The sequence below is a fragment of the Micromonospora sp. NPDC005161 genome, from assembly GCF_053599855.1.
In genome coordinates this window covers 1-227,977 of the sequence record NZ_JBSFYQ010000002.1, presented here as the reverse complement: position 1 = coordinate 227,977, position 227,977 = coordinate 1, and the positions used below count along the sequence as shown (strand labels likewise).

Annotated in this window: 212 protein-coding genes, 4 tRNA genes and 1 riboswitch (1 of these 217 cut by a window edge); of the genes, 117 read left to right on the top strand and 99 right to left on the bottom strand. The window is 71.8% G+C overall.

What is annotated here, in order from left to right:
- Positions 1–2,478, bottom strand: partial view of a replicative DNA helicase gene (locus ACWD5O_RS03195; RefSeq protein ID WP_449936177.1) — the 5' portion only. The gene continues 216 nt to the left of window position 1, outside the view; only the first 2,478 of its 2,694 coding nucleotides appear in the window; it begins with the start codon at positions 2,476–2,478; the stop codon falls past the left edge of the window.
- 382 nt (positions 2,479–2,860) lie between these two features.
- Between ACWD5O_RS03195 and ACWD5O_RS03190 the strand changes: the two genes are divergently transcribed.
- On the top strand, positions 2,861–4,417 hold the full coding sequence (locus tag ACWD5O_RS03190; RefSeq protein WP_450084458.1) for a hypothetical protein: 1,557 nt from the start codon (positions 2,861–2,863) through the stop codon (positions 4,415–4,417).
- Between the two features lie 81 nt (positions 4,418–4,498).
- Here ACWD5O_RS03190 and rplI read toward each other — a convergent pair whose 3' ends face one another.
- The 4 genes from rplI to rpsF all read right to left on the bottom strand — a co-directional run bounded on the left by rplI (position 4,499) and on the right by rpsF (position 6,149).
- Positions 4,499–4,945 carry a 50S ribosomal protein L9 gene (gene rplI, locus ACWD5O_RS03185; RefSeq protein ID WP_354967121.1) on the bottom strand — a complete coding sequence of 149 codons (447 nt, stop codon included), beginning with the start codon at positions 4,943–4,945 and terminating at the stop codon, positions 4,499–4,501.
- A 14-nt stretch (positions 4,946–4,959) separates the two neighbouring features.
- Entirely contained in the window at positions 4,960–5,199 is a 240-nt protein-coding gene (gene rpsR, locus ACWD5O_RS03180; protein WP_013289355.1) for a 30S ribosomal protein S18, read from the bottom strand.
- Between the two features lie 41 nt (positions 5,200–5,240).
- Positions 5,241–5,780 carry a single-stranded DNA-binding protein gene (locus tag ACWD5O_RS03175; protein WP_172899022.1) on the bottom strand — a complete coding sequence of 180 codons (540 nt, stop codon included), beginning with the start codon at positions 5,778–5,780 and terminating at the stop codon, positions 5,241–5,243.
- A gap of 78 nt (positions 5,781–5,858) precedes the next feature.
- Positions 5,859–6,149: a 30S ribosomal protein S6 gene (rpsF, locus tag ACWD5O_RS03170; RefSeq protein ID WP_074315517.1), complete on the bottom strand. Its 291-nt coding sequence runs from the start codon at positions 6,147–6,149 to the stop codon at positions 5,859–5,861.
- Between the two features lie 639 nt (positions 6,150–6,788).
- On the opposite strand from rpsF, the gene ACWD5O_RS03165 reads away from it, so the two are divergent.
- Positions 6,789–7,580: a deoxyribonuclease IV gene (locus tag ACWD5O_RS03165; RefSeq protein WP_354967120.1), complete on the top strand. Its 792-nt coding sequence runs from the start codon at positions 6,789–6,791 to the stop codon at positions 7,578–7,580.
- Positions 7,577–9,898 (top strand): hypothetical protein, encoded by a 2,322-nt coding sequence (locus ACWD5O_RS03160; protein WP_450084457.1) that lies wholly within the window; start codon positions 7,577–7,579, stop codon positions 9,896–9,898. The genes ACWD5O_RS03165 and ACWD5O_RS03160 overlap by 4 nt, the downstream gene beginning before the upstream one ends.
- Before the next feature lie 65 nt (positions 9,899–9,963).
- Here the strand turns inward: ACWD5O_RS03160 and ACWD5O_RS03155 are convergent, their stop codons facing one another.
- From ACWD5O_RS03155 to ACWD5O_RS03145, 3 genes are all read right to left on the bottom strand, one after another.
- Positions 9,964–11,469 (bottom strand): glycosyltransferase family 87 protein, encoded by a 1,506-nt coding sequence (locus ACWD5O_RS03155; protein WP_450084456.1) that lies wholly within the window; start codon positions 11,467–11,469, stop codon positions 9,964–9,966.
- 124 nt (positions 11,470–11,593) lie between these two features.
- A complete protein-coding gene (locus ACWD5O_RS03150) occupies positions 11,594–14,473 on the bottom strand; it encodes a transglycosylase domain-containing protein (protein WP_450084455.1) in 2,880 nt (959 codons plus the stop codon).
- Between the two features lie 197 nt (positions 14,474–14,670).
- A complete protein-coding gene (locus ACWD5O_RS03145; protein ID WP_387324926.1) occupies positions 14,671–15,120 on the bottom strand; it encodes a DUF5318 domain-containing protein in 450 nt (149 codons plus the stop codon).
- A 175-nt stretch (positions 15,121–15,295) separates the two neighbouring features.
- Between ACWD5O_RS03145 and ACWD5O_RS03140 the strand changes: the two genes are divergently transcribed.
- Together ACWD5O_RS03140 and ACWD5O_RS03135 are read left to right on the top strand one after the other, a co-directional pair.
- The gene (locus ACWD5O_RS03140) at positions 15,296–15,934 is read left to right on the top strand and encodes a PadR family transcriptional regulator (RefSeq protein ID WP_354967115.1); all 639 of its coding nucleotides are present in this window, start codon (positions 15,296–15,298) and stop codon (positions 15,932–15,934) included.
- 23 nt (positions 15,935–15,957) lie between these two features.
- Positions 15,958–17,037 carry an inositol-3-phosphate synthase gene (locus ACWD5O_RS03135; protein ID WP_449936168.1) on the top strand — a complete coding sequence of 360 codons (1,080 nt, stop codon included), beginning with the start codon at positions 15,958–15,960 and terminating at the stop codon, positions 17,035–17,037.
- Between the two features lie 79 nt (positions 17,038–17,116).
- Here ACWD5O_RS03135 and ACWD5O_RS03130 read toward each other — a convergent pair whose 3' ends face one another.
- Together ACWD5O_RS03130 and ACWD5O_RS03125 are read right to left on the bottom strand one after the other, a co-directional pair.
- The gene (locus tag ACWD5O_RS03130; RefSeq protein ID WP_450084454.1) at positions 17,117–17,596 is read right to left on the bottom strand and encodes a methylated-DNA--[protein]-cysteine S-methyltransferase; all 480 of its coding nucleotides are present in this window, start codon (positions 17,594–17,596) and stop codon (positions 17,117–17,119) included.
- 40 nt (positions 17,597–17,636) lie between these two features.
- The gene (locus tag ACWD5O_RS03125) at positions 17,637–17,969 is read right to left on the bottom strand and encodes a hypothetical protein (protein ID WP_354967112.1); all 333 of its coding nucleotides are present in this window, start codon (positions 17,967–17,969) and stop codon (positions 17,637–17,639) included.
- A 146-nt stretch (positions 17,970–18,115) separates the two neighbouring features.
- On the opposite strand from ACWD5O_RS03125, the gene ACWD5O_RS03120 reads away from it, so the two are divergent.
- Both ACWD5O_RS03120 and ACWD5O_RS03115 read left to right on the top strand, forming a co-directional pair.
- Positions 18,116–18,658: a hypothetical protein gene (locus ACWD5O_RS03120; protein ID WP_450084453.1), complete on the top strand. Its 543-nt coding sequence runs from the start codon at positions 18,116–18,118 to the stop codon at positions 18,656–18,658.
- Between the two features lie 26 nt (positions 18,659–18,684).
- A complete protein-coding gene (locus ACWD5O_RS03115; protein WP_354967110.1) occupies positions 18,685–20,220 on the top strand; it encodes a flotillin family protein in 1,536 nt (511 codons plus the stop codon).
- A gap of 67 nt (positions 20,221–20,287) precedes the next feature.
- Here ACWD5O_RS03115 and ACWD5O_RS03110 read toward each other — a convergent pair whose 3' ends face one another.
- Entirely contained in the window at positions 20,288–21,748 is a 1,461-nt protein-coding gene (locus ACWD5O_RS03110; RefSeq protein ID WP_450084452.1) for a CCA tRNA nucleotidyltransferase, read from the bottom strand.
- Positions 21,749–21,875: 127 nt separating this feature from the next.
- Between ACWD5O_RS03110 and murJ the strand changes: the two genes are divergently transcribed.
- The 7 genes from murJ to ACWD5O_RS03075 all read left to right on the top strand — a co-directional run bounded on the left by murJ (position 21,876) and on the right by ACWD5O_RS03075 (position 30,250).
- A complete protein-coding gene (gene murJ, locus ACWD5O_RS03105) occupies positions 21,876–23,627 on the top strand; it encodes a murein biosynthesis integral membrane protein MurJ (RefSeq protein WP_450084487.1) in 1,752 nt (583 codons plus the stop codon).
- A gap of 443 nt (positions 23,628–24,070) precedes the next feature.
- The gene (locus ACWD5O_RS03100; RefSeq protein ID WP_450084451.1) at positions 24,071–25,678 is read left to right on the top strand and encodes a protein kinase family protein; all 1,608 of its coding nucleotides are present in this window, start codon (positions 24,071–24,073) and stop codon (positions 25,676–25,678) included.
- A gap of 43 nt (positions 25,679–25,721) precedes the next feature.
- Positions 25,722–26,441 carry an RNA polymerase sigma factor SigM gene (gene sigM, locus ACWD5O_RS03095; RefSeq protein ID WP_450084450.1) on the top strand — a complete coding sequence of 240 codons (720 nt, stop codon included), beginning with the start codon at positions 25,722–25,724 and terminating at the stop codon, positions 26,439–26,441.
- Entirely contained in the window at positions 26,438–27,427 is a 990-nt protein-coding gene (locus tag ACWD5O_RS03090) for a hypothetical protein (RefSeq protein WP_450084449.1), read from the top strand. The genes sigM and ACWD5O_RS03090 overlap by 4 nt, the downstream gene beginning before the upstream one ends.
- Positions 27,428–27,608: 181 nt before the next feature.
- Positions 27,609–28,559 (top strand): thioredoxin-disulfide reductase, encoded by a 951-nt coding sequence (gene trxB / locus ACWD5O_RS03085; protein ID WP_449936150.1) that lies wholly within the window; start codon positions 27,609–27,611, stop codon positions 28,557–28,559.
- A 30-nt stretch (positions 28,560–28,589) separates the two neighbouring features.
- A complete protein-coding gene (trxA, locus tag ACWD5O_RS03080) occupies positions 28,590–28,913 on the top strand; it encodes a thioredoxin (protein ID WP_030331849.1) in 324 nt (107 codons plus the stop codon).
- A gap of 170 nt (positions 28,914–29,083) precedes the next feature.
- Positions 29,084–30,250, top strand: coding sequence for an N-acetylmuramoyl-L-alanine amidase (locus tag ACWD5O_RS03075; protein ID WP_387324899.1), 1,167 nt, complete (start codon positions 29,084–29,086; stop codon positions 30,248–30,250).
- 39 nt (positions 30,251–30,289) lie between these two features.
- On the opposite strand, the gene ACWD5O_RS03070 is transcribed toward ACWD5O_RS03075, so the two are convergent.
- Entirely contained in the window at positions 30,290–30,946 is a 657-nt protein-coding gene (locus ACWD5O_RS03070) for a GNAT family N-acetyltransferase (RefSeq protein ID WP_354967103.1), read from the bottom strand.
- Positions 30,947–31,240: 294 nt separating this feature from the next.
- Here ACWD5O_RS03070 and ACWD5O_RS03065 point away from each other — a divergent pair, with 294 nt between their 5' ends.
- Both ACWD5O_RS03065 and ACWD5O_RS03060 read left to right on the top strand, forming a co-directional pair.
- Positions 31,241–32,554 (top strand): aminotransferase-like domain-containing protein, encoded by a 1,314-nt coding sequence (locus ACWD5O_RS03065; RefSeq protein ID WP_387324895.1) that lies wholly within the window; start codon positions 31,241–31,243, stop codon positions 32,552–32,554.
- A 7-nt stretch (positions 32,555–32,561) separates the two neighbouring features.
- Entirely contained in the window at positions 32,562–33,566 is a 1,005-nt protein-coding gene (locus ACWD5O_RS03060; protein WP_387324892.1) for a D-alanine--D-alanine ligase family protein, read from the top strand.
- Between the two features lie 125 nt (positions 33,567–33,691).
- On the opposite strand, the gene ACWD5O_RS03055 is transcribed toward ACWD5O_RS03060, so the two are convergent.
- The 9 genes from ACWD5O_RS03055 to rpmH form a co-directional block, all read right to left on the bottom strand.
- Positions 33,692–34,642, bottom strand: a complete 951-nt coding sequence (locus tag ACWD5O_RS03055) for a RodZ family helix-turn-helix domain-containing protein (protein ID WP_354967100.1) — start codon at positions 34,640–34,642, stop codon at positions 33,692–33,694.
- A 1,676-nt stretch (positions 34,643–36,318) separates the two neighbouring features.
- Complete coding sequence (locus tag ACWD5O_RS03050; RefSeq protein ID WP_449936145.1) at positions 36,319–37,323, bottom strand: ParB/RepB/Spo0J family partition protein; 1,005 nt, start codon at positions 37,321–37,323, stop codon at positions 36,319–36,321.
- A gap of 27 nt (positions 37,324–37,350) precedes the next feature.
- A complete protein-coding gene (locus ACWD5O_RS03045) occupies positions 37,351–38,421 on the bottom strand; it encodes a ParA family protein (protein WP_449936206.1) in 1,071 nt (356 codons plus the stop codon).
- Positions 38,422–38,898: 477 nt separating this feature from the next.
- Entirely contained in the window at positions 38,899–39,609 is a 711-nt protein-coding gene (gene rsmG / locus ACWD5O_RS03040; protein WP_449936203.1) for a 16S rRNA (guanine(527)-N(7))-methyltransferase RsmG, read from the bottom strand.
- 145 nt (positions 39,610–39,754) lie between these two features.
- Positions 39,755–40,384, bottom strand: a complete 630-nt coding sequence (locus tag ACWD5O_RS03035; RefSeq protein WP_387324885.1) for a Jag family protein — start codon at positions 40,382–40,384, stop codon at positions 39,755–39,757.
- Between the two features lie 209 nt (positions 40,385–40,593).
- Positions 40,594–41,583, bottom strand: a complete 990-nt coding sequence (gene yidC, locus ACWD5O_RS03030; RefSeq protein ID WP_354967096.1) for a membrane protein insertase YidC — start codon at positions 41,581–41,583, stop codon at positions 40,594–40,596.
- Complete coding sequence (gene yidD / locus ACWD5O_RS03025; RefSeq protein ID WP_354967095.1) at positions 41,580–41,870, bottom strand: membrane protein insertion efficiency factor YidD; 291 nt, start codon at positions 41,868–41,870, stop codon at positions 41,580–41,582. Before yidD ends, yidC begins: the two co-directional genes overlap by 4 nt.
- Positions 41,867–42,283 (bottom strand): ribonuclease P protein component, encoded by a 417-nt coding sequence (rnpA, locus tag ACWD5O_RS03020; RefSeq protein ID WP_449936141.1) that lies wholly within the window; start codon positions 42,281–42,283, stop codon positions 41,867–41,869. Before rnpA ends, yidD begins: the two co-directional genes overlap by 4 nt.
- A gap of 33 nt (positions 42,284–42,316) precedes the next feature.
- Positions 42,317–42,454, bottom strand: a complete 138-nt coding sequence (rpmH, locus tag ACWD5O_RS03015) for a 50S ribosomal protein L34 (RefSeq protein ID WP_007453904.1) — start codon at positions 42,452–42,454, stop codon at positions 42,317–42,319.
- Between the two features lie 631 nt (positions 42,455–43,085).
- On the opposite strand from rpmH, the gene dnaA reads away from it, so the two are divergent.
- From dnaA to ACWD5O_RS02990, 5 genes are all read left to right on the top strand, one after another.
- Positions 43,086–44,918, top strand: coding sequence for a chromosomal replication initiator protein DnaA (gene dnaA / locus ACWD5O_RS03010; RefSeq protein WP_450084448.1), 1,833 nt, complete (start codon positions 43,086–43,088; stop codon positions 44,916–44,918).
- A 783-nt stretch (positions 44,919–45,701) separates the two neighbouring features.
- On the top strand, positions 45,702–46,835 hold the full coding sequence (dnaN, locus tag ACWD5O_RS03005; RefSeq protein ID WP_450084447.1) for a DNA polymerase III subunit beta: 1,134 nt from the start codon (positions 45,702–45,704) through the stop codon (positions 46,833–46,835).
- 40 nt (positions 46,836–46,875) lie between these two features.
- Positions 46,876–47,748, top strand: coding sequence for a phosphogluconate dehydrogenase (NAD(+)-dependent, decarboxylating) (gnd, locus tag ACWD5O_RS03000; RefSeq protein WP_450005864.1), 873 nt, complete (start codon positions 46,876–46,878; stop codon positions 47,746–47,748).
- A 16-nt stretch (positions 47,749–47,764) separates the two neighbouring features.
- Complete coding sequence (gene recF, locus ACWD5O_RS02995; protein WP_450084446.1) at positions 47,765–48,898, top strand: DNA replication/repair protein RecF; 1,134 nt, start codon at positions 47,765–47,767, stop codon at positions 48,896–48,898.
- Positions 48,888–49,529 (top strand): DUF721 domain-containing protein, encoded by a 642-nt coding sequence (locus tag ACWD5O_RS02990; protein ID WP_354967089.1) that lies wholly within the window; start codon positions 48,888–48,890, stop codon positions 49,527–49,529. The genes recF and ACWD5O_RS02990 overlap by 11 nt, the downstream gene beginning before the upstream one ends.
- Positions 49,530–49,538: 9 nt before the next feature.
- Here the strand turns inward: ACWD5O_RS02990 and ACWD5O_RS02985 are convergent, their stop codons facing one another.
- Positions 49,539–49,766 (bottom strand): hypothetical protein, encoded by a 228-nt coding sequence (locus tag ACWD5O_RS02985; protein ID WP_354967088.1) that lies wholly within the window; start codon positions 49,764–49,766, stop codon positions 49,539–49,541.
- Between the two features lie 122 nt (positions 49,767–49,888).
- On the opposite strand from ACWD5O_RS02985, the gene ACWD5O_RS02980 reads away from it, so the two are divergent.
- Positions 49,889–50,392, top strand: coding sequence for a MarR family winged helix-turn-helix transcriptional regulator (locus ACWD5O_RS02980; protein ID WP_450084445.1), 504 nt, complete (start codon positions 49,889–49,891; stop codon positions 50,390–50,392).
- Here the strand turns inward: ACWD5O_RS02980 and ACWD5O_RS02975 are convergent.
- Complete coding sequence (locus ACWD5O_RS02975) at positions 50,377–50,931, bottom strand: hypothetical protein (RefSeq protein WP_354967086.1); 555 nt, start codon at positions 50,929–50,931, stop codon at positions 50,377–50,379. The genes ACWD5O_RS02980 and ACWD5O_RS02975 overlap by 16 nt on opposite strands.
- Before the next feature lie 522 nt (positions 50,932–51,453).
- Between ACWD5O_RS02975 and gyrB the strand changes: the two genes are divergently transcribed.
- From gyrB to ACWD5O_RS02945, 6 genes are all read left to right on the top strand, one after another.
- Positions 51,454–53,400: a DNA topoisomerase (ATP-hydrolyzing) subunit B gene (gyrB, locus tag ACWD5O_RS02970; RefSeq protein WP_450005869.1), complete on the top strand. Its 1,947-nt coding sequence runs from the start codon at positions 51,454–51,456 to the stop codon at positions 53,398–53,400.
- Positions 53,401–53,530: 130 nt separating this feature from the next.
- A complete protein-coding gene (gene gyrA / locus ACWD5O_RS02965) occupies positions 53,531–56,053 on the top strand; it encodes a DNA gyrase subunit A (RefSeq protein ID WP_354967084.1) in 2,523 nt (840 codons plus the stop codon).
- 4 nt (positions 56,054–56,057) lie between these two features.
- On the top strand, positions 56,058–56,969 hold the full coding sequence (locus ACWD5O_RS02960) for a DUF3566 domain-containing protein (RefSeq protein ID WP_387324876.1): 912 nt from the start codon (positions 56,058–56,060) through the stop codon (positions 56,967–56,969).
- Positions 56,970–57,120: 151 nt separating this feature from the next.
- A tRNA-Ile gene (locus tag ACWD5O_RS02955) sits at positions 57,121–57,194 on the top strand.
- 43 nt (positions 57,195–57,237) lie between these two features.
- Entirely contained in the window at positions 57,238–57,366 is a 129-nt protein-coding gene (locus ACWD5O_RS02950; RefSeq protein ID WP_208869723.1) for a DLW-39 family protein, read from the top strand.
- 45 nt (positions 57,367–57,411) lie between these two features.
- Positions 57,412–57,487, top strand: a tRNA-Ala gene (locus ACWD5O_RS02945).
- Positions 57,488–57,542: 55 nt separating this feature from the next.
- Here the strand turns inward: ACWD5O_RS02945 and ACWD5O_RS02940 are convergent.
- The 3 genes from ACWD5O_RS02940 to ACWD5O_RS02930 form a co-directional block, all read right to left on the bottom strand.
- Positions 57,543–57,851 (bottom strand): tyrosine-type recombinase/integrase, encoded by a 309-nt coding sequence (locus tag ACWD5O_RS02940; RefSeq protein WP_450006620.1) that lies wholly within the window; start codon positions 57,849–57,851, stop codon positions 57,543–57,545.
- 271 nt (positions 57,852–58,122) lie between these two features.
- The gene (locus ACWD5O_RS02935) at positions 58,123–58,782 is read right to left on the bottom strand and encodes an acVLRF1 family peptidyl-tRNA hydrolase (protein ID WP_450006618.1); all 660 of its coding nucleotides are present in this window, start codon (positions 58,780–58,782) and stop codon (positions 58,123–58,125) included.
- A gap of 134 nt (positions 58,783–58,916) precedes the next feature.
- Positions 58,917–59,885, bottom strand: coding sequence for an NAD(P)-dependent oxidoreductase (locus ACWD5O_RS02930; protein WP_450084444.1), 969 nt, complete (start codon positions 59,883–59,885; stop codon positions 58,917–58,919).
- Between the two features lie 58 nt (positions 59,886–59,943).
- Here ACWD5O_RS02930 and ACWD5O_RS02925 point away from each other — a divergent pair, with 58 nt between their 5' ends.
- Complete coding sequence (locus ACWD5O_RS02925) at positions 59,944–60,303, top strand: MerR family transcriptional regulator (RefSeq protein ID WP_354965316.1); 360 nt, start codon at positions 59,944–59,946, stop codon at positions 60,301–60,303.
- Between the two features lie 231 nt (positions 60,304–60,534).
- Here ACWD5O_RS02925 and ACWD5O_RS02920 read toward each other — a convergent pair whose 3' ends face one another.
- From ACWD5O_RS02920 to ACWD5O_RS02895, 6 genes are all read right to left on the bottom strand, one after another.
- On the bottom strand, positions 60,535–61,932 hold the full coding sequence (locus ACWD5O_RS02920) for an integrase core domain-containing protein (RefSeq protein ID WP_450084443.1): 1,398 nt from the start codon (positions 61,930–61,932) through the stop codon (positions 60,535–60,537).
- Positions 61,815–62,285, bottom strand: coding sequence for a helix-turn-helix domain-containing protein (locus ACWD5O_RS02915; RefSeq protein WP_450084486.1), 471 nt, complete (start codon positions 62,283–62,285; stop codon positions 61,815–61,817). The genes ACWD5O_RS02920 and ACWD5O_RS02915 overlap by 118 nt, the downstream gene beginning before the upstream one ends.
- An 865-nt stretch (positions 62,286–63,150) precedes the next feature.
- Positions 63,151–63,882 (bottom strand): LPXTG cell wall anchor domain-containing protein, encoded by a 732-nt coding sequence (locus tag ACWD5O_RS02910; protein ID WP_450084442.1) that lies wholly within the window; start codon positions 63,880–63,882, stop codon positions 63,151–63,153.
- Positions 63,883–65,079: 1,197 nt separating this feature from the next.
- Positions 65,080–65,868: an SDR family NAD(P)-dependent oxidoreductase gene (locus tag ACWD5O_RS02905; protein WP_450084441.1), complete on the bottom strand. Its 789-nt coding sequence runs from the start codon at positions 65,866–65,868 to the stop codon at positions 65,080–65,082.
- A gap of 50 nt (positions 65,869–65,918) precedes the next feature.
- A complete protein-coding gene (locus tag ACWD5O_RS02900) occupies positions 65,919–66,494 on the bottom strand; it encodes a TetR/AcrR family transcriptional regulator (protein ID WP_354966367.1) in 576 nt (191 codons plus the stop codon).
- 200 nt (positions 66,495–66,694) lie between these two features.
- The gene (locus ACWD5O_RS02895) at positions 66,695–71,134 is read right to left on the bottom strand and encodes an HAD-IC family P-type ATPase (protein ID WP_450084485.1); all 4,440 of its coding nucleotides are present in this window, start codon (positions 71,132–71,134) and stop codon (positions 66,695–66,697) included.
- 217 nt (positions 71,135–71,351) lie between these two features.
- Here ACWD5O_RS02895 and ACWD5O_RS02890 point away from each other — a divergent pair, with 217 nt between their 5' ends.
- From ACWD5O_RS02890 to ACWD5O_RS02865, 6 genes are all read left to right on the top strand, one after another.
- Complete coding sequence (locus tag ACWD5O_RS02890; protein ID WP_354966368.1) at positions 71,352–71,612, top strand: hypothetical protein; 261 nt, start codon at positions 71,352–71,354, stop codon at positions 71,610–71,612.
- A 113-nt stretch (positions 71,613–71,725) separates the two neighbouring features.
- Positions 71,726–73,159: an MFS transporter gene (locus ACWD5O_RS02885; protein WP_450004760.1), complete on the top strand. Its 1,434-nt coding sequence runs from the start codon at positions 71,726–71,728 to the stop codon at positions 73,157–73,159.
- On the top strand, positions 73,156–73,809 hold the full coding sequence (locus ACWD5O_RS02880; RefSeq protein ID WP_450004761.1) for a GAP family protein: 654 nt from the start codon (positions 73,156–73,158) through the stop codon (positions 73,807–73,809). The genes ACWD5O_RS02885 and ACWD5O_RS02880 overlap by 4 nt, the downstream gene beginning before the upstream one ends.
- 132 nt (positions 73,810–73,941) lie before the next feature.
- The gene (locus ACWD5O_RS02875) at positions 73,942–74,724 is read left to right on the top strand and encodes an SDR family oxidoreductase (RefSeq protein ID WP_450084440.1); all 783 of its coding nucleotides are present in this window, start codon (positions 73,942–73,944) and stop codon (positions 74,722–74,724) included.
- A 37-nt stretch (positions 74,725–74,761) separates the two neighbouring features.
- On the top strand, positions 74,762–74,956 hold the full coding sequence (locus ACWD5O_RS02870; protein ID WP_354966372.1) for a hypothetical protein: 195 nt from the start codon (positions 74,762–74,764) through the stop codon (positions 74,954–74,956).
- Positions 74,957–75,070: 114 nt separating this feature from the next.
- The gene (locus ACWD5O_RS02865) at positions 75,071–75,619 is read left to right on the top strand and encodes a YbaK/EbsC family protein (protein WP_354966373.1); all 549 of its coding nucleotides are present in this window, start codon (positions 75,071–75,073) and stop codon (positions 75,617–75,619) included.
- A 79-nt stretch (positions 75,620–75,698) separates the two neighbouring features.
- Here ACWD5O_RS02865 and ACWD5O_RS02860 read toward each other — a convergent pair whose 3' ends face one another.
- From ACWD5O_RS02860 to ACWD5O_RS02840, 5 genes are all read right to left on the bottom strand, one after another.
- A complete protein-coding gene (locus ACWD5O_RS02860) occupies positions 75,699–76,340 on the bottom strand; it encodes a DsbA family oxidoreductase (RefSeq protein WP_354966374.1) in 642 nt (213 codons plus the stop codon).
- A 20-nt stretch (positions 76,341–76,360) separates the two neighbouring features.
- On the bottom strand, positions 76,361–76,789 hold the full coding sequence (locus ACWD5O_RS02855; RefSeq protein WP_089018370.1) for a SufE family protein: 429 nt from the start codon (positions 76,787–76,789) through the stop codon (positions 76,361–76,363).
- Positions 76,790–76,856: 67 nt separating this feature from the next.
- On the bottom strand, positions 76,857–77,282 hold the full coding sequence (locus ACWD5O_RS02850; RefSeq protein WP_354966375.1) for a CBS domain-containing protein: 426 nt from the start codon (positions 77,280–77,282) through the stop codon (positions 76,857–76,859).
- Between the two features lie 57 nt (positions 77,283–77,339).
- Positions 77,340–79,109 carry a proline--tRNA ligase gene (locus ACWD5O_RS02845; protein ID WP_354966376.1) on the bottom strand — a complete coding sequence of 590 codons (1,770 nt, stop codon included), beginning with the start codon at positions 79,107–79,109 and terminating at the stop codon, positions 77,340–77,342.
- Between the two features lie 155 nt (positions 79,110–79,264).
- The gene (locus ACWD5O_RS02840; protein WP_354966377.1) at positions 79,265–79,405 is read right to left on the bottom strand and encodes a DUF397 domain-containing protein; all 141 of its coding nucleotides are present in this window, start codon (positions 79,403–79,405) and stop codon (positions 79,265–79,267) included.
- Between the two features lie 84 nt (positions 79,406–79,489).
- Between ACWD5O_RS02840 and ACWD5O_RS02835 the strand changes: the two genes are divergently transcribed.
- From ACWD5O_RS02835 to ACWD5O_RS02825, 3 genes are all read left to right on the top strand, one after another.
- Positions 79,490–80,257: an SGNH/GDSL hydrolase family protein gene (locus ACWD5O_RS02835; RefSeq protein WP_354966378.1), complete on the top strand. Its 768-nt coding sequence runs from the start codon at positions 79,490–79,492 to the stop codon at positions 80,255–80,257.
- A 2-nt stretch (positions 80,258–80,259) separates the two neighbouring features.
- Complete coding sequence (locus ACWD5O_RS02830) at positions 80,260–80,706, top strand: imidazolonepropionase-like domain-containing protein (RefSeq protein WP_354966379.1); 447 nt, start codon at positions 80,260–80,262, stop codon at positions 80,704–80,706.
- A gap of 73 nt (positions 80,707–80,779) precedes the next feature.
- A complete protein-coding gene (locus ACWD5O_RS02825) occupies positions 80,780–81,682 on the top strand; it encodes a sulfurtransferase (RefSeq protein WP_354966380.1) in 903 nt (300 codons plus the stop codon).
- Positions 81,683–81,731: 49 nt separating this feature from the next.
- On the opposite strand, the gene ACWD5O_RS02820 is transcribed toward ACWD5O_RS02825, so the two are convergent.
- The 3 genes from ACWD5O_RS02820 to ACWD5O_RS02810 form a co-directional block, all read right to left on the bottom strand.
- Entirely contained in the window at positions 81,732–82,913 is a 1,182-nt protein-coding gene (locus tag ACWD5O_RS02820) for a hypothetical protein (RefSeq protein ID WP_450004764.1), read from the bottom strand.
- The gene (locus ACWD5O_RS02815; protein WP_450084439.1) at positions 82,910–83,467 is read right to left on the bottom strand and encodes a SigE family RNA polymerase sigma factor; all 558 of its coding nucleotides are present in this window, start codon (positions 83,465–83,467) and stop codon (positions 82,910–82,912) included. Before ACWD5O_RS02815 ends, ACWD5O_RS02820 begins: the two co-directional genes overlap by 4 nt.
- Positions 83,468–83,536: 69 nt before the next feature.
- Positions 83,537–84,118, bottom strand: a complete 582-nt coding sequence (locus tag ACWD5O_RS02810; protein ID WP_450084438.1) for a TetR/AcrR family transcriptional regulator — start codon at positions 84,116–84,118, stop codon at positions 83,537–83,539.
- Between the two features lie 107 nt (positions 84,119–84,225).
- On the opposite strand from ACWD5O_RS02810, the gene ACWD5O_RS02805 reads away from it, so the two are divergent.
- Positions 84,226–85,383, top strand: a complete 1,158-nt coding sequence (locus tag ACWD5O_RS02805; RefSeq protein ID WP_450084437.1) for an FAD-dependent oxidoreductase — start codon at positions 84,226–84,228, stop codon at positions 85,381–85,383.
- On the opposite strand, the gene ACWD5O_RS02800 is transcribed toward ACWD5O_RS02805, so the two are convergent.
- Positions 85,380–86,573 (bottom strand): MFS transporter, encoded by a 1,194-nt coding sequence (locus ACWD5O_RS02800; protein WP_450084436.1) that lies wholly within the window; start codon positions 86,571–86,573, stop codon positions 85,380–85,382. The two genes, ACWD5O_RS02805 and ACWD5O_RS02800, sit on opposite strands and share 4 nt — an antisense overlap.
- A 119-nt stretch (positions 86,574–86,692) precedes the next feature.
- On the opposite strand from ACWD5O_RS02800, the gene ACWD5O_RS02795 reads away from it, so the two are divergent.
- The 5 genes from ACWD5O_RS02795 (at position 86,693) to ACWD5O_RS02775 (ending at position 94,585) form a co-directional block, all read left to right on the top strand.
- Entirely contained in the window at positions 86,693–88,480 is a 1,788-nt protein-coding gene (locus tag ACWD5O_RS02795) for an HSP90 family protein (protein ID WP_354966386.1), read from the top strand.
- 2 nt (positions 88,481–88,482) lie between these two features.
- Positions 88,483–91,374 (top strand): hypothetical protein, encoded by a 2,892-nt coding sequence (locus tag ACWD5O_RS02790; protein ID WP_450084435.1) that lies wholly within the window; start codon positions 88,483–88,485, stop codon positions 91,372–91,374.
- Positions 91,375–91,445: 71 nt separating this feature from the next.
- A complete protein-coding gene (locus ACWD5O_RS02785; protein ID WP_387324819.1) occupies positions 91,446–92,045 on the top strand; it encodes a TetR/AcrR family transcriptional regulator in 600 nt (199 codons plus the stop codon).
- A gap of 72 nt (positions 92,046–92,117) precedes the next feature.
- Entirely contained in the window at positions 92,118–93,455 is a 1,338-nt protein-coding gene (locus tag ACWD5O_RS02780) for an acetyl-CoA carboxylase biotin carboxylase subunit (RefSeq protein ID WP_354966388.1), read from the top strand.
- Between the two features lie 218 nt (positions 93,456–93,673).
- Positions 93,674–94,585, top strand: a complete 912-nt coding sequence (locus tag ACWD5O_RS02775) for a hydroxymethylglutaryl-CoA lyase (protein ID WP_354966568.1) — start codon at positions 93,674–93,676, stop codon at positions 94,583–94,585.
- 60 nt (positions 94,586–94,645) lie between these two features.
- Here ACWD5O_RS02775 and ACWD5O_RS02770 read toward each other — a convergent pair whose 3' ends face one another.
- Entirely contained in the window at positions 94,646–95,221 is a 576-nt protein-coding gene (locus ACWD5O_RS02770; RefSeq protein ID WP_354966389.1) for a snapalysin family zinc-dependent metalloprotease, read from the bottom strand.
- A 188-nt stretch (positions 95,222–95,409) separates the two neighbouring features.
- Here ACWD5O_RS02770 and ACWD5O_RS02765 point away from each other — a divergent pair, with 188 nt between their 5' ends.
- The 3 genes from ACWD5O_RS02765 to ACWD5O_RS02755 all read left to right on the top strand — a co-directional run bounded on the left by ACWD5O_RS02765 (position 95,410) and on the right by ACWD5O_RS02755 (position 101,001).
- Entirely contained in the window at positions 95,410–96,942 is a 1,533-nt protein-coding gene (locus tag ACWD5O_RS02765; RefSeq protein WP_354966390.1) for an acyl-CoA carboxylase subunit beta, read from the top strand.
- A 76-nt stretch (positions 96,943–97,018) separates the two neighbouring features.
- Complete coding sequence (locus ACWD5O_RS02760; protein ID WP_354966391.1) at positions 97,019–98,167, top strand: acyl-CoA dehydrogenase family protein; 1,149 nt, start codon at positions 97,019–97,021, stop codon at positions 98,165–98,167.
- Between the two features lie 140 nt (positions 98,168–98,307).
- Entirely contained in the window at positions 98,308–101,001 is a 2,694-nt protein-coding gene (locus ACWD5O_RS02755) for an ATP-binding protein (protein ID WP_450084434.1), read from the top strand.
- A gap of 304 nt (positions 101,002–101,305) precedes the next feature.
- On the opposite strand, the gene ACWD5O_RS02750 is transcribed toward ACWD5O_RS02755, so the two are convergent.
- Positions 101,306–101,824 carry a MarR family winged helix-turn-helix transcriptional regulator gene (locus ACWD5O_RS02750; protein WP_354966393.1) on the bottom strand — a complete coding sequence of 173 codons (519 nt, stop codon included), beginning with the start codon at positions 101,822–101,824 and terminating at the stop codon, positions 101,306–101,308.
- 99 nt (positions 101,825–101,923) lie between these two features.
- Here ACWD5O_RS02750 and ACWD5O_RS02745 point away from each other — a divergent pair, with 99 nt between their 5' ends.
- Entirely contained in the window at positions 101,924–102,505 is a 582-nt protein-coding gene (locus ACWD5O_RS02745; RefSeq protein WP_354966394.1) for a YceI family protein, read from the top strand.
- Positions 102,506–102,800: 295 nt separating this feature from the next.
- Positions 102,801–104,279: a glutamate--cysteine ligase gene (locus ACWD5O_RS02740; protein WP_354966395.1), complete on the top strand. Its 1,479-nt coding sequence runs from the start codon at positions 102,801–102,803 to the stop codon at positions 104,277–104,279.
- 52 nt (positions 104,280–104,331) lie between these two features.
- Here the strand turns inward: ACWD5O_RS02740 and ACWD5O_RS02735 are convergent, their stop codons facing one another.
- Complete coding sequence (locus ACWD5O_RS02735) at positions 104,332–105,750, bottom strand: RAD23 family protein (RefSeq protein WP_387324809.1); 1,419 nt, start codon at positions 105,748–105,750, stop codon at positions 104,332–104,334.
- 122 nt (positions 105,751–105,872) lie between these two features.
- On the opposite strand from ACWD5O_RS02735, the gene ACWD5O_RS02730 reads away from it, so the two are divergent.
- Together ACWD5O_RS02730 and ACWD5O_RS02725 are read left to right on the top strand one after the other, a co-directional pair.
- A complete protein-coding gene (locus ACWD5O_RS02730) occupies positions 105,873–106,571 on the top strand; it encodes a PASTA domain-containing protein (RefSeq protein WP_450084433.1) in 699 nt (232 codons plus the stop codon).
- 106 nt (positions 106,572–106,677) lie between these two features.
- Positions 106,678–107,481, top strand: a complete 804-nt coding sequence (locus ACWD5O_RS02725; protein WP_450084432.1) for a PASTA domain-containing protein — start codon at positions 106,678–106,680, stop codon at positions 107,479–107,481.
- Between the two features lie 7 nt (positions 107,482–107,488).
- Here ACWD5O_RS02725 and ACWD5O_RS02720 read toward each other — a convergent pair whose 3' ends face one another.
- Positions 107,489–107,932, bottom strand: coding sequence for a hypothetical protein (locus tag ACWD5O_RS02720; RefSeq protein ID WP_450084431.1), 444 nt, complete (start codon positions 107,930–107,932; stop codon positions 107,489–107,491).
- 98 nt (positions 107,933–108,030) lie between these two features.
- Positions 108,031–108,315 (bottom strand): hypothetical protein, encoded by a 285-nt coding sequence (locus tag ACWD5O_RS02715; RefSeq protein ID WP_354966400.1) that lies wholly within the window; start codon positions 108,313–108,315, stop codon positions 108,031–108,033.
- 626 nt (positions 108,316–108,941) lie between these two features.
- Here ACWD5O_RS02715 and ACWD5O_RS02710 point away from each other — a divergent pair.
- The 3 genes from ACWD5O_RS02710 to ACWD5O_RS02700 all read left to right on the top strand — a co-directional run bounded on the left by ACWD5O_RS02710 (position 108,942) and on the right by ACWD5O_RS02700 (position 110,632).
- Entirely contained in the window at positions 108,942–109,823 is an 882-nt protein-coding gene (locus tag ACWD5O_RS02710; RefSeq protein ID WP_354966401.1) for a helix-turn-helix domain-containing protein, read from the top strand.
- The gene (locus ACWD5O_RS02705; protein ID WP_450084430.1) at positions 109,793–110,014 is read left to right on the top strand and encodes a DUF397 domain-containing protein; all 222 of its coding nucleotides are present in this window, start codon (positions 109,793–109,795) and stop codon (positions 110,012–110,014) included. The genes ACWD5O_RS02710 and ACWD5O_RS02705 overlap by 31 nt, the downstream gene beginning before the upstream one ends.
- A 216-nt stretch (positions 110,015–110,230) precedes the next feature.
- Positions 110,231–110,632 (top strand): hypothetical protein, encoded by a 402-nt coding sequence (locus ACWD5O_RS02700; RefSeq protein WP_450084429.1) that lies wholly within the window; start codon positions 110,231–110,233, stop codon positions 110,630–110,632.
- On the opposite strand, the gene ACWD5O_RS02695 is transcribed toward ACWD5O_RS02700, so the two are convergent.
- Complete coding sequence (locus ACWD5O_RS02695; protein ID WP_354966404.1) at positions 110,600–111,199, bottom strand: hypothetical protein; 600 nt, start codon at positions 111,197–111,199, stop codon at positions 110,600–110,602. The genes ACWD5O_RS02700 and ACWD5O_RS02695 overlap by 33 nt on opposite strands.
- 213 nt (positions 111,200–111,412) lie before the next feature.
- Here ACWD5O_RS02695 and ACWD5O_RS02690 point away from each other — a divergent pair, with 213 nt between their 5' ends.
- The gene (locus tag ACWD5O_RS02690) at positions 111,413–113,284 is read left to right on the top strand and encodes a S8 family peptidase (protein ID WP_450084428.1); all 1,872 of its coding nucleotides are present in this window, start codon (positions 111,413–111,415) and stop codon (positions 113,282–113,284) included.
- A 66-nt stretch (positions 113,285–113,350) separates the two neighbouring features.
- On the opposite strand, the gene ACWD5O_RS02685 is transcribed toward ACWD5O_RS02690, so the two are convergent.
- The 3 genes from ACWD5O_RS02685 to ACWD5O_RS02675 form a co-directional block, all read right to left on the bottom strand.
- Positions 113,351–114,157, bottom strand: a complete 807-nt coding sequence (locus ACWD5O_RS02685) for a WecB/TagA/CpsF family glycosyltransferase (RefSeq protein ID WP_450084427.1) — start codon at positions 114,155–114,157, stop codon at positions 113,351–113,353.
- Positions 114,154–115,269 carry an NAD-dependent epimerase/dehydratase family protein gene (locus tag ACWD5O_RS02680; protein ID WP_354966407.1) on the bottom strand — a complete coding sequence of 372 codons (1,116 nt, stop codon included), beginning with the start codon at positions 115,267–115,269 and terminating at the stop codon, positions 114,154–114,156. The genes ACWD5O_RS02685 and ACWD5O_RS02680 overlap by 4 nt, the downstream gene beginning before the upstream one ends.
- Positions 115,270–115,334: 65 nt before the next feature.
- Positions 115,335–115,420 (bottom strand) — tRNA-Leu (locus ACWD5O_RS02675).
- A gap of 207 nt (positions 115,421–115,627) precedes the next feature.
- Between ACWD5O_RS02675 and ACWD5O_RS02670 the strand changes: the two genes are divergently transcribed.
- The 8 genes from ACWD5O_RS02670 to ACWD5O_RS02635 are packed head-to-tail and all read left to right on the top strand — an operon-like array spanning position 115,628 to position 125,391.
- Complete coding sequence (locus ACWD5O_RS02670; protein ID WP_074315673.1) at positions 115,628–116,416, top strand: FhaA domain-containing protein; 789 nt, start codon at positions 115,628–115,630, stop codon at positions 116,414–116,416.
- Positions 116,417–116,422: 6 nt separating this feature from the next.
- Positions 116,423–116,908, top strand: coding sequence for an FHA domain-containing protein FhaB/FipA (locus ACWD5O_RS02665; RefSeq protein ID WP_088959602.1), 486 nt, complete (start codon positions 116,423–116,425; stop codon positions 116,906–116,908).
- Positions 116,905–118,389, top strand: coding sequence for a PP2C family protein-serine/threonine phosphatase (locus ACWD5O_RS02660; RefSeq protein ID WP_450084426.1), 1,485 nt, complete (start codon positions 116,905–116,907; stop codon positions 118,387–118,389). The genes ACWD5O_RS02665 and ACWD5O_RS02660 overlap by 4 nt, the downstream gene beginning before the upstream one ends.
- 30 nt (positions 118,390–118,419) lie before the next feature.
- Positions 118,420–119,910 (top strand): FtsW/RodA/SpoVE family cell cycle protein, encoded by a 1,491-nt coding sequence (locus ACWD5O_RS02655; protein ID WP_450084425.1) that lies wholly within the window; start codon positions 118,420–118,422, stop codon positions 119,908–119,910.
- A complete protein-coding gene (locus ACWD5O_RS02650) occupies positions 119,907–121,412 on the top strand; it encodes a peptidoglycan D,D-transpeptidase FtsI family protein (protein WP_450084424.1) in 1,506 nt (501 codons plus the stop codon). The genes ACWD5O_RS02655 and ACWD5O_RS02650 overlap by 4 nt, the downstream gene beginning before the upstream one ends.
- A 1-nt stretch (position 121,413) precedes the next feature.
- The gene (locus tag ACWD5O_RS02645) at positions 121,414–122,829 is read left to right on the top strand and encodes a protein kinase domain-containing protein (RefSeq protein ID WP_450084423.1); all 1,416 of its coding nucleotides are present in this window, start codon (positions 121,414–121,416) and stop codon (positions 122,827–122,829) included.
- Positions 122,826–124,655, top strand: coding sequence for a Stk1 family PASTA domain-containing Ser/Thr kinase (gene pknB / locus ACWD5O_RS02640; protein ID WP_354966412.1), 1,830 nt, complete (start codon positions 122,826–122,828; stop codon positions 124,653–124,655). The genes ACWD5O_RS02645 and pknB overlap by 4 nt, the downstream gene beginning before the upstream one ends.
- A 31-nt stretch (positions 124,656–124,686) precedes the next feature.
- Complete coding sequence (locus ACWD5O_RS02635) at positions 124,687–125,391, top strand: SanA/YdcF family protein (RefSeq protein WP_450084422.1); 705 nt, start codon at positions 124,687–124,689, stop codon at positions 125,389–125,391.
- 30 nt (positions 125,392–125,421) lie between these two features.
- Here ACWD5O_RS02635 and ACWD5O_RS02630 read toward each other — a convergent pair whose 3' ends face one another.
- From ACWD5O_RS02630 to ACWD5O_RS02615, 4 genes are read right to left on the bottom strand one after another with little or no spacing between them, the layout of a single operon-like run.
- The gene (locus ACWD5O_RS02630) at positions 125,422–126,072 is read right to left on the bottom strand and encodes an aminodeoxychorismate/anthranilate synthase component II (RefSeq protein WP_450084421.1); all 651 of its coding nucleotides are present in this window, start codon (positions 126,070–126,072) and stop codon (positions 125,422–125,424) included.
- A 2-nt stretch (positions 126,073–126,074) separates the two neighbouring features.
- Positions 126,075–126,359, bottom strand: a complete 285-nt coding sequence (locus ACWD5O_RS02625; protein ID WP_354966415.1) for a hypothetical protein — start codon at positions 126,357–126,359, stop codon at positions 126,075–126,077.
- Positions 126,360–126,363: 4 nt separating this feature from the next.
- Positions 126,364–127,893 carry a class E sortase gene (locus ACWD5O_RS02620; protein ID WP_450084420.1) on the bottom strand — a complete coding sequence of 510 codons (1,530 nt, stop codon included), beginning with the start codon at positions 127,891–127,893 and terminating at the stop codon, positions 126,364–126,366.
- On the bottom strand, positions 127,890–128,693 hold the full coding sequence (locus tag ACWD5O_RS02615; protein ID WP_450084419.1) for a DUF881 domain-containing protein: 804 nt from the start codon (positions 128,691–128,693) through the stop codon (positions 127,890–127,892). The genes ACWD5O_RS02620 and ACWD5O_RS02615 overlap by 4 nt, the downstream gene beginning before the upstream one ends.
- A 221-nt stretch (positions 128,694–128,914) precedes the next feature.
- Between ACWD5O_RS02615 and ACWD5O_RS02610 the strand changes: the two genes are divergently transcribed.
- The 5 genes from ACWD5O_RS02610 to ACWD5O_RS02590 all read left to right on the top strand — a co-directional run bounded on the left by ACWD5O_RS02610 (position 128,915) and on the right by ACWD5O_RS02590 (position 135,252).
- Positions 128,915–129,178, top strand: coding sequence for a cell division protein CrgA (locus ACWD5O_RS02610; RefSeq protein ID WP_089018328.1), 264 nt, complete (start codon positions 128,915–128,917; stop codon positions 129,176–129,178).
- Positions 129,179–129,470: 292 nt separating this feature from the next.
- A complete protein-coding gene (locus ACWD5O_RS02605; RefSeq protein ID WP_450084418.1) occupies positions 129,471–131,669 on the top strand; it encodes a (Fe-S)-binding protein in 2,199 nt (732 codons plus the stop codon).
- 94 nt (positions 131,670–131,763) lie between these two features.
- Entirely contained in the window at positions 131,764–133,077 is a 1,314-nt protein-coding gene (locus ACWD5O_RS02600) for a hemolysin family protein (protein ID WP_354966569.1), read from the top strand.
- A complete protein-coding gene (locus tag ACWD5O_RS02595; RefSeq protein WP_387324780.1) occupies positions 133,070–134,071 on the top strand; it encodes a hemolysin family protein in 1,002 nt (333 codons plus the stop codon). The genes ACWD5O_RS02600 and ACWD5O_RS02595 overlap by 8 nt, the downstream gene beginning before the upstream one ends.
- A 182-nt stretch (positions 134,072–134,253) precedes the next feature.
- Positions 134,254–135,252 (top strand): C40 family peptidase, encoded by a 999-nt coding sequence (locus ACWD5O_RS02590; RefSeq protein ID WP_387324777.1) that lies wholly within the window; start codon positions 134,254–134,256, stop codon positions 135,250–135,252.
- Between the two features lie 62 nt (positions 135,253–135,314).
- Here ACWD5O_RS02590 and ACWD5O_RS02585 read toward each other — a convergent pair whose 3' ends face one another.
- Positions 135,315–136,769, bottom strand: coding sequence for an N-acetylmuramoyl-L-alanine amidase (locus ACWD5O_RS02585; RefSeq protein ID WP_450084417.1), 1,455 nt, complete (start codon positions 136,767–136,769; stop codon positions 135,315–135,317).
- A 48-nt stretch (positions 136,770–136,817) separates the two neighbouring features.
- Complete coding sequence (locus tag ACWD5O_RS02580) at positions 136,818–137,297, bottom strand: lysozyme family protein (protein WP_354966423.1); 480 nt, start codon at positions 137,295–137,297, stop codon at positions 136,818–136,820.
- A 230-nt stretch (positions 137,298–137,527) separates the two neighbouring features.
- A riboswitch (cyclic di-AMP (ydaO/yuaA leader) is annotated at positions 137,528–137,663 on the top strand.
- A 12-nt stretch (positions 137,664–137,675) separates the two neighbouring features.
- Here ACWD5O_RS02580 and ACWD5O_RS02575 point away from each other — a divergent pair.
- On the top strand, positions 137,676–138,716 hold the full coding sequence (locus ACWD5O_RS02575) for a C40 family peptidase (RefSeq protein ID WP_354966424.1): 1,041 nt from the start codon (positions 137,676–137,678) through the stop codon (positions 138,714–138,716).
- Positions 138,717–138,802: 86 nt separating this feature from the next.
- On the opposite strand, the gene dcd is transcribed toward ACWD5O_RS02575, so the two are convergent.
- Positions 138,803–139,381: a dCTP deaminase gene (gene dcd / locus ACWD5O_RS02570; protein ID WP_089018323.1), complete on the bottom strand. Its 579-nt coding sequence runs from the start codon at positions 139,379–139,381 to the stop codon at positions 138,803–138,805.
- Between the two features lie 99 nt (positions 139,382–139,480).
- On the opposite strand from dcd, the gene ACWD5O_RS02565 reads away from it, so the two are divergent.
- Positions 139,481–140,038 carry a pyridoxamine 5'-phosphate oxidase family protein gene (locus ACWD5O_RS02565; protein ID WP_354966425.1) on the top strand — a complete coding sequence of 186 codons (558 nt, stop codon included), beginning with the start codon at positions 139,481–139,483 and terminating at the stop codon, positions 140,036–140,038.
- 78 nt (positions 140,039–140,116) lie between these two features.
- Here ACWD5O_RS02565 and ACWD5O_RS02560 read toward each other — a convergent pair whose 3' ends face one another.
- Positions 140,117–141,100, bottom strand: a complete 984-nt coding sequence (locus ACWD5O_RS02560; protein WP_450004776.1) for a zinc metalloprotease — start codon at positions 141,098–141,100, stop codon at positions 140,117–140,119.
- 247 nt (positions 141,101–141,347) lie between these two features.
- On the opposite strand from ACWD5O_RS02560, the gene ACWD5O_RS02555 reads away from it, so the two are divergent.
- Positions 141,348–141,421 (top strand) — tRNA-Gly (locus ACWD5O_RS02555).
- 119 nt (positions 141,422–141,540) lie between these two features.
- On the opposite strand, the gene ACWD5O_RS02550 is transcribed toward ACWD5O_RS02555, so the two are convergent.
- The gene (locus ACWD5O_RS02550) at positions 141,541–142,275 is read right to left on the bottom strand and encodes an alpha/beta fold hydrolase (protein ID WP_354966427.1); all 735 of its coding nucleotides are present in this window, start codon (positions 142,273–142,275) and stop codon (positions 141,541–141,543) included.
- Between the two features lie 199 nt (positions 142,276–142,474).
- The gene (locus ACWD5O_RS02545) at positions 142,475–143,179 is read right to left on the bottom strand and encodes a VOC family protein (protein ID WP_354966428.1); all 705 of its coding nucleotides are present in this window, start codon (positions 143,177–143,179) and stop codon (positions 142,475–142,477) included.
- Positions 143,180–143,361: 182 nt separating this feature from the next.
- Between ACWD5O_RS02545 and ACWD5O_RS02540 the strand changes: the two genes are divergently transcribed.
- Both ACWD5O_RS02540 and ACWD5O_RS02535 read left to right on the top strand, forming a co-directional pair.
- Positions 143,362–143,751, top strand: a complete 390-nt coding sequence (locus ACWD5O_RS02540; RefSeq protein WP_354966429.1) for a hypothetical protein — start codon at positions 143,362–143,364, stop codon at positions 143,749–143,751.
- A gap of 51 nt (positions 143,752–143,802) precedes the next feature.
- The gene (locus tag ACWD5O_RS02535; RefSeq protein ID WP_354966430.1) at positions 143,803–144,360 is read left to right on the top strand and encodes a DUF3592 domain-containing protein; all 558 of its coding nucleotides are present in this window, start codon (positions 143,803–143,805) and stop codon (positions 144,358–144,360) included.
- A gap of 140 nt (positions 144,361–144,500) precedes the next feature.
- Here the strand turns inward: ACWD5O_RS02535 and ACWD5O_RS02530 are convergent, their stop codons facing one another.
- From ACWD5O_RS02530 to ACWD5O_RS02515, 4 genes are all read right to left on the bottom strand, one after another.
- Positions 144,501–145,145: a dihydrofolate reductase family protein gene (locus tag ACWD5O_RS02530; protein ID WP_450084416.1), complete on the bottom strand. Its 645-nt coding sequence runs from the start codon at positions 145,143–145,145 to the stop codon at positions 144,501–144,503.
- A 45-nt stretch (positions 145,146–145,190) separates the two neighbouring features.
- Complete coding sequence (locus tag ACWD5O_RS02525) at positions 145,191–145,895, bottom strand: dihydrofolate reductase family protein (protein ID WP_450084415.1); 705 nt, start codon at positions 145,893–145,895, stop codon at positions 145,191–145,193.
- Positions 145,896–146,011: 116 nt separating this feature from the next.
- Positions 146,012–146,443 carry a hypothetical protein gene (locus ACWD5O_RS02520; protein WP_450084414.1) on the bottom strand — a complete coding sequence of 144 codons (432 nt, stop codon included), beginning with the start codon at positions 146,441–146,443 and terminating at the stop codon, positions 146,012–146,014.
- Between the two features lie 34 nt (positions 146,444–146,477).
- The gene (locus tag ACWD5O_RS02515) at positions 146,478–146,672 is read right to left on the bottom strand and encodes a hypothetical protein (protein ID WP_354966434.1); all 195 of its coding nucleotides are present in this window, start codon (positions 146,670–146,672) and stop codon (positions 146,478–146,480) included.
- A gap of 56 nt (positions 146,673–146,728) precedes the next feature.
- Between ACWD5O_RS02515 and ACWD5O_RS02510 the strand changes: the two genes are divergently transcribed.
- Positions 146,729–147,607, top strand: coding sequence for an LLM class flavin-dependent oxidoreductase (locus ACWD5O_RS02510; RefSeq protein WP_354966435.1), 879 nt, complete (start codon positions 146,729–146,731; stop codon positions 147,605–147,607).
- A gap of 65 nt (positions 147,608–147,672) precedes the next feature.
- On the opposite strand, the gene ACWD5O_RS02505 is transcribed toward ACWD5O_RS02510, so the two are convergent.
- The 3 genes from ACWD5O_RS02505 to ACWD5O_RS02495 are packed head-to-tail and all read right to left on the bottom strand — an operon-like array spanning position 147,673 to position 149,819.
- On the bottom strand, positions 147,673–148,104 hold the full coding sequence (locus ACWD5O_RS02505; RefSeq protein ID WP_450084413.1) for an ASCH domain-containing protein: 432 nt from the start codon (positions 148,102–148,104) through the stop codon (positions 147,673–147,675).
- A 56-nt stretch (positions 148,105–148,160) separates the two neighbouring features.
- Positions 148,161–149,234 (bottom strand): questin oxidase family protein, encoded by a 1,074-nt coding sequence (locus tag ACWD5O_RS02500; RefSeq protein WP_450084412.1) that lies wholly within the window; start codon positions 149,232–149,234, stop codon positions 148,161–148,163.
- A gap of 33 nt (positions 149,235–149,267) precedes the next feature.
- Positions 149,268–149,819 carry a phosphoribosyltransferase family protein gene (locus tag ACWD5O_RS02495; protein ID WP_450084411.1) on the bottom strand — a complete coding sequence of 184 codons (552 nt, stop codon included), beginning with the start codon at positions 149,817–149,819 and terminating at the stop codon, positions 149,268–149,270.
- Positions 149,820–150,006: 187 nt separating this feature from the next.
- On the opposite strand from ACWD5O_RS02495, the gene ACWD5O_RS02490 reads away from it, so the two are divergent.
- From ACWD5O_RS02490 to ACWD5O_RS02475, 4 genes are all read left to right on the top strand, one after another.
- Entirely contained in the window at positions 150,007–150,630 is a 624-nt protein-coding gene (locus ACWD5O_RS02490) for a septal ring lytic transglycosylase RlpA family protein (RefSeq protein WP_354966439.1), read from the top strand.
- 101 nt (positions 150,631–150,731) lie between these two features.
- Positions 150,732–151,859 (top strand): PP2C family protein-serine/threonine phosphatase, encoded by a 1,128-nt coding sequence (locus tag ACWD5O_RS02485; protein ID WP_450084410.1) that lies wholly within the window; start codon positions 150,732–150,734, stop codon positions 151,857–151,859.
- A 137-nt stretch (positions 151,860–151,996) separates the two neighbouring features.
- Positions 151,997–153,853, top strand: coding sequence for an acyl-CoA dehydrogenase (locus tag ACWD5O_RS02480; protein WP_450084484.1), 1,857 nt, complete (start codon positions 151,997–151,999; stop codon positions 153,851–153,853).
- Between the two features lie 193 nt (positions 153,854–154,046).
- On the top strand, positions 154,047–154,316 hold the full coding sequence (locus ACWD5O_RS02475) for a DUF6458 family protein (RefSeq protein ID WP_074315731.1): 270 nt from the start codon (positions 154,047–154,049) through the stop codon (positions 154,314–154,316).
- A gap of 42 nt (positions 154,317–154,358) precedes the next feature.
- Here the strand turns inward: ACWD5O_RS02475 and ACWD5O_RS02470 are convergent, their stop codons facing one another.
- The gene (locus ACWD5O_RS02470) at positions 154,359–154,898 is read right to left on the bottom strand and encodes a SixA phosphatase family protein (protein WP_450084409.1); all 540 of its coding nucleotides are present in this window, start codon (positions 154,896–154,898) and stop codon (positions 154,359–154,361) included.
- A 112-nt stretch (positions 154,899–155,010) separates the two neighbouring features.
- Between ACWD5O_RS02470 and ACWD5O_RS02465 the strand changes: the two genes are divergently transcribed.
- On the top strand, positions 155,011–155,298 hold the full coding sequence (locus tag ACWD5O_RS02465; protein ID WP_354966442.1) for a DUF6458 family protein: 288 nt from the start codon (positions 155,011–155,013) through the stop codon (positions 155,296–155,298).
- A 70-nt stretch (positions 155,299–155,368) separates the two neighbouring features.
- Here ACWD5O_RS02465 and trhA read toward each other — a convergent pair whose 3' ends face one another.
- The gene (trhA, locus tag ACWD5O_RS02460) at positions 155,369–156,046 is read right to left on the bottom strand and encodes a PAQR family membrane homeostasis protein TrhA (protein ID WP_354966443.1); all 678 of its coding nucleotides are present in this window, start codon (positions 156,044–156,046) and stop codon (positions 155,369–155,371) included.
- 107 nt (positions 156,047–156,153) lie between these two features.
- Between trhA and ACWD5O_RS02455 the strand changes: the two genes are divergently transcribed.
- Genes ACWD5O_RS02455 through ACWD5O_RS02445 form a run of 3 tightly spaced genes read left to right on the top strand, consistent with a single transcriptional unit; the run spans position 156,154 to position 158,412 of the window.
- The gene (locus ACWD5O_RS02455; protein ID WP_450084408.1) at positions 156,154–156,819 is read left to right on the top strand and encodes a 5-oxoprolinase subunit B family protein; all 666 of its coding nucleotides are present in this window, start codon (positions 156,154–156,156) and stop codon (positions 156,817–156,819) included.
- A complete protein-coding gene (locus ACWD5O_RS02450) occupies positions 156,717–157,679 on the top strand; it encodes a 5-oxoprolinase subunit C family protein (protein ID WP_450084483.1) in 963 nt (320 codons plus the stop codon). The genes ACWD5O_RS02455 and ACWD5O_RS02450 overlap by 103 nt, the downstream gene beginning before the upstream one ends.
- Positions 157,663–158,412, top strand: coding sequence for a LamB/YcsF family protein (locus ACWD5O_RS02445; protein ID WP_450084407.1), 750 nt, complete (start codon positions 157,663–157,665; stop codon positions 158,410–158,412). The genes ACWD5O_RS02450 and ACWD5O_RS02445 overlap by 17 nt, the downstream gene beginning before the upstream one ends.
- 54 nt (positions 158,413–158,466) lie before the next feature.
- Here ACWD5O_RS02445 and ACWD5O_RS02440 read toward each other — a convergent pair whose 3' ends face one another.
- The 7 genes from ACWD5O_RS02440 to ACWD5O_RS02410 form a co-directional block, all read right to left on the bottom strand.
- A complete protein-coding gene (locus ACWD5O_RS02440; protein ID WP_450084406.1) occupies positions 158,467–160,299 on the bottom strand; it encodes an NHL domain-containing thioredoxin family protein in 1,833 nt (610 codons plus the stop codon).
- 140 nt (positions 160,300–160,439) lie between these two features.
- Complete coding sequence (locus ACWD5O_RS02435; RefSeq protein WP_450084405.1) at positions 160,440–163,172, bottom strand: LppU/SCO3897 family protein; 2,733 nt, start codon at positions 163,170–163,172, stop codon at positions 160,440–160,442.
- Between the two features lie 337 nt (positions 163,173–163,509).
- The gene (locus tag ACWD5O_RS02430; RefSeq protein WP_199723474.1) at positions 163,510–163,647 is read right to left on the bottom strand and encodes a hypothetical protein; all 138 of its coding nucleotides are present in this window, start codon (positions 163,645–163,647) and stop codon (positions 163,510–163,512) included.
- Between the two features lie 218 nt (positions 163,648–163,865).
- Positions 163,866–165,320 (bottom strand): dihydrolipoamide acetyltransferase family protein, encoded by a 1,455-nt coding sequence (locus tag ACWD5O_RS02425; RefSeq protein ID WP_450084482.1) that lies wholly within the window; start codon positions 165,318–165,320, stop codon positions 163,866–163,868.
- Between the two features lie 5 nt (positions 165,321–165,325).
- Positions 165,326–166,315: an alpha-ketoacid dehydrogenase subunit beta gene (locus tag ACWD5O_RS02420; RefSeq protein ID WP_354966448.1), complete on the bottom strand. Its 990-nt coding sequence runs from the start codon at positions 166,313–166,315 to the stop codon at positions 165,326–165,328.
- On the bottom strand, positions 166,315–167,490 hold the full coding sequence (pdhA, locus tag ACWD5O_RS02415) for a pyruvate dehydrogenase (acetyl-transferring) E1 component subunit alpha (RefSeq protein ID WP_450084404.1): 1,176 nt from the start codon (positions 167,488–167,490) through the stop codon (positions 166,315–166,317). Before pdhA ends, ACWD5O_RS02420 begins: the two co-directional genes overlap by 1 nt.
- A gap of 644 nt (positions 167,491–168,134) precedes the next feature.
- Positions 168,135–168,788 (bottom strand): hypothetical protein, encoded by a 654-nt coding sequence (locus ACWD5O_RS02410; RefSeq protein WP_450084403.1) that lies wholly within the window; start codon positions 168,786–168,788, stop codon positions 168,135–168,137.
- Positions 168,789–168,884: 96 nt separating this feature from the next.
- Here ACWD5O_RS02410 and ACWD5O_RS02405 point away from each other — a divergent pair, with 96 nt between their 5' ends.
- Entirely contained in the window at positions 168,885–169,508 is a 624-nt protein-coding gene (locus ACWD5O_RS02405) for a phosphoesterase PA-phosphatase (protein WP_450084402.1), read from the top strand.
- 80 nt (positions 169,509–169,588) lie between these two features.
- On the opposite strand, the gene ACWD5O_RS02400 is transcribed toward ACWD5O_RS02405, so the two are convergent.
- Genes ACWD5O_RS02400 through ACWD5O_RS02390 form a run of 3 tightly spaced genes read right to left on the bottom strand, consistent with a single transcriptional unit; the run spans position 169,589 to position 174,393 of the window.
- Complete coding sequence (locus ACWD5O_RS02400) at positions 169,589–170,812, bottom strand: hypothetical protein (protein WP_450084401.1); 1,224 nt, start codon at positions 170,810–170,812, stop codon at positions 169,589–169,591.
- A gap of 57 nt (positions 170,813–170,869) precedes the next feature.
- On the bottom strand, positions 170,870–172,555 hold the full coding sequence (locus ACWD5O_RS02395; RefSeq protein WP_450084400.1) for a GTPase: 1,686 nt from the start codon (positions 172,553–172,555) through the stop codon (positions 170,870–170,872).
- Positions 172,552–174,393 (bottom strand): ABC transporter, encoded by a 1,842-nt coding sequence (locus ACWD5O_RS02390; RefSeq protein ID WP_450084399.1) that lies wholly within the window; start codon positions 174,391–174,393, stop codon positions 172,552–172,554. The genes ACWD5O_RS02395 and ACWD5O_RS02390 overlap by 4 nt, the downstream gene beginning before the upstream one ends.
- A gap of 220 nt (positions 174,394–174,613) precedes the next feature.
- Here ACWD5O_RS02390 and dnaK point away from each other — a divergent pair, with 220 nt between their 5' ends.
- The 5 genes from dnaK (at position 174,614) to ACWD5O_RS02365 (ending at position 179,386) form a co-directional block, all read left to right on the top strand.
- Complete coding sequence (dnaK, locus tag ACWD5O_RS02385; RefSeq protein WP_450084398.1) at positions 174,614–176,491, top strand: molecular chaperone DnaK; 1,878 nt, start codon at positions 174,614–174,616, stop codon at positions 176,489–176,491.
- Positions 176,492–176,539: 48 nt separating this feature from the next.
- Positions 176,540–177,304: a nucleotide exchange factor GrpE gene (gene grpE, locus ACWD5O_RS02380; protein WP_450084397.1), complete on the top strand. Its 765-nt coding sequence runs from the start codon at positions 176,540–176,542 to the stop codon at positions 177,302–177,304.
- 85 nt (positions 177,305–177,389) lie between these two features.
- On the top strand, positions 177,390–178,571 hold the full coding sequence (dnaJ, locus tag ACWD5O_RS02375; RefSeq protein ID WP_450084396.1) for a molecular chaperone DnaJ: 1,182 nt from the start codon (positions 177,390–177,392) through the stop codon (positions 178,569–178,571).
- A 30-nt stretch (positions 178,572–178,601) separates the two neighbouring features.
- Positions 178,602–179,042, top strand: coding sequence for a heat shock protein transcriptional repressor HspR (locus tag ACWD5O_RS02370; RefSeq protein ID WP_203173989.1), 441 nt, complete (start codon positions 178,602–178,604; stop codon positions 179,040–179,042).
- A gap of 131 nt (positions 179,043–179,173) precedes the next feature.
- The gene (locus ACWD5O_RS02365; RefSeq protein WP_354966458.1) at positions 179,174–179,386 is read left to right on the top strand and encodes a hypothetical protein; all 213 of its coding nucleotides are present in this window, start codon (positions 179,174–179,176) and stop codon (positions 179,384–179,386) included.
- A 91-nt stretch (positions 179,387–179,477) separates the two neighbouring features.
- On the opposite strand, the gene ACWD5O_RS02360 is transcribed toward ACWD5O_RS02365, so the two are convergent.
- From ACWD5O_RS02360 to ACWD5O_RS02345, 4 genes are all read right to left on the bottom strand, one after another.
- Positions 179,478–179,909 (bottom strand): hypothetical protein, encoded by a 432-nt coding sequence (locus ACWD5O_RS02360; protein ID WP_354966459.1) that lies wholly within the window; start codon positions 179,907–179,909, stop codon positions 179,478–179,480.
- Positions 179,910–180,120: 211 nt separating this feature from the next.
- Positions 180,121–181,326 carry a cation:proton antiporter gene (locus ACWD5O_RS02355; RefSeq protein WP_450084395.1) on the bottom strand — a complete coding sequence of 402 codons (1,206 nt, stop codon included), beginning with the start codon at positions 181,324–181,326 and terminating at the stop codon, positions 180,121–180,123.
- Positions 181,327–181,331: 5 nt separating this feature from the next.
- A complete protein-coding gene (locus tag ACWD5O_RS02350; RefSeq protein WP_354966461.1) occupies positions 181,332–181,832 on the bottom strand; it encodes a cation:proton antiporter regulatory subunit in 501 nt (166 codons plus the stop codon).
- Positions 181,833–182,083: 251 nt separating this feature from the next.
- Complete coding sequence (locus tag ACWD5O_RS02345) at positions 182,084–183,220, bottom strand: epoxide hydrolase family protein (RefSeq protein ID WP_450084394.1); 1,137 nt, start codon at positions 183,218–183,220, stop codon at positions 182,084–182,086.
- A gap of 85 nt (positions 183,221–183,305) precedes the next feature.
- Between ACWD5O_RS02345 and ACWD5O_RS02340 the strand changes: the two genes are divergently transcribed.
- The 9 genes from ACWD5O_RS02340 to ACWD5O_RS02300 all read left to right on the top strand — a co-directional run bounded on the left by ACWD5O_RS02340 (position 183,306) and on the right by ACWD5O_RS02300 (position 191,539).
- Positions 183,306–183,959 carry a TetR/AcrR family transcriptional regulator gene (locus ACWD5O_RS02340; protein WP_450084393.1) on the top strand — a complete coding sequence of 218 codons (654 nt, stop codon included), beginning with the start codon at positions 183,306–183,308 and terminating at the stop codon, positions 183,957–183,959.
- A gap of 86 nt (positions 183,960–184,045) precedes the next feature.
- On the top strand, positions 184,046–186,637 hold the full coding sequence (clpB, locus tag ACWD5O_RS02335; protein ID WP_450084392.1) for an ATP-dependent chaperone ClpB: 2,592 nt from the start codon (positions 184,046–184,048) through the stop codon (positions 186,635–186,637).
- Positions 186,638–186,762: 125 nt separating this feature from the next.
- On the top strand, positions 186,763–187,143 hold the full coding sequence (locus tag ACWD5O_RS02330; RefSeq protein ID WP_354966465.1) for a hypothetical protein: 381 nt from the start codon (positions 186,763–186,765) through the stop codon (positions 187,141–187,143).
- A 143-nt stretch (positions 187,144–187,286) separates the two neighbouring features.
- Entirely contained in the window at positions 187,287–187,907 is a 621-nt protein-coding gene (locus ACWD5O_RS02325; protein WP_450084391.1) for a DUF4178 domain-containing protein, read from the top strand.
- A gap of 92 nt (positions 187,908–187,999) precedes the next feature.
- Complete coding sequence (locus tag ACWD5O_RS02320; RefSeq protein WP_450084390.1) at positions 188,000–188,839, top strand: hypothetical protein; 840 nt, start codon at positions 188,000–188,002, stop codon at positions 188,837–188,839.
- 72 nt (positions 188,840–188,911) lie between these two features.
- The gene (locus ACWD5O_RS02315; RefSeq protein WP_450084389.1) at positions 188,912–189,577 is read left to right on the top strand and encodes a hypothetical protein; all 666 of its coding nucleotides are present in this window, start codon (positions 188,912–188,914) and stop codon (positions 189,575–189,577) included.
- Positions 189,578–189,586: 9 nt separating this feature from the next.
- Positions 189,587–190,396, top strand: a complete 810-nt coding sequence (locus tag ACWD5O_RS02310) for an SDR family NAD(P)-dependent oxidoreductase (RefSeq protein WP_450084388.1) — start codon at positions 189,587–189,589, stop codon at positions 190,394–190,396.
- Positions 190,397–190,564: 168 nt separating this feature from the next.
- Entirely contained in the window at positions 190,565–191,104 is a 540-nt protein-coding gene (gene pyrE, locus ACWD5O_RS02305; RefSeq protein WP_354966470.1) for an orotate phosphoribosyltransferase, read from the top strand.
- Positions 191,105–191,161: 57 nt separating this feature from the next.
- On the top strand, positions 191,162–191,539 hold the full coding sequence (locus ACWD5O_RS02300) for an ArsR/SmtB family transcription factor (RefSeq protein ID WP_007454255.1): 378 nt from the start codon (positions 191,162–191,164) through the stop codon (positions 191,537–191,539).
- A 170-nt stretch (positions 191,540–191,709) separates the two neighbouring features.
- On the opposite strand, the gene ACWD5O_RS02295 is transcribed toward ACWD5O_RS02300, so the two are convergent.
- A complete protein-coding gene (locus ACWD5O_RS02295; RefSeq protein ID WP_354966471.1) occupies positions 191,710–192,531 on the bottom strand; it encodes a DedA family protein in 822 nt (273 codons plus the stop codon).
- Between the two features lie 144 nt (positions 192,532–192,675).
- A complete protein-coding gene (locus tag ACWD5O_RS02290) occupies positions 192,676–194,268 on the bottom strand; it encodes an LPXTG cell wall anchor domain-containing protein (RefSeq protein ID WP_450084387.1) in 1,593 nt (530 codons plus the stop codon).
- Between the two features lie 168 nt (positions 194,269–194,436).
- Here ACWD5O_RS02290 and ACWD5O_RS02285 point away from each other — a divergent pair, with 168 nt between their 5' ends.
- On the top strand, positions 194,437–194,916 hold the full coding sequence (locus ACWD5O_RS02285) for a SigE family RNA polymerase sigma factor (RefSeq protein ID WP_387324733.1): 480 nt from the start codon (positions 194,437–194,439) through the stop codon (positions 194,914–194,916).
- Between the two features lie 2 nt (positions 194,917–194,918).
- Positions 194,919–195,983, top strand: a complete 1,065-nt coding sequence (locus tag ACWD5O_RS02280; RefSeq protein ID WP_450084386.1) for an LCP family protein — start codon at positions 194,919–194,921, stop codon at positions 195,981–195,983.
- A 1-nt stretch (position 195,984) separates the two neighbouring features.
- On the opposite strand, the gene ACWD5O_RS02275 is transcribed toward ACWD5O_RS02280, so the two are convergent.
- Entirely contained in the window at positions 195,985–196,197 is a 213-nt protein-coding gene (locus ACWD5O_RS02275; protein WP_354966475.1) for a hypothetical protein, read from the bottom strand.
- A gap of 121 nt (positions 196,198–196,318) precedes the next feature.
- Here ACWD5O_RS02275 and ACWD5O_RS02270 point away from each other — a divergent pair, with 121 nt between their 5' ends.
- On the top strand, positions 196,319–196,702 hold the full coding sequence (locus tag ACWD5O_RS02270; RefSeq protein ID WP_450084385.1) for a phage holin family protein: 384 nt from the start codon (positions 196,319–196,321) through the stop codon (positions 196,700–196,702).
- Between the two features lie 162 nt (positions 196,703–196,864).
- Positions 196,865–197,890, top strand: coding sequence for a class II fructose-bisphosphate aldolase (gene fbaA, locus ACWD5O_RS02265; protein WP_089018268.1), 1,026 nt, complete (start codon positions 196,865–196,867; stop codon positions 197,888–197,890).
- A gap of 52 nt (positions 197,891–197,942) precedes the next feature.
- Here the strand turns inward: fbaA and ACWD5O_RS02260 are convergent, their stop codons facing one another.
- Complete coding sequence (locus ACWD5O_RS02260) at positions 197,943–199,142, bottom strand: LOG family protein (RefSeq protein WP_450084384.1); 1,200 nt, start codon at positions 199,140–199,142, stop codon at positions 197,943–197,945.
- A 248-nt stretch (positions 199,143–199,390) separates the two neighbouring features.
- Here ACWD5O_RS02260 and ACWD5O_RS02255 point away from each other — a divergent pair, with 248 nt between their 5' ends.
- Positions 199,391–199,819 (top strand): DUF3151 domain-containing protein, encoded by a 429-nt coding sequence (locus ACWD5O_RS02255; RefSeq protein ID WP_354966478.1) that lies wholly within the window; start codon positions 199,391–199,393, stop codon positions 199,817–199,819.
- 51 nt (positions 199,820–199,870) lie between these two features.
- Here the strand turns inward: ACWD5O_RS02255 and ACWD5O_RS02250 are convergent, their stop codons facing one another.
- Positions 199,871–201,496: a chromosome partitioning protein gene (locus ACWD5O_RS02250; RefSeq protein WP_450084481.1), complete on the bottom strand. Its 1,626-nt coding sequence runs from the start codon at positions 201,494–201,496 to the stop codon at positions 199,871–199,873.
- A gap of 205 nt (positions 201,497–201,701) precedes the next feature.
- Between ACWD5O_RS02250 and ACWD5O_RS02245 the strand changes: the two genes are divergently transcribed.
- The gene (locus tag ACWD5O_RS02245) at positions 201,702–202,178 is read left to right on the top strand and encodes a hypothetical protein (RefSeq protein WP_450084488.1); all 477 of its coding nucleotides are present in this window, start codon (positions 201,702–201,704) and stop codon (positions 202,176–202,178) included.
- Positions 202,179–202,518: 340 nt separating this feature from the next.
- Here ACWD5O_RS02245 and ACWD5O_RS02240 read toward each other — a convergent pair whose 3' ends face one another.
- Positions 202,519–203,580: a hypothetical protein gene (locus ACWD5O_RS02240; RefSeq protein ID WP_450084383.1), complete on the bottom strand. Its 1,062-nt coding sequence runs from the start codon at positions 203,578–203,580 to the stop codon at positions 202,519–202,521.
- A gap of 124 nt (positions 203,581–203,704) precedes the next feature.
- Here ACWD5O_RS02240 and ACWD5O_RS02235 point away from each other — a divergent pair, with 124 nt between their 5' ends.
- A complete protein-coding gene (locus tag ACWD5O_RS02235) occupies positions 203,705–204,994 on the top strand; it encodes an adenylosuccinate synthase (protein WP_354966482.1) in 1,290 nt (429 codons plus the stop codon).
- 243 nt (positions 204,995–205,237) lie between these two features.
- Here ACWD5O_RS02235 and ACWD5O_RS02230 read toward each other — a convergent pair whose 3' ends face one another.
- Positions 205,238–205,531 (bottom strand): hypothetical protein, encoded by a 294-nt coding sequence (locus tag ACWD5O_RS02230; protein ID WP_450084382.1) that lies wholly within the window; start codon positions 205,529–205,531, stop codon positions 205,238–205,240.
- A 289-nt stretch (positions 205,532–205,820) separates the two neighbouring features.
- On the opposite strand from ACWD5O_RS02230, the gene ACWD5O_RS02225 reads away from it, so the two are divergent.
- The 4 genes from ACWD5O_RS02225 to ACWD5O_RS02210 all read left to right on the top strand — a co-directional run bounded on the left by ACWD5O_RS02225 (position 205,821) and on the right by ACWD5O_RS02210 (position 208,858).
- The gene (locus ACWD5O_RS02225) at positions 205,821–206,102 is read left to right on the top strand and encodes a DUF559 domain-containing protein (protein ID WP_450084381.1); all 282 of its coding nucleotides are present in this window, start codon (positions 205,821–205,823) and stop codon (positions 206,100–206,102) included.
- 85 nt (positions 206,103–206,187) lie between these two features.
- Complete coding sequence (purD, locus tag ACWD5O_RS02220) at positions 206,188–207,438, top strand: phosphoribosylamine--glycine ligase (protein ID WP_450084380.1); 1,251 nt, start codon at positions 206,188–206,190, stop codon at positions 207,436–207,438.
- Between the two features lie 51 nt (positions 207,439–207,489).
- On the top strand, positions 207,490–208,020 hold the full coding sequence (locus ACWD5O_RS02215) for a SigE family RNA polymerase sigma factor (protein ID WP_450084379.1): 531 nt from the start codon (positions 207,490–207,492) through the stop codon (positions 208,018–208,020).
- A 13-nt stretch (positions 208,021–208,033) separates the two neighbouring features.
- A complete protein-coding gene (locus tag ACWD5O_RS02210; protein ID WP_450084378.1) occupies positions 208,034–208,858 on the top strand; it encodes a hypothetical protein in 825 nt (274 codons plus the stop codon).
- A gap of 6 nt (positions 208,859–208,864) precedes the next feature.
- On the opposite strand, the gene ACWD5O_RS02205 is transcribed toward ACWD5O_RS02210, so the two are convergent.
- The 3 genes from ACWD5O_RS02205 to ACWD5O_RS02195 form a co-directional block, all read right to left on the bottom strand.
- Positions 208,865–210,427, bottom strand: coding sequence for an AMP-binding protein (locus ACWD5O_RS02205; protein WP_450084377.1), 1,563 nt, complete (start codon positions 210,425–210,427; stop codon positions 208,865–208,867).
- A gap of 108 nt (positions 210,428–210,535) precedes the next feature.
- Complete coding sequence (locus ACWD5O_RS02200) at positions 210,536–211,750, bottom strand: acyl-CoA dehydrogenase family protein (protein ID WP_450084376.1); 1,215 nt, start codon at positions 211,748–211,750, stop codon at positions 210,536–210,538.
- 1 nt (position 211,751) lies between these two features.
- The gene (locus ACWD5O_RS02195; protein ID WP_354966488.1) at positions 211,752–212,204 is read right to left on the bottom strand and encodes an SCP2 sterol-binding domain-containing protein; all 453 of its coding nucleotides are present in this window, start codon (positions 212,202–212,204) and stop codon (positions 211,752–211,754) included.
- Between the two features lie 69 nt (positions 212,205–212,273).
- Here ACWD5O_RS02195 and ACWD5O_RS02190 point away from each other — a divergent pair, with 69 nt between their 5' ends.
- Positions 212,274–212,912 carry a TetR/AcrR family transcriptional regulator gene (locus ACWD5O_RS02190; RefSeq protein ID WP_354966489.1) on the top strand — a complete coding sequence of 213 codons (639 nt, stop codon included), beginning with the start codon at positions 212,274–212,276 and terminating at the stop codon, positions 212,910–212,912.
- An 11-nt stretch (positions 212,913–212,923) separates the two neighbouring features.
- Here ACWD5O_RS02190 and ACWD5O_RS02185 read toward each other — a convergent pair whose 3' ends face one another.
- Positions 212,924–213,604 (bottom strand): DedA family protein, encoded by a 681-nt coding sequence (locus tag ACWD5O_RS02185; RefSeq protein WP_450084375.1) that lies wholly within the window; start codon positions 213,602–213,604, stop codon positions 212,924–212,926.
- 134 nt (positions 213,605–213,738) lie between these two features.
- On the opposite strand from ACWD5O_RS02185, the gene ACWD5O_RS02180 reads away from it, so the two are divergent.
- Positions 213,739–214,884, top strand: a complete 1,146-nt coding sequence (locus ACWD5O_RS02180) for a sensor histidine kinase (RefSeq protein ID WP_450084374.1) — start codon at positions 213,739–213,741, stop codon at positions 214,882–214,884.
- Positions 214,881–215,522, top strand: a complete 642-nt coding sequence (locus ACWD5O_RS02175; RefSeq protein WP_354966491.1) for a response regulator transcription factor — start codon at positions 214,881–214,883, stop codon at positions 215,520–215,522. The genes ACWD5O_RS02180 and ACWD5O_RS02175 overlap by 4 nt, the downstream gene beginning before the upstream one ends.
- Before the next feature lie 25 nt (positions 215,523–215,547).
- On the opposite strand, the gene ACWD5O_RS02170 is transcribed toward ACWD5O_RS02175, so the two are convergent.
- The 3 genes from ACWD5O_RS02170 to ACWD5O_RS02160 form a co-directional block, all read right to left on the bottom strand.
- Positions 215,548–216,168, bottom strand: coding sequence for a DedA family protein (locus tag ACWD5O_RS02170; protein WP_450084373.1), 621 nt, complete (start codon positions 216,166–216,168; stop codon positions 215,548–215,550).
- A 229-nt stretch (positions 216,169–216,397) separates the two neighbouring features.
- Positions 216,398–217,222, bottom strand: coding sequence for a MaoC family dehydratase (locus ACWD5O_RS02165; RefSeq protein WP_450084480.1), 825 nt, complete (start codon positions 217,220–217,222; stop codon positions 216,398–216,400).
- A gap of 140 nt (positions 217,223–217,362) precedes the next feature.
- Positions 217,363–218,727, bottom strand: a complete 1,365-nt coding sequence (locus ACWD5O_RS02160) for a 3-oxoacyl-ACP reductase (RefSeq protein WP_450084372.1) — start codon at positions 218,725–218,727, stop codon at positions 217,363–217,365.
- Between the two features lie 55 nt (positions 218,728–218,782).
- On the opposite strand from ACWD5O_RS02160, the gene ACWD5O_RS02155 reads away from it, so the two are divergent.
- Positions 218,783–220,072, top strand: coding sequence for an acetyl-CoA C-acetyltransferase (locus ACWD5O_RS02155; protein ID WP_450084371.1), 1,290 nt, complete (start codon positions 218,783–218,785; stop codon positions 220,070–220,072).
- 57 nt (positions 220,073–220,129) lie between these two features.
- A complete protein-coding gene (purB, locus tag ACWD5O_RS02150; protein WP_450084370.1) occupies positions 220,130–221,554 on the top strand; it encodes an adenylosuccinate lyase in 1,425 nt (474 codons plus the stop codon).
- 122 nt (positions 221,555–221,676) lie between these two features.
- Here the strand turns inward: purB and ACWD5O_RS02145 are convergent, their stop codons facing one another.
- Entirely contained in the window at positions 221,677–222,240 is a 564-nt protein-coding gene (locus tag ACWD5O_RS02145; RefSeq protein WP_450084369.1) for a YbjQ family protein, read from the bottom strand.
- Between the two features lie 24 nt (positions 222,241–222,264).
- Positions 222,265–222,948 (bottom strand): S1 family peptidase, encoded by a 684-nt coding sequence (locus ACWD5O_RS02140; protein WP_450084368.1) that lies wholly within the window; start codon positions 222,946–222,948, stop codon positions 222,265–222,267.
- Between the two features lie 353 nt (positions 222,949–223,301).
- Here ACWD5O_RS02140 and purS point away from each other — a divergent pair, with 353 nt between their 5' ends.
- From purS to ACWD5O_RS02120, 4 genes are all read left to right on the top strand, one after another.
- Entirely contained in the window at positions 223,302–223,565 is a 264-nt protein-coding gene (gene purS, locus ACWD5O_RS02135) for a phosphoribosylformylglycinamidine synthase subunit PurS (RefSeq protein WP_030332194.1), read from the top strand.
- Positions 223,562–224,245 carry a phosphoribosylformylglycinamidine synthase subunit PurQ gene (purQ, locus tag ACWD5O_RS02130; protein ID WP_450084367.1) on the top strand — a complete coding sequence of 228 codons (684 nt, stop codon included), beginning with the start codon at positions 223,562–223,564 and terminating at the stop codon, positions 224,243–224,245. The genes purS and purQ overlap by 4 nt, the downstream gene beginning before the upstream one ends.
- A 106-nt stretch (positions 224,246–224,351) precedes the next feature.
- Positions 224,352–227,069, top strand: a complete 2,718-nt coding sequence (gene purL / locus ACWD5O_RS02125) for a phosphoribosylformylglycinamidine synthase subunit PurL (protein ID WP_450084366.1) — start codon at positions 224,352–224,354, stop codon at positions 227,067–227,069.
- A gap of 4 nt (positions 227,070–227,073) precedes the next feature.
- Positions 227,074–227,829, top strand: a complete 756-nt coding sequence (locus ACWD5O_RS02120) for a 2-phosphosulfolactate phosphatase (protein ID WP_450084479.1) — start codon at positions 227,074–227,076, stop codon at positions 227,827–227,829.
- The last annotated feature ends 148 nt before the right edge of the window (positions 227,830–227,977 follow it).

Here is a 227,977-nt window from a genome sequence, read left to right as displayed (position 1 = left end):
GTGCTTCCCCAGAACGGTAGCGTCGAACACCTCTCGCTCGCCGATGGACTCGATCGACACGATCGCGTCCCAGAAGATGTCGTTGGTGGCGTGCAGGTCCAGGTCTGCCGCATCGAGGACAGTAGCGATCTTGGCCAGGCGAGAGCGGCTGGGCGCGCGCTGCCAGAGGGCGCTGCCGCAGAATTGGGTGCCGATGGCCTCTGCGAACTCACGGTGGGTCATCCCCTGCTCTACCAGGATCTCTCGCACCCTGGTCCACACCTCTCGCGGCACGGTGTCGACGTTGGTATTGCTCTCCGTCGACTCCAGCGCGGCGAGTAGTTCAGCGCAGCCCTCTGACCGCTGCCCATGAACGCCGATCTCGCGCAGGAACCGTAGTTGGTCGTCCCGACCGGAGATGTCGAGCGTGTACTGCGGTCGGTGCCCCACCACAGGCACGACCTTCAGTCGAGCGGTGATGCCGTACCTGAGGAGTAGTCGGGAGATGTCCTCGAGCATGCGGCGGCTCGTGGACGCGAAGTAGACACGGCCGCCGCGACCCGAACGGTTCACGGTGACCGAGCCATCCGTGGCCCACAGGTGTCGCAGGAAAGTGGTGACCTGCTCCTTGGGCAGGTTGAACATGGCGGCGGGAAGGAACTTCTCGTGCGACCTGAGGCCGAAGAGGCCGAGCTCGTCCAGCCAGGCCGCGATGGGATTGCGCCGACCGCGGGCCAGCCGATAGGGCGCGGGCAGGCGGAGGGTGGTAACCCTCGCCGCCGCGTAGTCATCCCGGACAGCGGAGATCCCAAAGTGTTTCGCCGCTTCCATGACGGCCTGCAGGTTCAGTTCGTCGCGACTGGCGTATCGAATCGGTTGACGCCGCACGAAGGAACCGTCGCCCAGCAGGTGTGCCAACATCACGAGCTCCGCGTCGACCCACGGGCGAATGGTCATCGGGGGCGGTAGGTGGCGCGGTGTGGCGATGCGGTCCCCCTCCGACAGTTCACCCAGAGGCACCCACCCGGTGAACGCCAGGAAGGGGTGGTTGGCCGTCGCGTCGATCTGCTTACCTGATGCGAGGGTCAGCCGGAACACCTCACGTGTGCCGCTGGGAAAGACGTGCGTCATGGTGCGGGGGGTGTAGCGCAGGCTCTCATCGAGCGCCCAGACCGGGATGTCCTTTGCGCCGTCAGCCAACAACTCACCGAGAGTGATCTCGGCGTTGTTATCCGCGCGCACCACCCGGGTCTCCGCGGTCAGGCAACCCGATTCGCGCAGGTCGGACAACTGGGGGCGCTTGTCGGTGCGCTGCTCGGGGCCGCGGTTGAGCTGGCTGACCGCGATGACCGGGCACTCGACCTCCTTGGCCAGCAGTTTGAGGCCACGGGAGAGGTCGGCGACCTCCTGCTGCCGACTCTCGGTGCGCTTCGGCGAGGTCATCAGCTGGAGGTAGTCGACCACAATCATCTTGAGGTCGTGCCGCTGCTTGAGCCGGCGGGCCTTGGCCCGGATCTCCATCAGGTTCATGCTCGGCGTGTCGTCGACGAAGAGCGGCGCCTCGCTGATCTCGCCCATGCACCGGGCCAGCTTGGTCCAGTCGTCGTCGGAGAGCTGCCCGCTGCGCAGCACGTGCAGCGGCACCCGCGCCTCGGCGGAGAGCAGTCGCATGACGATCTCGACCTTGCTCATTTCCAGCGAGAAGATGGCGGCCGCCTGGTTGGCGCGGATAGCGGCATTCCGGGCAAAGTCCATGCTTGCGGTCGATTTGCCCAAACCAGGCCTTCCGGCCACGATAATGAGCTGCCCGGCGTGCAGGCCGTTGAGCAGCCGGTCCAGGTCGGTGAAGCCGGTCGGGACGCCGGTCATCATCCCGCCCTGCGCGCCCACCGCCTCAATCTCGTCCAGCGTCGGCTGCAACATGTCCGCCAGGACCGCGAAGTCCTCGCTGACCCGACGTTCCGTGACGTCGTAGACGGCCTGCTGGGCGAGGTCCACGATGTCGTCGACGTCGCGGCTGCCGCCGTTGGCGGTGCCGTAACCCAACTGCACGATCTTGGTGCCGGCCTCGACCAGCCGGCGCAGCACCGCCCGCTCGCTGACGATCCGCGCGTAGTAGGCGGCGTTCGCGGCGGTGGGCACGCTGGCGATGAGGGTGTGCAGGTAGGGCGCACCGCCGATGCGTACCAGATCGCCGGAGTCGGCGAGGGCCGCCGCCACGGTGATCGAGTCGGCCGGCTCACCCCGGCCGTAGATGTCCAGGATGATGTCGAAGATGGTGGCGTGCACCGGCCGGTAGAAGTCGTTGGTCTTCAGGATCTCGACGACGTCGGCGATGGCGTCCTTGGAGAGCAGCATGCCGCCGAGGACGCACTGCTCGGCTGCGACATCCTGGGGCGGGGTCTTGTCGAACTGGCCGTCGCGCTGCGCAGGCGGCTGGCCGCCGGAGCGTGGCTCCGCCCGCATGTCGTCGGTGACCGACACGGGTCCCCCCTCCACTGCGCCGGATCCGGTTCCAGCTCTATCGCCTCGGTACGACAATTCCGCCCGACCGGGCCGGTCGATCGGGGGCCATCGCGCCGGCGGTCGAGGGCCAACCATACGGACCGCGAGGTCAGCGACTCAACAGCGGCGGTGGACGAGCCTCGGGACAACCTGTGGATGTCGTGGACGAGCATGTGCGCAGCGTGTGCACAGCCTGTGGACAACGCTTGGGGAATTCCGGGCCATACCTCGTTGACCTGCGGATATGCGGTCCCCAGCCTGTGGAGGAGAATATTTCGGTCGGGCCTGTGACACGATCGTCCCGTACTATCTCCAGCGAACGGCTACACCTGGACAGCGGATTACGCTTTCGGTTCAGAAGGGTCACACTCCGGCCGTGAGTTACCGGGACTGGGGACGCGGGGAGGGCAGCCCGCGCGAGCGCCAGCCGACCGCCTCGTGGGGTGAGCGCGTGCCACCCCTTCCGGTCGACCCGTACGACGAGGACGGGCGCTATCGCACCTCCAGCCGTCGGCGTGCACTGGATCGGGGGCAGGACGAGCCGGTCGACGCCTACCTGCCCCGGTGGGCACTGGAGTCGGGGGTCCGGCACGCGGACGGCGGTGGCCGTCACGCCGCCCCGGATGACGACGAGGCCGAGCCCGAGCTGCCGGGTTCCGGAGCCGGCTGGCGGGCCAGCGAGACGACGAGCACCCGGCGGCTGGTCAGTGAGACGGGTTGGCGGGAGCGACCGGCGATCGGCGCGGCGCCCGACTCGGACCACACCCGGGAGTGGACGCTCGACCGTCCACAGGAGCAGGGGTACGCCGGCCGCCGGCGTGCCGACTCGACGGAGGAGGAGCCGGTCTCCGGCGCGGTCCCGGACCGCCGTCCCCGGCGTGCGCCCGCTGGCCGCCCGCAGGTGATCTGGTCCGGCGGTGACCTGGAGCCCGCCCCGGCCGAGCCGGTGCCCCGCTGGGAAACGGAGCGGCCCACCCGGCGCAGCCGTCGTGCGGAGGAGTCTTGGACCCGTCCGGCGGCCGACCCGTGGGAGCGCGGATCCGACCCTGCGCCCGAGCCCGACCCGTCGTACGCGCCGGCGGTGGACCCGTGGGACGCCTCGGGCGTGCACGCGTGGCCGCCGGTGGCCGAGGCGGACGGCACGGACCTGAGTGGGCAGTGGGCGCAGGCGGAGAGCATCGGTGGTTGGGAACGGTCCGACCGCACCGGCCAGTGGGAGCGGTCCGCGGTCGAGGACGACCAGTGGGACCGGACGCTGGCGCCGCGCTCCGACCGGTCGGTGGCGGCCGAGGGTTGGCCGCCGAGCGGGGACGACCGGTTCTGGTCCGGCACTCGGCTGGCCGGTGACGACCCACGCTGGATGGATCTGTCGACGTCGGCACCCCGGTCACCGGTGGTGGGTTACACCGCCCCTCGCCCGCGGAGCGCTCCCGTACCGCGTGGTGCTCCCGTACCCCGTGGTGGTGGGCCACGACGTCGGGTGGACCAACCGCCGGTGGGGGTGGCCTCGGTGCGCCGGCGGGTCGAGTCCGTGGCGACGGGCGGCTGGGCGCGGCGCCTGGAGGACGACCTGCTGGACCCGGATCCTGGTGGGTCCATCCGGCCGCTGCTGTACACCGCCGCCTGTTACCTGTTGCCGGCGGTGCTGGTCTTCGTCTGGTTGCTGACCCTGGACAGCCAGGCACCGGCCGGGTGCGTCACCGACATCAGCGGAGGCGGGTGCGACTCGCCCCGGTCGCGTGCGTTGGAGTCGCTGCTCGCTGGCTCGCCCCGCTTCGGGCTGGCGCTGGTGAGCAGTCTGGTGGTGGCGGCGCTGCTGCGTCGGGTCGGTACGACGTGGCGCTCGGCCACCATCGCGCTCGCCGCCGCGGTGGTGGGCGGGGGCCTTTCCACGGTGTTGATCAGCGCGGTGACCGGTCAGGCGATCGGCTGACCGGGCGCGGGCCCGACGACGGTACGCACGAGGGCCCGCACCGATCGCTCGGCACGGGCCCTCGTGGTGGTGTCGCTGGTGTCAGCCCTGAACGACGTTCAGGTTGAACGACGCGGTCACCTCGGGGTGCAGCTTGATCTTCACCGGGTAGGTGCCGGTCGACTTGATGTGACCCGGCACCTCCAGCCGGCGTCGGTCGAGGACCGGGCCACCGGAGGCCTTGACGGCGTCGACGATCTCGGCCGAAGTGACCGAGCCGAAGAGCCGACCGCCGTCGCCGGCGCGGGCCTTCATGTTGACCTTGAGACCCTCGAGCTGACCCTTGACCTCGTTCGCGTGGTCGAGGTCGCGGATCTCGCGGGCCGAGCGGGCCCGCTTGATGACCGTGACCTGCTTTTCCGCGCCCTTGGTCCAGGCGATCGCGAAGCCCTGCGGCAGCAGGTAGTTACGGCCGAAGCCGTCCTTGACCTCGACGATGTCGCCCGGGGCACCGAGGCCGGACACTTCCTGAGTCAGGATGATCTTCATATCGGTGCCTCCTCTCAGCGGGTGGTAGCCGTGTACGGCAGGAGCGCCATCTCACGGGCGTTCTTGACCGCACGGGCGATCTGCCGCTGCTGCTGCGAGGTCACGCCGGTCACCCGTCGAGCGCGGATCTTGCCGCGGTCGGAGATGAACTTGCGCAGCAGCGCGGTGTCCTTGTAATCGATGTAGGTGATCCCGTCCTTGTCGAGCGGGTTCACCTTCTTCTTCGGCTTGCGAAGTGCCGCAGCCTTGGCCATTGCTCGTGCTCCTGGTTTGCGATCGCGGGCGCTCGGCGCCATTAGAACGGGGGCTCCTCGTCGAAGTTGCCGCCCGAACCGGCACGCGCGGGAGAGGGTGCGGCCGAAGCCCAGGGGTCGTCGAAGTTGCCTCCGCCGCCACCCTGACCACCACCGCCGCCGCTACCGCCACCGAAGCCGCCGCCGCCACCGCCGGAGCGGGACATCTTCTGCACCTTCGCCGTGGCGTAGCGCAGCGACGGGCCGATCTCGTCGACCTCAAGCTCGATGACGGTGCGCTTCTCACCCTCGCGGGTCTCGTAGGACCGCTGCCGGAGCCGGCCCGACACGATCACCCGAGCGCCACGCTGCAGCGACTCGGCGACGTGCTCGGCGGCCTGCCGCCACACGGTGCAAGCGAGGAACAGCGGCTCGCCGTCCTTCCACTCGCCCGACGCCTTGTCCATGAAACGGGGCGTCGAGGCGACTCGGAACTTGGCGACCGCCGCCCCGGAGGGGGTGAACCGCAACTCGGGGTCATCGGTCAGATTGCCGATGACCGTGATGGTGGTGTCTCCTGCCATGACCATCTCCTCGCGCACTCAGCGTCTCGTCGCACAGGCTCCCAGAGCCGTATGACAGAGCCGCGGAGGCTGATCCGGGCGAACCGGGTTGAATGCTTAGCGCATCTCCGGCCGGATGACCTTGGTGCGCAGCACGGACTCGTTGAGCCGGAGCTGACGGTCCAGCTCGGCCACCGCGGCAGGCGTGGCCTGCAGGTCGACGACGGCGTAAATGCCCTCGGCCTTTTTGTTGATCTCGTACGCGAGGCGCCGGCGGCCCCACACGTCGGTCTTCTCAACCGAGCCACCCGCGGTCCGGATCACGTTCAGGTACGTGTCGAGCGACGGGGCGACGGTGCGTTCCTCGAGGCTGGGGTCGAGGATCACCATTACTTCGTAATGACGCAAGACGTGCTCACCTCCTGTGGGCTAAGCGGCCACGGTCCTTCCGTGGCAGGAGGTCGTGCGTCGCTGCCCGCACGTACCGGGGGAACCCGGCCGGACGCGGACAACCTGACCAGGATACCCGGTCCGAACGATCATGCCTGTGGTGGTGGGGCCAGCGCCCGGACGTGCCGACGGGGGCCCACCGTCCGACCGTCACCGGCCGGTGGTGGACCCCCGTCAACGAGGCCGCGGGGCGTCCCGTCCGCATTCCTTGGGTGGGACCTGGGGAGGAACGACCACACCGATGAGGTTGGACCGAAGACGCCCCGCGGAGCTTTATCGTGTTGTTATCTGACGATACAACGGCTCTCGTACCTTGTCGGGGGGAAAAGCACAAATTTCCGAGATTCTTCATCGGTCGGATCTGATGTGCCCGGGGGGCCGCCCCCGCCACGCCGGGCCGCGCGGCGGGGGGTGACCTCGTTGTCGGTCCGTCGACCACCGGTTGCCGTACGCGGCGGTCACGCCATCGACGGCACCGGCGCTGGCCGCCGACTCAATCCCATCAACGATCGTCGGTCCGTTCGGTGACGCCGTCGACGGCGACACCGCACCGGCCGGTCGCCCCACCCGTCGGGGTCGCGACGTAGGCTCGCTCGCATGCGTATCGGAGCCCACGTCGATTCGACCGACCCGCTGACGGAGGCGACCGCCCGGTCCGCCGACACCGTGCAGTTCTTCCTCTCCGACCCGCAGGGGTGGAAGGCGCCCAAGCCCCGGGAGGACGCCGAACGGCTGCGCGCCGCCGAGGTCGACCTGTACGTGCACGCGCCGTACGTCATCAACGTGGCCACCCTCAACAACCGCATCCGGATCCCCAGCCGCAAGCTGCTGCTCGGGCACGCGAACGCGGCCGCCGCGATCGGCGCGAAGGGCCTGATCGTCCACGGCGGGCACGTCAACGCCGGGGACGACCTGGCCGTGGGCTTCGACAACTGGCGCAAGACATTCGCGTACGCGGCCGACTCCGGCGGCTTCGGCGTCCCCGTCCTGATCGAGAACACCGCCGGCGGCGACAACGCGTGCGCCCGTCGACTGGACGCGCTGGCCCGCCTCTGGGACGCCATCGGCGACCACGAGGTCGGCTTCTGCCTGGACACCTGCCACGCGTACGCCGGCGGCGAGGAACTGCTCGGCCTGGTCGACCGGGTCAAGGCGATCACCGGGCGGATCGACCTGGTGCACGCCAACAACTCCAAGGGCGCCTTCAACTCCGGCCAGGACCGGCACGACAACCTGGACGGCGGGACGATCGACCCGGAGCTGGTGGTGGCGGTGATCCGCGCTGCCGGCGCGCCGGTGGTCGTCGAGACACCGGGCGGTGTCGCCGGCCAGGCCGCCGACATCGACTTCCTCCGCCAGCAGCTCGGGACGGAGAGCACGGCAGCATGACGACCGGCCAGCCCGGGACCGGAAGCGCCCGGCCCACCCCCACCGGGGACGCCCGGATCCGGCCCGCGATCCCGGCCGCCGCCGGCACCCCCACCCCGGCGGCGCGCGCCGCCACGGCCTCCGACACCACGACCGCCGCCGCCGGCACGGACCATGCGGTCAGCGGCGACGGTACGAGAGCCAGCATCGTCACCAACGACGGTACGAGAGCCGCCACCGCCAGGGACGACGACCCGAAGCCCGGCTCCACGAAGCACGACGGCCCCGAGCCCGGCTCGGCCGGGAACAGCGCGGTCGAGGACAGCGCGGCCGAGGACAGCGCGGCCGAGGACAGCGCGGCCGAGGACAGTAAGGCCAAGCCCGGCGCGGCTACGGGCGGTGCGGAGAAGGATGGTGCCGTCAAGGACCGCGCGGGCAAGGACGGTGCGGAGAAGGACAGTGCCGCCGAAGGCGATCCGGCCGAGAGCGGCGACGCAGCCAAGGGCGGGAAGGCCGGCGAACCAGACGGTCCGGTGAAGGTCGACGGTGAGGCGAAGTCGGCGGGATCCGAGCGCTGGGAGGCGTTCGCCTCCGCGCCGGAGCCGGTGCCCTCCCGGCTCAGCCGGTCGGCCCGCGCCGTCGGCCGGTACCTGATCCACGAGTGGACCCTGGCAAGCCTCGGCGCGCTGGCGCTGGCCGTGCTGATGACCTGGCCGACGCTGCGCTACCCGCGCTACACCCTCCCGCAGGACTACTGGGACCCGAGCCTGCAGGCGTGGCAGATGGCCTGGTCCGGGCACATCCTGCTGACCGAGCCGGCGCGCCTGTGGCAGTCCAACACGTTCTTCCCCGAGCTGTGGAGCTTCGCGTTCTCCGACACGCTGCTCGGCTACGCCCCGGCCGGCATGCTCGGCAGCGGCCCCGAGGACGCGGTGCTGCGCTACAACATCATGTTCGTGCTGGCGCACGCGCTCGCCACGCTGGGGGCGTACGCGCTGGCCCGGCAGCTCGGCGCGGGCCGGATCGGCGCCGCGGTCGCCGGCGTCGCCTACACCTACGCGCCGTGGTTGCTGGCCCAGGCCGGGCACCTGCACGTGCTCTCCAACGGCGGGATCCCGCTGGCGTTGGCCATGCTGGCGCGTGGGCACGGCTGGTCGCTGCGGCACGGCTACCGGCCCGAGCGCCGGCACGACGGCTGGGTCTACGCCGGCTGGCTGGTGGCGGCCTGGCAACTCAGCCTCGGCTTCGGCATCGGTCTGCCGTTCGCGTACTTCCTGGCCTGCGCGGTGCTGGTCGCGGCCGTCCTGTTCTACGCGCGGCGACTCCGCACCGGCCAGGCCCTGCCGTTCGGCCGCCGGCTGCTGGTCGCCGACGTGGTCGGCGGGCTGCTCTTCGCCGGGGTGGGTCTGCTGATGGCGATCCCGTACTTCAGGGTGACCGAGCTGCATCCGTACGCCGAGCGCACCATCGGTGACATCAGCATCTTCTCGCCGCCGGCGTCCGGCTTCGTGACCGCGCCCGCGGAGTCGCGGATCTGGGGCGGGCTGCACGAGGGCGCCCGAGCGGCGCTGCCGTGGCATCCGGAGATGACCCTGCTGCCGGGCTTCGTGCTGTACGCGTTGGCCGCCGGCGGGCTGTTCTTCTCGGTCTGGCGGCTGCGGCACCGGCTGCTGCTACTCGCCGGGGTTCTGCTGACGATGGCCTTCGCGATGGGCACCCGCTTCTTCGACGGCGCCTTCACCTACGTTCCGCTGTTCGAGCACGCACCCGGCTGGAACGCGCTGCGTACCCCGGGGCGTTTGATGCTCTGGACCACCCTGCTGCTCGCCCTGCTCGCCGCGGGCGCGGTCACCGCCCTCACCGAACGGGTCCGCGAGCTGGCCGCGCAGCGGATCCCGTCCTGGCCGGGGCCGTGGCTGCGCCTGGCCACCCTGCTGCCGCTGCTGCTGGTCACCGTGGAGGGCCTGAACACCACCCCGCATCCGGTGGTGCCGACCCAGCCGGCCGCGCTGCGCACGGTGGAGGGGCCGCTGCTGGTGCTACCCAGCAACCAGAGCCTGGACCAGCACGTGATGCTCTGGTCCACCAGCGGATTCCCGGACGTGGTGAACGGCGGCAGCGGCTTCACTCCGCGCCAGCTCGACGACGTTCGCCGGGTGACCCAGTCGTTCCCCGACCAGACCAGCGTCGACTACCTGCGCACGTTCGGCGTCCGCACTGTGGTGCTGCTGCGCGGGCAGGTCGCCGGGACGCCGTGGGAGATCACGATCGACGCCCCGGTCGATCTGCTCGGCATCACCCGACAGGAGATCGACGGCGCGGTGGTCTACCGGCTCTGACGCAGCTGGCTTCTGGGGCGGGTTTGCGGGGAGCCAGCCCGGCTCCGGGCCGTCGGGCTTGTGGATCAGGTGATGGTCGCGGGTTCGGGTGCGGGCTTGTTGATCGTGGTTCGGCGCCAGCGGTCCAGCCAGGGGGCATCCGGTGCGCCGTCGAGCACGCCGCCGTCCGGATCGTCGGCATAGGTGGCCCGCACCGCGTCCCGCTCGGGATGCAGAATCTCCCGGATGACCAGTACGCAGAGCACCACCACGGTGGCCAGCCGCAGCGTCGAGGCCAGCACGAACACCCCTTCCGGGAAGACCGGGCGGCTGGTCGCCGCGCCGAGCAGCTCGCCGTAGAAGGCGACGAAGTAGCAGACCTCGGCGAACTGCCAGGCCAGGATGGCCCCCCACTTCGGTCGGGCCAGCACCACCAGTGGCAGCAGCCAGAGCACGAACTGCTGGGACCAGACCTTGCTGAAGATGAGGAACGCGGCGACGACCAGGAAGGCGAGCTGGGCGAGCCGCGGTCGGCGGGGCGCCCGCAGCGCCAGGACCGCCACGCCGAGGCAGGCCAGCCCGAACAGGGCGTACGAGACAGTGTTGAGGGTCGGGATGTTGGCGTTCAGCCACTCGAACGGGCCGAGCCGGGCGGGGTCGCCACCGACCTTGCCGTCGAGGTAGCGCCCGATGTACCAGAGCGTGCCCCAGTCGATGGGCCGGGTGCTGTTCAGCTCGAAGAACCGGTCCCAGTTCTCCCGATACGCCAGCGCGGGGGGCAGGTTCACCAGTACCAGGGCGGCGAGGGCGCTCCCGACCGCGATGAGCGCGGCGCGCAGCTGGGCGGCCCGCAGCGCCAGGATGAGGATCGGCCCCAACAGGAACAGCGGCCAGAGCTTCGCCGCGCCGGCGAGGCCGAGCAGCACTCCGGCCACCGCCGGTCGTTTCCGGGCCCAGGCCAGCAGGCCGAACGCGGCCAGCCCGATGGCGAGCAGGTCCCAGTTGACGGTTGCGGTGAGCAGCAGCGCCGGGGCGAGCGCGAACAACGCGGCGTCCCAGGGTCGTCGACGGCGCAGCGCAAGGATCACCGCCACCGTGGCCACCGCGAGCGCGCCCAGCACCAGGGCGTTGAGGTTGTAGAACCACTGGCCCTGGTTGATGCTCGGGTCGCCGTCGCCGAGGGCGTGCACCGGCAGGCCCAGCGCCCCCATGAAGTAGCCGGTCAGCACCGGGTATTCGACCGGGTGGTCACGGTAGGGCACCTTGCCCTCGTTGAGCCCCTCGGCGTAGTAGAGGGCGAGCACGTCGGTGTAGCAGAACCGGGTGTACTGCTCGTTGTCCTGCCAGGCGCCGTCCTGGCACGGCGACTTCTGCACCCAGTGCAGAGCGAGCGTGAGGCAGACCAGTGCCAGCACGATCCGGACTGCGGTCCAGAACCGCCGCTCCCCACCGGCCGGCCGGTCCAGTGCCGTCGCGTGGTCGCCCAGGGGCCCACCGATCATGCCGGAGATGCCGCGGACGAACCCGTCGGAGCGGGACGGGTGGTCGGTGGTTCCGGCGTCGTCGATGCCGGGCGTCGACTGGGTGCTCATGAAGAGGCATCCTGCCGTACGACCGGGGTGCGCGTCCCGTCCCGGCGCGCGGATCCGGGTACGGAAACGCCGTCGCCGGCCGGACAGGTCGTCCGGCCGGCGGCGGCGTCGTGCAGCGCTGCGGTCAGTCCCGGTTTGTCGGTGGCAGGCTGGGCAGCAGCCCGCCGCCGTTGCCGCCTGTTCCAGGCCGGCCTGGATCGTTCGGGTTGTTGCCACCGTTGTTGCCGTCGGTGCGCGGGCAGAACGGGTTGGTCAGCGGGTCACAGGCGGGCTGGCCGGGCAGGCCCGGCAAGCCACCCGGGGGCGGCGGGGGCGGAGGCGGCGCCTCACCGTTGCCGGATTCCGGGTCGCCGATGTTCGCCGCTGGCGGGAAGTCGACCTTCTCCTTGTCCTTCAGCGCCTCGTCCATGAACCGCTCCCAGATGTCACCGGGAAGGTTTCCGCCGCTGACCTTGCGACCGTCCTTGAGCTTGAGTGCCTTCCGGTCCTTTACGTTGCCCACCCATACGGCGGTGGCCAACTGCGGCGTGTAGCCGATCATCCAGGCGTCGCCGTTGTCCTCGCTGTCGCCCCTGAGTTCCCAGGTGCCAGTCTTGGAGGCGGCCTTGCGGCCGTCGTCGAGGCGGTGGTTGACGGCGGCCGGGTAGTCCTTCAGCACCGACGTCACGTCGGCCACCACGTCCTTGTCGATGCGCGGCTGGGAGTCGAGCTTCTCGCTGCCCTTGGCGACCTTTTCCCACTTGCCGGTGTTCGGGTTCTGCTTCTCCACCGAGTAGAGGAAGTGTGCCTTGTTGTAGACGCCCCCGTTGGCGAAGGTAGCCACACCGTTTGCGTGGTCCAGCACCGTGATCGGGTACTGGCCGTAGCCGACCACGTTGAAGAACGGCTCCGGGGTGATCTTCTTCGGGTCGGCCTTGGTCAGGTCGTACGCCTTAGCCGGGTTGGTGTCGGTGCGCCACATGGTGGTGACGCCGGCCTGCTTGGCCATGTCGACGACCTTGTCCGCGCCGATCTCCTCGGTGACGTGGTAGAACGGCACGTTCAGCGACTTGAGCGTGGACGTTCGCAGCGTGCAGGAGTTGTGGCAACTCGGGTCGTCGGTGCCGGCGTTGCTGACCTTGAACTCGGTGCCCTCCGGGGTGAAGGCCTTGCCTTTCCAGCGGGACTCGAGGGCCTTGTCGGCCTTGAGCGCGGCCGCCAGAGTGTAGATCTTGAAGCTCGATCCGGGCGAGTGGCCGCCGCTGATCGCCCCGGTGGAGTCGGTGTTCTTGCCGGCGTAGTCGGTGCCGGTGCCGTTGTCACCGCCGTAGTACGCGAGCACCCGACCGTTCTTCGGGTCGACAGCGACCACCGCGGCCATCAGGTTGCTCGGCTGACCCGCCAGCTCGGAGCCCTTGGTCTTGCGCTGGGCCGTCTCGACCGCGGCCTTCTGGATCTTGGTGTCGATGGTGGTGCGGATCCGGTAACCGCCGGCCATCAGCGCCTGGGAGCAGAGCGGCTTGGCTTCGGTCACCAGCGTCTCCTTGTCGACGCAGATACCCCTGTCCCGCATCTCTTCCCGGACGTAGTTGATCACGTTGCCGTACGGGGTGTCGACGCCGAAGTCGATCCCGATGCCGCCCTTCTTCTGGGCCTTGATGTTCTTCGGGTACGCGACGGGCCGCTCCGGCTTGCCGGCAACGCCCAGCCAGCCCTCCTTGACCATGCCGTCGATCACGTAGTTCCAGCGATCCTGGGCGGCGGTCGGGTTGATCGCCGGGTCGTACCCCTGGTGGGTGGCGCTCGGTTCCGGTTGCTTGATCAGAGCGGCGAGCACCGCGCCCTCGTCGGGCTTGAGGTCCTTCACCGACTTGCCGAAGTAGGTCTGCGCCGCCGCCTCGATGCCGTACGCGCCTCGGCCGAAGTAGATCACGTTGAGGTAGTGCTGCATGATCTGCGGCTTGGTGTACTCGTCGTTGAGCTTGGAGGCGAGAATCGCCTCCTTCACCTTCCGGGCGTAGGTGTCGTCCTTCAGGTTGTCGTAGGCGTTGCGCGCGTACTGCTGGGTGATGGTGGAGGCACCCTGCTTGTCGCCGCCGGAGAGGTTGTTCCAGCCGGCCCGGGCGATGCCCTTGTAGTCCACACCGGAGTGCCGGTAGAAGTTCCGGTCCTCGGCGGCGGCCACCGCGTTCTGCACCCACTCGGGAATCTGGTCGATGGTGACCAGGGTGCGGTTCTGATCGCCCACCTTGGCGATGGGGGTCTTGTTGTCGAACGCGTACAGGGTGGTCGCCTGCGGCGGGGTGATCTCGTCGGGCAGCACCACGTTGGTCGAGTAGTAGGTGAACCCGACCACGCCGACGCCGGCGAGCATGATGAAGACCGCGAACCCGGCGATCAGCAGGTTGATCCGCTTGCGCTTCTTCGCCCGGGCCGCCGCACCGGGGTCACCCGGACCACGGCCGCCCCGGCCACCGCGACCCGGACCGTTCGGCCCGCCAGGCCCACCGGGGCCACCCGGGCCGCCGGAGACCGGTGAGACGCTCGCCCGGGCGACCGCGGCCCGGCCACCCACGGATGCCGACCCGACACTGGCCCGGCCCGCCGAGGCGGCGCCGACGGACGCGGCGCCGACCGTGGCCCGACCGGCCGGCGCGCCCGGCGCCGGGGACACGGGCACCGAGGCCCGGCCCGCGCCGGCACGACCGGCGGCCACGCCGGGTGCCGGCGACACCGGCACCGACGCCCGCCCGGCCCGGCGCGGCGCGGCCGAACCCACCGAGGCGGATCCGGCGCGCGGTGGCACCGCCGCCGAGGCACCCACCGAGGCACGCCCACCGGCGGCCCGCGGTGTCACCGAGGCGCGACCGGGAGACGCTGCCGGCTCCGGGGCGGACCATCCGCTCCCGCGGGAGTCGCCACCGGATCGGCGGTACGCGTCGTCCGCGCCCGGTCCGGGGTCGCCGTCCGGGCCCGGGTACTGGGCACGCCCGCGCGCAGAACTGGGATCGCCGTACGAGTTCATTCCTCACACCCTGCCGGTCGCGGTGGGGCGCCACTGCGCCGCCACCGGGTTGCCGTGAGTTGCTTCACTCGGGACGCCGGCACGGGGGTGCCGGTTCACCGGGGTCATTGCAGTATCAATCGGGCCAATCAGACCAACGAGCGGTCGACCGTCCCGGGTAACGTCTACGGCCCCGGGGCCGGTCGAACCAGCTGAGATCACCGTTGCGCCTCTCGCCTCCGCCGGCCGGCGCCACCGGCGCCCGCCGCGTCCTGCTCACTGGTGCCGTCGACCTCGCCGGTGAGACCGTCCCGACCGAGCAGGTACTGCTCGACGAGATGGTTCCAGTCACAGCCGAGGCACACCTCCACCACGAAGACCTGGAACTCACGCAGCGTCATCGCCAGCACGGGCAGCTCGGCCAGTGTCCGCGCCTGACCGGCGGACTGCTTGAGTTCGTCACCGTAAATGTAGTGGACGAGTGTCAGGTTCTCACTGCGGCAGATCGGGCAGCGCCGGTCGGTCGGTTCGCCGTGGAACCGAGCGGCGTTCTTCAGGTACGGCGACGCGTCGCAGACGTCGTACGTGCCGACCCGGCCGGCCAGGAGCTCACGCAGCACCGCTCGCTTCTGGAGCGAGTAGTCGACGACCTGGCGCTGCGTACGCATGCGGAGAAGGGTACGCGGTCCGGCCCGACCAGGCGACCACGGTAACGATCCGTGACGACAGCATCCCGGAATGAGGGTTTGCCCTGGCATCCGCGACCCGCTAACGTGCGATGTATCGGTCCGATACATCGCGGCGGTTACCACTCCGTGCCGGGGGTAAAGAGAGGGTGGCGCAGTGCTCGAGTTCGCCATCCTCGGCCTCCTGCAGGAGTCTCCGATGCACGGCTATGAGCTGCGCAAAGAGCTGACCGCCAAACTCGGTGCGATCCGGGCGGCGATCAGCTACGGCTCGCTCTACCCGACCCTACGCAGGTTGCAGGCGGCGGGATGGATCACCGAAGCCGCCGAGACACCCGCCACCGCCGAGGAGGTTCCCGCGCTGACCAGCCGACGAGGTCGGGTGGTCTACAAAATCACCGCGGAAGGCAAGGAACGCTTCGCCCAGCTGATCGCGCAGGCCGGGCCCGAGACGTACGACGACACGGGCTTCGGAGTGCACTTCGCGTTCTTCGCCCGGACCGACCAGGCGACCCGACTGCGCATCCTGGAGGGTCGCCGCCGCAAGATCGAGGAACGTCGCGAAGGACTTCGTGACGTGCTGGGCCGGGCGGCCGAGCGCCTCGACGCTTACACCCTGGAACTGCAGCGCCACGGCCTTGACGCCTGTGAGCGTGAGGTCCGCTGGCTGGAGGAGCTCATCGCCAACGAGCGCTCCGGCCGAGCCCCGACGGTCCCGCACATCGGGACGGCCGGTGGCCGACGAGAAGACAACAGCCCGCCTCCGCCTGGAGAGACCAGGAAAGAGCGGCCGTGACAGAAAAGAAGGAGGCAGACGCTATGGGCTCCGTCCGCGTCGCCATCGTCGGTGTGGGTAACTGCGCCTCGTCCCTTGTTCAGGGCGTCGAGTACTACCGGAATGCCGACCCGAACGACCGCGTCCCGGGTCTCATGCACGTTGCCTTCGGCGACTACCACGTCTCCGCCGTGGAGTTCGTCGCGGCGTTCGACGTGGACGCCAAGAAGGTGGGCATGGACCTCGCGGAGGCGATCGTCGCCAGCGAGAACAACACCATCAAGCTCTGCGACGTGCCGCCGACCGGCATCAGCGTGCAGCGTGGTCCGACCTTCGACGGTCTGGGCCAGTACTACCGCGAGATCGTCGAGGAGTCCGACGCCACCCCCGTCGACGTGGCGCAGGCGCTGCGCGACGCGCAGGTCGACGTCGTCGTCTGCTATCTCCCGGTCGGCTCCGAGCAGGCCGCCAAGTTCTACGCCCAGGCAGCGATCGACGCCGGCTGCGCGTTCGTCAACGCCCTGCCGGTCTTCATCGCCTCCGACCCGGAGTGGGCGAAGAAGTTCGAGGACGCTGGCCTGCCGATCGTCGGTGACGACATCAAGAGCCAGGTCGGCGCCACCATCGTGCACCGCGCCCTGGCGAAGCTCTTCGAGGACCGCGGTGTCGAGCTGCTGCGCACGTACCAGCTCAACTTCGGCGGCAACATGGACTTCATGAACATGCTGGAGCGCAAGCGGCTGGTCTCGAAGAAGATCTCGAAGACTCAGTCGGTCACCTCGCAGATCCCGCACGAGATGAGCAAGAGCGACGTGCACATCGGCCCGTCGGACCACGTGCCGTGGCTCGACGACCGCAAGTGGGCGTACATCCGCCTGGAGGGCCGCTCGTTCGGCGACACCCCGCTCAACGCCGAGCTCAAGCTCGAGGTGTGGGACTCTCCGAACTCGGCCGGCGTCATCATCGACGCGGTCCGCGCCGCGAAGATCGCACTGGACCGGAAGATCGGCGGCCCGATCCTGTCGGCCTCGTCGTACTTCATGAAGTCCCCGCCGGTGCAGTACGCCGACCACGACGCCCACCAGGCCGTCGAGGAGTTCATCGCCGGTGAGGTCGAGCGCTGACCCGCTGACCACCAGCACCGCCGAGGGCCGGGTCCGTACGGACCCGGCCCTCGGCGCATTCACCAACGGTCCGGGTCGGTCAGGACCAGGCGCGTTGCAGGGCCACCCGGGCCTCCAGCTCCAGCAGGTGCACCTTGCGCGGCAGGCCACCCCCAAACCCGACCAGCTTGCCGCCGGCACCGACGATCCGGTGACACGGCACGATCACCGGGACCGGGTTGCGGTTGCAGGCCACACCAACCGCCCGTGCCGCCCCGGGGTCGCCGACCACGCGCGCCACCTCGCCGTACGTCGACGTCTCGCCGTACGGAATGCGGGTCATCTCCCGCCACACCGCCCGCTCGAACTCCGAGCCGCGCCGAACCGACACCGGGACGGTGAACGCAGTCAGCTCACCGGCGAAGTACGCCCGCAGCTCGGTGACGGCCTGCCAGGACAACGGGTCGGTGGGCTCGTCGACCGCGGCGTCCACCCGGCCGAAGTGCGTGCCGCACACGCTCGTGCCGTCGGTGGCCACGGAGAACTCGCCGATCGGTGAGTCGAGCACGGTCCAGTGCATCCACCCATTGTCCCTGTCGCGGACTTCCTTGCCGGCCCGGCTACCAGCGTCGGGCCGAACGCCACTCCTCGGCTGCCCGGTTCGCCGCAGCAGCAGCGGCCCGCTCGGCGCGGGCGCGGTCGCGATCGTGGAAGCCCAGGTACAGCTTGCGGCCGGCGAAGAAGGGCAGCAGCAACGCCGCGTAGAAGATCGTGACGTGCCCCTCGCCGGTGCCCAGCAGGTAATAGGCGTAGTAGCCGGCGAGCACAGCGCCGATACCGGCCAGCACCCGGTCGACCCGCGAGGTGGTGGCGAAGGAGGTGACCGCGACGCCCAGCAGCACGACCGCGGTCAGCGCCAGGCCGATGATGTAGATGGTGATCACGACAGCCACGGCAGGCCCTCTCGTTGCGGACAGACCGGAGCGATCAACCGGCGGCGCAGAAGATAACGTGCCAAGGTCCGTCGGCGCTGCCCCTTTTCGATCAACACCAGCGGCCCGGATCGGGAGATCATCTTCGCGCCCCGCTGACCGCCGAAATGTTGCGTGATTTCGATACCGTGCAGGTCGTGGCCACGGGGACGCTCATCTTTCTGATCATCGGCGGGGCGGGTGTCGGAGTGCTGGCGCTCGCCCTGCTCGGCAGCGAGCTGCTGCACTTCGGGCACGCCGACGTGGACGGGCCGATCTCAACCGAGACGGTCGCCGGCTTCGCCGGGGCGTTCGGCTTCGGCGGGGCCATTGTGAACGAACTGCTCGGCGCGGGTACCCCCGGCATGATCGCGGGCGCCGCTGCCGGCGGCCTGGTCGCCGCCGTGCCCACCGCGTGGTTGGCGTCCCGGCTGAGCCGCGCGGCACGGAACATGCGCACCGACCCCACCCCCACCCGGGACGACCTGGTCGGCGCGCTCGGCCTGGTGGTCACCCCGGTACCCGCCGACGGCTACGGCGAGGTCCGGGTACGCGTCGCCGGCCAGCCGGTCAAGCTCAACGCCCGCGCCGACCAGCCGATCCCGGTCGGCGCCCAGGTCTTCGTCGTGCAGGCACTCAGCGAGACCAGCGTGCACGTCGAGACCTACTGACTCCTTCTCGAAGACGGGACTCCTTCATGCCCCTGTTAATCGCCATCGGCGGCGCGGTCCTCCTCGTGCTCGTCCTGGTGTTCTTCGTGCTCTCCCGGATCAAGGTGGCCGGGCCGAACGAGGCGTTCATCGTCACCGGCCGCAAGGGCCGCACCACGCAGACCGCCGACGGCGGCCGGTCGACCGACATGTCCGGCCAGAAGGTGGTGCTGGGCGCCTCGGTCTTCGTGCTGCCGGTGGTGCAGAAGCTCCAGTCGCTCGACCTGTCCAGCCGGCGGATCGACGTCGGCATCCGGGGTGCGGTGAGCAAGCAGGGCATCCGCGCCGACCTGCACGGCGTCGCGATCGTGAAGGTCGGCGGCACCGAGGACGCGATCCGGGCCGCCGCCCAGCGGTTCCTGCACCAGCAGGACGAGATCGACAACTTCACGCGGGAGGTGCTGGCCGGTGCGCTGCGCTCGATCGTCGGCCGGCTCACCGTCGAGGAGGTCATCCGGGACCGGGCGGCGTTCGCCAGCGCGGTGGCGGAGGAGGCCGAGCACTCGATGACCAACCAGGGCCTGGTGCTGGACACGTTCCAACTCCAGGACATCCTGGCCGAGGGCTCGTACCTGCAGGACCTGGGTCGGCCCGAGGCCGCCCGGGTGCTCAAGGACGCGGCGATCGCCGAGGCGCGGGCCCGGCAGCAGGCCGAGCAGGAGCGGCTGCTCGCCGAGGAGGCCATCGCCGAGGCGAACCGGAACCTGTCCCTCAAGCAGGCCGGCATCCAGGCGGAGATCGACGCGGCGAAGGCGAAGTCGGCGGCGGCCGGCCCGCTCGCCCAGGCCGAGCGAGACCAGGCGATCCTCTCCGAGCAGCAGAAGGTGGCCGAGCGCAACGCCGAGCTCAAGCAGCGCCAGCTGGACACCGAGGTACGCAAGCCGGCCGACGCCGCCCGGTACAAGGTGGAGCAGGAGGCCGAGGCGGCCCGCAACGCGGCGGTGCTGCACGCGGACGCGCAGCGGCAGGCGGTCATCGCCGCCGCCCAGGCGTCCGCGGAGCAGGCCCGGCTCACCGGTGAGGGCGAGCGGGCCCGGCGGGCCGCGCTCGCCGAGGCGAACGCGATCGAGGGCGCCAAGGAGGGTGAGGCCGAGCAGCGCCGGCGCTCCGCGATCGCCGAGGCGGTGGAGCGGGAGGGTCAGGCCGAGGCGGCGGCCATCCTGGCGAAGGGACAGGCCGAGGCGGACGCGATGGCGCGCAAGGCGGAGGCGTTCGCCGCGTACGGGGAGGCGGCGGTGCTGGACCTGCTGGTCAAGGTGCTGCCGCAGGTTGTCGAGGCGGCCAGCGCACCGATCGGGGCGATCGACAAGATGACCGTCATCTCCACCGACGGCGCGTCGTCGCTGACGAAGTCGGTGGCCGGCAACGTGGCACAGGGGCTCCAGCTGGGCAGTGACCTGACCGGGATCGACCTGGCCGGTCTGCTCGCCCGGCTCGGCTCGGCTTCCAGCGCGGTCGGCAACGGCACCTCGGCCGGCAAGGGCACCACTTCGGTGGACGGGACGGCCGTCGAGACCCGCTGACGCCGTACGCCGACAGGCGCCGCTCCCGGGTTCGGGAGCGGCGCCTGTCGTGGCGGGTCAGCTCCGGTCAGTCGATCAGGCCCTCGGCGCGGGCCCAGCGCAGCAGCTCCGCCTCGGCGGCGTCGCGGTCCAGCGGGCCGTGCTCGAGGCGCTGCTCCTTGAGGTGCTTCCACGCCCGTCCCACGACCGGCCCCGGCGGTACGCCCAGCAGCTCCATGATCGCGTTGCCGTCCAGGTCGGGGCGGACCCGGGCCAGGTCCTCCTCGGCCGCGATCCGGGCGATCCGGTCCTCCAACGCGTCGTAGTCCGCGCCGAGCTGGGCGGCCTTACGCCGGTTGCGGGTGGTGCAGTCCGAGCGGGTCAGCTTGTGCAGCCGGGACAGCAGGTCACCGGCGTCGGCGACGTAGCGGCGTACCGCCGAGTCGGTCCACTCGCCCTGGCCGTACCCGTAGAAGCGCAGGTGCAGCGCAACCAGCGCGGTCACCTTCGCGGTGATGTCCTTCGGGTAGCGCATCACCTTCATCCGGGCCTTGGTCAGCCGGGCGCCGACCACCTCGTGGTGGTGGAAGCTGACCCGACCGTCGGGGCCGACCGCCTTGGTCGCCGGCTTGCCCACGTCGTGCATGAGGGCCGCCATCCGCAGGATGAAGTCGCAGCCCTCCTCCTCGAAGGAGACCGCGTTCTCGACGACCGTCAGCGTGTGCTCGTAGACGTCCTTGTGCTGGGCGTGCTCGTCGATCTCCAGCTTCAGCCCGGTCAGCTCCGGCAGGAACCGCTCGGCCAGACCGGTGTCGACCAGCAGCCGCAGCCCGGTGATCGGGTCGGCGCCGCAGAGCAGCTTGGTGAACTCGTCGCGGATCCGCTCGGCGGTGATCCGGTCCAGGTCGGCGGCCATCCGGCCCATCGCCGCGTGCACGTCCGGGTGCACGGCGAAGCGCAGCTGAGCGGCGAACCTGGCGGCCCGCAGCATCCGCAGCGGGTCGTCGCCGAACGACTCGCGGGGGTCGGCGGGGGTACGGATCACCTTGGCCGAGAGATCGTCCAGCCCGCCGTGCGGGTCGGTGAACTGGTGCTCCGGCAGGCTGACCGCCATCGCGTTGATGGTGAAGTCGCGCCGCCTCAGATCCTCGGTGAGGTTGGTGCCGTAGACCACCACGGGGTTACGGGTGACCTGGTCGTACGACTCGGCGCGGAAGGTGGTGATCTCCAGCCGGAGGCCGTCGCGCTGGGCGCCGATGGTGCCGAACTCCCGACCGGTCTCCCAGATCGACTCGGCCCAGCCCTTGATGATCCGCAGCGTCTCGTCGGGGTGCGCGTCGGTGCAGAAGTCCAGGTCGTCCCCGAGCCGGCCGAGCAGCGCGTCCCGCACCGAACCGCCCACCAGGTGCAGTTCGTGACCGGCACGGACGAACCGTCGGCCCAACTCGTCGGCGACCGGGGAGACCCGGAGCAGTTCGGCGACGGCGTTGCGCTGGGCGCCGGTGAGTTCGCGGCGGTCGGCGGCGTGTGGAGCGGAGGCTTCGGACATGGGATCGCCAGACTATCGGGCCCGGTCGGCATCCCCTCCGCCGGGCGCGGGTAACAGGCACCGGTTGACTAAGGTCTGTGACGTGCGGGTCGGTGCCCGCCTCGACGTACCCACTGGGAGGCTGGAGATGAGCGGCGGGCTCTACCGCAGCGCGAACGCCGCGCACGACGGCGGGCCCGGCGCACGCCCGGGGGACGGCGCCACCTTCATCTCCGCCGAGCCGCTGAACCAGCCGGCCATGGAGTCGACCGCGCCACCGCAGGAGCAGGTGGCCGAGGCGAGCGCGGCGACCAACAGCGCGGTCATGGCGATCGGCAGCCTGGTCAGCCGGGGCACGGGCTTCCTGCGGACCCTGGTGCTGACCGCCGCGCTCGGTGGCGCGCTGGTGGGTGACGCGTACACCACCGCGCAGATCCTGCCCGGAATGGTCTACGAGTTCCTGCTCGGCGGAATCCTCACCAGCGTGCTAATCCCGGTGCTGGTCCGGCGTCGCCGGTCCGACACCGACGGTGGCCAGGCGTACGCCCAGCGGTTGCTGACCCTCGCGGTGCTGACCCTGGCCGCGGCGGCGCTGTTGGCCGTCGTCTGCGCCCCGGTGCTGACCTCGCTGGCGGCCAGTGACAAGGCGGGCGAGGACTACCAGGACCTGGTGACCGCACTGTCCCGCCTGATGCTGCCGATGATCTTCTTCAGCGGCCTCAGCGCCCTGATCAGCGCGGTGCTCAACACCCGAGGGCACTTCGCCGCCCCGATGTGGGCACCGATCCTGAACAACGTCGTGGTGATCGCCACCGCCGGGCTCTACATCGCGATCTTCGGCGCCGAGATCATCCGGCCGGAGGCGATGACCCCCGGGCGGGTCCTGCTGATCGGTGGCGGCACCCTGCTCGGCGTGGCGATCCAGGCCATCGGCCTGCTGCCGGCGCTGCGCAAGGTCGGCTTCCGCTGGCGGTTCCGGTTCGACTTCCGTTCCCTCGGGCTGCGCGAGCTGGGCCGGCTCGGCGGCTGGATGTTCTGCTACGTCGCGGTCAGCCAGGTCGGCCTGATCGTGCTGTTCAACCTGCTCAGCCGGGCCGGCAAGGAGAACGCCGCCGGCCCGCTGATCTACAACAACGTGTTCCTGCTGCTGATGATGGCGCACGGCATCATCGCCGTCTCGATCATCACCGCGCTGATGCCCCGGATGAGCGCGGCCGCCGCCGACGGGCGGTACGCCGACGTCGCCGCGGACCTGTCCCGCGGCACCCGCACCGTCTCGGCGGTGCTCGCACCCATCGCGGTCTGCTACGCGGTGTTGGCCACCCCGCTGGCCGTGGCCCTGTTCCGCTACGGGGCGTTCAGCGACGAGAACGCGGCGGACACGTCCCTGGTGCTGCTGCTGGCCGCGCTGGCGCTCGTGCCGTTCGCGATCAGTCAGCTCTTCACCTTCGCCTTCTACGCTCTGCCCGACACCCGGACCCCGGCGCTGATCAACATTCCGGTGGTGGCGTTGCGGATCGGTGTGCAGGTGGTGCTCTTCGTCGCCTTCGCCGCTCACTTCGCCGCGGCCGGCATGATGATCGGCAACGCGGTCTCCTATGTGGCTGCGGCGTTCGCCTCGGCGTGGCTGCTGCGCCCCAGGATCGGCCGGATCGGGATGGGCGCGATCCTGCGTACCCTCGGCCGGGTGGCGCTCGCCGCGTTGGGTTCCGCTCTGGTCGGCCTGCTGGTGGTGAATCTGCTGCCTGGCGGCGACACGCCGAGCTGGGCCCAGGCCGTTATCCAGCTCGTGATCGGCGGCGTGGTGATCGGCGGTACCTACCTGGGGCTGGCCACGCTGCTGCGGATCGGGGAGATCACCGAGGTGGTCGGCATGGTCCGCCGCCGGATCGGTCGCTGAGCGCGAACGTCCACCTACGAAAAGTCGTACCTGCACGGATCGTGACCGCGGATCACCAGGCTGGGGATGCACCTGTGGATAACTCCGCGATTCGCCGGTCAGCCACCGAATCACCTGTGGATAACTGGCCGTACGGCTGAGCGTGTCGATCCGATCGGCGGGAACACGCCCGCTGACGGGAGCACCAACCTGGGTCGGCCCCGGCGTCGGTCACTTGCGGTGAAGCCGTAGATTGGCTAGTACATGTGCCAGCAACGTGGCTGACAACGGTCGTAACCGGACGACTTCTCCGACTCCCGGCACCCCGCCGGGTACGGCGGGAAGTTGACATGTCGGAGAGACGGGCAACCCGGGTAAGGTCGCTCTCGACGGGTACGGCAGGCGCCGACGCTGCGCGTCGACACCGGTCGGCCGGTTCCTTCGACGGCAGAGCGGGAAGCCACATGCCCAGCAGTGCGGGTCCATCGATCGACACGATCACCGAGGGAGGACGGGTGACCCAGGTCGGCGAGGGTCAGGAGGCGGACGAGAGCGCTCCGCCGCTCATGACCTTCGGTGCTCCCACGGCCGGTGAAGTCCTCGCCGAGCGGTACGAGCTGGTCGAGCACATCAACAACGACAGCGCGGGTCGGCTGGTCTGGCGTGGGATCGACGTCATCCTGCGCCGTCCCGTCGCGGTGGTGCTGCGCTACCCGGGTGGCGACTCCGCCACCGAGATGCTTCAGGCCGCCGTCGCGGCCAGCCGGGTCATCCACCCCAACCTGGTCGGCGTCTACGACGCGATCGACGAGGCCGAGCGGGCGTACGTGGTGCGCGAGTGGGTGGACGGGCAGTCGCTGCGCGACCTGGCGACCGGGGGCCCGCTGGACCCGGCCCGGGCCACCGCGATCGGCAACGCTGTCGCCAGCGCGCTCGCCGCGGTGCACGCCACCGGGATGGTGCACGGCAACGTGCACCCCGGCACCGTGATGATCAGCGACGAGGGCCGGGTGGTCCTTGCCGACGCGCGCACCGACGGCGCCGACAGCCAGGAGAACGACATCCGGGCGGTCGGCGGGATCCTCTACTTCGCCCTGACCGGCTACTGGCCGCACGCCGAGGCTCCGCTGCACGGCGCCACCGCCGGGCACGGCCGTGCCGCGATCCCGGACGCGGTCCGGGACGCCAGCGGCGGCATCGCGGCCCCCCGCCAGGTTCGGGCCGGAGTGCCCGCGTACCTGGACGACCTGACCATGGATCTGCTCGACGCGGAGATCGCCCCGCCCTCGTCGGACGTGCTCGCCGCCGAGTTGGCCCGGCTGGACGTGCCGGCCGAGGAGGAGCACTACCTCGACAACAGCGGGCCGTTGCGGTTCGCCGCCGACACCGAGGAGGAGCCGTCGCCGCTGGCCGCGGCCGGCGGTCGCAAGGTCGCCGTGGGCATCGCCGGTCTGCTGGCGGTCGCCCTGGTCGGTCTGCTGATCGGGATCAGCGCGCTGGGCGGCGATGACGAGGACCCGAAGGGAAGCGCGGGGGCCGCTCCCACCGCCAGCGCCCCGGCCGGCGAGGTCACCCCGGCCGCCGCCACGGTGCGGAAGCTGACCGTGACGGGCGTCCGGATCATCGACCCGGACAGCACGAAGCGCAATGAGCTCGGCGGTGCCGACAAGATCATTGACGGGGACGAGGACAAGGGCTGGGAGACGGACACCTACGACCGCCGCCCCAACTTCGGCAACCTCAAGAAGGGCATGGGTGTCTGGCTCGATCTGGGCGAGCCGCACAGCGTCAAGTCGGTGCAGGCGGTGCTCTCCGCGACCGGCGCGTCCGCCCAGCTCCTCGCCGGCACCGGCAACCCGCCGTCGACCTCCAACGGTGACAAGCAGGTGGTGGCGAACTACAAGACCGCCATCGGGCAGCCGTTCGAGGACCACGACGGCACCACCATGACGTTCAACGGCTTCGACGCGGACACGAAATACCAGTACCTGCTGTTCTGGATCACCGAACTGCCTCAGGCCGAGGGTGGCTTCAAGCTGGGGGTGCAGGAGATCACGGTCCAGGGGTCGTGAGCTTGGCACCTCCACCAGGGCACCGCATCCGCTGGACGTGGTGATGGACGGGCGCGACGCCGCAACGGACCTGGAGCTGCTGCGCGCCCACGTCAGCGGAGACCGGGACGCCTTCGCCGAACTGTTCCACCGGCACCGGGACCGGCTCTGGGCGGTGGCCCTGCGGACGCTCGGCGACCGGGAAGAGGCCGCCGACGCCCTCCAGGACGCGCTGTTGTCCGCGCACCGGGCGGCCGGCCGGTTCCGCGGTGACTCCGCCGTCACCACCTGGCTGCACCGCATCGTGGTGAACGCCTGCCTGGACCGGATCCGACGCCGTCAGGCGCATCCCACCGTTCCGCTGCCCGACGGCAACCGCGCCGGGGACGGGTCGGGCACGCCAGGAGTTGAGCCGGCCGCACCGGCGCAGGACCACGACACCGCGCTGGTGGTCCGCGAGGCGCTCGCGGCGCTACCCGTCGAGCAACGCGCCGCCCTGGTGCTGGTGGACCTGCAGGGCTACCCGGTGGCCGAGGTGGCACGCATCCTCGGCGTCGCCGAGGGGACGGTGAAGAGCCGGTGCGCCCGGGGTCGGGCCCGGCTGGCGGTGCTGCTCGGGCACCTCCGCCCGGCAGCCGCCCCAGCGACGTCCGCGGCCCGCCCGGAGCCATCCGGGCCGGTCGCGGGCGTGCCCGGCGTCACGCCGGGGAACCCACGCCCGGCGGAGGGCGTCGGATCAGGGTCGGGTCGGTACCGGCGGGACGCCAATCAGGAGGACACGTGACGACCGAGGGGTACAGGGAGGTCGACGACGACCTGCTCGCTGACTACCTCGGCGGGGCGTTGGACGGCACGCCGCAGCAGGCGGAGGTCGCTCGCCTGGTCGACACGGACCCGGCCTGGGCCGAGGCGTACGTGCTGCTGGCCCCCGCGGTGGCCGAGGTCCGCGCCGACCTGGCCCGGTGGGCCGAGCCCTCCCCGGAGCTGCCGCCGGCGGTCGCCGACCGTCTCGCCGCCGCGTTGGCTGCGGCGGATCCGGTATCGAACGGCACCCCGGCCGACGCGGGCACCGGCGATGGGGAGCCGGAGGCCGGCGTCGCCACACCGGTGGTCGTGCCGGCACAGGGCGGAAGCGGTCCCGGTCGCCGGGCCGTCAGCCCGTCCCCGGCCGAGCCGGGGCGCGGGACACGAACCGGTCCGGGTCGCCGCCGGCGCAGGTGGGCCCGACGTGCCGCTCCGGTGGCCGTCGCGGTGGTCGCCGTCGTCGCGGGCGGGCTGGGCCTCAACCAGTTCTCCATGGACGCCTCGGACACCGCCGGCACCAGCGCCCTGAACCAGCCCGCCAGCGCGCCCGACAGCGCGGTCCGCACCACCGGACCGTCCCTACGCAGCGGCACGGATTACAACCCGCAGAGCCTCGGCGACAGGACGGGCGGTCCTTCCCCCCTGCGGCAGGCCAGCACCTCCGCCGACGGGCAGCCCGAGGTGTCCGCCGAGGAGGGCCGGCGACCGGCGTCGGGCGGGCGGGACCAGTTGGCCCGGCTGACCGACGAGGCCGCGCTGAAAACCTGCCTGGCCGACGTGGCGGCCGAGCACGGATCCGCCCCGCTGGTCGTGGAAGTGATCGACTACGCCGAGTTCCGGGGCGAGCAGGCCCTCATCATCCGGTTCACCGACGCTGCCGGCGCCCGCTGGGCCTGGGTGAGCGGCCCGGAGTGCGGCGTCCCCGGGTCCGGCTCGGACAGCCGGTATTCGGCGCGGGTAGGGTGAATCTGCGGTCACCGGCGAGCTGAGCGTCCGCGTGACCTGACCCACCGGAGGTCCGGCTCGGGAATCCCCGGTTCGTACGATGACGTTCTGGAAGTCACCTGCCGGCACCCTCCAGGCGTCGGCACTCGGATCAGCATCGGTGCGTGCGCCGACGCCGACACACACAACTCGGGAGACGGCAGTGGACGAGGTCCGCAACCTGATCATCATCGGCTCCGGGCCGGCCGGTTACACGGCGGCGGTCTACGCCGCACGCGCCAACCTGAAGCCGCTGATCATTGAGGGCGTGCAGTCGGGCGGCGCACTGATGACCACTACCGAGGTGGAAAACTTCCCCGGCTTCGCCGACGGCATCCTCGGCCCCGAGCTGATGGACAACATGCGCAAGCAGGCCGAGCGGTTCGGCGCCGAGTTCCTCACCGACGACGTGACCCGGGTCGAGCTGGTCGACACCGGCGATGCGGGCGCCGACGCGGTGAGCACCGCCTGGGTCGGCGAGACCGCCTACCGGGCCCGCTCCATCATCCTCTCCACCGGTTCGGCCTGGCGCCCGCTGGGCGTGCCCGGCGAGCAGGAGTACCTCGGCCACGGCGTCTCCTCGTGCGCCACCTGTGACGGGTTCTTCTTCCGCAACCAGCACATCGTGGTCGTCGGCGGCGGCGACTCGGCGATGGAGGAGGCCAGCTTCCTCACCCGCTTCGCCGACTCGGTCACCATCATCCACCGGCGCGACTCGTTCCGGGCCAGCAAGATCATGGCTGACCGGGCGATGAACAACGAGAAGATCAAGGTCGAGTGGAACAGCACCGTCGAGGAGATCCTGGGCGCCGACGGCAAGGTCACCGGCGTACGGGTCCGCAACGTGCACAGCGGCGAGACCAAGGTGCTCGACGTGACCGGCGTTTTCGTGGCCATCGGTCACGACCCCCGCAGTGAACTCTTCCGCGACCAGGTCGAGTTGGACGACGAGGGCTACGTGAAGGTCCAGGCCCCCAGCACCCGGACCAACGTGCCCGGCGTCTTCGCCGCCGGCGACGTGGTCGACCACACCTACCGTCAGGCGATCACCGCGGCCGGCACCGGCTGTGCCGCCGCGCTCGACGCCGAACGGTTCATCGCGACGCTCAGCTGAAAATCGAACACATCCCGGAGGAGGGGCATAGTGGGAACAACCAAGGCGGTCACCGACAAGAGCTTCGTCGCTGACGTGCTGCAGGCCGACAAGCCGGTGCTGGTGGACTTCTGGGCCGAGTGGTGCGGCCCCTGCCGCAAGGTGTCGCCGCTGCTCGAGGAGATCGCCCGCGAGATGGGTGACCAGGTCACCATCGTCAAGCTCAACATCGACGAGAACCCGGAGACCGCCCGCGCCTACCGGGTGATGTCGGTGCCCACGCTCACCGTCTTCAAGAACGGCCAGCCGGTGCAGTCGATCGCCGGCGCCAAGCCGAAGGGCGAGCTGGTCCGGCTCATCGAATCGGCGCTCTGACCAGCAGGAACGTCACTGAACCCCGTACCCGGTCACCGGGTGCGGGGTTCGGTGTCTTCCGGGCCCGCGCCACTGCCGTTTTTTCCGCCCGAGCCACCTCGCAGCGCCGGAACGCATAGCCTCAAGCCGGGGCCGCCCGGCCAGCCAGCGTCGTGCAGAGGGGGTCGTGCGTGCGTCCGATTCGACCCGGTGACCGGGGACCCGCGGTCACGGAGATCCGTACCATCCTCACCGGCCTCGAGCTGCTCGCCTCCGCCGCGGGCCCGCACCCGGACGAGTTCGACCTCGACACCGAGCGAGCGGTCCGCGCGTTCCAGCAGTCCCGCGGGCTCAGCGTGGACGGCCGGGTCGGGAGGGAGACCTGGGGGGCCCTGGACGCCGCCCGGTGGCGGCTCGGCGCCCGCACCCTCTACCACGCGGTGCCCGATCCGCTCACCGGCGAGGACGTCCGGTCGCTCCAGGAGCGACTCCTGGAGATGGGGTACGACGTGGGCCGCGCGGACGCCATCTACGGCATCCGGACCTCCCGGGCGGTGGCCCAGTTCCAGCGCGAGGTCGGGCTCACCCCCGACGGCTCCTGCGGACCGCAGACCATGAACGCACTGCGCCGGATCGGCCGGAAGGTGGTCGGTGGCCGCCCCCAGTGGCTACGCGAGTCCGACGCGATCCGGCAGTCCGGGCCGGCGCTGGTCGGCAAGACGGTGGTCATCGACCCCGGCCACGGTGGCACCGACCCGGGGGTGGTGGTGCCGGACGGGTCGCTGCGCTGGACGGAGGCGGACCTGATGCACGACCTCGCCAGCCGGCTGGAGGGGCGGCTCGCCGCGTCCGGGGTACGGGTGCAGCTCACCCGGGGCCCGGCGCCCGACAGCTGCCTGCCGGACACCGACCGCGCCCTGCTGGCCAACTCACTCGGCGCCGACGTGTTCATCTCGCTGCACCTGGACGGGCACGCCAACCCGGACGCGGAGGGCGTGGCGACCTACCACTACGGCACCAACAACGGGGTGACGTCGGCGACGGGTGAGCGGCTGGCCGGTCTGGTGCAGCGGGAGATCGTCGCGCGCACCGGGCTGCGGGACTGCCGCACCCACGCCAAGGCGTGGGACCTGCTGCGGCTGACCCGGATGCCGGCGGTCCGGGTGGAGGTCGGCTACCTCACCTCGCCAGCGGACCGCGCCCGGATCGTCGACCCCGCGTTCCGGGACCGGGTGGTGGAGGCGATCGTGGCCGCGGTGCAGCGGATGTACTTCCCGATCGAGCGGGACGTGCCGACCGGATCGATCGACGTCAGCGAGCTCCGGGCGGTGGTGACCGCCGGAACGGTGATCGACTGAGCCGGCTCGTCGACCGCCCGGGCGCTCGGCGACGTCCGCTCAGCCGCGGGTGGCCGGGGCGGGGCGGACCGGGCGGAGCAGGGTCTCCGGGCTCATCGAGCCGAGCAGCTTCTCCAGCGCGTACTCGACGTCGGACTTCCAGCTCAGCGCGGTGCGCAGCTCCAGCCGCAGGCGGGGAAACCGCGGATGCGGACGGACCGTCTTGAACCCGACGGAGAGGAAGAAATCGGCCGGTGCGACGCAGCCACCCGCCGGGTCGTCGGCGTCGCCGAACTTGGCATCGCCGAACGCCTCGATCGCCTTGATCCCCCGCTTGGTCAGGTCCCGGGCGACACCCTGCACCAGCATCCGGCCCAACCCGCCACCGGCGAACGCGGCCACCACGTTGGCGGTCATCAACAGCGCCGCGTCGGCGGAGACCGGCGACGTGGGAAAAGCCATCGAGCGGGGGACGTAGGCGGGCGGGGCGTACATCACGAAGCCCGCCGGCATGCCGTCGACGTACGCGAGCTTGCCGCACGAGCCCCACTCCAGCAGCGTCTGGGAGACCCACGCCTCCTTCTCCAGGCCCGGATCGCCGGCGGCGCAGGCCCGGTCGGCGGAGACCGGATCCAACTCCCAGTAGACGCACTGTCGGCACGGGCGAGGAAGGTCTTCCAACGTGTCGAGGGTCAGGCTGACCAGACGTCGCGACATATGGCGCATCCCCACAATAGGCTCGGTGGTGAGACCGGCACGGAACGACAGCGCCGCCTTCCTGCCCCCGACGAGCGATCGTACGCCGCCGATCGACGGTACGGGAGGGGACGCGCAGATGCTCACCGCGCCGGGGGACACCGGGGACCGGTCCGGGATGTGGACGGTACGCCGCAGCAGGCCGGCGCCCCGGCCCTGGCGGACTAGGATCGACAATCGGTGTCCCCGCCGCCATGGTCGCCAGCGTCCGGGGTACCCGGGGGGAGCCACCCGAGCAGCGATCGAGGTGAGGTCATGACCGGCACGACGCTCGACGACTACACCGACCGGTACGCCCGGCGGGTACGCGGGATGACCGCCTCCGAGATCCGAGCACTCTTCGCGGTGGCCAGCCGGCCGGAGGTCGTCTCGCTCGCCGGTGGGGCGCCGTACATCGCCGCCCTGCCGCTCGACGCGGTCGGCGAGATGCTCGGCCGGCTCGGCTCCGAGCACGGTGTGACCACCCTCCAGTACGGCATCGGCCAGGGCACCCTCGAGCTGCGCGAACGGATCTGCGAGGTGATGGCGCTCTCCGGGATCGACGCCGGCTGCGGCGCCTCCCCGGAGGACGTGGTGGTCACCGTGGGCGGGCAGCAGGCGCTGGACCTGGTGGCCCGGCTCTTCCTCGACCCGGGTGACGTGGTGCTCGCCGAGGGCCCGACGTACGTCGGCGCGCTCGGGGTGTTCCAGGCCGCGCAGGCGCAGGTGGCGCACGTGCCGATGGACGCCGACGGGCTGATCCCGGAGGCGTTGGAGACCGCCATCGACGACCTGGCCAGGGCGGGCCGGCGGGTGAAGTTCCTCTACACCATCCCCACCTACCAGAACCCGACCGGCGTGACGCTCAGCGAGGAGCGCCGGGAGCGCGTCCTCGACATCTGTGAGCGCGCTGGCCTGCTCGTGGTCGAGGACGACCCGTACGGCCAACTGGGGTTCGAGGGCGAGGCGCCGGCACCGTTGCGGGCCCGTCGTCGGGACGGGGTGTTCTACCTCAGCACCTTCTCCAAGACCTTCGCGCCCGGGCTGCGGGTCGGCTGGATCCTGGCGCCGCACGCGGTCCGCGACAAGCTGGTCATCGCCAGCGAGGCGCAAATCCTCTGCCCCAGCGGCTACGCCCAGGCCGCGGTCGCCACCTACCTGGGCACCATGCCCTGGCGGCAGCAACTCAAGGTCTACCGCGAGGTCTACCGGGAGCGCCGGGACGCCATGCTCGACGCGCTGGCCGACCTGATGCCCGAGGGCACCAGCTGGACCACCCCGGCCGGCGGCCTCTTCGTCTGGGCCACCCTGCCCGACGGGCTCGACTCGAAGGCCATGATGCCGCGCGCGGTCGCCGCCCGGGTCGCCTACGTGCCCGGCACCGGCTTCTACGCCGACGGCACGGGCACCGGCACCATGCGGCTGAACTTCAGCTTCCCGCCGCCCGAGCGGATCCGCGAGGGCGTCCGCCGGCTGGCCGGAGTGATGGAGCAGGAGATCTCGATGCGCCGGGTCTTCGGCGCCGTGGGTGGCGCAACCGGACGACGCGGCCAGGCCGGCTCCGACGTGCCGGGACCCGACTTGGCATGATGCCGGCATGGGTACGACCGCTGCCGAGCGCCTCCACGTGACCAAATCCGCCGTCGCGGCCGACCTGCGCGTGCTGGTACTCGCCGGTGGGCTCTCCTACGAGCGGGACGTCTCGCTGCGCTCCGGCCGCCGGGTGCTCGACGCGCTGCGCGCTGTCGGCGTGGAGGCCGAGCTGCGGGACGCCGACGTGGCCCTGCTGCCGGCGCTCGCCGTCGACCCGCCGGACGCCGTGGTGATCGCACTGCACGGCGCCACCGGCGAGGACGGCTCGCTGCGCGGAGTGCTGGACCTGTGCGGCGTCCCGTACGTCGGCTGCGACGCCCGCGCCTCCCGGCTCGCCTGGGACAAGCCCTCGGCCAAAGCGGTGCTCCGCGAGGCCGGCATCCCGACTCCGGACTGGGTGGCCCTGCCGCACGACCGCTTCTCCGAGCTGGGTGCGGTTGCCGTGCTCGACCGGATCGCCGACCGGCTGGGCCTGCCCCTGATGGTCAAGCCGGCGCAGGGCGGGTCGGGGCTGGGCGCCGCCGTGGTCCGCGACGCCGCGTCGCTGCCGGCCGCGATGGTCGGCTGCTTCGCGTACGACTCCACGGCGCTGGTGGAGCGGTACGTGCCGGGCATGGACGTGGCGGTCTCCGTGGTCGACCTCGGCGACGGACCGCAGGCGCTCCCGCCGGTGGAGATCGTGCCGCGTAACGGGGTCTACGACTACGCCGCCCGTTACACCGCCGGGCGTACCACCTGGCACGCCCCCGCCCGGCTGGAGCCGGAGGCAGCCGCCCGGGTCGCCGACGTGGCCCTCGCCGCGCACACCGCGCTCGGCCTGCGTGACCTCTCCCGGGTCGACGTGATCGTCGACGCCGACGGTCAGCCGCACGTGCTGGAGGTCAACGTCTCGCCCGGCATGACGGAGACGTCGCTACTCCCGCTCGCCGTGCAGGCTGCCGGCCTGGACTTCGGTCGGCTCCTCGGCTCCCTGGTCAGCCGCGCCGCCGCGCGCCCCACCACGTCCTGAGCTCTCCGCTGCCGCGCCCAACTCCGCGCCCGGCTCCCGCGCGGTCCCTCCCGACCGATCGATCATGAGGTTGGCGGGTGCGCACGCCGCTGCGGTCGCCGTCAACCTCATGATCCAGTCGGGTGTCAGCGTGCGGTGGGGGCGTCCTCGGAGGTGCTGGGGTTGCTGGTGGGTTGGGTGCCGGCCGTGGCGGTGCGGCCGGCGGGGCCAGCCACGTCCGCCGGACCGGGTGCTGATGCGCCAGCTGGTTCGGTTGCCGGGTCGGTGGTCGCGGCGTTGGTTCCGGTTGCCGGATCGGCGGTAGTGGCCCTGGGCGCGGTTCCGGTGTCCGGGTCGGTGTCGCCGTCCGTCTTGGTGTCGCCGTCCGCGTCGGTGCTGTCGTCCGCGTCGGGCGCTGGCTCGGGGATCTCCTCCGCCGCTTCGATGACCGAGACCGCCGCCGCCGCGGCCGCAGCGGCATCCGCAGCGGCGGACTGCGCCAGCAGGCTGGACGGTGCCTGCCACTGGATGCGGGGCGGCTCGGCCAGCGGCCGGCCACCGAACTCGGCGAGCCAGGCGGCGACGAGCGCCAGGTTCTCCCGCCACTGCGCCTCGGAGATCGGCGGCAGGATCGAGTCCCACAGCGACAGGAAGGTGCCCCGCAGCTGAAGCCGCCCGTACGGCCGGGCGAGGAACCACATGTGCAGATGGGCGGAGCCATCACCCCACCTGTTGACGTGCACCCGTGCCACGCCGTCCAAGGATCGGATGGCCCGCTCCAGACGGACGGTCATCACGCCCAGTTCGGCGGCAAGCAGGTTCGGCAGGTCACCCAGGTCGAGATGGGTCCGCGATTCCAGGATGAGCACCATGGGCAGGCCGGTGGGCCGGTCCATGGCGCGTACCCGCCACCGCTCTCCCACCCAGATGTAGGCGTCGTCAGGAGCGTTGCAGGCGGTGCATTCCCGGAGGCCCTCGCCCTTGCGTGGCGGTTCGACCGGGACCGGATCGTCGAGCTGCTTCACACGGAGCTCGCCCTCGAAGGGGAACGAGGGCCACTGGGTGAAGTCCGGGACTGAGGGAGGGGTGTCGTGCACGACGCTGACCCTAACCGAGTCTGGCACCGCTGTCCCTACCAGTTTGATCCCTTCGGGGTCCACCCGATCAGCGCTCAGCGTCGATCGATGTGTGGACCACCGAAGCACCGGTGAAGGGATATCCACAGGCTGCCGAGATCCTGAACGCGGGCCGTCATCCACAGGCTGGCACCCGGTTCCACGCGGTGTTTCACGTGAAACAGGGGGTGCCTGTGGACAACCGGTGTGGATAACTTTTTGGTCAGTCGTTCGTTGCCCGCGAGCCCGCTCGCACCCGTCGGCGATGACGGTGCCGACGTCGAGCGTCAGGACGGTGCCCGGACTCGACGGGACCACCCTTTGCTCGGCCGGCCACGAGGCCGCGGCGGCGGATTGGGCGGGCCCTCGGCGGCCGGGTTCCGGCGCGAGTCGCATAAGCCTGGGCCCCTCAGACGCCGATGTGTGATCGTCGGTCAACGCCGGACGTTTGGCGTTTGGCGCCAGGGCACATCGTGCCGAGGTGGCTCCACGCGATGCCCGCGGCCCGCCGCCCGTAGCTCTCTGCCCGCCGGCCGTGCCTCGGCGCTCATCGGCCCCGCCCCGCTCCCGCCCACGGTCAAGGCAGCAGTTTCAGGGATGTTGTCGCCTCGCGAGCGCTGGAGGCAGCTACATCCCTGAAGTTGCTCGGATCCTGGCCTGACGCATTCGGCGATGGGGGCGAGCGGGGGCGGGGGACGGCGCGCGGCAAGGGCAAGGGGGTCTCGCAGGCGCCTGGGCGTGGGGATGAACCGAACCGGCTCGGATCGAGAGTCCAAGCCCCGGACACCGAGGCGGGGATCGCGGGCGCACGACGCTAGACGGAGCGAGGCGCGGGGCATGGGGCACGGGGACCCGACACAAGGCATGCGGCACGAGACATACGGCGGCGGCCTGCTCACCCCACGGGAACGGGTGCACCCGCATGCCCCGGCCGACGACGCAAACGGCGCGACGCCCAGTGCAAGGCGCGTGGGCGTGAGGCGCGGTCGGCGCAGGGCCTGGGCGCTCGGACCCGGGCGCAACGCGAGCGCGGGGCACAGCTCGGGCGCCGAGCCGGCTCGGACCCCAGCATGCACGGCAAGAGGATCGGGACCACGCGTCTGCCGTGCGGGGCGGGCTTGCGGACCCACCGGTCCGACGTGCGGGGTGCGGAGAGCGGCACGGGGGCGAGCTCGGCCCCGAGGCAGATCGCCACACGCCGCCGCCCCAACCGCCGGTTCCGCGCAGCGGACCCACCGGCGCAGGCGAGCACAGACCACCTGCTGGGCCGTGCGGCACGACGGGTCCTCCCACCGGAGGCGACGAAATCAGGTTCGCAGCCGGCCCGAGGAGATCTCGATCAGCACGGACCACGACCAGGGCCAGAGAGCGGGCCACCCGACCAAGACCACCACGGGCTGCATGCGTGGCCGCAGCGGCCTGCTGAGCGGGCGCACGAGGCCTTTCCGTCGCCACCCCGGCGGTCGAGCCGTCGATCACCCTCGTGGCCGCTCTGTTTCACGTGAAACGACGGCACGGCGAGAGACCCCATGGACCCGACGGGTGGCGGCGCACCGGGACGCGCCAGACCGCACCCGTTTCAGGTGAAACCAACGCGGCCGGATGCAGAACGGCCGCGCATCCCGAGGGGAAGCGCGGCCGCAGGCGGGCGGGGGCGATCAGTCCCCGGAATCCGCCTGTTGCACTCCGATGATGCCTACGATCCGCTCCAGGTCGTCCACCGTCGCGAACTCGATAGTGATCTTGCCCTTGCTCCTGCCGATGTCGACCTTCACCCGGGTGTCGAACCGATCCGACAGCCGATCGGCGAGGTCGGTCAGGCCGGGCGCGTGCGGCTTCGGTCGCCGCTTCGCGGCCTGGCCCTTCGCCGGGCCGTCGTTCAGCGTCAGGGCCACGATCTCCTCGGTCGCTCGGACCGACAGCCCCTCGGCCACGATCCGCAGCGCCAACTGCTCCTGCGCCTCCGATTCGTCGAGGCTCAGCAGGGCACGGGCGTGACCGGCCGACAGGATCCCCGCAGCCACTCGGCGCTGCACCTGGGCCGGCAGGTTCAGCAGTCGGATGGTGTTGGAGATCTGCGGCCGGCTTCGACCGATCCGGCGGGCCAACTCCTCGTGGGTGGCCCCGAACTCCTCCAGCAGCTGCTGGTACGCGGCGGCCTCCTCCAGCGGGTTCAGGTTGGCCCGGTGGATGTTCTCCAGTAGCGCGTCCCGGAGCATGGCGTCGTCGCGGGTGTCCCGGACGATCGCCGGGATGCTCTCCCGGCCAACCGCCTGGGCGGCCCGCCACCGCCGCTCGCCCATCACCAGCTCGTACTTCTCGTCGTCGAGCTGCCGGACGACGATGGGCTGGAGGAAGCCGACCTCCTGGATGGAGGTCTTCAGCTCCTCCAGCGCCTCCTCGTCGAAGACCTGGCGGGGCTGCTTCGGGTTCGGCACGATCGCGTCGACCGGGATTTCGGCGAATCGGGCTCCCGGCACCGGGCTGAGCGTGGGCTCCGACTCGCGAGCAGGCGGCCCGGCTGACGCCGCCGCGACCGACTCATCCTCCACGTGCCCGTTCTCCGGCTCGGCCGTCAGGGTGCCCGCTGCACCCGGCACCGGCCCGGTCGGGATGAGCGCCCCCAGGCCCCGACCCAGACCGCCCCGAGGACGGTTCTTCATGCCACGCCTCCCAGCGAATCGTCCGCACTACGCATTCCGGCCCACCGGCTCCTTGACGCCCCGCTCGGCGATCTCCTGGGCGGCCTCGAAGTAGCTCGTGGCGCCCCGCGAACCGGGATCGTAGGTCATCACCGACTGGCCGTAGCTGGGTGCCTCGGAGACCCGGACGTTGCGGGGGATGACCGCCTGGAGCACCTTGTCGCCGAAGTGGTTCCGGACGTCCTGCTCGACCGCGTCGGCCAGGCGGGTACGGCGGTCGTACATGGTCAGCAGGATCGTCGAGACGTCGAGCTTGGGGTTCAGGTGTTGCCGCACCAGGTTGATGTTGTTGATCAGCTGGTTGAGCCCCTCCAGCGCGTAGTACTCGCACTGGATCGGGATCAGCACCTCCTGCGCGGCGACCAGGGCGTTGACCGTGAGCAGGCCGAGCGAGGGCGGGCAGTCGATGAAGACGTAGTCGAACTGCCCCGGGTAGGCGGCGATGGCCCGGTCGAGGCGAGACTCCCGCGCCACCACCGACACCAGCTCGATCTCGGCTCCGGCCAGGTCGATCGTCGCGGGTACGCACCACAGGTTGGGGATGCCCTCGACCGCCTGTGCCACCTCGGCCAACGGCACGCTGTTGATCAGGCAGTCGTACACGTCGGGAATGCCGGTGTGGTGCGGCACGTTGAGGCCGGTCGAGGCGTTGCCCTGGGGGTCGAGGTCCACCACGAGCACCCGGTTGCCGTGCAGGGCGAGCGCCACCGCAAGGTTGACCGTGGTCGTGGTCTTACCCACGCCGCCCTTCTGGTTCGCGACGCACATGACCCGGCTCCGGTCCGGCCGAGGCATGGTCACCTCGCCACTGGGATTCAGGATCTGCACGGCGCGCATCGCCTCCATAGCCAACGGTGGGTCATCCTCTTCGCGCGTCGGGGTTTCACGTGAAACGTACGTGGGGTCGGCCGACACGGCGGCCGACGATTCGGCTGAAGCGACCGCCGGCGCCGCGGCGGTGGGTTGGTGCGGAACCGCCGGCTCGAAGCGGACCGCCGCGACGGTGTTACGCCGACCCGAGGTGGGCCGTACGTCGGCGGCGTTGGCCGGTCGGGTCACCGCATCCGGTGCCCGACGGGCAGCCGCCGGTTCCGTGGTGTCGGGTCCGGTCGGCTGGCTCGCGGGCTCGTCGCGCGACACCAGCGGATCGTCGTCCGCCGGCCGGGGCGAAGGCCCGGAAGCGCCGGGCGACCAGCTCGGGTAGTCGGTTTCACGTGAAACGGGGTCGCTGGTTGACCCGGTCACGCGTGGATCGTCGTACCTGCCGTCGTCATGCACCTGTCATCCCTACCCGCTTCGGATGGTCGGTCCGCGCCCCGGTCAATTTGGCCGCACCCGCGCTCGCACCCCCGGAGCGTACGGCCCCTTGGGAGCGGTCGGAGGTCGCGACGTTCGTCGCCCGCTCCACACTATCGACGCGCGGTCAGCCTACGGCGGACAGGCGTGGCCGGTCCACGTCGGGCTCTCATCCCCTCGTTCCATCCGTACCGGTACAACGAGACAACCCACCGGCCGGACGCCCGATGGCGCGAAGCGTCAACGGCGGCGTGGCCGTCCGCCCCGGGCGCGCTTGCTGGCAGCCGGTCGGGCCGGACCGATCACCCGCTCGCGGACGATCTCCACGACGGTGGTGGGTGGATCGATCACATCGACGCCGCACAGATGCAGGGTCGGCTCTGCGCCGCCGAGACGCTTCACCACCTCGGCGTGCTCGTTGATCTCCTCGGCGGCGGACGCGCCCTTGAGCGCCAGCAGCCGCCCGCCGCGCACCGCCAGCGGCAGGCTCCACGTCGCCAGTCGGTCCAGTGGCGCGACGGCCCGGGCGGTCACCACGTCACCGCTGATGGGTTCGCGGCCGCTCGATCCGCTGGCCGCCTCGTCGGCCCGCCCCCGGAACACCCGCACCGATCTGGTCAGGCCGAGACGCTCGACGACCTCGATCAGGAACGACGTCCGTCGGGCGAGCGGCTCGATCAGGGTCACCGTCAGGTCGGGGCGCGCGATGGCCAGGACCAGACCGGGCAGACCGGCGCCGGACCCGACGTCGAGCACGGTCGCGTCAGCGGGGATCCGCTCAGCGACCGCAGCGCAGTTGAGGAGGTGCCGGTCCCAGATGCGGGGTGCCTCCCGGGGACCGATCAGACCGCGGACCACCCCGTCGGTGGCCAGCAGCTCGGCGTACGCGGCGGCCACGTCGAGCCGATCGCCGAAGAGGGTCAGGGCGGCCGGGGCCAACTCGGGCGGCAGTTCCGCGTCGGACGGCGAGGGCGGAGCGTCCTGAGCAGGATCGGTGTCGACGCCGGGGGTGTCGGGCCGGACAGCCGACGGCCCGGGCGGCGTGCCGCCCGGGCCGGACACGGCGTCAGCCGTGATGTCGTCGTGGGTCACCCGGTCAGTCCGCCGGCCGTACGACGATGCGCCGGCTCGGCTCGACGCCCTCGGACTCGCTCACCACGCCGGACATGGCGTTGACGACGTCGTGGACGCACTTGCGCTCGAACGCGGACATCGGCTCCAGTCGGACCGACTCGCCATACTCCTTGACCTTCTCCACCGCGTTCTTGGCGACCGCGGCGAGCTCCTTGCGGCGGTTCGCCCGGTAGCCGCCGACGTCCAGCAGCAGGCGGCTCGGCGTGCCGGTGGCCCGGAAGACGGCGAGGCGGGTCAGCTCCTGGAGCGCCTCCAGGGTGGCGCCGCGCTGACCGACCAGGTTCTGCAGCCGGGCACCGACCACCTCGACCACCGGCCGGCCGCCGGCGACCAGCTCGTCGATGTCGCCGTCGTAGTCGAGGATGTCGAGCAATCCTTCGACGTAGTCCGCCGCGATCTCGCTCTGCCGGAACAGTTCGCCCTCGCCCGCGGTCTTCTTCTCCCGGCCGCCGGCCGCGGCCTCGGTGTCGTCGCCGGCCTCGGTGTCGTCGGCCTCCGTCTCGTCGGCCTCGATGTCGTCGTCCACCGCGAGCGGCGCGGTCCCCTCCTCGTCCAGGGACTGCTCGGCGCGGGGGATGCTGGTCTCGGTCACGGTCTCATCTCCGTACTCGCTCGGCTGGACCGTCGGGTCCGCTGGTTTCCCGGGGCCGGCGGGAGGTCGCCGGTGCCCACGGGCACGTCTGTACGGGCAGTGTCGCCCGTGGCCGCGTCACGCGCGGTCGGTTCCGTCCGGCGCCGGCCGTACGGCGGCTGCGCGGTGCGGAACGGGCCGTCGCCGGTCGCCCGACGACGGCCCGGAAGTCAGCCCTGCCGCTTGGCGGGGCGGCTCTTCTTGGGGTTCACCGGCTTGGCGCCCGGCTTCGGCCCGGCCACCTTGGGCGCGGTCGCCTTGACCGGCGCCAGCGGGGCCGACTTGCCGCGCCCGAACAGGCCGCCCGCCTTGGCCGGCTGCACCGGGTTACGGGCGGCAGGGGTGGCGGCCTTCTTGGCGGTCACCGGCGGCGGGAACTTGCGCAACACCCACTGCTGCTGGCCGAGGGTGAAGAGGTTGTTGGTGACCCAGTAGATGATCACGCCGATGGGGAAGATCGCACCGGAGATCAGCAGCGAGGCGGGGATGCCGTAGAGCATCAGTCGCTGGATCATCCGCTGCTGCGGGTCCTCCGCCCAGCCGGTCTTCAGGATCATCTGACGGCTGGTCAGGTACGTGGTGCCGATCATGATCAGGACCAGGAGGCCGGCGATCACCTTGACCGTGGTGCCGTTGGCGCCGAGGCGGGCCAACTCGTCGGCGGTGGACCCGAACTTGCCGGACAGCGGCGCGGTGAAGAGCTTCGCGTGCGAGGCGCTGTTGAACTGGTCGACGGTCCAGCCGTAGATCGTCTTCTTGTCTTCCGTCTTGAACGGGTCGAGGCGGCGCAGCACGTGGAAGAGGCCGAGGAAGACGGGGATCTGGAGGAACATCGGAAGGCAGCCCATGAGCGGGTTGGCCTTTTCCTTCCGGTAGAGCTCCATCATCTCCTTCTGGAGCGTCTCCCGGTCACCCTTGTGCTTCTCCTGCAGCTCCTTGACCTTGGGCTGGAGCGCCTGCATCGCCCGCTGCGACTTGATCTGCTTGACAAAGACCGGGAACAGGATCACCCGGACCGTGACAACCAGGAAGACGATGGCCAGGATCCAGGCGAAGTTGGTGCCGATCACCGCGCCGACGGGCACCCCGATGGCGTCCCAGGCGGAGTGCCAGGTCAGCAGGATCCACGAAATCGCGAAGTAGATCCAGTCGAGACTCAATTCGGTGCTCCAGTCACATCGGCACGGCGGCGACCGCCCGGCTCCGGCACCGGGTCATGTCCACCAGGGTGGAAGGGGTGGCAGCGCAACAGCCGCCGGACCGCCAGTGCGGCTCCCCGGAGCGCGCCGTGCCGGGACACCGCCTCCTGGGCGTACGCACTGCACGACGGGTAGAACCGACAGCGAGCCGGCAGTGCCGGACTTATCCACCGACGGTACGCGATGATGGGCGCGATCAGCACCCTGGCACCGGTTGTGGGGCGCGGGGCGGCCGGCTCCGTACTCATCGGGACCTCCGCTCCCTGGGCGACCGGGCGGCTGCGATGGCGGCGTCCAGGTCGGCGGCGAGTCGAGGGTACGACGCCTCGGCCGTGGCCGGGAGCGCTCGGACGACCAGGGTGCTGCCGATCGGCAGCGCGGCAAGCCGCTCCCGGACCAGTGCTCGGAGCCGACGCCGGACCCGGTTGCGCACCACCGCGTTGCCGACGGCCTTGGACACGACGAAGCCGGCGCGGGTCGGAGCGGAGAGTTGCTCCGCACCGGTGTTCCGCGCCGGCTCCGGCGAGGTCGGTGTGCTGAGGTCGGCGGTCGCCGGCACGGTCAGGTGGACCACGACGGCGCCTCGTCCGGCGCGTCGGCCACCGCGAACCGCTGCGGCGAAGTCAGTGCTACGCCGCAGTCGCTGTGCGGCGGCCAGCACGACTGCCCACGCCCCCCCGAACGACCCGTCGGCTCAGGCCGACAGGGTGGTGCGACCCTTGGCGCGGCGGCTCGAGAGGATGGCACGGCCGGCACGGGTGCGCATGCGCAGCCGGAAGCCGTGGGTCTTCGCGCGCCGGCGGTTGTTCGGCTGGTAGGTGCGCTTGCTCACGTCAGGCTCTCCGTTTTCGTACGCGCCCCGGGCGACGGGATCGCCGGGGTCGTGGGGTGGTCCAGGCCACCTCGACGGTGGCCACCGATCGGTGCTGCCCGGCGGAGCGGGACCTCGGCGATGCGGGGATGCGACCGCGGACAGCAAGCACCCATCACCCTAGCAGAGGGCGAGAGAGCAGCCGCTCCAGCCTACGCAGGGGTGCAATGACCGTCAAACACCTCGCGGCGGCGGAGATCGGGACGCGCGCGAGGCCGAAGGGGCGGTTTTCGCTGATGCCGACAAGGAGCCCGTCGCGTCGCCGGTTGATGGCGCAGGGACAACGCTGTTACCGTGCCCGATTGCGGTGAGCGTCGGAAGCTCCGGTCGTCGCGCGCAGGCAAGACCGGACACGGTAGTGAATCGTTCGGCACGGTGAACCCGCTTCAGCGCCCGTTCAGGCAGGGGGCAGGTCCCACCCGCGTCCGGCGGGCGGCCACAATCGGTCGGTACACAGGCTGTGGATAACCTGTGGACGACCACTGGTCAACCGTCCGGGTGGGTGATGTTCCACCCGCGAACGCGGCGGGCCCGGGACGGCCGGCTGGCAGACAGCGGCGGCCGGGAGCAGAGGCGAGGGGGTGGCACGACGGTGGCCGGTACGACCGACCTTGCCGCGGTGTGGTTAGCGGCGACCGACGAGCTCGCCGACGAGATCATCTCCGCCCAGCAGCGCGCCTACCTCCGACTGACCCGGCTACGGGCGATCGTCGAGGACACCGCGCTGCTCTCCGTCCCGGACGCGTTCACCCGCGACGTGATCGAGTCACGGCTGCGCCCGGCGATCACCGAGGCGCTCACCCGGCGACTCGGCCGGCCGATCCAGGTCGCGGTCACCGTGCGGGTGGCCGAGGACACCGCCGGCCGCCCGGCTGGCACCGTCTACCGCAGTGCACCGGAGCCGGGGGCGATCGACGCCGAGGGTCCGCCGCCCGCCGTACCGTCCGACTACGAGTATTCCGACCGGCCGGTGGCCGACGCGGTCATCCCGGAACAGCAGCACCCGGCGTCGGCGCCCGAGCCGGCCGCGCCACCGGTCCCGTCCGGTCCGCCGCTCGCGCCGACCTCCGACGGGCACCGGTCCGGGCTGATCCCGGCGAGCCGCGACGGGCAGGAGGCGTTGTTCAGCGCCGCGTTCGTGGAGCCGCTGCGGACGCCCCGGCCGGCGCCGGACCGGCGCGGCTACGACGACCAGGCCGCCCGCCTGGACGCGCCCGGCCCGGACACCCGGCCCTACGAGCCCCGCTACCGGGAGGACGCGGCGTCGCCGCGGGACCAGCACGTGATCCGCGCGCTGCCTCGGGACAGCGGGACGGACAGCGGTCCCGGTCGCAGCGGTGTGGATCACCGCACCGGCGGGCGCGACGACCGTCGGCTGCCCGGCACCGACACCGGCGGCAACCGGCTCAACCCGAAGTACATGTTCGAGACGTTCGTCATCGGCTCGTCCAACCGGTTCGCCCACGCGGCGAGCGTGGCGGTGGCCGAGTCACCGGCGAAGGCGTACAACCCGCTGTTCATCTACGGCAGCTCGGGGCTGGGCAAGACGCACCTGCTGCATGCCATCGGGCACTACGCCACGACGCTCGGCAACGCTCGCTCGGTGCGGTACGTCTCGACCGAGGAGTTCACCAACGACTTTATCAACTCGCTCCGGGACGACAAGACCAGCGCGTTCCAGCGGCGCTACCGCGACGTCGACATCCTGCTGATCGACGACATCCAGTTCCTGGAGAACCGCGAGCGCACCCAGGAGGAGTTCTTCCACACCTTCAACACGCTGCACAACGCCAACAAACAGATCGTGATCACGTCGGACCGGTCGCCGAAGCAGCTCGCCACGCTGGAGGACCGGCTGCGGACCCGGTTCGAGTGGGGTCTGCTCGCCGACATCCAGCCGCCGGACCTGGAAACCCGGATCGCGATCCTGCAGAAGAAGGCGGCGCAGGAGCGGCTCTACGCCCCGCCGGACGTGCTGGAGTTCATCGCCTCCCGGGTGTCGAACTCGATCCGGGAACTGGAGGGCGCGCTGATCCGGGTGACCGCGTTCGCCAGCCTGACCCGGTCGACCGTCGAGCTGTCGCTGGCCGAGGAGGTCCTGCGGGACTTCATCCCGGACGGCGCCGGCCCGGAGATCACCGCCGACCAGATCATGGTCTCCACGGCGGACTACTTCGGTGTGAGCCTGGAGGACCTGCGGGGTCAGTCCCGATCCCGGGTGCTGGTCAACGCCCGCCAGGTGGCCATGTACCTGTGCCGGGAGTTGACCGAGTTGTCACTTCCCCGGATCGGGCAGGCCTTCGGGGGCCGGGACCACACCACGGTCATGCACGCCGACCGTAAGATCCGCCAGCAGATGGCCGAACGGCGCTCGCTCTACAACCAGATCGCCGAGCTGACCAACCGGATCAAACAGAACACCTGAGGCGTACGCCCGCCGCCGCGACGGCACGCAGCCCGCGACACGCCCGGCCGGAGAGAACCGGCCGGGCGTTTTTTGTCTCTGACGCCTCTCCGACTTGACCCTCGACCTGGTGCAGGCCACAGCATCTACGCCGTGACCGCTTCGATGCTGACTCGTTGTCCACAGCTCGTTGTCCACCGCCAGTGGATAACTACGGTCCGTCCTCCGCCGGTTACCCACAGGCTGTGGAGAAACCCTGTGTACGACGCTGTGGATGGCTGGGGACAACGTCGCGGTTGTCCACCGACGAGAGTCGCCCTGTGTACGACCTGTTGAAGGTTCTGGGGATGACGCCATTGGTGATCTTCATGGCGATCCACAGGCTTGGGGAGAAAGTCGGTGGATTACCGGTGGACAACCGGTGGACAACGGTGGACAACCGTCCGGCGCGGCCGGGCTGTGGACACGCAAGGCGGTTGTACCCCCGGTTCTCCACAGCCAAATCACCGGTGGATAACCTGTCTGAGCTGCGTGGACCCGAGTTCTCCACAGTTTGCACAGGTGCGATGAAGACGATGAGTTATCTCTTCTAAGAGAACAAAAACCAATCATCACCGTTGGACTTTCTGTGGATCGGGCCGAAGCTGCCGGACCAGCCGGTCAGCATCGACACGATCCACGGGGCCGGGCGCACAGCCGATGCCCCCGCGCCCTAAAGTGCGATGGGTACCCGCACGGTTGGGCGGGACGGTAGGCAGCGGTCGGCATGAGAGAGTTGTCGCTGACGTCGACGCGGAGGCATTGATGAAGTTCCGAGTAGAGCGCGACGCGCTCGCCGAGGCCGTGGCCTGGACCGCGAAGAGCCTGCCGAGCCGTCCGTCGGTGCCGGTGCTGGCCGGGGTGATGCTCCGAGTCACCGACGGCAACCTGCGGGTCTCCGGGTTCGACTACGAGGTCTCCAGCCAGGTCACCGTCGAGGTGCAGGGCGACGCCGACGGCGCCGCCCTGGTCTCCGGTCGCCTGCTCGCCGAGATCACCAAGGCGCTGCCAGCCAAGCCGGTGGACATCGCCGCCGTCGGCGCCCACCTCGAGCTGGTCTGCGGCAGCGCCCGGTTCACCCTGCCGACCATGCCGGTGGAGGACTACCCCGCGCTGCCCGAGATGCCGCAGAGCGCCGGCACGGTCGACGCCGCCACGTTCGCCACCGCAGTTTCCCAGGTGGCCATCGCCGCTGGCCGCGACGAGACGCTGCCGATGATGACCGGTGTCCGCGTCGAGCTCTCCGGCAGCACCCTGTCGATGCTCGCCACCGACCGCTACCGGCTGGCGCTGCGCGAGATCCAGTGGCGGCCGGACGACCCCGAGGTGAGCATCAACGCCCTCGTGCCGGCCCGCACCCTGAACGACACGGCCAAGGCGCTCGGCCCGCTGGGCGGCGAGGTCACCCTCGCCCTCGCCCAGGGCGCGGCGGGCGAGGGCATGGTCGGCCTCGCCGGTGGCACCCGGCGGACGACCAGCCGGCTGCTCGACGGGGCCAACTACCCGCCGGTGCGCTCGCTCTTCCCGGCCACCCACAACGCCGAGGCCCGGGTGTCGGTCAGCACCCTGATCGAGGTGGTCAAGCGGGTCGCGCTGGTCGCCGAGCGCACCACGCCGGTGTTGCTCAGCTTCAGCGCCGACGGGCTGGTGGTCGAGGCCGGCGGCTCGGAGGAGGCGCGGGCCAGCGAGGCGATGGAGGCCACCTTCACCGGCGACGCGTTGACCATCGGGTTCAACCCGCAGTACCTCATCGACGGCCTGGCCAACCTGGGCTCCCAGACCGCCGTGCTCTCGTTCGTCGACGCCTTCAAGCCCGCGGTGATCTCACCCGCCGGCGAGGATGGCGAGGCCATTCCGGGGTACCGGTACCTCATCATGCCGATCCGCGTGTCCCGCTGATCGCGCGCACCGATACCCAGATCCACGGAGGTAGGAACACATGCAGCTCGGCCTGGTAGGACTCGGCCGGATGGGCGGCAACATGCGGGAGCGGTTGCGGGCCGCCGGCCACGAGGTGGTCGGCTTCGACCACAACGCCCAGTTGAGTGACGTCCCGACCCTCGCCGGGCTGGCTGAGAAGCTCGAGTCGCCCCGCGCGGTCTGGGTCATGGTGCCCGCCGGCGTCACCGACGCGACCATTGACGAGCTCGCCGCGGTGCTCGGCGAGGGCGACATCATCATCGACGGCGGCAACTCCCGGTTCAGCGACGACGCCCCCCGGGCCGAGCGGCTCAACGAGCGCGGCATCGGCTACCTGGACGTCGGTGTCTCCGGCGGCGTGTGGGGCCGGCAGAACGGCTACGCGCTGATGGTCGGCGGTGCCCAGGAGCACGTCGACCGGCTGATGCCGATCTTCGAGGCGCTCAAGCCCGAGGGCGAGTTCGGCTTCGTGCACGCCGGGCCGGTCGGCGCCGGGCACTACTCCAAGATGGTGCACAACGGCATCGAGTACGGCCTGATGCACGCCTACGCCGAGGGCTACGAGCTGCTCGCCGCCTCCGAGCTGGTGACCAACGTGCCGGGGGTGTTCAAGTCCTGGCGGGAGGGCACCGTGGTCCGCTCCTGGCTGCTCGACCTGTTGGACCGGGCGCTCGACGAGGACCCGGAGCTGGCCGAGCTGAGCGGTTACACCGAGGACACCGGCGAGGGTCGGTGGACGGTCGACGAGGCGGTCCGGCTGGCCGTGCCGCTGAACGTCATCACCGCCTCGCTGTTCGCCCGGTTCGCCTCCCGGCAGGACGACTCGCCCGCCATGAAGGCCGTCGCCGCGCTGCGCCAGCAGTTCGGTGGCCACGCCGTCCGCAAGCGCTGAGCGGTATCCACACCCTGTGTATGTCCACCGGCTGGAACTGGTCGACTTCCGCTCGTACGAGCGGGTCGCCGTCGACCTCCAGCCGGGGGCGAACGTCCTGATCGGCGCCAACGGCGTCGGCAAGACGAACCTCGTCGAGGCGCTGGGCTACGTGGCGACCCTGGATTCGCACCGGGTCGCCACGGACGCGCCACTGGTCCGGATGGGCGCCTCATCGGCGGTGATCCGCTGCGCGGTGGTGCACGACGGCCGTGAGCTCCTGGTCGAGCTGGAGATCGTGCCCGGCAAGGCCAACCGGGCCCGACTGGGCCGCTCCCCGGCGCGACGGGCCCGGGACGTGCTGGGCGCGCTGCGGCTGGTGCTCTTCGCGCCGGAGGATCTGGAGCTGGTCCGGGGCGACCCGGCCGAGCGCCGCCGCTACCTGGACGACCTGCTGGTCAACCGGCAGCCCCGGTACGCCGGCGTGCGGGCCGACTACGAGCGGGTGGTCAAGCAGCGCAACGCCCTGCTGCGGACCGCGTACCTGGCCCGCAAGACCGGCGGGTCCCGGGGCGGCGACCTCGGCACCCTCGCCGTCTGGGACACCCACCTCGCGCAGCACGGCGCGGAGCTGTTGGCCGGCCGGCTGAAGCTGGTCGCCGCGCTCACGCCGCACGTTTCCAAGGCTTACGACGCGGTGGCCGCCGGGCGCGGTGCCGCGGGCATCGCCTACCGGCCCTCGATCGAGCTGGCCGAGCCGACCACCGATCGTGGCGTGTTGGCGGCCGCGCTGACCGCCGCGCTCGCCGCGTCCCGCTCCGCCGAGATCGAACGGGGCACCACCCTGGTCGGCCCGCACCGCGACGAGCTGGCGCTGAGCCTCGGTCCGCTGCCCGCCAAGGGGTACGCCAGCCATGGCGAGTCCTGGTCGTTCGCGCTCGCGCTGCGACTGGCCGGGTACGACCTGCTGCGCGCCGACGGCATCGAGCCGGTGCTGGTGCTCGACGACGTCTTCGCCGAGTTGGACACCGGTCGCCGGGAGCGGCTGGCGGAACTGGTCGGCGGCGCGAGCCAGCTGCTGGTCACCTGCGCGGTGGACGACGACGTGCCGGCCGCTCTGCGCGGCGTCCGCTACCAGGTCGGCGAGGGGACGGTACGCCGTGTCGGATGAGCCAGGGCCCGCCCGTCCCGACGCTGGCGGCGATGACCGGCGGGCCGGCGATGCCGCGTCGGCGCGTACCCCGGGGTCGAAGGCGACCGGGGGTGGCGACGGCGGTGGGCAGCCGGACGCCGCCACCGGGCCGGAACTGGCCCGGGCGGTGCTCGACGCGGCGTTGTCCCGGCGGCAGGCGGCGGCCCGCGCCCGGCGTACCCCAGGGGGTGGCGGGGGTGGCGACGGCGGCTCCGGGCGGCGTCTGCGCGGCTACTCCGGCCCGGGCCCCGACCCGCGCGACCCGCAGCCGCTCAGCGTGGTGCTGAACCGGTTGGTGAAGGCGCGTGGCTGGCAGCAGCCGGCGGCCGAGGCCACAGTGTTCGGCGCCTGGGAGCGGGTGGTGGGCGCGGAGGTCGCCCAGCACAGCCGGCCGGTCAAGCTGGAGAACGGCGAGCTGACCGTGGAGGCCCGCTCGACCGCCTGGGCGACGCAGCTGCGGCTGCTCGCCGGTTCGCTGCTCAAGCAGATCGCCCGGGAGGTCGGCCACAACGTGGTGCGCAAGCTGCACATCCACGGCCCGGCCGCGCCGTCCTGGTCGAAGGGGCCGCGTCGGGTACGCGGCCGGGGGCCGCGGGACACCTACGGCTGAGCGAGCGCTTCAGTCGCGCCGGTGGGCCTCCTTGGCGGCCCGCTTCCGTTCGCGCTGTTCCCGGGTGTAGCGCTTGCGCTCCTCCAGGTCTCGCTTCCACATCTCGCGGGCCTCGGCGGAGCCGCCCTGCACCGCGCCCTGCACGCCCTCGGCGGGGCCGGTGAGGTTTCGGAAGGTCCAACGCATGAACCGGCCGCCCTCGCCCGCGGACCTGGTGGCCGCCTCGTCCTCGCTCATCTGCCGCCCTCTCCTGCGTGTGTGCCGTCGCTCCGCCCATCGCCCGGACGGATGATTGGCGCACCAATGGTTGGTGTACCAGTCGCCTGTACGATAACCACCGTGCTTGGGGAGGGCAACCGATGAGTGAACGACCGGACGGCGTCGACCCTCTGGCGCTGGAGCAACAGGTCTGCTTCGCCCTCTCGGTGGCGGCGCGCAGTGTCGTGGCCGTCTATCGGCCGCTACTGGAACCGATGGGCCTCACCCATCCGCAGTACCTGGTGATGCTGGCGCTCTGGCAGCACGCGCCGCTGTCCGGCCGTGACCTCAGCCGGCTGTTGCAGCTCGACCCGGGCACCCTGTCGCCGCTGCTCAAGCGGCTCGAAGCCGCTGGCTACCTACGCCGTGAACGGGACACCGCCGACGAACGCAGCCTCGCCGTCACCCTGACCGACAGCGGCGCGGCGCTGCGCAGCCGGGCCGAGCTGATCCCGGCCGCGATCGTGCAGCGGCTCGGGCTGCCACTGGAGGACCTGCGACACCTGCACGTGGTGCTGACCCAGGTGATCGCCGCGGCCAACCGTCCCGGGGGCGACGACCAGATCGCCGCCGACCCCGGACCGGCCAGTCAGGCGTCGGCGTAGACGGCGAAGCCGCGCTCGGCGCAGCGCCGGTAGAACGCTGCCAGCACACCCAGCTCGGCGCAGGTGAAGTTCCACTGCGGCGGGTCGCCGCTTTCGTCGCGCAGCGCGTCCAGCCGGCTCTCCAGCCAGCGCAGTTGTTGATCGGCCAGCCGTCCGTCGCCGAGCAGCGAGCGCAGCACCGTGCTCACCGACTCGAACGTGACGGCCTCGCCGTGCGCACGGTGGCCGGTGACGAATCGTTCGATGCCGCCGGCGATCCAGGCGCACCCATCCGGGTCGATCACCGGGTCCTCGTCCTCGGCCGCGGCGTCTGTGGCGTACAACACACCTTCGAGGCCGAGCAGTAGATCCACCAGCTCGGTGTACGCGGTCGCCCGGACGGTGCCGGTCTTCGCGATCAGCTCGGCCAGCGCCGCCGTCGGAGCGGAGATTCGCGGCAGGTCGACGATCTCGCCGAAGTCGACGAACTCGGCCGGCGCGACCGGATCGTAGAAGCGGCCGGTCCGCGGCCAGTGCACCGCGACGTTGTCCAGCCCCATCTGTCACCTCTTAAAGAGCACGTGTCGGGTCGATCGGGTCGATCGTCCCGGTTCCGGCCGCTAAAGATCAAGCCCGCTTCCGGGGCGCCGCAAACGTACGGCACGGGCGGTCCGGCCGCGACCCCCGACCCGCCCGGCCGCGGGTCAACCCGTTCCGGGGCGGCGCGTCCGATCGGAGCATGGCGTGTGGGGGGAGTCGCGGGCAATGGGGTTCTGCCGGCTACGGACTTCTCAGCCGCCTCGGTGAGGGTGCCGAGTGGTGGTTCTGTCCTCCGCGCGCAGTAGGATTGACGGTGAGACGAAGACCCGGTGCGGAGCGAGGGACGGGGCCGGTGGCCCCAGGATCATTCTCCACGTCGGGTCGAGCCGATCGCGATCCGCGGGCAACCGCGGCGACCGGCGCGTTCGACCCACTGTCCGGAAATATCCGGCACCGGTCCGCGCGCCGACGTCGCGTCCTGTCCGCCGAACCCGCGCCCGACGCGCCCTTCCGGCGCCGACGACGCGAGAAAGTGGCCGAGGGTGGCAGCGCAGGACAAGCAGGAGTACGGCGCAGAGTCGATCACCGTTCTCGAGGGGCTGGAGGCGGTTCGCAAGCGGCCCGGTATGTACATCGGGTCCACCGGCGAACGTGGTCTGCACCACCTCGTCTGGGAGGTCGTCGACAACGCGGTCGACGAGGCGCTGGCCGGATACTGCGACACCATCGACGTCGTGCTGCTCGCCGACGGCGGGGTCCAGGTCACTGACAACGGCCGTGGCTTCCCGGTCGACCTGCACCCGAAGCTCAAGAAGCCGGGCGTCGAGGTCGCACTGACCGTGCTGCACGCGGGCGGCAAGTTCGACGGCAAGGCGTACGCGGTCTCCGGTGGTCTGCACGGCGTCGGCGTCTCCGTCGTGAACGCGCTCTCCACCCGGATGGCCGTGGAGATCCACAAGTCCGGTTTCGTGTGGCGGCAGCAGTACAACAACTCCAAAGCCGGCCCACTGGACAAGGGTGAGACCACCGACCGCAGCGGCTCGACGGTCTCCTTCTGGCCCGACCCCGACGTCTTCGAGACCGTCGACTTCGACTTCCAGACCATCTACCGACGGCTCCAGGAGATGGCCTTCCTCAACCGTGCCCTCCGCATCCACCTGCTCGACGAGCGGGTGGCCGAGGAGGAGGACGGCCGCCAGCGTGAGGTGACCTTCCTCTACGAGGGCGGCATCGCCGACTTCGTCCGGCACCTCAACGCCTCGAAGAACCCGATCCACAAGACCGTGGTCGAGTTCGGCGCCGAGGAGGAGGGCATGTCGCTCGAGATCGCCATGCAGTGGAACGAGTCGTACGGCGAGTCGGTCTACACCTTCGCCAACACGATCAACACGCACGAGGGCGGCACCCACGAGGAGGGCTTCCGGTCCGCGCTGACCAGCGTGGTCAACCGGTACGGCACCGACAAGAAGTTGCTCAAGGGTGACGAGAAGCTCTCCGGCGAGGACATTCGGGAAGGGCTCGCCGCGATCATCTCGGTCAAGCTGGCCAACCCGCAGTTCGAGGGCCAGACCAAGACCAAGCTCGGCAACACCCCGGTGAAGAGCTTCGTGCAGCGGGTCTGCAACGACCGGCTGGTCGACTGGTTCGACCGCAACCCGGCCGAGGCCAAGATGATCATTCAGAAGGCCTCCCAGGCTGCTCGTGCCCGGATCGCCGCGCAGCAGGCGCGCAAGCTGGCCCGCCGCAAGTCGCTGCTGGAGTCCGGCTCGATGCCGGGCAAGCTGGCCGACTGCCAGTCCACCGACCCGCGCGAGTCCGAGGTGTTCATCGTCGAGGGCGACTCGGCCGGTGGCTCGGCCAAGCAGGGCCGGGACCCGCGGACCCAGGCGATCCTGCCGATCCGCGGCAAGATCCTCAACGTGGAGAAGGCCCGCATCGACCGGGTGCTGAAGAACAACGAGGTCCAGGCGCTGATCACCGCGCTGGGCACCGGCATCCACGACGATTTCGACATGGAGAAGCTGCGCTACCACAAGGTGGTGCTGATGGCCGACGCGGACGTCGACGGCCAGCACATCCAGACGCTGCTGCTCACCCTGCTGTTCCGGTTCATGCGCCCGCTCGTCGAGATGGGCCACGTCTACCTGGCCGCCCCGCCGCTCTACAAGATCAAGTGGAACAAGAAGGGCGACGACGCGCAGTACGCCTACTCCGATCGTGAGCGGGACGGGCTGATCGCGCTGCGCCAGCAGAAGAAGCCGAACGCCAAGCCGGACGACATTCAGCGGTTCAAGGGCCTCGGCGAGATGAACTATCCCGAGCTGTGGGAAACCACGATGAACCCGGCAACGCGTACTCTGCGTCAGGTCACGCTCGACGACGCGGCGACCGCCGACGAGTTGTTCAGCGTGCTGATGGGTGAGGACGTCGAGGCGCGCCGGTCGTTCATCCAGCGCAACGCCAAGGACGTGCGGTTCCTGGACATCTGACGGAGCTCGGCGGGTCCGCCGGGGTGAACCCGAGCGACCCGCCGATCCACAGAGTTATCCACAGCTTGGCCAGTATCCACAGCCGTTATCCACAGCACGAAAACGACTCTGAGTCTGATAAGGGTATACAGTGACCGATTCTCCCGAGTCCACACCGAACGAGCCTGAGGTCCCCGCCGAGGCCATCGCCGCCGTGGTCGCGCACGACCGGATCGAACCGGTCGGGCTCGAGGTGGAGATGCAGCGCTCCTACCTCGACTACGCGATGAGCGTCATCGTCGGTCGTGCGCTCCCGGACGTCCGGGACGGGCTCAAGCCGGTGCACCGCAAGATCCTCTACGCCATGTTCGACTCGGGCTACCGGCCGGACCGCGGCTACGTGAAGTGTTCCCGGGTCGTCGGCGACGTGATGGGCCAGTTCCACCCGCACGGCGACTCGGCGATCTACGACGCGCTGGTCCGGATGGCACAGCCCTGGTCGCTGCGGTATCCGCTGGTCGACGGCAACGGCAACTTCGGCTCTCCGGGTAACGACCCCGCCGCCGCCATGCGATACACCGAGTGCAAGCTCGACCCGCTGGCCATGGAGATGCTGCGGGACATCGACGAGGACACCGTCGACCTGCAGGACAACTACGACGGCCGGGCCAAGGAGCCCACCATCCTGCCGTCGCGGATCCCCAATCTGCTGGTGAACGGCTCAGAGGGCATCGCGGTCGGCATGGCCACCAAGATCCCGCCGCACAACCTGCGGGAGATCGGTGCGGCGGTGCAGTGGTGCCTGGAGCACCCGGAGGAGGACGAGGAGACCACCCTCGAAGCCCTGCTCGGCATCGTCAAGGGTCCGGACTTCCCGACCCACGGCCTGATCGTCGGCACCACCGCGATCCAGGACGCGTACCGCACCGGTCGCGGCTCGATCCGGATGCGCGCGGTGGTGGAGGTCGAGGAAGACAAGCGGGGCCGGCCCTGCCTGGTCGTCAGCGAGCTGCCCTACCAGGTCAACCCGGACAATCTCGCCGAGCGGATCGCGGAGCTGATCAAGGAGGGCAAGCTCGCCGGGATCGCCGACATCCGCGACGAGTCCTCCGGTCGTACCGGCATGCGGATCGTGCTCGTGCTCAAGCGCGACGCGGTCGCCAAGGTCGTGCTGAACAACCTCTACAAGCACACCCAGCTCCAGGAGACCTTCGGCGCCAACATGCTGGCTCTGGTCGACGGGGTGCCGCGCACGCTCAACCTGGCCCAGTTCATCCGCTACTACGTCGAGCACCAGGTCGACGTGATCCGCCGGCGGACCGCGTTCCGGCTGCGCAAGGCCGAGGAGCGGGCGCACATCCTGCGTGGTCTGGGCAAGGCACTGGACGCGCTGGACGAGGTGATCGCCCTGATCCGGCGGTCGCCGACTGTGGACGACGCCCGGCAGGGCCTGATCCGGCTGCTGGAGATCGACGAGATCCAGGCGACCGCGATCCTGGACATGCAGCTGCGCCGGCTGGCCGCGCTGGAGCGGCAGCGGATCGTGGACGACCTGGCCAAGTTGGAAATCGAGATCGCCGAGTTCAAGGACATCCTCGCCAAGCCGGAGCGGCAGCGAAAGATCGTCTCGGAGGAGCTCGGCGAGATCGTCGCCAAGTGGGGCGACGACCGGCGTACGCAGATCATCCCGTTCGACGGCGAGGTCTCGATGGAGGACCTCATCGCCCGGGAGGACGTGGTCGTCACGATCACCCGGACCGGGTACGCCAAGCGGACCAAGGTCGATCTCTACCGCTCGCAGCGGCGGGGCGGCAAGGGCGTCAGCGGCGCCACGTTGCGGCAGGACGACATCGTCAGCCACTTTTTCGTATGCTCCACCCACGACTGGATCCTGTTCTTTACGAACAAGGGACGCGTCTACCGGGCGAAGGCGTACGAGTTGCCGGAGGCCAGTAGGGTAGCCAAGGGCCAGCACGTGGCCAACCTGCTCGCCTTCCTGCCGGACGAGCAGATCGCGCAGATCATCGAAATCCCGAACTACCAGGTAGCCCCCTATCTGGTACTGGCCACGAAGAACGGCCTGGTGAAGAAGACGCGGCTCGAGGAGTTCGACTCCAACCGTTCCGGCGGAATCATCGCGATCAACCTGCGCGATGAGGACGAGCTGGTCGGTGCTGCGCTGGTTGCGCCGGAGAACGACCTGCTGCTGGTCTCCAAGAAGGCGCAGGCGATCCGGTTCAACGCCTCCGACGAGGCGCTGCGGCCGATGGGTCGCGCCACCTCCGGCGTGATCGGCATGCGCTTCACGGACGACGACGTCCTGCTCGCCATGGAGGTCGTTCGGGAGGGCCTGGACGTTCTGGTGGCCACGAACGGGGGATACGCGAAACGTACCCCGATCGAGGAATACCCGGTGCAGGGCCGGGGAGGTAAGGGCGTGTTGACTGCGAAGATCACCGAGCGGCGCGGTGGTCTGGTCGGCGCTGTGGTGATCGACCCGGACGACGAGCTGTTCGCGATCACCAGCAACGGTGGTGTCATCCGGACTCCGGTGAAGCCTGTACGCCGTACGCGTGACCGGAACACAATGGGGGTCAAGCTGATGGACCTCCCGGACGGCGTGACTATCGTGGCCATTGCTCGCAATGCCGACGAACCCGACGAACAGGACTAGTTGAATGACGGAGACACAGGCGAAGTCGGGGAACACGGGGACCTCGGCCAACCCGGTCGACGAGGAGGCCGCCAAGGGCGGCACACCAGCGACCGGCCGCGCGGCCGTGGGCCGGGCAACGGTCCCCGCCGACGCGCCTGCCCCGAAATTCACCCGGGCTCCCGGCATGACACCCCCGCCGGACCAGCCCGGTGAGGACGGTGGGTCGGGCGACAAGACCGAGGCGTCCGGCGTCGAGGCGCCGGCGTCCACCGACTCGCCTCCGGTGGCGGCGACCCCGGCCCGTCCCACGACCACCCAGCCGATCAGTGTCCGGCCCGGCGAGGCGGCATCCGCCGGGGCTGCCGGGACCGCCGGCACCCAGCCCCGGATCACGCCCGGCATGACCCAGCCGCAGCCGGACGGGGGGCGTGCCACCGGCACCAGCCGCCCGGCCAGCGGCGGCGGTCTGCCGCCGGGAATCGGCAACGCCTCGGCGGTCGGGGCGGCCCGGGTCGGTGACGCGGTACGCGCAGCGCGTACCTCGGTCAGCTCGGCGGCGTCCCGCGGACCGCGCCGGGCCCGGCTGAACCTGAAGCGGATCGACCCCTGGTCCGTGATGAAGTTCGCGTTCGCCGTCTCGGTGGTGCTCTTCATCGTCGTGGTGGTCGCCACGTCGGTGCTCTACCTGGCGCTGGACGCGATGGGGGTGTTCCAGAGCGTCAACGACAGCCTGAGCGACCTGGTGAACGCCGGCGGGGGGCAGAGCACCAGCGGCTTCCAGATCACCGCCAAGGGCGTGATCCTCAGCTCGGCGCTGATCGGTCTGGTCAACGTGGTGCTCTTCACCGCGCTGGCCACGCTGGGAGCGTTCGTCTACAACGTCTGCGCCGACCTGGTTGGCGGGATCGAGTTGACCCTCGCCGAGCGGGACTGAGGCAATCGGGACGCCGGGGCACCGCGAAATGCGGTCGCTCCGGCGTCCCGTACCCAGGTAGGTTCTGCAGGTGTCAACGGCCCGGCTCGCGGGCCCGGACCCCGATTTGGGGCCGGCTGAGCGGATGGGTTAACCTTGCTCGTCGCAACACGGGGCTATAGCTCAGTCGGTTAGAGCGCAGAGCTGATAACTCTGAGGTCGCTGGTTCGATTCCAGCTAGCCCCACCGCACGTCGTCCGACGGTAGTCGAGCGCGAGGGGTGGCCCCAATGTTCAAGAAGCTGCTGATTCTGGCCGGCGTCGTCGGCGTGGCCGCCGTCGTGTTCAACAAGGTCAAGGCCTCGAACGACGAGCGCGCCCTGTGGCACGAGGCGACCACCGCGCCCGACCTGCGCTGACGTCCGGCGCAGCGGCGAACGATCGGCGACGCCGCAGCCGCCCACGGGGCCCTAGCTCAACTGGCAGAGCACTGCCTTTGCAAGGCAGGGGTTAGGGGTTCGAGTCCCCTGGGCTCCACCAGCACTTCCCTTGGTTGATCGCGGTGTCAAGTACAGCGATTCGTACAGCCAAGCGGTCACGCCGTCCCCTCCTCGCCCAGCACCCGATCAATGGCTGAGGCAGCCTGACGAGCCCGCGCCGGCAGGACATGGCCGTAGGTGTCGGCCGTCATTCGGATCGTGGGGTGCCCGAGCAGTTCCATGACGGTCCGCAGCTCCTCCCCCTGGTCCAGCAGGAACGTGGCGAACGAGTGCCGCAGGTCGTGCAGGTGTAGCCAGTCCAGCCCGGCCGCCGCGCGGAGCTGCTCGAAGCGCCGGTTGACGTTCCGCGGTTCCATCGCGATGCCGATCGTGCTGGCGAAGACCAGGCCCAGGTCCGACCACACCTCTCCAGCGGCGAGCCGTTCCTTGGCCTGGCGTACGCGCTGTGCCTCCTCTGACTCTGCCCAATCCCCTTGAGGGGACGCTGGCCCGGCGCGACCACCGGGCTGGTGAACGCGCGCGAGCAACTGTGGCGGTATCGATCGTGAGGCGCGGCCATCCTCATCTGCCGCAGAGCGGGCGGGTTACGGGGACATCGCGTACAGGTCCGGCACTGTTGGGCCGTCGCACATCATCCTGGTCGCGTCGTCGTCGACCTGCTGGACCTGATCGTGGTCACGGCATCAGATGGACGCGGATCCGTCTGGCCGTAACCGCCGCATCCTCCAGGACGGCCAGACGGGGCTCGGCGGATTCGAGCAGGTGTGGATGACGCAGCAGTGCCAGTGGCGACAGACGCCGGTCTGTCAGCACCGCGTCGATCATCGACCGGTCGCCGCCACAGACCAGGGCACTGACTGCATCGTGAGGGTCGGCGATAACACCGGGCGCATGGGGCAGCATGATCCGCGCGGCGATGTCCGCAGCCCGCTGAGTAGCAGCCTGGGCTTGGTTGGCGCGGCGACGTGCGTAGCGCTGCTGCGAGGAACCGCCGGCCGCGGTGCGACCCTGCACGTAGAAGCGCTCGACCTTGGAGACGGTGATGGTCGTACCGTCCGCGACACCGGCGGCAACCGCGCCCTTACGGGCCAGCAGCACGGCGATCCGGGGCGGTCGGATGATGCGGGCCAGCAGCGTGTCGACATCCTTCGCGTCGGCAAGCCCCGGCGGCGGATACAGCGTGGCGGTATCACCGTTGCTCACGCCGGTCAACACGAGGCCCTGCTCGGTGGCGCCGTTGTGGCGGCTGTAGAAGCCGTCGAGCCAACCACGAATCCGCTCCGGTGAGATCTCCACCCACCGCCCGCCACCCGCGGCGGGTCGTGCCTTCACCACGTGAACACCACCTATCGGGAACGGCCGGCCTGCACCCACCATGCTCACATGAAGCGGGTCGCGCCATCGAACACAGCCCAGCTGATGCCCGGTTCTGCCGATGAGCGGACGGACGCCTGCCGCCGCTGGCCGGTTCAGTTGTCCGCGGATCGGTGCGACGGGTGGGGCTGCGACGGCTCCGGCGTGGCCAGCTCGGCCCAGGCGTCCGCGTGGTCGGCTTCGGCGAGAAGCTGGGCGAGCCGGGCGTAGCTGTCGCCGCCATAGCCCGCCGCGGCGGCCCGGCCGATGATCCGTTGTACGGCTTGCAGCGGTGTGGTGTCGATGCCGCGAGCGGCGGCGGCGTCGATGACGTGGGCCACAGCGGAGCCTGCCGACGCGATACTGGAGACGTCGGCGGGAAAACGGCCGGCAGCAAGCTGATCGGCAAACCGGTCGGCCATGTCGGGCAGCAGGCCGCCGATCCCCTTGGCGAAGCGGGCGAACGCGGCAGGCTCGATGCCCTCGGCGATGGCCAGGGCGAAGGCGTGCGCGAGTCCGCCGACGGACATGGTGAACAGGTCGAGCAAGGCCATCTCGTACGCCGACGCGATACCAATGTCGTCGCCGAGGTAGACGCTGGTGCCGCCGAAGCTCTCCAGAAGGGCGCGGCTGCGATCGAACGGGGAGTGCGGGCCGCTGTAGAGGATCGTTGCCGCGGGTGTACCGATCGTGGGGGCCGGCGTCAGGATGGCGCCATCCAGGTAGTTGATGCCGCGCTGTGCGGCCCAGCCCGCCATGGCGCGTGCTTCTCCGGCGTGGCCACTGCTGAGGTTGACGAGCGTGCCCGTGGGCCACTCGGCGAGGTCGGCCACGCTCGCGCGGACGGCGCCATAGTTGATCATGCACGCGATGGTGATCGATGCCCCACGCGCTGCATCGGCTACCGTGGGCGCGAGCACGGCACCATGGGCCACGAGTGCTTCCGCCTTGTCCGGCGTGCGGTTCCAGACCACCGTGGGGTGGCCGGCGGCGAGCGCCGAGGCGGCGAGCGCCCGGCCCATCGGGCCAAGCCCCAGGATGGCAATAGCGGGGCGCTGTTCGTGCTCAACGTTGTTGTCTGTCACAGCGGTGACGGTAAACCTTCACGTTGACGTGAAGGTCAAGTCCTGATGTGCTCTGGACATGCGGATCAGCGAACTGGCCCGACAGACCGGCGCCACCCCCCGCGCCCTGCGCTACTACGAGGAGCAGGGCCTGTTGAAGCCCGCCCGTCGCGCGAGCGGCTACCGGGACTACGACGGGCAAGCCGTGCGCACGGTGCGGCACATCCAACTGCTGCTCTCCGCCGGCTTGGGCACCACCGCGATCGCCGAGATCCTGCCCTGCGTCCCCGACGACACGACGGTGCTCGCACCCACCTGCCCCGAACTCCTCGACGCCCTGGCCGAGGAGCGCACCCGAATCACCAGGTCCATCGAGACGCTCGCTGCGGCCCGTGACATCCTGGACCGCCTCATCCGAGGCACGCCCGACCCTTGCTGACCGAACCCGGGCAACCTTGAACCTTCCGTGCTCATGCCATGAACCGGAGGGAGAGTCAGCCCAACCTGGCCAAGATCAGGTGCGCGCATCTGCCGCGATCCGCGCGGACGTCGCTGATCAGTTGGCGGACGACTGTCGCACGTCAGCCGACGGAAGACACTTGGCGAGCCGAGTTGTGATCCGTCAGCTGATGTGCGACGTAGCTCTGCCAGGTGATGTGCGACGGGTGGTCTAGGAAACTGAGGTAGCGATCCGCGGTCGCTGGCCTTTGATGCTACGGACTGGCTGGGTGGTGGTGCGTCGGACGACTTTGGTGTCGCCGTCGGTGAGTTCGATGGCAAGGGTCGTTTCGGAGACGGTCACGGTGACTGTCTGGTGCCGGTGTAGCCGACCGAGGGCGACCTTCTGGCCGGCGACCATGATGATGCCGCTGTTGGAGGCTCGTCGTTGCACTCGGACGGGTTCGACCGAGGGTCGTGGTGGTGGCCCGGCTGGTCGGGTGCCGCGTAGGCGTTTCATTTGTTCTGGGCGTAGCGGGTTCTTGCGGGTGCGCAGGAGTTCGCGGGTGTCCAGGTCGTAGAACATGAGAAGGGTCGGCTCGATGCGGATGCCGACTCGTCGGCCGGCGAGGATCTCGGCGGCCAGGACGATGTGTTGGCCCAGCGAGACTCCGCCGCCTCGGTTGACGCAGCGTTCGACCTCGATGGCGTCGCCGTCCTCGATCGGCGGCAGGGGTGGTGGGCCTGCCGGGGTGGCGCCTTGGCGGGTGAGGGTGGCCAGGTCGTTGACGCTCAGGTGGGAGCGGACGGTCTTGATCCGGATGCCGGCGATGAGGACGTGGATCAGGTCGCAGTCGGCCCAGATCCGGGCCACCATGCCGGCCCGGTGGGTGCCCATCCAGAACTGGCGTTGGCACACCATCAGGTTGCCCGACGGTGGCACTACCCGGTCGAACTCCACCGGCCCGTCCGACTTCACCGCTGGCGGCTGGGCCTGGACCGGCTCAGCGTCGGTCAGAGGCTGCTGGAGCGGGGCGGAGGGGACGGGGTCCAGGGTGGGTGGGAGCCACAGGTCGACCAGTGCCCGTTGCTGCGCCTCGACCGGCTGGAACCGGTCAGCCGGGGTGACCGGCGTTTTCGCATCGAGCCCCTGGTGGGGTCGGTCGGTGTTGTAGTGCAGGACGTAAGCGTCCACCGCGGCTTGGGCCTCGTGCAGGCTCGTGAACGCGTCGGCGGTGTCGAGGAAGTCGGGCCGGACGGTGCCGTGGAACCGTTCGACCTTGCCGTTCTGGTTCGGTGACGCGGGTGCGGTCAGCCGGTGCGTGATGCCGTTGTGGCGGCAGATCTTGTCGAACAGCACCTCACCGGTGCGGGGCCGGTACTTGCCGAACCGGTCGGTGAACTGCTTGCCGTTGTCGGTGATGATCTCCTCGGGAACCCCGAACCGGGCCAGGGCCTCCGCGAGGGCCAGACACACCGCCCGGCCGGTGGCCCGCTCCACCACTTTCGCGATCACGCAGTACCGGGAGTGGTCGTCGACCGCGGTGACCAGCTTCGCCTCCCGCAGCACACCCGTGGCCGGGTTGACCAGCTGCACCCCACCGACGATGTCCATCTGCCACAACTGCATCGGGGCGGTCCGTTCCCACCGCTTATACGAGTCCTTCGGTCGTTTCGGGGCCGGACCCGCAGCAGACCCTGCCGCTGCAGAATCCGGTCGATCGTCCGTTCCGACGGCACCACCAGATCCTCGACAGCCCACGGGCCGGGCCTGCGCAGCATCTCCAACCGGATCCGCCGCGATCCCCACCGAGGATGCTCCCGGCGCATCTCCGCCACCGCGACCTCAACCGCCTCCGCCACCTGGCCGGGCGATGAGTGCGGACGATGCGACCGGTCCGCCAACCCGGCCAACTGCTCAGTCAGATACCGACCCACCCACCGATGCACCGTCGACCGATGCACCCCACAGTTGGCCGCCACCTCTGTCACATCCGACCCGGCCAACACCGCCCGGACCGCGTCCAACCGTTGCTCGACAACCGACAAGACAACCAGCGCCAATCCCGGCCTCCCCGAGTCCCGACGCCCCGCGGAGACGTCCGGCCCAGAGTGCCGAAACCGACCACCGTCGCAGATCACCTGGCGGACGCGTGTCGCACATCAGCCGACGGAGGACACTTGGCGAGCCGAGTTCACTGCCGAATTGACCTCTTTAAGAATCAAGGCGGCCCGCAAAGCGGGCCGCGCCGGCCCGGCCCCGGCCTGCTGGCGACCTCCGGCCGGCATCGGCCGGGCCGGCCGGCCGCGCTTCGGGATTGCCAGACTTCGAAGACCTCGGGGCTCTGCCCCGAACCCCGGCCCTCCTCAGAGATCAGCCAGGGCGGATCACCTCGCCGGGCACCACGAGGGCTACCAGCCTTCCCGGACGGGGACAAGGTGGAGCGCCCTAGCGGACGAACGACCTTGGCCCCGTCCGGGAAGGCTGGACGGTCTACGACTGCCCGACGAGGAGATCCGCTAGCGCAACTAAACCTTCCGCAGCACACCCGTTGCGAGCCACTGATCCGGAATACCGCCAGGTTGACCGCGGCCTCCGCCTCGTCCTGGTCCTGGCGTCGCGAGTTCGGTCCTCCACCGTGACGCGAGTGTTGGGCGCTTCCAAAGCGCTTCCGTCATTGTCACGATGCCTCAGTGGTACGGGGATTGCCGCCGGCTCGTCGGCCCACATACGTTGCGGGTTGCTTTCGCAGCTGGCAGCACGCCTTCGGGCCGCGACGAACCGAGCCAAGCTCAGCGCCGATCGCGCCCAGCCCGACGGAGCATCGAGCCGGGCGCGTCGAGCAGGCTATGCCACGAAGCGGGAACGGTGTCGGCGTCCGATCAGGTAGCCAGCGCCGCCGAGGAGCAGAAGCGCACCGCCGATGCCGGCCACGGTCGCGGTATCGTCACCGGTGACGGGCAGCCCACCGCCCTCGCCGCCGCCGGGGGCGCCCAGGCTGGCGGAGGAAGCAGGCGCCGGTGCAACGGTCGTCGTGGCGCTGGGCGTGGCGCTCGGCGTCGGTGTGGGCTGAGACGTTGCTGTCGGCGCGGGCTGAGACGCGCAGTCAAGCGCACGTGCGGCATACAGGCCGTCGTTCAGGTAAGCCAGGTAGGCATCGATGGTCCCGTCGTCGAGCGCCTTCTGCGCGGCCGCCTTCACGTTGGTACCAGCGCCCGTCAACGTCCGGACCACCGTGACCCGCAGAGCCGTTGACCAGGCGTTCTGCACGTCCGCCTTGAAGAATGCACGCAGATCATCCGCGGTGCCGTCCAAGCGCTCCTGAATGGCGTCAGGCAGAACGGGCAACGAGTCGGCGTTCGCCGCGGCCAGGATCTGGTTGGCCAACACGCGCACCTCTACATTGGTGGCGGTATCCAGGTCGATGGTGACAAGCTCGCGGATATCCTTGTACACCTTGCGCTCGACCGTTTGGCAGGCCTCGTTTAGCACGGGTGGTTCGGTTTGAGCCATCGCCGGCGCCGCCGGAACCAGGAAGGCCAGCGCCATTAGCACGCCGGCCCGTAGCTTCCATCGCATGTGGGTCTTCCTCCCCGCTGCAGGCCAAAACGTGGCGATGCTACCCGTCGCTCACGCCAGTCGTTGCCCCATCCGTGGCCGGCCTCGCGTCGAGGCTACGGATCCGCGGGCTTAGCGGTCCGCGTCCAGTCCGCAAGAGGCCGGGCGGACACCCTAGGAGCGTGCAGAGACCGCAGGGCCGGAACAGCGACGTACAGCCATTCGTACAGCCAAGCCCGTTGACTAGCGCCGTCATAGGCAGACCCAAGACGACGGGCCGAGCAGGTCAGCCGCAGTCACTGACACCCTCCGAGACAAGTCTCGATCTTTGCAAGGCAGGGGTTAGGGGTTCGAGTCCCCTGGGCTCCACCAGCACTTTCCTTGGTTGATCTCGGGTCCCGATCACAGCCAAGCGGTCACGCCGTCCCTTCCTCGCCCAGCACCCGATCGATGCCGAGGCAGCGTGACGAGCCCGCGCGGGCAGGACGTGCCCGTAGGTGTCGGCCGTCATCCGGATCGTGGAGCGCCCGAGCAGTTCCATGACGCGCCGCACAAGGCGACGGCTGTCCATATGCCCGAGGCTGGCAGCTGTGTGCCGCCGCTACCGTGATGCCCGTGACGACCTACGAGGCGGGCGCAACGGCCGTGGACATCCTGCTCGCCAGCGCCGCTGTCGCCGTGGTCGGGTGTGCTGCCTGGGTGGTCATCAGCAGCCGACGTGCGTCAACGGTTCGGCTGTTCGGGCGGACAGTGCATCACCCCCTGCTGCGGGCCGCAGGGGCAGCGTGCATGGGGTTCTACGCTCTGCTGGGGCTGGGAAACCTCACGGAGGTCACGCCCAGCACATGGCGCACTCCGAGCCGGTGGATCAGTGCTGTGCTGTTACTGGCCGCGTTGGCTCTAATGGTCACCTACGGGGTCCTTGAATCTCGCGCCAGGCGTCGGATTGGTCGTGAGTAGCAATTTGGGCCGTGACGAGCGCCAGCGTGGCCGGCCGTCGGCGATGTCAGGGCGCTCGGCTGCCGCGCCGCTCCGCGGCTTGCCGCCGGGTACACAAACGTCCAGGCGCGCGGAGAGCCCGCGGCACGGGGTTCGAGTCCCCTGGGCTCCACCAGCACTTTCCTCGGTTGATCTCAATCCCGGTCACGGCAGCTTCCGCGGCGCCAGGCAGCGCGCGCTGCCTGGCCGCGATGTCCACGTCCTGAGGGACAGCCGTGGTTACAGGGTCTTGACCTGGCCGCCATCGAGGATGAATTCGGAACCGGTGGTGTTGGCGGAGCGGGCGGAGGCAAGGAACAGCACCAGGTCGGCCACCTCGCCGGCCTCGGTGACCCTGCCGGTGCTGATCGCCATGCTCTGCGGCACGACCTCGTCGAGCGCCTGCTGGGCGGTGACACCCGCGCTGGCGGCGACGGCGTGGGCGAAACCGTCGGGCCCGGTCCAGAACGGGGTCCGCACCGGGCCGGGCGAGACGGCATTGACCCGGACACCGCGCGGTGCGAACTCCTCCGACAGGGTCTTGGTCAGGTTGGCGACCGCCGCCTTCGCCGCCGAATAATCGACCACCATCGGGAACGGCAGCCGGGCGTTGATGCTGCTGATGTTGACGATCGTTCCGCCGTTGTCCAGCAGGGCGGGCAGGGCCGCCCTGCTCGTGCGTACGGCGCTGAAGAACGTCACGTCGAACACGCGTGCCCACTCGGCGTCGTCGACGTCGAGGAATCCTGACCGGACGCTGCCGGCACCAACGTTGTTGACCAGCACATCCAGTCGCCCGTACGTCGACAGCGCGGCGTCGACGAGCCGCTGCGGGGTATCCGCGTCGGTGATGTCGGCCAGCACCACGGTGGCCCCGCGCGCAGCCTGGGCGTCGAACTCCGGCGTGCTCGTGCGGCTGCTCGCCACCACGTGCGCACCCTCGTCGAGCAATGCCGCCACGGTGGTGAGACCGATGCCCCTGCTTGCGCCGGTGACGATGGCGACCTTGCCCTGCAGTTCGAGATTCATTACCACTCCTGATTGTTGACTGATCTGTTCCTAATTCGGGCAGCAAAAAGTCAGTCGAGGGCGCCCAAAGCGACCTCCACGGCGTTGTCGAGGAACGCTCGATCCGCGCGGGCCTTACCCATCACCCGGAGACCCTGCAGGAACGTGGTCAGGAACTGGGCCAGCTCCTGCGGTTTCTTGTCCGCCGCGATCTCACCGCGGACCCGCGCCCGCTCCAACGCCCCGGCCAGGGCCGACTCGATCTGACCCATCGTGCGCGAAACCTGCTGCACCGTTTCCGGATGCGCCGAGCGCTCCGTGGTCGCGTTGACCAGCAGGCAGCCCAGCTCCGGATCGGCCAGGTCGGTCTCCACCAGCTCCAGGAGCACCGCCCGGAGCGCAGGACGCACCTGCTCCGCCCGGTCCAACACCTCGATCAGCCCCGCCGCGTGGCGCTGGCAGTAACGGCGAAGCGCCAGCGCGTAGAGCTGCTCCTTGGATCCGAACGCCTTGTACAGGCTGCCGCGGGCGATTCCGAGGCCCTCCACGAGATCCTCCGTCGAGGTCGCCTCAAACCCCTGACGCCAGAACAACTCCATCGCACGGTTCACCGCCGTGTCGATGTCGAACGTCCTTGGCCTGCCCATGCGACAACCATAGAGGTAGGGAACTGATCAGTCCACAACTGTGGGGGCAGTCACCCGTGGCGGCGTTCGGCGACATCGGTCAGACCATTGAGTGGATGCTGAATGCCGGTGCCTGCTGCGGTCGGTTGTCGCCGCCCGTCCACAAGGTGCGCCAGGTGTGAGCGGAAGACCCCCGTGGTCGGGCACGGTCAGCCCTCGGATCAGCTCGCCCCACCGTGGTCGGGTCGGGCCTGCGGCAGGTGCTCCACCAGCTTGGTGAGCGCGCCATTGGCGAAGGTGGCACCGAGCGCGGACCCGGCCCCGATGGTCCAGCCGACCGGTCCGAGCGGGGTGCAGCCGAAGAACTGGCTCACCCCCGGCGTCTGCACCACCACGACGAGCACCCCCAGCGACGCCGCCGTGGACGCCAGCACCGCCGGGCTGGTGCCGCCGGCCAGGATCGTCTGGCCGAGCTGGGTGCCGACCAGGGAGACCAGCGCGACGGTGCCGGCCCGCTGACGGCGGCCGGTGTACCGGGCCAACGTCCAGCCGGCGGTCGCGCCCAGCGTGGTGGCCGCCGCGCGCAGCCCGATCTCCCTGGTGAGCGTCTCTCCGAGTGAGGCGTCCGGGCCCTCCCGGAGCAGGCCGTCAGTGCGGTCCGCCGCGGGCGGGCGGATCGCGATGGCGAGCGCCGGCGCCAGGTCGGTGAGGAGGTTGACCAGCAGCAGCTGCCGTCCGGTGAGCGCGGAGCGGCCGGTCGCCGCGGCGGTGAGCACGCTGAACGCGATCTCGCCGAGGTTGCCGCCGACCAGGATGCTGAGCGCGTGCCGCACCGACGACCACATCGCCCGTCCCTCGACCAGGGTGGCGATGATGGTCTCCAGCCGGTCGTCGGTGACCACCAGGTCGGCGGCGGCCCGGGCCGCCGGGGTGCCCCGCTGGCCGAGGGCGATCCCGACGTCGGCCAGCCGGATCGCCGGAGCGTCGTTGGCGCCGTCACCGGTCATCGCCACGGTCCGCCCGCACTTCTGCAACGCCTGGATGATCCGCACCTTGTGCGCCGGGGTGCAGCGGGCCACCACGTCGGTGTTGGCCAACCGCTCGGCGAGCGTCTCGTCGTCCAACTGGTCGAGTTCGCCCGCGGTGACCACCCGCTGCTCGTCGTGCTCACTGATGGTGGCGGCGATGGCCTCGGCGGTGGCCGGATGGTCCCCCGTGATCATGATGGTGTGTACGCCGGCCTGCCGGATCCGGCGTACCGCCGGGGCGGCGCTCTCCCGGACCCCGTCCGCGAGGGCGAGGAAACCCACGAAGGTCAGGGCCCGGACGTCCTCGTCGGTGACCTTCGGGTCGTCCACCTCGCACTCGGCGACGGCCAGGATCCGATGCCCGGCGCCGGCCTGGTCGGCCAGCATCCGTTGCAGCTCCGCCCGTCCGGCGTCGTCCAGCGGCTCCTGTTGGCCATCGGTGCGCCGGGCCGAGCAGCGCGGCAGCACCGTCTCCGGTGCGCCCTTGACGCTCAACAGCAGGTGACCGTCGGTCTCCCCGATGCTTGCGTGGTAGCCGCGCGACGGTTCGAACGGCAGGCTGCCCGCCGCCCGCCACCCTGCGGCGCCGGTCTGCTCCACGACCCCGGCCACCGTGGCGCCCCGCCGGACCGCACGGTCGGTCTGGAGCGCCAACTCCTCCGGATCGGCTGCGGCGGGAGTGGCCCGCAGCGCCGCAGCCAGCGTCAACCGGAGGCGATCGTCCAGCCGGTCCACCGCCGCGTACCGGTCACCGACGCCGTCGCCGACCCCGGCGAGCAGCAACTGACCCTCGGTGAGGGTGCCGGTCTTGTCGAAGCAGAGCACATCCACCCGGCCCAACGCCTCGATGGTGCGCGGGTTGCGAACCAGCGCCCCGTGCTCGGCCAGCCGCCGGGCGGCGGCCAGCTGCGCCGCGCTGACCAGAAACGGCAGTCCCTCCGGCACCGACGCCACGGCGAGGTTCGCGGCGGTCGCCGCCGTTTCGGCCAGTGGTACGCCCCGGAGCAGGCCAGCGCCGGCCACCGCCACCGCCGAGCCGGCGGCCAACGGGATGGCGGCGCTGGTCAACGAGCTCAGGCGGGCCTCCACCCCGCTGGTGGGTGGCGCCTGCCGGACCAGCGCCAGGCTGCGCCCGGCCTCGGTGTCGGTGCCGGTGGCCACCACCACGGCGGTGCCGTGTCCGGCGGCGACGGTGGTGCCTTCGTACAGCATCGAGTGCCGGTCGGCGACGGCGGCGGCGACCACCGGCTGGTCGGTCTTGGCGACCGGCAGCGACTCGCCGGTCAGCGACGACTCGTCCGCCTCCAGCCCCACCGATTCGAGCACCCGACAGTCGGCGGGCACCGAGTCACCCGGCTCGACGGTGATGATGTCCCCGAGGACCAGGTCCTCTGCGGCGACCACCCGCTCGGCGCCGTCGCGGAGGACCCGGGCGGTCACCGCCGAACGGGACAGCAGCTCGGCCAGCGACCGTTCGGTGTTTCGCTCATGCACCGCCCCGATCAGGGCGGACCCGCCGACCACGCCGCCCACCAGCGCGGCATCGACCAGCGAGCCGAACGACGCGGAGAGCACCGCGCCGGCCGCCAGCACCGGGGTGAGCGGGTTCGCGAGCTCGTCCACGAAGGCACGCAGCAGACCACCGCTTTCGGATGCGTGGCCGCCGCTCGGGCCCTGCCCGTCCTGTCGGCGCTGCGCCTCAGCGCTGTCCAGCCCGTCCGGTCCGGTGCCGAGCCGGTCGAACACGGCGCCGACCGGCATCAGGTGCCAGGCGGTCGCCACCGGCGCCGGAGTGTCCGACCGGTCCGGCAGCCGCCGGGCCCGCCAGACGCCGTGCGCGAAGGCCAGCCCGGCCGCGCCGTTCACGGCGCCTATCGACCGGCCGGGCAACTGGGTCGGAGCGGCGGTGAACGCGCCGAGCGCCCCGAGACCGGTGCCGGCCATGGCCAGTCGAACGTTCTGTTCGGTCATGCGCCGGGCCACCCCGGTCGCCTCCACCATCAGCGCCACCGTCCGGAGGTCCGCGCCGACCAGCAGGTGTGCGCCCCACGGCGGCAGCTCCTCCGGAGCCGACACCCCGAGGCCGCAGTCGGACGCGCCCAGCGCCGACCGGTCCCCGGACACCAGCATCACCACCGCCCCGTCGCGCTGCAACGCACGTACCGAGTCGGTCAGCTGGTCCCCGCCGGGCAGCATCGCGTCGGCGAAGCCGTACCGCTGCTCGTCACCGCCGGCCACGACCAGCCGCAGGCCGGCCTGCCGGGCCGCGGCCGGCAGGCTGTCGACACCCGGCGCGGGCTCCGGTTCGACCCGGAGCAGTGCGGCGAGCCGGTCGCCATGGGCCAGGCCGAGCAGCTGACCACCGGCGGCCCGCAGCCGGTCGCCGTCGGGCGTGTCGTCAGGATCGCTGGGGGGCAGTTGGTCCAGTGGCCCGAGCCGCCAGCCGTCCGCCGCCCGTGAGCCGGCCGGATCAGCCGGGTCGAACAACGCGAACGCCCGTTCGGCCACCTGCTCGACGTCCACGTCCCGCGCCGGGGCCAGGTCGGCCAGCACACCCCGGTCCGAGCCGAGCACCGCGGCGTCCAACACCAGCGTGTCGATCCGGTCGAGCTCGCGCAGCACGCTGCGGTCCATCGCGATCACGCCGCGCCGGGCCAGGATCCGGCCGAGCTGAGCGGCGTACCCCTCGCGTCCACTGCCGGGGGCCTTGGGCAACGCGGACAGGCCCAGCGCGGCGGCCCGCTTGGGGCCGGCGAAGGGCGTCGCGGCAGCGGCAGCCGCCGCGCCGGCGGCCAGCATCCGGCTGATGTACCGCTCGACCGGGCCGTCCGGCTTGGGCCGGGGGCGTTCGACCACCGGCCACCGGGCGGTGGCGCGTTCCGGGTCGCCGGTCAGCCGTGGCTCGGCCCGTTCCCACGCGGCGAGCTGCGCCCGCGCCTCGCCCCACTGCACGATGCGTTGAGCGCCGTCCAGGACTATCCCGGCCCAGCCTCCGGCCAGGCCCAGCACCACCGCTTCGGCGAGCGGAAAGAGGATGTCGGCGCGCGGATCGGCGCGTAGACCTCGGGCGGCGAATGCATGCAGCTTGGGTTGCAGGTCCACCGCGGTGAGCAACCCGGCCACCTCGGCGGGCACCGGCGTGAACGGCAGGATCCGGGTGGCCGCCGAGATGGTCAGGCCCAACGCGTCCGAGGCGAGCGCACCGAGGGTGCGGGGAGTTCGGGGCCCCTCCTCCGGTGGGTGCGGCGGCGGGATCTCCGGGTCGGGCTCGTGGTCACAGGTCTTCTCGACCCGGGCGATCGTGGCGATCAGGTCCGGCAGCTTCGGCTCTGGTGCCCGCACGGCCACCACCACCCGGCCGGACGGCGCGTTGACCCGGGCCCAGGCGACCCCCGGCATTCGCTCCAGCGCGCCCTCCACCTGCCGGGCCAGCCGGTCACCGCCGTCCTGGCAGACACCGTGCACCTCGATGTGGTGCCGGCCGGGCCGGGACCAGACCCGACGCCGGGTCAGACCGGCCGTCCGGGCCAGCCGGGTCGCGGCCGAGCCCACGGTCCGGGACGCCTCGCCGACCAGATTCGGCAGGCCGAAGGACGGCAGGAGGCGGCCGACGGCCCGGCCCGCCGCCGTCATCGAGGCGTACGACTGGACGGACGCCGGCCCGACTCCCCGTAGCTGCTGCTCCCACCCACGCCCATCGTCGCCCTCCCGCCGCCTCGCGTCCGGCGGCCTGGCTTCCCGGCCTGCCATCCGTTATGCCCCGCGAGCAGCGGAACTTTCCGCAGGCGGCGGCGCATGGACGGGGTGGGCGGTGGAATCCGGCGAACGTCAACGGATACGGGGAGGCCGAATGAGCACGCTGACGCGACACCTCAACGGCGCGCAGGAGAACGTCCGGACGTACGGCCGGCGGGTGGAGGTGCCGATGCTGGGTCAGGTGGCGGTGCCGCCGCCGGACCGGATCGCGTACTACGCCGGGCTCGGGGTGCTCGCCGCACTCCAGGTCATCGAATGGCCGCTGGCCCTGGTGATCACCGCCGGCCACCTCCTGTCGGACCAGCACTTCTCGGGACTGGTACGAGGCGTCGGGGAGGCGCTGGAGAACGCCTGACGAGAGCCGGGTCACACCGGTTGACCTGAATCCGGGTTGAGGTCGCAGGCTGGGCGCATGCCGCGCACACCTCTGGGGACCCGCCCGCCCGACGCCCGCTCGGCGGGTGCTCGGTGACCGCCACCGTCGTACCGGCCCCGCCGGGGCTGTTCGCGCCCCGGCTGCGCGCGATGACGGTGGGCAGTGTCGCGCTGATCTCGCTGCTCGCGTTCGAGGCGCTGGCGGTCGGTACGGCGATGCCGACCGTCGCCCGCAGCCTGGACGGGCTGGCGCTGTACGGCATCGCCTTCGGCGGCCCGTTCGCCGCGGGTGTGCTGGCCATGGTGGTCTCCGGTATCTGGTGCGACTCGCGTGGGCCTCGGGGGCCGATGTGGCACGGCGTCGCCTGGTTCGTGGTCGGACTGCTGATCGCCGGGACCGCCCCCGTGATGGGTGCGCTGGTCGTCGGCCGGGTGGTGCAGGGGTTCGGCTCCGGGCTGCTCTCGGTGGCGCTCTACGTGATCGTCGGGCACGCGTACCCGGAGGAGCTGCACCGGCGGATCTTCGCCGCGTTCGCGGCGGCGTGGGTCGTACCGTCGCTGGTCGGGCCGGCGCTGGCGGGCCTGATCGTCGAGTACCTGGGCTGGCGGTGGGTCTTCCTGGCGGTGCCGGCGGTGGCGGTGCCGGCCGTGCTGTTGATCCATCCCGGCCTGCGGTCGCTGGACCGGACTGTGCCGACCCGGCCGGCGGCGGGCGCGGCGGCCCGCATCGGCTGGGCGTGCGGGGCGGCGGTGAGCGCCGCACTGCTGCACATCGGGGGACAGCAGCGCGGTGCCGCCGCCGTGGTCCTGATCGCGCTCGCGGTGACCGGCCTGCTGGTCTGCGCTCCGCGCCTGCTGCCGCCCGGCTTCCTACGGGCGGCCCGGGGCCTGCCCACCGTGGTCGGGCTGCGCGGTCTGGCCTCGGCGGCGTTCGTCGGCGCCGAGGTGGTCATCCCGTTGATGCTGTCCCGGGAGCGGGGTCTGTCGCCGACCGCCGCCGGGCTGGTTCTCACGGTCGGGGCGCTGGCCTGGTCGGTGGGCTCCTGGGTGCAGGGCCGGATCCCGCTGCCGGCCTCCCGCGCGAGCCTGCCGCGGGCCGGGTTGAGCTGCATCACGATCGGCACCGCCACGGTGGCGCTGGCCGTCCGGCCCGAGCTGCCGGTGGCCGTCGCGGTGCTGGGCTGGGCGGTGGCCGGCCTCGGCATGGGGTTGCTCTATCCGTCGCTGTCGGTGCTCACCCTGGAGCTGTCCGCCCCCGGGGAGCAGGGCCGGAACAGTTCCTCGCTGCAGCTGGGCGACTCGCTCTTCGCGGCGACCGTGCTGGCGCTCACCGGCGCCGTGCTGGCCGCCGGGAGCGCGCCGGGCCCGGCCAGCTACACGGCGACCCTGGTGGTGGCCGCCGGGTTGGCGTTGCTCGGTGCGCTGCTGGCCGGCCGGGTGGTGGTTGCGGGAGGGCGCGGCCGGGCGGGTGATCCGTGGATTCAGCGGCGTCCGGCGCCGGTGGGCCGGGAGGATGGCGGGCGATGAACTTCCTGACCGTCCTTCCGTTGGCCGTGGTGATGGTCGCCGGGACCCAGTTGGTCGTGGCGGTCTTCCTCGCGTCGTCGGACCGTCCCCGGGCAGCGTCGCTGGGCTTCCTCGCCGGCGCCGGGCTGGTGGTCGCCGCCGGGGTGACGGTGGCGTGGCTGCTCGTCCGGCTGGTGGGCCGCCCGGCCGCCGATGCGACGGCCGTCGCGGGCCGGCTCGATCGCGGGCCCGTCATCGACCTGGTGGTGCTCGTCCTGCTCGTCAGCCTGGCGGTGGTGGTCTGGCTGCGTCGGAACCGGGCCGGTCAGCCGAAGTGGCTGGGGAGCATCGGGCACGCCGACCCCGCCTGGGCGTTGCGACTGGGCGCGCTGCTCTTCGTGGTGACGCCCACCGATGACCTGACCATGGCCGCCGTCGGGGCGAGCGTGGCCCGGCACAACCTGCCGTGGTGGCACCTGCTGCCGTTCGTGCTGTTCACGGTGACGTTGCTCGCCCTGCCGCTGCTGGCGCTGCTCCTGCTCGGGCGGCGCGCGGCACGGGTGCTGGCCCGGATGCGGGAGTGGGCCCAGGGGCACGCCTGGGTGGTCAGCGAAGTGTTGATCGCGTTCTTCACGCTGCTGACCGTGCTGGACCTGATCCGTTCGGGGTGAGCCGCCGCACACCCGGTCACGGGCCGTGCCGGGTCGCCGTCAACAGCGGGTGGCCCACGGGCGGCGCGGCCGCGCCGGACGGGTCGATGGGCTGGCGGATGCCGTGGTTTCGCGGCGGGATGGGAGGACGGGATGAGGGTTCTGGTCACCGGAGCGAGCGGTCGCCTGGGCCACGCGGTGCTGGCCCGGCTGCGCGACGACGGAGTCACCATCCGGGCGACCAGCCGACGGCCGCGTGCCGGCGGCGAGGTCGAGTGGGTGGCGACCGACCTGGCCACCGGGGAGGGGCTGACCGAGGCGGTGGCCGGGATGGACGCGGTGCTGCACCTGGCGTCCGCACCCCAGGGTCGGCGGACCTACCAGGTGGACGTGCTGGGCACGCGTCGGCTGGTGGTCGCCGCCGGCGCCGCCGGTGTCCGGCACCTGGTGTACGTCTCGATCGTCGGCGTGGACCGGGTCCCCATCCCGTACTACCGGCACAAGCTCGCCGCCGAGCAGGTGGTCGCGGCCGGCCCGGTGCCGTGGTCGGTGCTGCGGGCGACCCAGTTCCCGCAGTTCCTGGACGACATGCTGACCGCCAGCGTGCGGCTGGGGCTGGTGATCGGCGACCGCGCGGTGCTCGCCCAGCCGATCGACCCGGGCGAGGTTGCGGCGCGGCTGGCGGCTCGCCTGGTCGCCGGCCCGCTGGGCGGCATCGAGGAGTACGGCGGGCCGCAGGTGCTCCGCTTCGACGAGGCGGTCCGCGCCTGGCGGGAGGCCCGGGGATCACGCCGGCCCCTGCTGCCGGTGCGGATCCCCGGCCGGCTGGGTCGTGAACTGCGCGCCGGCGGCCTGGTCACCGAGGTGCTGCCCCGAGGCGTTCGCACCTGGGCCGATCACCTCGCTGACACGTACGGGGGAACCGGGCGGAGATGAGACGTACACCGGTTCACGTTCGTCTTACGGTGACGCCATGTTCGCAGTCGTCACCACCGTGATCCTTTATGTCTTCGGCTTCGTCTTCCTCTACGGCGTGATCCGGCTGGGTGTCCGGCACGCGCTGGAGGACGTGGAGCTGTTCCGAGCCAAGGCCCAGCGCGCCGAGGAGTTGGCCGCCTCCCGCGACCGCACCTTCCTGCGCGAGAACGCCTTCCTCGCCGGCAGCTGAGCCGCCGGTCGGCTCGGCCCCGGACGGGCGGGGCCGCGTGGCGGCTCGGGATCGTGGGACGGTTCGGGAGTCGCCGGGCGGTTCGGCGTGGCGGGTGCGAGGATCGCATCCGTGATGGGAACGCTGAAGACCGAACCGGCCCGTGCCCGACTGGACCTGCTCGCACCGCCGGTGGCGGAGGCGATCGCGCAGTGGCCCGCCGACGCGCCGATGGACGTCGACGAGGTGCTGGTCGCCCCGATCGACGCCGATCTCGCCGACACGGCCGCGTTCTGCGCGGCGTACGAGGTGGGGCTGGACGTGTCGGCCAACTGCGTGGTGGTGGCCGGCAAGCGCGAGGGTGTGGTCCGCTACGCGGCCTGCATCATCCTGGCCACCACCCGTGCCGACGTGAACGGAGTGGCCCGCCGGGCGCTCGACGTGCGGAAGGCGAGCTTCGCTCCGATGGACGACGCGGTCGCGCTCACCGGCATGGAGTACGGCGGCATCACCCCGATCGGGTTGCCGGCGCAGTGGCCGATCCTGGTGGACTCGCGGGTGATCGCGACGCCGCACGTGATCATCGGGTCCGGCGTACGGCACAGCAAGATCGCGCTTCCCGGGCCGGCGCTCGGCGTGCTGCCCGGCGCGCAGGTGGTGGAGGGCCTGGCCCGACCGGCCTGACCAGGCACCCGCATCGATACCGTTGCACGTGAAACATCACGCCGGTCGATGCCGGGTGCCTGGCCGGCTGCGGCCTGACTCAGTGCGAGTGTGCTCCGGACTCGCGCTGCTCGACCTCCGCCAGCGCGGCGAGCAGCGTCTGGGTCTCCTGTGCGCCGGTGACCGCGTACTTTCCGGCCAGCACGAAGGTCGGCACGCTGGTGACGCCCAGCTCCCGCGCGGCGGCCAACTCGGCGGCGATGTCGGTGGCCCGCTCGTCGGAGTCGAGGAACCTGCGCACGTCGGCGGCGTCCAGGCCGATGCCGCCGGCCACCGTGGCCAGGGCCTCGTGGGAGCCGACGTCGACGCCCTGGGTGAAGTACGCCTGATAGAGCGCCTCCACCATGTCGGCGGCCCGGCCGTGGTCGGTCGCGTATGAGACCAGCCGGTGCGCGTCGAAGGTGTTGGCGGCCACCGCCCGGTCGAAGTCGAGCCGGAGCCCGTCACCGGCCGCGATCCCGGTCACGTGGGCGAACATCTGCCGGGCCCGCTCCGGGCCGCCGAACTTGGCGGCCATCGCCTCCATCAGCGGACGGGGCTCGGCCACCGGCGACGGATCGAGTTGGAACGGCCGGTAGCGGACGGTCACCTCGCCGTCGTAGCTGGCGAGCGCCTTCTCCAGCCGGCGCTTGCCGATGTAACACCACGGGCACACGACGTCCGCGTAGATCTCGATCTCCATGATCGGTGCCAACTCCCTGGTCAGCCGATCTGTTCCCGTACCTGGCGCTTGAGCCGGCCCAGGATCGCGGTGCCGCCGCGCACCCGCAGCGGGCTGATCGCCTGCGCCAGGCCCATCCGCTGGTAGAGGTCGTCCGGCACGGCCAGCACCTCCTCGGCGCTCGCGCCGGCCAACCCTTCGGCGAGGATCCCGGCGAAGGCCCGGGTGGTCGGCGCCTCCGGTGGACAGTCGAAGAGCGTCTCGACGACCCCGTCCGGCGTCACCCGGGCGCGTAGGAAGAACGCCGTCTGGCACTCCGGCACCTGCTCCATGCCCTCGCGCTCGGCGGCCTCCACCGGGAGCGGCGGGATGACGTCGGCGTACTCGAGCAGCATCTCCAGCACCAGGTCGCGCGGCGCGGAGGCGAACTCGTCGACGATCTCGGCCAGTCGGGCCGGCATGTCAGCCATGCGTCGAGGCTACCGCTGCTAATAGGGGCCCCTTCCTCTACCTGAGGCGATAGGAAGGGGCCCTTCCTCACACGGTGGGGGACTGCTCGCTGATCTCGCTGAGGGCGCTCGTCGGGTCGAGCTGCATGGCCAGGTCGCCGAGCGAGACGATGCCGACCAGCTTGCGGTCGGTGTCGCAGACCAGCACCCGGCGGATGCCCCGGTCCCGCATCAACGCCGCCGCCTCGCCCGCCGTGCAGTGCTGCTCGATCATGACGACCTCGCGGGTGACGATCGAGCCGATGGTCGTGGCGGCCGGCGAGATGTTCTCGGCCACCGCCCGGACCACGATGTCGCGGTCGGTGAGCATGCCGGCGAGGCTGGCGCCGTCGGTGACCACCACGTCACCGATGTCCGCCTCCTTCATCACCCTGGCCGCCTCGTCCAGGGTGGTCTCCGCCGGCAGGTACACCACCTGCTTGGTCATCACGTCGCTGACCCGGTAACCGGTCATCAGAGCCTCCGAAGACATATCCACCCGATCGAACTGCGGTACCCCGTGCCGCGGTGGCTACACCACGGTCCCACGTTCCCGGCGTACCTCGTCGACCAACCGTTCCACCAGACCGTCCAACGGCAGCTCGGTGCGCCCGTCGCCGGCCCGCTCGCGCAGCTCGACGTACCCGTCGGCCAGCCGTCGGCCGACCACGACGGCGCGCGGCACACCGATCAGCTCGGCGTCGGTGAACTTCACCCCGGCCGAGACATGCGTCCGGTCGTCGACCAGCACCCGCAGGCCGGCGGCCGCGAGCCGCCCGCCGAGCTCCAGCGCCGCGTCGAGCTGCGGCCCCTTGCCCGCCACGACCAGGTGTACGTCACACGGCGCGACCGCCGCCGGCCACACCAGCCCCCGGTCGTCGTGGTGCTGCTCGGCGATCGCCGCCACCGCCCGCGACACCCCGATGCCGTAGCAGCCCATGGTCGGCCGGACCGGCTTGCCCGCCGGACCGAGCACGTCGACCGCGAACGCGTCGGTGAACCGGCGGCCGAGTTGGAAGATGTGCCCGATCTCGATGCCCCGCCGGATGGTCAGCTGGCCACCCTCGCAGGTCGGGCAGGGGTCGCCGGCCCGTACGTCGGCCGCCTCGATCGTGCCGTCGGGCGTGAAGTCCCGCCCGCAGACCACGTCCGTCGCGTGCCGGCCCGGCTCGTTCGCCCCGGTCAACCAGGCCGAGCCGGGCACCACCCGCGGGTCGACGAGGTAGCGGATGCCCAGCTTGTCGAGCAGTTGCGGCCCGATGTACCCGCGAACCAGCTCGGGATGGTCGGCCCACTCCTCGAAGACGGCCACCTGGGCCGGGTGCAGCGCGGCGTCCACCCGCTTCAGGTCGACCTCCCGGTCACCAGGAACGCCGACCACCAGCGGCTCGGCCCGGTCCGCGCCCGGCAGACGGACGGCCAGCACGACGTTCTTCAGGGTGTCGGCGGCCGTCCAGCCGTCCCGGCCACCCAGCCGGCGCGCGTTGGCCAGCTCGACCAGGCTGGCGATCGTCGGGGTCTCGGGAGTGTCGTGCACCTCGACGGCCGGCTGCGCGGTCGGGTCGCCGGCGGCCGGCACCCGGGTGGTGACCGCCTCGGTGTTCGCCGCGTAGTCGCAGGCGGTGCAGCCGACGAAGGTGTCCTCGCCGACCGGCGTCGCGGCCAGGAACTCCTCCGACGCCGAGCCGCCCATCGCCCCGGACATCGCGTGCACCACCGTGTAGTCCAGGCCCAGCCGGTCGAAGATCCGCTGGTACGCCGCCCGGTGCCGCCCGTACGCGTCCCGCAGCCCCGCCTCGTCCAGGTCGAAGGAGTACGCGTCCTTCATGAGGAACTCCCGGCCGCGCAGCAGACCGGCCCGCGGCCGTGCCTCGTCCCGGAACTTGGTCTGCACCTGGAACAGCGTCACCGGGAAGTCCCGGTACGAGGTGAACAGGTCCTTGACCAGCAGTGCTGCCAGCTCCTCGTGGGTGGGTGCCAACAGGTACTCGGCGCCGCGTCGGTCGGCGAGGGTGAAGATGTCGTCGCCGTACTCCGTCCACCGGCCGCTGGTCCGGTACGGCTCCGCCGGCAGCAGCGCCGGGAAGTGCACCTCCTGGTCGCCGATCGCGATCAGCTCGCCGCGTACCACCTCGGTGATCCGGTCCAGCACCAGCTTGCCCAGCGGCAGCCAGGTGTAGCCGCCCGGCGCGGCGCGGCGGATGTAGCCGGCGCGCAGCAGGAGCCGGTGGCTCGGCACCTCCGCGTCGGCCGGGTCCTCGCGCAGCGTTCGCAGCAGCAGGGTCGACATGCGTAGCAGCATCAGCGCAGCCTACGACCGGTGCGGCGGGATGAGCGATCCATTTCGACGCTGATGTTCCGCGTGATCGACTCGGTTTTCATGATGTCGGGGTATCCCGTTCGTGGGGATGCCCCGGTTTCCGGGATCCCGAGTGGATCAGCCCCGGTGCGGCGAGGTCAGCGCCGTTTGGCAGCGGTGACGAAGGCTCGCCAGGACTGCGGGTCGAAGGTGAGCACCGCACCGGCCGGGTCCTCGCTGTCCCGCACACCGACGACGCGGGCCGGGCCACCCCGAGCGCGACTGATGACCTCCGCCACGTCATCCCTGCGGGGGCACCAGCGGCCGGGTCTCCGGTGACAGACTGGTCGCCGCAGGCAACGAATGGCGTGAGGGGAGCGCGGGTGCGCTGGCGCAGTTTTGTCGCGGTCGGGGACAGCTTCACCGAGGGTATGGACGACGCGTACCCGGACGGCACCTACCGAGGCTGGGCCGACATGGTGGCGACCCGGCTCGCCGCCGAGGCGGGTCCCGACTTCCGGTACGCCAATCTGGCCATCCGCGGTCGGCTCTTCCCCAGCGTGGTCGCCGAGCAGGTGCCCGCCGCGGTGGCCATGAAGCCCGACCTGATCAGCTTCGCGGCTGGCGGCAACGACGTGCTGCGCCGCACCTTCGATCCGGACACGCTGGTCGCCCGCTTCGACGAGGTGGTGCGGCAGTTGCGTTCGGGCGGCGCGGACGTGCTGCTCTTCCGGTTCGCCGACGTGATGGCCCGGCTGCCCGGCCAGCGTCTCGTCGCTCCCCGGGTGGAGCTGCTCAACCAGGCGGTCGGCGAGACCGCGGAGCGGCACGGCGCCATCATGGTCGACCTGTACGCCGACGACACCTTCCTCAACCCGATGCTCTGGAGCACCGACCGGCTGCATCTGAGCGAGGCCGGGCACCGACGGGTCGCCGGACAGGTGCTCACCGCGCTCGGCGTCGGCTGCGACGAGGAGTGGCTGATGGTGCCCCCGCACCCCGCGCCCTCTCCGTGGCTCGCCGCCCGCGCGGCCGACCTGCGCTGGGCCGGGCAGCATCTGGCCCCGTGGATCAAGCGCCGGCTGACCGGCCGGTCGTCCGGCGACACGGTCACCGCGAAGCGTCCGCTGCTCGGGCCGATCGTCGACTGAGCGTGCGCACCCTGCACACCGCGCCGCTGCTGCGGCTCACTCCGGATGGCGAGCCGGCGGCGGATCACGCCGTGGTGGTGAGCGGCGACCGGATCGAGGCCGTCGGTCCGCTGGCCGAGCTGAGCGGGGCGTACGCCGGGGTGCGGGTCCGCCGCTGGCCCGGCACGTTGGGGCCGGGTCTGCTGCACGACGGCCCGCTGCCGGTGGCGCCCACCCCGCGCGAGCGGGTGCACGCGCTGCTGCGGAGCGGGGTGACGGCGGTGCTGGCGGAGCACCTTGCGGACCCGGCGCTGCGGGCCGCAGTCGACCGGGGTGACCTGCTGGTGCTGCTGGCGGCCGTACCACCGAGATTGCACAAGGGCGGGCGCGCCGACCTGGCGGTCCTCGACGCCGACGGTGCCTGCCTGGTGACCGTGGTCGCCGGTCGGATCGCCCACCGCCGCGCCTGACCCTTCAGTCACGTGCGCGGCGTCGCACCCGATGGCCGGTCGAGGGGCAGGGTTGCGGCGTACCTTGGGGATCATGTCTGTGCCGAACGATCCTGATCCCCGCCTCCAGTCGTACGCGGACCCGCAGCGGCTGGTCACCACCGACTGGCTGGCCGAGCACCTGGGCGACGAGGGCCTCGTCGTGGTCGAGTCCGACGAGGACGTGCTGCTCTACGAGTCCGGTCACATCCCCGGTGCCGTCAAGGTCGACTGGCACACGGAGCTGAACGACCAGGTGACCCGGGACTATCTCGACGCGAAGGGCTTCGCCGAGATGTGCGCCGCCAAGGGCATCGGCCGAGGCGACACGGTGGTCTTCTACGGCGACAACTTCAACTGGTGGGCCGCGTACGCCCTCTGGGTCTTCTCGCTCTTTGGGCACGCCGACGTGCGGCTGCTCGACGGCGGCCGGCAGAAGTGGATCGCCGAGGGGCGCGAGGTGACCCGCGACAAGCCGTCCCGTCCGCGCGCCGACTACCCGGTGCCGCTGCGGGACGACACGCCGCTCCGGGCGTTCCGCGAGCAGGTGATGGCGCACATCGCCGCGGGTCGGCCGCTGGTCGACGTCCGGTCCCCGGGCGAGTACACCGGCGAGATGCTGCACATGCCGGACTACCCGCAGGAGGGTGCGCTGCGTGGCGGGCACATCCCGGGTGCGGTGAACAAGCCGTGGAAGTCCGCCGCCAACGAGGACGGCACGTTCAAGTCGTCGGACGAACTGCGCGCGATCTACGCCGACCAGCTCGGCCTCAGCCCGGACGACGACGTGATCGCGTACTGCCGGATCGGTGAGCGGTCGAGCCACACCTGGTTCGTGCTGCGGCACCTGCTGGGATACCCGCAGGTGCGTAACTACGACGGCTCCTGGACCGAGTGGGGCAACCTGGTCCGGGCTCCCGTCGTGAAGGGCGACCAGCCGGGCGGCCTCGCCGCCTGAGCGGCCCAACCGTCCCCGCGCGGCCGTTGTCGTCTCGCGGGGACGGTGCTCAGCCAGCCAGTGCCACCACACCGGGCAGGTCGCGGACGATACCGCTGACCTCGCCGGTCTCCGGGTGCCACCGTGCCAGGCCGGCCGGTTCCAGACGGAGGAGCACCGCACCCTCCTTGTCCCAGCCCAGCACCTCGCAACAGCCCTTGGCGCGGTCCCGGCCCAGGTCGAGGACGTGGGAAACAGCGCCGGTGCGGGCGTCCAGCACGGCCACTCCCTCGGCGCCGTCGATCTCGCCGCTGGTGATCCACGCTGCCCGGGCCAGCCGCTCGCCGTGCAGCCAACCCCGGCCATAGAACTCGTTGACCTGGTACGGCGCGGGCAGCGCGTCGCCGGTGATCCGCTCTTCGGAGCGGATGGTGCCCTCGCGGGCGGTCCGGCTGCGCAGCATCAGGCCGCCCCGCTCGCCACCCACCTCGACTAGCGCCGCCTCGCGGCCTGCCGCCGGGTCGGGTGCCACGACGTCCCAGGCCGACACATCGATGGTGCTCGCCGCGTCGGTCTCCCGGTCCACCGCGTACGTCCGGTTGTCGCCGCCGACCAGCACCCGGTCGTTCGCCCAGACCACCAGCTCCAGGTAACCGTCGAGCGGGACCCGGCGCACGCCCGCTCTGGTGAGGTCGACCATGACCAGCTCGCTGGTCTGTGCGAAAGCGGCCCATCGGCCGTCCGGCGACAGCACTCCCGGCTTCACGGCGGGCGCCTCGTTGCCGCCCTCGTCCCGGGTGGGCGCCAGCGAAACAACGTCGAGACTGCGCACGACGCCGTCGTCGCCGAGGATCCGGACGGGACCGTCCGCGTGATTCTCCTCGTCCAGAGGCTGGAACAGTGCCAGCGCCCGCTGGACCGGTCGCTCCGACAGCCGCACGGTCGCCGGGCCGCTGAGCCGGGCCAACGGGTCGGGCGGGAAGGTCAGCTCGGCGGGGGCCCGCACCACCGGCGGGGCATGGCTGGGCTCCACGGTCGGGGCCACCGAATGGTCCGGCGGCGGATCCGCGGGCGGTCGCAGGGCGGCCACCGTGCCGCCGCCGATCAGTGCCACGGCCAGGGCGACCGCGCCGACCGCCCATCGGGTACGCCGGGTACGTCGGGCCCGCTCCCAGCCGGCCGCCGCTGGGTGGCTGGGTCGGACGTCCTCGACGCTGACGGTCAGCAGCCGACGCAGGTCCTGCTCGTTCACGGGTTCACCTCCAGGCCGCTGGCCAGGTCGCCGCGAGTCGCCGGCTCCTGGGCCGGTCGGGAGTCCCGGGCGAGTTCCGGGGCCACCTCGCGGAGCCGCCGCAGCGCCGCGTGGCACTGGCTCTTCACGGTGCCGACGGTCACGCCGAGCGCCTCGGCCGTGGCGACCTCGGTCAGGTCCTCGTAGTAGCGCAGCACCAGAACGGCCCGCTGCCGGGGCGGCAGCAGGCCGAGCGCGTCGTGCAGGGTGAGCCGCAGCGCGCCGTCGCGGTCGGGGGCCACCTGCTCCGGCGGGTCGGCGCTGAGCCGTTCCCGCCGCCGGCGACGCCACCACAACACCGTGTCCCGGTAGAGGATGGCCCGCACGTACGCGGCGGGATCGCCGTCGCGGACCGAGGTCCAGCGCAGCGCCAGCTTGAGCAGCGCCTCCTGGAGGAGGTCCTCGGCCTGGTGCCGGTTGCCGCAGATCAGGTAGGCCGCGCGCAGCAGGCGGTGCTGGTGGCTCTCCACGAAGGCGAGGTAGCCGTCACGTCCGTCACTTGCCGCCGGTCCCATTCGCCCACCTCCCGGCCGTCGCGTTCGGCCGTCACCTGGCAGACGCACGGGGAGGGGGAAAAGGTTGGGTCAGCTCTCCGGCTGCCCGGTCAGATAGCGCTGGAGGGTTGGTGCGACCCAGGAAACCAGCTCCTCCGGATCCAGCTCCACCATCGGCGGCAGGCGGACGATGTAGCGGGTGAAGGCGAGGCCGAGGATCTGACTGGCCACCAGGCTGGCACGCCGCGCGGTGGTTGCCGGGTCGGTGCCGAAGGTCGCCACGGCCGCGGTGAGCTGATCGGCGAAGATGCCGCGGATTCGCTCCGCCGCGCCCGGATTGGTGCTGGCGGCCCGGAGCAGTGCCGCCAGCGTCTCGTCGCCCTCCCACCGGGCGAGGAAGTGCCGCACCAGCACCGCACCGAACCGCTCGGGCGGCACGTCGGTCAGGTCGGGCAGCCGTAGGTCGAACTCGGCCGCCGCCGCGAAGAGGGCCTCCTTGCTGCCGTAGTAGCGCATCACCATCGACGGGTCGATCCGGGCGTCGGCGGCGATGGCCCGGATCGTGGCGCGCTCGTACCCGTCCGCGGCGAATCGCTCGCGAGCGGCGCGCAGGATCGCGGCCCGGGTGACGTCCGAGCGGCGGGGCTGGGCGGAGTGGGCGGGCGCTGTCATGTCAACGACCGTATGCCAACGGCTGTTGACACACAATGAGCGGCGCTCTAGCGTTGCCAACAAGTGTTTGCCAACACATGTTGGCAACGGTCGTCCGGGAGGTGGCCATGCTGCCCACGCATACCGACGTTCTGGTGGTGGGAGCCGGGCCAACCGGCCTCGCCACCGCACTGACACTGGCCCGCCGCGGATTCGAGGTGACCGTGGTGGACCAACTCGCCAGCCCGCCGATGACCTCCCGCGCGGCCGTCGTGCACGCGTACACCCTGGAGGAGCTGGACCGGATCGGCGCCGCGGCGCCGCTGGTCGCCCAGGGGGTGCGGGCGCCGCGCTTCACCGTCCGCGACCGGGACCGGGTGCTGCTGTCGGTCCCGTTCCACCAGTTGCCGTCCCGCTTCCCCTACGCGCTGATGGTCTCCCAGGCGGTCACCGAGGCCGTGCTCACCGAGCGCCTGGCCGACCTCGGCGTCCAGGTCCGGCGGCCGTGCCAGCTGTCCGGTCTGAGCCGGACCGCCGACGGGGCGCTCGCGCAGGTCGACGGGGTCGAGGTGCGCGCCCGGTTCGTGGTCGGCGCGGACGGCCTGCACAGCACGGTCCGGCGCCTGGCCGGCATCGGCTTCACCGGCCCCAGCGGCGAGGAGTCCTTCGTGCTGGCCGACGTGCGGGTGGACAGCGCCCTGCCCCGCGACGAGGCGGCGCTCTTCCTCGCCCGGTCCGGGCCGCTGATCTGGGCGCCGCTCCCGGACGGGGTGGTGCGGCTGGTCGCCGCCGCGCCGACCGCGCCGGCCGAGCCCGACCCGGCGTACCTCCAGGCGCTGCTCGACGAGCGCGGCCCGACGCGGCAACCCGAACGGGTCACCGAAGTGCTCTGGGGATCCCGGTTCCGGGTGCACCACCGGATCGCCGACACGTTCCGGTCCGGACCGGTGCTGCTGGCCGGCGACGCGGGGCACGTGCACAGTCCCGCCGGCGGGCAGGGCATGAACCTCGGCATCTGCGATGCGGTGGCGCTCGGCACCGCGCTGGCCGATGTGCTCGGCGGCGGTCCGGAGACGCTGCTGGACGACTACACCGCCCGGCAGCGCCCGATGGCCGAGGACGTGCTCAGCTTCGCCGCCGGGCTGACCAGGCTGGCCACCCTCTCCCCGGCCCGCCGGCCGGTACGCGACGTGCTGCTCCGGCTGCTCGGTGCCCTACCGCCGGCCCGGCGCCAGATCGCGCTGCGCCTGTCCGGGCTGTCCCACCGGGAACGAACGCCGGGCTAGTCCCGCAGTGTCCGCCACGCCGCCAGAGTGACCAGTGCGAACGTCCCGGCCGCCGCACCCGCCACCGGCACGGTTCCGTACGCCGCGGCGACCAGCCCGGCCACCGCCGCGCCCACGGGTGCGGTGAGCAGCCCGACCATCCGCTGGGCGGCACCCACCCGACCGAGCAGTCCGCTCGGCACGTGCCGCTGCCCGTACGACGCGCACAGGCTGTTCCACACCACGGTGCCGGCGGCGAAGACGGCCAGCGCGATCCCGCCCGGCACCGGATGCCGGGCCAGCGCGAACCCGGCCAACGCGACGGTCTGCACGGCGAGCACCACGCGCAGCGCGGTCACCGTGCCGAGCCGGGCGGCGAGCCGACCCGACCCGAGCGCCCCGGCCACGCCGCCGACGATCGCCCCCGCGGCGAACAGGCCGTACCCGGCCGGCGGCACCCGCAACACGTCCAGCGCGTAGAGCACCAGCACCGCGAGCAGCCCGCTGATCGCCAGGTTGCTCGCGGCGGCCAGCAGGGTGACCCGCCACAGTGTCCGGTGCCCACGCAGCCACCGCATCCCCTCGACGATCTCGCCCCAGACCGACCCCCGCCGAACTCCGGCCACGGCGTGCGGAGCGGGTATCGGGGTGAGGGCCAGGACGAGCAGGGCGGCCACCGCGAAGGTGACGGCGTCGACGGTGAACGGGAGAGCGGGGGCGGCGGCGAAGAGAACGCCGGCGGCGGGTGCGCCGAGGAAGCCGCCGGCCACCGCCGTGCCCGCCTGGAGTCGGCCGTTCGCCCGGGGCAGCGCGGCCGGCGGCACCAGCGCGGGAAGCAGCGCGAACGAGGCGGCGTCGAACAGGGTGCCCAACGCGGCGAGGAGGAACGCGGCCACCAGCAGCGCCAGGACGCCGGCCCGGTCGAAGGCAACCGCCACGGCCAGCGCCGCCACCACGACGGCGCGGGCCCCGTCCACCAGGGCCATCGTCCGCCGGCGGTCCCAACGGTCCGCGTACACACCGCCGAGCAGGCCGAAGAGCAACGGCGGTAGCTGAGCGACCACGGTGACCGCCGCGATGACCCGGGGATCGCGGGTCATCGTCGCGGCCAGCAGCGCCAAGGCCGGCGTACGCAGCGCGTCCCCCAACCGCGAGGAGACGGCGGCGGACCAGAGCAGCCGGAAATCCCGGCCCAGAACGGAGGAGGTCATGGCGGTGACCGTGCGGGTTCGACCGGGTCGAGGGTCAAACCGCCGGGCGAAAGGGGGACGCACGTGTCGGTGATCATCGGTACGGTGGGCGCCGGCATCGGACCGGGGAGAACTCAGGCGTGGACCACACCTTCCAGGTCGACCTGCGTGGCGTGGTCGACCTGCTCAGTCATCACCTCTACGGCAGCCCGCGGGTCTACGTCCGTGAGCTGCTGCAGAACGCGGTGGACGCGATCACCGCCCGGCGTGCCAGCGAGCCGGACGCTTCCGCGCTGGTCCGCATCGAGCCGCCGGACAGCACCGGCGACGGCACGCTTCGGGTGCACGACACCGGCATCGGCCTCACCGAGGCGCAGGTGCACGAGCTGCTGGCCACCATCGGCCGCAGCTCCAAGCGCGACGAGCTCGGCTTCTCCCGGCACGAGTTCCTCGGCCAGTTCGGCATCGGCCTGCTCTCCTGCTTCCTGGTGGCCGACGAGATCCGGGTGCTCACCCGGCACGGGGACCACCCCACGGTCCGCTGGACCGGGTACGCCGACGGCCGCTACTCGGTGACCGTGGCGCCGCCGGAGGCCGCCCGCCCCGAGCCGGGCACGACGGTCACGCTGGTGCCCCGCCGCGACGCCGACCAGTGGTTCAGCACCCCGACCGTCACCGACCTGGCCCGGCTCTTCGGTTCCCTGCTGCCGGTCACCGTCCGCGTCGGCGACGTGGTCACCACCACCGGTGAGCCACCCTGGCCGACCACGGCGGGAGCGCCGGTCGACCGGGCGGCGCTCATTTCGTACGCCCGGGAGATGCTCGGCGTCGACCCGTTCGACGTGGTGCCACTGAGCGTGCCGGAGGCCGGGCTGACCGGTGTCGCCTTCATCCTGCCCACCCCGGTGAACCCGGCGGCCCGGGCCGGGCACCGGGTCTACCTCAAGCGGATGCTGCTCACCGAGCACGCCGACGGGCTCCTGCCCGACTGGGCGTTCTTCGCGCACTGCGTGGTGGACGCGACCGAGTTGCGCCCGACCGCCAGCCGGGAGGCCCTCTACGAGGACACCCTGCTGACCGCCACCCGGGAGGCGCTCGGCGACCAGGTACGCGGCTGGCTGGTCCGGCTGGCGCGGCACGACCCGCACCGGCTCGCCGAGTTCCTTCAGGTGCACCACCTCGGCGTGAAGGCGTTGGCGCTGCACGACGACGAGATGCTCCGACTGGTCGACCGGTGGTGGCCGATGGACACCAACGTCGGCACGCTCACCCTCGCCGAGTTCCGGGAGCGCTACGGGGTGCTCCGCTACGCGGCGAGCCTCGACGAGTTCCGCCAGCTCGCCGCGGTGGCCGCCGCACAGGACCTGGCGGTGGTCAACGCCGGCTACACCTACGACACCGAGCTGATCGAGCGGCTGCCGACGGTGGACCGCTCGGTGCTGATCGAGCGGCTGGAGCCGAGCGACCTCACCACCCGCTTCGACGGTCTCGACCCGCAGGTGGAGCTGGCCCTGCGGCCGTTCCTCACCGCGGCGCAGCGGGCCGTCGAGCGCTCCGGCTGCGAGGTGGTCATCCGGGCGTACGACCCGGTCTCGCTGCCCGCGCTCTACCTGGTCAGCCGGTCGGCGGCGTTCAACGACCAGCTCGCGGCCAGCCGGGACCGGGCCGACGAGCTGTGGGGCGGAGTGCTCGACGCGCTCGCCGCCACCGCTCCGCCGGACCGCCCGCAGCTGGTGCTCAACCACCGCAACCCGCTGGTCCGCCGGGTCACCATGCTGGCCGACCCGGAGCTGGTCGGGCTCGCCGTCGAGGCGCTGTACGGGCAGGCGCTGCTGCTCGGCCACCATCCGATCCGCGCGGCCGACGCCGCGCTGCTGAACGATTCCTTCCTCGGCCTGCTCGGCCGGGCCGTGCCAGGACGGGAGTGACCATGGCCGACGAGGACCTGTGGCGGGTGCTGCGCGGCATCGCCGACATGCCGTACGGGGCGGGGCAGATCGCCGCGCTGGAGCAGTTGCTGCGCCGGGTGGACGCCGCGGACGACCGGCATCTCGCCTTCGTGACCCGGATGCAGGCCACCACCGGGTACGTCTACGGCGGCGAGTCGGCGAAGTCCTTCGTGACGTTCTCCTGGTGCCTGTCCGAGTTCGACCGGGATCCGCAGCCCTACCACCAGCGCCACCTGCACCAACTGCTGTGGCACTTCAAGTACATGGTGTCCGGCCTGCTGAAGTTCCCGGACGTGCCGCTGGACCGCACGTACGGGGTGCTGGACGACATGGAACGGCGCTACCGGGCCGGCGGGCACAGCCTGCAGACCGTCCACAAGCACCGGTTCCGGGTCGCCGACCACGTCGGTGACGGGGAGGCGGCCGCGCACTGGTACCGGCTCTGGCAGACCACCCCGCGCGACGAACTCTCCGACTGCGCCGGCTGTGACCCGACGAGCCAGGTGGGCTACCTCGCCGACACCGGGCGGGACGCCGAGGCGGTGGCGCTGGCCGAGCCGGTGCTCGCCGGTCGGCTCACCTGCAACGAGCAGCCGCAGGCGATCCTCACCGCGCTGCTCCTGCCGTATCTGCGCACCGGGCGGGGTGAGTCGGCGCGGGACGCGCACCGGGAGGCGTACCGCCGGCTGCGCGGCAACCTCGCCGACCTGTGGGACATCGGCGACCACATCGAGTTCTGCACGCTGACCGGCAACGAGGCGCGGGCGGTGGAGCTGGTCGAACGGCACCTGGACTGGCTGGACCGGCCGCCGTCGCCGGCCGCCGCGATGCACTTCGCGGCGACCGCCGCCGCCGCGCTGCGTCAGGCCGGCCGGATCGGCGCGCCGACCGTGTACCGCCGTGCCGCCGAGGGTCGGCCGGCCGGCGAGGTGCCCGCGCTGACGCTCGCCGACGAGCTGGCGGAGACCGCGACCGCGCTGGCCGCCCGCTTCGACGCCCGCAACGGCACCGCACACCAGTCGGAGTGGATAGCCAGTCGGCTCGCCGTGCGAGCGAGCGGTGAGCACCTGCCGCTCTCCGCCAGCGTCCGCCGCCGTCCGGCCCGCCCGTCCGGGGACGAGCCGGGCATCCACCGGGACCGGGGTGCGTCACCGGCCACCTCCGACCGGGCGTGGGCCGGCGACGAGACCACCGTGGCCCTGCCCGCCGACGCCGGCCCGGACGAGCTCCTGACCCTCGCCGAGGAGAGCTGGGGCCGGCACGACCGGGCCACGTTCCGGGCGGCGCTGGCCGCCTGCGACGACCGGTTCGGCACCGACGACCTCGCACCGCGTACGGCCGCGTACCGGCTGGCGCTGCGGGCGGCCGAGCGCGGCGACGAGGACGACATCGCGGGCGCGATCGAGATGAACCGGGCGGCGCTGAGCCGGTACCGGGAGGCGGCCGAGGAGGTGCCCGCCCAGGTGGTGGCCGGGCGGCTCGGCGTGCTGCTGACCCGCTCCGACGACGACGCCGAGGAGGGGCTGGCGCTGGTCCGAGCCGCGGCCGAGGTGTTGGACCGGCTCGGCGACGCGCGACAGCGCGCCGCCGGGCACGATCGGGTGGCGCTGGCGCTGCTGCACCGGGAACGCTGGGCGGAGGCGCTCGCCGCGCTCGACCGGGTGCCCGCCGACGCGGGCGGCGACCGGCATCTGGCGGCCCGGATCGCGCTGCACCGGGCACACCTGCTGGAGCAGTCGGACCGCGTCGACGAGGCCCGCGCGGCCGCCGACGAGGCCCGCCGGATCGGCCGTGAGCTGGGCGTCGGCGAGCTGATCACGGCGGCCTGCCTGACGTACGTCAGGACGGTGGACGATCCGGCCGACGCCGTGGCCGCCTGCGACGAGGCGCTGGCCGTGGCGCCGGCGGCTGCGGAGCTGCCGGTCCGGGTCGCCCGGGCCCGGGCGCTGCTCTCCGCCGGGCGGGCCCCCGACGCGGTGGACGACTTCGTCGAGGCGGTGACGCTCTGCGTGGAGCGGGGCGCCGAGGGGGACGCCTTCCTGCGCTGGGAGCTGGCGAACGCGTACCGGATCGTGGGTCGGCTCGGTGAGGCGGCCGAGGTCGCCGAGGAGGCCGTCCTCGGTCTGGACCGGCTCGGCGCCCAGGCGGAGGCGGACCGCTGTCGGCACCTGCTGGCCGGTGTCTACGCCGGGCTCGGCGAGATCGACCCGGCGCTGGCACTGCTGGAGCGGTTGGCCGACAACCTGGACGGCCCGGACAACCTCCCGCACCGCGCGCAGGTGCTGGAGGAGGCCGGCGGGATCCTCTACGACGCCGACCGGGACGCGGTGGCCGCCGAGCGGTTCGCGGCTGCCGCCACGGCGTACCGGCTCGCCGACCTGCCGCTCGACGAGCTGCGGGCCCGCCGGCGGGAGGCGTACGCCTGGTTCTGGTCCGATGACCGGCCGTCGGCGGTACGCGCCATCGAGCTGGTGGACGGCTTGGCGGCGACGCTGGCCGGGCAGCCGGAGCAGTCGCCGCCGGTGACGTACGAGCTGGCGATGGCCGCCGAGGCCGGTGCGCGGGTGCTGACCGGGGAGGATCGGCCGGACGAGGCGCTGGGCCGGCTGGTCGGGGTGCCTGACCGGTTGCGGTCGATCGAGGCGTTCGGCGAGGCCGCGCAGGTGGAGATCCTCATCGGTGAGCTGCTGCTGCGCCTGGACCGTCCGGCCGAGGCGGAGCCGCTGCTGCGCCGGGTGCTCGGTGGCCTTCCGGCGGACTCGCGGCCGGTGCGCCAGACCGCCTGGCTGCTGGCCCGCGCGCTGGACCTGCTGGACCGGCCGGAGGAGGCCGCGGCGCTGCGGGAGGAGCACGACCTCGACCCGGACGACTGACCCGACCGACGGTGCGGCCTGCGCAACTGACCGGTAACCATCGCGCGCGGCTCGCGGTCTACGCTTGCCCCGTGACGGTGGAGCAGCGGGCACGGGGCGCGGCGGGTGCGGGCCGGCGCCGGTCCCGCAAGGACGAGATCCTGGAGATCGCGGTCGGTCTGTTCGCCGCCCGGGGCTACCACGGGGTGTCGATGGACGACATCGGCGCGGCCGCCGGGGTCACGGGTCCGGCGCTCTACCACCACTTCGCCGGCAAGGAGGCGATGCTCGCCGCCGCGCTGATCCCGGTCAGTGAGGGGCTGCTGGCCGGCGGGCGGGAACGCTCCGCCGGGCACCCGGACGACCCGCGCGGCGTACTGGAGTCGCTGATCGACTTCCACGTCGAGTTCGCGCTGGCCAACCCGGCGGTGATCGCGCTGCACCTGCACGAGCTGGACCGCCTGCCGGACGAGCCGCGGCGGCGGATCCGCCGGCTGCAACGGCTCTACGTCGAGGAGTGGGTGACGGTGCTCACCGCGCTGCACCCGGGCATGCCCGACGGCGAGGCGCGGGTGCTGGCGCACGCCGCGTTCGGCCTGATGAACTCGACTCCGTTCCTCGGTGGCGAGGTGGACCGCCGACGCCGCGCCGAGCTGCTGCGCGACGCCGCCCTGGCCGCGCTGCTCGCCTGAGCCGACTCGTCACCGGCGTACCGGGCATGGTTTCCTGACAACCGTCCCAACATCCGGACGCCGGGAGGAAACATGATCGAGTCACTGCTGGTCGCCAATCGGGGCGAGATCGCCCGCCGGATCATCCGTACCGCCAAGCGGCTCGGCATCCGCGCGATCGCGGTGTACTCGGAGGCCGACGCCCATCTGCCGTTCGTCGCCGAGGCGGACGAGGCGGTCCTCATCGGCCCGCCGAACCCGGCGCAGAGCTACCGCAACACCGAGGCGATCCTCGCCGCCGCGAAGTCGACCGGAGCGCAGGCCATCCACCCCGGGTACGGCTTCCTGTCGGAGAACGCCGAGTTCGCCCGTACCGTCGAGTCGAGCGGCCTGATCTGGGTCGGCCCCGGCGCGGACGCGATCACCGCGATGGGCGACAAGATCAACGCCCGGAACCTGATGGCGGCGGCCGGCGTTCCGGTCGCGCCCGGCACCACCGACCCGGCCGCCGACCTGGACAGGGCGGTGACGGCCGCCGCCGGGATCGGTTACCCGGTGATGGTCAAGGCCGCCGCCGGTGGCGGCGGCATGGGTATGGGCGTGGCCGTCGACGAGGCCGCGCTGCGCACCGAGTACGACAAGGTGCGCGCGTTCGCCGAGCGGATGTTCGGCGACGGCTCGGTGCTGATCGAGAGGTACTTCCCCCGGGTGCGCCATGTCGAGGTGCAGATCCTCGGCCTGGCCGACGGCCGGGTGGTGGCGCTGGGCGAGCGGGAGTGCTCGGTGCAGCGGCGTAACCAGAAGCTGGTCGAGGAGTCGCCGTCCCCGGCGGTCTCGCCGGAGCTGCGCGAGCGTTTCCTGGCCGCCGCGGTACGCGCCGGTGAGGCGGTGAACTATCGCAACGCGGGCACGGTGGAGTGCCTGCTCGATCCATCTACGAACGAGTTCTTCTTTCTGGAGATGAACACGCGGCTCCAGGTGGAGCACCCGGTGACCGAGTACGTCTACGGCGTCGACCTGGTCGAGGAGCAGCTGCGGGTGGCGTCTGGGCTGGCGCCGACCTTCGATCCGGACGCGCTGGCACCGAGCGGGCACGCCATCGAGATGCGGATCAACGCCGAGGACCCGAAGCGCTTCCTGCCCGGCCCGGGCGTGGTCAGGACCTGGGTGGAACCGACCGGCGACGGGGTCCGGGTGGATTCCGGCTACACCGAGGGCAACACCGTCACCCCGTTCTACGACAGCTTGATGGCCAAGCTGATCATCAGTGGCGCCACCCGCGGCGAGGTGATCGAGCGGGCCCGGACGGCGGTCGCCGCCTTCCAGATCGAGGGCCCGAAGAACAACCTGCCCTTCTTCGCCGAGCTCCTGGAGAACGAGGAGTTCCTCTCCGGCGCCTACGACACCGGCATCGTCTCCCGCATGCGCTGATCCGCCGGGCTGCCAGTGTGGCCGGGCCTGCCAGTGCCGCCGTCCCGGCGACCCGGCGGCACTGGCAGCCGAGCCCTTTGCTCTGCTTACCTGGAGGCGACAGCGGTCGTCCGGATACCGGACAGTCGCCGTTGCGTCCGTTGAAGCAGTGCAAAGGGCGCGGTGCAGCCGACAACCCGCCCCGATCCGACGTCACAGCGAGGTGACCGATGAGCCAGTTGCCAGATTCCGTGTCGATCCGCGAGGTCGGGCCGCGAGACGGGCTGCAGAACGAGGACCCGATCCCGACCGACGCCAAGGTGCGGCTGCTCGACGCGCTCTCCGGCAGCGGCGTACGCCGGATCGAGGCGGTGTCGTTCGTGCACCCGAAGGCGATCCCACAGATGGCCGACGCCGACGAGGTGTGGCGGCGGGCGGTCCGGGCCGACGGGGTGCGCTACTCGGCCCTGGTGCCGAACACGCGGGGCGCCCAGCGGGCCCTCGCCGCCGGGTTCACCGAGATCGAGGTGGTGGTCTCGGCCAGCGACACGCACAACCGGCGCAACGTCAACCGTTCAACGGACGAGTCGCTGGACGACATCGCCGAGCTGATCGACCTGCTGCACGGCGCCTCCGCGCGGGTCGAGGTGATCGTGGCGACCAGCTTCGGCTGCCCGTACGAGGGGGACATCGACCCGCAGCGGGTGGCCGGCATCGTGGATCGGGTGGTCCGGGACGGCGCGGACCGGGTCGCGTTCGGCGACACCACCGGCATGGGCACTCCGCGCCGGGTCCGCGAGCTGCTGACCGCGGTACGCGACCGCAACGCGCACGTGCCGGTGCTGCTGCACTTCCACAACACCCGGGGTACGGCGCTGGCCAACCTGTTGACCGCGCTGGAGTTGGGGGTGACCGAGTTCGACGCCAGCGTCGGCGGCCTGGGCGGCTGCCCGTACGCGCCGGGGGCCAGCGGCAACCTGGCCACCGAGGAGGCCGTGCACATGCTGCACGACATGGGCATCGACACCGGCATCGACCTGGCCGCCCTGATCGAGGCGGCCGAGCTGGCCGAGCACCTGCTCGGCAAGAAGCTGCCCTCCGGGGTGCTGCGCGCCGGCCCCCGCACCCGACTGACGCCGATGCCGAGCTGACCGCTCACAAACGCGGGGAGGGGCCGGCACGATGCCGGCCCCTCCGACGTACCCGGTCGATCAGCCCACCGAGGTGAGCATGCTCGGCCAGCTGTCGCGGAAGATGTCCGCTCCGGCGCGGTCCGCGCTGCGCTCGGTGGCGGCGAAGGTGCCGGCGAAGAGGTTGCTCACCCGGTTCGCCTCGGTCGTGCTCGGGTACGGGTTGGTGCAGCTGGTGCCGGCGCTGCCGCCGGACATCAGCAGCGAGCAGTTCCCGTTGTAGTTGTCCGGCAGGCCGAGGATGTGCCCGATCTCGTGGGTCATGATCCGCAGCACGCTGTACTGGGCGGCCTGCTGGGTGTCGATGTAGACCCGGCCATTGCCGAGGCTGGTCCGGACGGCGTACGAGCCGCCGCCGGTGATCCGGTAGATCCGCAGGTTGGAGCCGCAGTTCGCGGAGAGCGTCAGGTTCGACGTGGCGTTGTTCCAGATCGAGGCGGCCTGGTTGGCGGTGCCGGCGTAGCTTCCCGCCTGGCTGGTGTTGTAGCAGATGGTCATGGCGGCGGACGCGGGCGACGGGTTGGCGACCGTGACGCCGAGGGTGGCGAGCGCCGTCGCGACGAACGCGACCGCGAGCCGATTGAGTCGTGAGGTCATCGCTGACTCCAATCCGGGAGGAGGGGGTGTCAGGAGCCTAGCGACATAGATTAATAGATTTCAATGTTTGGTTTGAATCCGCAGCCTCCGGGCACCACCCGGCTGCCCGGTCCGCCCATGGGTCGCCGGGCGTCGCGCGAATGCGATAGCCTAACGATCGTTCAGGTCAGTACGGCGAGGGAGTCAGCGTGACGCTCGACGGTGAGGCGCTGGAGCAGCTGCGCAAGCGGGCCCGGTCCGGCGGCGCGGACAAGTACCACGCGGCGAACGCGGCCAAGGGCAAACTCTTCGCCCGGGAGCGGGTCGCGCTCCTGGTCGACGAGGGCTCGTTCGTCGAGGACGGCCTCTACGCCAATGCGCTGGCCGAAGGGCTGCCCGCCGACGGCGTGGTCACCGGCACCGCCACCATCGACGGCCGGCAGGTCTGCCTGATGGCCAACGACTCCACCGTCAAGGCCGGCAGTTGGGGCGCCCGCACCGTCGAGAAGATCATCCGGATCATCGAGCGGGCGTACGGCGCCGGCGTGCCGATGGTCTACCTGGTCGACTCGGCCGGCGCCCGGATCACCGACCAGGTCGACCTCTTCCCCGGCCGGCGCGGCGCCGGCAAGATCTTCTGGAACCAGGTGCGCGCCTCGGGCTCGATCCCGCAGGTGTGCGCGCTGTTCGGCCCCAGCGCCGCAGGTGGGGCGTACATTCCGGCGTTCTGCGACGTGGTCGCCATGGTCGACGGCAACGCCAGCATGTACCTCGGCTCCGACCGGATGGTCGAGATGGTCACCGGCGAGAAGACCACGCTGGAGGCCATGGGCGGTGCCAAGGTGCACACCGCCGAGTCCGGCGTCGGGCACTTCCTCTGCAAGACCGAGGCCGACGCGCTCGACGTGGTGAAGACCTACCTGTCGTACCTGCCGGCCAACTGGACCCAGGCGCCGCCGGCCGCCGAGGCCGTCGCCGCGCCCGCCAAGGCCGACCTGGCCGCGCTGGTGCCGGCCAGCGAGCGGCAGGCGTTCGACATGCGGCGGTACGTCAAGGGCCTGCTCGACGAGGGGTCCTTCTTCGAGATCCAGGCGCTCTGGGCCAAGGAGCTGACCATCGGCTTCGGTCGCCTCAACGGCGAGGTCGTCGGCGTGCTCGGCAACAACTCGATGTTCAAGGGCGGCGTGCTCTTCGTCGACTCGGCCGACAAGGCGACCCGGTTCGTACAGCTCTGCGACGCGTTCAACGTGCCGCTGCTCTTCCTCAGCGACGTGCCCGGCTTCATGGTTGGCAGCGCGGTGGAGAAGCAGGGCATCATCCGGCATGGCGCGAAGATGATCACCGCCATCTCCGAGGCGACCGTGCCGAAGATCTGCGTGGTGGTCCGCAAGGCGTACGGCGCCGGCCTCTACGCGATGGCCGGCCCCGGGTTCGAGCCGGACGCCACCATCGCGCTGCCCAGCGCGAAGATCGCGGTGATGGGGGCCGAGGCGGCGGTGAACGCGGTCTACGCCAACAAGATCGCCGCCATCCCGGACGAGGACGAGCGGGCCGCCTTCGTCGCCGCCAAGCGGGCCGAGTACGAGCAGGACATCGACGTCGTCCGGCTCGCCAGCGAGCTGGTGGTGGACGCCATCGTCGAGCCGCACGAGTTGCGTACCGAGCTGGTCCGCCGGTTCGCCGCGGCGCGTACCAAGGATCGGCACTTCTCCCGGCGCCGGCACGGCGTCACCCCGGTCTGACCCTCGACCGGACCAGCACCGCGAACCGTCCCGGCGTCACGAGCGTCCGGCGGCCCCGTCCACACAGGAGGATGAGATGGATTTCCGGCTCACCGACGAACAAACGGCGCTGCGGGAGAGCGTGCGGGACTTCGCGCGCGAGGTGGTCGCTCCGGTCATCGCCGAGCACTACGAGCAGCACACCTTCCCGTACGAGGTGATCCGGCAGATGGGCAAGATGGGCCTGTTCGGCCTGCCCTTCGGTGAGGAGCACGGCGGCATGGGTGGCGATTACTTCGCGCTCTGCCTGGCCCTGGAGGAGCTGGCCCGGGTCGACTCCAGCGTGGCGATCACGCTCGAGGCGGCGGTCTCGCTCGGCGCCATGCCGATCTACCGGTTCGGCACCGACGAGCAGCGCGCGACCTGGCTGCCGAAGCTGCTCAGCGGCGAGGCGCTGGCCGGTTTCGGGCTCACCGAGCCGGGCACCGGCTCGGACGCCGCCGGCACCCAGACGCGGGCGGTGCTGGACGGTGACGAGTGGGTGATCAACGGCTCGAAGGCGTTCATCACCAACTCGGGCACCGACATCACCGCCCTCGTCACCGTCACCGCGGTGACCGGTACGAACCCGGACGGCTCGAAGGAGTTGTCGACCATCATCGTGCCCAACGGCACGCCGGGGTTCACCGTGGCGCCGGGCTACTCCAAGGTGGGCTGGACCGCGTCGGACACGCACGAGCTGACCTTCGACGACTGCCGGGTGCCGGCGGCGAACCTGCTCGGCGAACGGGGGCGCGGCTTCGCCCAGTTCCTTCAGATCCTCGACGAGGGCCGGATCGCCATCGCCGCACTGGCCGTCGGTCTCGCACAGGGCTGCGTCGACGAGTCGATCAAGTATGCGAAGGAGCGCCACGCCTTCGGCCGGCCGATCGGTGCCAACCAGGCGATCCAGTTCAAGATCGCCGACATGGAACTGAAGGCGCACACCGCCCGGCTGGCCTACTACGACGCCGCCGCGCGGATGCTGGCCGGTGAGCCGTTCAAGCGCCAGGCCGCCATCGCCAAGTTGCACGCCAGCACCATCGCGGTGGACAACGCCCGGGAGGCCACCCAGATCCACGGTGGCTACGGCTTCATGAACGAGTCCCCGGTGGCCCGGTTCTGGCGGGACTCCAAAATCCTGGAGATCGGCGAGGGCACCAGCGAGGTGCAGCGCATGATCATCGCGCGCGATCTGGGCCTCTGAGCGGAGCTGGATTCGCCGGCGGCCGGTCGACCGCCGCCTCCGGCAGGGCCGTGCGGTCGCTGTCGGATATCGGCGAGTGGGCGTCGGCAGCCCGACGCTCGACTGCCGATGGTCGGAGTCGATCCGTACTCTTCGTGCCCATGACTCCGGATCATGACCGGTCGCGGAGCCCGGCCGGTCGTAGCGGGCTGGCGGAGCTGCTCCGCGGGCACCGGCGTGCCGCCGGCCTGACCCAGGCGGAGCTGGCCAACCGGGCCGGCGTGGGCGTGCGGACGGTGCGTGACCTGGAGCGCGGGCGATCGGTTCGGCCGCAGCGCACCACCGTCGAGCTGCTCGCCGGAGCTATGGAGCTGACCGGGGCCGCCCGGGCGGCGTTCCTGGCCGCGGCCCGCGGTCAGGCCGGCGGTGAGCCGCCCCGACCGGACGTCACCCTGGCGGCACTCGCGGTCACCGGCCCCGCCACGTCGGCAGCCGACCCGATCGGGTCCGCCCCGCCGGTCGCCCTCCCACCGCCGGTCGCGCTGATCGGCCGGGACCGCGACGTCACCGAGCTGGCGTCGATGCTGACCGCGGAGCACGGTCCCCGGCTGGTGAGCCTGGTCGGGCTGGCCGGAGTCGGCAAGACCGCACTGGCGTTGTCCGTCGCGCACGACGCTGCCGACGCCCACCCGGGCGGCGTCGCCGGGGTGCTGATCGGCGAGGGCTCGGACGGGCCGGACGTGCTCGCCGCCTCGATGGCCGTACTCGGTGCGGCCCGGCTGCCGGAGCTCACCGCCCGGCTCGCCGACCGTCCGGCGTTGCTGGTGATGGACGCGGTGGAGCGCGCACCCGGTCCGGTGGCCGAGACACTGCACCGGCTGACCGGCGTGCTGCCCTCGCTGCGGGTGCTGGTCACCGGGCGGCATCCGGTCGGGCTGCCCGGCGAGCGGGTCTGGCCGGTCGCGCCGCTCGACGTGCCGCCGCCGGACGCCGAGCGGTCCGGACCGGCCACGCTCGGGTCGTGGCCGGCGGTCGCACTGTTCACCGCCCGGCTCGCCCAGATCCGTCGGGAGCCGCCCACCGCCGACGAGCTGCCCGCGCTGGCCGCGCTGGTCCGCCGGCTGGGTGGGCTGCCGCTGGCCATCGAGCTGATGGCCGCCCGGGGCCGGCTCCTCGACCTCACCGAGCTGCTCGACCGGTACGGCGACCGGGTGCTCGACCTGGCGACGCCTGCCGACCCGGCGGTCCATCCCGGTTGGGACGGACCGGATGCGGCCGCCCGCCCGGCGAACAGCGCCGATGCCGCCCCGGCCGTGGCGGCGGTCACCCTGCGGGACGCGGTAGCGACCAGCTATCGGTTGCTCGCGCCGGATGAGCGGGACGCGCTGCGGCGGCTCGCCATGTTCGGCAACCGGTGGTCGGTGGAGCTGGCCGAGGAGATGCTCGCCGACGAGGCCGACCAGGACGGCACGGTGGCGATCGACCCGGTCCCGGTGCTGGACCGGCTCGTCGAACTGGGCCTGCTGAGCGTGCGCGGCACCGGGCCGTTCCGGTTCCGGCTGCTCGACGCGGTCCGCGACTTCGCTCTCGAACAGGCGGCCGGCGGTGGCGAGCTGACCTGCGTCCGGCGTCGGCACGCGGAGGTGATCGCCCGCCTGGTGGCGGGGACCGCCACCGACCTCGCTGGCCCCCGGTTGCCCGATGCGGTGCACCGGCTGGACCAGGTGAGCAGCGACATCAGCTCCGCGCTGGCCCACGCGGCCACCGACGATCCGATGACCGCGCTTCGCCTGGCGGCCTGCCTGACGCGCTGGTGGCGGTTTCGGGGGCGCGACGTCGCCGGCCGGCAGTGGCTGCGCCGGTTGCTGGCCGACCCGCGAACCGCACAAGCTGATCCCGTCCTGCGTGGCTGGGCCAGCCTCGGGGTGGCCCGGCTCGCCGTCGAGCACGGTGCGGGTCCCGACGAACTGCCGACGGCGCGGGCCGCGCTGGACATGTTCCGGCAGGCCCGCGACGTTACCGGGGAACTGGAGGCGCGGACCGTGCTCGGCGCGCTGCTGATCACCGTCGGTGGGCACGACGAGGCCCGCGAGCAGGCCGAGGCGGTGCTCCGGCTGGCGGCCCGCGACGGTCGGACCCGGCACCTCGCGGTGGCCCAGAACAGCCTCGCCTGGCACGACATCCGGGTCGGTGACCTGGCTGCGGCGCGCCGGCGACTGGCCGCCGTCGACCGGCTCGCCGCCGAGGGCGGTGAGCAGCGGCTGCGGGTGCTGGCCTGGGCCAACCGCGCCGAGGTCGCCCGTCTGGAGGGCCGGTACGCCGACGCCGTCGACCAGGGCCGACGCGCCGTGGCGGCGTTGTCCGAGCTGGGTGATCCGGGGCATCGGCGCCGGGTGCTCGGCACGGTCGGGTTGGCGCTCGCCCAGGACGGTCGCGGTGCGGAGGCGAACGAGGTGCTCACCGAGCTGCGGGCGGGGATCGGCGAGGTCGCGGTGGCCGTACCGGTGCGATCGTGGGTGGAGCGGGCCGGGCTGCCACGACCGCGCGCGGACGACGCGGTGCTGTCCCGGAGTGGGCCGGAGGCGGGGACCTGCGCGTTGATCGAGGGGAACCTGGCGCTGCACGGGGGTGACCGGGAGCTGGCCGCCGAGTGGTTCGCCGCTGCCGCCGAGGCCGCTCAGGATCGGCGGGACGTGGTGGAGGCGCTGGTGGGGTTGGCTGCGAGCACCGCGGACCCGGCGGTCCTGGACCGGCTCGACCAGGTCTGTCAGGAGAGTGGCATCCGGCTGTTGCCGCAGGAGTCGGGACTGCTCTACGCGCTGATGGCCGCCCGGGGCGGGCGGGCCGTGGGGTAGTCGCGGCGGGCCGGCCACCGGGTCGTCGTGGGGCGGCATGATCGCGGACGGTCGGGCGGGAGTGGCGCGGACGAAAAGCCCCCTTGGTGCTACCCCTCGCTGTTCGCCCGCGCCGTCACCCCCCGGTGAATCCCCGGTGCACGAAGCCTGCCACCGAGATCGGGGCGGAAAGTCTGTTCCGAGCGGTAGGTCCGGTTGCCAAGGTCAGTTCTGCCGGTCTTTCTGCCGGTGGCGCGACACGTGCTCAGGCCGGTCCGTACGCCGACCGCTTGCCGTGCCCGCAGGGACGGGCGGTCGCCGGCGGTCAGGGTCGGGCAGCTCCGTCGGCGGCGGCGATCTCCTGCTCGGGGGCGGTGTCGGTGCTGCCGGCGGTGGCGCACGGGTGAACGGCGTCGCGCACCCGGCGCAGGCCGTCGAGCAGTGCGGCCAGGGCCTCGGGGTCCAGTTGGCCGGTGAACCACTGCTCGATGATGCGGAGATGCCCGGGCAGGGTCTCGTCCAGCCGCTGCATGCCGGCGGCGGTAACGACGGCGAACGAACTGCGGCGGTCGGACGGGCAGGCGCGGCGGGTGAGCAGCCCGTCGCGTTCCATCCGGTCCACCACACGGGTCACCCCGCTGGTGGACAGGGAGGTCTGGGCGGCGAGATCCGTCATCCGCAGCTGGTTGCCCGGCGAGCGGGCCAGTCGGGTGAGCACCTCGAACTCGACCACTGAGAGGCCCTGCTCGTCGAGTTGGGCGGCGAACCGGGCCGAGAGCCCGGCGTGCACCTCGTAGAGCAGGCCGACGGCGGTGATCCGGGGATCCTCGAACACGTTGGTCACTCGTTCATCGTACCAGTACTTGACACAGGGAATATTGCTGTGGCTATAGTTGCTCAAGCAGTCGTTGGGCTACTAAACATTCTTCTGGAGGACATCAGCATGACCAGCAGCATCGATGCGGTTACCCGCGACTGGGACGGCCTCACCATTCCGACGGCCGGCACCTACGCGCTGGACGCCGCACACAAGCGGGTCGGCTTCGTCGCCCGACACATGATGGTGAGCAAGGTCCGCGGCGAGTTCAACGAGGCGGCCGCCACCATCACCATCGCCGAGGACCCGCTGCAGTCGTCGGTCGTCGCGACCATTCAGGCCGCCAGCATCGACACCACCCAGGACGACCGGGACGCGCACCTGCGCAGCCCCGAGTTCCTGGAGGTTGAGAAGTACCCCACGCTGGAGTTCCGCAGCACCGGCGTCAAGTCCCACCGCCGCAACGAGTTCGTGCTCACCGGTGAGCTCACCATCAAGGACGTCACCCGTCCGGTCGAGCTGCAGGTGGAGTTCGAGGGCGTCGGCCGCAGCCCGTTCGGCCAGGACATCTTCGGCTTCTCCGCGAGCACCGAGATCGACCGCGAGGAGTTCGGCCTGACCTGGAACGTCGCGCTGGAGACCGGCGGCGTGCTGGTCGGCAAGAAGATCAAGATCGAGATCGAGGGCGAGGCCGTCCGCCAGGCCTGATCCTTCGGATCGCCGGTACGCCGGGCCCGCGCCGCAAGTCGGCGCGGGCCCGTCGTCGTCTCCGGCAGCCGTCGCCACCTGCGTGTGAAGTGTCACGGGTTGTTCGCATCTCCAGCGGGTCCGGCACGCCTCCGACGGGGTACAGATGGCGCCACGAGCGCTTCCGCGCGGGCCGGTTTCGCATCATCGGTACCGGCCCCTGGCTCCGGCCAGGTGGGCGCTCCTAACGTGGATGGTTCACAATGCGCTTTCCGGGACGGCAGGATCCCGACCGCGCCGGCCGCCGGGAGGACATATGGGCAGGGACGTCTCGCAGGGCGCCTTCACCCGGGAGGATCGCGTCCGCTACCGGCAGAAGGTCCGGCGATGCCTGGACGTCTTCGCCCTGATGCTGGACGACTTCGGCTTCGACGCCGACCGGCCGATGACGGGTCTGGAGATCGAACTCAACCTGGTCGACTCGGCGGCCGAGCCGGCGATGCGCAACGAGGAGATCCTCGCCGACATCGCCGACCCGCTCTTCCAGACCGAGCTGGGGCAGTTCAACCTGGAACTCAACGCCGAGCCCCGGCTGATCGAGGGCACCGGCTTCGCCGACTACGAACACGACCTGCGCAGCAGCCTCTCCCGTGCCGACGAGCGTGCGGCCAAGTCCGACGCGAAGATCGTCCTGGTCGGCATCCTGCCCACCCTCACCGAGGGGCACCTGGTCGAGGACAATCTCTCCACCAATGAGCGCTACCGGGTGCTCAACGACCAGATCGTCGGCGCCCGGGGCGAGGACATCGAGCTCGACATCCGCGGCGTCGAGCAGTTGCGGACGCACACCGACTCGATCGCCCCCGAGGCCGCCTGTACCAGTCTCCAGTTCCACCTCCAGGTAGCCCCGGACAGTTTCGCCGACTACTGGAACGCGTCCCAGGCCATCGCCGGGGTGCAGGTGGCGATCGGGGCGAACTCTCCCTTCCTGTACGGCCGTCAGCTCTGGGCCGAAACCCGGATCGCCCTGTTCGAGCAGGCGACCGACACCCGCCCGGACGAACTCAAGGCCCAGGGCGTACGACCCCGCGTGTGGTTCGGCGAGCGGTGGATCACCTCGATCTTCGACCTGTTCGAGGAGAACGTCCGCTACTTCCCGCCGCTGCTGCCGATCTGCGAGGACGAGGATCCGGTGGAGGTGCTGCACTCCGGCGGTGTGCCGCAGCTCGGCGAGCTGCGGCTGCACAACGGCACGGTCTACCGGTGGAACCGCCCGGTCTACGACATCATGAACGGCCGTCCGCACCTGCGGGTGGAGAACCGGGTGCTGCCGGCCGGTCCGACCGTGGTGGACATGCTGGCGAACGCGGCCTTCTACTTTGGGCTGGCCCGCGGCCTGGCCGAGGCGGACCGGCCGATCTGGAGCCAGCTCACCTTCAGCTCCGCCGAGGAGAACTTCCACGCCGCCGCCCGACGCGGCCTGGACGCCGTGCTGCACTGGCCGCGGCTCGGCGATGTGCCGGTCACCAAGCTGGTGCTGGAGCAGCTGCTGCCAACCGCGGCGGCCGGCCTGGACGGGTTCGGTGTCGCCCCGGCGCAGCGCGACCGGTTGCTCGGCATCATCGAGCAGCGCTGCCGGACCGGCCGCAACGGCGCCGTCTGGCAGACCGAGGCGGTCTGGGCGGCGGAGCGGCACCGGGGCATGGACCGGGCCGCCGCGCTGCACCACATGGTCCAGCGCTACGCGGAACTCCAGCGCGGCAACGAGCCGGTCCACACCTGGCCGGTCGACTGACCCCGCACCACCGGTCCGGCCGGCCGTCAGCGCATCGGCGGCTGTCCGGGACTCAGTCGGTGCCGGGTCGCCCGGGCCGCCGCGGTGACCGGCCCCGCCGGCTGCCCGACGCGGCGCCCTCCACCGGCTCGTCGTCCATGGACCCGGTCGACTCGGAGTCGTCCGGGGCCGAGCGGGGTGCCGGCACTCGGGGTGCGCGGGTCGCGTCCCGCTTTCGCGGAACGGTCCCGCTCGCCGACGCCGCGGCACGGGCCGCGTCCGTCCCACGTCCGGTGCTGGCCTCGGTCGTGGGGCTCAGCGGATCGGCGTCGGGCTCGCCGGCCCGGGTCGAGTCGCGCTCGGCGGCCCGCTTCGCGTCCACTCCGACCGGAACGGGCGCGTCCGGGTCGGTCGACCGAACCCGGTTGGCCCGCTCGGCGAGGACGGCGACCAGCACCGAGCCGCCGACGCCGGCGATCACCGCGTACGGGGCGATCAGCTGGGTGGACAGCTGCGCGGGGCCCAGCGCCGACCAGCGCGGCAGGGTGGTCAGGTAGGCGAGCGCGACGAGCAGCGGACCGGCCGCGCCGGAGGCTGCCGCGCCGACCCGGTGCCCGGTCGACCGGGCGGCTCGCCGGGCGGCCAGCGCGCCGACCAGCAGCGCGGGAACGAGCGCCAGCAGCGCACCGGGCCAGTAGAGCTGGTCCCCGATCCAGTACCGCGGGTGGTCCGGGTCGAGCTGCCAGGTGCCGAGCTGGGCGCCGGTCAGCCCGCGTCCGACGCGTACCCCGTCGATCACCGAGACCACCGCGAGCAGCCAGAGCCAGGCGGCCGTGGCGGTCACGTTCACCGCGGCGGCGCGCGAGCGCAGCGCCCAGAGCGCGACGAGCACCCCGATCAGGATGCCCAGTCCCGCGTGTACGGCCGCCACCCGTTGCGGCGCACCGGTGTCGGCGCCCACCGCGACCCGCGCGGGTACGGCGACCAGAAGTACGGTGACCAGCCCGCCGACCGCGGCGCCGAGCGCCAGGGACACCCGCCGCAGCAGGCTCCCACGCTGGCTGGGCAGCACCTCGGCCATCGGTGACGACGCGCCCTCCGTGGCGCCCGTCGGGCCGGTTCCCTCGACCGCAGCCGCACGCGCGGCTCCGGGCGTCACCGGCTCCGACCGCTCTGCCGGCGCGGACCCGTTCTCCGGCGCCGGTGCGGCGGGAGGCATCGACCCCGGGCCGCTCACCGTCGCCTCGGCCGCCGGCGGCACGGCCCTGGAGTGCAGGCGCTGCGCGCACACCGCTCCGAGCACAGTGGAGCTGGCGGCGAGCCACGTGGCCCAGGCGAGGCCGTCCGCCCAGGCCGTGTCGGTGGCCCCCGCATCGGTGGGCGTCCAGGTGATGACACCGAGCCCGTAGCCGAAGCCAAGCTGCGCGGCGCCAGCGCCGGCAGCGACCCCGATCGCCGTCACGATCGATACTCCCCAGCCCCGTCTGGCCATGCCGGGCAGCGTAACGTCCCGTCGTCGGCGCGGCGAGTGGCAACTACCCGCCGGGGTGGACCGCGGACGCAGCGGGTTGGGCGACGACCGGTACGGTCGCCGGTGATGAGGCGGTGGGCGCAATGACGGACGCGAACCCGGGTCGGCAGGATTCCGTCGCCGGCCGGGACGGCGGCGGTGCGGGCCGGGCCAGTGTGCTGCTGGGTGGCGGGTTGGTCGCCGTGCTCCTCGCCGCGGTCGGCGCCACCGGTGGCTGGCTGTTGGCGGGCGGGGACGACGCACCTCCGGCGGATCCGTTGGCGGTGGCGACGACGACCGGTGCGCCGACCGGGCGGGCCACCGCACCGCGGCCGAGCACCGGCCGGACCACGCCCTCCGCTCCCCGGACCTCCGCCAGCGCGACCAGGGGGACCGGGCTGACCGTGCCACCGGTGGTCGGCACCGATTTCATGGAGGCCCGGGATGTCCTGCGCAAGCAGCGGCTGGGCTGGCGGCTGGTCTTCGGCAACGGCACCGGTCGTACGGTCGAGAGCACCTCGCCCGCCGTGGGTACGGAGGTGACCCGGGGCACCACCGTGCAGCTGCGGGTTGCCGGTCCGCCGCCCCCCGCGGAGGTGCCGGACGTGGTCGGCGACGGCTGCGCGAAGGCCGCCGACGAACTGGTCGACGAGGGTCTCTACCCGCGCTACCGCAGCGGGCGCAGTGGGAAGGTCAGCCGGCAGGAGCCGGCCGAGGACGGCCCGGCCCGCTGGAACGACGAGGTCAGCATCTGGTGCGGAGAGACGCCGCCGAGCCTGCCGGGCACGCAGCCCCCCTTCTGACCAGGGCCGGGCGGTTCGGGCCGCGGATCCGCGCCGATGACGGTGCGGGCGGTTAGGTTGGCGGTCGAGGGCCATGCCGCCCGCCCGGTTCGGGAAAGGACGTGCGATGAGCGACGACCGCCAGGAGCCCGCCACCCCCACCACCGGGTCCCCCGACGAGACCGCTCCGATCGACCGGGCCGCGTCGCCGGATGAGACCGCGCCGATCGACCGGGCCGCGTCGGGTCCCGCCGCGTCGCCCGATCAGACCATGCCGATCGACCGCTCCGCGCTGACGCAGCCGGGCACGCCTCCCGACCGGACCGCGCCCATGCCTGCCGAGCGGGCGACCCCGGCGCCGTGGTCCGGGCGGGCGGAGGTCCGGGCGCCCCGACCGGCCGAGCCCTCCGGGGAGTGGTACGCCGAGGAGCAGGGTGGCCGACGCTGGTGGCTGCCGATCCTCTGGGGGGTGCTCGCGCTCCTGCTCGCCGGCCTGCTCGGCGCCGCGCTCTGGGTGGTGCTCGCCGCGCAGAACGACGACGGGGATGACGACCCGGGGTCCACCCCGTCGCTGCCGCCGCCCAGTGCCACGAGCGCCGCACCGACCAGCGCGGCCCCGACCTCGGCGGCGCCGACCAGTGAGACGCCGAGCAGCCCGGCGGCCACCACCGCGCCAGCCGAGAAGCCGGTGCCGCCGCTCGCCGGCCTGCCGCAGGCCACCGCGGAAGGGCTGCTGGACCGGCTCGGGCTGGCCTACCGGGTGGTGTACCGCCCGTCCGAGCTGCCACCGGGGACGGTGGTGGGCACCGAACCGGAGGCCGGCACCATGCTGCCCGCCGACGAGGAGGTGCTGCTGGTCGTGTCCCAGGCCCAGCCCTCGACCGGGACCAGCCCGGCCACGCCGAGCCCCACGGCGACACGCACGCGGTGACCGGTGCTCACCACATCCGGCGGCGGGTGCCGACCAGGCCGAGGCCGGCCAGCGAGATGGTGAGGCCGAAGATCCCGGACCAGAACAGCGAGCGGCGGACGTCGGTCGCGGTGCTCCGCGCCGGACCGGCTTCGGCGATCTCCTGCCGCCCGCCGGACTGACCGCCGCCACCGGCCCCGGCGGCCGGGTCGGTCGGGTCGGCCGCGTCGGCACGGTCGTCCGGGGCATGGGTGTCGAACCAGCCGGGTTCGTCGTACGTCGGTGGGTCGGCGTCGACCACGGTGATCTCCGGTGCAGGCACCGGAGTGGTCAGTCGGGTGGACGACAGTGCCGGGTCGCGAGCCAGGACCACGAACGTGGTCACGGCCCCGAGCAGGGCGAGCAGTCCAAAAGCGTAGGCGATACGGGAGCGGTGGTGCCGCCGCATGGCGGGCTGATTGACCATGACCATCCCAGGCTCTGGGCCCTGGACGCGCGGGTGGAACGGTGCCGGGGTGGGCGTACCAATTCTATGGCGACGGCACGCCCACCGGCGGCGGATCGCGTCGGTCAGCCCACCCGGACCGGTGTACGGACGACCGGTCGCCGGCTCCGTACGGTGTGCGGGCGGGGCTCCGGTGCGGCCTGCACCTGTTGCAACCCGCCCCGCTGGACGAAGATCGACCGACGGTTGACCGCGTCGCCCGCGGTGTTCAACTCGTAGCCGTCGAGCCAGAGCCAACCGTCGTAGGTCGGCCAGTCGAGCACCCGGATCACCCGGAACTTGATGGGCCTGAGGAACTGGACACTCGCCGCGCGAGTCACGTGCAGTACGTCACCGGAGCGGGGAAGCACATGGGCTCCTGGGGAGGTCGGCCGGCATTCGTGCCGGCGGTGACTGGTCGGGGGAAACGTCTCGGCCCGGTGACGGGTTCGCGCCTCGTGGACCGGTGGTGCGGGTGGTGGCGGTCGGGCCGTACTCCGCTGGTGGCGTGCCGCCACCCGACCATCACCCGGTTGCTTCCGGGAACCGCGCCCGCCGCCGCAGCCGGCTGGCTTGCAGCGGCGGGGTCCTCACCCCGGAGCAGCTCTCGGTGTCGCCGGCCGGGCCCGCGTCGTGCCCGGGTTCCCCGGGTCGGTGGGATCACCACACCGGGGGACCGGACGGAGACGCTGAGTGATCCGTGCCATGCGGACAGAGTGCATCAGTGACGTGCTTCATGCAAGTTGCACGTCGACTTTTCCCGATACGTGAGTGCCTTCCACAAAGCGGCGCTTGAAGCCATCCGCGTCCGGACGGCACACTGAGGGCCGGTTTCGCCCGTCGCGGCCGGCCGATGACCGGCACCACCCCCTCGCCGCGAACGCTCGCCGGTCGACGGTCGCGCCCCCGGCGGGCGGCAGCCAGTGGCGCGTCGACCGGAGGTAGCCCGAAGTGGGGTCGAGCAGCCAGCGGCGGAAAGCAGTGACCGGGGAGCGCCATGAGTGAGCGGCGCAGCCCCACCATCCGACGGCGGCGGCTCGGTGCCGAGCTACGCCGCCAGCGGGAATCCGCCGGGATCACCATCGAAGTCGTCGCCGAGCAGTTGGAGTGCTCGGCGTCGAAGGTCTCCCGGATCGAGACCGGGCACACCACGGCCACCCCGCGCGACGTCCGGGACATGCTGCGGATCTACGGCGTGGTCGGTGCCGAGAGCGACGAACTCGTGCAGATCGCCCGGGAGGCCCGGCAGAAGGGCTGGTGGCACCCGTACAGCACGGTGCTGGTCGGCGCGTACGTCGGGCTGGAGGCCGCGGCGAGCTCGATTCGGGCGTACGAGCAGCAGGTGGTGCCGGGTCTGCTGGAGACCGAGGAGTACGCCGGCGCGATGATCCGCGCCGCCCGGCCGGACTTCACCGCCGATCAGGTCCACCAACGGGTGCGTGTCCGACTGGGCCGTCAGTCGTTGTTGACCCAGGACGATCCGGTCGATCTGTGGGTGGTGCTCGATGAGGCGGTGGTAAGCAGGCCGGTGGGTGGGGACGAGGTGATGCGTGGCCAGCTCAAGCGGTTGGTCGAAGTGGCCGAGTTGCCGAACGTGACGTTGCAGATCCTGCCTTTCGAGGTCGGTGCGCACGCCGGCATGGACGGCACCTTCACGATCCTCAGTTTCCCCGAGGCCGGTGATCCGGATGTCGTGTACGCGGAGAACGCCACGGGTGGGCTTTTCCTTGAGAAGAGCGACGAACTACAGAAGTACAGCTTCATCTTCGATCACATCCGCGCCGCGGCCATTCGTCCGGAGGAGTCCGTCGCACACATCGCAAAACTGGCAGAGGAGCCGTTGTGGAAATGGCGACCAAGGGGTTCCCCGTGGACCTGACGCAGGCAACGTGGTTCAAGAGCTCGAAGAGCGGGCCGAACTGTGACAACTGCGTGGAGGTGGCGTACGTGACCGGGGCGGTCGGAGTGCGGGACTCGAAGGACAAGGCCGGCCCGGCCCTGGTCTTCGCCCCGGGTGACTGGCACGCCTTCGTCGCCGGCACCAGAGGTGGTGCGTTCGGCGCGGCCTGACCGAGCGGTCACGTGAGGTCCCCGTCCGGTCTCGACCGGGCGGGGGCCTTCGCGTGCCGCGCCGGCGGGCTCCCGCTCCGCGCGCGGAGGCGCGCTCGGCGAGGTTCCGCCGGGATTCCCGTCGCCACAGCGGGTCCGTCTCGTTGAACGAATCGGTACGGCGCTGGTCGACGACCCGCCGTACCGATCCGCAACCCAGCGAGGTAGGCGAGACGGATGACGACGATCGGGTCAGACAACCTCACCAACGGTCCGGGCAAGCCGGAGCGGTTCGGTGGCAAGTACCGCGGGGCGCGTCGGGACACCGTACTGACCGAGGTGGTCTCGACCGACCCGGAGATGAGCGGGCGGGAGGCGCCGGCGACCGAGGCGGGCGACCCGCCGCTCTCGCTGCCCTCGCTGGACCCGAACCCACTGGTCGAGCCGTCCTTCCCGCCGAGCGGCTGGCCGATGGAGCCCACCGGGTCGTTGGCTGACCACCCGTTGCTGCGCGGCCTGCTGATGGAGCTGCCACCGAAGGGCAGCGTGCCGCCGCCGGGCTGGCTGGACCGCTGGTTCGAGGCGACCCGGGCGATCCTGGAGCTGCTATACGTGCAGGGGCCCGGCCGCTCGCGCTGACTTCGCCGGATCCGGCTGGGCCCGCTCGGCGAGCCGGTTGTGCCGGAGCGCGTGCCGGACGCCGATGGCCAGGATCCCGAGCGCGCCGACGGTGATCGCCGGACCGGTGACGCCCGGTTCGGCGAAAAGGTCGGTGCCGCTCGCCGCGACCACCGCGGGCACCGTCAGTACCCCGGTGACCTGCAACGGCAACCCGATCAACGGGTGCGCGGCGGCGGCCCGAAGACCGTGCGGCGCGGGCGTCTCGGGCGCCGCGGCGAACGCTCCCGCGCCGGCCCAGAGCCGGCGTACCCGGCGTACGGTGCAGACCGCGACCACGAGGGTGGGGAGCCCGGCGATATCGAGAGCGGCGGCGGCCTGGTCGGCCGGGGTGTTCCCGGCACTGAGCAGCCCGGCCGCGAGCACGGTCACCGTGAGCGTCAGGCCCACCAGGGTCAGGATGAGCAGGTGTCCAGCGCGTCGGCGCAGCGCGCGGGCGCGGTCCAGCCGGGGCAGGCCGTCCGCGACCACGCCAGCGGCCAGCCACAGGACGGCGATCGGCAACAGGGCGGCGAGGGGGCTCTCCATGCTGGTCAGCCTGCCCGGTCGCGGCCGTCCGCGACTCCGGGCGCAGCCCTCGTTCGTCCCGGACGCCGTCCCGTAGGGGGCATCCTTTCCGTGTTATGAACGATGCGACATGTTTATCTTCGTCACTACGTTGACCTACTCTCGGAAAGATCGGCCGTCATGAATCTGAGCGGGACCCGCGTCGGGCGGCTGCCGGTCGGAGGGAGGTAAGAGATGCGTCTTGCCCACAGGTCCGTACTCGTCGGGGTGGCCACACTGACCCTGTTGGCCGCTGCCACACCCGCCCTGGCCGCCGAACCGACCGGTGCCATCCGGGCGGCGGGCGGAGACACGGCCGTCGCGGACAGCTACATCGTCGTCTTCAAGGACACCGCCGTCAGCCGGGGCACGGTCGGCGACAACGCGGACCGGCTGATCGGCCGGCACGGCGGCACGGTGGCCCGCACCTACGGCGCGGCGCTGCGCGGCTTCGAGATCCGGGTCGGCGCGAAGGCCGCCGCGCGGATCGCCGCGGACCCGGCGGTGGCGTACGTCGAGCAGAACCACACCGTCTCGATCGCCGGCACCCAGACCAACCCGCCGTCCTGGGGCCTGGACCGGATCGACCAACGGAACCTGCCCCTGAACAGCTCGTACACCTACCCGAACACGGCGTCGAACGTCCGCGCCTACATCATCGACACCGGCGTGCTGTACGGGCACAACGACTTCGGCGGGCGGGCCGTCTCCGGCTTCGACGCGGTGGACGGCGGCTCCGCCGACGACTGCAACGGCCACGGCACGCACGTGGCGGGCACGGTCGGCGGCTCGTCGTACGGGGTGGCCAAGGGCGTCCAGATCGTCGGCGTCCGAGTGCTCAACTGCCAGGGCAGCGGCACCAACGCCCAGGTGGTGGCCGGTATCGACTGGGTGACCGCGAACGCGGTCAAGCCGGCGGTGGCGAACATGAGCCTCGGTGGTGGCGCCAACAGTTCGATCGACACGGCCGTCACCAACTCGATCAACTCCGGCGTCACGTACGCGGTCGCCGCCGGCAACGGCAACGCCCTCGGCGTCCGGCAGAACGCCTGCAACTACTCCCCGGCCCGGGTCGCCTCCGCGATCACCGTGGGCGCGACGCAGAACAACGACGCCGCGGCGAGCTTCTCCAACTTCGGCACCTGCGTCGACATCCTGGCCCCGGGCGTCAACATCACCTCGGCCTGGTACACGGGCAGCAGCGCGACGAACACCATCAGCGGCACCTCCATGGCGTCACCGCACGTCGCCGGGGCCGCCGCGCTCGTGCTCTCGGCGAACCCGTCGTGGAGCCCGCAGCAGGTCCGGGACAACCTGGTCAACAACTCCACCCCGAACGTGGTGACCAACGTCGGCACCGGCACCCCGAACCGGTTGCTCTACGTCGTGAACGGCACCCCGCCGGCCAACGACTTCTCGGTCTCGGTGTCGCCGACCTCCGGCTCCACCGCGCCGGGCGGTTCGGTGACGGCCACCGTCGGTACGGCCACCACCGCCGGCTCCGCCCAGTCGGTCAGCCTCTCCGCCAGTGGCCTGCCGGCCGGGGCGACCGCGTCGTTCAGCCCGTCGACGGTGACGTCGGGCGGCTCGTCCACCCTCACCATCGCCACCTCGGCGAGCACCCCCGCCGGCAGCTACCCGGTGACCATCACCGGCAGCGGCGCGGCGGGCACCCGGACGGCCACGTACACGTTGACCGTGACCGGCTCAGGTGGCGGTGGCTGCTCCGGCACCAACGGCACCGACGTCGCGATCCCGGACACCGGCGCCACGGTGTCCGGCTCGATCACGATCGCCGGCTGCAACCGCAACGCCTCGGCGTCCTCGACCGTCGCGGTGAACATCGTGCACACCTACCGGGGTGACCTGGTGATCGACCTGGTCGCCCCGGACGGCTCGGCGTACCGGCTGAAGAACAGCAGCTACTTCGACGGCGCCGACAACGTGAACACGACCTACACCGCCAACGTCTCCAGTGAGGCGGCGAACGGCACCTGGCGACTGCAGGTGCGGGACGTCTACTCCGGGGACACCGGCTACATCAACACCTGGACCCTGACCCTCTGACCTGGTTCCCACGGCCGAGGCCCCACCCGGAACGCCGGGTGGGGCCTCGTGCCGTACGGATCGGGGTCAGACCGCGAAGGTGGCCGGCCGCTCGGTGGCGGGCGCCGGCGGGCGGGCCTTCCACAGGCCGGTCTTCTGCCCGGCGAGCCGGGCCAGGTAGGCCGGGTTGAGGATCACGTAGCGGCGCCAGAGCCGCTTCGGCTCCAGCCCGAGCCGCCAGAACCACTCCAGGCCAACGCGCTGCATCCACGACGGGGGCTGGCGCAGCAGCCCGGCGTGGTAGTCGAAGGCCGCCCCGACCGCCATCAGCGGCATGTCGAGCAGCGGGCGCATGGCGTACGTGAAGACCTCCTGGCGCGGGCAGCCAAGCCCGACCAGGACCAGTCGGGCGCCGCTGGACCGGATCCGGTCGGCGATCTCGGCGTCCTCGCCCGGCTGGACCGCGCGGAACTTGGACGGCTCCACCCCGGCGATCTTCAGCGCCGGGAACATCCGCTCCAGCGCCGGGATCAGCTTGGCCAGCGTCTCCTCGGTGGAGCCGTACAGGTAGACCGGCAGCCCCTCGTCGGCGAAGCGCGACAGCACGTGCAGCGTCAGCGTCGGCCCGTAGACCCGGTCGGTGAGCCCGGCATGGTGCAGCAGGTTGAGCGCCCAGCGCACCGGCTGGCCGTCGGGGGTGACCACGTCGAAGGAGTTGAGCCGGGCGTTGTGCGCCGGGTCCAGCACCCCGGTCATCACACCGTGCACGGCCAGCGCGGTCAGCGCGAGCGGACGCCGCTCGTGCGCCGCGGTCACCACGGCGTCGGTCGCCGCGGCGTAGTCGGTGGCGTCGACCAGGACGCCGAGCACGTTGCGCTTGGTCTGGGCGGTCATGCCTGGGGCACCCACTTGTCCACGTTGGCCTCGTAGATCTCCCGCAGGATCATCGGGACGTCATACGTAATCTTCCACTCCGGGTACTGCTCCTCAAACCGGGCCATGCTGCTCACGTACCACTGGTGGTCGCCGGTGCGGTTCTGCTCGACGTAGTTGATCTGCGCCTCGCGGCCGGTGATCTCCTCGGCGATCCGGAACGCCTCGATGTGCGACGTGTTGGAGTGCCGGCCTCCGCCAAGGTTGTAGACCTCCGCCGAACGCGGCGCCCGGAAGAACGCCTCGAACGCGGTCAGCACGTCCCGCGAGTGGATCGCGTCGCGGACCATCTTGCCCTTGTAGCCGAACAGGTTGTACGTCCGGCCCTCCATCACGCAGCGCATCAGGTAGGCCAGGAACCCGTGCAGCTCGGCCGCCGAGTGCGCCGGACCGGTCAGGGTGCCGCCCCGGAAGCAGGCGGTCTTCATGTCGAAGTAGCGCCCGTACTCCTGCACCATCACGTCCGCGGCGACCTTGGACGCGCCGAAGACCGAGTGCAGCGAGTTGTCGATCGACATGTCCTCGGTGATGCCCTGGTACCAGCGGTGGTCCTCGGGCAGCTCGTACCGGGTCTCCAGCTCGATCAGCGGCAGGCTGTTGGGCCGGTCACCGTAGACCTTGTTGGTGGAGCAGTGGATGAACGGCGCGTCGATCGCGTGTCGTCGGGTGTTCTCCAGAATGTTGAGCGTGCCGCCGGCGTTCACGTCGAAGTCCGTGTACGGCTCCTTGGCGGCCCAGTCGTGACTCGGCTGCGCCGCGCTGTGGATCACCACGGCGATGTCGGAGCCGTACTTCTTGAACACCTGCTCCAGGCCGTCCCGGTCCCGGATGTCCACCGCGAAGTGGGTGTAGGCGGTGCCCAGGTCACGGCTGAGTCGCTCCAGGCTCCACGAGGTGGAGCCGTCCTCGCCGAAGAAGTACCGGCGCATGTCGTTGTCGATGCCGACGACGTCCAGGCCGAGGCCGGCGAAGTGCCGGACCGCCTCGGAGCCGATCAGACCACCCGACCCGGTCACCAACGCGACACTCACACGCCACTCCTGGTCCATCGGAGGCAGAAACCATCGGAGCATAGCGTGACGACGGGCACGGCCCCGATATGACGGAAGGGCCCCGCATTCTGCGGAGCCCTCGTCGTTGGTGGGGATGGGGGGAGTTGAACCCCCACGCCCTTTCGGGCACACGGACCTGAACCGTGCGCGTCTGCCATTCCGCCACATCCCCGTGGCACGACCCGGAACACTCTAGCCGCCCCGAGCCCACTGTCTCCAGCAGGCCCCGGAGATACTACGCTGTCCCCGGCGCTCGCCACGAGCGGTTACCGTTCGTGGCGGACGAAAGATTAGCACGGGAGACCCGGCCCATCCGAACGGGCCGGTAGCAGGCGGCCGAGCGGCGTGTGAGCTGCGCGCGCGCCGGCCGGATACCATCATGTCCTCGGGACCCGAGGAGGAGCCGGTGAGCGTGCTGCAACGCTTCGAGAAGCGTCTGGAAGGCCTGGTCGAAGGGGCCTTCGCCAAGGTCTTCAAAGGGGTGGTCCACCCCGTGGAGATCCTCAACGCCATGCAGCGGGAGGCCGAGGCGCACAAGGCGATCCTGGCCGGTGGGCGCACGTTGGTGCCCAACCGCTACGTGATCGATCTCTCGCCGTTCGACCACAGTCGTCTGGCGCCGTATGCCGCCGCGCTGGCCCAGGAGCTGGCCCAGTCGCAGGCGGAGTTCATCGGCGAGCAGGCCTGGACGGTCTACGGCGACGTGATCGTCGAGATCGAACGGGGGGAGGGCCTGGACACGGGGATGTTCCGGGTCACCGCCGAGGTCTACACCGGCGGCGAGGTCGCCCCGGTCTCGGCACCCGGCTACGACGCCGGCCCGCCCGCCTACCCCGCGTACGACCAGGGTGGCGGCTACGGTCCGCCGCCCGGGCAGGGCGGCGGCCGCAACGTGCGGCTGGTCTCGGGCGACGGGCGCACCTATCCCCTGCAGATGGGGTCGACGGTGATCGGTCGCGGCGACCAGGCCAACCTGCGCCTGCCCGACGTCGGCATCTCCCGGCGACACGCCCGGCTGGACTTCGACGGCGGCCAGGTCGTGCTGACCGATCTGGGGTCGACCAACGGCACCATGGTCAACGGCCAGCGGGTCTCCGCGGTCGCCCTCAACCCGGGTGACATGGTCCAGCTCGGCACCACGACGCTGACCTTCCGCGTGGACGGCTGACCCGCCTTGCCGGAACTGGTCATCACCGTCGCCCGGTTCGGGTTCCTGATCCTGTTGTGGATCTTCGTGTTCACGGTGGTCGGTGTGATCCGCCGGGACCTCTTCGCGGGGGCCCGGTCCGGTCGTCTGGTGGCGGCGCCGCGTGCGGTGGGCGCCTCGACGGGGCAGGCGGCCAAGCCAGCGAAGGTGAAGCGGGGCAGGGCGGCACACCAGCTGGTGGTGACCGCCGGTCAGCTGGCCGGCACTCGAATCACTCTCGGTGAAGCGCAGATCACCATCGGTCGGGCCGAGGACTCCACCCTGGTCATCACCGACGACTACGCCTCCGCGCGGCACGCCCGGCTCGTGCCGCGTGAAGGGCAGTGGTTCGTCGAGGACCTCGGCTCGACTAACGGCACGTACCTAGATCGCGCTAAGGTCACCGGACCAACCCCCGTCCCCCTCGGCGTGCCGATCCGGATCGGCCGCACTTCCCTCGAATTACGGCCATGACTCTGACCCTGCGCTATGCGGCCCACAGCGACCGCGGTCTGATCCGAGACGGCAATCAAGACTCCGTCTACGCCGGGCCGCGGCTACTCGCCGTTGCCGACGGCATGGGCGGCATGGCCGCCGGTGACGTCGCCAGCAACATCGTCATCGGTGCCATGGCACCGCTCGACGAGGACGTCCCGGGGGACGCTCTCGTCGACGCGTTGCGTTCGGCCGTGGGCACCGCCAACCAACAACTCCGCGACACGGTGGACGCCAACCCGCAGTTGGAGGGGATGGGCACCACGCTGACGGCGACCCTCTTCTCCGGCAGCAAGCTGGGGATGGTCCACATCGGCGACTCGCGGGCCTATCTGCTGCGCAACGGTGAGTTCGCGCAGGTCACCAAGGACGACACCTACGTCCAGATGCTCGTCGACGAGGGTCGGATCAGCGCCGAGGAGGCGAGCAGCCACCCGCAGCGGTCACTGCTCACCCGGGCCCTGGACGGCCGGGACATCGACCCGGAGTACTCGGTGCGCCAGGTGCTGCCAGGCGACCGCTACCTGATCTGCAGCGACGGCCTCTCGGGCGTGGTCAGTGCCGAGACCATCGGCGAGACCCTGCGGGAGTACGCCGACCCGCAGCAGTGCGTCGAGCGGCTGGTGCAACTCGCGCTGCGCGGCGGTGGGCCGGACAACATCACGGTGATCATCGCGGACGCCACGGATCAGGACATCGTCGAGGCGACCCCGATCGTCGGCGGCGCCGCCGCCCGCGACCGGGGCATGGCCACCTCCGCCGACGACTCCACCCCGGCCGCCCGGGCCTCGGCGCTGTCCGCGCCGCGCCCGGCCGCGCCCGAGGAGCCGCCGGCGGCGGACGACGAGCAGGAGCCGAAGCGCCGTCCGGTGCGGGCCACCGCCATGGCGCTGGCCCTGCTGGTGATCCTCGGCGGCGGGCTCTTCGCCGGCTGGACCTACACGCAACAGCAGTACTACGTGGGCGCCACCGAGGAGGGCCAGGTCGCCGTCTTCCGTGGCATCCAGGGTCAGATCGCCGGGATGGACCTCTCCACCGTGCATCGCACCAGCGGCACCCGGCTGGACGACCTCACCGTGGCGGCGCAGGACACCGTCAAGGTGGGCATCCGGGCCAAGAGCGAGCCGGATGCCGAGCGCCAACTCGCCGAGCTGACCAGCGACACCCCGAGCAACCCCAACCTGAAGCCGATCTGCCCGGCCGACCCGACCGCCGTGGTTGGCGCGACGCCGACGCCCACGCCCACGCCGACCCCGACGCCGGCCGGGACGACGCCGGCACCGAACGGCAGCCCCAGCGCGAAAGCGTCGGTGACCCCCACCGGGGTCGTCAGCGCAAGCCCGACCACCGGTGCGACCGCCGCTGTCGGCGTGACCGATCCGACCACCACACCCGACGCCACGCCCTCCGACTCGACCACGCCAGGGCTCGACCCGGCCGGTTGCCGGTCTCCCGAGTGAGCGTCAGCTGAGATCCCGAGGACTCCACCCGTGACCGTAGCGGCCACACCGGCACCCTCGCCCGCCACCACGGGCGGGGAGTCCGGCGTACGCCTGGCCCGGTCCCGACGCAACGCCGAACTGTCCCTGCTGCTGCTCGCCATGGTGCTGGTGGCCGCGTACGGGGCGACTGTCGAGGCGAACCTGCTGGACACGGTCACCCCGGACTTCTGGATGCCCGCCGCCGCCCTCGGCGCGGTCTTCCTCGGCCTGCATCTGGTCATCCGGTTCCTCGCCCCGTTCGCCGACCCGGCGCTGCTGCCGGCGGTGGCGCTGCTCAATGGCCTCGGGGTGGGCTTCCTGCGTCGGATCGACCTGGGCGAGGCCCCCGTGGCCGACCGGGAGACTCTGGCCATCTTCGCCGGCATCGGCGGGCGGCAGCTGGCCTGGACGCTCGTCTCGGTGATCCTCGCCGCCGGTCTGCTCGCCATCATGCGCGACCACCGTTCGGTCTCCCGGTACGCGTACACCCTGGGCCTGGCCGGCATCGTGCTGGTGATGCTCCCGGCGGTGCTGCCGAGCAGCATCTCCGAGATCAACGGCGCGAAGCTGTGGATCCGGATCGGCTCGTTCTCCATCCAGCCGGGTGAGTTCGCCAAGCTGGCACTGCTGGTGTTCTTCGCCTACTACCTGGTGCGCAAGCGTGAGGTGCTGTCGCTGGCGAGCCGTCGTTTCCTCGGCATCGACTTCCCGCGTGGGCGCGACCTGGGCCCGGTGGTCGTGGTCTGGCTGATCAGCCTCCTGGTGCTGGTCTTCGAGAAGGACCTGGGAACCTCGCTGCTCTACTTCGGCATGTTCGTGGTGACGCTCTACATCGCCACCGAACGGGTCAGCTGGCTGCTGATCGGTCTGATCCTCTTCTTCGGGGGCGCCTACCTCGCCTACGTCCTCGGCTCGACGATCGGCGGGCCCTTCGCCAACTTCTACGTGCGCGCCGAGATCTGGTTGGACCCGTTCGCCGACCCGACCGACAAGGGCTACCAGCTCGTCCAGGGCCTGCTCGCCCTGGGCACGGGCGGGCTCTTCGGCGCCGGGCCGGGCGGCGGTCAACCGGACATCCTGCCCGAGGTGCAGAACGACTTCATCTTCGCCGGCATCGGTGAGGAGATCGGCCTCTTCGGTCTCTCCGCGCTGCTGGTGGTCTACCTGCTGATCGTGGAGCGGGGCCTGCGTGCCGCGCTCGCGGTGCGGGACTCGTTCGGCAAACTGCTCGCCGGCGGTCTCGCGTTCACCCTCGGCCTGCAGGTCTTCGTGATCGTCGGCGGCATCAGCAAGCTCATCCCGCTCACCGGTCAGACCACCCCGTTCCTGTCCGCCGGTGGCTCGTCGCTGATGGCCAACTGGCTGCTCATCGCGGTGCTGCTGCGGGTCTCCGACGGAGCCCGCCGGCCGGTCAGTGGGAGCGGTGGCAAGGCTGCCCGGCCCACCGGCGGCCCGCCGGAGCAGCTGCACGGTGCTCCCACGGAGGTGATCAAGCCGTGAACGCACCCCTGCGCCGTGTCGGCGTCGTCGTCATCGTCCTGTTCGGTCTGCTCTTCGCGAACCTCAACTGGATCCAGGCGTACAAGGCCGACGAGTACCGCACCAGCGACTACAACGGTCGGGTCCAGGTCGCCGACTACAAGCGCAAGCGCGGCAACATCGAGGCCGGTGGCACGGCGGTGGCCACCAGCAAGGAGACCACCGGCAAGCTGAAGTTCCTGCGCTCCTACCCGGGCGGCGCCAAATACGCCCACGTGCTCGGCTACAAGCCGGTCAACCTGGCGGACCAGGGCATCGAACGGGTGGAGAACGACTTCCTGGCCGGCACCAGCGACCAGTTGATCGGCGACCGGTTCAAGGACATGTTCACCGGCGACCAGACCGGTGGCGGCAACGTGCTGCTCACGCTCTCCAAGCGGGCCCAGGACGTGGCGTACGACCAGCTGCGCAACAACCAGGTGGGGGTGAAGAAGGGCGCGGCGATCGCCATCGACCCGCGCACCGGCGCGGTGCAGGCGTTGGTCTCCATGCCCAGCTTCGACCCGAACCCGCTGACCGTCCACAACAGCACTGAGGCGGCGGCGGCGTTCAACAAGCTGGATCAGGACCCGGACGGCCCGCTGAAGAACCGCGCGCTCTCCGAGACGCTGCCGCCGGGCTCCACCTTCAAGATCGTGGTGGCCGCGGCCGCGCTGGAGAACGGGATCAGCAAATCCACCTCGATCCCGGCCGGGTCGAGCTACACCCCGCCCACCTCCGGCAGCCCGATCCGTAACGCCCACCCGTCGATCTGCCCGAAGTCGCAGGTCACCCTGCTGGACGCGGTCACCGAATCGTGCAACACCGGCTTCGCCCAGCTCGGCGTGCGGCTCGGCGCCGACACCATCAAGGAGAAGGCCCAGCAGTTCGGCTTCGAGCAGGACGACCTCACCGTCGGCCAGCTCGGCGAGGACGGGCTGCGCACGGCGGCCAGCCGGACCGGGGACATGCAGAACCCGGACGGCAGCACCGACCCGGCCGCACTGGCCCAGTCCTCGATCGGCCAGAACAACGTCCGGATGACCCCGCTGGAGGGGGCCATGATCGCCGGGGCGGTCTCCAACGGCGGCAGCCAGATGCGGCCGTACCTGGTCCGGCAGCTGCTCGCCCCGGACCGGACCACCAGCTACTACACCGCGAAGCCGCGGGAGCTGCGCCAGCCGGTCAACGGGCAGGTCGCCGGCGACCTCCGCGACATGATGGTCAGCGTGGTGCAGAAGGGCACCGGCCGGAACGCGGCGATCAGCGGCTACACGGTCGGCGGCAAGACCGGCACCGCGCAGTCCGCCCCGGACCGGCCCGACCACGGCTGGTTCATCGGCTTCGCGCTGGACAAGAACGGCACCCCGGTCTCCGCGGTCTGCGTCGTACTGGAGCAGGCCGGCAGCGGCGGCAGCGGCGAGGCGGCCCGGATCGGCGGTCAGATCATGCGGGCTGCCATCGCCGACCCAGGGGGTCGCTGACATGCTCAGCCCCGGCGTCCAGCTCGGCAACCGCTATCGCCTCGACGAGCGGATCGCCAGCGGCGGCATGGGCGACGTCTGGCGCGGCACCGACCAGGTGCTCGGCCGGACGGTCGCGGTCAAGAGCCTGCTGCCCGCGCTGCTCGACGACCCGGACTTCGCCGAGCGGTTCCGCGGTGAGGCCCGCACCATGGCCACCATCAACCACCCGGGTGTGGTGGACGTCTACGACTTCGGCAACGACCAGCAGATCGCCTTCCTGGTCATGGAGTACGTCGAGGGCGACGCCCTGTCGTCCACGCTGAGCCGGGTCGGCCGGCTCACTCCAGCCCGGACGATGGCACTGGTCGCGCAGGCCGCCGACGCGTTGCACGCCGCGCACGAGAAGGGCATCGTGCACCGCGACGTGAAGCCGGGCAACCTGCTGGTCCGGCCGAACGGCACGCTGGTGCTGACCGACTTCGGTATCGCCCGCTCCGACCTGGTCGGCCAGCTCACCGCCGCCGGCTCGGTGCTCGGCACCGCCTCGTACATCTCGCCCGAGCAGGCGACCGGTGGGGTGGCCACTCCGGCGTCCGACGTGTACGCGCTCGGCGTGGTCGCCTACCAGTGCCTCGCCGGCCGGCGACCGTTCGAGGGCGACAACCCGCTCGACATCGCCATGCGGCACGTCCGGGAGACCCCCCGACCACTGCCAGCGGACATCCCGCCGCAGGTCCGGGCCGTGGTGGAACGGGCGTTGGCCAAGGACCCGGCCGCCCGTTGGCCCAGCGCCGCCGCCCTCGCCGGGGTCGCCCGCCAGCTCAAGGCCGCGCTCTCCCAGCAGGCCAGGGCCGGTGGCAACTCCGGGCCGGTCTCCGCGGCGCCGGCGTCGCCCGCCGCACCCGGTCGGGCCCAGGTGCCGTCCGCGCAGCAGCTTCGCCCGCCGGGCGCCCCGCACCGACCGCCGGTCGCCGGGCAGCGGCCGACCGCCGTCGCGCCGGTCCAGCAGCCCCGACCCACCGCCGTCGCGCCGGCCGTCCCGCACGCACGCCCGCCCGTCAGCCCCGCCGGTTACCCGCGCGGCGCCGCCGCGGTGCCGCAGGCACCGGTCCGGCAGGAGTATCAGCAGGCGTACGCCCGGCAGGCCGGCCCAGCGCTGCCGGCACCCGATCCGCGCCGGTCCCGGCCCGGCATGGTGCTCCTCGCCATCCTGCTGGCCGTGCTGGTCCTGCTCTGCTCCGGCGTGATTTCCTACAACCTGCGGAAGCAGTCGCAAGCCGGTGAACCCGGTGCGCTGGCTCCGCACACCGTGACGTCCGGCGTGCTGCGGCTCGACGGACGCGACGATGCGACCCGGACGTCGTACCGTCTTGAGGTACGGCTCCAGCCGGACGACGGCGGGACGATGACGAGCGAAGGACGACAGACGCGATGACAGCGCAGGCCCGCCTGCTCGGTGGCAGGTACCAGGTCGGCGAGCTGCTCGGCTACGGCGGCATGGCCGAGGTGCACCGCGGTCGCGACCTCCGGCTCGGTCGGGACGTCGCGATCAAGATGCTCCGCACCGACCTCGCGCGGGACGCGACGTTCCAGATGCGGTTCCGTCGGGAGGCGCAGAACGCGGCTTCGCTCAACCACCCGGCGATCGTGGCGGTCTACGACACCGGCGAGGAGACCGCGCCGACCGGTGAGACGCTGCCGTTCATCGTCATGGAGTTCGTCAACGGACGGACTCTGAAGGAGGTGCTCGGCGCCGAGGGCCGGTTGCAGCCCCGCCGGGCGCTGGAGATCTGCGCCGACATGTGCGCGGCGCTGGAGTTCAGCCACCGGCACGGCATCATCCACCGGGACATCAAGCCGGGCAACGTCATGCTCACCCAGACCGGCCAGGTCAAGGTGATGGACTTCGGCATCGCCCGGGCGCTGGCCAGCGGTGCGACCACCATGACGCAGACCAGCGCGGTGATCGGCACGGCGCAGTACCTCTCCCCGGAGCAGGCGCGCGGTGAGGCCGTGGACGCCCGCTCCGACGTGTACGCGGCCGGCTGCGTGCTCTTCGAACTGGTCTGCGGGCACCCGCCGTTCGTCGGGGACAGCCCGGTCAGCGTCGCGTACCAGCACGTGCGGGAGACGCCGCCCACGCCGAGCGACATCAACCCGGACGTCAACCCCGCGGTCGACGCGATCGTGCTCAAGGCGCTGTCCAAGAATCCGCTCAACCGCTACCAGAGCGCCGGCGAGATGCGGGCCGACCTGCTCCGCGCCGCCGCTGGCCGTCCCGTGCTGGCCACCCCGGTGATGCGCGAGGCGGAGACCGTGGCGATGGCTCCGGCCGGCGGCGGCGGTGGCTACCCGCCCGCCGGCGGTGGGCCGCAGACCCGCCAGATTCCGGCCCGGGTCGGCGACCCGCGCCAGCGCAAGGCGTCCTCCTTGCTGATCGCGACCTTCAGCGCCGTTGGCGTGCTGGCGGTGATCGCCCTGGTCGCCGCCCTGCTCTGGAGTCAGCAGCCGGACAAGAATTTGAAGTCGGTCCCCACGCTCACCGGCAAGAGCCAGGAGGCCGCCTTCGCCGAGATCCGCAGCCTCGGCTTCCAGCCGCAGGCCGGAGACCAGGTGCTGAACGGCACCTGCGAAAAGAACACCGTCGTCACGCAGATTCCGGAGGCCGGGACGCAGTTGCGGGAGAACGGCACGGTGACCGTCCAGGTGTGTGGTGGCAAGCCCGAGGTGGTAATCCCGAAGGACCTCGTCGGCTCGAAGTACGACTCGGTCAAGGCTCGGCTTGAGGGCCTGGGCTTGAGGGTCAAGCCCAAGCCGCGCGACGACAAGGAGAGCGAGGGCATCGTCCTGGACGTGTCGCCGACCTCCGGGACTCGGGTGGCCGAGGCTACCGAGGTGACGGTCACCTACTCCAAGGGCAACATCCGTGGCGTTCCGGACGTTCGTGGTTCCTCCCAGGAGGCGGCCGAGGAGGAGTTGAAGCGGGCGGGCTACAAGGTCAACGTCGATCTCGGCGACCTTGTGCCCGCAGCGGAGGCCGGCAAGGTGACCGACCAGAACCCCAGGCCGGGCACGCAGTTGGCCCAGGGGAAGACGGTGACGATCATCGTCTCCCAGCCGGAGCCGGAGAACGAGACTCCGAGTCCGCCAGCGACGCCGACGCCGACACCGACCGCCACGCCGACCAAGCCGGGCGACGGTAACGGTGGCGGTTCCGGGCTGCCGTTCCCTCCCCCACCCACCCGGCTCAACGAGCAGTAGACCCGGTGGCTCGGCTCCGCGGACCGTCCGCGTGACCGCCACCGAAGCTTCGGTGACCGGCCCTCCGGGTCGCGAGCGTCGGTGGCGGCGAGGCCTGACCCGGGTGGTCGCCCTGGGGCTGGCCGCGCTGCTCCTCGCCAGCCTTCCGTGGCTCTGGACGACGATCTCCGCGCGCGGTCACGTGTACGACGAGGCCGACGCGCCGGCCGCCGACGTGGTGATCGTTCTCGGCACCGCCGTGGCGGCTGATCGAACTCGACCTGGGGACCGGCTGGCCGGCCGTCTGGAGACCGCCGCCGAGTTGGTGAACAGTGGGCGGGCCCGGGTGGTCCTCGTGTCAGGCGACGGGGGTGGCACGTCGGGTGACGAGCCGGCGGTGATGACGTCGTACCTGACCGAGCTGGGTGTCGACCCGCGTCGCGTGGTGGCCGACCCGTTCGGCCTGGACACCTACGACAGCTGTGCCCGGGCGCGCGAGGTGTACGGGGTCGAGCGGGCCCTGATCGTGACCCAGTCCTACCACGTGTCCCGGGCCGTGACGCTGTGCCGACACCTCGGCCTCGACGTCGACGGAGTCACCGCCCGCTGCACCGGTTGCGGCCCCGCCCTACTGGTCGAGAAGTCGGTCCGGGACTACTTCGCCAGTGGCAAGGCGGCCTGGGACGCAGCCCTGGGCCGGGCACCGGCAGTGCGCTCGCCCGCGAGTCCCGCGGTCCAGGACGCGCTGCGGGGCTGAGCGTCCGGTTTGAAGTCGGCCTGGCCGGGGTCAGGCGGTGGCGAAGGCGGCGCGGCGGCGGGCGTCGACCTCGGCGGCCAGCTCCGGGGCCCGCTCCAGCGCCTCTGGGTGACCGCAGCCGGCCAGCCAGTTGGCGAGCATCAGGTGGCCGCCCTCGGTGAGCACCGACTCCGGGTGGAACTGCACGCCCTCGATCGGCAGCGTCCGGTGCCGCATCGCCATCACCACGCCGGAGCCGGTCCAGCCGGTCACCTCCAGCTCGTCTGGGAGCGTCTCGGGCAGTACGGCCAGTGAGTGGTAGCGGGTGGCGGTGAACGGGTCGGGCAGACCGGTGAGCACGCCGACCGACTGGTGGCGTACCTCGGAGGTCTTGCCGTGCAGCAGTTCGGGCGCGCGGGTGACGGTCGCCCCGAACGCCTCGCCGATCGCCTGGTGGCCGAGGCAGACGCCGAAGATGGGCAGCTGGCCCGCGTACTCCCGGATGACGTCCAGGCAGATGCCGGCGCGGTCGGGACTGCCCGGCCCGGGTGAGAGCAGGATGCCGGCGGCACCCACCCTGCCCACGTCGGCGACGTCGATCTCGTCGTTCCGGCGGACCTCGCAGTCCACCCCGAGCTGGCCCAGGTATTGCACCAGGTTGAAGACGAACGAGTCGTAGTTGTCGATCACCAGGACGCGCATGGTCACCTGCTCGGGGAGGGCGGCGCGGAGTTGTTCCGGTCGGTGTCGTACGGCAGCTCGTGCTCGTCGCCGGCCGGGGTCTCCCCGGTCACCGCGTCGCCGCCGCCCGGTTCACCGGGTACGCCGGAGTCCTGGGTGACCTGCACGTCGTCGAAGGGCAGCAGCGGCTCGGCCCACGGGAAGGCCACGTACCAGAGCAGGGCCACCGCGGCGGCGGCGAGCAGCACCGAACCGGTCAGCTTGCCGGCCAGGCCGAACGGCAGTTTGCGCCAGATGAACGCGTACATCGGGTCAGCCTCCCAGCTCCGCCGGGCGGCCCGCTGACTTGGGTTGGGTCCGGTCCAGCTCGGCGTGGATGATCAGGCGCTGGTAGTTGTCGAACTTCGGGTTGCAGGTGGTCAGGGTGAGCATCCGCCGGGTCGGCTTCTTGTCTGGATCACCGGGGACCGGTGCCACCACCTCAACCTGCGTCGGCCTGACGATCCGGGTCTGCGACACCCGATAGACGTACCAGTCGGTCTTGCCCTCGACCACGATCGCGTCGCCGTCGTCCAGCTCGTCCAGCCGCCAGAAGGTGGCCCGGTTGCGGTGGCCGGCGACGGAGAAGTTGCCGACCTGTCCGGGCAGCGCGCTGGCCGGGTAGTGGCCCGGGGCGTACCGGATGTCGGCCTGGGTGACGCCCTCGACCACCACCCAGTTCTTGTCGAGCTTGGGGATGTAGAGGCCGGCGATGGGCTTGCCGCGAACCGGCGGCGACGGTTTGACGCTCGGGGTGGCCGACGGGACGACCGTGGGGTCGTCGGTCGGGCCCCACGCCTGGGCGAGTTGCTGGCTGAGGTCGTTCTGGTGGGCGTCGACGATGGCCGACTTGCCCCAGACCTCGTAACCCGCGAAGAGCAGCACCACGAGGCCGAAGGTGATCAGGACCTCGCCGGTGAGCCGGACGCCGGTGCGGAGCCGGGACGCGAGCGAGGGGCGGGTGAGCTCCGAGTAGACGCTCTTGTAGCCCTCACCGGTCTGGTGGGGCCGGAGTTGGACCACCCGCTCGCCGCGTCGGGGCCGCGGTGGTTCGGCGGGACTGTCCGCGGCGCCGGCCGGCTCGTCGGTGGCCGCGGTGCGGGGGACGGCACCCATCAGCGCCGTGGAGTCCATGGCCGGCGGGCGGGACGAGGGCCTGGCGGGCACGGCCGGGATCAGCGCGGTGGCGGCCGGGTCGGCGGGGCGGTCCGGCCCGGCCGGGGAGCCGGTTGCGCGCGTGGGTCCGACCGTGGGGATGAACGCGGTGGGCGCGTCCACACCGGCGGCCGGCGGGCGGGCGGTCGGGGCGCTCGGCGGCGCCGGCGGCCGGACGGGGGCGTTGTCGGGTGCGGCCGGCCGGACCGGTCCCTGGTCGGGTGCGGTCGGTCGGCCGCCGGTGGCTGCGGGGGGACGGACGGGCCCGCCGTGCGGGCCCGACCCGGCCGGGGTGGCACCGGGCCACGGCGGAGGCGCTCCGGTGCCCGGGTGAGTCGGGGTCCGCTGCTGGTCGGGCCGGCCGGCGTTCGGCTGGGCCGGGCGGTCGGCGCGCGGGAGGTTGTCGGCGCGGCCGGCCGGCGGCGGCGCCCCGTCGCCTCGGGGAGGCCCGGGGGCGGCCGGCGGTTCGGGTACGGCCGCTGGGCGCGTCGCCCGGGGTCGGGCGGGCAGCACCGGATCGGGCCAGTTGCCGGCCAGGCCGGGCCGGTCAGCTCCGCGCTCGGGCCGGTCGACCTTGGGTAGGAACGCCGTCGGTTCGTCGGCCTGGTCCCGGTGTCGCCCGTCGCGCCGGTCGTCCGGGCCGCTCACCGGGGCACCGTCGCCGAGCGCAGGGCGGTCGAGTCCTCGAATGCCGGGACTGTCACCGCGGAGACGGTCTCCTTGTATCCGAGTTGGTAGTCGTCGACTGCGTCCTTGAACAACCGGACTCCCTCAGAGCTGGCGAGGGCCTGCTGGAGGGCAGCGGGATCGCCGATTGCTACGATCTTGAACGGTGGGGAGTACACCCGCCCGTGGAGCAGCAGGGTGTTACCGACGCAGCGTACCGCGCTGGTCGCCAGCACGCGGACGTTCATGATTGACATGGCCTCCGCCCCGCCGGCCCAGAGCGCGTTGACCACCGCCTGCACGTCACCCTGGTGCACCACCAGGTCGTCGTTGCTGGCGTCCGTGGGGGTCTGGTCGGTGCGTCGCGGCGCGTCGTTCAGCTCCACCGTCACCCCGGTGCCGGTCAGCTTGGTGAACCCGGCGGTCTGGAGGCTGCCCTGGGCGCGGTCCTGCTGAGCCTTGATCGGGCTGTCCGAGTCGGCCAGCGCGTCGGTCCGCTCCTCGACCTCGTCGCGCAGTGTGGCGGCCCGGCGCTCGCTCGCCGCCACCTGCTCGCGGCGGTCCTCGATGAGCTGGTTGAGCTGGGGCCGACGGTCCTCTCGTAGCGCGGTGCCGCCGGCCGTGGTCGCGGTGGTGGTGAAGAGCAGCCCCGCCGCGGCGGCGATCAGGGGCACCCCGATCGACCAGCCCGGTCGGCGTTGACGCGGTCGCCGGGGCAGCAGCCCGGCACCGGCCCGTCGAAGGACCTTCTGCCAGGAGGCGGCGCCGGATGTGTACTCCACCGAGCGTTCCTTCCGCGTTTCGAGGATTGGTCCGCCCCGGCCGGGCCGGTGATGCGAACAGTCCCGCCTTTTTCGGTCACTCCGTGCACCGGCCTGACCCCATTCGTGGTCCGGGCGGGCGTTCCGGACTACGCTAGCTTTCGAACATTATTGGCCATGGACCGTCGCCCCCGCGCCCGGTTGTCAGGCCGGACGAGGTCGTCACCCCTCTGGAGAGCGTCGTGCCCAAGTCTCAGGTCCGCAAGAAGAAGGTGTACACCCCGCCGACGGACGTTCGTCCGACGACGGCGGCATCGTCGCGCAAGCCTAGCCCGGTGTGGCTGCCGATCACCGCGGTCGCATTGATCGTCGCTGGCATCGGTTGGCTGGTGGTCTACTACCTCTCCGAGCAGCAGTACCCGGTCATGGCGTGGGGTTACTGGAACCTCGCGGTGGGCTTCGGCGCGATGGTCGCCTCGTTGGCGCTGCTCTCCCGCTGGCGCTGAGCCGGCCCGGCGCGTTCGCCACGCCGGAGGATTCACGTCACCCCACGGAGCCCCTGCCCGGCAGGACCGGGCGGGGAACCCTATGGTGTCCGCAGGGCGGCGTGGCCCGCCGCGAGATGACTCACGTTACTGCTGGGTAACCTTGCGCGTAGGCTGCACTGCATGACCGAGCGGAGCGAGGTCATCGACCGGTCCGGTCGCAGGTGCGGCAGCGGCGCGACGCCGGCTCCGTCCTGATCCGGTCCCGGTCGCCGAGCCGCTCGACAGGCAGCAGACCGGGGAGGCCAACTCGATGGGCAGCGTCCAGATCGTCACCACGATCCTCGCGGCCGCCATCACCGCCGTGGCGGTGTGGCTTGCGGCACGCGCGGTCCTCAAGATGGTGGCAGTCATCCGGCTCGGGCAGCCCGCGCCGGAGCGGTTCACCGACAAGGTCAGCCGTACGAAGACCATGCTGGTGGAGACCGCCGGCCACACCCGCATGCTCAAGTGGGGCGTGGTGGGTGCGGCGCACTGGTTCGTGATGGTCGGCTTCATCGTGCTGTCGCTGCTGGTGCTCGAGGCGTACTTCGAGGTGGTCACCCCGACCGGTGGGCTGCCGATCATCGGGCACTGGGTGGTCTTCGGGCTGGCCACCGAGATCATCGGCGTGCTGGGTCTGGTCGGCATCCTGGTGCTGATGGCGATCCGGCTTCGCAACCGGCCGAACCGGCCGGGTGGTCGCTCCCGGTTCACCGGCTCGACGATGTGGCAGGGCTACTTCGTCGAGTGGATCGTGCTGCTGGTCCTGATCTTCGGGTTCGTGATCCGGGGCTTCAAGGTCGCCACCGACCACTTCGAGTACCCGCTCTGGGCCACCCCGGTCAGCCACGCGGTCGGCGCGGTGCTGCCCGACTGGCAGGACGGGGCGAGCATCGCCGCCCTCATCAAGATCGTCATCTCGATGACCTGGCTGATCGTCATCTCGCTGAACGTCACCATGGGCGTCGCCTGGCACCGCTTCCTGGCGTTCCCCAACATCTTCTTCAAGCGTGAGCCGGCCTGGCCGGCCGGCTCCGGTCTCGGCGCGCTGCGCCCGATGACGAGCCAGGGCAAGCCGCTCGACTTCGAGGAGGCCGACCCGGAGAAGGACCAGTTCGGTGTCGCCCAGGTCGAGCAGTTCAGCTGGAAGGGTCTGCTGGACTTCAGCACCTGCACCGAGTGCGGTCGCTGCCAGTCGCAGTGCCCGGCCTGGAACACCGGCAAGCCGCTCTCGCCCAAGCTGCTCGTGCTGAGCCTGCGCGACCACGCGTACGCCAAGGCGCCCTACCTGCTGGCCGGTGGTGGCAAGGACCTGACCGGCGAGGAGAAGGCCACCGCGGCGCAACTCGCGCACGTCGACGTGCTGGCGCTGGCCGAGGCCGACCGCCCGCTGATCGGCACCGCCGAGGAGGGCGGCGTCATCGACCCGGACGTGCTCTGGTCCTGCACCACCTGCGGTGCCTGCGTCGAGCAGTGCCCGGTGGACATCGAGCACGTGGACCACATCGTCGACATGCGCCGCTACCAGGTGCTGATCGAGTCGAGCTTCCCCTCCGAGGCCGGCGTCATGCTGCGCAACCTGGAGAACAAGGGCAACCCGTGGGGCGCCCCGCAGAACACCCGCGAGGACTGGACCAAGGGTCTCGACTTCGAGGTGCCCCGGGTCGGCGAGGTGGACGACTTCGAGTACCTGTTCTGGGTCGGCTGCGCCGGCGCGTTCGAGGACCGGGCCAAGAAGACCACCCGCGCGGTGGCGACCCTGCTCAACGAGGCGGGCGTCAAGTTCGCCATCCTGGGCGAGGGCGAGACCTGTTCCGGCGACCCGGCGCGACGGATCGGCAACGAGTTCGTCTTCCAGATGCTCGCCCAGCAGAACGTGGAGACGCTCAACGAGGCGTTCGAGGGCCGGGAGAAGGCCAAGCGCAAGATCGTCGCTACCTGCCCGCACTGCTTCAACACCCTCGGCAACGAGTACGGCCAGCTCGGCGGCGAGTTCGAGGTGGTCCACCACACCCAGCTGCTGGCCCACCTGGTGTCCACCGGCAAGCTCACCCCGGTGCAGCCCGTCGACGGCGGGGTCACCTACCACGACCCCTGCTACCTGGGCCGGCACAACCGGATCTTCGCGGCTCCCCGTGAGGTGCTCGGGGACGCCATCGAGGGCGAGATCACCGAGATGCCGCGCAACAGCGAGCGCTCCTTCTGCTGCGGCGCCGGCGGCGCCCGGATGTGGATGGAGGAGAAGATCGGCAAGCGGATCAACGTGGACCGGGTCGAGGAGGCCATGGCCACCGGGGCGAAGACGGTCGCCGTCGGCTGCCCGTTCTGCTCGACGATGCTCAACGACGGGGTGAACGGCAAGGGCGCCGGCGAGCAGGTCGAGGTGATCGACGTGGCCAGCGTGCTGCTCCGCTCGGTCAAGCCGGAGCAGCCGCAGCGCGGCAAGGAGGCCGCGCCGGTCGCCGGCTGAGCCGTCGGCCGTCCCGGCCGGTGGCTGGGCACCCGCCGTGGCACAATCGCGCCGAGGTGAGGCGAACATCGACGGGATTGTCCTGGCCACGCTGCTGCCCCTGGTCGGCTTCGCTGCGCTGACCGCCGGCAACGCGTTCTTCGTCGCGGCCGAGTTCGCCCTGGTCACGGTCGATCGCGCGGAGATCGACCGCCGGGCCGGCGCCGGCGACGAGGCCGCCCTGAGGGTACGCACGGCGCTGCGCGAGCTCTCCTTCCAGCTCTCCGGCGCGCAGCTCGGCATCACCATCACGGCGCTGCTCACGGGTTATCTGGCCGAGCCAGCCCTGGCCCGGGTCTTCACCCCGCTGCTGCGCCCGGTGGCCGGGGACAGCACGGAGCGGTTCACCCCGTTTCTGGCGCTGGCCCTGGCGACTCTGATCTCCATGCTCTTCGGCGAGCTGGTGCCCAAGAACGCGGCGCTGGCTCGACCGATGCCGACCGCGCTGGCCACCGCCGGCCCCATGCACTCCTTCTCCCGGACGTTCGGCTGGGTGATCCGGGGACTGAACGGTTCGGCGAACCGGCTCGTCCGGGCGCTCGGGGTGGAGCCGCAGGAGGAGCTCCGGAGTGCCCGCTCGCCGGAGGAACTGGGCCTGCTGGCGGCCATCTCCGCCCGGGCCGGGGCACTGCCCCCGGACACCGCGATGCTGCTGCGCCGCACCATCCGCTTCGGCGACAAGCGGGCGGCCGAGGCGATGACCCCCCGGGTGGACGTGGTCGCGCTGCGTGCCACGGCCACGGTGGCCGGGTTGCTCGAGCTGTCCCGGGAGACCGGGCGGACCCGGTTCCCGGTGTACGAGGAGACCCTCGACCTGGTCACCGGTGTGGCGGGGGTGCCGGACGCGCTGGGGGTTCCGCTGGCCGCCCGGGCGTCGACCACGGTCGGCTCGGTGGCCCGCGAGCCGGTGTACGTGCCGGAGAGCCTGGACCTGGACGGCGTGTTGGCCGCACTGAAGGCCGCCGGCGCCGACCTGGCCATCGTGGTCGACGAGTACGGCGGCACGGACGGCGTGGTCACCATCGAGGACCTGGTCGAGGAGCTGGTCGGGGAGATCGCCGACGAGTTCGATCCGGCCAGCGTGGACGACGTCGGCCCGGTCGAGCTCACCGTGCCGGGCGGGGAGCGCACCGTGCTGGTCGACGGGGTGCTGCGCTCCGACGAGTTGGCCGAGCAGACCGGCTTCCGGCTGCCCGAGGGGCCGTACGAGACGCTGGCCGGGTACCTGATGGCCCGGCTCGGGCACATCCCGCTGGCCGGCGAGACGGTCGAGGCCGGTGGCTGGGAGTTCACCGTGGTGGAGGTGGAACGGCACCGGATCGAGCAGGTCCGGGTGCTGCGCCCGGCGGAGCCGGACGACGATGCCTGAGCTGTTGGTGACCGTGCTGCTGCTGCTCGGCAACGGGTTCTTCGTGGGTAGCGAGTTCGCGCTCATCGCGTCCCGGCGGACGGTGATCGAGCCGCTGGCCGCCGGCTCGAAGCGGGCCCGCTGGGCGCTGTCGGCGATGAACCAGATCCCCCTGATGATCGCTGGGGCGCAGCTCGGCATCACGGTCTGTTCCCTGGGCCTCGGCGCGATCGCCGAGCCCGCGCTGGCCCACCTGCTGGAGTCGCCGTTCCACGCGGCCGGCCTGCCCGAGCGGGCGGTGCACCCGGTGGCGTTCGTGCTGGCGTTGGGCGTGGTGGTCTTCCTGCACACGGTGGTCGGCGAGATGGTGCCGAAGAACATCACGCTGGCCGGTCCGGAACTCTCCGCGCTCTGGCTCGGCCCGGCCATGCTGGCGTTCTGCGTGGCCACCAAGCCGCTGCTGCTGGCGATGAAGTGGGCGGCCCGGCGGGTCCTCGCGGTCTGGCGGATCGAGGCGTCCGAGGCGGTGAAGACGGTGTTCACCGCGGAGGAGTTGGCCGGGCTGGTCTCCCAGGCGCGCACCGAAGGGCTGCTCGACGCGGAGCAGCACGCCCGGATCACCGGCGCCCTGGCCCTGCACACCCGGACCGCGGCGGACGCGTGGCAGCCGTGGTCGACGGTGGTGACGGTGGCCGAGGACGTCTCGCCCGCGTCGCTGGAGGTGCTGGCGACCCGCACCGGCCGGTCCCGGTTCCCGGTGGTGCAGCGGTCCACCCGGCGGGTGCTCGGTTTCGTGCACGTCAAGGACGTGCTCGGGTACTCGGGGCAGGCTCGCCGGGCAGCGGTGCCGGCGGAGGTCTACCGGCCGCTGGCGGTGGTGCCGCCGGAGCGTACGCTCGCCGACCTGCTGCTGGCCATGCGCCGCGAGCGGAGGCACATGGTGCTGGTCAGCGACGGCCGGCGCCCGCTCGGTGTGGTCACGCTCGACGACGTATTGACGGCGATAGTTGGCTGATCGGCCGATACCCTTGGTGTGCAAGCGGTTGCGCGACAGTGACGGTGACGCCTCCCGCCTTGATTCCGCTGCTGCGCTTCCCTAATGTGAGGCACCGACCGCTGTGGGTCGTCTGCCTCGGCCCTTCCCTCACGCGAGGCGCCCGGCGGTCGGTTGCAAAGGAGTCGGTGCCGGTGGCAACCATGCCCCCTCATCGTCACGCCCCGGGACTGCCCGCTCGGTCGGGCGGTCTGCGCAGGGTCGCCCACCGTCTACTCGTCCTGGTCGCCGCCGCGGCGGTCGGCGCTGGCGTGCTCTCCGCGCCCGTGCAGGCCGCGCCCACGGTCGACGAGATCGAGGCGCAGATCGACAAGCAGTGGGAGCGGTTGGAGCCCACCATCGAGCAGTACAACAAGGTGCGGTCGCAGCTGAAGACCAACCGGAAGAAGTCGTCCGAGCTGCAGAAGAAGATCGAGCCGCTGGCGCTGCAGAGCGAGCTGGCGCTCAACCGGGTCGGTGACCTCGCCTCCCGGTACTACATGTCGGGTCCCTCCCACGACATCGGCGCGTTGCTGATCAGCGCCAAGCCGGACACGCTCACCGAGCAGCTCACCGTCCTCGACCGGCTGGCCGCGCGGGAGCGCAAGGAGGTCGAGGGCGTGCTGGCCGTCCGGGCCAAGTACGACGGCCAGAAGCAGAAGCTGGACGCGCTGATCGCCACCCAGACCAAGCAGCAGAACGAGCTGGCGGCGAAGAAGAAGCAGATCGACGGCGAGATCAAGCGGCTCGAGGCCTCGCTGCCGAAGACGACGATCAAGACCGAGGGCTGCCCGACCATCAACGGGGTGGCCAACGCGGCCGCCCAGAAGGCGATCAAGACCGCCTGCCAGCAGGTCGGCGACCCGTACGTCTGGGGCGCCACCGGCCCGAACTCGTTCGACTGCTCGGGCCTGACCCAGTACGCGTACAAGGCGGCCGGGATCTACCTGACCCACCACACGGGTGACCAGTGGCACGAGGGCAAGGCCATCTCGCGGGCCGACGCCCGCCCCGGTGACCTGGTCTTCTTCTTCAGCGACCTGCACCATGTCGGCCTGTATCTGGGCAACGACAAGATGGTGCACGCGCCACGCGCCGGCAAACCGGTGCAGGTGGCCAGCATCAACAACATGCCGGTCGCCGGGTTCCGCAGACCCGGCTGATCCAACAGCCACGACGAGGGCCCCCGGTCGAACGACCGGGGGCCCTCGTGCCGTTCAACGGTTCAGCGGGGTGCGCCCACCGTGGACGGCAGGAGCTGTACGTCGGCGAGGTCGACGTACATGATCCGGTGACCGAACTGGATCTGCGCGTACCGGTTCTGGCCGCGGATGACCGTCCAGTCGCCCGGCGAGGAGCCGTCGAACGTTGTAGCCCGGTAGTACTCGCCCGGCAGCACCGCGCCGACGGCGTACCGCTGGCCGGCCGCCAGGGTGTACTGCAGCGGCGAGATCGGCTCGTATGGCACCCCGGCCGGGTAGGCGGCCTCCTCGGGGTACGCCCGCCCGTACACGGGGATGGTGGCCCGTCCGGGCTTCGGGGTGGCCACCACGCCGACGGTCCAGGTGGCGGTCGGCGCCGACGCCGGGTTGTGGAACCACGCCTTCTGTCCGAGATACCAGATCGCCGTCCAGTCGCCCTGCCGACCGGCGAGGGCGTACGTCTGGCCGGCGGAGGCCCGGGTGCCGTGGTCCGACACCTCCATCGTGTTCGGGGTGCCGTCGGGGCGCAGTGCGATGTCGTTGACCAGCGGCGCGTCCGCGGACGGCGCACTGCGCAGCACCACCGACGATGAGCCGCGCGGCGCGCACGGCACACCGGCGGTGACGCAGCCGGTGAACGCCGGCTGGTTGGTGGCGTAGTCGGGGCCGATCCGGACCAGCCCGGAGGCCGGGATGCCGGTGTCCAGCCGCGGCGCGTGCAGCAGCGTGAAGTAGTGCGTCCAGTCCCAGTACGGGCCCGGGTCCCAGTGCATCCCGCGCACGGTGGAGGCGACGGTGCCGGGCACGTTGTCGTGGCCGATGATGTGCTGGCGGTCCAGCGGGATCCCCAGCTGCAGGGCGAGGTGCCGGACCAGCTTGGCGGAGGTCCGGTACATCGCCTCGGTGTACCAGGTGCCCTGCGCGGCGAAGCCCTCGTGTTCCAGCCCGATCGACTTGGCGTTGACGTACCAGTTGCCGGCGTGCCAGCCGACGTCCTTGGTCTTCACGTGCTGGGCGATGTGCCCGTCCACCGAGCGCAGCGAGTAGTGCCAGCTCACGTAGGTGGGGTCCTGGACGAGTTGCAGCGTGGTCGCCCAGCTCGCCTCGGTGTCGTGGATGACGATGTACTCGATCTTCTGCCGGCCGGGTCGGTCGGAGAGGTCGTGGTTGCCGTAGTTCCCGGCGCCGAACGCCTCGTAGGGCGCCGGGATCCACTCGCAGGAGATGGTGCGGGGGCACTCCAGCCCGTCGGGGCGGGCGAGCCGGCGCAGTCCCAGCCGGTCCAGCCAGGAGCGCTGCGGTTGGATTGCCCGGGCCGGCAGCGTGATCCGCTGGCCGTCGTCGGTCACCCGGGACTCGCCGGCGCCGATGGTGGTGAACACCTCGTCGGCGAAGGCCGCCGCGGCGTCCGCGCTGTCCGCGCCGGCGTAGCGGGCCACCGCGCCGTACCAGGCTGCCGGGTCGGTGCCGGCCCCCACCGGTGCGCCCAGTTCCCGCTGGTACGCGGCCAGCAGTGCCGCGCCGCCTCAGATGTTGACGCTCGGGTCGGTGCGCAGCGACTCGGGGGCGGCGCCGGTCAGTGCGGCGGCGGCGTCCATGGTCTGCAACGCTGCGGCGGGCGGCGCGGGATCCTCGGCGGGTCGGGGCGCCATCTCCCGTGCGGGGCGGGAGTCGTCGCCGCGCGGGTCCTCGGTGCCGGCGTCGTGGTGGCTGCGCCCCGGTAGGGCGGCCACGTGCCGGGCGTCGGTCAGGTGCATCGGGCCGTAGCCGCCGCTGGTACTCGGCGTGCCGGCGTTGCTGTCCCAACGTGACTCCAGATAGGAGACGCCGAGCAGCACGTCGGCCGGTACGCCGTACTCGGTCGCCGCGGCGGCGTACTGCTGCTGGCGGTCGGCGGTGGGTGCGGCCACGGCTGGGCCGGCGGGTAGGGGAACCGCGGTCGCGGCGGCGACCACGGCGGCGGCGAGCAGCGCGCGCCGGCCGGTGGACAGGGTTGGACCGTGCATCGAACCCCCTAGATCTGAAGGGCGAAGTGAGGTCACCTTCGCCCCGCCCGGGGCTCCCGTCAATACCTTTCGACCTACCGAGGTTCGTGGAAGGAAACCTTCGTTCCCGGCCGTCGTCGCCGGCAATCGGTACGGAGTGTCACGGCCCCACCGGTTGCGGATCGGTAACGGTCGTCTCTACTCTGGTCATTCGTCGGGCCGACAGCAGCTCCGCCCACCCGGGCGGTAACGGACCGACACCGCCGAGTCGCTTCCGAGCGAGCCGGGGACCCAGGTTTCTGGGGTGAATCCGCAGCCACTGCGGTAGGGCGTCCACCTTCCCGCCCGAACCCGTCAGCTAACCCGGTAGGCGGTCGGGAAGAAGGAGTACGGAACCCGGTGGCTCACCATGCCCCGCGGCCGTCGTCCGAGCGGTCGGCGTCAGCCGGCCCGACGTCGATCGTGCCGCGCTCACGCTGGTCCCGCTTCACCACCGCCCTCGCCGCCCTGGTCGGCGTTGCCGTCGTCCTGACGGGCAGCGCCACGGCGGCCCACGCCGACCCCTCCGTCGCCGAGATCGAGCGCCAGATCGACGCCGACTGGAACAAGCTCGAACCGATCATCGAACGGCACAACGCCACCCGGGCCGACCTGGCCGCGAAGCGCAAGCAGGCCAACGCGCTGGCCGCCCGGATCGCCCCGCTGGAGCGCCAGGTCGACGCTGCGATGGACAAGGTCAGCTCCCTGGCTGTGCGCGCGTACAAGGGCGAGAACGTCTCCACCGTCAACGCCGTGCTGGGCAGCCGGTCACCGAGCGACGTGGTCGGGCAGCTCGAGATGCTCGACCGGTTTGCGCACAACCAGCAGCAGGACGTGCGGCAGGTGGCCGACCTGCGTGACCAACTGGCCGCGCAGAAGGCGCCACTGGACGAGATGGTGGCCCAGCTGACCCGGACCGAGGCCCAGCTGGCGGCCAAGAAGAAGCAGATCAACGACGAGATCGACCGCCTGCAGAAGCTGCGCCTGAAGGTTTACGGCAACGGTGGCGGCGGTCCGCTGCGTCCGGCGCCCTGCCCGGCCAGCTACCCCGGCGGCGGTGCCGGTGTGGCCGTCAAGTTCGCCTGCGCCCAGATCGGCAAGCCCTACGTGTGGGGTGCCGAGGGTCCGAACTCGTACGACTGCTCCGGGTTGATGCTGGCCGCCTGGGCCAAGGCCGGTGTGTCGCTGCCGCACAACGCCGCCCAGCAGAGCCGGGTGACCAAGGACGTCAGCCGGGCCAACCTACGCGCCGGTGATCTGGTCTTCTACTACAGCGACATCCACCACGTCGGGATGTACGTGGGTAATGGCTGGGTCGTGCACGCCTCGCAGGCCGGTCAGCCGATCAAGATGAAGAAGGTCGACGACGGCCCGATCCACAGCTACGGCCGCCCAGGCTGAGATGTAAGCAGGGGCCCCTTCTTAACGCCTCCGGTATAGGAGGGGCCCCTTACTAACACGGCGGGCGCATTGCCCGACGAGTGGCTTCAGCGGGTCGGCCAGGTGCGCCAGTGCTGCCAGGCGCGGCTCGGGGTCGGCCCGCGCTGCCCCTGGTAACGCGAGCCGTACACCACCGAGCCGTACGGGTGCTCGGCCGGCGAGGAGAGCCGGAAGATGCAGAGCTGCCCGATCTTCATGCCCGGCCAGAGGGTGATCGGCAGGTTCGCCACGTTGGACAGCTCCAGCGTCACGTGCCCCGAGAAGCCCGGGTCGATGAAGCCGGCGGTGGAGTGCGTGAGCAGACCGAGCCGGCCCAGGCTCGACTTGCCCTCCAGCCGGCCGGCGAGCTGGTCGCCCAGTGAGATGACCTCGAGCGTCGAGGCCAGCACGAACTCGCCCGGGTGCAGCACGAACGGCTCGCCGTCAGGCACCTCGACGACCGAGGTGAGGTCGTCCTGCTGCATTGCCGGGTCGATGTGGGTGTAGAGATGGTTGTTGAAGACCCGGAACAGCCGGTCGAGTCGTACGTCGATGCTGGACGGTTGGACCAGGGTGGGCTCGAACGGCTCCAGGCCCAGCGTGCCGGCCTTGATCTCGGAGACCAGGTCGCGGTCGGAGAGCAGCATCGGACCACCATAGCGGCGTTTGCCGCAGTGACAGGATTCGGTGCCGGTGACCAGCGCGTCGAGGTCGCTGATCGTACATTTGTTCGATAGAATGTCCACATGGCTTCCTGGTCCGAATTCGCCGCCGACGAGCCCCGACTCGCCGACGGGATCCGCGTTCTCCTTCAGCAGTACGGGCCGGGCTTCGGCTATCTGGCCACGGTCCGCGCCGACGGCGGGCCCCGGGTCCACCCGGTCTCCCCGGTCATCACCGACGAGGGTCTGTTCTGCTTCGTCATCGACTCTCCGAAGCGCCGTGACCTCGAACGGGACGGCCGTTACGCGCTGCACTCGTTCCCGCCGGAGGAGAGCGACGACGAGGCGTACGTGGCGGGGCACGCCTGGCCGGTGACCGATCCGGCTCGGGTGGCGCGGCTGGCGCAGAGCGCCCGGGCCGAGCCGCAGGTCGACTGGCGGCTGTTCGAGTTCACCGTCGACGTGGCGATGCTGACCCGCCGCGACCAGCACGGCATGGGCATCACGGGTGGCGCGCAGGGCCGGCCGGCGGTCCAGGTCTGGCTCGATCCGCACGCCCCGCCTGCGGCGGCCGGCCCGGCCCCCGTACCGCAGACCCGCCCGGTCCGCCGCAACCGTGACGTCCAACGCTCGGCCGCCTGACCGGGGCCGGGGTCCTGGGGAAAGACGCCGGTGCCGGCTCCGTCGTGACGGAGCCGGCACCGGTGGTACGCGGGAAAGCTACGCGGCGCGGTACGCGTTCCACGCGGTCAGCATGCGGCTGGCCTGGCCCGGCGTGAACTGGTACATGCACGAGTCGTAGGTGTAGTCCATGAAGTTGGTGATCGGGTCCAGCCCGGCCGCCGAGCAGGTGTTCCGCCCGGTCGGGCACTCGTACGCCGGCGACGCCTCGGCCGGGGTGTCGCTGACGCTGTCACCCGAGCCACCGCAGCCGCCCTGGAAGGTGTGGTAGAGGTTCAGCCAGTGGCCCACCTCGTGGGTGCCGGTGTCGCCCTGGTTGTAGTTGGTGGCCGTTCCGCCCGGCAGTGACTCGTTCAACGCGACCACGCCGTCCATGCTGCTCAGGTTCCGCTGCGGGAAGGTCGCCCAGCCCAGCAGGTCGTTGCTCAACTCGCCCAGGTAGATGTTGAGCGTGTTCTTGCCGCCCACCCGCAGCGAGGACTTCATCGACCGCTCCGCCGACGAGCCCTGCACGATCGGGTACCAGGACGGATTCGTCACCCGGTTGATCTTGTCGAGGCGGAAGGCGAAGGCGGTGACGGCACCGCCGGTCGCACCGGAGTACGCCTGGTTGAGCACGTTGATCTGGGCGGTGATCAGCGAGTCCGGGATGTTGCCACCCGCACGCGTGCTGTTCTCCTGGATCACGTGCACCACCACCGGGATGGTGACGGTGGCCAGTGCCGTGGCACCGGCACCGACCCGGAAGTTGGCGCGTTCGCGCAGCGCCGCCGCCAGGTCGGCGTCCCGCTCGCGTACCTGCTTCGCGGTCAGCTCGTTCGGGTCGTGCTTCGCCGCCGCGCCGGGCTTCATCCGGGCGTTGGCGTGGCTGCCGGTCGGCTCCACGCAGGCGCCACCGGGGGCTGCGGAGAACGCCGAAGCAGCCGGAACGACGCCCACCGCGGCGGTGCTGAGCAGCAGCGCGAGAGTCGTCGAAGCGACACCGGCGGCACGCCGGGTCAGCAGGTTGGGACGAAGTCCCATGGGCCACCTCTTTTTGGCGACGTGGCAGGGGGTGTGTCACGCCGTGGCTGGCAAGGTGTGGCAGACGTTACAACTCATCGATGCATTTGAGAATGGCCATATCTTGTCATAAGGAAACTACTTTCCGTGCACGGTGGCTCAGGGGGGCAATGGTGGTTCTCCGCGGTGGGGCGGGTGGTCGGCCGTCACGTGGGGGCGGGGTACCTGGGTGCACTGGCTGGGTGACTCAGGTACAGTGGTGCCGCTCGCGGGTGTAGTTCAATGGCAGAACATCAGCTTCCCAAGCTGACAGTGCGGGTTCGATTCCCGTCACCCGCTCCACGATCAAGGCCCTGGCCAGGACGCAAGTCCCAGCCAGGGCCTTCGATATTCCAAGGTCAGCGACCGTGCTACGACCGGCCGGTACGGCCCGATGGCCTGACGGCGGGCCGGGCCTGCGGCTAGCGCAGATGCCGGGCGAAGAACCCGGCCGCGTCCTCTCCTGCGAACTGCGGGACACCGGTGTGTCCGCCCATGTTGGCGTGCAGCGTTTTCTCCTTGGAGCCGAAGGCGTCGAACAGGTCCAGGGCCGCCTGCCGGTCGTTCCCTTCGTCATCCCACTGCAGTAGGACATGCAGCGGAATGGTGACCTGTCGGGCCTCCTCGAACATGGTGCGAGGCACGAAACTCCCGGCGAAGAAGCCGGCGGCCACGATGCGCGGCTCGACCACCGCGAGCCGGATGCCGACGGAGATCACTCCCCCCGAGTACCCGACCGGGCCGCCGATCTCGGGCAGCGACAGGAGGGCATCCAGGGCGGCCTGCGATTCCGGGACCGCCTTGTTGACGAGCGGGAGGATGAGGGCGTCGATGATCTCGTCGCTGACCGGCTCGCCGGCCTCCAGCGCCCGGCGCAGGTCGGCGCGGGCCTGCTCGACGGCGGCCCAACGGGGCCGGTCACCACTGCCGGGGAGCTCGATGGTGGCCGCGGCGAAGCCCTCCGCCGCAGAGTGCCGGGCCCGAGCCACCAGACGGGGGTACATCTTGCGCAGTCCGAGCGGGGGGTGGCCGAGCAGGATCAGCGGGACCGGTGCGGATGCGGATCCGGGCGTCCACAGGATGCCGGGGATCTCGCCGAGGGTGAATTCGCGTTCGAGGACGCCGTCGTCGAGGCGCTGCTCGGAAGTGAATCGCATGGTCGTGCCTTTCGGGAGTGCTCGTGAACGGCGCTCCCGGACGACCTATCGCCCGACCGTGACCCCGGAGGGGAGCACCCATGTCGATACGTTCACGGGTACCACCTCCTCGATCTCTCGCACGGCCTCCGGAAAAGTAGCAGTGTCGCCGCGGTCCGCCAACCGGTTTTGCGGGGGCTCGCGGGGCGCCGCGCTGCGGTCAGCGTCCTCTGACGCAGAACTCGTTGCCGTCGGGATCGGCCAGTAGGACGGCGCCGTCCGCACCGACCTCGAGCCGAGTGGCCCCGAGGGCGACCAGCCGATCGACCTCGGCTTGCTGATCGCCACCGGCCGGGGCGAGGTCGAAGCGCTGCCGGTTCCTCGCCGTTTTGGGGGCCACGGGTGGGCCACCCCACGCGACCTTCGTGCCGCCGTGCGGTGACTGGATCGCGGTCTCCTCGTCCTGGTCCCACACCAGCGGCCAGCCCAGCGCCTCGCTCCAGAAGAGGCCGACCTCCCGGTTGCCGTCGCAGGCGATTTCCCCGAGCAGGCCGCACCCGGCGAGGAAGCCGTTGCCGGACTCGATGACGCAGAACGCGTTGCCCTCGGGGTCGGCAAGGACGATGTGCCCCTCCTCGGGGCGCTGCCCGACGTCGAGGTGACCGCCGCCGAGCCCCAGTGCCCGCGCCACCGTGTGCTGCTGGGCGGCGTCGCTGGCGCTGGTCAGGTGAAGGTGCAGGCGTTTCGGCCCCACCTTCTTCGTGCGGCTCGGGACGAACTGGAGGCTGAGCTGAGTGTCGTCGCCGGGCAGGAGCGCACGATCGGCGTCCTCGACGACCTCCCGGCCGAGCATTCCGGCCCAGAACTGCGCCAGGCGAGCAGGGTCATGCGCATCGAAGGTCACCGTCAGCATTCGCGAGAGCATCACTGCACCGTAGACACGGGCCAGCAGAACAACAACGTGGTTTCGGTGAGGTCGGCTCGACAGGGCGGCGCCGGTCGTGCTGGTCCGGAGATGCACCCGGGCCGGCGGACCTGACAACTTGATCTCGTAATGCCGAACGGTCGGATGACGACGAGCGGCGTGCCGGCGACCATGATGTCGGAGTGACCACCGTAGATGGCCGTCCGGCAGGCCCTGAGCGGGTAACCATCCGTGCCCGCACTCGCGCCTTGCGCCTCGGGGTGGCGATCCCTCTCGCGATCGTCGGTTTTCCGCTCCTGCTGGTGTTCGCCTTCAACCTGAGCTTTTTCGTGCGTGCGCTCACCGGCCCGGGTCCCGAACCGTGCGATCCCGCCGTCGACGGGTTGGAAGCCTGCTGGCATCCGGAGCTGCGGACCTTCTGGATCGTGGCCGCCGCGACGGGGCTCGCGGGAGCGCTCTGCCTCGTGACTTCGCTGATCCGGCTTCCCCGACCCCGCCGCTGGTGGCCGTGGCCGATCGCGACAGCGGCGCTCCTGTTCTCCTGTCATCTGGCACTGACGCAGATCATCTGACTTCGAGCGACAGCGGGCGTGATCCTTGCGTCGGAGCGGCACGATGAGCCGGTGAGCCGCCTGATCATGTTGCTGAGGCGCCCGGTCTGGGTGACCGTCGGCTGCGTGTTGCTGGTGGTGGCCGGTGGTGCCCTGCTCTGGTTGCCGCTGCACACCCAGTACGCACTCGACGACTGGAAGACCGAACTGCGGGCCGAAGGTGTGCCGGCGCGGGCCGTCGTCTACGACCGGGAGAGCAAGCGGGGTGGCAGCTCCACCACCATGTATCTCCGGTACGAGATGGCCGGCCGGACGTACGAGCAGGAGCTGGGCTGCTTCGAGGTGTGTCTGCCACCCGGCGATGTCGTGCCGATCTGGGTGAACCCCACCGATCCGAGCGACTTCGTCACCGACTTCGACGCGCTCAGCGGACACCGGGGCCGCATCCAAGGTGTCATCGGCGCGGCCGGGTTCGTGATCCTGGTCGTGGCGGTTCTGCTGACGATCTCCCGCATCCCGTTCCGGAGATGGTTCCCCCGGCGCACGGCGCCGCGGCGGCCCGGCGCTTCCAACAGTGGCGGCGCCGGGTTCACCAGCCGTTCCAAGCACAAGCGGGTCGGCCGACACTGAGCGGCACCGGGCCTGTCACCCCCCTGACACGATCCTGACACGGCCACTGACATCCGACGGCTACTGGATGCTGGTGCTGTCCCGCCGGTAGGCGACCGTGCTCAGGGCAACGGGTCAGCATGCTGTGATCGTGTTGGCGGTCATCGTTTCCAGAACAGGAGATGGGTGACTCCGCTGGGGCTGGGCACCGACTCGAGGTGGAAGCGGTCGAGAAGATCGGTGTGGCTGTCCCACAGGCGCTCGCCCCGATTGAGGTCGACGGGCGCGACGGCGATGTGCATCGTGTCGACCAGGTCGGCCTCGATGAACTCGCGGATGGTCGCCACCCCACCGCCGAGGCGTACGTCCCGACCGGCGGCTGCCTGCTTCGCCCGGGCCAGCGCCTCGGCGGGGCTGGCATTGAGGAAGTGGAACGTGGTGTCGGCCAGGGTGAACGACGGCCGCACATGGTGGGTGAGTACGAAGACCGGCGTGTGGAACGGCGGGTTGTCACCCCACCATCCCTGCCACTCGTGGTCCTCCCAGGGGCCCCGCTGTGGGCCGAACTTGTTGCGACCCATGATCTCCGCGCCGATGTTGCACTCGGCGTCGCGGGTCAGGTAGTCGTCCAGCCCGCGAGTGCCGCCCGGTTCGGTGCGATACACGAAGCTGGCGGTGGCGGCACGCCAGGAGAACACGGGGGTGGGGTCCGCGTGGCCGAAGGGTCGTTCCAGGCTCTGCCCCTCACCGGTGCCGAACCCGTCGCGCGAAACGTTGAAGCACTGCACCCGCAACAGTTGCGGCATGGGATCTCCTCTTGGGTTGATGGTCCCGTATCCGGTCGGCGCGGTTCAGTTCGTGGTCACCGTCGGGCCGCCGCCGCGGCCCCGGTCGTCGAGGACGAGCGGGGCGCGACCGCGCACCTCGTACCGGATGTGGGTGACCTGCGGCGTGTGGATGACCCGGGTGGGCGTCAGCTCGATCGCCTCCTTCTCGCCGAGGTCGAGGTCCGCGTCGAACAGCCGGAGGCCGGTGCCGAGCACGACCGGTACGACGTGCAGCTCCAACTGGTCGAGCAGGCCGGCCTTGAGGACCTGGCGTACGAGGCTGCCGCCGCCGGCCACCGCCACGTCCTTGCCGCCGGCCACGGCACGCGCCTGCTCGACCGCACTGGCCACGCCATCGGTGACGTAGGTGAAGCTGGTGCCACCGCCGCGCAGCAGGGGCTCGCGCGGGCGGTGCGTGACGACGAAGACGGGCGCGCGGAACGGCGGCTCCTCGCCCCAGGGCACCTCACCGCCGTCGGCCATCCGCCGCCCCATCACGTACGCGCCGGCCGCTTCGAACGACTCGGCGACCACGTCCGAGTTCGTGTCCCGCTCACCACCGGCGAAGCCCTGTCGCTCGCGCCACGCCCCGGCGTCGGTCACCCAGCGGGTGACCCGGAAGAATCCGGCGCTCTCGGCCGAGTCCATCCAGTCGCCCTCGCCGGCGAACTGCGGGCCGGCGTAGAACCCGTCCATCGACACCGACACCTGTGCGGTCACCTTCGTCATCTCGCGTTGTCCTCTCCTCGGGCGACACCCGTTCGGGTGCCCGCTCACCGATGGGTCGGAGCCGCCGGAGAACTTCCTACAGGAAGGCAGTGTGACGTGGACCACGGCGCGACAGGTCAGTGCGCGGGATTGCTCTCCGATGACCGGTCCGGTTGGCGGTCATCCGTCGGCAGGTCCCACATCCCGGCGTACTCCGGGCCACTCAGCCAGCGCATGCGGGGCACCTCCTCGGGGCGGGGCTTCCAGTCGCGGTACGGCAGCAAGGCCAGCCGCCAGGCGATCACCGCGAGAATCCAGACGCCCGGGCCGACCAGCCACAGCAGGGCATCGCGGCGGCGGTAGGAGGCGCGCGGCGCCAGCCAGGCGGTCACCACGACGGGCACCGCGATCGCGCTGAGGTCGGCCCGCGGCCCGCGGCCGAACCGGGCCTCCATCAGCTCGCGAGAGACCATGGACGGCACGATCACCGCGATCACGATCGCCGCCGCGAAGAGTTTGCGTGACCGGCGACCCAGAGGTGGGCGGGCAGCGGCTGGCTGGGCGATCATGACCGGAGGGTACGGGCCGCCAGCGACGGCGGGACTACGACTTACGGTCGATGATCGCCGCCTCGATCCGCAGACCGGTGCCCGTCAGGACGAGGAGGGCGGCGAGGATTTGCGGCCTGAGCCCGTCGTAGTCGGATGGCATGGTGAGCAGCGAAGTCAGGAAGCCAGCCACCAGCGACATGGTGCCGAATGCTCGTACCGTGTCGGCCCGACGCGACCGTAGGTCCATCGGAGAACGGTAGCGAAAGCCGGGCGCCCATGGTGCCCCCGACTAGGCTGGCGATCATGCGAATTGGCATCGTGATCCTGCCGGACCAGCGCTGGACGGAGTCGCAGCGTCGCTGGCGGCAGGCCGACGAGTGGGGCTTCGACCACGCCTGGACGTACGACCACCTGGGTTGGCGGGACCTGGTGGACGGCCCGTGGTTCGACTCGATGACCACGCTGACCGCGGCCGCCACGGTGACCTCCCGGATCCGGCTGGGCACCCTGGTTGCGTCGCCGAACTTCCGGCACCCGGCGGCGTTCGCCCGGCAGATCACCACGGTCGACGATGTCTCGGACGGTCGGCTGCTGCTCGGCCTGGGCGCGGGCGGTATCGGCTTCGACTCGGCGGTGCTGGGTGGCGAGACACTGCCACCGCGTCAGCGGGTCGACCGGTTCGCCGAGTTCACCGAGCTGCTGGATCTGATCCTGCGGGAGGACGGCACCACCTGGCGCGGTGACTGGTTCGCCGCGGTGGACGCCCGTAACAATCCTGGCTGCGTGCAGCAGCCCCGGGTGCCGTTCGTGGTGGCCGCCAACGGGCCGCGGTCGATGCGGCTGGTGGCCCGGTTCGGCCAGGGCTGGGTGACCACCGGCACCGACGCCGACGACGTGGAGGGCTGGTGGGGCACCGTGTCGGCGCTGTCCGCGCGGATGGACCGGACGCTGGATGAGGCCGGCCGTGATCCGGCCACCCTGGACCGGTATCTCTCGCTGGACGCGGCGCCGGTCTTCTCGCTCAGCAGCGCGCAGTTCTTCGCCGACCAGGTCGGCCGGGCCGCTGACCTCGGCTTCACCGACGTGGTGACGCACTGGCCGAGGGCCAGCAGCTGGTACGCCGGCGATGAGGCGGTCCTGGTGGACGTGGCGACCCGGCTGCTGCCGGAGTTGCGCGGCTGAGCCGGAAAGCCAGCAGCGGGGCCCCGGCGCGAGCGGCTGAGGATCGCGCCGCCAGCGACAACCGGTCAGGTGCCGAGGTCGCCGCTGGCCACCCCGCCCTCGCCGCCGGACACCAGCCGTAGGCGGAGGCAGACGATCGGGGTGTCGTCGTTGACCGGGGTGCCGAGTCGCGCCCAGTAGGCCGAGTGTCCGGCCCGCCACTCCTCGATCGAGCGGTCACCCTCACCTTCGGCGCGGGCGAAGTCCCAGGGCACGTCGGCGAAACGGACCACCTCGACGCCGGTGATCTCCACGACGCCGGCCAGCGCATCGTCGTCGTCAACGAGGGCCAGCCGTTCGCCGACCCGCTCCAGTTCCTCGCCCTCCTCCGCGTACTCGGCGAGCCGGCCGGCCGTGGCGGTCTTCACGCCGGCCAGCACCAGGGTGTTCAGGGTCGCCCGCAGCTCGCCGGGGGTGCCGAGGGCGAGGGTGCGCAGTTCACCGATCCGAGGCCACATCCTGCCGAGGCTAGGCCAGCTCGACCCGTACCGCCGCCGCAATATGCCGGCCCTGGTCAGATCAGCTGGCCGGCGTAACCCGCGGCGGTGAGCAGCCGCTCGTCGCCGGTGGCCGCGTGCGCGTCGAGCACCGCGTCGGCCAGCTTGACCACGTGCTCGTCACCGTGGCGGGCCGCCCGGGCGAAGACCTCCGCCGGGGTCGCCGCCGGCACGGTCGGCGGTGCCATCCCGTCGGTCGGGGCATACACCGAGGTCACGGCCGCCGTCGCGGCCCAGGCCGCGGCGAGGCTCAGCGCCCAGAGCGCCCGGTCGAGTGCCGGCAGGGTACGCAGCACCGCGGTCGGCGCGGTGACCGCGTGCACCAGCATGACCGGCGCGGCGTGCCCGAAGCGCAGGTAGTCCAGGCCGGCCCGGTGCACCAGCGCGGCGAGCCCCCGCTCCGCCTCGCCCGGGCTTCGCGCGGGGCGCAGCGCCGCGAGTGCCGGCTCCCATCCCGGTACGCCCGGAAGCCGGCCCAGCCGGGCCAGGATGCCCCCGGACTGGTCGTCGATCCGGGGCAGGCCGGCCAGCGCGGCATCCACGTCCATCGCGTCGGTGCCCGTCCCGCCCGCCTCGGCAGCGCCGGAGCCGACCGAGGCGGCCGGGTGGAGCAGTCGGTCGGCTCCGGGGACCGGCTGCCAGCGGGCGGCCCAGTAGCCGAGGGCCTGGCCCAGCTCGGCGAGCCGCTGCGGGTTGGCGCCGGCCGGGTCGAGCGCGCGTACGGCGTGCCCGACCCGGATCACACCGTGGGTGGCGCCGGCGGCGATGCCGGGCAGCAGCCGCGGCCACCAGGTGCCGAGCACCTCCCGCCACGGGCGTTCGCGCAGCTCCCGGTCGAAGTACGCCAGCCAGTCACCGGCCCGCTTCGCGTCGCCCAGCGCGGCCCGCCAGTCGTCGATCGGGCGCAGCCCACGGGGCAGTTCGTCGAGGCGACCGAGGTAGTCGTCGAGCCAGCGGTGCACCCGCTGCTGGTGCCCGTGCCGGGCCAGCGCCTCGACGGCCATCGGCCCGTGGTTGGTCAGCCAGCCCTCGTACTCGGGGCCGGTGCGGTGCAGCCGTTCGTACGCCTCGTCGAGGATCCCGTCGTCCATGCGTCGATCGTCGGAGATGAACCACGGTTCAGGTCAAGACGGCAGATCGGCGCCGCTGATCAGGCCGGTGATCCGGAGTTCGGTCGCGACGTCGGGCGGGCAGTCGACGGCCACCACGGCGCTGCCCAGCACCTCGGCTCCGCGCGCCGCGCAGATGTCGTAGAGGGCGCGGATCTGCGCTCCGGTGCGCACCCAGTCGTCCACCACCAGGACCCGGTCGCCGGGGCCGAGGTGCCGTTCCCGTACGGCCAGGTCGACCTGCCGGCCCCGGTAGTCCGGCGGGCTCTGCGCCCAGGTGAGCGGCCCGGCCGGCAGCCGCCCGTCGCCAGGCTTGTGCGCGGCCACGAAGCCGACTCCGAGGGCGGTGGCGGCCAGCGGCCCGAGCAGCAGCCCGGTGACCGCGGGGGCGAGCACCACGGTCGGCCGGGCGGACCGGTACGGCGCCACCAGGGCCGGTCCCAGCTCGGCCAGTACGGCCGGATCCCGCCACCAACCGGAGATGTCGCTGACCAGGTGGCTGGTGCCCGGTCCGGGGTCGATCCACCGGAACAGGGCGGCGAGGCGTTCGGTCAGCTCGGCTGGCATCGGTCCATCCTGCGGCACCCGCGTCGGGCGTGCGGGCACCCGGGCCGGCCGGCCCATCCCGGCTCGGATGATCGGCTACACGTACCAGTGCAAATACGGGCATACCACAATGATCACGTTGACTTCGGAAGTACTTCTCTCGTTACGGTCCGACCCGGTTTGTTCAGTCGACGAAAGGACCGGGCCGGTGGCAGGCAGGCACTCCCGTACCCGCATCTTCTCCTCCCCGGCGGGCATCGCGGCCACCGCGGCGGCCGCCGTCGCCCTCGCCGTCGGGGGCACCGTCGGCGCCGTGCAGCTGACCTCGGGCTCCGCGCAGCCGGAGCAGGCCACCATCGAGTTCGCCCCGACCATCGCCGCCAGCAGCCCTGCCGCCAGCTCCCCGGCCGCCTCCCCGAGTGCCAGCGCCTCGCCGAGCGTGACGGCCAGCCGGTCGCCGCAGGCCGCCTCCCGGAACAAGACCCGTACCGCTGCGCCACCGAAGCCGAGCCCGACCGCGAAGAAGAAGACCGTGGCCGCGAAGGTGCTGGAGAGCGGATCGTGCGGCGCCTCCTTCTACTCCGACGGGCAGCTCACCGCCAACGGCGAGTCGTTCAACCCGAACGAGCTGACCGCGGCGCACAAGACCCTGCCGTTCAACACCAAGGTCCGGGTGACGAACCCGGCCAGTGGCAAGTCGGTCGTGGTACGGATCAACGACCGTGGCCCGTTCATCGACGGCCGCTGCCTGGACCTCTCGCGGGCCGCGTTCGCCACCATCGCCTCGGTGGACGTGGGCGCGCTCACCGTCAGGTACGAGGTCCTCGGCTGAGCGGGGCGGGCGATGCCGTTCCGGCCGGACACCCCCGCCAGCCGGACAGAACCTCCTCGGACGACGGGTCAGGTTCATTCACCCGCTCACGTGGATCAGGCATGCTGTCCCTCGTACCCACGCGACTCCTCCAGTCGGGCCGTCGCCCGCTGAGCCCCGGATCCCGCGCCGGCCTCGGCGCGGCCCTCGTTCTGCTCGCGATCGTCTCGGCGGTGGAGCTGGCGGACGGCCGGCCCGCGCACTACATCGCGCTGCTGGCGGCCGCCCCGGTCCTGGCCGCCGCGCTGGCCGCGTGGCAGGTGGTGCTGGGGGTGGGCGCCGCGGCGACCCTGATCGGGGCCGGCTTCGCCCTGATCGAGCCGGAGATGTCGCTGGTCACCTCGGTCAACGTGGTCGGGGTCGCGTTCGTCACCGGGCTGGCGATGGCGGTGGCCTGGGTACGGCAGCGGCAGGCGGTGAAGATCGGCGAGTTGACCAAGCTCGCCTCGGTGGCTCAGCAGGCGGTGCTGCGTTCGCTCGGCCCGCAGGTCGGCACGCTGTCGGTGGCCGGCCGCTACATCTCCTCCACCGCGACGGCCGAGATCGGTGGGGACCTGTACGAGGCGATCGACACGCCCTACGGGGTTCGCATGATCATCGGTGACGTGCGCGGCAAGGGCCTGGACGCGGTCCGGCTGGCCAGCATCGTCCTCGGCTCCTACCGGCACGTGGCGTACGAGCGGGCCGACCTGCGCGCCGTGGTGGCCGATCTGGATCGCGCGGTGGCCCGTAACGTCGGTGACGAGGACTTCGTGACGGCGGCACTGGTAGAGGAGCGTGGTGGCACGCTCACCATCGTCAACTGCGGGCACCCGCCGCCGCTGCTGCTGCGCCGGGGCGCGGTGATCCCGCTGGAGCCACCCGCGCCGGCGCCTCCGCTCGGGTTCATGCCGGTGGTGCGCCCGCGGGTGGAACGCCTCGAGCCCGGCGACCGGCTGCTGCTGTTCACCGACGGTCTCGGTGAGGCCCGGCGGGACGGCGAGTTCTTCCCGACCGCGGACCGGGCCTGGCGACTGCTCGGGCACGGCACGGTCGCCGACGGGCTGGCCTCGCTGGAGACGGCCCTGGTCGAGTGGGTGCACGGCCGGCTCGACGACGACATCGCCCTGGTCCTGATGGAGTACGCCGGCGAGCGGACCGGCGCGGCGGCGGCCGTGCCGAGCTGGGAGGTCGGCGCCGCCGAGGGCTGAACCCGGCCGGACGCGGGCGCGCCTCGGAAGTGTGTAATGCCTGTCACTTGGGTGATTGGGTTGTCGCTAGCTACCCGCGAGTAATAGAGTCGGGGTTACTGATCGGTAACACCTGTCCGGAAGCGGGGCCAGTGAGCATGACCCACTACAAGAGCAACCTCCGGGACCTCGAATTCAACCTGTTCGAGGTCTTCGGGGCTGACCGGGCGTTCGGCCAGGAGCCGTACTCGGAACTCGACACCGACACCGCCCGCAGCTTCCTCGCCGAGGTCGACCGACTCGCCCGCGAGGATCTGGCCGCCAGCTACACGGACAGTGACCGCAATCCGCCGGTCTTCGACCCGGCCACGCACACCGCCCCGCTGCCGGAGTCGTTCAAGAAGTCGTACCAGGCGTTCATGGACTCCGAGTTCTGGCGGCTGGACCTGCCGCCCGAGCTGGGCGGCACCAACGCGCCGCGTGCTCTCTGGTGGGCCCTCGCCGAGCTGGTGCTCGGGTCGAACGCCCCGGTCTGGATGTACGCCTCCGGCCCGTCCTTCGCGCACGTGCTGCACGTCGAGGGCACCGAGCGGCAGCAGAAGTGGGCCAAGCTCTTCATCGACAAGCAGTGGGGCTCCACGATGGTGCTCACCGAGCCGGACGCCGGCTCGGACGTGGGCGCCGGCCGCACCCGGGCCATCCAGCAGCCGGACGGCTCGTGGCACATCGAGGGCGTGAAGCGCTTCATCACCTCGGGCGAGCACGACCTGACCGACAACATCGTCCACTACGTGCTGGCCCGCCCGGTGGGCGTCGAGGGTGTCGGCGGTCCGGGCACCAAGGGGCTGTCGCTCTTCGTGGTGCCGAAGTACCACTTCGACGAGGCCACCGGCGAGCTGGGCGAGCGCAACGGCGTCTACGCCACCAACGTCGAGCACAAGATGGGCCTGAAGGTCTCCAACACCTGCGAGGTGACCTTCGGCGAGCACGGTGTGCCGGCCAAGGGCTGGCTGCTGGGCGACAAGCACGAGGGCATCCGCCAGATGTTCATGATCATCGAGTACGCCCGGATGATGGTCGGCACCAAGGCGATCGCCACCCTCTCCACCGGCTACCTCAACGCCCTGGAGTACGCGAAGAACCGGGTGCAGGGCGCCGACCTGATCCAGCAGGCCGACAAGACCGCGCCGCGCGTTACGATCACCCACCACCCGGACGTGCGCCGCTCGCTGCTGCTGCAGAAGTCGTACGCGGAGGGCCTGCGCGCCCTGGTCCTCTACACCGCCACCTGGCAGGACCGGGTCGCCATCGCCGAGGCGGCCGGCGACGAGAAGGCCACCAAGCTGGCCAAGCGCGTCAACGACCTGCTGCTGCCGCTGGTCAAGGGTGTCGGTTCGGAGCGGGCGTACGAGCTGCTCGGGCACGAGGCGCTGCAGACCTTCGGCGGCTCCGGCTTCCTCCAGGACTACCCGCTGGAGCAGTACGTCCGGGACGCCAAGATCGACACCCTGTACGAGGGCACCACCGCCATCCAGAGCCTGGACCTGATCTTCCGCAAGATCGTCCGGGACAACGGCAGGGCGCTGATGGCGGTCGCCGGCGAGATCCAGGAGTTCATCTCCTCCGAGGCGGGCAACGGCCAGCTCAAGGAGGAGCGGCAGGCGCTCGGCAAGGCGCTCGCCGAGATCCAGAACATGCTCGGCGTACTGACCGGTTGGCTGGGCGAGGCGCAGAGCGGCGACACCCGCGCCCTCTACAAGGTCGGGCTCAGCAGCCGGCGGTTCCTGCTGGCCATCGGCGACCTGGTGGTCGGCTGGCTGCTCCAGAAGCAGGCCGACGTGGCGCTGACGGCGCTGGCCGGTGAGGTCTCCGCCACCGACAAGGCGTTCTACACCGGCAAAGTCGCGGCTGCCCGGTTCTTCGCCCGAGAGGTGCTGCCGCGCATCGGCGCGGACCGGCGCATCGTCGAGGGCGCCGACCTCGACATCATGGACCTGCCGGAGGAGGCCTTCTGAGCGTGCTCCGGCACGCCTGAAGGTTCCGAGCGTCATCCGACACCGACGGCCGGTGGGGCACCTGCCCTGCCGGCCGTCGCGCTGCCCGCTATTCGGTGGCCCGACCCCCGGTAGGCCGGCAGCGGGGCGGGTAACCGTCGCGTGGTCACGACAGGGAACGCCCAGAGCCACCGCACGGGGGAGTGCAGCGCACATGGGTGTAGGAAGCGGGATCTTTCTCATCGCGATCGGAGCAATCCTGACGTTCGCGATACGAGCCAACGTCTGGTGGATAGACCTGCGCGCGGTCGGCTGGGTGTTCATCCTGGCGGGGCTGGCCGTACTGCTGACCACGCTCTGGTTCTGGCAGGACCGGCGTAAGCGGGCCCGAACCCTCATCGTCGAGGAGAACCGGCTCTCGCACCCGACGGCGATGATGCCGCCGCCGCCCGACCCGCCGCCGCCGACCGCGCCACCCTCCTGAGCCGCGTACGCCCGAGCCACCCGTCGACCATCGGCGGGTGGCTCAGCCGCGTGCGACGTGCCGTGCGGTGACCGGTGCCCGAGCCGGGGCCAGCTCCGTCCAGCTCAGCGCGCCGCGGTGCACCGCCAGTTCGGTGGTCCGCAACCCCTCCGTGTCCGCCCCCTCCGTGTCGAGAAGCGCGGAGAGCAGCGAGATGCCTGGATTGTGGGCGATCAGCAACGCCGTCCGTGCCGCCGCGTCGATGGTGCGGACCAGCGCCAACAACTCCTCCGGATGGGCGTCGTACGCGCCAGGCTCGTAGCGGACGGTCGGGCGGGGACCGGCTGGGCCGCCCTCCGGTGGCGAACCGGTCATCCCCATCGCCACTCCGTGCCAGGTCTGCCGGGTCCGTAGCGCCGTCGAGCAGATCACCACGTCCGGCAGCAGCCCGTTATGGGCCAGCCAGGCACCGGCCGCCGCCGCGTCGGCGTGCCCCCGCGCGGAGAGCGGCCGGTGGGCGTCGTCGGTCCCTTCGCCGCCCTGCTCGGCCTTCGCGTGCCGGAGCAGCACCAGAGTCCGTGTCTCGGGATGGGCGTCCGTCATGCCCCCAGCTTGCCCGATTGGCGATCTCCGTGCCGGGGTAAGTCGATGGGTGCCGCACCCCTATCGACGGCCGCGGCGCGACGTACGCCAGGTTGGAGCCGAGGAGCGAGACATGGGCATTGGTGGCAGCATCTTCCTGATCGCGTTGGGCGCGATCTTCGCATTCGCCGTGGAGGCCGACCTGGGCTGGCTGAACCTGGCCGTGGTTGGCTGGGTGCTGATGCTGGCCGGCGTCGCCGGCCTGCTCGCCACCCTCTACTTCTGGAACAGCCGCCGCCGCACGGTGGTCGCCGCGCCGGTCCGGGAGGACCGCGTCGTGGCCGACCGCGTGGTGCCGGTCCAGGACGACCGGGTCATGCGGGAGTACCGCGAGGTGCGCCGGCCGGGTCGGCCGGTCTGACCCCACGATCACGCGTTCCGGGGTCCCGCAGCGTCGCGGGGCCCCGGCTCGCGTCCTGTGCCGGTCGGGGTCAGGCGAACAGCGCGAAGTAGATCGCGATGTGGTGGCACAGCGCGGCCAGCAGGGTGCAGGCGTGGAAGAACTCGTGGTGGCCGAAGACGGTCGGCCACGGGTTGGGCCGGCGCAACGCGTAGAAGACCGCGCCGACGCTGTAGATCGCGCCGCCGACGATCAGCAGCACCAGCGCCGCGACGCCGCCCCCGTGCAGGATCTCCGGCAGCATGGCCACCGACACCCAGCCGAGCGCCAGGTAGAGCGGCGCGGAAACCCAGCGTGGGGCGTGCGGCCAGACCACCTTGAGCGCCACGCCGGCCAGCGCGCCACCCCAGACCAGGGCCAGCATCACGGTGGCCGGTCGCGGCGCGAGCAGCAGAGCGCAGAACGGGGTGTACGTGCCGGCGATGAACAAGAAGATCATCGAGTGGTCCATCCGGCGCATCACCTGGTAGCCGCGCTCCGACCACACGCGACGGTGGTACAGCGCGCTGGTGCCGAAGAGCCCGCAGACGGTCAGGCTGTAGATGACGCAGCTCACCAGGGGTGCCCACCCCGGCCGGGTGGCGGCGATCGAGCACAGCACGATGCCGCAGACCAGGGCGACGAAGAAGGCGTACGTGTGCAGCCAGCCGCGCATCCGGGGCTTACCGATGTCGACCGGCTTCAGTCGAAGCGGGGCGGAGGTGGTCACGACATCAGGTTACGGCACAGTAGGTTACTTGCAAGTAGTCGCTCTGGTGACGCCCGGCACCGTCCCCGTGAACACCCCGCCGCCACGACATCGGCGAGGATGAACGGATGCGGATCCGACCCGCCGGGGCGCACGCCCTGCTGCTCGACTGCTCCGCGCCCGCCGACGCGACTCAGGCAGCCCTCGTCGACGCGTGGCGGGCCGAGCTGTGGCGCCGCCGCGAGCGGGGCGAACTGGCCGCCGTCGAGATCGTGCCGGCCGCCAGCACCGTCCTGCTCGACGGCCTGCCCGACCCGGCCGCCACGGCCGACCTGCTGTCCCGGTGGGCACCAACGGTCGCCACTGCCGTCAACCACGCCGCAGGCGCGGCGGAACGGATGCGCGAGCGGGGCTCTGACGAGGTCGTCGTCCTAGTCGACTTCGACGGGCCCGACCTGCCGGCGGTCGCCGCGCACTGGGGGGTCGATGTGCCGGCCGTACCGCGCCGGCTGACCGGCACCCCGTTCCGGGTCGCCTTCTGCGGCTTCGCCCCCGGGTTCCCCTACCTGACCGGGCTGCCCCCCGAGTTGGCGCTGCCCCGGCTGGCCACCCCGCGCCCCCGCGTGCCGGCCGGCTCGGTCGCCCTGGCCGGCCCGTACGCCGGCATCTACCCGAGCGCGTCCCCCGGCGGCTGGCTGCTGGTCGGCCGGACCGAGCTGGTCCTCTTCGACGTACACGCCGACCCGCCGGCCCGGCTCGGCCCGGGCACCCGGGTCCGGTTGGCGGCGGCGTGACCCGTCCTGCCGAGATCGAGGTGCTCCGCGCCGGCGCGCTCACCACCGTGCAGGACCTGGGCCGGCCCGGCTGGGCGCACCTGGGCGTACCCCGGTCCGGGGCCCTCGACCCGGCCGCCCTGCGGCTGGCCAACCGGCTGGTCGGCAACCCGGAAGAGGCCGCCGGCCTGGAGATCACCCTGACCGGCTGCGCGCTGCGGCTGACCCGGGCCACCACCGTGGCGGTCACCGGAGCCGAAGTGCCGATCCGTGCCGGCGACCGACCCGCCGACACCGGACGCCCGCTCACCGTGCCGGCCGGAACGGTGCTGCGGATCGGCCCGGCGCGTCGGGGCGTACGGAGCTGGCTGGCCGTGGCGGGCGGGATCGATGTGCCGGCGGTGCTCGGCAGCCGGGCCACCGACACCCTCTCCGGGCTGGGGCCGTCCCCGCTGCGGGACGGCGACCGGCTGCCGCTCGGCGAGCCGGTCGGCGAGCCCGCGCCGGTGGACGTGACCGTGGGCCCCGCACCTCCACCGGAGCTGCACCTGGCCCTGCACCGAGGTCCCCGCGACGACTGGTTCACCCCGACCGCGTTCGACCGGCTGCTCGGCACCCCGTACACCGTCAGCCCGGTGAGCAACCGGGTCGGCGCGCGGCTCACCGGCGCGCCGCTGCCCCGCGCGGTCGCCGGCGAACTGCCCAGTGAGGGCATCGTGCTCGGCGCGGTGCAGGTGCCCGCGGACGGACAACCCCTCATCTTCCTCGCCGACCACCCGACCACCGGCGGATACCCGGTCATCGGGGTGGTCAGGGACGTGACCCCGCTCGCGCACGCCCGGCCAGGTACTACCGTCAGATTCCATGGACCTCAACGCTGACCTGGGCGAGGGATTCGGCATCTGGCGACTCGGCGACGACGAGGCGCTGCTGGACCTGGTCACGTCCGCCAACGTCGCCTGCGGCTTCCACGGCGGCGACCCGTCCACCATGCGGCGGGTCTGCGAGGGCGCGGCGCGGCGCGGGGTGGCGGTGGGCGCGCAGGTCGGCTACCGCGACCTGGCCGGCTTCGGCCGGCGGCACATCGCGTACGACTTCGCCGAGCTACGCGACGAGGTGACCTACCAGCTCGGGGCGCTCAGCGCGTTCTGCCAGCTGTTCAACACCCGGGTCCGCTACCTCAAGCCGCACGGTGCGCTCTACCACGCGGCCGCCATCGACGAATCCCAGGCGGCGGCGGTGGTCGCCGCGGTGACCGGCCACGACCCCGAGCTGCCCGTGCTCTGCATGCCCGGCACCACGCTCGCCCAGCTCGCCGTCGGCGCCGGCCTGCCGGTGGTCGCCGAGGCCTTCGCCGACCGCGGCTACCTGCCCAACGGGGTGCTGGTGCCCCGCGGCACCCCCGGCGCGCTCATCACCGACCCCGACGAGGTGGCCACCCGGGCGGTACGGATCGCCACCGAACGGACCGTGGTGGCGGTGGACGGCACCGTCATTCCCTGCCCGGCGGACTCGATCTGCGTGCACGGCGACACCCCCGGCGCGGTCTCCGCCACCGAGCTGGTCCGCGCCACGCTGATCGACGCCGGCGTCCCACTAACTCCGTTCGCGTGAAAGGAAGGGCCCCTTTTTGTCGGATTTTGTTGTACAAGGGGCCCTTCCTAACAGCTAGGAGTCGAGGCCGCGCAGCACCAGCGGAAGCCGGGCCGCAGCGCCGTCGACCACGCGGACCGGGACGCCCCAGTCCTGGCGGGTCAGGTGGCAGGCCGCGTGCTCGACGTCCGCGTCGCAGGTCGCCGCCTGGGCGGTCACCTGGAGCACCCCGCCGGTCACCTCGCCGTTGAGCACCAGCCGGCGGGACAGCTCGGTGCCCGTGCCGGCGCCCTCCACCAGCAGCTCGGGCGGGGACGCGGACACCACCAGCCGGGTCGACGGCCCGTACGTCTCGTCCAGCTTCTGCCCCGGCGCGGGGGTGAAGACGATGTCGAGGGTGACCTCACCGGCCGCGACGTCGGTGGGCTTCCGCTCGGTGCGGTGCCGGGGGCCGTCCACCGTGCTGGCGCCGGCCGCCGACAGCGAACCCGGGGCCAGCCGGGTCAGCCGGTGCGCGGCGGACTCCACGACCAGCACCTCGCCGGCCGGGGTGAGGACCAGATCGCTCGGCTCGGCCAGCCCGTCGGCGACCGTGGACACCTGACCGGTCGACGGGTCGAAGCGGCGCACCGCGCCGTTGTAGGTGTCCGCGATCAGCACCGAGTCGTCCGGCAGCGCGCACACGCCCAGCGGGTGCTGGAGCAGCGCCGACTCCGCCGGCCCGTCCACGTGACCGAAGTCGAACAGGCCCTGCCCGACGGCGGTGCCCAGCACCCCGTTCTCGACGTACCGGACGGCGCTGGTCTCGCTGTCGGCGATCCAGAGCCGGGTGCCGTCGGCGGAGACGGAGAGCCCGGACGGCTGCGCCATCCACGCCTCGGCGAGCGGGCCGTCGCGCAGTGCCTCGACAGTCGTGCCGGCGTACATGCCGGCGGTCCGCTTGATCGGATCGAACCACCAGAGCTGGTGGATGCCGGCCATCGCGATGATCAGCTTGTCGTCGTACCAGGCCAGGTCCCACGGTGAGGAGAGATCCACGGCGAGCGCGTCGTGCGCGTGGTCGTCGACCGAGGCGCGCCACTGCTTGCCGCTGCCGGCCACCGTGACCACCTCGCCGGACGCCAGGCGTACGCCGCGCAGCAGGTGGTTGACCGTGTCGGCGACCACCAGGTCGTAGCCGGCCACCTCGGCGACCTGCCGTGGCAACACGCAGAGCCCCTGCGGCTCGGAGAAGGTCGCCGCGCCGGCCGGCCCGTCGGCCCGGCCCCGCTCACCCGAGCCGATCCGGCGCACCGGCGTCTCGCCGTCCGGAGCCAACTCGACCAGGGAGTGCCGGGCCGAGTCGGAGACCAGCAGGTTGCCGTCCGCCAGCACCACCGCCTTGCCCGGGAAACGCAGCGTGGTCTCCGGTGCCGACGGCGGGACGTACGGGCCGTCGCCCCGGTGCAGGGTGCCCTTGGCCTCATGGGTGGCGATCAACTCGTCGATCAACCGGGCCAGCCCTTCGGCGTGCCCCTCGCCCGCCATGGTGGCCACCACGTACCCCTCCGGGTCGATCACCGACAGGGTCGGCCAGGCCCGGGCCGCGTACTGCTGCCACATGTCCAGCTCGGGATCGTCGAGTACGGGATGGTGCACCCCGTACCGCTCCACGGCGGCGGCCAGCGCGTCGGCGTCCTTCTCATGCTCGAACTTCGGCGAGTGCACACCGATCACGACGAGCACGTCGCCGTACTTCTCCTCCAGCGGACGCAGCTCGTCGAGCACGTGCAGGCAGTTGATGCAGCAGAAGGTCCAGAAATCGGCCAGGACGATCTTGCCGCGCAGGTCGGCGAGCTTGAGATCGCGTCCACCGGTGTTCAGCCAGCCCCGACCGCGCAGCTCGGGAGCCCGTACTCGTGCACTCATGCCCCCATCGTGCCTGATCACCGGCCCGTCACCGGCCGGAGGGGGCGAGCCGCCCAGATCCGGGCGCGTACGCCTCATCCCCGCTGGTGGGACGACGACGGCGGGGCCACGGTCACCCGTGGCCCCGCCGTCGGTTCGCGTTACTTGGTGGCCGGCTTGAGGCAGAGCACCCGGTTGGTGCCGTCGCCGGGCAGCACCACGTGCGGCTGGGCCGGATCGGCGCACTTGTCCTTCGCATCCACCTTGGAAACGATGGTGAACGCGCCCGCCTCGCCACAGTCCACCGCCGAGGCGCCCTGGCCGGACTGCTTCACGCAGGTGCCGACCGCCGGGTCGAAGGCCGGCGTGTCGTCCCCGCCGAACTTGCCCAGCAGCATCAGCAGGCCGAGCGGCACCGCCAGGATGAGCACCGCGGCGATCAGCACCGCCGCCAGCACGCGGCCGTTGCGCACCTTCGGCACCGGTGGCTCCGCCTGCGGCTGGTCGGCGTCCGGCTTGTACGCGTCGAACCGGCCCTGGTTCGACTCGCCGGCTGCCTGGCCCCACGATGGTGCGGGCTGCTGGGGCGCCGGCGGGAAGGCCGGCGGCGGGAAGCCGCCGCCCGGTGCCGGCTCGGTGGACTGCCCCCCGAAGCCGGGGCCGCCGAAGTTCGGGCCGCCGAAGCCCGGCGTGCTGTTCATTCCGGCGGTGCCGGCGACCGGTGACCCGGGGGCGCCGAACGGCTCGGCCGTGCGCTCGGCGCCGGCCTGCGGCCGGACCCCGTTCATCGGCCGGTTGCTGCCCGGGGTGTCGACGAACGACGGCACACCCGGCGGGAAGGCCGGAGGCGGGGACGCCGCCGCACCGAATCCGTTCGGAGCGGCCGGCACGTCCCGGTCGTCGAAGCGCGGCTCGGCCGGAGGTTCGCCGCCCCACGCGGGGGCACCCTGTCGCTCCGGGCCGTTCTGCCAGTCGGGTGCGCTCGGGCGCTCGGCGCCGGTCTGCCAGTCAGGTGCGCTCGGGCGCTCGGCGCCGGTCTGCCAGTCGGGTGCGACCTGCCGGTCGGGGCCGTTCTGCCAGTCCGGTGCGCTCGGGCGCTCGGGAACCGGGGCGGCCTGGAACGCCTCCGGCGCCGCCTGCTCCGGCTCGTTCTCCGGCTCGGGGCGGGGCGGGCGACCGTACACCCGGGGCTGCGGCGCGGGCGCGCCGGCCGGTCGTACGGCCTGGTCGGTGGGGGGCATCACCCGGCTGGCCAACGGAACCGATGCACTCGCCGATGCCCGGCCGGCCGCCGACTCGGCATCCGGCGCCGGTACTACCGCGCGGCCTGCTCCGGCCTCCGGGGAGACCCGCGGGGCGGGCACCACGGCGCCGGCCGCCGGAGCCTCCTCGGCCCGGCCCCAGCCGGCCGGCTCCGCCTCGTACTGCGCGGCGGCGTCCGGGTTCTCCCGCTCGGCGTACGCCGGCTGCTCGGAGGCAGCGCCGTACTGGGCCGGCGGCCCGTAGTTGGCCGGCGGTGCGGCAGCCAGGCTGGCCCCCGGCACGCGCTGCTCCTGCGGGGGCAGTGGCACGGCGTTCGCGGGCGAGATGCCCGGTGCGGGAGCGGGCTGGTAGACCGGCGACTCGTCGCCCCGGCCCGCCTCCCACTCACCGCGGGACTGCGAGGCTTCCGCCTCGGCGCGACCCCATACCTCGCCGGGCGCCCACGGCTGGGCGTCCGGCACGCCGGCGCTGCCCTGGGCGGCGTTGTCGGGGGCGGCGGCCCAGGCGGGCGTCCCGTCGTTGCTGGGAACGCTGGCACTGGCCCGGGCCGGGGTGCCGGTGGCGTCCGCGGTCCATTCCGCCGATTCCGGCCGCTCGGCCGGCTGGTCCTGCGGCGAGAGCACCCAGTCCGGCTGCTGCGGACGACCTTCGGCGCCACCCCAGGCGGCGGGCTGCGCGGCCTCGTCCTGCTTCACGTCGGTGCCGTCGCCCCACCCGCCGGGCTGCGCCGGCTGCTGCTGTCCAGCCCAGCCGCCGGAGCGGGCCGGGTCGTCCTGGCCGGGCCAGTTCGGCGCCTGCGCCTGCGCCGGCACCTGAGCCGCGCCCCGGGGGGCGGCCGCCTCGGCCTGGCCCCACCCGGGGGCCGCCTGCTCGGTCGACTCGGCGGGCTGGCCCCAGGTCTGTGGTGACTGCTCAGCCGGTATCCACATCGGCTGATCGCCCTGACCGGCGGCGCCGGTGGCCCAACCGGCGGCCGGCGCCGACTCTGACTGCTGCGGTTCGCCGCCGCGCCAGTCGCCGGCGGGCGGGTTGGCCTGCGCCGCTCCGCTCCAACCGCCGGAGCGGGCCGGGTCGTCCTGCTGGGCGTCGGCGTTCCAGCCGCCGGAGCGGGCCGGGTCGTCCTGAGCCGGCCAGGCTGCGGTGGCGGGCGGCACCTGCGCGGCACCCCGCGCGGCCGGCTGGGCCTGCGCCCACTCGGGCTGCTCGGCGCCGCCGGGGGTCCACCCGGGTGCGCTCTGCTCGGCTGGCGTCCAGCCCTGCTGCTGGGCGGCCCACGGGGCGGGCTGCGTGTGGTCGGGTGCGCCACCCGCGCCGGTCCAGGTGCCGGGCTGCTGCGGCGGCTCGTTCGCGCCACCGCCGGTTGCCCAGGCGGGCTGCGCCGGCTCGGTGGGCTGCGGCGCGGCGGCGGCACCCCAGCCGGGGTTCGGCTGCTGTTCCGGCTGAGCGGCCCATGCCGGGGCCGGCGGGTTCGGCCGTGCCGGCGGCGGGGGTGCCCAGCCCAGGTCGGGGCCGGCGGCGTTGTAGCCGTTGTCCGGCTGCGCCGGGCGGTCGCCGTACGGCGCCGGTCCGCCGGCGCCCGGTGACACCTCGTCCGGCTCCTGGCCGGGGCGGTGCGGGCCCTCGGACGTCATCGGTGCGCCTCCTCCATCACATGTCGGCCGCCGGTGCCGATCGGTCTCCTCGGCATGGCTGCCGGCGTCACCGGCGTGCCGGGCTCCCCGCACCGTATCCGGTGGCCGCACGGGGCGTCCAAGGAGCACCGGTCGTCACTCCGCGTGGCCGGTCGGTGTCGAGCAGCTTCTATCGGCTCCGCTGGTGCCGGGCCGGCGGGCGGCGACCGAAGCCCACCGTACCGGGCGCTGCCGCACGGCGGAATCCCGGTGCCGGGAGGGGAGGAAACGCCGATGGCCCACCCGGTCGGCCGGGCGGGCCATCGATCTGGAGGAGGTGAGGAATGTCGGTGGAGCGTCAGCCCATGTGACGCTGGGCGATGATGAGGAGTTCCTCGCGGACGGCCGGCGAGTTCGCCGAGCGCAGCGCGTGCTCGATGGCACGGGCGCGGCGGGTGGCGTCGCGGTGACTGCGGATTCGCTCGATCATGCTCATTGGGGGTGTCCTCCTGGCTATTCGGTTGTCGGCCCCTGATGCATCTATTGAACCGCAGAACCCGGTCAACTTCCATCGATTGTTAGGTGAGTTGGGACACCTGCCTAACAATCAAAGGTCTGGGGGGTGGTTCGCCGACGGTTTCATCGCCCAACGGACACGGCCGGTGTGCCGGGCGTTAACCCGTGGCACACCGGCCGTGGCTGGCGTTCGGACGATCAGGTCCAGGCGAGCAGCGCCGCCTCCGGATCGGCGAGGAAGTCGCCGATGTCGCGCAGGAATTTCGAGCCCAGCTCACCGTCGATGATCCGGTGGTCGAAGCTCAACCCCAGCGTGGTGACCTGGCGCGCCTTGACCTTGCCCTTGTGCACCCAGGGCATCTCCCGCACCGCGCCGAAGGCCAGGATCGCCGACTCACCCGGCGGCAGGATCGGCGTCCCGGTGTCCACCCCGAACACCCCCACGTTGGTGATGGTCAGGGTGCCGCCGGACATGTCCGCCGGCGAGGTCCGGCCGGACTTCGCCGTCTGCACCAGGTCGTTCAGGGAGTCCGCCAGCTCGCGTAGCGAGAGCCGGCCCGCGTCCTTGACGTTCGGCACGATGAGGCCACGCTCGGTGGCCGCGGCGATGCCGAGGTTGACGTACTCCTTGACCACGATCTCGTCGCCGGCCCAGGTCGAGTTGACCATCGGGTGCCGCTTGACCGCCAGGAGTACGGCCTTCGCCACCAGCAGCAGCGGCGAAACGCGGACGTCGCGCCACTCCCGCCGGCCGCGCAGCCGGTCGAGCGCCTTCATCGCCCGGGTCACGTCGACGGTCAGGAACTCCGTCACGTGCGGGGCGGTGAACGCCGAGCGGGACATGTTCTCGGCGGTGAGCTTGCGTACCCCCTTGACCGGGATGCGCTGCTCGCGGTCCGCGCCGAAGCTGGCCGCGCTCGTCGCCACCGCCGTCGCCCTGATCGGCTCGGCCACGGCGCCACTCGCCGCCTGCTGCACGTCCTCCCGGGTGATCGAGCCCAGCGGACCCGACCCGGTCAACGTGCTCAGGTCAACCCCGAGGTCCTTGGCGAGCTTGCGCACCGGCGGCTTGGCCAGCACCAGCCCGCCGGTCGCCGCAGCGACCGGCGTCGGCGCGGCCACCGGCTGCGGAGCCGGCGCGACCGGCGTCGGAGCGGCCGTGGGCGCCACTGCGGCCTGCGCGGGGACGCCACCCTTGCGCGGCCGGCGCTTCGCGGCGGTGGTACGCGGGCCGTAGCCGACCAGGACCGCGGTCCGCCCACCCGGGGCGGGGCCGCCGATCAGACCGGGCTCGACCATGCCCTCGGCCGGTGCCACCTCGACGGCTGCCAGCGAGGCCGCCGACGGGGTGGGCAGGTCACCACCGGGCGTGGCCGTGGTCGACGGCGCGTCCAGCGGGCCGGCGCCCGGGTCGGTGTCGATCGCGATGATCGGCGTACCGACCTCGACCGTGGTGCCCTCCGGGTGGAAGATCGCCTGGACCTGGCCGGCCCACTTCGCCGGGATCTCCACGGCCGCCTTCGCCGTCTCCACCTCGACGATCGGCTGGTTCAGCTCGATGGTGTCGCCGACCTTGACCAGCCACGACAGGATCTCGCCCTCGGTCAACCCCTCGCCCAGGTCGGGCAGGTTGAACTCCATGATCCGGGACATGCCGCTCACCAGCCGAAGGTGCGGTCGACGGCGTCGAGCACCCGGTCGAGGTCGGGCAGGTACTCCTCCTCCACCCGGGCGGCCGGGTAGGGGGTGTCGAAGCCGGTCACGCGCAGCACCGGCGACTCCAGGGAGTAGAAGCACTCCTCGGTGATCCGGGCGGCCAGCTCGGCGCCGAGGCCGATGTTGGACGGTGCCTCGTGCACCACCACCGCACGGCCGGTGCGCTTCACCGACTCGTAGGCCGCGGCAAGGTCCAGCGGGGAGAGCGAGCGCAGGTCGATGACCTCCAGCTCCCGGCCGTCCTCGGCGGCGGCGGTCGCCGCCTCCAGGCACGTCCGGACCATCGGCCCGTACGCCAGCACGGTCACGTCGGTGCCGGGCCGGACCACCCGGGCCGAGTGCAGCGGGTACGCGTCGGACAGCGGCGCGTCCAGGTCGACCTGCCCCTTCTCCCAGTAGCGCCGCTTGGGCTCCAGGAAGACGATCGGGTCGTCCGAGGCGATGGCCTGCTGGATCATCACGTACGCGTCCTGCGGGTTGGCGCAGGACACCACCTTCAGGCCGGCGGTGTGCGCGAAGTACGCCTCCGGCGACTCGGAGTGGTGCTCGACCGCGCCGATGCCGCCACCGAACGGGATGCGGATCACCATCGGGATGCTGAGCTTGCCGCGCGACCGGTAGTGCATCTTCGCCACCTGCGACACGATCTGGTCGTACGCGGGATAGACGAAGCCGTCGAACTGGATCTCGCAGACCGGCCGGTAGCCACGGATGGCCAGACCGACGGCGGTGCCGATGATGCCGGACTCGGCCAGCGGGGTGTCGATCACCCGCTGGTCGCCGAAGTCCTTCTGGAGCCCGTCGGTGATCCGGAAGACGCCGCCGAGCTTGCCGACGTCCTCGCCCATGATGACGACCTTGGGGTCGTTCTCCAGGGCGCGGCGCAGGCCCGTGTTGAGGGCCTTGCCGAGGGTGAGCGTCTCCGTGGCCATCAGTGGGCGCTCCCCTCGAACGACTCCATGTACCGGCTGAACTGCGCGCGCTGCTCGTCGAGCAGCGGAGACCCGTTCGGGTAGACGTGGTCGAACATCGTCACCGGCTCGGGGTTGGGCATGGCGAGCACGCGCTCGCGCAGGTGCACCGACTCGCGGCGGGCCTGCTCGTCGACCTCGGCGAAGAAGTCCGCGTCGGCGATCTGCTGCTTCTCCAGGAAGGCCTTGACCCGGGCGATCGGGTCCTTGGCCTTCCACGCCTCGACCTCGCTGGCGATCCGGTAGCGGGTCGGGTCGTCGGAGGTGGTGTGTGCGCCCATCCGGTAGGTGTACGCCTCGATCAGGCTCGGGCCCTGCCCGTGCCGGGCGTTGTCCAGCGCGGTGCGGGTGACCGCGTACGTGGCCAGCACGTCGTTGCCGTCCACGCGGATGCCGGGGAAGCCGAAGCCGGCGGCCCGCTGATAGAGCGGGATCCGGGTCTGCCGCTCCAGCGGCTCGGAGATCGCGTACTGGTTGTTCTGGCAGAAGAAGACCATCGGCGCGTTGAACACGCCGGCCCAGACGAACGCCTCGTTGACGTCACCCTGGCTGGTGGCCCCGTCGCCGAAGTAGGCGATCACCGCTTCACCGTCGTTGGTGCCGGTCTTGCCGTCCATGGTGATGCCCATGGCGTAGCCCGTCGCGTGCAGGGTCTGCGCCCCGATCACGATCGTGTACATGTTGAACTTGAACTCGTTCGGGTCCCAGCCGCCCTGGTCGACGCCGCGGAACAGGCCGAGCGGCATGATCGGGTCGATGCCGCGGCAGTAGAGGACGCCGTGCTCCCGGTAGGTCGGGAAGGCCATGTCCTGGGTGCGCAGCGCCCGCCCGGAGCCGACCTGCGCCGCCTCCTGGCCGAGCAGGCTGGCCCAGATGCCCAGCTCGCCCTGGCGCTGGAGTGCGGTCGCCTCGGCGTCGAGCTTGCGGACCAGCACGAGGTCGCGGTAGAGCCCGCGGTACTCCTCGTCGGTGAAGTCGACGCGGTACTCGTTGCCGTCCGGCCCGGTGACGCTCTCGATCCGCTCGCCTTCGGGGGTGAGCAGCTGCACGAGCTCGGGGTCGCCGGCCGCGCTCTTCCTGGAGCGGGGTGCTGCCCGCCTGCTGCGGGTGGTGCCCCCGGGGTCGCCCTTTGCCATCCGTCTCTCCCTGTCGTGTCTGCGTCGGCACCGGGGGGTCACCCGGCCGCGCAACTCGTGCGCCTGTCCGGCTGCTGCCGGACCGGTTCCTGGCGGCCGCGCCTAGCCCCGGTGGGGGTTGCCGCGCGGCATGAGCCGGATTCTGGCCGAACCCGGTTCGGGAGCGCCGGCGCTCAACCGCGCCTGCCGCGAGGGTGCGCGGAGGTCACGGCTGCGTTGCCGTCGTGCTCCATATTCGCAGAGCAGGTGAGCGCGCCCACAGTACGCCCGCCCCACGTTCCGACCGCCCCCTGTTTGAGGTCGTTTGTCGCCATCGTGCCCGACGGCGCCAACCAGGCGTTACGGCGATGGTTCGTCACCGTTCGGCCCGTCTCCGCGTGTCGACACGCAGTGGAGGTTGGCTGACGGACGGTAACTGGGCGAGGCTGTTTCCCGCAGGATCGCGCCGATCGGGTGATTTGCCGGGTTTCTCCAGCCGGCGACGTCCATCCGCGCCCTCCGACGGCTGACGACAAGGGGTGTGTGGTGTACGAGCCAGGTGACGGTCCCGGCACGCCCGCGCTCGGTCGGCAGCGGTCGGCCGACGGCTACCGCCGGGTGGTCGGCGCGCACCGCGCTCCCGGCGCCGGCGGCCCCTCCCGGGGCTACCTGCTCACCGTCGCGCTGCTGGCCGGCACCGCGTCGATGCCCATCCTCGCCGCCATCAGCGCGGGCTCGGCCACGCCGGGCAGCACCGCGCTGCCGGACAGCAGCACCCCGTTCATCCCGACCCCGTCGGTCGGGCCGGTGGTGATCCCCGTGCCGGCGACCAGCCAACCGGCGCTCCCGCCACCCGCCACGCCCGACGTCGGTCCGACCGCCACCGCCGGCTGGCTACCCACGGCTCCCCGACGTGACCGGGACCGGACGGACCCGGGCCCGACCGGGGCCGATCCGGGGCCGGTCCGCGTGGTGCCTCCCTCGCCGAGGCCCACCCGGGGCACGCCCCCGGCCTCGCCCCCGACCAGCCCGTCCCCGGCACCCTCGCCGACGCGCCCGCCGGACCCGAGCCCGACACCGACCCCGACACCGACCCCGCCGTCGACCCCCACCGTGACCGACTCCCCGACCGCGACCGCCGTGCCGACCAGCACCCTGTCCGAGCCGGCCGCCACGACCACGCCACCCGCCACGACCACGCCACCCGCCACGCCCAGTTCATCGCCGAGCCGGCCCCACCCGACCGTCGCGACATCCCCGACGTTCCCGGCCGACCGACCCACCCCCACGGCCAGTCCAACGCCGCTGGCCGGACACATGTACTCCACGGTGTCCCCGGCGGTACGGTGACGGTCAGGCGCGACCGACCCGGTGCCGGCGGCGGTCGGCGATAGGGGCGTACCGGAGGGGGTGGCGTGGGCGGCGGTGCGGAACTCCGCCCGGTCACCGCCCGGCAGGGGCCGGGGCTGCGGATCGCCCGGCTGGTCACCGAGCTGACCGCGCCCGCCGTGCTGGTGTCGGTGCTGATGGTCACCGTGAGCTGGCACAGCTCCCGCAACCCTGGTCACGGCCTGGCGTGGGGTCTGCTCGCCACGCTCTTCGTCACCGGCATTCCGTTCGCCTACATCGTCGGCGGCGTACGCCGTGGCCGGCTCACGGACCACCACATCGGTCGCCGGGAGCAGCGCCGGGTGCCGTTGCTGGTCGGCCTCGGCTCGGTCGCCGCAGGGCTGGCCCTGCTCGCGGTGCTCGGAGCACCCCGTCCGTTGCTGGCACTGGCGGTGGCCGGGCTGGCCGGGCTGGTGGTCGCCGTGTCGGTGAGCCACTGGTGGAAGATGTCGATCCACTCGGCGGTGGCCGCCGGCACGCTGATCATCCTGGTGCTGACCTTCGGGACCGAGCTGCTCGTCGCCGTGCCACTGCTGGGCGTGGTCGGCTGGGCCCGGGTGCGGCTACGGGACCACACCGTGGCGCAGGTGCTGGCCGGCGGCGTGCTCGGCGCAATTATCTCCGGAGTGGTCTTCGGTCTGCTGCGCTGACCGGGCCGGCGCGGTGACCGGGTCCGCTGTGCCGGCGGGGTCCGGGCGGGCGGCGACGTGCCCGCCCGCCCGGAATGCCGTCAGGCGCCGTCGTCGGCGAGACGGTGCCGGTTCGCCTCGATCCAGGCGTCCAGCGCGGCCGGGTCGTCCGGGTCGACCCCGTCGGCCATCAGCTGGGCCACCGCCGCGGTGGCCGGGCTACGCCGCTCACCGGTCGAGTAGAGGCGGGCGAACTCCGCCACCATCTCCTCGATCGCCTCGTCGGTGCGCGTCGCGGCCGTTTCGGGCAGTCCACGCTGGCGCGACGCGTACCGGGCCCAGGCGCGCAGCACACGGGGCAGCATCGCCGCGTCGTCCATGTCCAGTACCGCCCGGCGGTGTACCCAGTCGAGCAGGAAGAGCCCGGACACCGCGGGGCTCCACCGCATCGGGTCGGCGTCCGGGAAGGTCGCCGAATGGTCCAGCAGCAGGCTCAGGCAGAAGTGCAGCGAGGCCAGCTCCGCGCCGTCGACGGCGTCGAGCCCGAACCGTGCGGCCTCCGGCGCGGCCAGGAACCGCCGGACCAGCTCGGTGCGCTCGGCGGCGGAGAGCGGCTCGACCTCGGCCGGGCTGGTTGGGGCGGCGGCGGTGGGCAGCAGCGCCAGCCGGGCGCCGACCAGCGCCCGATCGGTGGCGAGTGAGCCCTCGCCGGGCAGCTCGCTCAGCTCGTCGGTGACGGCGAGGTGGCGGGCCACCTCGCCACGCAGTTGGGCAGGATCCTCGGTACGGAACCAGGTCAGCTCGTCGTCCGCGCACATCTGGCGGACCTGGTCCAGGATCCGTTCCGCCGGCCCGCCGACGAAGATGTCCTTGGTGATCCCGATGTTGTGGTCGACCAGGGCCACCAGCGCGTGCTCGGAGCCGCCGGCCGCGTCGTCGTAGGCGAAGGTGGCGAGGTAGGAGGTCTGATCGCCGTACACGTCGCCGTACGCCCAGCTGCCGGTGAGGTGCACCCGGCCGAGCTGACCCGTCCAGGCTGGCGCCTGGCTGCCCGGGCGCACCCGTTCGGTGCCCTCGGCGTCGGGGATGAGCGTGGCGAAGACCTGCCGGATGGTGGTCGCCGCAGCGATCCGGCGGCGGGCGGTGGCGGCGAGGAACCCGGTGACGAACTCCCGTACGGCGGTGTCGCGGTCGGTCTCCGCGATCGCGTAGACGCTGCCCAGGAGGGCGCTGCCGAGCATCTCGGCGTCCAGCGCCGACTCCAGCTTGGTCACGTCGCGTGCGGCGTGCAGCACCGCGTCGTAGGGGGTCTGAGGCGTGGCCATGCTCCGACCCTACGCCGCTCGGGTGATGTGCAGAGGGGTAGCGAGCCGTGCGGAGCGTCAGCGGCGGGCGGCATCCCGCAGCGCGTCGCGTGCCTGCGCGTACGAGGCGAGCACGATCCGCACCGGGGCGAGCACGTACTCCTCGCCCACGCGGGCGACCTCGGCCGTCAGCCGCTGCTCGGCGCGGCTTCGGGCAAGCCGGGCCGCCCAGCGCACCACCGGTCGGGTCAGCGCGGCCACCAGCAGCCCGGCCAGCAGCCCGCCGAGCAGCAGCAGGGTGGGCAGTGGCACCTGCCCGACCATCGGGTTGTCCAGTGCGGGCAGGCCGAGCGCCCGCAGCGCGTAGCCGAGCACCAACCAGCCCAGCCCGACCACGGCGGCCAGGGTGACCAGCCACTGGACACCGCCGACCAGCCGCCACCAGACGGGTCGACGGCCCAGGCCGAGGTCGGTGCCGGCGATCGCGCGGTCCAGCGCGTCCGGCAGGTCGCCGAGGCGGGACCGGGCGGCGGCGGTGACCGCCGCCGGCCAGGCGGCAGGCAGGTCGGCGGCGGCCCGATCGGCCACCGCACGGATGGCCAGACCGAGCGCCGAGCGCTGGGCGGCCGTCGGGTCCGGTACCGAGGTCGCCGCGACCAGGCTCTCCGCCGGGTCGGCCTGATCGCCGGCCGGGCCGGGCAGGTGCAGGCGGCGCAGCGGGTCGGGTCGCAGCCGCCGCCAGCCCCGGACCACCGGCCAGCCGGTGACCGCACCGGCCCGGTGCCGGTACGCCTGCTCCACCGCCTCCGTCACCGCCGGCACTCCGGCCGCGCCGGCCAGTGCCCGGTTCAACCCGTCGACGGCGGTGTCGTCCGGCCCGCCCGCCGGTCGGGCGGAGCCGACCAGCTCGTCCAGCGCGGCGACCACCGTGTCGACATCGCCGGCCAGCCGTCGCAGCGCCGCCTGCCGCTCGGCGACCGTCCGTTCCAGCGCGGTGCGCAGCCCCACCATCCCGGCCGGATCGATGGCGGTGGTGGCCAGCAGCGGCACGCCGGTCAGCCCGTCCGCGTCGAGCAGCCGGCGCAGGTCGTCCAGGACCCGGGGCAGCTCGGCCGGGGGCAGCCGGTCGGCCTGGTTGAGCACGACCAGGGTGACGTCCCGGTGGCGGTGGAACTCGCGGAGGTAGCTGTCGTGGATGACCCGGTCGGCGTACTTCTGCGGGTCGACCACCCAGACCACCTGGTCGACCAGGCCGAGCAGCCGGTCCACCTCCAGTCGGTGGGCCCGCTGCACCGAGTCGAAGTCGGGCAGGTCGAGCAGGATCAGCCCGTGCAGCGCCGTCTCGTCGTCCCCGTCCAGCGCGCTCTCGCGGACGAAGCGGTGCCGGGGCAGCACACCGATCCAGTCGAGCAACCGGTTGGCGCCCTCCAGCGCCCCCCACACGCACGCGTGCGTGACGCCGGTCGTCGGGCGGCGGACTCCGACCGGCGAGAGCTCCAGCCGGGCCAGCGCGTTGAACAGGCTGGACTTGCCGCTCCCGGTGGCGCCGGCCAGGGCGACCACGGTGTGGTCGCGGGACAGGGCGAGCCGGGTGCCGGCCCGCTCGACCAGGGTGTGCGCGGGCACCAGCTCGGAGTCCGGCAGCAGGCCGTCCACCGCGGTCAGGAACCGGCGTACCGCGTCCAGGCGGGCGATCAGCGCATCGGGGTCGATCCGCTGGTCGCCCCGGAACGCCTCGCGTACCCGGCCGGCGATGTTGGTCACCGGGAGCCCTCCTCGTCGGCGGCCGGCGGGGTGTCGCCGCCGGTCGCCAGGCCGCTGCGGTGCCGGGCCAGCTCGACCCGGCCGGCGGCCCGGCGCAACCCGGCGCCGGCGTCCGCGGCGGGGCGCGCGTCGGCGGTGCGGGCCAGGAAGCGGTCGGCCTCCGCGTCGAGCAGCGTCCGCACCCGGTCCAGCAGGTCCGCACGGGCCTTGGCGGCGAGCGTACGCACCGCCTGGTCGCCGAAGATCGCCTGGAGTACGGCCTGGGCCGCGACGGTGGTGCCGGCCCCGGTGGCGACCTCCAGCCCGGTCGGGATGAACGCGGTGGACGCGAACACGGCGATCATCACGGCGAGCCCGGTGGCGTTCACCGCGTACGAGGCGGTGCGGGCCACGAACCGCTTGTCGCCGCCCTCGACCCGCACCAGCTCCAGCACCCCGCGCTGCCAGTCCCGGACCATCCGCTCGGCGCGCTCGGGCAGGTCGTCGCCGGGATGGGCGAGCCCCGGGTCGAGCAGCCCGGCTCCCGCCGGGTGCGCCTTCCACGCGGTGTACGCGGCCTCGGCGGCCTCCGAAGCGACCCCGCGCAGCAGCGTGACCAGCTGCGACTCGATGGCGTTGCGCAGCTCGGCGGCGGGTGCCGGCCGACCGGTGACGGCGGCCACCATCCGATCCCGCAGCCGCCCGATCCGCGCCTCCAGGGTGCGGAACAGCTCCCCGGTGCCGACGAACTCCTGCCAGCGGGCGAGCACCTCGCCACGGAGCAGGCGGCCGTCCCGCAGGCCCTGCTCGACGGTCCGTTCGGCGCCCCGGTAGGCGGCCCGGACCCGCTCGTCCAGACTGTCGGCGGCGGCGACCTGCTCGTCGGCGGCGTCGGCCAGCTCCTCGACGGCCGGGTGCAGCGCGGCCAGCGCCCCGTCCAGGGTCTGCCGGACCACCGCGGCCCGGGCGTCGGCGTCGCCGGCCAGCCGCGCGAACCAGTCGGCCAGCGGCGCGGTGACACCCTCGGGCAGCAGCCCCTGACCGTCGACCCACGTCTCCGGCAGCACGAACAGGGGCGCCCGGCCGAGGTCCTGTGCGGTGAGCATCTCGGCCAGGTGTGCGGAGATCTCGTCGGTGGCCTCCGCGGGCACCCGGTCCAGCACCATGGCGATCACCGCACCGCGGGCCCGGGCGCTGCGCAGCAGCTCCCACGGCACCGCGTCGGCGTACCGGGCGGCGGTGGTGACGAACAGCCAGAGGTCGGCAGCGGCGAGCAACTGGCCGGCGAGTGCCCGGTTGGCGTCGACCACCGAGTCGATGTCCGGCGCGTCGAGGAAGGCCAGCCCGGCGGGCAGCGCCGGGGCGGTGACCAGGTGCAGGGAGCGCGGGTCCTCACTTGGCTCGGTGGTGCGGGTGAGCCCGGGCAGCAGCTCACCCTGCCGGAACCAGGCCGCGTCGGCCGGGTTGCAGACCAGCACCGGTGAGCGGGTGGTCGGCCGGAGCACGCCGGCCGCGCTGACCCGGGCCTTGACCAGGCTGTTGACCAGGGTCGACTTGCCCGCGCCGGTGGAACCGCCGACCACCACGAGCAGTGGCGCGTCGAGCCGGGCGAGCCGGGGCAGCAGGTAGTCGTCGAGCTGGTCGGTGAGGGCGCTGGCGGTGTGCCGGGCCGGCCCGGCGGAAGGCAGGGCGAGCGGATACCGGGTCGCGCCGATCGCGGCCCGGAGACCCGACAGCGCGCCGGGGAGGCTGTCGTCCCCGGTGGTGGCGGGCGGCTCCTCCGCGGCGTCCGGCGGGCCGGTGCGGGCTGCGACGGCGGGCGCTCCGGAACGGGTGGCGGAATCGCCGTGCGTCGTCACCGCTAAAGCGTGCCCGACCGACGCAAGAGAAGACAACCGGACGGTAATAACGGCTGGGTTGCGTCGGGTCGGCTCAACTCAACTTGACGATTGGCCGGAGCGTGGCACTATTGAGTCAAGTTCACTCAACTTGTGGTGGGCCCGCTGCGGGCGGTGCCCGCCAGGCAGTCCGCGGGCGGTGCCCGTCACCTGCACAACCTTACGAAGCGAGGAAGCGAAGATGGCACGTGCGGTCGGTATCGACCTCGGCACGACGAACTCCTGCGTCAGCGTTCTCGAGGGCGGTGAGCCCACCGTCATCGCCAACGCTGAGGGCTCGCGGACGACTCCGTCGATCGTCGCGTTCGCCCGTAACGGCGAGGTGCTCGTCGGTGAGGTCGCCAAGCGCCAGGCGGTGACCAACCCGGACCGGACGATCCGCTCGGTCAAGCGGGAGATCGGCACCAACTGGTCCGTCGACATCGACGGCAAGAAGTACACCCCGCAGGAGATCTCGGCCCGGACGCTGATGAAGCTCAAGCGGGACGCCGAGGCGTACCTGGGTGAGCAGATCACCGACGCGGTGATCACCGTTCCGGCCTACTTCAACGACGGCCAGCGCCAGTCGACCAAGGAGGCCGGTGAGATCGCCGGCTTCAACGTGCTGCGGATCGTCAACGAGCCGACCGCGGCCGCCCTGGCGTACGGGCTGGACAAGGGCTCCAAGGAGCAGACCGTCCTGGTCTTCGACCTCGGCGGCGGCACCTTCGACGTGTCGCTGCTGGAGCTGGCCGAGGGCGTCGTCGAGGTCAAGTCGACCAGCGGTGACAACCAGCTCGGTGGCGACGACTGGGACCAGCGGATCATCGACCACCTGGTCAAGACCTTCCGCGGTGAGCACGGCATCGACCTAAGCCAGGACAAGATGGCCCTGCAGCGGCTCCGTGAGGCCGCCGAGAAGGCCAAGATCGAGCTGTCCGCCGCCACCACCACCAACATCAACCTGCCGTACATCACGGCCGGCGCCGCCGGCCCGCTGCACCTCGACGTGACGCTCAGCCGCGCCGAGTTCCAGCGGATGACGCAGGACCTGCTGGACCGGTGCAAGGGCCCGTTCGAGCAGGCCGTGAAGGACGCCGGGATCAAGATCTCCGACGTCGAGCACGTGATCCTGGTCGGCGGCTCGACCCGGATGCCGGCCGTGACCGACCTGGTCAAGCAGCTCACCGGCCGTGACCCCAACAAGGGCGTCAACCCGGACGAGGTCGTCGCCGTCGGCGCCGCGCTCCAGGCCGGCGTGCTCAAGGGCGAGGTCAAGGACGTCCTGCTGCTCGACGTGACCCCGCTGAGCCTGGGCATCGAGACCAAGGGCGGCATCTTCACCAAGCTGATCGAGCGCAACACCACCATCCCGACCAAGCGCTCCGAGGTCTTCACCACGGCGGACGACAACCAGCCGTCGGTGCTGATCCAGGTGTTCCAGGGCGAGCGGGAGATCGCGTCCTACAACAAGAAGCTCGGCACCTTCGAGCTGACCGGCCTCCCGCCGGCGCCGCGCGGCGTGCCGCAGATCGAGGTCGCGTTCGACATCGACGCCAACGGCATCGTCAACGTGCACGCCAAGGACCTGGGCACCGGCAAGGAACAGAAGATGACGATCACCGGCGGCTCCTCGCTGCCGAAGGACGACATCGAGCGGATGCGCCGGGACGCCGAGGAGCACGCGGAGGAGGACAAGCGCCGCCGCGACGACGCCGAGACCCGCAACGTGGCCGAGGCACTCCAGTGGCAGACCGAGAAGTTCCTCGCCGAGAGCGGCGACAAGCTGCCCAGCGAGACCCGGGAGCAGCTCAACGAGGCGCTCGGCGAGCTGCGTGGCGCCCTCGGCGGTCAGGACATCGAAAAGATCAAGTCGGCGCACGAGCGGCTCGCGCAGGTCTCCCAGCAGGCCGGTTCGCTGCTCTACTCGCAGCAGGCCGAGCAGGACCAGCAGCCGGGTGGCGAGGCCGGCCCGGGTGCGACCGGGGCGACCGGGGCGACCGGCCCGCAGGCCGGCGCTGCCGGTGGCGCCGACGACGTGGTCGACGCGGAGATCGTGGACGAGGACGGCAAGAAGTGACCGTCGGCCTCCGACACGTATCCACTGCGAAGGGGATGAGGTAGCCGCATGACGCAGAAGCCACGAGCCGCCGACCCGGACGACACCGGGTCGGCGCCGGGTGGCTCCGCGCCCACCGAGCCGGCCACCGGCGACGGGGAGCGGGTCGTCATCCGCAACAACCGCAAGCTCAGCGACACCACGGAGCCCGAGGGGGCCGCCGCCGACGCGGGCAGCGACGTTCCGGCCGAGGGCCTGGTCGAGGACGCCGAGGTCGTGGTCGACGAGATCGAGATCGAGGCCACCCTGGTCGACGGGTCGGCGCCGTCCAGTCCGCCGGTGGTGGACGCCCCGGCGCAGCCGGTCGACGGTGCCGGCACCGGCACCGGCTCGCCGCTGGGTGCCGAGCTGGAGGCGCTCCGGGCCGAGCTGGACGAGCGGACGCGGGACCTGCAGCGGGTGTCGGCGGAGTACGCCAACTACCGCAAGCGGGTGGACCGGGACCGCAGCCTGGTGCAGGAGCAGGCGACCGGCTCGGTGCTGGCCGCACTGCTGCCGATCCTGGACGACCTAGACCGGGCCCGGGAACACGGCGACCTGGTCGGGCCGTTCGGATCGGTGGCGGAACAGCTCACCACCGCGCTGGGCAAGTTCGGCCTGACCGCCTTCGGCGAGCAGGGCGACCCGTTCGATCCGACCCGGCACGAGGCGGTCGCGCACCAGACCTCGGCCGAGGTCGGCGAGCCGACCTGCGTGCAGGTCATGCGGCGCGGCTACCAGCTCGGTGAGCGGCTGCTGCGCCCCGCGCTGGTAGCGGTCGCGGATCCGGAATAGTGCGAGACAGTGACCAGTTTGTCCCGCCCGCCGCGATGCGGTGGGCGGGACGGCCGGGCCACGAAGGTCGGAAGGGGGTGGACCGGTGAGTTCGAAGGACTGGCTCGAGAAGGACTTCTACGCCGTGCTCGGCGTGGACAAGGCCGCCTCCGCGGATGACATCAAGAAGGCGTACCGCAAGTTGGCCCGGGAATCGCACCCGGACCACAACCCGGGCGACCCGAAGGCCGAGGAGCGGTTCAAGGCCGTATCCGAGGCGTACAACGTGCTCTCGGACAGCAGCCGCCGCCGGGAGTACGACGAGATGCGCTCGCTGTTCGGCTCGGGCGCGTTCCGGCGTAACGCACGGGGCGCCGGCCAGCCGGGCGGCATGCCGTTCGACGTCTCCGACATGTTCGGCGGCGGGGCGGGGGGCGACCGTCGCTTCGGCGGGGCCGGCTTCCAGGACCTGTTCAGCTCGATCTTCTCCGGCGGCTCGGCCGGTGGGCAGTCCGCGCCGCGCGGTCCGGCCCGGGGTCGGGACGTGGAAGCCGAGGTGGCGCTGGACTTCGGCGACGCGGTGCGGGGCGTGACCCTGCCGCTGACGCTGCGGGCCCCGGGCGTCTGCGACACGTGCCACGGCAACGGCGCCAAGCCCGGCACCCAGCCGCGGACCTGCCCGGCCTGCCACGGCGCCGGGGTGACCACCCGCAACCAGGGGTCGTTCAGCTTCTCCGAGCCGTGCCGCACCTGCCAGGGCGTCGGCACGGTGGTCGAGGAGAAGTGCCCGGAGTGCCACGGCAGCGGTGGGGTCACCAAGACCCGCACGCTGAACGTGCGCTTCCCGGCCGGGGTGGCCGACGGCCAGCGGATCCGGCTGGCCGGGCGGGGCGAGCCGGGTGAGCGCGGTGGCCCGGCCGGTGACCTGTTCGTGCAGGTCAAGGTCCGGCCGGACGAGCTGTTCGGTCGTACCGGTGACGACCTGACGTTGACCGTGCCGGTCACCTTCGCGGAGGCCGTTTTCGGCACGGACCTGCGGGTGCCGACGCTCGACGGCGCGGTGACCCTGCGGGTCCCGCCCGGCACGCCGAGCGGGCGCGTGCTGCGGGCCCGGGGCAAGGGTGTGGTCCGCCGCGACGGGCAGGCCGGCGACCTGCTGGTCACGCTGGACGTGGTGGTGCCGGCTCGATTGTCGGACGAGGCGCGGACGGCACTGGAGGCGTTCGCCGAGCAGAGTCCGCCGGCGGCCAGGGAACATCTCGACGCTCGGGTGCGTCGGGTCGGTTAGTCCGGTGGGATGGACGCGGAGGTGAGCGGGATGTCGGGCGAATTCCTCGGTTCGAGTGACCCTGCCTACGAGGCCAAGGTGCTGATGATCTCGGTGGCGGCACGAATGGCGGGGATGCACCCGCAGACCCTGCGCCAGTACGACCGTCTCGGCCTGGTGCAGCCCGGCCGGGCGGCCGGCGGCGGGCGTCGCTACAGCGTCCGTGACGTGGTGCTGCTGCGCGAGGTGCAGCGGCTCAGTCAGGACGACGGGATCAACCTCGCCGGAGTCAAGCGGATCATCGGGCTGGAGCGGCTGCTGGAGCAGGCGCAGCAGCGGGTGGCCCGGCTGGAGGCGGAGCTGGACGCCGCGTACCGCCGGGTGGCCGAGCTGGAGTCGTTGGCCCGCTTCCCGGGCCGCGATCTGGTGCCCACCAACCGCACGTCCACCGCCCTGGTGGTCTGGCGACCCCGCCGTACGCCCGATCGCTGACCTGCTCTTCGGTTCCGTTCTTCGGCCCGGCCCGCACCGGATTTCCCGGCGCGGGCCGGGCCGTTCCGGCTAGCCTGTCGATACGGGTTCTATCGGCTTAATTCGGACCTACCGGCATAGCAGGGGGAGCGATGGCGGAGCCGGCGAAGAAGATGGCCCAGCAAATGGCTCAGCAGACGGAGGACCGGCTCGAAGACCTGGCCGACACCGTCCGCGAGAAGTTCGACAAGGTGACCGAGGGAAGCTTTCGCGACCGAATCACCGAAGGGCGGTTCGCCGACCAGGTCGACCACGGGGTCGACCAGGCCCGGGCCGAGACCCAGCGAAAGCAGACCGACCGGTAACCGACGTGCGGGCCGGGACCCACGGGGGGTCCCGGCCCGTTCGTCGTTTGAATGCCCCGGCCCGTTCGTCGTCCTGAGCGCGGTAGCGGCGTCAGCCGAGGCGGCGGTTCTCGCGGACCAGGCCGCCTTCGCACCAGTCCCGGTAGACGAAGAGATCCGGTCGGGCCAGCAGTACGCGGCCGTTGTGTGCCCAGATCTTCATCAGCTCATCGCCGTCGCGCTCGGCCTGCTCGACCAGCTTGCGGAAGCGGCGCTTGGGGTGGGCGCGGAAGTTCGTCCGGATGCCGTCGGCCGCGTAGATGTAGAGGCAGTGCAGCGCGAAGCGGCGGGCCGGGCAGGTCGGGTCCATCGCCAACTCGAAGAGCGTCAGGATGAGCCGGTCGCCGGAGACCAGTAGGTCCCAATCCGGCGGCATGGAAGCCAAGGGCACCGAATCGGGCTGGTACGCCCAAGCTCGCAACTCCGCCGGAGTCGGATCGACGGGGTTGGCGAAGCCGTGGAACGTCGACTCCTGCACGCTCACCGGCCAACCTTCCGCTTTCGCCCGCGTTGGTACTGGCCACCCGCGGACCTTGGCTGCTGGGGCGAAACGGTAACCCGCCCTCGGGTGCTGCGGTAGTCCCCGCAGGGAGCAATTCAGCAACCGTTGGCCTGGCCGGGTCCGCCGGATGGTCGGAGGGCCCGCCCACCGCCGTTGACGTGTCGATCGGGACCATGTCAACGGCGGTGGCGCGTCAGTCGTGGATCGGAACCGGCTCCCGCCGCTCGGCCGCCGCACGGGTGCGCAGCCACCGCTTGAACCACGGGAAGTCGGGCAGTCGGGCCAGCATCGGCCCGGTCACGACGGTGATCAGGACGTACGCCGTGGCCAGCGCCGCCAACCGCGGCTCGACGCTGCCGGCGGCCACCGCGAGCCCGGCGATGACGATGGAGAACTCACCGCGGGGTACGAGTGCCAGGCCGGCCCGCCATCGACCAGGTTCGGCGATGCCGACGCGGCGAGCCGCGAGGTAACCGGTGAGCGTCTTCGTCGCCATGGTGACCACGGCCAGCGCGAGCGCCGGCAGCAGCACGGGTGGGATGTCCCGTGGGTCGGTGACCAGCCCGAAGAAGACGAAGAACACCGCGGCGAACAGGTCCCGCAGCGGGGAGAGCAGCTCGGTGGCGTGGTGTGCCACCGGCCCGGAGAGCGCGATGCCGACCAGGAACGCGCCGACCGCCGCCGACACCTGGAGCTTCGCCGCGAGACCGGCGATGAACAGGGTCAGCCCGAGTACGCCGAGCAGCAGCGCCTCCGGATCCTTCGCCGACAGGGCGGAGGAGATCAGATGGCCGTACCGGATGGCGAGCACCAGCACGAGCAGCACCGTTCCCACCGCCACGGTGAGCGCGATGCCGCCGCCGAGCAGGCCGGTGCCGGCCAGCACCGCGGTGACCAGCGGCAGGTACAGGGCCATCGCCAGGTCCTCGATCACCAGGACCGAGAGGATCACCGGGGTTTCCCGGTTACCGAGTCGGCCCAGGTCGCCGAGGACCTTGGCGATCACTCCGGAGGACGAGACCCAGGTGATGCCGCCGAGCACCAGGGCGGCCACCCAGTCCCAGCCGAGCAGCAGGGCGAACGCGGCGCCGGGCAGTGCGTTGAGTACGCCGTCGATCAGCCCGGCCGGGGCCGCCGACCGGAGGTTGCCGACCAGTTCGTTGGCCGAGTACTCCAGGCCGAGCATGACCAGCAGCAGGATGACGCCGATCTCGGCGCCGACCGCGAAGAACTCCTCGCTGGCCGCGAGCGGGAGCAGCCCACCGTGCCCGAACGCCAGCCCGGCGAGCAGGTAGAGGGGAATGGGCGAAAGACCGACGCGGCGGCTGAGTCGACCGAGGACACCGAGCAACAGCAGCAGCGCGCCGACCTCGACGAGCAGTGTGGTGGAGTCGTGCATCCGCCTCAGCCGTCCGGGTCACTGTCGGCGAGGATGGCGGAGACACCGTCGAGACCCTTGCGGGTCCCCACGACGACCACCACGTCACCGGCTGCGAAGCGGAAGGTGGGAAGCGGCGAGACGATCACCTCGCCGTCGCGCAACACCGCCACGATGGAGGCGCTGGTGCGGGTACGCGCCTTGGTGTCACCGAGCTTCCGATTGACGTACCGCGACCCCGCCGTGATGGCGATCTGCTCGGTGAGCAGACCGGCGGCCTGCTCGCGCAGCCCGGAGAGCTGGCCGAGCATCAGCGACGCGCCGAGGATGTCGGCCAGCGCCTCCGCCTCGTCGTCGGTCAGCGGGATGTCCGCCTGGCAGGAATCGGGATCGTCGGGGTCGTAGAGGACAAGATCCCGGCGGCCATTGCGGTGGGAGACCACGCCCAGGCGGCGTCCGGACTCGGTCACCAGATCGTGACGTACCCCGATCCCGGGAAGGGCGGTCTGCTCGACTCGTACTCGCACCCGCCAAGGCTACCGCCTAGTGAACCAAGCCCAGATCTTGGTCGAGTTCGGCCCCTCCAGGGGCCACCTCCTTCCAAGATCGATGGCTCCCGCTCGATCTGAGGCCCTCGTTGATCGACTCGGTTTCGGCGATGTCGCGGTGTCCCGGCAGTCCGGACGCCCCGACTTCCAGGAAGCGGAGTGGACCTACCACTCGGGATGCGCCGGTGCCCACCCCGGCAGAGCGGGGTGGGCACCCGGACGCGCCACGGTCAGCGAAGGCTGACGAAGAACTCGCGGACATCCGCGACCAGCACGTCGGTGGCCTGGTGGGCGGCGTAGTGGCCGCCGACGTCGCCGCGGCCCTCGACGTCCGTTCCGTACGCCGTCCACCGGACGATGTTCGCGTGGTCCCGCTCGGCGAAGCGGCGGATCGACTGGAAGTCACCGGGGAACATGGCCAGCGCGGTCGGCACGGTGGTCGGCCCGGTAGGCGCGTCGCCGGCGTGCGCGTCCTCCCAGTAGAACCGGACTGCCGAGGCGGCCGTGCCGGTGAACCAGTAGAGCGCCACATTGGCCAGGATGAAGTCGGCGTCGAGGCTCTCGTCGAAGAGTTGGGCGTTCCAGGCCAGAAGTCCGACCGGCGAGTCGGCCAGCCCGAACGCCAGGGTCTGCGGCTGCTGGCTGTGCACCTGGTTGAAGGAGAACTTGTTCTCGTAGAACCACTGGAGGTGCTCGAGCGCCGCCTGGTCCGCCTCGGAGAGCCCGGCGAACTCGGCCGGGTCGCCCGAGGGGAACGAGAAGAGTTGGGTGACGTGCACGCCGAGCACGTGCGCCGCGTCGATCCGGCCCAACTCCGGCGCGACCATTGAGCCGGCGTCGTTGCCGACCGCGCCGTAGCGGTCGTACCCCAGTCGGCTCATCAGCTCGGCCCAGGCGCGGGCGGTGCGGTACCGGTTCCAGCCGGCGCTGCGGGTCGGGCCGCTGAACCCGAAGCCGGGTAGCGACGGGACGACCAGGTGGAAGGCCGGCGCGTCCGGTGCGGTCGGCTCGGTGAGCGGGGCGATCACGTCCAGGTACTCCAGCACCGAGCCGGGCCATCCGTGGGTGAGCACCAGCGGGGTGGCGTCCGGCCGGGGCGACCGGACGTGCAGGAAGTGGATCTGCTCGCCGTCGATCTCGGTGACGAACTGCGGGTACGCGTTCAGCCGGGCCTCGACTGCGCGCCAGTCGAACCCGTCCCGCCACCGGTCGGCGAGGGCGCGGACCCGGTCGGTGCTCATCCCGTAGGCGGCACCGGCGCCGGGCAGGTCGGCGGGCCAGACCGTGCGGCCGAGCCGGGCTGCCAGGTCGTCGAGGGCGGTCTGCGGGACCTCGACGCGGAACGGGCGGATCGCGGTGCCGGTCATCTCGGTACTCCTTCGGAACGGAATGTTTCGTTCTGCCACCACATTAGCAGACCGGAACGATCCGTTCCACTGCTATTCTGATGGCATGCCAACTCCCCGCGGAAAGACGGACGCGCCGCTGGCCGGCCGCCGTGCCCAGGCCGCCCGCAACAACGAGGTGATCCTCGAAGCCGCCCGCGCGGTCTTCCTCGACGATCCGAAGGCGCCGATCGCCGCCGTCGCCGAACGTGCCGGCGTCGGCATCAGCGCGCTCTACCGGCGGTACGCGGGCAAGGAGGACCTGCTGCGCCAGCTCTGCCACGACGGGTTGCGCCACTACATCGCCGAAGCCGAGACCGCCATGGCGGAGCCGGACGACTGGGCCGCGTTCGCCGGGTTCCTGGCCCGGGTGGTCGGCGCCGACGTGCACTCGCTCACCGTTCACCTGGCCGGCACCTTCACCCCGACCGAGGAGATGGGCCGGGACGCGATGCGCGCCAGCGAGCTGGCCACCGCCCTGTTCGAGCGGGCCCGCTCGAGCGGGCGGCTGCGCCCCGACGTGGTCGTGCAGGACCTGGGGCTGCTGCTGGAGGCGTGCGCCGCGGTGCGCGTACCCGATCCGGAGCGGACCGGGCAGCTGCGCCGCCGTCAGCTCGCGGTGCTGCTGGCCGGACTCTCGACCGGGCCGGACACCGACCCGCTGCCTGGCCCGCCCCCGGCGGCCGGGGAGTTCGACTGGCGCTGGCGTCGCCGAGAGTGATGGGCGTCACAGCGCTAGGGTTGAGCGGAATACGCTCAACTCTGGTTGTGTCCAACCCAATGGACAACGCCGATCCGGGGGAGCCCATGAACACCGAACGCCTCACCACCAAGAGCCGCGAGACCATCACCGGTGCCGTCGCCCTGGCGAACCAGCGCGGCCACGCCACCGTGGAGCCCTGGCACCTGCTGCTGTCACTGCTGGACACCGACGGCTCGACCGCCGCCGGCCTGCTGCGCGCGGTCGGGGCCGACCCCGCCGAGCTGCGCCGGGCCGCCCAGCGCGCGGTCGACGCCCTGCCGGCCGCGCGGGGCTCCAGCATCGCCGAGCCCACGCTGGCCCGGGAGTTCGTCAACGCCATCGGCGCCGCCGAGCAGATTGCCCGGCCGCTGGGCGACGAGTACACCTCCACCGAGCACCTGCTCGCCGGCCTGGCCCGGGTCGGCGGCGCGGTGTCCGGCGCGCTGACGTCGGTCGGCGCCACCGAGGAGACCCTGGTCGCCGCCTTCCCGAGTGTCCGGGGTGGGGACCGGCGGGTCACCACCGCCGACCCGGAGCAGACCTACCAGGCCCTGGCCAAATACGGCGTGGACCTGACCGCCAGCGCCCGCGACGGGAAGATCGACCCGGTGATCGGCCGGGACTCGGAGATCCGCCGGGTGATCCAGGTGCTCTCCCGACGTACCAAGAACAACCCGGTGCTGATCGGCGAGCCCGGCGTCGGCAAGACCGCCATCGTCGAGGGGCTCGCCCAGCGGATCGTGGCCGGTGACGTGCCCGAGTCGCTGCGCGACAAGAAGCTGGTCTCACTGGACCTCGGCGCGATGGTCGCCGGCGCCCAGTACCGCGGCCAGTTCGAGGAGCGGCTGAAGTCCGTGCTGGAGGAGATCAAGAACTCCAACGGGCAGGTCATCACCTTCCTCGACGAGCTGCACACCGTCGTCGGTGCCGGCAAGGGTGAGGGCTCGATGGACGCCGGCAACATGCTCAAGCCGATGCTCGCCCGCGGTGAGCTGCGGATGGTCGGCGCCACCACGCTGGACGAGTACCGGGAGCACATCGAGAAGGACCCGGCGCTGGAGCGCCGCTTCCAGCCGGTGGTGGTCGGCGAGCCGACCATCGAGGACACCATCGGCATTCTGCGCGGGCTCAAGGAGCGCTACGAGGTGCACCACGGCGTGCGGATCACCGACGCCGCGCTGGTCGCCGCCGCGTCGCTGTCCGACCGCTACATCACCGACCGGTTCCTGCCGGACAAGGCGATCGACCTGGTCGACGAGTCCGCGTCCCGGCTCCGGATGGAGATCGACTCCCGGCCGGTCGAGGTGGACGAGATCGAGCGGGCGGTCCGCCGGCTGGAGATCGAGGAGATGGCGCTCGCCAAGGAGCCCGACGCCGCCTCCGCCGAGCGGCTGGAGCGGCTGCGCAAGGAACTGGCGGACAAGCGCGAGCAGCTCACCGTGCTCTCCGAGCGTTGGCAGACGGAGAAGAGCCACATCACCAAGCTCTCCACGGCCAAGGAGGAGCTGGAGCGCCTGGGCGGCGAGGCCGAGCGGGCCGAGCGCGACGGGGAACTGGAGCGCGCCGCCGAGCTGCGCTACGGCCGGATCCCCGCGCTCAAGGTCGAGCTGAAGCAGGCCGAGGAGGAGCTCGCCCAGCTCCAGACCGACGGCGCGATGCTGAAGGAGGAGGTCGGCGCGGACGACATCGCCGCGGTGGTCGCCTCCTGGACCGGCATCCCGGCCGGCCGGCTGCTGGAGGGCGAGACGGCCAAGCTGCTCCGGATGGAGGAGTCGCTGGGCGGCCGGGTGGTCGGCCAGGCCGAGGCGGTGGGCGCGGTCGCCGACGCGGTGCGCCGGGCGCGGGCCGGCGTGGCCGACCCGGACCGCCCGACCGGCAGCTTTCTCTTCCTGGGCCCGACCGGTGTCGGCAAGACCGAGCTGGCCAAGGCGCTCGCCGAGTTCCTCTTCGACGACGAGCGGGCGATGGTCCGCATCGACATGAGCGAGTACGGCGAGAAGCACTCGGTGGCCCGCCTGGTCGGTGCCCCGCCCGGCTACGTCGGCTACGAGGAGGGCGGCCAGCTCACCGAGGCGGTGCGCCGTCGGCCGTACTCGGTGATCCTGCTGGACGAGGTGGAGAAGGCCCATCCGGACGTCTTCGACGTGCTGCTCCAGGTGCTCGACGACGGTCGGCTCACCGACGGTCAGGGCCGTACGGTCGACTTCCGTAACGCGATCCTGATCCTCACCTCCAACCTCGGGTCGTCGGTGATCAGCGACCTGACGCTGGCCGATGAGCAGCGCCGGGAGGGGGTCCTCGCCGTGGTCCGGTCGCACTTCAAGCCGGAGTTCCTCAACCGGCTGGACGACATCGTGGTCTTCGCCTCGCTGCGGGGGGACGATCTGCGCTCCATCGTGGACATCCAGCTGGACCGGATGCGAAAGCGTCTCGCGGACCGTCGATTGGCGCTGGACATCACCGAGTCCGCGCGTCAGTGGCTCGCCGAGCACGGCTACGACCCGATCTACGGCGCCCGCCCGCTACGCCGCCTGGTCCAGACCGCGATCGGCGACCAGCTGGCCAGGGCCCTGCTCTCGGGCACGATCCGCGACGGCGACACCGTCAAGGTCGACCTGACCACCCCGACCAACACCCTGACGGTAACCCCGGCCTGACCCCACCCCGCCTCCCGGCCCAACCCGCGGTGATCAAGAGGTTTGCGTCATCGAGATGTCCTCTCATGACGCAAACCTCTTGATCAACAGGGTGGAGCGGGGGTGGGCGGGGAAAGGATGGGGGCATGTTCGGCATCGGGAAGAAGTGGGAACGGGAACTGGGCTCGGCTGTTGACGAGTTGGTCGCGGCTGACACGCTCGCCTTCGGTGGCGTCGGCTTCGCCGGCACGCTGCTGCCGGTGACCGAGGCGTACCAGCGGGTCGAGGCCGCCCTCGACGACCACCCCGAGGAGGTACGCCGGCAGCTCGACCGGGTGCTGGCCGAGGGATCACCCGCCGGCCGGGCGTACGCGGCCACGCTGCTGGAGCGGATCGACCCGACGGCGGCCCGGGCGACCTGGACGTCACTGCGGGACGACCCGACGGAGTTCACCACCTTCGTCGGCTGCGTGATGGGGCGCTCCACCCTCGGCGAATACGCCACCCAACGACTCGCCGCAGCGTGATCCAGCGCTCTGTCCACAGTGCAGACGGCCACGCGCGGCAACGCCCCGGCCGCCGTGAGTAGCTGAGCTTTCCGTCACGACGCGAGTCGCTTCGGTGTCGGGGGTTGTTACCGTCTGCGCCGACGTACCTGGGGAGGTGGTCGGTGGACGGGTCGGTGACGTACCTGGTGGCGGCGGTGGCCGTACTCGCGGTGGCCGTGTTCGTGATCATCGTGCGGGCCCGGCGACGGGCGGCGATCCGGCCCGGCGGTGCGGTGCCCGGCGGGCGGCCGCCGCGCGGCCGCGCGGCGGAGTCGCTGCGCGGCGGCCCGCACCGTCTGGCCCCCGGCGACCGCGTGCGGATCCGCGAGCGGGAGTACGCGGTGAGCGGCACGATCCGCCTGGTCGAGGGGGACTGGAGCTGGGTGCAGCACCTGCTCGACGACGCCTCCGGCACCCGCCACCGGTTGTCCGTGGAGGACGGCCCCGACCTGGAGTTGGTGCTCTGGACCGCCGAACCCGGCGCGACCGTCACCCCGGGCGCCCCGACCATCGGCCTCGGCGGGCGGCGCTACACCTGGGCCGAGACCGGGCAGGCGCGGTACACCGCCACCGGCGAGACCGGGCTGCCGGCGGCCGGGACGATGCGCTACCACGACTACGAGTCCGGCGGCGGCGCGCGACTCTCCTTCGAGGCGTACAGCGAAGAGGGCTGGCGGGTCGCCCGCGGCGACCTGCTCGACCCCGCCGAGCTGACGATTCGACCCACCACCGAAGAGCGCTGAGCCGGTCCCGACGGGCGCGCCGGGTTGGCCACGGCATGCCAGAGTGGCCAGTTGCCGATACGGTGTGGGCGCGATCTTAGGGAAGGAGAATCGTGGTCGATTCCCAGAGCACGCCGGCCCGCCAGCGGCCATCCATCGTGACGATTTCCAGCTACCTGCTCTTCCTGTTCCTGGCGTGCCAGGTGGTCAGTCTGATCCTCACCCTCGCCACCATCGGCAAGACCCGTGACGTGCTCCGCGAGGCGTACGAGGGCAGTTCCGCGAACGGTGCCGAGCAGGTGGCGGACTTCTTCTTCGCCTTCGGCATCGGCAGCAGCATCGTGCTGCTGCTGCTCGCGGTCGCCCTGGCCGTGCTGGCCCTGCTCAACAACCAGGGTCGCAACGGCGCCCGGATCACCACCTGGATCATCGGCGGCATCATGGTCTGCTGCGTGGGCGGCACCCTGCTCAGCGGGGCCGCCGGCAGCTTCACCACCGGCGGGGACACCGGCGGCGACATGCCGAGCGGCGAGGAGATCCAGCGCCGGCTGGACGAGGCGCTGCCCTCCTGGATCACCCCGGTCAGCCTCCTGCTCGGCGTGATCAGCCTGCTCGCGCTGCTCGCGGCGCTGATCCTGCTGGCGCTTCCGAAGGCCAACGAGTACTTCCGCAAGCCCACCGCGGGCTGGGAGCCGCCGACCCCGGGCGCCAGCTACCCGGGTTACCCGCAGGCGCCGGGCCAGCCCGGCTACCCGCAGGCCCCCGGACAGCCGGGCAACCCGTCGAGTGGCGAGCCGGGTTACCCGTCGACGCCGGGCCAGACGACCGGGTCGGAGCCGGCTTACCCGCCGCCGCCCGGCCCGTCGCCCTCGTCGGGCCCGTCCGGCACGGACCGACCGGACGACACGCCGCCGGCCGACCGTCCCGGGCCGACCCCGCCGTCGACGAGTTGACCGTTCGATAACCACGACGCCGACGATCCCTCCGAGTAGGTTGCAACCCGACGCCTACCGGAGGGATTCGTCGTGTCGTACCCGGAATCGGCACCGGCGCGCCGGCCGGCCGTGGTCCTGCTGGCCACGGCCGTGCTGCTGGTGATGGCGGTCGCCGCACTCGCGTACACCGTCATCGACCTGGCGGTGCTCGGCCGCACGGTCGACGCGTTCCGCTCCGCCGCCCGGGACACCTCGGCGAGTCCGCAGCAGGTCGACGATGTGGTGACCCTGCTGCGCGCGTCCGCGGCAGTCTCGGCGGTGGTGGCGGCGCTCTCCGCGCCGGTGCTCGCCGGTCTGGCCGTCGGGTTGCTGGCGGGTCGTGCCGGCGTCCGGGTGGCCACCTGGGTCGTCTGCGGGCTCGGCCTGCTCGCCGGCTGCTGCAGCGTGGCGGTGCTCATCGGTGAACGGGCCGCGCCGCTGCGGCTGGGTGCCGGCGAGCGAGCCACCGCCGAGTTGCTGGGCCTGATCGGTGATGCGTACCCGTCGTGGTGGATCCCGCTCAACGCCGGACTTTCGGTTGGACAGGGCCTCGGTTACCTTGTGGTAGCTACGCTGCTGGCCCTGCCGGCGGCCAACGCCTGGTTCGGTCGGCACCGTCCGACAACGCCTACCGTGCCGTCCGCTCCGCCCGGGTTCCCACCCGCCCCGCACCAGCCCCCGCCGGCGCAGACCGCGCCCCCGTACCCGCCCAGGTGAGGACCGCCCGTGACGCTCGACCCCGTGACCGCCGAGCGACGGGCCCTGATCACCGGCGCCACCGCCGGCATCGGCGCTGCGTTCACCCGCCGGCTGGCCGCTGACGGCTGGCACCTGGTGCTGGTCGCCCGGGACGCGGGCCGGTTGACCGAACTGGCCACCGAGCTGGGTGCCCGACACGGCCGCGAGGTCGAGACGATCTCGGCGGACCTGTCCACCGACGACGGCTGCGCCGTGGTGGAGCAGCGGCTCGCCGACGGCGGCCCCGTGCACCTGCTGGTCAACAACGCCGGGATCAGCCTCAACAAACCGTTCCTGCGCTCCTCTGCCGAGGACGAGGCCCGCCTGCTGCGGCTCAACGTGCACGCGGTCATGCGGCTGACCCTGGCGGCGCTGCGGCCGATGACCGAACGGCGCGATGGGGCAGTGATAAATGTCTCTTCGGTTGCCGGATTCGGCGCGGTGATGCCGGGATCGACCTACTCGGCCAGCAAGGCGTGGGTCACCAATTTCAGTGAGTCCGTCGGCCAGTCGGCACGGCCGTTCGGGGTCCGGGTGATGGCCCTCTGCCCCGGCTACACCCGTACGGAGTTCCATCAGCGGGCCGGCATCAACATGTCGAAGACGCCCGAGTGGATGTGGCTGCGGGCCGAGGATGTGGTCGACGAAGCCTTGCGTGACCTGGGCAAAGGCAAGTTGGTCAGCATTCCGGCGTGGAAGTACAAAGTGGCCGTTGCCGGTCTGCGGCACGCGCCGCGAAGGCTGCTCCAGGCGGTCGCCCGGGACACCCGCGGCAGGATCGGTCGAGACGAGCGCTGAGCACCCAGGGCCGCCCGGTCTCCCGGCGCCAGTGCCGGTACGTTGGCTCACCGCAATCGGGCCGATTGCTGAGCGTAGTCGGACATCGCCAACCATCTGTCCCCCAGCGGGCTGATCAGGGTGGACCCCACACGCGGCGTCCAGACTTGCGCAGTAACCTCTATCGCCATGGGGGACCACGACGACCTGCGTAAATTCATTACCGACCTGGCTGTGGTCCACGGACGGGTCGTGCTCTCCTCGGGGCGGGAGGCAGACTGGTACGTCGATCTGCGTCGCGTCACGCTCCATCACCGGGCCGCCCCGTTGGTCGGCCGGGTGCTGCTCGACCTCACCGCCGACTGGGAGTACGACGCCGTCGGCGGGCTCACCCTGGGCGCGGACCCCATCGCGCTCTCGATGCTGCACGCCGCTGCTCCGACCGGTCGGGCACTGGACGCTTTTGTGGTGCGCAAGGCGGGTAAGGCCCACGGTCTACAACGGCGCATCGAGGGACCGGAGGTGGTCGGCCGCCGAGTGTTGGCGGTGGAGGATACGTCCACGACAGGCGGAAGTGTGTTGACCGCGGTCGAGGCGCTTCGTGAGGCCGGGGCTGAAGTCGTGGGCGTGGCGGTTATTGTTGATCGAGGCGCCGGCGACGCGGTGCGAGCCGCCGGATTGCCGTACAGGGCGGCCTATACGTTGGCTGACCTCGGCCTTGTGGCGTAAAAGTTTGCCGATTCGGATCTGCTGATATGCAGGCGGATCGATGCTGCTGGTGGAAGGATGGAATACGTGGGAACTGCGTTGGCCGAAATGACTATGCCTCAGATCTCGCCGCTTGCCGGTGAGCCGATCGAACGTGCCGATGCCGAGCGTCTCGCGGGGGTCCTCAAGGCCCTTGCCGATCCCGCTCGGTTGCGGCTGCTCAGCCTGATCCAGTCGGCCCCTGAGGGCGAGGCGTGCGTCTGTGACCTGACGGCGCCGCTCGGCCTCTCTCAGCCGACGGTCAGTCACCACCTGCGTATCCTCACCGAGGCCGGCTTGCTGGAGCGGGAGAAGCGCGGTGTCTGGGCGTACTACCGGCTGGTCCCGAGTGCGATCGCGACGATCGCCGACCTGCTGACCCCGCCGCGTAAGCGGGCCACCAAGAAGGCCCGCTGAAGCAGGCGCTGCACGCCGTCCCGCGTCGGGATGGTGTTCGGTGGCGAGCCAGGGGTGGCGCCACCGCTCGGTGACGCCTGCTCGTCCCCGGCCGCACCGCCGGAGGCCGGGTCCGACATGCCGACGGCCGACCCCCTCACCAGGGGGCCGGCCGTCGTCGTACCCAGGGTTCAGCGCTCCTGCCCGTGCTCCGGACGCTGGCGGCCGTGCGGGTGCTCGTCGTGGTCGAACGTCTCGCGGACTGCTTCGACCGCGCCGACGGCGCTGGCCGCCGCGACCACCGCGACCGCCTCGCCACGCTTGCGTGCCCGCCGGTCGCGGAGGAACTCGAAGAAGATCGGCAGCACCGAGATCACGATGATCAGGGCCACCACCGGCAGGATGTAGTGGTCGATCTTGTCCCCGATGGCCTGGTAGATCTGCTCGGCCAGCAGGTAGCCGATCAGCAGGATGCCGTCCACCCACAGCACCGCGCCGACGATGTTCCAGAGCAGGAACTGCCGGGCCGGCATGCCGAGCGCGCCGGCGACCGGGTTGAGGAACGTCCGGACGATCGGGATGAAGCGGGCCAGCACCACGGCCTTCGCCGGGCCGAACTTCTGGAAGTAGTACTCCGCCTTCTCCACGTACTCCTTCTTGAAGAGCCGGGAGTTGGGCCGCTCGAACATCCGCCGGCCGTACCGCGCGCCGAGCCAGTGCCCCACCTGGGCGCCGACGATCGCGCAGATCGGACCGCCGATCAGCAGGCCGGCCAGGGAGAGCCGGGTGCCGTCGCCGAAGATGGCGTCCGCCACGGGCGAGGCGGCCACCCCGGCCAGGAACAGCAGCGAGTCGCCCGGGAAGAAAAAGCCCACCAGCAGGCCGGTCTCGGCGAAGAGGATCACCCAGACGCCGATCAGCCCGAAGGTCTGCAACAGCTCCTTGGGATCGAGCGGGTTCAGGGCGACGCTCTCCGCGAGCGTGCGGGTCTTCTCAGCTGTGTCCACGGCCACAAAGGGTACCGAAGACCGCGTCTCTTGCCGCGCCGGACCGTACCCACACCACCCGCTGGCGCATCCCCCCGAGGCGAAGGGTGTCGCAACGACGGTGCCCCGCCGACCGGGATGGTCGGCGGGGCACCGGTGGTGCGGGTTGGATCAGGCGACGAAGCGGGTCCGGCGGCGCTTGGCCACCAGGTAGCCGCCGACGCCCGCGGCGAGCAGCAGCGCGCCGATGCCAGCGATCAGGCCGGTGGACTGGCCGGTGATCGGCAGCGCGCCACCGTCGTCACCACCCTGGCCGCCGCTGCCATCCTGGTCGCCCTGGTCGCCCTGGTCGCCGGACGCGTTCACCAGGATCTTGGCGGTGTCGTTGGCCGGCTTCAGGTCGGCGTAGAAGCCGCCCTCGCACTCGCACGGGACGTTGACCTTCACCGCGCCGGTGGCGTTGGCGATGACCTTGTCGATACGGAACTTGAACTCGCCGGTCAGTTCCTGGCCGGCCGGGGCGAACGGCCCGGGGTAGCAGCGGTATTCGGCAGCGCCGGGAGTCCCGGCGTCCTCCCACTCCGCGTCCTCACCGGTACGCGGGGCGCACTCGGCCGGCACCTCCACCGCGGTGGTGCCGGTCGGCACCGTGACGTCGACGAAGGTGACGTCGGTTTCGGTGCGGATGTACTCCAGGGTGGCCGGGCCGTTGTTGCGGAAACCAAGGGCGGCGGTCACCACCGCACCCTTGGCGCCGGTGAACTTGGCGCCGACGGCCTCCAGGTCCGTACCGTTCTTGCCGGTGACCTCCACCCGCAGCGCACTGTGGTTGTTGCTCGGGTCGGTGTCCGTCTGCATGGCGCGGGCGCGGCTCGCACCCGGGGCCTGGGTCAGCGACAAGGTCTTGCCCGTACCCAGGCGGGCCGCCTTGGCACCGGCCTCCTCGCGGACGCCGGCGAAGTCCTCGAAGTCTCCCGTGGTCATGAACCAGATGTCGCCGAACTCGGTGCTCGGTGCGTAGGTGTCCTTGGCCAGCTCGTAGTTCAGGGTCGTCGTAGCGCCCTCACCGACCGGAATCTTCTCGTCGAACTCGCAGGCGAACAGGAAGTCCTCGGCGTAGTAGCAGTTGTCGAACCGCTCCTTGGTCCGGATGCCGTAGTCGTTGTCGAACAACGCCACCACACCCTCGATGTCGGTCTTGCCGACGTTGCGGACAGTCAGCGGGGCCTGGAACGCGGCACCGGGCGCTGCCTTGACCTGGGTTTCGGGTCCGCCCGCCAGGTCGACGCCCTCGCCGACGCGGATGCGGGAGACGTAGTTGGCGACGTCCTTGCCGGCGGTCTGGAGGCTGACCTTCAGCTCCCCGGCGTCGCCGGTAGCCGCTTTGTCGGTCGGGGCGATGATGACGTCCCCGAGGAATCCCCCGTACAGTTCGTCGACGACCACCGGGAAAGGTTCCGTGCAGACCAGCACTCCGGCATCGTCGGCGGAGCAGTCGTTGCCCGTGTCGCCGGCCAAGGTGATCTTGTCGGCCAGTGAGCGGTAGTCGTAGCGGACGGTGACCTCGTTGAGGACGGTCGGCTCAGAGCCGAACAGCTTCGGCCCCCGGACGACGCCGGGCGAGTCGGCCGCGACGGTGACGTCCTGGAAGTAGAGGTCGAATTCGGCAGCCGGATCGGCGATGGCCGGACTGGCGGAGGCGGCGACGAACGCGCCTGCTACGCCCAGTCCGGCGAGCCAGCGCCGGGTGGAGTGGGTGAGCATGAGGGGGTTCCTCCAGTGGGGGATTCAGGTGGAGCCTGCGGATCTTAAGGAATGGCTAAGGTTGGCCGCCGCCCCGAATGCCAAGACCGGCCGAAAGGTTGATCGGCGTCACCGCAACGTTCGATCGCCCCGCTCCCGTCATCTGAGGGAGGAGCCCCGGGAGGTGCAGTGACGTACGAGGAGTTCGCGGACACGCGACTGGCCCCGCTGCTGCGGTACGCGGTGATGCTCACCGGCGATCCGCACCAGGCGCAGGACCTGGTGCAGGAGACGATGGTCCGGGTCCAGCTCAACTGGCGACGGGTCGCCCGAGCGGACTCACCCGAGCGCTACGTGCGCCGGATGCTCACCAACCAGTACGTCGACTGGAAGCGCGGTTCCTGGATGCGCCGGGTGCTGCTGCGCGGGGAGCCCGATGAGGCGCTGGCGGCACCCGTCGACCACGCCCAGTCCGCCGTCGACCGGGACCAGATCTGGTCCTGGCTGTCCCGGCTGCCGCGCCGGCAACGGGCCACCCTGGTGCTGCGCTACTACGAGGACCTGCCCGACGCCGAGATCGCCGACATCCTCGGCTGCGCCGTCGGGACCGTACGTTCGTCCATCTCCCGGGCCCTGGCCACGCTCCGGGCCGAGTACGTGGAGGCGTGAACATGATCGAGGATGACCTGCGTGCCGCCTTCGCCCGGCACGAACCGATGACCCCGCCGACCGGTCCGCTGCGGGCCACGATCGACCGCCTGGTGACCCGGCGGCGGCGTCGTCGCCGCCGGTGGCAGGCCGGCAGTGCGGCGTTGGCGCTGCTCGGTGTACTGGGGATCGGGGTGCCCCTGCTGACTCCGGAGCGCGCCGGACCGCCGCCCGCCGCCGATCTGATCGGCGAGTCCGGTCGGCCGGTGCCGACGGGCGCGCTGAACATCCTGCTGCTCGGCCTCGACGGCGACGGGCGGGAGGTGTCGCGAACTGACGCGATGCTGTTGGTGCACATCCCGGCCGACCACAGTCGTCCGTACCTGATCTCGCTGCCGCGTGACCTGGGGGTGCCGATGCCGGGCTACGGCACCAACAAGTTGAACGCCGCGTTTCCGTTCGGTGCCGGATTCACCCGGCCGGAGATGACCAAGGGTTACGAGTTGACTCGGCGTACGGTGACCGAGTTGACCGGGATCCGGGTGGACGCTGGTGTGGTGCTGACGTACCCCACCGTGCGCGCGCTGACCGACGCCGTGGGCGGAGTGCCGGTCTGTCTGCCCGAGCGGGTGCTCTCCGTCCACACGAAGCGGGTCTTCCCGGCGGGCTGTCAGCGTCTCGGCGGCGCCGCGTCGGTCGACCTGCTCCGCCAGCGCTACGGTCTGCCCGAGGGCGGCCACGACCGGGACCGGAACGCCCGGCTCTTCGCTGCCGGTCTGGTCCGCCAGGCCATCGACCAGGGCGTGCTCACCGATCCGGTACGCCTCACCAGACTGCTGGCCGCCGTCGGCCCGGACCTCGTGGTGTCACCCGACCGGGCCGCCGTGCTGGACCTGCTGCGGCTCGTCCCCGCGCTGCGATCGGTCGAGCCGGTCGGGCTCAGCCTGCCGGTCGTCGAGCCGACAGGGCAGGACCGGTACCTGCGCCTCAACCCGAAGCTCGCCCCGGAGTTCCTGACCGCGCTGCGGGAGGACCGGCTCGACGAATGGACGGCCCGTCACCCGAAGCTGGTCGACGCCGGCCGCTGATTCAGCGGTAGTCGTCCTCGTCCCCGGTGACCACCCGGGCCTGCTCCATCGCGTCCCAGTCGTCGACCTCCAGGCCGCGGTGCGGCTCGCCGTCGACGTCGGCGGGGCCGACCACCGCGGCCTGCTCGACCGCGTCGGCCGGCTCCGCCTCGGGGTCGCGTTCGTCCGGGGCGAGGTGGTCGCCGGGGGTGAAGTCCTCATCGGGCTGACCCATCGTTCCTCCCGGGGGCTCGGTGCACGGTTCCCACCCACCGTACGGGCTGTGCCGGCGCCGCGCGGAAGTCGAGTCGGTCGAATCACCCATGGGCGGCGCGGCCCGGTGCCAGGATGGGGGCGTGGGCTTCCTCATCCGGCTGGCGATCACCGCGGTCGCGTTGTGGGTGACCACGCTGATCGTGCCCGGGGTCGAGGTGCACGGACGCTCGGGTGGCAACACCGTGCTCACGCTGATCGTGGTCGCGCTGATCTTCGGCGTGACCAACGCGGTGCTCAAACCGGTGATCAAGGTCGTCGGTTGCGTGTTCTACCTGCTGACCCTGGGCCTGTTCGCGCTGGTGGTCAACGCGCTGCTGTTCCTGCTCACCGACCGGATCGCCCGCGGGCTCGACCTGCCGTTCCAGGTGGACGGTTTCTGGGCGGCGTTCTGGGGCGCCATCGTGATGACCGTGGTCACCTGGCTGATCAGCGTCATCGTGCCGGACCGCCTGGGCAACCGGTGACCGGATCCCTTGCCACCGCCCGACGGGTGGGCCAGGGCCGGGTCGGTTGTTTCGGCGCACCTCACCTACGGGATACTGCCGGGCGGAGGACAGCGCGGTCCGGCGCACCCGTGAACAACAGCGGCCAGCACGGCCGAGAGTGGTAAGTAAGGAGCGTTCGATATGCCCATCGCTTCCCCCGAGGCTTACGCGGAGATGCTGGACCGCGCCAAGGCTGGCCGGTACGCGTACCCCGCGATCAATGTCACCTCCTCCCAGACGCTGAACGCGGCGCTCAAGGGCTTCGCCGACGCGGAGAGCGACGGCATCATCCAGGTCTCGACCGGTGGCGCCGAGTACCTGTCCGGCCCCTCGATCAAGGACATGGTCACCGGCGCGGTGGCGTTCGCCGCGTACGCGCACGAGGTGGCCAAGAAGTACCCGGTCAACATCGCGCTGCACACCGACCACTGCCCGAAGGACAAGCTGGACGGCTTCGTCCGGCCGCTGATGGGCATCTCGCAGGAGCGGGTCAAGCGGGGCGAGCAGCCGCTGTACCAGTCGCACATGTGGGACGGCTCGGCCGTGCCGGTGGCGGAGAACCTGCAGATCGCCTCCCAGCTCCTCGACGAGGCCGCCAAGGGCAAGATCGTCCTTGAGATCGAGGTCGGCGTCGTCGGTGGCGAGGAAGATGGCGTCGAGAACGCCATCAACGACAAGCTCTACACCACCGTCGAGGATGGCCTGGCCATGGTCGAGGCGCTCGGCCTCGGCGAGAAGGGCCGCTACATGGCGGCCCTGACCTTCGGCAACGTGCACGGCGTCTACAAGCCGGGCAACGTCAAGCTCCGGCCGGAGATCCTCAAGCAGATCCAGGACGCGGTCGGCGCGAAGTACGGCAAGGACAAGCCGCTCAGCCTGGTCTTCCATGGCGGCTCGGGCTCCCTGCTGAGCGAGATCCGCGAGGCGCTGGACTACGGCGTGGTGAAGATGAACATCGACACCGACACCCAGTACGCCTTCACCCGGCCCGTCGCGGACCACATGCTCCGCAACTACGACGGCGTGCTGAAGATCGACGGCGAGGTCGGCAACAAGAAGCAGTACGACCCGCGTACCTGGGGCAAGGCCGCCGAGGCCGGCCTGGCCGCCCGGGTCGTCGAGGCGTGCGAGCACCTGCGCTCCACCGGCACCACGATGTCCAAGTAACGACGTCCCACCGACGGCCGGCCCCCTCGGGGAGCCGGCCGTCGTCGTTTCGTCAGGCGGACGCGGTGAGCAGGCGGACGGCCTCGCGGACGTCGTCGGTCAGGTGGATCGTCGACGACAGGTCGCCGAACGGGGACGCGGCCAGCAGCGGGCGCAACAGCGCCTCCACCGGCAGCTCCCGGGTCCAGTACGCCTGGTCGAGGAAGACGTAGGCGCCGCTGACACCGTCGGTGCCGTAGTAGGTCTTGGTCGCCGCCTGGAACACCTCCTGCACCGTGCCCGCCCGCCCGGGGGCGAACACGATGCCACCCCGGGCGAGCCGCAGGATGGTGTCCTCCCGGATCGCGTTCGAGAAGTACTTGGCGATCCGCCCCGCGAACAGGTTCGCCGGCTCATGCCCGTACAGCCAGGTCGGGATGGCCAGCCCGCCGGCCCGCGCCCATCCCGCGTCGGCGCCGCGCTGCCGGGGCACGCCCGCGTACCGCTGCCGGACCGTCAGCGCCACGGCGGTGTACCGCTGGTGGTCGGTGAAGTCGGGCGCGGTGGCCAGCAGGTCGATCGCCCCGGTCAACTCCGCCGCCGGCTGGTCCGCCAGGTGGGCGCCGAGGTTCGCCGCCTCCATCACCCCGGGACCGCCGCCGGTCACCACCAGCCGGTCGGCCCGGGCCAGCTCCCAACCCAGCACGGCCGCCATCCGGTACGCCGGGCTGCCGCGCCGCACCGCGTGCCCGCCCATGATGCCCACCACCGACTGCGGCCCGTGCTCGGCCAGCCAGGCCCGGGTGGCGTCGGTCAGCGCGTTGTCCACGCCGTGGTCGTGCAGACGCTGACCGAGCGCCTCCTTGACGTCCGGCAGCGCGCCGCCGTGCGCCCGGTAGTGCTCATACACGCGGGTGTCGTACATCCCGGTGAACCCGCCCTCGGCGAACCCGGCGGCCAGCTCCTCCGGGGTGTAGAGGTGCGCCGGTTGGGTCGGGTACGGCAGCCCGGAGAACGGCGGCACGACGTTCGCCCCACGCCGGACCAGGTCGGCGCCGACCTCCCGGGAGGCGAACCGGCAGCCGACGAAGAGGGTGCCGGTGACCTCGACGCCGGTCAGGTCGGGCACCGGGGCCAGGTCGAGGCGGAGCCCCTGCACGGTCAGGCCGGTCAGGCGGCCGGTGGCCAGCTGCTGGTCGAACTCGTCGCGGGTCTGGACCTCGTTGACGTGCAGGTGCGGCTCGATGATGTCCGCGGGAGGTGGGGTCGGCACCCGGCCATCCTGCCCGTCCGCCGGGACCAGCCAAACCCCGGGCCGGGGCGGAACCGACAGGAGCCCGGCGGCCGTGGCCACCGGGCTCCTGCGTAACCGGGTCCTGGGGAGGCTCCGGACCATTAGTTGTAGTGGAAAACACCTGGCGGCGGCATAGGCCGCAGGCGTGACCAACTCCTCAGCCGTTCAGCGGAGCACGTCGGCCGACCCGCTCGCGTGTCGCCCTGTCCAGCGGGTTGAATGGGACGATGCAGAACCTGTTGCCAGAGCCACCGGCCACCCTCCTACCCGCGAACCACGAGGCCGACGCAGCCCTGGCCGCCGCCGAACAGGCAGCCAGCGACCAGGCGTACGCCGAGGTGGCGGCCCGATTCCCGACCTACAGCGCCGCCTGGGCCGAGCTCGCGGCCCGGTCGTTCGCGCAGGGCCAGGTGGTGACGGCGTACGCCTACGCGCGCACCGGCTACCACCGGGGCCTGGACCAGCTGCGCCGCAGCGGCTGGAAGGGCCACGGCCCGGTGCCGTGGTCGCACGAGCCGAACCAGGGCTTCCTCCGCTGCCTGTACGTGCTCTCCCGGGCCGCCGACGAGATCGGCGAGGCCGACGAGGCGGCCCGCTGCGCCCAGTTCCTCCGCGACTGTGACCCGGCGGCGGCGGACGCGCTGGCCAGCAACTGACACCCGACCCGACGGCCGGTCCGGCACACGTCCGTGCCGGCCGTCGGCGGGCTACAGACCCTCGGCGACCGCGGCGGCGATCTTGAGCCAGGCGTCCCGGGTGGCCGAGGAGAGCCCCCCGTACCGGATCGGCTCGCCGCTGTCGATGAGCCGCTCGTACGGCGCCAGCAGCACCGCCCTGGTCCGGGCCGCGAAGTGCTCCTGGATGGCCGGCAGGTCGATCTCCTTGCGGGACGGTGGCATCGACACCACCGTGACCGCCTGCCGGACCAGCCGTTGCCGGCCGCTCTGCTCGAGGTGGTCGAGCATCCGGGCGGCCGTCTCCGCCGAGTCGTTACGGGCGGACATGGTGACGACCAGTTGGTCGGTGGCGTCCATCGAGGCCTGCCAGTTCTGCGCCCGGACGTTGTTCCCGGTGTCCACGAAGATCAGCTTGTAGAACCGGCTGACCACCTCGCGGATCTCGGCGAACGCGGCCGCGGTGAGCATCTCGCCGCCGGTGGCCGACTCGTCCGAGGCGAGCACGTCGAACATCCCCTCGCCCTGTGAGCGGACGTACTGCGACAGATCGCCGACCCGCCCGTGGGCGCCCTGGAACTGCCCGAGGTCGCGCAGCATGTCGCGCACCGTGCGGGAGTGGAAGTCCTGTTGGGCCCGCATCCCGAGAGTGCCCTGGGTCTCGTTGTTGTCCCAGGCCAGCACGTAGCCGCCGCGCTTCTGGCCGAACGTCATCGCGAGCAGCAGGATGGCCACGGTCTTTCCGGCGCCGCCCTTGGGATTGACCACGGTCACCTGCCGCAGCCCGCCGAAGTTGCGGCGCACCATCTCGATGTCCCGCTTGAGCTCCTGCTCGTGCCGCCCGGGAGCCAGCCGGAGCAGCCCCATCTTGTTGACCACCGCGCGGACGCCCATCGTGGCCACCGGATCGGCCGGCCGTACCTGTCGGCGCCGGGCGAAGTCCTCCGCGGTCGGCGCCGCGGTGGTCTCCGGCTCCCAGGTGGCGTCCGGATAACCGGTGGCCGGCACCCGGGTCACCCCGGCGGCCTCCTGATACGACTGTGGCTGCGCTGGGGGTGCTCCGGGGGCGCTCTGCTGCCAGGGTGGCGGATACCAGCCCGGCGACGGCGGGAACGGCCCCGGAGGCGGGGCCACCGGGCCAGCCTGCTGCGGCGCCGGGCTGCCGTGCGGCGGCTCGGCGAACTGTGTCGGGCCGGGCGGGGGCGGGATCGGTGCCGGGCCGGCCTGACCGGGGATCGCCGGCGGGTACGCCTGGCCGGGATACGTCTGGCCGGGTTGCGCCTGGCCGGGGTGCGTCTGACCGGGGTACGTCTGGCCGGGCCCGGCGTTCGGGGCGGCCGGGTGCGGTGGCGGGGGGACGGGAGGCACGGGGACCGGCGGCGTTCCGGCGGTCGCCTCGTCGTGGGCCGTCCCGGTCGCGCCGGCCGGCCGCTGCGGCGGATACGCCCAGGGCGACTCGGTCGCCGCCCGTGCCGTTCCGGCAGATCCGTCCTCACCGGTGCCGGCCCGGCTCGCCGCCGGCCCAGCCGTGGTGGGGTCCGCGGTCGCGACTTCGTGTGCTGCCGGTGCGACCGGATCCGGGCCGGCGGCGGGCGCGGCGGACGCCGCCGGGCGGTCCAGGGAGAACGGCAGGGCCAGGTCGACGCCACCCGGCACGATCGGCGGGGCCGGGACGGCGACCGGACCCGGATTGTCGGCCCGCTCCGGTGCCGTTCCCGACGCGGAAGACTCCGACCCGGGCAGAGTGGCTGCCTGCGGCGCGGGACCGGCTGCCTGCGGAGTGGCGCTGGCTGCCTCGGGCGCGGGGCTGGGTGCCTGCGGCGTGAGGCTGGCTGCCTGTGGCGCGGGGCCGGGTGCCTGCGGAGTGGCGCTGGCTGCCTCGGGCGTGGGGCTGGGTGCCGCAGACGCGTTGCCTGCCGGCCCGCGCGGGCTGTTCGTGGCCGTCAGCGCGGTGCTCGGTGTCGCGGCGTTGGCCGGGTCACCGTTGTCGCCGGGTGTGTCGGTGCTGCTGCTCGCGGGCCCGGTCGAGCCGGTCTCCGAACCAGCGGCACCGACCGCCGCGCCGGTCGCCGGGGCAGGGCCGGTCGATGGGGCAGGGCTGGTAGCCGGGGGAGGGCCGGTCGATGGGGCCGGGCCGGTCGTCGGGGTGCTGGGCGCGGCACCGGTGGTCGACGGCGTCGGTCGGGCGTCGTCAGCCGTCCCGCCGGGAGCGTCGGGGGTCGGTGGGTCGGCCGGCGGTGGCCAACTCGGCCGGGCCGGGGCCCAGCCCGACGCGGCGCCGGAGGGGCCGGTGACGCCCCAGCCGCCGGGCGCCGGCACGGCACCCGTGAGCGACGGATAGTTGGACGGTGACGGTGGAGTCCGCGCCGCTGCCCCGGGCTGCCCGGGTACCGGAGGACGGCCCATCGGCGGCGCGGCCACAGGTGGCGGCACGGTCGACGGCGGTGCGGCCGACGGCGGGCCACCTCGCTGCTCGGAGATCGACGCCCATGGCGGTGCCGCGGTATCCGCTCCCGGGTCGGCCGGATCCGGTGGCCAGAGTGGTTCGATGTCCCGCTCCGGCACCGGCTGCTGGCCGGGCAGCTGTGCCCGGTCGGCGTTCTCGTCCATTACGGTTCCTCCCCAGTCCTCCTGCGAGGATAGGCCCACCGGCCGACGAGGGTCGGTCGGCGCAGCCGGGGTCAGATCGCCCAGACCGCCCAGGCACCCGGTTCGATCCACCAGGACCGCTTCCGGGTCAGCTCGCCTTCGACACCGTCGTCGAGGTAGGGCACCGTTCCCTCCCGGGGCAGCACCGACACCGCCCGCCCGCGAGCACGCCGCACCTCCAGGCGTACCCGCTTCCTGCCCAGCGCCGAGCGGCCGACCACCGGCACGGCCACCGCGACCTCGACCTGGCCGTCGGCCGGGTCCGGCGCGGCCAGCAGCGTCACGTCGTCGAGCATCGCGTACCCACCGGCGTTACCGATCGCACAGGCCAGCAGCAGTTCGTCACCGTCGGTGAGGACGGTGTCGTCCACCTCGACCCGGGCCCGCCAGTGCAGCGGCCGGCCGGCGTCGTCGGCGGCGCCGAACAGGGCGCCGTCCAGGGTCACCGAGCCGCCGTCGTTGCGCAGCAGATCCAGCCGGCGCGGCGTGCCGTCCAGCACCGCGGCGGCCACCGCAGCGGGGTCGCGGGGCAGCCCGAGCTGCGCGGCCAGGTCCCGGTGGGTGCCGCCGCGCGCCGGGTCGAGCGGGAGTACGGCAACCGGGGGCAGGTCGGGCAGGGTTCGATCGGCGGGCAGGTCCGCCGGGCGGCGGCTCGGCGCTGGCGCGTACCGCCGGACCAGCCGGCGCAGCACGGCGCGCAACTGCCCGTCGCTGGCCGTGGCGACGACCAGCCGGGTCTTGCCGTCCGGGTCCGGCCAGGTGAGGCCGTCCGGGCGCGGCGGACCGTCGAGACGGGACAGCGCCTCGTCGATCTCGGCGTCCGAACGCGCGGTGACCGTCTGCACCCGGGCGCCCCGGGCGGTCAGGGCGTCGGCGCAGGCCAGCACCGGCACCCGGGGCCGCTCGGTGGCGCACCCGTCCGCATCGCCCCGCGCCCCACCGCCGTCACCCGTCGTGTCACCGCCGGTCGTGTCACCGCCGGTTACCGGGTCGGTGTCGGCTCCGGTCGCACCGCCGCAGCAGGTCCCGCCGCTGCCGCACGCCCCGGAAGCGTCCCGCTCCGAACCGAGGGTGAGCAGCACCACGTCGTACACCGAAGGAGCCTCCTGCCTCTCGCCGCGACCCCTGCCGGCCGCGCCGTCACTACTTGTTAACCTGACACCCCGGGCTCGCCAACCGGTCGCCACCTGGCACCCGAGCCTTCTGGAGGCGGAAAAGATGCCAGCGATCGTGCTCCTCGGCGCTCAGTGGGGCGACGAGGGCAAGGGCAAGGTTACCGACCTGCTGGGTGAGCGGGTCGACTACGTCGTGCGCTACTCCGGTGGCAACAACGCGGGCCACACGGTGATCACCCCGGACGGCCAGAAGTACGCACTGCACCTGATGCCCTCCGGCGCGCTCTCGCCGAGCGCGATGATCGTCATCGGCAACGGCGTGGTGGTCGACCCGAAGGTGCTGCTCACCGAGATCGACGGGCTGGCCGAGCGGGGCGTGGACGTGTCCCGGTTGCGGATCTCCGGCGACGCGCACCTGATCATGCCGCACCACCGGGCGCTGGACCGGGTGATCGAGCGGTACCTCGGCTCGTCCCGGATCGGCACCACCGGCCGGGGTATCGGCCCGGCGTACGGCGACAAGGTGGCCCGGATCGGCATCCGGCTCCAGGACCTGCTCGACCCGGGCATCCTGCGCAAGAAGCTGGAACTCGCGCTGCGCGAGAAGAACCAGATCCTCTTCAAGGTCTACAACCGCAAGGCGATCGACCTCGAGGCGACCGTCGAGGAGTACCTGGGATACGCGGAGCGGCTCAAGCCGTACATCGCGGAGACCCGGGCGATGCTCTGGGACGCGCTGGACCGGCACGAGACGGTGCTGCTCGAGGGCGCCCAGGCCACCATGCTCGACATGGACCACGGCACGTACCCCTTCGTGACGTCATCCAACCCGACGGCCGGTGGCGCCTGCGTGGGTGCTGGCATCCCGCCGACCGCGATCAGCAAGGTGATCGCGGTGAGCAAGGCGTACACCACCCGGGTCGGCGCGGGCCCGTTCCCGACCGAACTGTTCGACGCCAGCGGCGAGCACCTTCGCAAGATCGGCGCGGAGTACGGCACGACCACCGGGCGGGAACGCCGGTGCGGGTGGTTCGACGCGGTGGTCGCCCGGTACGCCTGCCGCCTCAACGGCGTCACCGACCTGGTCATCACCAAGCTGGACGTGCTCACCGGGCTGCCCAAGGTGCCGATCTGCGTCGGCTACGAGATCAACGGCGTCCGGGTCGACGACATGCCGATGAGCCAGACGGACTTTCACCACGCCACGCCCGTGTACGAGGAGCTCGACGGCTGGTGGGAAGACATCACGAAGGCCCGCACCGCTGACGAACTGCCGGAGAACGCCCGCCGCTACATCGCCCGCGTAGAGGAACTCTGCAACACCAGAGTCAGCGTCGTAGGCGTAGGCCCCGGCCGCGACGAAAACGTCCTCCTCCACCCCCTCCTCCCCTAACCCCACCCCGGCCCCCCGGCCTCTCACCCCGCTGATCAAGAGGTTTGCGTCAGGATCCGGCTCCAAACTGACGCGAACCTCTTGGTCAACTGTGTGGGAACTGGTTCTCCACAGGGTTGTGGGGGTTATCCACAGGGGCTTTGGTGGGGTGGGGTGCGTGGGCAGAGTGGGGCGGTGGGACCACACCAGCTTCTTCGCGACGTCGCGGCCGGGCAGGATGGGATGGTCACCCTGGCGCAAGCGTTACGCGCCGGCCTGACCAGGGATCAGGTCCGACAGCTTTGCCGATCCGGCAGGTGGCAACGCCTCGTCCGGAGCTGTTTCGTGCCGACCGCCGAGTTGAGTGACGCGGCATTGCACCGGGCGCGGGTTCGGGCAGCGGTGACAAGCCTTGGCCCAGGTGCCTTCGCTGTCTTCGACACCGCACTGGAGCTGTACGGCATCGCGGGTCTTCGCCGGGCTTCGCAGGTTCACGTCTCGGTTGCGATTGACCGGCCACGACCCCAGCGCGCTTTGGCGCCGTGGCTCGTCGTGCACCAGTTGACCGTCGGTCCCGGCGACATCACCGTGGTCGCGGGTGTCCGTGCCACCTCTCCGCTCCGGACCGTCTCCGACGTCATTCTCCAAGTCGATCGTTACCCAGCGGTCTCTGTCCTCGACTCAGCGCTGAACCAGGGCCGGCTCACCTCAGCGCAACTGGCGATGATCCCGAGCCTGATTTGCGGCCGGCGGGGTGCGGTCGCGGCGCGGGTCTGTCTGGCAGAGGCGGACGGGCGGGCGCAGTCGCCGCTGGAGACCCGTACCCGACTCCGCTGCGTCGACGGCAGTGCCGCCCGACGCGTTGCAGCTAGAGATCCGCGACGTCGACGGCTATCTGCTCGGAATCGGCGACCTCGGCTGGCGCGCCCCGCGGGTGATCGCAGAGGCCGACGGCCGGGACGCGCACGCCTCGCCGCAGGCGGCCTTCGCCGACCGCCGCCGTCAGAACCGCCTGGTCAACGCCGGTTGGACCGTCCTCCGCTTCACCTGGTCGGACACCCTCCAGCCGGACTACATCCCCTGGGCGGTCCGCCAAGCCCTCGCCGCCGCCCGCTCTCGTCGATCATGAGGTTGGCGGCTCAGTGGATCGCCAAAGGGCCCGCCAACCCCATGATCAACGGGGGTGGGGGTGGGGGACAGTAGGATCCTGGGTCGTGCGGGTTCTTCTGGTGGGTGGTGGGGGTCGGGAGCATGCGCTCGCGCTCGGGTTGGCCAACGATTCGGCCGTTACGGCGCTGATCGCGGCGCCGGGCAATCCGGGGATCGCCAGCGTGGCCGAGTTGCGGGCGGTGACTCCGACCGACCCGGCCGCGGTGGCCGCGCTGGCCGTGGAGACCGCGGCGGACCTGGTGGTGATCGGGCCGGAGGCGCCGCTGGTCGCCGGGGTCGCCGACGCGGTACGCGCCAAGGGCATCGCCGTGTTCGGGCCGTCGGCCGAGGCTGCCCGGCTGGAGGGTTCCAAGACGTTCGCCAAGGACGTGATGACCGCCGCCGGTGTCCCGACCGCGCGGGCCTACACCTGCACGGATGACGAGAGCACCGGACGGGCGCTGGACGAGTTCGGCGCGCCGTACGTGGTGAAGGACGACGGGCTCGCCGCCGGTAAGGGCGTGGTGGTTACCGACGACCGGTCCGTCGCCCTGGCGCACGCCCGCGAGTGTGGCCGGGTCGTGGTCGAGGAGTTCCTAGACGGGCCGGAGGTCAGCCTCTTCGTGGTGACCGACGGCGAGGCGGCGCTGCCGCTGCTGCCCGCGCAGGACTTCAAGCGGATCGGCGACGGTGACACCGGGTCGAACACCGGCGGCATGGGCGCGTACGCGCCGCTGCCCTGGGCCTCGCCCGGCCTGGTCGACGAGGTCATGCGCGACGTGGTCCACCCCACCCTGGCCGAGTTGCGCCGCCGCGGCACCCCGTTCGGCGGCTTGCTCTACGTCGGGCTCGCGATGACCGCCGCGGGCCCCCGGGTGATCGAGTTCAACGCCCGGTTCGGCGATCCGGAGACCCAGGTGGTGCTGGCGCTGCTGGAGACGCCGTTGGGCGGGCTGCTGCAGGCGGCGGCCACCGGCACGCTGGCCGGGCACCCGCCGCTGCGCTGGCGGTCCGGCGCCGCGGTCACCGTAGTGCTCGCGGCCGAGGGCTATCCGGCCGCGCCGCGTACCGGCGACGTGATCACCGGCGCGGACCGGCCGGGCATCATTCACGCCGGCACCGCCCGCCGGGCCGACGACGGGGCCCTGGTCTCCGCTGGTGGCCGGGTGCTCTGCGGTACGGCCACCGGCACCGACCTGGCCGCCGCACGGGCTGCCGCGTACGCCCTGGTGGACGGGGTGGAGCTGGCCGGCTCGCAGCACCGCACCGACATCGCCGCCGCTGCAATCGACGGCCGGATCAGAATTCCCGGCTGATTCGGGCAACCCTCGCCCGTCCCGCCTCCGTTTGAACCGTGAGGCGAGGAGGTGGCTGGATTGCCGGCCGACATCGAGGGTTACCGCGAGTACGTGGGTGCGCGGCTGGAGCCGCTGCGCCGCACCGCGTACCTGCTCTGCGGTGACTGGCACACGGCCGACGACCTCGTGTCGGCGACGCTGGTGAAGCTGCTCCGGCACTGGCGCCGTGTGTCCGGGATGGACAGTCCGGACGCATACGTCCGCCGTACCCTCCTGCGGGTCTGGTTGGACGAGCGGCGCCGGCCCTGGCGGCGGGAGGCCGCCTGGGCGGAGGTGCCGGACCGTCCGGCGACGGGCGGCGGCACCGAGGGCACGGCGGACCGGCTGACCATCCTCGCCCTGCTGGCCGAGCTGCCACCACGCCGGCGCGCGGTCCTCGTGCTGCGCTACTTCTGCGACCTGTCCGTCGAGGAGACCGCGCGCGAACTGGGCTGTACCCCGGGCACCGTCAAGAGCCAGTCGGCGCGGGCGATCGAGGCGCTGCGGGGGCGCCTCGTCGGTGCGTCGGAGCGAGCCGAGGAGGCAGGCACCGATGGATGAACTCTCCGACCAGATGCGCGCGGCGGTGGCGTCGTCGCCGCCCACCGGAATCGACGTCGACCGGCTGATCGCCGACGACCGGCAGGACCGCCGCCACCGTGCTTGGGCGATGGCGGGTACGGGGACGGCGGTTGTCGCGCTCGCGCTGACATCGGCACTGGTGGTCGGGCCGGTTCCGGACACTCTGAAGCTGCCGGGCGGCTCACCGTCCGCCGGCCCGTCGCTCTGTGCGGAATGGAAACGGCCGTCCAATCGGCCCGAACCGCCACTTCAGACGTACGACACGGTGCGCGCCCGCCCGACCGAGCCCCCCGACGAGGGCGTGGCCCGGCTGACCGGCGTGCTGCGACGGGCCCTGGAGGAGCACCTGCCGGCCGGGCTGACAATCACCAATCGGCAGCCCACCTGTGACCTGGTCCAGTTCCGCTACTCCCCGAGCACGCCGTCCTACGGGACCAGCCCGGAAGTCAGGAGGGGAGAGCAGGTCGAGGATCTGTCCGTGACGCTGGGCCCGGCGGGTGTCGACGAGCCGCGGGGATGCGATGCCGTGACGGATGGCAGCAGCTGCACGAGCACCCGTCTTGCGGATGGCAGCCTTCTCACTACCAGCACAGCGCTGAATCCGATGCACAAGGGGGTGGACCAGCGTTCGGCGCAGGTGTGGCGAACCGACGGCACCCACGTGTTGGTGAGCACCAGCAACTTCCTGACCATGGTCGAGAACCTCGACAAGAATCCCGACGGTCCCCGCTCGCTGGATCCCGCCCCGCCGCGGTTGATCAGCATGGAGCAGTTGACGGCCATCGCCACCACGCCCGGCCTGACGCTCTATCCCTGACCGGGCTCAGCCGTAGTAGCGGCGCAGTTCGCGGCTGACCACCTTGCCGGTGGCGTTGCGCGGCAGGTACTTCACGAAGATCACATCACGGGGTACGGAGAAGCGGGCCAGGTAGTGCCGGACGTACTCGCGGACCGCCTCGGGGTCGAGCGTCTCGCCGGGGTGCAGGGCGAGGAAAGCGGCGAGCCGCTGGCCGTACTCCGGGTCGGGCACTCCGATCACCGCGGCCTCACGAACCTGCGGCAGCCGGGCGAGCAGGTCCTCCACCTCGGAGGGAAAGACGTTCTCACCACCGGAGACGATCATGTCGTCCGCGCGGCCGTCGACGAAGAGCAGGCCGTCGGCGTTGACCCGGCCGAGGTCGCCCGTGTCGAGCAGGCCGTCGTGGGTCTCCCGGGTCGCGCCTGACGTGTACCCCTCGAACAGCATCTCGTTGCCGACGAGGATCCGGCCGACCCGGCCGCCGGGCACCGGCTCGCCGTTGTCGTCGAGGATCTCCAACCGGGTGCCGTGCGGGGGGCGGCCGGCGGTGGTGGGTGCCTCCCGCAGGTCGGCCGGCCCGGCGATGGAGGCCCAGGAGACCTCGGTCGAGCCGTACAGGTTGTAGAGCACGTCGCCGTAGGCGTCCATGAACGCCGGGGCGAGCCCGCCGGGCAGCGCCGAGCCGCTGACCGCGACCACCTTCAGCGCGGGCCGCGGGTCCGGTGCTGGCACCTCCAGCAGCCGTTGGAGCATCACCGGTACGGCGAAGAGGGCGTCACACCCGTGCGCGGCGAGCGCCGCCAGCGCGGCGGCCGGGTCGAAGCGGCGGTGCAGCACGATGGTGGCCCGCAGCGCGAAGGACACCTGCAGCGCCGCGTATCCCCAGGTGTGGAAGATCGGTGCGGCGATCATGACCGTGTCCCGGGTGTGCAGCGGGATCCGGTCGATGATGGACAGCAGTGGGCCGAAGCCGTTCGGGGTGGGCCGGCGGGCGCCCTTGGGCGAGCCGGTGGTGCCGGAGGTCAGCACGATGATCCGGCCGTCGCGCTCCGGTGGGCGCAGCTCGCCCGGCAGTGCCCCGGCGATCAGCTCCGCGTGGGCGCGCTCGTCGACCCGGTGCAGCTCGGCCGGGAGCCCGAGGACCAGCTCGGCGAACTCGTCGTCGTGCACCAGCACCCGCAGTCGTTGCTCCTCGGCGACGGTGGCCAGTTGCGCGGCGGACAGGCCGGTGTTGACCAGGACCGAGTCCACGCCGAGCAGGGTCGCGGCCACGATCGTCTCGATGAGGCCGTGATGGTTGCGGCAGAGCAGACCGATCCGGTCGCCGGCCTGTACGCCGAGCGCGGCGCGCAGCGCGCGGGCCAGCCGCTCGGCCCGGTCGAGCAGCTCCTGATAGGTCAGCTGGGTGCCGTGCTCGTCGAGCACCGCCGGCCGGCCGGGGTCCCGGGCGGCGGCTTGGCGCAGCTCACCGGCGAGGCTCCAGCCCCAGGTGCGCAGGGCGTTGAGCTGTGCGGCGACGCGGATGGGTCGGCCGGGGGTGAGCAGGCCGCGTCGGGTCAGCGTGGCGACGACGAACGGCAGGTCCATGCCCTTGGGCCTCCTTCAGTGGTGCACGGATGGGCCCCCGGAGGGGCCCATCCTCGGACTCTGCTGTCGATCATGCACCGGATCCGCCGAGCTGCCCAACCGCTGTGATCAGCGGATCTGCATTCCGGAGATCGCCCGGGAGATCACCAACCGCTGGATCTCGGAGGTGCCCTCGAAGATGGTGTAGATCTTCGCGTCCCGGTACCAGCGCTCCACCGGGTGGTCGCGCAGGAAGCCGGCTCCGCCGAGCAACTGCACCGCCTTCTCGGTGACCGACACCGCGACCTCGCCGGCCTTGAGCTTGGACATCGACCCCTCGCCGGCGGTGAACGGGCGGTTGTTGCGGCCCATCCAGGACGCCCGCCAGACCAGCAGCCGAGCCGCGTCGATCTCCATCCGCATGTCGGCCAGCGCGAACGCGACCGCCTGGTTCTCGATGATCGGCCGTCCGAACTGGACCCGCTCCTTGGCGTACTCCAGGGCGTACTCGTAGGCGGCCCGGGCCACGCCGAGCGCCTGCGCGCCGACGGTGGGTCGGGACAGCTCGAAGGTGCGCATCGCGGCCTGCCCGCTGGCCCGCTGTCCGGAGCGGGCCCGGTCCAGGCGTTCCAGCAGGGCGTCCCGGCCGCCGAGCAGGCAGCGCCCGGGCACGCGTACTTCGTCGAGGAAGACGTCGGCGGTGTGCGACGCGCGCAGCCCCAGCTTGCGCAGCTTGCGGGTGGCGGCCAGGCCGGGGGTGCCCGGCGGTACGACGAACGCCGCCTGCCCTCGGGAGCCGAGTGTGGGGTCGACCGAGGCGGTGACCACGTGCACCCCGGCGATCCCGCCGTTGGTGGCGTACGCCTTCTGCCCGGTCAGCACCCACTCGTCGGTGGCCTCGTCGTAGACCGCCCGGGTGCGCATCGCGCCGACGTCGGAGCCGGCCTCCGGCTCGCTGGTGCAGAAAGCGGCGACGGCCGGCGAGTCGACGTCGCCGAAGCACTGTGGCACCCACTCGACCATCTGGTCCGGGGTGCCCGCGCCGTAGATGGCGGCGACGGCGAGCGCGGTGCCGAAGATGCTCAGCCCGATGCCGGCGTCACCCCAGAAGAGTTCCTCGCTGGCGATGGGCAGGGAGAGCCCCGTCGGGTCGGCCCAGCAGGTGGCGAGGAACTCGAAGCCGTAGAGGCCGACCTTGGCGGCTTCCTGGATCACCGGCCACGGGGTGTCCTCCCGCGCGTCCCACTCGGCGGCGGCCGGGCGCACGACCTCGGCGGCGAAGCCGTGCACCCAGTCGCGCAGATCCCGCTGTTCCTCGGTCAGGTCGAGCGAGAACTCGGCCATCTCAGGCCTTGGGGATGTCGAACAGGTTGGCGATGTTGGCGGCCAGACCGAGGTCGCCCTTCGCCTTCAACTTGCCGGTCATGAACATCATCACCGGGTTGGCGCCACCGGAGACGATCTTCAGGAACTCCACCGGGCCCATGGTCAGGCTCAGCTTCGGGTCGTGCTGCGGGGTCTCGTTCACGTCGCACTTGCCGTCGGCGATGACCACCTCGTAGGTGTCGCTGCCGCCGTCCGGGCGACCGGTGATGACCCAGTGGATGACCGCGTTGGTGGAGCCGGCCCGGTCCGCGCGGAACAGCGACGGCATCCGGTCGAACACCTCGCCCAGGACCTTGCCGCGCAGATCACCGGACATCACCTGGGCGATCTTGTCGTCCGGGGTGGACTTGACCAGCTGGGCGAATTCCTTGGGGCCCACGTTGGCGAAGGTGGCCGGGTCGAAGTCAGTCATGAGACGCGCCTTCCGGGAAGATTTGGCTACTCGCGCGTAACCCTACGCACGAGTAGGTATGCTCGCAAGGTGTCCACCGCTCCCGCCTTCAAGCGCCTGCCACGGGCCGTCCGTGAGCAGCAGATGCTCGACGCGGCCGTGAAGGTCTTCTCCCGGCGTGGCTTCCACGCCGCCAGCATGGACGAGATCGCGGAGGACGCCGGCATCTCCAAGCCGATGGTCTACGCGTATCTCGGCACGAAGGAGGAGCTCTTCGTCGCCTGCCTGCACCGGGAGGGCACCCGGATGATGCAGGCCATCGCCGGCGCCGCCGCGCCCGACCTGCCGGCCGACGAACGGCTCTGGCGAGGGTTGCGGGCGTTCTTCGGCTTCGTCGGCGCGTACCGCGACGGCTGGGCCGTGCTCTACCGGCAGGCCCGGGGCGAGCAGCCGTTCGCCGGCGAGCTCACCACCATGCGGGCCCGGCTGGTCGAGGTGGTCGCCGGGATGCTGGACCACGCGCTGCGCGCCGAGGGCCGCGAGGTCACCGCCGTCGACCTGGAGGTCGTCGCGTACGCCCTGGTGGGCGCGACCGAGTCGCTGGCCGACTGGCTCGCCGACCACCCGGAGGCCGACCCGGAGAAGACCGCGACCCGGATGATGAACGTGGCCTGGCTCGGCGCCGGCCAACTCCTGCACGGCGTCACCTGGCGTCCGCCGGCCGACTGACCGCCCGGACATCACCGCACCGGTGTCCGACCCACCGGCTCGGCCGTCTGAGCCGGTCCTGCGGATCGGCGACGGTTGCGGAGCCAGCGGACCACCTCGACGACCAGGGTCACCGTCAGGGCGAGACCCAGACCGAGCAGCAGGCCGCGCACCGGGTCCTGCTCGAAGGCCATCCCGCCGAGGTAGCCGACCAGCGCCGAGTAGAGCCCCCACGAGCCGGCGGCCAGCGCGTCGAAGGCCAGGAAGCGTCGACGGGGGTAGTGGACGGCTCCCATGGTGAGGGTGACCGCGGTTCGACCGCCCGGCACGTAGCGGGCCACGGTGAGGATCAGGCCGCCCCGGTTGGCGATCCCCCGACGGGCCCACTCGATGGCGGCCCGGCGCCGTCCGTCGGACGGCACCCGGTCGAGCAGCCGGCCGCCACCGCGCCGACCGATGGCGTACGAGACGTGGTCGCCGACGAGTGCCCCGGCGGCGGCAACCAGGATCACCGCGGGCAGGTATGGCGCGCCGGATGCCGCGAACACCCCGGTGGTGATCACTGCGGTCTCGCTCGGCACCACCGGGAAGAAGCCGTCGAGCACCGCGATCGCGAAGATCGCCAGGTACACCCACGGCGAGGACATTGTCTGGTGCAGCAGGTCGAGCAGGTCCATGATCCCGATGCTGGTGCCGGCGGCGGCCGCCGCCATCGGCCAGTGGTCAGCCGAGCGACACGACTTAGGTAGCGTCCGGCCCGGACGGCGGGTAGGGGTCTTCCCCCACCGCACCCGGGTCTATCGGGCGCGGACGGCACGATCCGGCAGTGGAGCCCTACGCTCGCTGCGTGGTTTCCCAAGCCGTCGTCCTGCGGTGGGTCGTCGACCGGTACGCCCCGCTGCTGCTCGCCGTCGTGGTCGCCGCCGCCGTATGGGCCAGCGCGACCGGCGCGATCGGGGTCCGCTCGCCGTTGCCGGGGGTCGTCGCACTGCTTGTGGCGCTGGCTTCGGGTTGGGCGGTCGGCCTGGTTCGGACCCGCCGTTGGCCACTGTTCCTGGCCGCCGCGGTCAGCTGGCTGGTGCTCGCCGCCGCGGCACCCGGAGTGGTCGCCTCGTACCAGGCGGGCCTGCGGCTGCGTGGCCGCCGGCTCACCAGGTACCTCGTCGGGGTCGCCCTGGTGCTGACCGGTGGCGTGCTGGTCGGGCTGGCAGTGGGCGGTGTGCGTCGACTCACCACCGCCACCTTCGGCAACGTGCTGCTGCTGACCGCCTGCCTGGTGGGGCTTCCCCTGGTCGTCGGCCTCTGGGTGCGGGCCCGTCGGGACACGCTCGCCGCCCTGCGAGACCGGACCGAGCGGCTGGAACGCGAACAGGAGGCCCGCGCCGACCGGGTCCGCGCCGAGGAGCGGACCCGGATCGCCCGGGAGATGCACGACGTGGTGGCGCACCGGGTGTCGCTGATGGTGGTGCACGCCGGGGCGCTGGAGGTGACCGCCACCCACCCCGAGACCGTCGAGGCCGCCGCGCTGATCCGCGAGACGGGTCGGCAGGCGCTCACCGACCTGCGCGAGGTACTGGGCGTGCTGCGACAGGCCACCCCGGTGCCCGAGCTGGCACTCGACGCGCTGGACGAACTGATCGGGGAGTCCCGCGCCGCCGGGCTGCGAGTGTCCCGGCGGGACGAGGGCGTGGCGACGACGCTGCCGGCAACTGTGGGACGCACCGCGTACCGGGTGGTGCGGGAGGCGCTGACCAACGTGCGCAAGCACGCCGCCGACGCCGAGACGACGGTCTGCCTGCGCTACCTGCCGGGCGGGTTGGAGGTGGCGGTCCGCAACGGCCCGTCCACGGGCGGGCCGGCCCTGCCCGGTGCCGGCCACGGGTTGCTCGGGCTGCGCGAGAGGGTGGAGCTGCTCGGCGGCCGCCTGGAGGCGGCGCCCGTGGAAGGTGGGTTCCTGGTCCGTGCCCTGCTCCCGGTGGCGGGTGCGGCGTGATCCGGGTGGTGGTGGTCGACGACGAGCAACTGGTCCGCACCGGGCTGCGGCTCATTCTGGAGGCGGCGCCGGACATCGTGGTGGTGGGCGAGGCGGCGGACGGTGCCGGCGCGCTGGAGCAGGCTCACCGGTTACGCCCCGACGTGATGCTGCTCGACGTGCGGATGCCGGGCATCGACGGGCTGACCGCCGCGCCCGAGGTGGTCGCCGCCGGCCCCAAGGTAGTCATGTTGACCACCTTCGACCTCGACGAGTACGTGCACCGGGCGTTGCGGGCCGGAGCGGTGGGCTTCCTGCTCAAGGACACCCCTCCCCGGGAGCTGGCCGCAGCCGTCCGCACGGTGGCGGCCGGGAACGCGATGCTCGCCCCGACGGTGACCCGGCGACTGATCAGCTCGTTCGCCGAGCGTGGTCCTGCCCGTCGGGACGCGGCCCGCCAGCGGCTCACCCGGCTCACCGACCGCGAGCTGGACATCGTCCGGGAGGTGGCGCGCGGGCGCGGCAACGCGGAGATCGCCCGGCGGCTCACGATGAGCGAGGCCACTGTGAAGGCGCACGTCAGTCGGGCGCTGGCGAAGCTCCAGGCGGACAACCGGGTGCAGCTGGCGATCCTGGTGCACGACGCGGACCTGCTGTGAGCGGTGGCAGCCCACCCCGGCCCGGTCACTGGCGGGGGGTGGGGTGGCGGCGCGCCCGGCGGCGTAGCCAGCGGATCAACTCCAGCAGGAACGTGATCGCCACCGAGAGACCGATCCCGGCGAGGATTCCCTTGATGGGGTGGCGCTCGAAGACCAGTCCACCGAAGTAGCCGAGCAGACCGCAGTACAGCGCCCAGGTGATCGCCGCGATCGTGTCGTAGAGCAGGAACGTCCGGCGGGGATACCGCACCGCGCCCATGGTCAGGGTGACCGCCGTCCGGCCACCCGGCACGTACCGGGAGGTGGTCAGGATCACCCCGCCGCGCCGGTCCACCGCGCGTCGGGCCCACTTGGTGCTGGCCTGCCGGCGGCTGCCGGCGGGAAACCGGGCGAGCCGGTGCGCGCCGCCGCCCCGCCCGATGGCATACGAGATGTGGTCACCCACGAGCGCACCGAGGGCGGCGCTGATGATCACCAGGGCCAGGTTGGGGTGGCCGCCGTTGGCGGCGAGCACTGCTGCGGTGATCACCGCCGCCTCGCCCGGCACCGCGGGGAAGAACGCGTCGACCGCGGTGAGCCCGAAGATCAGCAGGTACACCCAGGGTGAGGTGACCAGCTGTCGGAGCAGGTCGAGCGCGGAATCCACGCCTTCATGCTCGCCGGGTGCGACCCGGCGGGGTGGCCGAGTCGCCGGATCACCCGAGTGTGGCCACGAGCGTCAGACCGAGCGGGCCAGAGCCGGTGGGGCGAGCAGTGGGCCGTGCGGGGTCTTGTCACCGGCGGTAGGACCGTGCGAGGTCAGCACCACCGGATGCGGGGGTCGGCCAGCGGCAGGGTCGGGTCCTGCCAGGCCCGAATCCGACTCGGCGGGGGCGTCAGCTCACGAGACCCGCCAGATGTGGTCGACCGCGCGAGTCGTGCAGGGCGAACCCGCCGTCCGGTAGCAGGGCGAAGCTCGCCGTGCTCGGTAGCGGTACGGGCAACTTGAAGGCGACCTCGACGGTGTAGGCATCCGGCAACCGGTTCTCCAGTGCGGCCAGGCAGCGCGCCTTGCTCCACATGCCGTGCGCGATCGGTCGGCGGAAGCCGAACAGCCGCGCCCCGAGCAGGGAGGTGTGGATCGGGTTGTGGTCCCCGGAGACGCGCGCGTACCGCGTGCCGACGCGGGGCTCCAACCGCCAGCGGGCCGTGGCGACCGGCGCCTCGGGCCGTCCGCTCCGGTCGCGCCGCTCACCGCCTCCGGGCTTGCGCTCCCGACCGAGGTACGTCGACACGCCGCGCCAGACCTCCTCCCCGTCGACCGAGCCGACCAGCACCACGTCCACCTGCCGCCCCCGGTCGTGCGGGCGCAGGTCCTGGGCGTACGTCGTGAAGTCGAGGGTCTCGTCGGCGGTGATCGGGCGGCGCACGGTGATCCGGTTGCCCACGTGCACCACGCCGGTCAGCGGAATGGGGAACTCCGGCGCGGTCATCAGCCGCAGGGCCAGCGGGAAGCCCATGACGTGCGGGAACGTCGCGGGCAGCCGGTCGGTGAGCCGAAACCCGCAGACCCGGTCGTAGTCGGCCAGGTGCGCCCGGTCGACGGTGACCCCGCTCGCGGCCAACTCGACCGCCGGCAGGCCGGGCCTGCGCCGCCCGCCGCCGAGGCCGGGCAGCGCGCCGAGCAACGCCCGCAGGTAGAGCGCCCCGGCTTCCGGCATCCGGGGCAGTTCGACCCGGGTACGGCCGCCCGATTCCGGCAAGCCTGCCGCGGCCAGCGTCTCCGCCGACAGCGCCTCCGTCGGGCCGTCGATCAGCTCGTGCAGGGAGACGTCGTCGTCCGGCTTCCTCCGCGCGCCCATCACGCCCCCAGCAGGCTCTGGCCGCAGACCCGGACCACGTTGCCGCTGACTGCGCCGCTGGCCGGCCAGGCGAGCCAGCCGATCGTCTCGGCCACGTCGACCGGCAGCCCGCCCTGGGCCAGGCTGTTCATCCGCCGACCCGCCTCGCGGACCACCAGCGGGATGCGCGCGGTCAGCCGGGTCTCGATGAAGCCGGGGGCCACCGCGTTGACGCTGATCCCCCGGTCGTGCAGGGCCGGGGCGAGCGAGTCGACCAGACCGATCACGCCGGCCTTGCTGGTGGCGTAGTTGGTCTGCCCCCGGTTGCCGGCGATCCCGGCGATCGAGGAGACCGACACGATCCGCCCGCCGGCGGGGATCAGCTTCCGCTCCAGCAGCAGGTCGTTGATCCGCTCCTGGCTGGAGAGGTTGACGTCGATCACCTGGTCCCACCGGTCGGCGTCCATCCGGCCGAGCGTCTTGTCGCGGGTGATGCCGGCGTTGTGCACCACCACGTCGACCCGGCCGTGCCGGCTGGCCAGGTGGTCGGCGAGCCGGGTCGGCGCGTCCGGCGCGGTCAGGTCGAGCTGGACGGCGGTGCCGCCGATGTCGTTCGCCACCGCTGCGAGGGCGTCCCCGGCGGCGGGGATGTCCAGCGCCACCACTTTTGCGCCGTCGCGGGCGAGCACCCGTGCCAGCGCGGCACCGATACCCCGGGCGGCGCCGGTGACCAGCACGACCTGCCCGTCCAGCGGGCGGTCCCAGTCGGCCGGCGCGCTCGCGGTGCCGGTGCCGACCCTGATCACCTGCCCCGAGACGTACGCGGACCGGCCGGACAGAAGAAATCGGAGCGTGGACTCCAGACTGACCTGGGTGGCCGCGTCGGCGTTCTTCGTGACGTACACCAGTTGGGCGGTGACGCCCCGGCCGAACTCCTTGCCGATGCTGCGGACCAGCCCCTCCAGGGCTCGCTGGGCGGTCGCCGCACGGGGCGTCGGGCACTCCCGCGGCGGATTGCCCAGCACGATCACCCGACCGCTGGGCAGCACGGCCCGGGCCTGCGGGTGGAAGAAGTCGTAGAGCTGGCGCAGGTCGGTCGAGTCGGTGATTCCGGTCGCGTCGAAGAGCAGTGCGCCGTACCGCTGCGGGGTGTCGGTGTGGGTCGCGGCGGCCGGGTCGGCCAGCTCGACCCCGGCGGTGGTCAGGATCCTGGCGACCGGCTCGGCGAGCCGGCCGCCGGTGGCCGCGCCGAGCAGCGCCGGCCCGGGCAGCAGCGGGTCGCCGGGGTGGTGTCGGCGCAGTCGCGGCGGGTCGGGCAGCCCCAGGCGCTTGACCAGCGTGCGACCGGCGGCCGATTGGACGAAGCTCGCGTACCTGTCGGTCATGGGCGTAGCCTACTGGCGAGTAGGGTTCGAGCAACACATGTCGAGGAGGCGGATCGTGCAGAGCATCCGGCGGGTCGCGGTCATCGGGGGCAACCGAATCCCCTTCGCCCGTTCCAACTCCCGCTACGCGGAAGCGTCCAACGCGGACCTGCTCGGCGCGGCGCTGGACGGTTTGATCGCCCGGTACGGGCTGGCCGGGCAGCGGGTCGGCGAGGTTGTGGCCGGGGCGGTGCTCAAGCACTCCCGTGACTTCAACCTGACCCGGGAGGTCGTGCTCGGGTCCCGGCTCGACCCGCACACCCCGGCGTACGACATCCAGCAGGCCTGCGGCACCGGCCTGGAGGCGGCCATCCTGGTCGCCAACAAGATCGCCCTCGGGCAGCTGGACGTGGGCATCGCCGGTGGCGTCGACACCACCTCCGACGCGCCCCTGGCGGTCAACGAGGAGATGCGCCGGACCCTGCTCAAGCTCAACTCCGCCCGCACCCTGGGCGAACGGCTCAAGATCGCCGCGAAGCTGCGCCCGCTCCAGCCGTTCAAGCCGGAGATCCCGCGCAACGCCGAGCCGCGTACCGGGCTGTCCATGGGAGACCACGCCGCCCGCACCGCGCTGGGCTGGCAGATCGACCGGCGCTCCCAGGACGAGCTGGCGCTGCGCTCGCACCAGCGGCTGGCCGCCGCGTACGACCGGGGTTTCTTCGACGACCTGATGACGCCGTACCTGGGCCTCACCCGCGACCAGAACCTCCGCCCCGACACCAGCCTGGACAAGCTCGGCACGCTCAAGCCGGTCTTCGGCACCCGTGGCCCGGACGCCGAGCGGGCCACCATGACCGCCGGCAACTCCTCGCCGCTCACCGACGGCGCGTCCACGGTGCTGCTGGCCAGCGAGGACTGGGCGAAGGCGCACAACCTGCCGGTGCTGGCCTGGTTCAGCTGGTCGGAGACGGCGGCGGTGGACTTCGTGCACGGTGACGAGGGGCTGCTGATGGCCCCCGCGTACGCGGTGCCCCGGATGCTGGCCCGGGCCGGGCTGACGCTCCAGGACTTCGACTACTACGAGATCCACGAGGCGTTCGCCTCGCAGGTGCTGGCCACCCTCGCCGCTTGGGAGTCGCCGGAGTTCTGCAAGGACCGGCTCGGCCTGGACCCGCTCGGCGCCATCGACCGGGACCGGGTGAACGTCAACGGCTCCTCCCTGGCCGCCGGGCACCCGTTCGCCGCCACCGGCGGGCGGATCGTGGCGACCCTCGCCAAGCTGCTGGCCGAGAAGGGCAGCGGACGCGGGCTGATCTCGATCTGTGCCGCCGGAGGTCAGGGCGTGACGGCGATCCTCGAACGCTGAGCGGGCATCCTCGGCCCGGTCCGGGTGCTGGCCGGCACGTGCGGGACAATGAGGTACGTGACGACGATCCCCAACGTGCTCGCCAACCGGTACGCCTCGCCCGAGTTGGTCGCCCTCTGGTCACCGGAGGAGAAGGTCCGGATGGAGCGGCGGCTCTGGCTGGCCGTGCTCCGCGCGCAGCGCGATCTCGGTGTGGCCGTGCCGGACGGCGTGGTCGAGGCGTACGAGCGGGTGCTCGACCAGGTGGACCTCGCCTCCATCGCGGAGCGGGAGCGGGTCACCCGGCACGACGTGAAGGCACGGATCGAGGAGTTCAGCGCGCTCGCCGGGTTCGAGCACGTGCACAAGGGGATGACCTCCCGGGACCTCACCGAGAACGTCGAGCAGCTCCAGGTGCGCGCCTCGCTGGAGCTGATCCGGGATCGTGTGGTGGCCACCCTGGCCCGGCTCGCCTGGCTCGCCCACGAGCACACCGAGCTGGTGATGACCGGCCGTTCACACAACGTGGCGGCGCAGGCCACCACGCTGGGCAAGCGCTTCGCGTCGGCGGCGGAGGAGCTGCTCATCGCGTACGAGCGGCTGGAGGAACTGATCGCCCGCTACCCGCTGCGCGGGATCAAGGGGCCGGTCGGCACGGCCGCCGACCAGCTCGACCTCTTCGACGGCGACGCCGACAAGGTGGCCGAGCTGGAACGCCGGGTCGCCGAGCATCTGGGCTTCTCCCGGGTGCTGGACAGCGTCGGGCAGGTCTACCCGCGATCGCTGGACTTCGACGTGCTGGCCGCGCTGGCGCAGACCGCCGCCGCGCCGTCGTCGCTGGCCACCACGATCCGGCTGATGGTCGGCCAGGAGCTGGTCACCGAGGGCTTCAAGCCGGGTCAGGTCGGCTCCAGCGCGATGCCGCACAAGATGAACACCCGCTCGTCCGAGCGGGTCAACGGCTTCGCCGTGATCATCCGGGGCTACCTGTCGATGGTCGGCGAGCTGGCCGGTGACCAGTGGAACGAGGGGGACGTGTCCTGCTCGGTGGTCCGCCGGGTCGCACTGCCGGACGCTTTCTTCGCCGCCGATGGGCTGTTCCAGACCTTCCTCACCGTGCTCGACGAGTTCGGCGCGTACCCCGCCGTGATCAATCGGGAGCTGGAGCGGTTCCTGCCCTTCCTGGCCACCACGAAGATCCTGGTGGCGGCGGTCCGACGCGGCGTCGGGCGGGAGGTCGCACACGAGGTGATCAAGGAGCACGCGGTCGCGGTGGCGCTGGCCATGCGCGAGAAGGGCTCGCCGGAGAACGACCTGTTCGACCGGCTCGCGGCGGACGGCCGACTCAACCTGTCCCGCGCCGACATCGACACCCTGGTCGCCGACCGCACCGCCTTCGTCGGCGCCGCCTCCGCCCAGGTGGTAGCGGTAACCCGCCGCATCACCGAGGTGGTCACGGCCCACCCCGAAGCCGCCACCTACTCCCCACCCCCCATCCTCTAACCCCCTGGACCCTTCACTGGTTGATCATGAAGTTATTGCCCCGACACGCCGAGGCGAAGGGCACTAACTTCATGATCACCGGGCTGGGCCGGGGGGACCCGGGCTGGGCCGGGGCGGTTGGGTCAATCGCCGGTGGGGGTTTCGGGCGCGGTGCGGAGGTTGGGGGCGCTGGCTGGTTCGGCGATGCCGCCCGGTGCCTCCACGACTGTTGGCTGCTGCGCGGACTCCGCAGCGATGGCGGGCTGGTCGGCGGGCATGACGTCCGGCATGACGGGTGCGACGATCACCGCAGTGCCGTACGCGCAGATCTCCATCCACATCTCGCCGCAGTCCCGGCTGTCGAACCGCATGCCAATCACCGCGTTGGCGCCGAGCCGCAGGGCCTCCTCGCCGAGCCGGGCCACCGAGTCGGTGCGCCAGCGGGTCAGGTTGTCCGGGGCCATCGGGTCGTACGCGCCACCGCGCAGGTTCTTGACCCCCTCGCGGTACGGGTTGCGCGTCCTGGCCATCGATGACACCACCTCACCGAGAATCTGGCGGATCTCGTAGCCGGGCAGTTGCTCCGTCGTCACGACCAGCACGATTCCGATGCTGTCAGGAGCGGCGTGACCCGATCGTGCGCATTGTTCACCTGATCGGATGCTGCAAAACGACGCGGCGCGGACGGCCGGCGCAGGGCCTGCCATCCACGCCGCGCGGGGCGCTAACTGTCAGACACCGGCCACCGAGGTGATCCAGGCCCGGTTGTACGCGACACTGCCGTAGTTCTGGATGCTGGAGCCGTCGGCCGTCGAGGCCACCCCGACCTGCTGGCCGTTGTAGAACTGCGGGCCGCCCGAGTCGCCCCGCCAGGCGTTGCCGTTGATCCTGCTGCTGCGGATCGCCTGGCCGCCGTACGCGTCGGTGGCGCTGTTGCTGGTCACCCGGACGGTGGCGGTCTTGAGCTGGCTGGACGCCGAGCAGCCGCTGTAGCAGGTCATGCCCCAGCCGTAGATCGAGTTGGTCGAGTTGATCGGCGGGTTGCTGCTGGCCAGGCTCACCGCCGAGGTGCTGACCGTGCTGGAGAGGCGCATGAGGGCCAGGTCGTTGCGGGTGTAGGTGGCGCTGACGGTACGGGTGACCCCGCCCGAGGAGCGGTAGACGCTGCCGACCCGGACCGACATGGTGCCGCTGATGCAGTGCCGGGCGGTGAGCACCCACTGCGGGGCGATGACGCTGCCGGAGCAGGTGAACGAGCCGTTGCTCATCACGGCGGCGGCCCAGGGGGCGGACGAGACGGTGCCGCCGCCGATGATGGGTTGCGGGCCGGCCGGGGCGGCGGTCGCGCCGGACGCGGCGCCGAGGACGCCGGCGAGCGCGACGCCGAGCAGGGCGAGCAGGGGACGGATGCGCATCGGGTGGACTCCTTGGGCGGGGCGGACCCGGGGTCGCCGGGTGCGGGAGGGCGACAGCGGGGGTCCCCGTCGTCGCTGACATCGAACGATGTCGATACAGTAGGGCCCCCGACGGCTGTTTTCAAGAATTTGATCGAGGTTAATCAATGTAACGGTTCGGCCACCCTCAGCGCCATATATGCCCTGGTGAGGCCGCGTGTCCCGCGTGGCGGCCCGTCCCGGCCGCCGGTTGTGCCGAGCACTGCCTGAACTGCAGCCGGCCGGTGCGGCCGCGGCGGTATCTGCCAGGTACGCTGGCTGCGCTCGCCCGTTGTGGGTCGGCACCCAACTGCGTACACAGTCAGGAGTGCCCAGTGCCTCGCGTCGTCGTCGACGTCATGCTCAAGCCCGAGATCCTCGATCCGCAGGGCCAGGCCGTCGCAAACGCGCTGCCCCGGCTCGGCGTCAGCGACGTCGCCTCGGTTCGGATCGGCAGGCGGATCGAGATCGAGTTCACCGGTGAACCGGACCTGGACCGAGCTCGGGAGATCGCCGACAAACTGCTCGCCAACCCGGTCATCGAGGACTTCACCGTCCGCCTGGTCGAGGCCGACGAGACCGCGGACGCCCGCTCGTGACCGCCCGGGTCGGTGTGGTCACCTTCCCCGGCTCGCTCGACGACGGGGACGCGGCCCGAGCCGTCCGGATCGCCGGGGCCGAGCCGGTCCGGCTCTGGCACGGTGACCCGGACCTGCACGGGGTGGACGCGGTCGTGCTGCCCGGCGGCTTCTCCTACGGCGACTACCTGCGCTGCGGCGCCATCGCCCGGTTCGCACCGGTGATGGAGACGATCGTGGACGCCGCCCAGGGCGGTCTGCCGGTGCTCGGCATCTGCAACGGCTTCCAGATCCTCTGCGAGGCGCACCTGCTGCCCGGGGCGCTCACCCGCAACCAGCACCTGCACTTCCGCAACCGGGACCAGATCCTGCGCATCGAGTCGGCCGGCACCGCGTGGACCAACGCGTTCCAGCCCGGCCAGGAGGTGCTCGTCCCGGTGAAGAACGGCGAGGGCTGCTACGTCGCCGACACCGCCACGCTGGATCAGCTCGAGGCCGAGGGCCGGGTGGTCGCCCGCTACGTCGGCGGCAACCCGAACGGGTCGCAGCGTGACATCGCCGCGATCACCAACGCCGCCGGCAACGTGGTCGGCATCATGCCGCACCCCGAGCACGCGGTGGAGGCGCTCACCGGCCCCTCGCTTGACGGCCTCGGCTTCTTCACCTCGGTCCTCAAGCACCTGGTGGGGGCGCCGGCGTGAGCGCGAGGAGTGAACCGCGAACGAAGCGTGGGGCGGTGACCGGCGGCACGATCATCGGTCAGCTCAACCGCCGGTCGGGCGGGCACGAGCGCAGCGAGGAGAGGTCATGACCACCCATCCGGACCCGGTACGGGACACACCGGAGGCGTACTCCGCCCCGGCGCAGCCGACCGAGCCGAGCCCGGCGCAGCCCGCCGCCCCGGCGACCGCTCCCGCCCAGCCGGCCGCCGTCGACTGGACCGAGGGCGTGGACACCGTGCCGCGCGCCGGTGGCACCCCGGGAGAGCTCCAGCCGTACACCGAGCTGGGGCTCCGCGACGACGAGTACGACCGCATCCGGCAGATCCTCGGCCGTCGGCCCACCCAGTCCGAGCTGGCGATGTACTCGATCATGTGGAGCGAGCACTGCTCCTACAAGTCGAGCAAGGTGCACCTGCGCCAATTCGGTGAGAAGGCCCCGCACAGCGACCGGCTGCTCGCCGGCATCGGCGAGAACGCCGGCGTGGTGCAGGTCTCCGACGAGCTGGCGGTGACCTTCAAGGTCGAGTCGCACAACCACCCGAGCTTCGTCGAGCCGTACCAGGGTGCGGCGACCGGTGTCGGCGGCATCGTCCGGGACATCCTCGCCATGGGCGCCCGCCCGGTCGCGGTGATGGACCCGCTGCGCTTCGGCGCCGCGGACCACCCGGACACCGCCCGGGTCCTCACCGGCGTGGTCGCCGGCGTGGGCGGCTACGGCAACTGCCTCGGCCTGCCCAACATCGGTGGCGAGCTGGTCTTCGACCCCTCCTACCAGGGCAACCCGTTGCTCAACGCCCTCTGCCTGGGCGTGCTGCCGGTCGACCGGTTGCAGAACAAGGCCGCCGCCGGCCCCGGCAACGTGGTCGTGCTGATGGGCGCCAAGACCGGCCGGGACGGCATCGGCGGTGTCTCGGTGCTGGCCAGCGCCACCTTTGACGAGGGCAGCGAGCAGCGCCGCCCCGCCGTGCAGGTCGGCGACCCGTTCACCGAGAAGCTGCTGATCGAGGCCTGCCTGGAGCTGTACGACGGCCAGTTGGTGGTCGGCATCCAGGACCTCGGCGGCGCCGGGCTGACCTGCGCGCTCACCGAGACCGCCGCCGCGGCCGGCACCGGCATGCGGGTCTGGCTGGAGCGCGTGCCGCTGCGTGAGCCGTCGATGGACCCGCACGAGATCCTGGCCAGCGAGTCCCAGGAGCGCATGCTGCTGGTCGTCGAGCCGGACAAGCTCGACGCGGTGCTCAAGACCGCCGAGAAGTGGGGCGTGCTGGCCACCGCCATCGGCGAGGTCACCGCGCCGGAGCCGGACGGCAGCCCGGGTCGGTTGCTGATCACCTGGCAGGACCACCTGGTGGTCGACGTGCCGCCGGGCTCGCTGGTCGACGACGGTCCGGTCTACGCGCGGCCGATGCGTGAGCCGGCCGACCTGATCCTGCTCCAGGCCGACCGGGCCGAGACGCTTCCCCGCCCGGCCGACCCGGAGGCGCTGCGGGAGACCGTGCTGCGCATGATCGCGTCGCCCAACCTGGCCGACAAGACCTGGGTCACCGAGCAGTACGACCGCTACGTGCTGGGCAACACCGTGCTCGCCCAGCCGGAGGACGGCGGCGTGATCCGGATCGACGAGCGGACCGGGCTCGGCGTGGCGCTGTCCGTGGACGGCAACGGCCGGTACGCCCGGCTCGACCCGTACAACGGCACCAAGCTGGCGCTGGCCGAGGCGTACCGGAACGTGGCGGTGACCGGCGCGAAGCCGATCGCCGTGACCAACTGCCTCAACTTCGGCTCCCCGGAGGACCCGGGCGTGATGTGGCAGTTCGCCGAGGCCGTACGCGGTCTGGCGGACGGCTGCCTGGAGCTGGGCATCCCGGTCACCGGCGGCAACGTCAGCTTCTACAACCAGACCGGCGCGGCGGCCATCCACCCGACCCCGGTGGTCGGCGTGCTGGGCGTGCTGGACAACGTCGCCGACCGGGTCCCGATGGGCTTCGTCCCGCGCGCCGGTGGCGACCACGACCAGCTCTACCTGCTCGGTGAGACCAACGTGGAGCTCTCCGGCTCGGAGTGGGCCTGGGTGACGCACGAGCACCTCGGCGGCATCCCGCCACAGGTCGACCTGGCCCGCGAGAAGGCGCTGGCCGACCTGCTGGCCGAGGCCGCCCGGGTGGGTCACCTCACCTCGGCGCACGATCTCTCCGACGGTGGCCTCGCCCAGAGCCTGGTCGAGTCCTGCCTGCGCCGCGGCGTCGGCGCTCGGATCGCGGTGCCGGAGCACTTCGCCGGCGGCTCGATGCCGTTCGTCTACCTGTTCAGCGAGTCGGCCGCACGGGCGCTGGTGTCGGTGCCGCGCGGCCACGACAAGGCGTTCGCGGCGCTCTGCGCCGAGCGCGGGGTGCCGTTCGAGCTGATCGGCGTCACCGACCCGGCGGGCGGCGCGCTGGAGGTGCACGGCCAGTTCCGGATCGGGCTGGACGAGCTGCGCGCCGCGCACACCGAGACGTTGCCGCGCCTCTTCGGCGGCGCCGCCGCCGTCGAGGTGCCCGCACCGGCTGCTGGCGTGGCGGGGGCGGTCGAGGCCGTGCCGCTGCCGGTCGCGCAGGCGGAGCCGGTTGCTGCCGAGCCCGTTGATGTGGCGGCGGTGGTCTCCGAGCCGATCGCGTCGGCCGGCCCGGTTCCGCAGGCCGGTGCCGTCGAGCCGGTCGCCGAGGCTGCCGAGAGCCCGGTCGAGCACACCGAGCCCGCCGGGCCCGGTGAGTCGTCCGAGGCTGACTCCGGTGTCACCGAGCCGTCGCCTGACGAGCGCTGAGGCGTTGGCGGCCGCCGTCTACGGCCAACCCGGCTCCGGTGCCCGGTTCGACTGGGGGCTGACCGGGGCGGCGGAGCTGGGTCGGGTCTGCGCCGCGCTGGTGGTGGTGGACGTGCTCTCGTTCACCACCTCGGTGGAGGTGGCGGTCGGCCGGGGCATGCGGGTGCACCCGTTCCCATGGGGTGAGCAGGCCGCCGAGTACGCGCTGCGGGTCGGCGCGGTGGCCGCGGTGGGCCGTCGGCGGGTGACAGCGGAGCATCCGTGGTCGCTCTCGCCCGCCGCGCTGAGCACCGCGCCGGTGGTGGCGGATTTGGTGCTGCCCTCGCCGAACGGCTCCGCGATCAGCGCCGCCGCCAGCGCCACCGGGCTACCGGTGATCGCGGCGTGCCTGCGCAACGCCGGGGCCGTCGGACGTTGGCTGCGCCGCCAGGGGTACGGCACGACGGACGCCCCGATCGGCGTGATCGCGTCGGGGGAGCGGTGGCCGGACGGTTCGCTGCGCCCGTCGGTGGAGGATCAGCTCGGCGCGGCCAGCGTGCTCGACGGCCTCTCCGGCGTGCCGGGTGGGCTCTCCGTAGAGGCGGCCATGGCGCTCGCCGCGCTGGCGAGCACTCCGGACGTGCCCGCCGCGGTGCGGGGAAGCGTCTCGGGCCGGGAGCTGACCGAGGGTGGCTTCGCCGAGGACGTCGACGTCGCCGTCCAGGTCGGCGTGTCGGACGTCGTTCCGGTGCTCCGCCAGGGCGTGTTCTCCGCCGCCTGACCGCCGGGCGTCGGCCTGCCGTTACACCCCGACCTCACTGTCCACAAGTGGACCTTCCGACAGCGCACAGGGGGTGGAGGTCCCTGCGGTTCACCACTCCGGACGCCACCGACGACCGACTGCACGAGGTTCGTACCGGGACGTCGCC

Coding starts and splice junctions, on each gene's coding strand:
- ACWD5O_RS02780 (WP_354966388.1), top strand. CDS start 92,118: ATGATCGAGTCACTGCTGGTCGCCAATCGGGGCGAGATCGCCCGCCGG.
- ACWD5O_RS02455 (WP_450084408.1), top strand. CDS start 156,154: ATGCGGATCCGACCCGCCGGGGCGCACGCCCTGCTGCTCGACTGCTCC.
- ACWD5O_RS03160 (WP_450084457.1), top strand. CDS start 7,577: ATGACGACCGGCCAGCCCGGGACCGGAAGCGCCCGGCCCACCCCCACC.
- ACWD5O_RS02565 (WP_354966425.1), top strand. CDS start 139,481: ATGGCTTCCTGGTCCGAATTCGCCGCCGACGAGCCCCGACTCGCCGAC.
- ACWD5O_RS03130 (WP_450084454.1), bottom strand. CDS start 17,596: ATGCACTGGACCGTGCTCGACTCACCGATCGGCGAGTTCTCCGTGGCC.
- ACWD5O_RS02730 (WP_450084433.1), top strand. CDS start 105,873: ATGACGGACGCGAACCCGGGTCGGCAGGATTCCGTCGCCGGCCGGGAC.
- ACWD5O_RS02860 (WP_354966374.1), bottom strand. CDS start 76,340: ATGGAGATCGAGATCTACGCGGACGTCGTGTGCCCGTGGTGTTACATC.
- ACWD5O_RS02370 (WP_203173989.1), top strand. CDS start 178,602: ATGTCGGGCGAATTCCTCGGTTCGAGTGACCCTGCCTACGAGGCCAAG.
- ACWD5O_RS02365 (WP_354966458.1), top strand. CDS start 179,174: ATGGCGGAGCCGGCGAAGAAGATGGCCCAGCAAATGGCTCAGCAGACG.
- ACWD5O_RS02950 (WP_208869723.1), top strand. CDS start 57,238: ATGTTCAAGAAGCTGCTGATTCTGGCCGGCGTCGTCGGCGTGGCCGCC.
- ACWD5O_RS02445 (WP_450084407.1), top strand. CDS start 157,663: ATGGACCTCAACGCTGACCTGGGCGAGGGATTCGGCATCTGGCGACTC.
- gnd (WP_450005864.1), top strand. CDS start 46,876: ATGCAGCTCGGCCTGGTAGGACTCGGCCGGATGGGCGGCAACATGCGG.
- ACWD5O_RS02420 (WP_354966448.1), bottom strand. CDS start 166,315: ATGGCCACGGAGACGCTCACCCTCGGCAAGGCCCTCAACACGGGCCTG.
- dcd (WP_089018323.1), bottom strand. CDS start 139,381: ATGCTGCTCTCCGACCGCGACCTGGTCTCCGAGATCAAGGCCGGCACG.
- rplI (WP_354967121.1), bottom strand. CDS start 4,945: ATGAAGATCATCCTGACTCAGGAAGTGTCCGGCCTCGGTGCCCCGGGC.
- ACWD5O_RS02440 (WP_450084406.1), bottom strand. CDS start 160,299: ATGAGTGCACGAGTACGGGCTCCCGAGCTGCGCGGTCGGGGCTGGCTG.
- ACWD5O_RS02330 (WP_354966465.1), top strand. CDS start 186,763: ATGTTCGGCATCGGGAAGAAGTGGGAACGGGAACTGGGCTCGGCTGTT.
- ACWD5O_RS02895 (WP_450084485.1), bottom strand. CDS start 71,134: ATGACGGCGGCGGGCCGGGCCGTCGGCCGCCTCCTGCCGTCCTTCGGC.
- pyrE (WP_354966470.1), top strand. CDS start 190,565: ATGGGGGACCACGACGACCTGCGTAAATTCATTACCGACCTGGCTGTG.
- ACWD5O_RS02275 (WP_354966475.1), bottom strand. CDS start 196,197: ATGGGTCAGCCCGATGAGGACTTCACCCCCGGCGACCACCTCGCCCCG.
- pknB (WP_354966412.1), top strand. CDS start 122,826: ATGACAGCGCAGGCCCGCCTGCTCGGTGGCAGGTACCAGGTCGGCGAG.
- ACWD5O_RS02875 (WP_450084440.1), top strand. CDS start 73,942: ATGAGGGTTCTGGTCACCGGAGCGAGCGGTCGCCTGGGCCACGCGGTG.
- pdhA (WP_450084404.1), bottom strand. CDS start 167,490: ATGGCAAAGGGCGACCCCGGGGGCACCACCCGCAGCAGGCGGGCAGCA.
- ACWD5O_RS02910 (WP_450084442.1), bottom strand. CDS start 63,882: ATGCGATGGAAGCTACGGGCCGGCGTGCTAATGGCGCTGGCCTTCCTG.
- ACWD5O_RS02625 (WP_354966415.1), bottom strand. CDS start 126,359: ATGTACGCGTTCATCTGGCGCAAACTGCCGTTCGGCCTGGCCGGCAAG.
- ACWD5O_RS02770 (WP_354966389.1), bottom strand. CDS start 95,221: ATGACCTCACGACTCAATCGGCTCGCGGTCGCGTTCGTCGCGACGGCG.
- ACWD5O_RS02475 (WP_074315731.1), top strand. CDS start 154,047: ATGGGTGTAGGAAGCGGGATCTTTCTCATCGCGATCGGAGCAATCCTG.
- yidD (WP_354967095.1), bottom strand. CDS start 41,870: ATGAGTACGGAGCCGGCCGCCCCGCGCCCCACAACCGGTGCCAGGGTG.
- ACWD5O_RS02670 (WP_074315673.1), top strand. CDS start 115,628: ATGTCCTCGGGACCCGAGGAGGAGCCGGTGAGCGTGCTGCAACGCTTC.
- ACWD5O_RS03135 (WP_449936168.1), top strand. CDS start 15,958: ATGGGCTCCGTCCGCGTCGCCATCGTCGGTGTGGGTAACTGCGCCTCG.
- ACWD5O_RS02725 (WP_450084432.1), top strand. CDS start 106,678: ATGAGCGACGACCGCCAGGAGCCCGCCACCCCCACCACCGGGTCCCCC.
- ACWD5O_RS02560 (WP_450004776.1), bottom strand. CDS start 141,100: ATGGGACTTCGTCCCAACCTGCTGACCCGGCGTGCCGCCGGTGTCGCT.
- ACWD5O_RS02735 (WP_387324809.1), bottom strand. CDS start 105,750: ATGGCCAGACGGGGCTGGGGAGTATCGATCGTGACGGCGATCGGGGTC.
- ACWD5O_RS02680 (WP_354966407.1), bottom strand. CDS start 115,269: ATGCTCCGATGGTTTCTGCCTCCGATGGACCAGGAGTGGCGTGTGAGT.
- ACWD5O_RS02145 (WP_450084369.1), bottom strand. CDS start 222,240: ATGGCAGGCCCTGCGCCGGCCGTCCGCGCCGCGTCGTTTTGCAGCATC.
- ACWD5O_RS02400 (WP_450084401.1), bottom strand. CDS start 170,812: ATGGCCACGCCTCAGACCCCCTACGACGCGGTGCTGCACGCCGCACGC.
- ACWD5O_RS03120 (WP_450084453.1), top strand. CDS start 18,116: ATGTTGCGTGATTTCGATACCGTGCAGGTCGTGGCCACGGGGACGCTC.
- ACWD5O_RS02605 (WP_450084418.1), top strand. CDS start 129,471: ATGGGCAGCGTCCAGATCGTCACCACGATCCTCGCGGCCGCCATCACC.
- ACWD5O_RS03100 (WP_450084451.1), top strand. CDS start 24,071: ATGCCCAGCAGTGCGGGTCCATCGATCGACACGATCACCGAGGGAGGA.
- ACWD5O_RS02165 (WP_450084480.1), bottom strand. CDS start 217,222: ATGCCGGAAGCCGGGGCGCTCTACCTGCGGGCGTTGCTCGGCGCGCTG.
- ACWD5O_RS02685 (WP_450084427.1), bottom strand. CDS start 114,157: ATGACCGCCCAGACCAAGCGCAACGTGCTCGGCGTCCTGGTCGACGCC.
- ACWD5O_RS02530 (WP_450084416.1), bottom strand. CDS start 145,145: ATGCCGCAACTGTTGCGGGTGCAGTGCTTCAACGTTTCGCGCGACGGG.
- ACWD5O_RS02695 (WP_354966404.1), bottom strand. CDS start 111,199: ATGGAGAGCCCCCTCGCCGCCCTGTTGCCGATCGCCGTCCTGTGGCTG.
- ACWD5O_RS02960 (WP_387324876.1), top strand. CDS start 56,058: ATGACGGAGACACAGGCGAAGTCGGGGAACACGGGGACCTCGGCCAAC.
- murJ (WP_450084487.1), top strand. CDS start 21,876: ATGAGCGGCGGGCTCTACCGCAGCGCGAACGCCGCGCACGACGGCGGG.
- purL (WP_450084366.1), top strand. CDS start 224,352: ATGACCACCCATCCGGACCCGGTACGGGACACACCGGAGGCGTACTCC.
- ACWD5O_RS02825 (WP_354966380.1), top strand. CDS start 80,780: ATGTCTGTGCCGAACGATCCTGATCCCCGCCTCCAGTCGTACGCGGAC.
- ACWD5O_RS02755 (WP_450084434.1), top strand. CDS start 98,308: ATGACTCCGGATCATGACCGGTCGCGGAGCCCGGCCGGTCGTAGCGGG.
- ACWD5O_RS02500 (WP_450084412.1), bottom strand. CDS start 149,234: ATGGACGACGGGATCCTCGACGAGGCGTACGAACGGCTGCACCGCACC.
- ACWD5O_RS02595 (WP_387324780.1), top strand. CDS start 133,070: ATGCCTGAGCTGTTGGTGACCGTGCTGCTGCTGCTCGGCAACGGGTTC.
- ACWD5O_RS03050 (WP_449936145.1), bottom strand. CDS start 37,323: ATGAAGAACCGTCCTCGGGGCGGTCTGGGTCGGGGCCTGGGGGCGCTC.
- sigM (WP_450084450.1), top strand. CDS start 25,722: ATGGACGGGCGCGACGCCGCAACGGACCTGGAGCTGCTGCGCGCCCAC.
- ACWD5O_RS02855 (WP_089018370.1), bottom strand. CDS start 76,789: ATGGCTGACATGCCGGCCCGACTGGCCGAGATCGTCGACGAGTTCGCC.
- ACWD5O_RS02235 (WP_354966482.1), top strand. CDS start 203,705: ATGCCAGCGATCGTGCTCCTCGGCGCTCAGTGGGGCGACGAGGGCAAG.
- ACWD5O_RS02280 (WP_450084386.1), top strand. CDS start 194,919: ATGATCGAGGATGACCTGCGTGCCGCCTTCGCCCGGCACGAACCGATG.
- ACWD5O_RS02975 (WP_354967086.1), bottom strand. CDS start 50,931: ATGGGGCTGGACAACGTCGCGGTGCACTGGCCGCGGACCGGCCGCTTC.
- ACWD5O_RS02705 (WP_450084430.1), top strand. CDS start 109,793: ATGGCGACCAAGGGGTTCCCCGTGGACCTGACGCAGGCAACGTGGTTC.
- ACWD5O_RS02580 (WP_354966423.1), bottom strand. CDS start 137,297: ATGCACGGTCCAACCCTGTCCACCGGCCGGCGCGCGCTGCTCGCCGCC.
- ACWD5O_RS02720 (WP_450084431.1), bottom strand. CDS start 107,932: ATGGTCATGGTCAATCAGCCCGCCATGCGGCGGCACCACCGCTCCCGT.
- ACWD5O_RS02760 (WP_354966391.1), top strand. CDS start 97,019: ATGGATTTCCGGCTCACCGACGAACAAACGGCGCTGCGGGAGAGCGTG.
- ACWD5O_RS02710 (WP_354966401.1), top strand. CDS start 108,942: ATGAGTGAGCGGCGCAGCCCCACCATCCGACGGCGGCGGCTCGGTGCC.
- ACWD5O_RS02865 (WP_354966373.1), top strand. CDS start 75,071: ATGGGAACGCTGAAGACCGAACCGGCCCGTGCCCGACTGGACCTGCTC.
- ACWD5O_RS02880 (WP_450004761.1), top strand. CDS start 73,156: ATGAACTTCCTGACCGTCCTTCCGTTGGCCGTGGTGATGGTCGCCGGG.
- ACWD5O_RS02410 (WP_450084403.1), bottom strand. CDS start 168,788: ATGTGTCCGGCCAGCGGCGTTGGACTGGCCGTGGGGGTGGGTCGGTCG.
- ACWD5O_RS02200 (WP_450084376.1), bottom strand. CDS start 211,750: ATGGCCGAGTTCTCGCTCGACCTGACCGAGGAACAGCGGGATCTGCGC.
- ACWD5O_RS02660 (WP_450084426.1), top strand. CDS start 116,905: ATGACTCTGACCCTGCGCTATGCGGCCCACAGCGACCGCGGTCTGATC.
- ACWD5O_RS03150 (WP_450084455.1), bottom strand. CDS start 14,473: ATGAACTCGTACGGCGATCCCAGTTCTGCGCGCGGGCGTGCCCAGTAC.
- ACWD5O_RS02845 (WP_354966376.1), bottom strand. CDS start 79,109: ATGCTGCTACGCATGTCGACCCTGCTGCTGCGAACGCTGCGCGAGGAC.
- ACWD5O_RS02920 (WP_450084443.1), bottom strand. CDS start 61,932: ATGCAGTTGTGGCAGATGGACATCGTCGGTGGGGTGCAGCTGGTCAAC.
- ACWD5O_RS02340 (WP_450084393.1), top strand. CDS start 183,306: ATGCCAACTCCCCGCGGAAAGACGGACGCGCCGCTGGCCGGCCGCCGT.
- ACWD5O_RS03115 (WP_354967110.1), top strand. CDS start 18,685: ATGCCCCTGTTAATCGCCATCGGCGGCGCGGTCCTCCTCGTGCTCGTC.
- ACWD5O_RS02520 (WP_450084414.1), bottom strand. CDS start 146,443: ATGATCGCCCAGCCAGCCGCTGCCCGCCCACCTCTGGGTCGCCGGTCA.
- ACWD5O_RS02345 (WP_450084394.1), bottom strand. CDS start 183,220: ATGACCGGCACCGCGATCCGCCCGTTCCGCGTCGAGGTCCCGCAGACC.
- ACWD5O_RS02510 (WP_354966435.1), top strand. CDS start 146,729: ATGCGAATTGGCATCGTGATCCTGCCGGACCAGCGCTGGACGGAGTCG.
- ACWD5O_RS02525 (WP_450084415.1), bottom strand. CDS start 145,895: ATGACGAAGGTGACCGCACAGGTGTCGGTGTCGATGGACGGGTTCTAC.
- ACWD5O_RS02745 (WP_354966394.1), top strand. CDS start 101,924: ATGACCAGCAGCATCGATGCGGTTACCCGCGACTGGGACGGCCTCACC.
- ACWD5O_RS02185 (WP_450084375.1), bottom strand. CDS start 213,604: ATGGCGGCGGCCGCCGCCGGCACCAGCATCGGGATCATGGACCTGCTC.
- ACWD5O_RS02800 (WP_450084436.1), bottom strand. CDS start 86,573: ATGACCTCCTCCGTTCTGGGCCGGGATTTCCGGCTGCTCTGGTCCGCC.
- ACWD5O_RS02255 (WP_354966478.1), top strand. CDS start 199,391: ATGCAGAACCTGTTGCCAGAGCCACCGGCCACCCTCCTACCCGCGAAC.
- ACWD5O_RS03060 (WP_387324892.1), top strand. CDS start 32,562: ATGGGTACGACCGCTGCCGAGCGCCTCCACGTGACCAAATCCGCCGTC.
- ACWD5O_RS02205 (WP_450084377.1), bottom strand. CDS start 210,427: ATGGACCTGCCGTTCGTCGTCGCCACGCTGACCCGACGCGGCCTGCTC.
- ACWD5O_RS02505 (WP_450084413.1), bottom strand. CDS start 148,104: ATGTGGCCTCGGATCGGTGAACTGCGCACCCTCGCCCTCGGCACCCCC.
- ACWD5O_RS02805 (WP_450084437.1), top strand. CDS start 84,226: ATGCTGCCCACGCATACCGACGTTCTGGTGGTGGGAGCCGGGCCAACC.
- ACWD5O_RS02480 (WP_450084484.1), top strand. CDS start 151,997: ATGACCCACTACAAGAGCAACCTCCGGGACCTCGAATTCAACCTGTTC.
- ACWD5O_RS02980 (WP_450084445.1), top strand. CDS start 49,889: ATGAGTGAACGACCGGACGGCGTCGACCCTCTGGCGCTGGAGCAACAG.
- ACWD5O_RS02355 (WP_450084395.1), bottom strand. CDS start 181,326: ATGCACGACTCCACCACACTGCTCGTCGAGGTCGGCGCGCTGCTGCTG.
- ACWD5O_RS02210 (WP_450084378.1), top strand. CDS start 208,034: ATGCGCGCGGCGGTGGCGTCGTCGCCGCCCACCGGAATCGACGTCGAC.
- ACWD5O_RS02195 (WP_354966488.1), bottom strand. CDS start 212,204: ATGACTGACTTCGACCCGGCCACCTTCGCCAACGTGGGCCCCAAGGAA.
- ACWD5O_RS02515 (WP_354966434.1), bottom strand. CDS start 146,672: ATGGACCTACGGTCGCGTCGGGCCGACACGGTACGAGCATTCGGCACC.
- ACWD5O_RS02470 (WP_450084409.1), bottom strand. CDS start 154,898: ATGACGGACGCCCATCCCGAGACACGGACTCTGGTGCTGCTCCGGCAC.
- ACWD5O_RS03165 (WP_354967120.1), top strand. CDS start 6,789: ATGCGTATCGGAGCCCACGTCGATTCGACCGACCCGCTGACGGAGGCG.
- grpE (WP_450084397.1), top strand. CDS start 176,540: ATGACGCAGAAGCCACGAGCCGCCGACCCGGACGACACCGGGTCGGCG.
- ACWD5O_RS02430 (WP_199723474.1), bottom strand. CDS start 163,647: ATGAGCATGATCGAGCGAATCCGCAGTCACCGCGACGCCACCCGCCGC.
- ACWD5O_RS02290 (WP_450084387.1), bottom strand. CDS start 194,268: ATGCTCACCCACTCCACCCGGCGCTGGCTCGCCGGACTGGGCGTAGCA.
- ACWD5O_RS03110 (WP_450084452.1), bottom strand. CDS start 21,748: ATGTCCGAAGCCTCCGCTCCACACGCCGCCGACCGCCGCGAACTCACC.
- ACWD5O_RS02435 (WP_450084405.1), bottom strand. CDS start 163,172: ATGACGTCCGAGGGCCCGCACCGCCCCGGCCAGGAGCCGGACGAGGTG.
- ACWD5O_RS02630 (WP_450084421.1), bottom strand. CDS start 126,072: ATGCGCGTCCTGGTGATCGACAACTACGACTCGTTCGTCTTCAACCTG.
- ACWD5O_RS02700 (WP_450084429.1), top strand. CDS start 110,231: ATGACGACGATCGGGTCAGACAACCTCACCAACGGTCCGGGCAAGCCG.
- dnaK (WP_450084398.1), top strand. CDS start 174,614: ATGGCACGTGCGGTCGGTATCGACCTCGGCACGACGAACTCCTGCGTC.
- ACWD5O_RS02160 (WP_450084372.1), bottom strand. CDS start 218,727: ATGACCGACAGGTACGCGAGCTTCGTCCAATCGGCCGCCGGTCGCACG.
- fbaA (WP_089018268.1), top strand. CDS start 196,865: ATGCCCATCGCTTCCCCCGAGGCTTACGCGGAGATGCTGGACCGCGCC.
- ACWD5O_RS02985 (WP_354967088.1), bottom strand. CDS start 49,766: ATGAGCGAGGACGAGGCGGCCACCAGGTCCGCGGGCGAGGGCGGCCGG.
- ACWD5O_RS03155 (WP_450084456.1), bottom strand. CDS start 11,469: ATGAGCACCCAGTCGACGCCCGGCATCGACGACGCCGGAACCACCGAC.
- ACWD5O_RS03065 (WP_387324895.1), top strand. CDS start 31,241: ATGACCGGCACGACGCTCGACGACTACACCGACCGGTACGCCCGGCGG.
- ACWD5O_RS02425 (WP_450084482.1), bottom strand. CDS start 165,320: ATGTCCCGGATCATGGAGTTCAACCTGCCCGACCTGGGCGAGGGGTTG.
- ACWD5O_RS02590 (WP_387324777.1), top strand. CDS start 134,254: ATGCCCCCTCATCGTCACGCCCCGGGACTGCCCGCTCGGTCGGGCGGT.
- ACWD5O_RS03070 (WP_354967103.1), bottom strand. CDS start 30,946: ATGTCGCGACGTCTGGTCAGCCTGACCCTCGACACGTTGGAAGACCTT.
- ACWD5O_RS02495 (WP_450084411.1), bottom strand. CDS start 149,819: ATGCCAGCCGAGCTGACCGAACGCCTCGCCGCCCTGTTCCGGTGGATC.
- ACWD5O_RS02740 (WP_354966395.1), top strand. CDS start 102,801: ATGGGCAGGGACGTCTCGCAGGGCGCCTTCACCCGGGAGGATCGCGTC.
- ACWD5O_RS02465 (WP_354966442.1), top strand. CDS start 155,011: ATGGGCATTGGTGGCAGCATCTTCCTGATCGCGTTGGGCGCGATCTTC.
- ACWD5O_RS02870 (WP_354966372.1), top strand. CDS start 74,762: ATGTTCGCAGTCGTCACCACCGTGATCCTTTATGTCTTCGGCTTCGTC.
- ACWD5O_RS02850 (WP_354966375.1), bottom strand. CDS start 77,282: ATGACCGGTTACCGGGTCAGCGACGTGATGACCAAGCAGGTGGTGTAC.
- ACWD5O_RS02810 (WP_450084438.1), bottom strand. CDS start 84,118: ATGACAGCGCCCGCCCACTCCGCCCAGCCCCGCCGCTCGGACGTCACC.
- ACWD5O_RS02545 (WP_354966428.1), bottom strand. CDS start 143,179: ATGCTCTCGCGAATGCTGACGGTGACCTTCGATGCGCATGACCCTGCT.
- ACWD5O_RS02645 (WP_450084423.1), top strand. CDS start 121,414: ATGCTCAGCCCCGGCGTCCAGCTCGGCAACCGCTATCGCCTCGACGAG.
- rpsR (WP_013289355.1), bottom strand. CDS start 5,199: ATGGCCAAGGCTGCGGCACTTCGCAAGCCGAAGAAGAAGGTGAACCCG.
- ACWD5O_RS02905 (WP_450084441.1), bottom strand. CDS start 65,868: ATGAATCTCGAACTGCAGGGCAAGGTCGCCATCGTCACCGGCGCAAGC.
- dnaN (WP_450084447.1), top strand. CDS start 45,702: ATGAAGTTCCGAGTAGAGCGCGACGCGCTCGCCGAGGCCGTGGCCTGG.
- ACWD5O_RS02140 (WP_450084368.1), bottom strand. CDS start 222,948: ATGCGCATCCGTCCCCTGCTCGCCCTGCTCGGCGTCGCGCTCGCCGGC.
- clpB (WP_450084392.1), top strand. CDS start 184,046: ATGAACACCGAACGCCTCACCACCAAGAGCCGCGAGACCATCACCGGT.
- ACWD5O_RS02690 (WP_450084428.1), top strand. CDS start 111,413: ATGCGTCTTGCCCACAGGTCCGTACTCGTCGGGGTGGCCACACTGACC.
- ACWD5O_RS02925 (WP_354965316.1), top strand. CDS start 59,944: ATGCGGATCAGCGAACTGGCCCGACAGACCGGCGCCACCCCCCGCGCC.
- ACWD5O_RS02815 (WP_450084439.1), bottom strand. CDS start 83,467: ATGGGACCGGCGGCAAGTGACGGACGTGACGGCTACCTCGCCTTCGTG.
- ACWD5O_RS02900 (WP_354966367.1), bottom strand. CDS start 66,494: ATGGGCAGGCCAAGGACGTTCGACATCGACACGGCGGTGAACCGTGCG.
- ACWD5O_RS02485 (WP_450084410.1), top strand. CDS start 150,732: ATGCTGTCCCTCGTACCCACGCGACTCCTCCAGTCGGGCCGTCGCCCG.
- ACWD5O_RS02550 (WP_354966427.1), bottom strand. CDS start 142,275: ATGCGATTCACTTCCGAGCAGCGCCTCGACGACGGCGTCCTCGAACGC.
- ACWD5O_RS02300 (WP_007454255.1), top strand. CDS start 191,162: ATGGAATACGTGGGAACTGCGTTGGCCGAAATGACTATGCCTCAGATC.
- ACWD5O_RS02790 (WP_450084435.1), top strand. CDS start 88,483: ATGGCCGACGAGGACCTGTGGCGGGTGCTGCGCGGCATCGCCGACATG.
- ACWD5O_RS02890 (WP_354966368.1), top strand. CDS start 71,352: ATGAGCACGCTGACGCGACACCTCAACGGCGCGCAGGAGAACGTCCGG.
- ACWD5O_RS03145 (WP_387324926.1), bottom strand. CDS start 15,120: ATGCGTACGCAGCGCCAGGTCGTCGACTACTCGCTCCAGAAGCGAGCG.